Annotated in this window: 207 protein-coding genes, 7 tRNA genes, 3 rRNA genes and 6 pseudogenes (1 of these 223 only partly in view); 140 read left to right on the forward strand and 83 right to left on the reverse strand. The window is 62.4% G+C overall.

Features of this window, described 5'->3' with window-relative positions; genetic code table 11:
• Nucleotides 1-8: 8 nt before the first annotated feature.
• The 13 genes from fliR to fliF form a co-directional block, all read right to left on the reverse strand.
• Nucleotides 9-800 carry a flagellar biosynthetic protein FliR gene (gene fliR, locus ACR9ZC_RS07700; protein ID WP_481579863.1) on the reverse strand — a complete coding sequence of 264 codons (792 nt, stop codon included), beginning with the start codon at nt 798-800 and terminating at the stop codon, nt 9-11.
• 40 nt (nt 801-840) lie between these two features.
• The gene (fliQ, locus tag ACR9ZC_RS07705) at nt 841-1110 is read right to left on the reverse strand and encodes a flagellar biosynthesis protein FliQ (protein ID WP_331571319.1); all 270 of its coding nucleotides are present in this window, start codon (nt 1108-1110) and stop codon (nt 841-843) included.
• 26 nt (nt 1111-1136) lie between these two features.
• Nucleotides 1137-1916, reverse strand: coding sequence for a flagellar type III secretion system pore protein FliP (fliP, locus tag ACR9ZC_RS07710; protein ID WP_331571317.1), 780 nt, complete (start codon nt 1914-1916; stop codon nt 1137-1139).
• Entirely contained in the window at nt 1917-2435 is a 519-nt protein-coding gene (gene fliO, locus ACR9ZC_RS07715) for a flagellar biosynthetic protein FliO (protein WP_481582617.1), read from the reverse strand.
• A 71-nt stretch (nt 2436-2506) separates the two neighbouring features.
• On the reverse strand, nt 2507-2989 hold the full coding sequence (gene fliN / locus ACR9ZC_RS07720) for a flagellar motor switch protein FliN (RefSeq protein ID WP_331571315.1): 483 nt from the start codon (nt 2987-2989) through the stop codon (nt 2507-2509).
• Nucleotides 2982-3980 carry a flagellar motor switch protein FliM gene (gene fliM, locus ACR9ZC_RS07725; protein WP_481579864.1) on the reverse strand — a complete coding sequence of 333 codons (999 nt, stop codon included), beginning with the start codon at nt 3978-3980 and terminating at the stop codon, nt 2982-2984. Before fliM ends, fliN begins: the two co-directional genes overlap by 8 nt.
• Before the next feature lie 63 nt (nt 3981-4043).
• The gene (gene fliL / locus ACR9ZC_RS07730; protein ID WP_440559137.1) at nt 4044-4538 is read right to left on the reverse strand and encodes a flagellar basal body-associated protein FliL; all 495 of its coding nucleotides are present in this window, start codon (nt 4536-4538) and stop codon (nt 4044-4046) included.
• Between the two features lie 411 nt (nt 4539-4949).
• Entirely contained in the window at nt 4950-6518 is a 1569-nt protein-coding gene (locus tag ACR9ZC_RS07735; protein WP_481579865.1) for a flagellar hook-length control protein FliK, read from the reverse strand.
• Nucleotides 6519-6621: 103 nt separating this feature from the next.
• Nucleotides 6622-7074 (reverse strand): flagellar export protein FliJ, encoded by a 453-nt coding sequence (gene fliJ, locus ACR9ZC_RS07740; protein WP_331571307.1) that lies wholly within the window; start codon nt 7072-7074, stop codon nt 6622-6624.
• 26 nt (nt 7075-7100) lie between these two features.
• Nucleotides 7101-8672, reverse strand: coding sequence for a flagellar protein export ATPase FliI (fliI, locus tag ACR9ZC_RS07745; RefSeq protein WP_481579866.1), 1572 nt, complete (start codon nt 8670-8672; stop codon nt 7101-7103).
• Nucleotides 8666-9340, reverse strand: a complete 675-nt coding sequence (gene fliH, locus ACR9ZC_RS07750; protein WP_481579867.1) for a flagellar assembly protein FliH — start codon at nt 9338-9340, stop codon at nt 8666-8668. Before fliH ends, fliI begins: the two co-directional genes overlap by 7 nt.
• The gene (gene fliG, locus ACR9ZC_RS07755; protein ID WP_481579868.1) at nt 9327-10322 is read right to left on the reverse strand and encodes a flagellar motor switch protein FliG; all 996 of its coding nucleotides are present in this window, start codon (nt 10320-10322) and stop codon (nt 9327-9329) included. The genes fliH and fliG overlap by 14 nt, the downstream gene beginning before the upstream one ends.
• Nucleotides 10312-12135 (reverse strand): flagellar basal-body MS-ring/collar protein FliF, encoded by a 1824-nt coding sequence (gene fliF / locus ACR9ZC_RS07760; protein ID WP_481579869.1) that lies wholly within the window; start codon nt 12133-12135, stop codon nt 10312-10314. The genes fliG and fliF overlap by 11 nt, the downstream gene beginning before the upstream one ends.
• Before the next feature lie 257 nt (nt 12136-12392).
• Between fliF and fliE the strand changes: the two genes are divergently transcribed.
• From fliE to ACR9ZC_RS07785, 5 genes are all read left to right on the forward strand, one after another.
• Nucleotides 12393-12734, forward strand: a complete 342-nt coding sequence (gene fliE / locus ACR9ZC_RS07765) for a flagellar hook-basal body complex protein FliE (protein ID WP_331571298.1) — start codon at nt 12393-12395, stop codon at nt 12732-12734.
• Between the two features lie 201 nt (nt 12735-12935).
• Nucleotides 12936-13370, forward strand: a complete 435-nt coding sequence (gene fliS / locus ACR9ZC_RS07770) for a flagellar export chaperone FliS (RefSeq protein WP_481579870.1) — start codon at nt 12936-12938, stop codon at nt 13368-13370.
• Entirely contained in the window at nt 13367-13696 is a 330-nt protein-coding gene (locus tag ACR9ZC_RS07775) for a flagellar protein FliT (protein ID WP_173255989.1), read from the forward strand. Before fliS ends, ACR9ZC_RS07775 begins: the two co-directional genes overlap by 4 nt.
• A 72-nt stretch (nt 13697-13768) precedes the next feature.
• On the forward strand, nt 13769-15331 hold the full coding sequence (locus tag ACR9ZC_RS07780) for a flagellar hook-length control protein FliK (protein ID WP_481579871.1): 1563 nt from the start codon (nt 13769-13771) through the stop codon (nt 15329-15331).
• The gene (locus tag ACR9ZC_RS07785) at nt 15328-15702 is read left to right on the forward strand and encodes an EscU/YscU/HrcU family type III secretion system export apparatus switch protein (protein ID WP_481579872.1); all 375 of its coding nucleotides are present in this window, start codon (nt 15328-15330) and stop codon (nt 15700-15702) included. Before ACR9ZC_RS07780 ends, ACR9ZC_RS07785 begins: the two co-directional genes overlap by 4 nt.
• Nucleotides 15703-15728: 26 nt before the next feature.
• Here ACR9ZC_RS07785 and ACR9ZC_RS07790 read toward each other — a convergent pair whose 3' ends face one another.
• The 4 genes from ACR9ZC_RS07790 to ACR9ZC_RS07805 all read right to left on the reverse strand — a co-directional run bounded on the left by ACR9ZC_RS07790 (nt 15729) and on the right by ACR9ZC_RS07805 (nt 19443).
• The gene (locus ACR9ZC_RS07790) at nt 15729-16265 is read right to left on the reverse strand and encodes an SRPBCC family protein (protein ID WP_331571290.1); all 537 of its coding nucleotides are present in this window, start codon (nt 16263-16265) and stop codon (nt 15729-15731) included.
• A 153-nt stretch (nt 16266-16418) separates the two neighbouring features.
• Complete coding sequence (gene bcaP, locus ACR9ZC_RS07795; RefSeq protein ID WP_481579873.1) at nt 16419-17816, reverse strand: branched-chain amino acid transporter BcaP; 1398 nt, start codon at nt 17814-17816, stop codon at nt 16419-16421.
• Between the two features lie 179 nt (nt 17817-17995).
• Nucleotides 17996-18655, reverse strand: coding sequence for a response regulator transcription factor RqpR (rqpR, locus tag ACR9ZC_RS07800; RefSeq protein WP_331571288.1), 660 nt, complete (start codon nt 18653-18655; stop codon nt 17996-17998).
• Nucleotides 18652-19443 (reverse strand): sensor histidine kinase, encoded by a 792-nt coding sequence (locus ACR9ZC_RS07805; RefSeq protein WP_481582618.1) that lies wholly within the window; start codon nt 19441-19443, stop codon nt 18652-18654. The genes rqpR and ACR9ZC_RS07805 overlap by 4 nt, the downstream gene beginning before the upstream one ends.
• On the opposite strand from ACR9ZC_RS07805, the gene ACR9ZC_RS07810 reads away from it, so the two are divergent.
• Nucleotides 19360-19593: a hypothetical protein gene (locus tag ACR9ZC_RS07810; protein ID WP_481579874.1), complete on the forward strand. Its 234-nt coding sequence runs from the start codon at nt 19360-19362 to the stop codon at nt 19591-19593. The two genes, ACR9ZC_RS07805 and ACR9ZC_RS07810, sit on opposite strands and share 84 nt — an antisense overlap.
• Before the next feature lie 408 nt (nt 19594-20001).
• Here ACR9ZC_RS07810 and ACR9ZC_RS07815 read toward each other — a convergent pair whose 3' ends face one another.
• The 3 genes from ACR9ZC_RS07815 to ACR9ZC_RS07825 all read right to left on the reverse strand — a co-directional run bounded on the left by ACR9ZC_RS07815 (nt 20002) and on the right by ACR9ZC_RS07825 (nt 22349).
• On the reverse strand, nt 20002-20772 hold the full coding sequence (locus tag ACR9ZC_RS07815; RefSeq protein ID WP_481579875.1) for a ferredoxin--NADP reductase: 771 nt from the start codon (nt 20770-20772) through the stop codon (nt 20002-20004).
• A 120-nt stretch (nt 20773-20892) separates the two neighbouring features.
• Nucleotides 20893-21699 carry an endonuclease/exonuclease/phosphatase family protein gene (locus tag ACR9ZC_RS07820; RefSeq protein ID WP_331571282.1) on the reverse strand — a complete coding sequence of 269 codons (807 nt, stop codon included), beginning with the start codon at nt 21697-21699 and terminating at the stop codon, nt 20893-20895.
• A 29-nt stretch (nt 21700-21728) separates the two neighbouring features.
• Nucleotides 21729-22349, reverse strand: coding sequence for a hypothetical protein (locus tag ACR9ZC_RS07825; RefSeq protein WP_481579876.1), 621 nt, complete (start codon nt 22347-22349; stop codon nt 21729-21731).
• Nucleotides 22350-22603: 254 nt separating this feature from the next.
• Between ACR9ZC_RS07825 and ACR9ZC_RS07830 the strand changes: the two genes are divergently transcribed.
• From ACR9ZC_RS07830 to ACR9ZC_RS07840, 3 genes are all read left to right on the forward strand, one after another.
• Entirely contained in the window at nt 22604-23581 is a 978-nt protein-coding gene (locus ACR9ZC_RS07830) for an AAA family ATPase (RefSeq protein WP_481579877.1), read from the forward strand.
• A gap of 170 nt (nt 23582-23751) precedes the next feature.
• The gene (locus ACR9ZC_RS07835) at nt 23752-24858 is read left to right on the forward strand and encodes an NAD(P)/FAD-dependent oxidoreductase (RefSeq protein WP_481579878.1); all 1107 of its coding nucleotides are present in this window, start codon (nt 23752-23754) and stop codon (nt 24856-24858) included.
• Between the two features lie 171 nt (nt 24859-25029).
• Nucleotides 25030-25341 carry a high-potential iron-sulfur protein gene (locus ACR9ZC_RS07840; protein ID WP_481579879.1) on the forward strand — a complete coding sequence of 104 codons (312 nt, stop codon included), beginning with the start codon at nt 25030-25032 and terminating at the stop codon, nt 25339-25341.
• Between the two features lie 134 nt (nt 25342-25475).
• Here the strand turns inward: ACR9ZC_RS07840 and ACR9ZC_RS07845 are convergent, their stop codons facing one another.
• A complete protein-coding gene (locus ACR9ZC_RS07845; RefSeq protein WP_481582619.1) occupies nt 25476-26171 on the reverse strand; it encodes a dienelactone hydrolase family protein in 696 nt (231 codons plus the stop codon).
• A gap of 320 nt (nt 26172-26491) precedes the next feature.
• Here ACR9ZC_RS07845 and ACR9ZC_RS07850 point away from each other — a divergent pair, with 320 nt between their 5' ends.
• Nucleotides 26492-27580: an NAD(P)H-dependent flavin oxidoreductase gene (locus tag ACR9ZC_RS07850; RefSeq protein WP_481579880.1), complete on the forward strand. Its 1089-nt coding sequence runs from the start codon at nt 26492-26494 to the stop codon at nt 27578-27580.
• A 495-nt stretch (nt 27581-28075) separates the two neighbouring features.
• Nucleotides 28076-29224, forward strand: a complete 1149-nt coding sequence (locus ACR9ZC_RS07855; protein ID WP_331570038.1) for a branched-chain amino acid ABC transporter substrate-binding protein — start codon at nt 28076-28078, stop codon at nt 29222-29224.
• Nucleotides 29225-29460: 236 nt separating this feature from the next.
• Here the strand turns inward: ACR9ZC_RS07855 and ACR9ZC_RS07860 are convergent, their stop codons facing one another.
• Nucleotides 29461-30669 (reverse strand): MFS transporter, encoded by a 1209-nt coding sequence (locus ACR9ZC_RS07860; protein WP_481579881.1) that lies wholly within the window; start codon nt 30667-30669, stop codon nt 29461-29463.
• 217 nt (nt 30670-30886) lie between these two features.
• On the opposite strand from ACR9ZC_RS07860, the gene ACR9ZC_RS07865 reads away from it, so the two are divergent.
• The 3 genes from ACR9ZC_RS07865 to ACR9ZC_RS07875 all read left to right on the forward strand — a co-directional run bounded on the left by ACR9ZC_RS07865 (nt 30887) and on the right by ACR9ZC_RS07875 (nt 33726).
• Nucleotides 30887-31555 carry a HugZ family pyridoxamine 5'-phosphate oxidase gene (locus ACR9ZC_RS07865; protein ID WP_481579882.1) on the forward strand — a complete coding sequence of 223 codons (669 nt, stop codon included), beginning with the start codon at nt 30887-30889 and terminating at the stop codon, nt 31553-31555.
• A 385-nt stretch (nt 31556-31940) separates the two neighbouring features.
• The gene (locus tag ACR9ZC_RS07870) at nt 31941-32234 is read left to right on the forward strand and encodes an H-NS histone family protein (RefSeq protein WP_173256033.1); all 294 of its coding nucleotides are present in this window, start codon (nt 31941-31943) and stop codon (nt 32232-32234) included.
• A 307-nt stretch (nt 32235-32541) separates the two neighbouring features.
• On the forward strand, nt 32542-33726 hold the full coding sequence (locus ACR9ZC_RS07875; protein WP_481579883.1) for a cation diffusion facilitator family transporter: 1185 nt from the start codon (nt 32542-32544) through the stop codon (nt 33724-33726).
• A gap of 85 nt (nt 33727-33811) precedes the next feature.
• Here ACR9ZC_RS07875 and ACR9ZC_RS07880 read toward each other — a convergent pair whose 3' ends face one another.
• From ACR9ZC_RS07880 to ACR9ZC_RS07890, 3 genes are all read right to left on the reverse strand, one after another.
• Nucleotides 33812-34270, reverse strand: a complete 459-nt coding sequence (locus tag ACR9ZC_RS07880; RefSeq protein ID WP_173256003.1) for an Lrp/AsnC family transcriptional regulator — start codon at nt 34268-34270, stop codon at nt 33812-33814.
• 91 nt (nt 34271-34361) lie between these two features.
• Complete coding sequence (locus ACR9ZC_RS07885) at nt 34362-35006, reverse strand: 3'-5' exonuclease family protein (RefSeq protein ID WP_481579884.1); 645 nt, start codon at nt 35004-35006, stop codon at nt 34362-34364.
• A complete protein-coding gene (locus ACR9ZC_RS07890; protein WP_481582620.1) occupies nt 35003-35647 on the reverse strand; it encodes an MBL fold metallo-hydrolase in 645 nt (214 codons plus the stop codon). The genes ACR9ZC_RS07885 and ACR9ZC_RS07890 overlap by 4 nt, the downstream gene beginning before the upstream one ends.
• Before the next feature lie 686 nt (nt 35648-36333).
• Between ACR9ZC_RS07890 and ACR9ZC_RS07895 the strand changes: the two genes are divergently transcribed.
• Nucleotides 36334-36954 (forward strand): septal ring lytic transglycosylase RlpA family protein, encoded by a 621-nt coding sequence (locus tag ACR9ZC_RS07895; RefSeq protein ID WP_481579885.1) that lies wholly within the window; start codon nt 36334-36336, stop codon nt 36952-36954.
• Nucleotides 36955-37034: 80 nt separating this feature from the next.
• Here ACR9ZC_RS07895 and rsmI read toward each other — a convergent pair whose 3' ends face one another.
• Complete coding sequence (gene rsmI, locus ACR9ZC_RS07900; RefSeq protein ID WP_481579886.1) at nt 37035-37913, reverse strand: 16S rRNA (cytidine(1402)-2'-O)-methyltransferase; 879 nt, start codon at nt 37911-37913, stop codon at nt 37035-37037.
• Here rsmI and ACR9ZC_RS07905 point away from each other — a divergent pair.
• From ACR9ZC_RS07905 to ACR9ZC_RS07925, 5 genes are all read left to right on the forward strand, one after another.
• Nucleotides 37912-38376: a YraN family protein gene (locus ACR9ZC_RS07905; RefSeq protein ID WP_481579887.1), complete on the forward strand. Its 465-nt coding sequence runs from the start codon at nt 37912-37914 to the stop codon at nt 38374-38376. The genes rsmI and ACR9ZC_RS07905 overlap by 2 nt on opposite strands.
• 93 nt (nt 38377-38469) lie before the next feature.
• On the forward strand, nt 38470-39060 hold the full coding sequence (locus tag ACR9ZC_RS07910; RefSeq protein ID WP_481579888.1) for an SIS domain-containing protein: 591 nt from the start codon (nt 38470-38472) through the stop codon (nt 39058-39060).
• 25 nt (nt 39061-39085) lie between these two features.
• On the forward strand, nt 39086-39886 hold the full coding sequence (locus ACR9ZC_RS07915; RefSeq protein ID WP_481579889.1) for a BON domain-containing protein: 801 nt from the start codon (nt 39086-39088) through the stop codon (nt 39884-39886).
• Nucleotides 39883-40227: a c-type cytochrome gene (locus tag ACR9ZC_RS07920; RefSeq protein ID WP_481579890.1), complete on the forward strand. Its 345-nt coding sequence runs from the start codon at nt 39883-39885 to the stop codon at nt 40225-40227. The genes ACR9ZC_RS07915 and ACR9ZC_RS07920 overlap by 4 nt, the downstream gene beginning before the upstream one ends.
• A 79-nt stretch (nt 40228-40306) precedes the next feature.
• Nucleotides 40307-40382, forward strand: a tRNA-Ala gene (locus tag ACR9ZC_RS07925).
• Nucleotides 40383-40821: 439 nt separating this feature from the next.
• Here the strand turns inward: ACR9ZC_RS07925 and ACR9ZC_RS07930 are convergent.
• A pseudogene (locus tag ACR9ZC_RS07930) lies at nt 40822-41186 on the reverse strand (transposase); the annotation flags it as partial.
• A 116-nt stretch (nt 41187-41302) separates the two neighbouring features.
• Entirely contained in the window at nt 41303-42022 is a 720-nt protein-coding gene (locus tag ACR9ZC_RS07935; RefSeq protein ID WP_481579891.1) for an HNH endonuclease, read from the reverse strand.
• Nucleotides 42023-42473: 451 nt separating this feature from the next.
• On the opposite strand from ACR9ZC_RS07935, the gene mads1 reads away from it, so the two are divergent.
• The 14 genes from mads1 to ACR9ZC_RS08005 all read left to right on the forward strand — a co-directional run bounded on the left by mads1 (nt 42474) and on the right by ACR9ZC_RS08005 (nt 64729).
• Nucleotides 42474-42686 (forward strand): methylation-associated defense system helix-turn-helix domain-containing protein MAD1, encoded by a 213-nt coding sequence (mads1, locus tag ACR9ZC_RS07940; RefSeq protein ID WP_481579892.1) that lies wholly within the window; start codon nt 42474-42476, stop codon nt 42684-42686.
• 50 nt (nt 42687-42736) lie between these two features.
• The gene (locus tag ACR9ZC_RS07945) at nt 42737-43798 is read left to right on the forward strand and encodes a DNA cytosine methyltransferase (RefSeq protein ID WP_481579893.1); all 1062 of its coding nucleotides are present in this window, start codon (nt 42737-42739) and stop codon (nt 43796-43798) included.
• 17 nt (nt 43799-43815) lie between these two features.
• Nucleotides 43816-44274: a very short patch repair endonuclease gene (locus tag ACR9ZC_RS07950; protein ID WP_481579894.1), complete on the forward strand. Its 459-nt coding sequence runs from the start codon at nt 43816-43818 to the stop codon at nt 44272-44274.
• 12 nt (nt 44275-44286) lie between these two features.
• Entirely contained in the window at nt 44287-47421 is a 3135-nt protein-coding gene (drmD, locus tag ACR9ZC_RS07955) for a DISARM system SNF2-like helicase DrmD (protein WP_481579895.1), read from the forward strand.
• A complete protein-coding gene (locus tag ACR9ZC_RS07960) occupies nt 47418-51782 on the forward strand; it encodes an Eco57I restriction-modification methylase domain-containing protein (protein WP_481579896.1) in 4365 nt (1454 codons plus the stop codon). Before drmD ends, ACR9ZC_RS07960 begins: the two co-directional genes overlap by 4 nt.
• The gene (locus tag ACR9ZC_RS07965) at nt 51779-53746 is read left to right on the forward strand and encodes a BbrUII/HgiDII family restriction enzyme (RefSeq protein WP_481579897.1); all 1968 of its coding nucleotides are present in this window, start codon (nt 51779-51781) and stop codon (nt 53744-53746) included. The genes ACR9ZC_RS07960 and ACR9ZC_RS07965 overlap by 4 nt, the downstream gene beginning before the upstream one ends.
• A gap of 12 nt (nt 53747-53758) precedes the next feature.
• On the forward strand, nt 53759-57727 hold the full coding sequence (gene drmA / locus ACR9ZC_RS07970) for a DISARM system helicase DrmA (protein ID WP_481579898.1): 3969 nt from the start codon (nt 53759-53761) through the stop codon (nt 57725-57727).
• A gap of 2 nt (nt 57728-57729) precedes the next feature.
• Nucleotides 57730-59586, forward strand: coding sequence for a DrmB family protein (gene drmB, locus ACR9ZC_RS07975; protein ID WP_481579899.1), 1857 nt, complete (start codon nt 57730-57732; stop codon nt 59584-59586).
• Between the two features lies 1 nt (nt 59587).
• The gene (gene drmC / locus ACR9ZC_RS07980) at nt 59588-60385 is read left to right on the forward strand and encodes a DISARM system phospholipase D-like protein DrmC (protein WP_481579900.1); all 798 of its coding nucleotides are present in this window, start codon (nt 59588-59590) and stop codon (nt 60383-60385) included.
• 59 nt (nt 60386-60444) lie between these two features.
• Complete coding sequence (locus tag ACR9ZC_RS07985) at nt 60445-61005, forward strand: HNH endonuclease (RefSeq protein ID WP_481579901.1); 561 nt, start codon at nt 60445-60447, stop codon at nt 61003-61005.
• Nucleotides 61006-61298: 293 nt separating this feature from the next.
• Nucleotides 61299-61907 carry an ankyrin repeat domain-containing protein gene (locus ACR9ZC_RS07990; protein WP_481579902.1) on the forward strand — a complete coding sequence of 203 codons (609 nt, stop codon included), beginning with the start codon at nt 61299-61301 and terminating at the stop codon, nt 61905-61907.
• A 172-nt stretch (nt 61908-62079) separates the two neighbouring features.
• Nucleotides 62080-63591 (forward strand): IS21 family transposase, encoded by a 1512-nt coding sequence (istA, locus tag ACR9ZC_RS07995; protein ID WP_481582621.1) that lies wholly within the window; start codon nt 62080-62082, stop codon nt 63589-63591.
• On the forward strand, nt 63588-64418 hold the full coding sequence (gene istB / locus ACR9ZC_RS08000; protein ID WP_481579903.1) for an IS21-like element helper ATPase IstB: 831 nt from the start codon (nt 63588-63590) through the stop codon (nt 64416-64418). Before istA ends, istB begins: the two co-directional genes overlap by 4 nt.
• Nucleotides 64418-64729: a hypothetical protein gene (locus tag ACR9ZC_RS08005; RefSeq protein WP_481579904.1), complete on the forward strand. Its 312-nt coding sequence runs from the start codon at nt 64418-64420 to the stop codon at nt 64727-64729. The genes istB and ACR9ZC_RS08005 overlap by 1 nt, the downstream gene beginning before the upstream one ends.
• Nucleotides 64730-65528: 799 nt before the next feature.
• On the opposite strand, the gene ACR9ZC_RS08010 is transcribed toward ACR9ZC_RS08005, so the two are convergent.
• Together ACR9ZC_RS08010 and ACR9ZC_RS08015 are read right to left on the reverse strand one after the other, a co-directional pair.
• Nucleotides 65529-65888: a hypothetical protein gene (locus ACR9ZC_RS08010; protein ID WP_481579905.1), complete on the reverse strand. Its 360-nt coding sequence runs from the start codon at nt 65886-65888 to the stop codon at nt 65529-65531.
• Nucleotides 65873-66484 (reverse strand): glycoside hydrolase family 73 protein, encoded by a 612-nt coding sequence (locus tag ACR9ZC_RS08015; RefSeq protein WP_481579906.1) that lies wholly within the window; start codon nt 66482-66484, stop codon nt 65873-65875. Before ACR9ZC_RS08015 ends, ACR9ZC_RS08010 begins: the two co-directional genes overlap by 16 nt.
• 130 nt (nt 66485-66614) lie before the next feature.
• Here ACR9ZC_RS08015 and ACR9ZC_RS08020 point away from each other — a divergent pair, with 130 nt between their 5' ends.
• The 5 genes from ACR9ZC_RS08020 to ACR9ZC_RS08040 all read left to right on the forward strand — a co-directional run bounded on the left by ACR9ZC_RS08020 (nt 66615) and on the right by ACR9ZC_RS08040 (nt 70073).
• Nucleotides 66615-67628 carry a hypothetical protein gene (locus ACR9ZC_RS08020; protein WP_481579907.1) on the forward strand — a complete coding sequence of 338 codons (1014 nt, stop codon included), beginning with the start codon at nt 66615-66617 and terminating at the stop codon, nt 67626-67628.
• Between the two features lie 445 nt (nt 67629-68073).
• The gene (locus ACR9ZC_RS08025; protein WP_481579908.1) at nt 68074-68340 is read left to right on the forward strand and encodes a hypothetical protein; all 267 of its coding nucleotides are present in this window, start codon (nt 68074-68076) and stop codon (nt 68338-68340) included.
• 79 nt (nt 68341-68419) lie between these two features.
• The gene (locus ACR9ZC_RS08030; RefSeq protein ID WP_481579909.1) at nt 68420-68623 is read left to right on the forward strand and encodes a hypothetical protein; all 204 of its coding nucleotides are present in this window, start codon (nt 68420-68422) and stop codon (nt 68621-68623) included.
• 427 nt (nt 68624-69050) lie between these two features.
• Nucleotides 69051-69254: a hypothetical protein gene (locus ACR9ZC_RS08035; protein WP_481579910.1), complete on the forward strand. Its 204-nt coding sequence runs from the start codon at nt 69051-69053 to the stop codon at nt 69252-69254.
• Between the two features lie 252 nt (nt 69255-69506).
• Complete coding sequence (locus ACR9ZC_RS08040; RefSeq protein WP_481579911.1) at nt 69507-70073, forward strand: GNAT family N-acetyltransferase; 567 nt, start codon at nt 69507-69509, stop codon at nt 70071-70073.
• 117 nt (nt 70074-70190) lie between these two features.
• Here the strand turns inward: ACR9ZC_RS08040 and ACR9ZC_RS08045 are convergent, their stop codons facing one another.
• The gene (locus ACR9ZC_RS08045; RefSeq protein WP_481579912.1) at nt 70191-70718 is read right to left on the reverse strand and encodes a hypothetical protein; all 528 of its coding nucleotides are present in this window, start codon (nt 70716-70718) and stop codon (nt 70191-70193) included.
• 99 nt (nt 70719-70817) lie between these two features.
• Nucleotides 70818-71792, reverse strand: a complete 975-nt coding sequence (locus ACR9ZC_RS08050; RefSeq protein WP_481579913.1) for a D-2-hydroxyacid dehydrogenase family protein — start codon at nt 71790-71792, stop codon at nt 70818-70820.
• 134 nt (nt 71793-71926) lie between these two features.
• Between ACR9ZC_RS08050 and ACR9ZC_RS08055 the strand changes: the two genes are divergently transcribed.
• From ACR9ZC_RS08055 to ACR9ZC_RS08065, 3 genes are all read left to right on the forward strand, one after another.
• Entirely contained in the window at nt 71927-72160 is a 234-nt protein-coding gene (locus ACR9ZC_RS08055) for a SymE family type I addiction module toxin (protein WP_481579914.1), read from the forward strand.
• A 154-nt stretch (nt 72161-72314) separates the two neighbouring features.
• Nucleotides 72315-72740, forward strand: a complete 426-nt coding sequence (locus ACR9ZC_RS08060) for a hypothetical protein (protein ID WP_481579915.1) — start codon at nt 72315-72317, stop codon at nt 72738-72740.
• Nucleotides 72740-73540, forward strand: coding sequence for an Imm52 family immunity protein (locus ACR9ZC_RS08065; RefSeq protein ID WP_481579916.1), 801 nt, complete (start codon nt 72740-72742; stop codon nt 73538-73540). Before ACR9ZC_RS08060 ends, ACR9ZC_RS08065 begins: the two co-directional genes overlap by 1 nt.
• A gap of 107 nt (nt 73541-73647) precedes the next feature.
• Here the strand turns inward: ACR9ZC_RS08065 and ACR9ZC_RS08070 are convergent, their stop codons facing one another.
• From ACR9ZC_RS08070 to ACR9ZC_RS08095, 6 genes and pseudogenes are all read right to left on the reverse strand, one after another.
• Nucleotides 73648-74781: an IS110 family transposase gene (locus ACR9ZC_RS08070; protein ID WP_481579917.1), complete on the reverse strand. Its 1134-nt coding sequence runs from the start codon at nt 74779-74781 to the stop codon at nt 73648-73650.
• Nucleotides 74782-75021: 240 nt separating this feature from the next.
• Nucleotides 75022-75279 (reverse strand): annotated as a pseudogene (locus tag ACR9ZC_RS08075) (transposase); the annotation flags it as partial.
• A gap of 80 nt (nt 75280-75359) precedes the next feature.
• On the reverse strand, nt 75360-76067 hold the full coding sequence (locus tag ACR9ZC_RS08080; RefSeq protein ID WP_481579918.1) for a hypothetical protein: 708 nt from the start codon (nt 76065-76067) through the stop codon (nt 75360-75362).
• Between the two features lie 549 nt (nt 76068-76616).
• Nucleotides 76617-79919 (reverse strand): bifunctional diguanylate cyclase/phosphodiesterase, encoded by a 3303-nt coding sequence (locus tag ACR9ZC_RS08085; protein ID WP_481579919.1) that lies wholly within the window; start codon nt 79917-79919, stop codon nt 76617-76619.
• Nucleotides 79920-79933: 14 nt separating this feature from the next.
• Nucleotides 79934-80389, reverse strand: a complete 456-nt coding sequence (locus tag ACR9ZC_RS08090; protein ID WP_481579920.1) for a type 2 periplasmic-binding domain-containing protein — start codon at nt 80387-80389, stop codon at nt 79934-79936.
• 9 nt (nt 80390-80398) lie between these two features.
• The gene (locus tag ACR9ZC_RS08095) at nt 80399-81406 is read right to left on the reverse strand and encodes a hypothetical protein (RefSeq protein ID WP_331566740.1); all 1008 of its coding nucleotides are present in this window, start codon (nt 81404-81406) and stop codon (nt 80399-80401) included.
• 354 nt (nt 81407-81760) lie between these two features.
• On the opposite strand from ACR9ZC_RS08095, the gene yhdJ reads away from it, so the two are divergent.
• From yhdJ to ACR9ZC_RS08110, 3 genes are all read left to right on the forward strand, one after another.
• On the forward strand, nt 81761-82654 hold the full coding sequence (gene yhdJ, locus ACR9ZC_RS08100; RefSeq protein WP_481579921.1) for an adenine-specific DNA-methyltransferase: 894 nt from the start codon (nt 81761-81763) through the stop codon (nt 82652-82654).
• Between the two features lie 66 nt (nt 82655-82720).
• A complete protein-coding gene (locus ACR9ZC_RS08105) occupies nt 82721-82990 on the forward strand; it encodes a MoaD/ThiS family protein (RefSeq protein WP_481579922.1) in 270 nt (89 codons plus the stop codon).
• Between the two features lie 30 nt (nt 82991-83020).
• Nucleotides 83021-84223: a WD40/YVTN/BNR-like repeat-containing protein gene (locus ACR9ZC_RS08110; protein ID WP_481579923.1), complete on the forward strand. Its 1203-nt coding sequence runs from the start codon at nt 83021-83023 to the stop codon at nt 84221-84223.
• 25 nt (nt 84224-84248) lie between these two features.
• On the opposite strand, the gene ACR9ZC_RS08115 is transcribed toward ACR9ZC_RS08110, so the two are convergent.
• Nucleotides 84249-84752, reverse strand: coding sequence for an Lrp/AsnC family transcriptional regulator (locus tag ACR9ZC_RS08115; RefSeq protein ID WP_173259663.1), 504 nt, complete (start codon nt 84750-84752; stop codon nt 84249-84251).
• A 159-nt stretch (nt 84753-84911) separates the two neighbouring features.
• On the opposite strand from ACR9ZC_RS08115, the gene mdeB reads away from it, so the two are divergent.
• Nucleotides 84912-87632, forward strand: a complete 2721-nt coding sequence (mdeB, locus tag ACR9ZC_RS08120; protein ID WP_481579924.1) for an alpha-ketoglutarate dehydrogenase — start codon at nt 84912-84914, stop codon at nt 87630-87632.
• A gap of 72 nt (nt 87633-87704) precedes the next feature.
• Here mdeB and ACR9ZC_RS08125 read toward each other — a convergent pair whose 3' ends face one another.
• Entirely contained in the window at nt 87705-88205 is a 501-nt protein-coding gene (locus ACR9ZC_RS08125; protein WP_331566750.1) for an Lrp/AsnC family transcriptional regulator, read from the reverse strand.
• Nucleotides 88206-88394: 189 nt separating this feature from the next.
• Between ACR9ZC_RS08125 and ACR9ZC_RS08130 the strand changes: the two genes are divergently transcribed.
• Nucleotides 88395-89411 carry a 1-aminocyclopropane-1-carboxylate deaminase gene (locus tag ACR9ZC_RS08130; protein WP_481579925.1) on the forward strand — a complete coding sequence of 339 codons (1017 nt, stop codon included), beginning with the start codon at nt 88395-88397 and terminating at the stop codon, nt 89409-89411.
• 115 nt (nt 89412-89526) lie between these two features.
• Nucleotides 89527-90345 carry a class I SAM-dependent methyltransferase gene (locus ACR9ZC_RS08135; RefSeq protein WP_481579926.1) on the forward strand — a complete coding sequence of 273 codons (819 nt, stop codon included), beginning with the start codon at nt 89527-89529 and terminating at the stop codon, nt 90343-90345.
• A 19-nt stretch (nt 90346-90364) separates the two neighbouring features.
• Here ACR9ZC_RS08135 and ACR9ZC_RS08140 read toward each other — a convergent pair whose 3' ends face one another.
• From ACR9ZC_RS08140 to ACR9ZC_RS08160, 5 genes are all read right to left on the reverse strand, one after another.
• Nucleotides 90365-91222 (reverse strand): AraC family transcriptional regulator, encoded by an 858-nt coding sequence (locus ACR9ZC_RS08140; RefSeq protein ID WP_481579927.1) that lies wholly within the window; start codon nt 91220-91222, stop codon nt 90365-90367.
• A 28-nt stretch (nt 91223-91250) separates the two neighbouring features.
• Nucleotides 91251-91964 (reverse strand): alanyl-tRNA editing protein, encoded by a 714-nt coding sequence (locus ACR9ZC_RS08145; protein ID WP_481579928.1) that lies wholly within the window; start codon nt 91962-91964, stop codon nt 91251-91253.
• 171 nt (nt 91965-92135) lie between these two features.
• Complete coding sequence (locus ACR9ZC_RS08150) at nt 92136-92582, reverse strand: SRPBCC family protein (RefSeq protein ID WP_481579929.1); 447 nt, start codon at nt 92580-92582, stop codon at nt 92136-92138.
• A gap of 100 nt (nt 92583-92682) precedes the next feature.
• Nucleotides 92683-93975 carry an Nramp family divalent metal transporter gene (locus ACR9ZC_RS08155; RefSeq protein ID WP_481579930.1) on the reverse strand — a complete coding sequence of 431 codons (1293 nt, stop codon included), beginning with the start codon at nt 93973-93975 and terminating at the stop codon, nt 92683-92685.
• 180 nt (nt 93976-94155) lie between these two features.
• The gene (locus ACR9ZC_RS08160) at nt 94156-95049 is read right to left on the reverse strand and encodes a helix-turn-helix domain-containing protein (RefSeq protein ID WP_481582622.1); all 894 of its coding nucleotides are present in this window, start codon (nt 95047-95049) and stop codon (nt 94156-94158) included.
• 282 nt (nt 95050-95331) lie between these two features.
• On the opposite strand from ACR9ZC_RS08160, the gene ACR9ZC_RS08165 reads away from it, so the two are divergent.
• From ACR9ZC_RS08165 to ACR9ZC_RS08185, 5 genes are all read left to right on the forward strand, one after another.
• Nucleotides 95332-96243, forward strand: coding sequence for a DMT family transporter (locus ACR9ZC_RS08165; protein WP_440559422.1), 912 nt, complete (start codon nt 95332-95334; stop codon nt 96241-96243).
• A gap of 141 nt (nt 96244-96384) precedes the next feature.
• Nucleotides 96385-97578, forward strand: a complete 1194-nt coding sequence (locus tag ACR9ZC_RS08170) for a CaiB/BaiF CoA transferase family protein (protein WP_481579931.1) — start codon at nt 96385-96387, stop codon at nt 97576-97578.
• Nucleotides 97579-97597: 19 nt separating this feature from the next.
• On the forward strand, nt 97598-98419 hold the full coding sequence (gene scpB / locus ACR9ZC_RS08175) for a methylmalonyl-CoA decarboxylase (RefSeq protein ID WP_481579932.1): 822 nt from the start codon (nt 97598-97600) through the stop codon (nt 98417-98419).
• 184 nt (nt 98420-98603) lie between these two features.
• The gene (locus tag ACR9ZC_RS08180) at nt 98604-102050 is read left to right on the forward strand and encodes an ATP-binding protein (RefSeq protein WP_481579933.1); all 3447 of its coding nucleotides are present in this window, start codon (nt 98604-98606) and stop codon (nt 102048-102050) included.
• Between the two features lie 100 nt (nt 102051-102150).
• Nucleotides 102151-103176, forward strand: a complete 1026-nt coding sequence (locus tag ACR9ZC_RS08185) for a class I fructose-bisphosphate aldolase (protein ID WP_481579934.1) — start codon at nt 102151-102153, stop codon at nt 103174-103176.
• 42 nt (nt 103177-103218) lie between these two features.
• Here the strand turns inward: ACR9ZC_RS08185 and ACR9ZC_RS08190 are convergent, their stop codons facing one another.
• Both ACR9ZC_RS08190 and ACR9ZC_RS08195 read right to left on the reverse strand, forming a co-directional pair.
• Complete coding sequence (locus ACR9ZC_RS08190; RefSeq protein ID WP_481579935.1) at nt 103219-104865, reverse strand: NRAMP family divalent metal transporter; 1647 nt, start codon at nt 104863-104865, stop codon at nt 103219-103221.
• Nucleotides 104866-105327: 462 nt separating this feature from the next.
• Nucleotides 105328-106122 (reverse strand): Mut7-C RNAse domain-containing protein, encoded by a 795-nt coding sequence (locus ACR9ZC_RS08195; protein WP_481579936.1) that lies wholly within the window; start codon nt 106120-106122, stop codon nt 105328-105330.
• Between the two features lie 162 nt (nt 106123-106284).
• Between ACR9ZC_RS08195 and ACR9ZC_RS08200 the strand changes: the two genes are divergently transcribed.
• Entirely contained in the window at nt 106285-106923 is a 639-nt protein-coding gene (locus ACR9ZC_RS08200; protein ID WP_481579937.1) for a LysE family translocator, read from the forward strand.
• A gap of 24 nt (nt 106924-106947) precedes the next feature.
• On the opposite strand, the gene ACR9ZC_RS08205 is transcribed toward ACR9ZC_RS08200, so the two are convergent.
• Nucleotides 106948-108228 (reverse strand): MFS transporter, encoded by a 1281-nt coding sequence (locus ACR9ZC_RS08205; RefSeq protein WP_481579938.1) that lies wholly within the window; start codon nt 108226-108228, stop codon nt 106948-106950.
• 98 nt (nt 108229-108326) lie between these two features.
• Here ACR9ZC_RS08205 and ACR9ZC_RS08210 point away from each other — a divergent pair, with 98 nt between their 5' ends.
• The gene (locus ACR9ZC_RS08210; RefSeq protein ID WP_481579939.1) at nt 108327-109361 is read left to right on the forward strand and encodes a LysR family transcriptional regulator; all 1035 of its coding nucleotides are present in this window, start codon (nt 108327-108329) and stop codon (nt 109359-109361) included.
• Here the strand turns inward: ACR9ZC_RS08210 and ACR9ZC_RS08215 are convergent.
• Nucleotides 109355-109726: pseudogene (locus tag ACR9ZC_RS08215) on the reverse strand (DUF3443 family protein); the annotation flags it as partial. The gene ACR9ZC_RS08210 and the pseudogene ACR9ZC_RS08215 overlap by 7 nt on opposite strands.
• Nucleotides 109711-109881: pseudogene (locus ACR9ZC_RS08220) on the reverse strand (DUF2844 domain-containing protein); the annotation flags it as partial. The pseudogenes ACR9ZC_RS08215 and ACR9ZC_RS08220, both read right to left, overlap by 16 nt.
• Nucleotides 109882-110258: 377 nt before the next feature.
• Between ACR9ZC_RS08220 and ACR9ZC_RS08225 the strand changes: the two are divergent.
• Nucleotides 110259-110723: a response regulator gene (locus ACR9ZC_RS08225; RefSeq protein WP_481579940.1), complete on the forward strand. Its 465-nt coding sequence runs from the start codon at nt 110259-110261 to the stop codon at nt 110721-110723.
• Nucleotides 110724-111042: 319 nt separating this feature from the next.
• On the opposite strand, the gene ACR9ZC_RS08230 is transcribed toward ACR9ZC_RS08225, so the two are convergent.
• The 5 genes from ACR9ZC_RS08230 to ACR9ZC_RS08250 all read right to left on the reverse strand — a co-directional run bounded on the left by ACR9ZC_RS08230 (nt 111043) and on the right by ACR9ZC_RS08250 (nt 116883).
• Nucleotides 111043-111876, reverse strand: coding sequence for an OmpW/AlkL family protein (locus ACR9ZC_RS08230; protein WP_331571925.1), 834 nt, complete (start codon nt 111874-111876; stop codon nt 111043-111045).
• 96 nt (nt 111877-111972) lie between these two features.
• A complete protein-coding gene (locus tag ACR9ZC_RS08235) occupies nt 111973-113193 on the reverse strand; it encodes a DUF2957 domain-containing protein (protein WP_481579941.1) in 1221 nt (406 codons plus the stop codon).
• A 153-nt stretch (nt 113194-113346) separates the two neighbouring features.
• Nucleotides 113347-114708, reverse strand: a complete 1362-nt coding sequence (locus ACR9ZC_RS08240) for a DUF2957 domain-containing protein (RefSeq protein WP_481579942.1) — start codon at nt 114706-114708, stop codon at nt 113347-113349.
• Between the two features lie 474 nt (nt 114709-115182).
• Entirely contained in the window at nt 115183-116133 is a 951-nt protein-coding gene (argC, locus tag ACR9ZC_RS08245) for an N-acetyl-gamma-glutamyl-phosphate reductase (protein WP_481579943.1), read from the reverse strand.
• Between the two features lie 120 nt (nt 116134-116253).
• Nucleotides 116254-116883 (reverse strand): YbhB/YbcL family Raf kinase inhibitor-like protein, encoded by a 630-nt coding sequence (locus tag ACR9ZC_RS08250; protein WP_481579944.1) that lies wholly within the window; start codon nt 116881-116883, stop codon nt 116254-116256.
• Nucleotides 116884-117163: 280 nt separating this feature from the next.
• Between ACR9ZC_RS08250 and ACR9ZC_RS08255 the strand changes: the two genes are divergently transcribed.
• Nucleotides 117164-117802, forward strand: coding sequence for a response regulator (locus tag ACR9ZC_RS08255; protein ID WP_481582623.1), 639 nt, complete (start codon nt 117164-117166; stop codon nt 117800-117802).
• 78 nt (nt 117803-117880) lie between these two features.
• Here the strand turns inward: ACR9ZC_RS08255 and ACR9ZC_RS08260 are convergent, their stop codons facing one another.
• Nucleotides 117881-118567 carry an orotate phosphoribosyltransferase gene (locus ACR9ZC_RS08260; protein ID WP_173259619.1) on the reverse strand — a complete coding sequence of 229 codons (687 nt, stop codon included), beginning with the start codon at nt 118565-118567 and terminating at the stop codon, nt 117881-117883.
• A 302-nt stretch (nt 118568-118869) separates the two neighbouring features.
• Here ACR9ZC_RS08260 and ACR9ZC_RS08265 point away from each other — a divergent pair, with 302 nt between their 5' ends.
• Nucleotides 118870-121140 (forward strand): NADP-dependent malic enzyme, encoded by a 2271-nt coding sequence (locus ACR9ZC_RS08265; protein ID WP_481579945.1) that lies wholly within the window; start codon nt 118870-118872, stop codon nt 121138-121140.
• Between the two features lie 81 nt (nt 121141-121221).
• Here ACR9ZC_RS08265 and ACR9ZC_RS08270 read toward each other — a convergent pair whose 3' ends face one another.
• Nucleotides 121222-124800, reverse strand: coding sequence for an indolepyruvate ferredoxin oxidoreductase family protein (locus ACR9ZC_RS08270; protein WP_481579946.1), 3579 nt, complete (start codon nt 124798-124800; stop codon nt 121222-121224).
• Nucleotides 124801-125153: 353 nt separating this feature from the next.
• Here ACR9ZC_RS08270 and ACR9ZC_RS08275 point away from each other — a divergent pair, with 353 nt between their 5' ends.
• Complete coding sequence (locus tag ACR9ZC_RS08275; RefSeq protein ID WP_481579947.1) at nt 125154-125360, forward strand: hypothetical protein; 207 nt, start codon at nt 125154-125156, stop codon at nt 125358-125360.
• A gap of 108 nt (nt 125361-125468) precedes the next feature.
• On the opposite strand, the gene hppD is transcribed toward ACR9ZC_RS08275, so the two are convergent.
• Nucleotides 125469-126566 carry a 4-hydroxyphenylpyruvate dioxygenase gene (hppD, locus tag ACR9ZC_RS08280; protein ID WP_481579948.1) on the reverse strand — a complete coding sequence of 366 codons (1098 nt, stop codon included), beginning with the start codon at nt 126564-126566 and terminating at the stop codon, nt 125469-125471.
• Between the two features lie 164 nt (nt 126567-126730).
• On the opposite strand from hppD, the gene ACR9ZC_RS08285 reads away from it, so the two are divergent.
• The gene (locus ACR9ZC_RS08285; RefSeq protein ID WP_481582624.1) at nt 126731-127222 is read left to right on the forward strand and encodes an Lrp/AsnC family transcriptional regulator; all 492 of its coding nucleotides are present in this window, start codon (nt 126731-126733) and stop codon (nt 127220-127222) included.
• A gap of 17 nt (nt 127223-127239) precedes the next feature.
• Here the strand turns inward: ACR9ZC_RS08285 and ACR9ZC_RS08290 are convergent, their stop codons facing one another.
• From ACR9ZC_RS08290 to paaA, 7 genes are all read right to left on the reverse strand, one after another.
• The gene (locus tag ACR9ZC_RS08290) at nt 127240-127905 is read right to left on the reverse strand and encodes a GNAT family N-acetyltransferase (protein WP_331571943.1); all 666 of its coding nucleotides are present in this window, start codon (nt 127903-127905) and stop codon (nt 127240-127242) included.
• Between the two features lie 241 nt (nt 127906-128146).
• Complete coding sequence (locus ACR9ZC_RS08295; RefSeq protein ID WP_481579949.1) at nt 128147-128761, reverse strand: TetR/AcrR family transcriptional regulator; 615 nt, start codon at nt 128759-128761, stop codon at nt 128147-128149.
• Nucleotides 128762-128900: 139 nt separating this feature from the next.
• The gene (gene paaE, locus ACR9ZC_RS08300) at nt 128901-129989 is read right to left on the reverse strand and encodes a 1,2-phenylacetyl-CoA epoxidase subunit PaaE (RefSeq protein ID WP_481579950.1); all 1089 of its coding nucleotides are present in this window, start codon (nt 129987-129989) and stop codon (nt 128901-128903) included.
• 2 nt (nt 129990-129991) lie between these two features.
• Nucleotides 129992-130579, reverse strand: coding sequence for a 1,2-phenylacetyl-CoA epoxidase subunit PaaD (gene paaD / locus ACR9ZC_RS08305; protein ID WP_481579951.1), 588 nt, complete (start codon nt 130577-130579; stop codon nt 129992-129994).
• 42 nt (nt 130580-130621) lie between these two features.
• Nucleotides 130622-131425: a 1,2-phenylacetyl-CoA epoxidase subunit PaaC gene (gene paaC / locus ACR9ZC_RS08310; RefSeq protein WP_481579952.1), complete on the reverse strand. Its 804-nt coding sequence runs from the start codon at nt 131423-131425 to the stop codon at nt 130622-130624.
• 7 nt (nt 131426-131432) lie between these two features.
• On the reverse strand, nt 131433-131717 hold the full coding sequence (paaB, locus tag ACR9ZC_RS08315) for a 1,2-phenylacetyl-CoA epoxidase subunit PaaB (RefSeq protein ID WP_331571953.1): 285 nt from the start codon (nt 131715-131717) through the stop codon (nt 131433-131435).
• 60 nt (nt 131718-131777) lie between these two features.
• On the reverse strand, nt 131778-132776 hold the full coding sequence (gene paaA / locus ACR9ZC_RS08320) for a 1,2-phenylacetyl-CoA epoxidase subunit PaaA (RefSeq protein WP_481579953.1): 999 nt from the start codon (nt 132774-132776) through the stop codon (nt 131778-131780).
• A 246-nt stretch (nt 132777-133022) separates the two neighbouring features.
• Between paaA and ACR9ZC_RS08325 the strand changes: the two genes are divergently transcribed.
• The 21 genes and pseudogenes from ACR9ZC_RS08325 (at nt 133023) to rpoC (ending at nt 155685) form a co-directional block, all read left to right on the forward strand.
• Nucleotides 133023-133367: a cupredoxin domain-containing protein gene (locus ACR9ZC_RS08325; protein ID WP_481579954.1), complete on the forward strand. Its 345-nt coding sequence runs from the start codon at nt 133023-133025 to the stop codon at nt 133365-133367.
• A 21-nt stretch (nt 133368-133388) separates the two neighbouring features.
• Nucleotides 133389-134216 (forward strand): FTR1 family iron permease, encoded by an 828-nt coding sequence (locus ACR9ZC_RS08330; protein ID WP_481579955.1) that lies wholly within the window; start codon nt 133389-133391, stop codon nt 134214-134216.
• Between the two features lie 133 nt (nt 134217-134349).
• The gene (locus ACR9ZC_RS08335; protein WP_481579956.1) at nt 134350-135633 is read left to right on the forward strand and encodes an SGNH/GDSL hydrolase family protein; all 1284 of its coding nucleotides are present in this window, start codon (nt 134350-134352) and stop codon (nt 135631-135633) included.
• A 440-nt stretch (nt 135634-136073) separates the two neighbouring features.
• Nucleotides 136074-137606: ribosomal RNA gene (locus ACR9ZC_RS08340) — 16S ribosomal RNA — on the forward strand.
• Nucleotides 137607-137669: 63 nt separating this feature from the next.
• Nucleotides 137670-137746, forward strand: a tRNA-Ile gene (locus ACR9ZC_RS08345).
• Nucleotides 137747-137852: 106 nt separating this feature from the next.
• A tRNA-Ala gene (locus ACR9ZC_RS08350) sits at nt 137853-137928 on the forward strand.
• A 283-nt stretch (nt 137929-138211) separates the two neighbouring features.
• Nucleotides 138212-141186: ribosomal RNA gene (locus ACR9ZC_RS08355) — 23S ribosomal RNA — on the forward strand.
• Nucleotides 141187-141332: 146 nt separating this feature from the next.
• Nucleotides 141333-141446, forward strand: a 5S ribosomal RNA gene (rrf, locus tag ACR9ZC_RS08360).
• The 16S, 23S and 5S rRNA genes sit together here with 5 tRNA genes alongside, the layout of an rRNA operon.
• Nucleotides 141447-141659: 213 nt before the next feature.
• A tRNA-Tyr gene (locus tag ACR9ZC_RS08365) sits at nt 141660-141745 on the forward strand.
• A gap of 62 nt (nt 141746-141807) precedes the next feature.
• A tRNA-Gly gene (locus tag ACR9ZC_RS08370) sits at nt 141808-141881 on the forward strand.
• Between the two features lie 15 nt (nt 141882-141896).
• Nucleotides 141897-141971 (forward strand) — tRNA-Thr (locus ACR9ZC_RS08375).
• A 61-nt stretch (nt 141972-142032) separates the two neighbouring features.
• On the forward strand, nt 142033-143223 hold the full coding sequence (tuf, locus tag ACR9ZC_RS08380; protein ID WP_481579957.1) for an elongation factor Tu: 1191 nt from the start codon (nt 142033-142035) through the stop codon (nt 143221-143223).
• A gap of 62 nt (nt 143224-143285) precedes the next feature.
• Nucleotides 143286-143361: transfer RNA gene (locus tag ACR9ZC_RS08385), tRNA-Trp, on the forward strand.
• A gap of 34 nt (nt 143362-143395) precedes the next feature.
• Nucleotides 143396-143774: pseudogene (gene secE, locus ACR9ZC_RS08390) on the forward strand (preprotein translocase subunit SecE).
• Between the two features lies 1 nt (nt 143775).
• Complete coding sequence (gene nusG, locus ACR9ZC_RS08395; protein WP_173256819.1) at nt 143776-144336, forward strand: transcription termination/antitermination protein NusG; 561 nt, start codon at nt 143776-143778, stop codon at nt 144334-144336.
• 161 nt (nt 144337-144497) lie between these two features.
• The gene (gene rplK, locus ACR9ZC_RS08400; RefSeq protein WP_331566675.1) at nt 144498-144929 is read left to right on the forward strand and encodes a 50S ribosomal protein L11; all 432 of its coding nucleotides are present in this window, start codon (nt 144498-144500) and stop codon (nt 144927-144929) included.
• Nucleotides 144930-145628: a 50S ribosomal protein L1 gene (rplA, locus tag ACR9ZC_RS08405; RefSeq protein ID WP_331566673.1), complete on the forward strand. Its 699-nt coding sequence runs from the start codon at nt 144930-144932 to the stop codon at nt 145626-145628.
• Nucleotides 145629-145937: 309 nt separating this feature from the next.
• Nucleotides 145938-146435, forward strand: a complete 498-nt coding sequence (gene rplJ / locus ACR9ZC_RS08410; protein ID WP_481579958.1) for a 50S ribosomal protein L10 — start codon at nt 145938-145940, stop codon at nt 146433-146435.
• 96 nt (nt 146436-146531) lie between these two features.
• Nucleotides 146532-146909, forward strand: coding sequence for a 50S ribosomal protein L7/L12 (gene rplL / locus ACR9ZC_RS08415; RefSeq protein ID WP_173256823.1), 378 nt, complete (start codon nt 146532-146534; stop codon nt 146907-146909).
• Between the two features lie 403 nt (nt 146910-147312).
• Nucleotides 147313-151419 carry a DNA-directed RNA polymerase subunit beta gene (rpoB, locus tag ACR9ZC_RS08420; protein WP_331566671.1) on the forward strand — a complete coding sequence of 1369 codons (4107 nt, stop codon included), beginning with the start codon at nt 147313-147315 and terminating at the stop codon, nt 151417-151419.
• Between the two features lie 21 nt (nt 151420-151440).
• On the forward strand, nt 151441-155685 hold the full coding sequence (gene rpoC / locus ACR9ZC_RS08425) for a DNA-directed RNA polymerase subunit beta' (RefSeq protein ID WP_481579959.1): 4245 nt from the start codon (nt 151441-151443) through the stop codon (nt 155683-155685).
• A 331-nt stretch (nt 155686-156016) separates the two neighbouring features.
• Here the strand turns inward: rpoC and ACR9ZC_RS08430 are convergent, their stop codons facing one another.
• The 3 genes from ACR9ZC_RS08430 to ACR9ZC_RS08440 all read right to left on the reverse strand — a co-directional run bounded on the left by ACR9ZC_RS08430 (nt 156017) and on the right by ACR9ZC_RS08440 (nt 158459).
• Complete coding sequence (locus tag ACR9ZC_RS08430) at nt 156017-156913, reverse strand: BrxR family helix-turn-helix transcriptional regulator (protein ID WP_481579960.1); 897 nt, start codon at nt 156911-156913, stop codon at nt 156017-156019.
• A 7-nt stretch (nt 156914-156920) separates the two neighbouring features.
• Complete coding sequence (locus tag ACR9ZC_RS08435; protein WP_481579961.1) at nt 156921-157559, reverse strand: LysE family translocator; 639 nt, start codon at nt 157557-157559, stop codon at nt 156921-156923.
• Nucleotides 157560-157658: 99 nt separating this feature from the next.
• A complete protein-coding gene (locus tag ACR9ZC_RS08440; protein WP_481579962.1) occupies nt 157659-158459 on the reverse strand; it encodes a sugar transferase in 801 nt (266 codons plus the stop codon).
• 347 nt (nt 158460-158806) lie between these two features.
• Between ACR9ZC_RS08440 and recQ the strand changes: the two genes are divergently transcribed.
• Complete coding sequence (recQ, locus tag ACR9ZC_RS08445; protein WP_481579963.1) at nt 158807-160654, forward strand: DNA helicase RecQ; 1848 nt, start codon at nt 158807-158809, stop codon at nt 160652-160654.
• Nucleotides 160655-161122: 468 nt separating this feature from the next.
• Here recQ and ACR9ZC_RS08450 read toward each other — a convergent pair whose 3' ends face one another.
• The 7 genes from ACR9ZC_RS08450 to ACR9ZC_RS08480 form a co-directional block, all read right to left on the reverse strand.
• Nucleotides 161123-161398 (reverse strand): hypothetical protein, encoded by a 276-nt coding sequence (locus tag ACR9ZC_RS08450; RefSeq protein ID WP_481579964.1) that lies wholly within the window; start codon nt 161396-161398, stop codon nt 161123-161125.
• A gap of 99 nt (nt 161399-161497) precedes the next feature.
• Entirely contained in the window at nt 161498-162685 is a 1188-nt protein-coding gene (locus ACR9ZC_RS08455) for a sialidase family protein (RefSeq protein ID WP_481579965.1), read from the reverse strand.
• A 58-nt stretch (nt 162686-162743) separates the two neighbouring features.
• The gene (locus ACR9ZC_RS08460; RefSeq protein ID WP_481579966.1) at nt 162744-163940 is read right to left on the reverse strand and encodes a hypothetical protein; all 1197 of its coding nucleotides are present in this window, start codon (nt 163938-163940) and stop codon (nt 162744-162746) included.
• 52 nt (nt 163941-163992) lie between these two features.
• Nucleotides 163993-164274, reverse strand: coding sequence for a hypothetical protein (locus ACR9ZC_RS08465; RefSeq protein WP_481579967.1), 282 nt, complete (start codon nt 164272-164274; stop codon nt 163993-163995).
• Nucleotides 164275-164333: 59 nt separating this feature from the next.
• Nucleotides 164334-164627 (reverse strand): hypothetical protein, encoded by a 294-nt coding sequence (locus ACR9ZC_RS08470; RefSeq protein ID WP_481579968.1) that lies wholly within the window; start codon nt 164625-164627, stop codon nt 164334-164336.
• A gap of 90 nt (nt 164628-164717) precedes the next feature.
• Nucleotides 164718-165011 carry a hypothetical protein gene (locus ACR9ZC_RS08475; RefSeq protein ID WP_481579969.1) on the reverse strand — a complete coding sequence of 98 codons (294 nt, stop codon included), beginning with the start codon at nt 165009-165011 and terminating at the stop codon, nt 164718-164720.
• A 123-nt stretch (nt 165012-165134) separates the two neighbouring features.
• Nucleotides 165135-166487, reverse strand: coding sequence for a hypothetical protein (locus ACR9ZC_RS08480; RefSeq protein WP_481579970.1), 1353 nt, complete (start codon nt 166485-166487; stop codon nt 165135-165137).
• Nucleotides 166488-166841: 354 nt separating this feature from the next.
• Here ACR9ZC_RS08480 and rpsL point away from each other — a divergent pair, with 354 nt between their 5' ends.
• From rpsL to dsbD, 35 genes are all read left to right on the forward strand, one after another.
• Nucleotides 166842-167222 (forward strand): 30S ribosomal protein S12, encoded by a 381-nt coding sequence (gene rpsL, locus ACR9ZC_RS08485; RefSeq protein WP_006053290.1) that lies wholly within the window; start codon nt 166842-166844, stop codon nt 167220-167222.
• A gap of 163 nt (nt 167223-167385) precedes the next feature.
• The gene (rpsG, locus tag ACR9ZC_RS08490) at nt 167386-167856 is read left to right on the forward strand and encodes a 30S ribosomal protein S7 (RefSeq protein WP_006053291.1); all 471 of its coding nucleotides are present in this window, start codon (nt 167386-167388) and stop codon (nt 167854-167856) included.
• A 124-nt stretch (nt 167857-167980) separates the two neighbouring features.
• Nucleotides 167981-170083 carry an elongation factor G gene (fusA, locus tag ACR9ZC_RS08495; RefSeq protein ID WP_331566659.1) on the forward strand — a complete coding sequence of 701 codons (2103 nt, stop codon included), beginning with the start codon at nt 167981-167983 and terminating at the stop codon, nt 170081-170083.
• A 51-nt stretch (nt 170084-170134) separates the two neighbouring features.
• Complete coding sequence (gene tuf / locus ACR9ZC_RS08500; RefSeq protein ID WP_481579957.1) at nt 170135-171325, forward strand: elongation factor Tu; 1191 nt, start codon at nt 170135-170137, stop codon at nt 171323-171325.
• 166 nt (nt 171326-171491) lie between these two features.
• On the forward strand, nt 171492-171803 hold the full coding sequence (gene rpsJ, locus ACR9ZC_RS08505) for a 30S ribosomal protein S10 (protein WP_331568851.1): 312 nt from the start codon (nt 171492-171494) through the stop codon (nt 171801-171803).
• A 232-nt stretch (nt 171804-172035) separates the two neighbouring features.
• Nucleotides 172036-172695 (forward strand): 50S ribosomal protein L3, encoded by a 660-nt coding sequence (rplC, locus tag ACR9ZC_RS08510; protein ID WP_481579971.1) that lies wholly within the window; start codon nt 172036-172038, stop codon nt 172693-172695.
• Nucleotides 172695-173315, forward strand: coding sequence for a 50S ribosomal protein L4 (gene rplD, locus ACR9ZC_RS08515; RefSeq protein WP_331568776.1), 621 nt, complete (start codon nt 172695-172697; stop codon nt 173313-173315). Before rplC ends, rplD begins: the two co-directional genes overlap by 1 nt.
• Entirely contained in the window at nt 173312-173626 is a 315-nt protein-coding gene (rplW, locus tag ACR9ZC_RS08520; RefSeq protein WP_173256835.1) for a 50S ribosomal protein L23, read from the forward strand. The genes rplD and rplW overlap by 4 nt, the downstream gene beginning before the upstream one ends.
• A 2-nt stretch (nt 173627-173628) precedes the next feature.
• Complete coding sequence (rplB, locus tag ACR9ZC_RS08525; RefSeq protein WP_481579972.1) at nt 173629-174456, forward strand: 50S ribosomal protein L2; 828 nt, start codon at nt 173629-173631, stop codon at nt 174454-174456.
• 10 nt (nt 174457-174466) lie between these two features.
• Nucleotides 174467-174742: a 30S ribosomal protein S19 gene (gene rpsS, locus ACR9ZC_RS08530; protein ID WP_004199273.1), complete on the forward strand. Its 276-nt coding sequence runs from the start codon at nt 174467-174469 to the stop codon at nt 174740-174742.
• Between the two features lie 12 nt (nt 174743-174754).
• The gene (gene rplV, locus ACR9ZC_RS08535; protein WP_004199272.1) at nt 174755-175084 is read left to right on the forward strand and encodes a 50S ribosomal protein L22; all 330 of its coding nucleotides are present in this window, start codon (nt 174755-174757) and stop codon (nt 175082-175084) included.
• An 11-nt stretch (nt 175085-175095) separates the two neighbouring features.
• Nucleotides 175096-175896 carry a 30S ribosomal protein S3 gene (rpsC, locus tag ACR9ZC_RS08540; protein ID WP_481579973.1) on the forward strand — a complete coding sequence of 267 codons (801 nt, stop codon included), beginning with the start codon at nt 175096-175098 and terminating at the stop codon, nt 175894-175896.
• A gap of 2 nt (nt 175897-175898) precedes the next feature.
• The gene (gene rplP / locus ACR9ZC_RS08545; protein WP_173256838.1) at nt 175899-176315 is read left to right on the forward strand and encodes a 50S ribosomal protein L16; all 417 of its coding nucleotides are present in this window, start codon (nt 175899-175901) and stop codon (nt 176313-176315) included.
• Between the two features lie 10 nt (nt 176316-176325).
• Nucleotides 176326-176520: a 50S ribosomal protein L29 gene (rpmC, locus tag ACR9ZC_RS08550; RefSeq protein WP_075159014.1), complete on the forward strand. Its 195-nt coding sequence runs from the start codon at nt 176326-176328 to the stop codon at nt 176518-176520.
• A complete protein-coding gene (gene rpsQ, locus ACR9ZC_RS08555) occupies nt 176517-176789 on the forward strand; it encodes a 30S ribosomal protein S17 (RefSeq protein WP_173256839.1) in 273 nt (90 codons plus the stop codon). The genes rpmC and rpsQ overlap by 4 nt, the downstream gene beginning before the upstream one ends.
• A gap of 418 nt (nt 176790-177207) precedes the next feature.
• Entirely contained in the window at nt 177208-177576 is a 369-nt protein-coding gene (gene rplN, locus ACR9ZC_RS08560) for a 50S ribosomal protein L14 (protein WP_026229630.1), read from the forward strand.
• Nucleotides 177577-177585: 9 nt separating this feature from the next.
• Nucleotides 177586-177894, forward strand: coding sequence for a 50S ribosomal protein L24 (gene rplX, locus ACR9ZC_RS08565; RefSeq protein ID WP_331568780.1), 309 nt, complete (start codon nt 177586-177588; stop codon nt 177892-177894).
• A gap of 18 nt (nt 177895-177912) precedes the next feature.
• Complete coding sequence (gene rplE / locus ACR9ZC_RS08570) at nt 177913-178452, forward strand: 50S ribosomal protein L5 (protein ID WP_173256841.1); 540 nt, start codon at nt 177913-177915, stop codon at nt 178450-178452.
• 7 nt (nt 178453-178459) lie between these two features.
• Nucleotides 178460-178765, forward strand: coding sequence for a 30S ribosomal protein S14 (rpsN, locus tag ACR9ZC_RS08575; RefSeq protein WP_173256842.1), 306 nt, complete (start codon nt 178460-178462; stop codon nt 178763-178765).
• Nucleotides 178766-178779: 14 nt separating this feature from the next.
• Nucleotides 178780-179175, forward strand: coding sequence for a 30S ribosomal protein S8 (gene rpsH, locus ACR9ZC_RS08580; protein WP_173256843.1), 396 nt, complete (start codon nt 178780-178782; stop codon nt 179173-179175).
• A 21-nt stretch (nt 179176-179196) separates the two neighbouring features.
• Nucleotides 179197-179727 (forward strand): 50S ribosomal protein L6, encoded by a 531-nt coding sequence (rplF, locus tag ACR9ZC_RS08585; protein ID WP_331568782.1) that lies wholly within the window; start codon nt 179197-179199, stop codon nt 179725-179727.
• A gap of 12 nt (nt 179728-179739) precedes the next feature.
• Nucleotides 179740-180105 (forward strand): 50S ribosomal protein L18, encoded by a 366-nt coding sequence (gene rplR / locus ACR9ZC_RS08590; protein ID WP_008923336.1) that lies wholly within the window; start codon nt 179740-179742, stop codon nt 180103-180105.
• A gap of 14 nt (nt 180106-180119) precedes the next feature.
• Nucleotides 180120-180638, forward strand: coding sequence for a 30S ribosomal protein S5 (gene rpsE, locus ACR9ZC_RS08595; protein WP_331568784.1), 519 nt, complete (start codon nt 180120-180122; stop codon nt 180636-180638).
• Nucleotides 180639-180654: 16 nt separating this feature from the next.
• Entirely contained in the window at nt 180655-180837 is a 183-nt protein-coding gene (gene rpmD / locus ACR9ZC_RS08600) for a 50S ribosomal protein L30 (protein WP_217283238.1), read from the forward strand.
• Between the two features lie 29 nt (nt 180838-180866).
• Nucleotides 180867-181301 (forward strand): 50S ribosomal protein L15, encoded by a 435-nt coding sequence (gene rplO, locus ACR9ZC_RS08605; protein ID WP_481579974.1) that lies wholly within the window; start codon nt 180867-180869, stop codon nt 181299-181301.
• A 61-nt stretch (nt 181302-181362) separates the two neighbouring features.
• Complete coding sequence (gene secY / locus ACR9ZC_RS08610; protein ID WP_481579975.1) at nt 181363-182709, forward strand: preprotein translocase subunit SecY; 1347 nt, start codon at nt 181363-181365, stop codon at nt 182707-182709.
• Nucleotides 182710-182717: 8 nt separating this feature from the next.
• Entirely contained in the window at nt 182718-182936 is a 219-nt protein-coding gene (gene infA, locus ACR9ZC_RS08615) for a translation initiation factor IF-1 (RefSeq protein ID WP_004521905.1), read from the forward strand.
• A gap of 20 nt (nt 182937-182956) precedes the next feature.
• Nucleotides 182957-183073 carry a 50S ribosomal protein L36 gene (rpmJ, locus tag ACR9ZC_RS08620; RefSeq protein ID WP_004199844.1) on the forward strand — a complete coding sequence of 39 codons (117 nt, stop codon included), beginning with the start codon at nt 182957-182959 and terminating at the stop codon, nt 183071-183073.
• 41 nt (nt 183074-183114) lie between these two features.
• Nucleotides 183115-183480, forward strand: coding sequence for a 30S ribosomal protein S13 (rpsM, locus tag ACR9ZC_RS08625; protein WP_173256849.1), 366 nt, complete (start codon nt 183115-183117; stop codon nt 183478-183480).
• Between the two features lie 28 nt (nt 183481-183508).
• The gene (gene rpsK / locus ACR9ZC_RS08630; RefSeq protein WP_017777173.1) at nt 183509-183913 is read left to right on the forward strand and encodes a 30S ribosomal protein S11; all 405 of its coding nucleotides are present in this window, start codon (nt 183509-183511) and stop codon (nt 183911-183913) included.
• A gap of 149 nt (nt 183914-184062) precedes the next feature.
• Nucleotides 184063-184686 (forward strand): 30S ribosomal protein S4, encoded by a 624-nt coding sequence (gene rpsD, locus ACR9ZC_RS08635; protein ID WP_173256850.1) that lies wholly within the window; start codon nt 184063-184065, stop codon nt 184684-184686.
• 124 nt (nt 184687-184810) lie between these two features.
• On the forward strand, nt 184811-185788 hold the full coding sequence (locus ACR9ZC_RS08640) for a DNA-directed RNA polymerase subunit alpha (protein ID WP_173256851.1): 978 nt from the start codon (nt 184811-184813) through the stop codon (nt 185786-185788).
• Nucleotides 185789-185926: 138 nt separating this feature from the next.
• Nucleotides 185927-186322 carry a 50S ribosomal protein L17 gene (rplQ, locus tag ACR9ZC_RS08645; protein WP_440560559.1) on the forward strand — a complete coding sequence of 132 codons (396 nt, stop codon included), beginning with the start codon at nt 185927-185929 and terminating at the stop codon, nt 186320-186322.
• A 148-nt stretch (nt 186323-186470) separates the two neighbouring features.
• Nucleotides 186471-186827 carry a divalent-cation tolerance protein CutA gene (gene cutA, locus ACR9ZC_RS08650; protein WP_173256853.1) on the forward strand — a complete coding sequence of 119 codons (357 nt, stop codon included), beginning with the start codon at nt 186471-186473 and terminating at the stop codon, nt 186825-186827.
• Nucleotides 186820-188709, forward strand: coding sequence for a protein-disulfide reductase DsbD (gene dsbD / locus ACR9ZC_RS08655; protein ID WP_481579976.1), 1890 nt, complete (start codon nt 186820-186822; stop codon nt 188707-188709). The genes cutA and dsbD overlap by 8 nt, the downstream gene beginning before the upstream one ends.
• A gap of 15 nt (nt 188710-188724) precedes the next feature.
• On the opposite strand, the gene hemB is transcribed toward dsbD, so the two are convergent.
• Nucleotides 188725-189723, reverse strand: coding sequence for a porphobilinogen synthase (hemB, locus tag ACR9ZC_RS08660; protein WP_481579977.1), 999 nt, complete (start codon nt 189721-189723; stop codon nt 188725-188727).
• 269 nt (nt 189724-189992) lie between these two features.
• Nucleotides 189993-190631, reverse strand: a complete 639-nt coding sequence (yihA, locus tag ACR9ZC_RS08665; RefSeq protein ID WP_481579978.1) for a ribosome biogenesis GTP-binding protein YihA/YsxC — start codon at nt 190629-190631, stop codon at nt 189993-189995.
• Between the two features lie 350 nt (nt 190632-190981).
• On the opposite strand from yihA, the gene ACR9ZC_RS08670 reads away from it, so the two are divergent.
• From ACR9ZC_RS08670 to msrQ, 5 genes are all read left to right on the forward strand, one after another.
• Nucleotides 190982-191629 carry a c-type cytochrome gene (locus tag ACR9ZC_RS08670; protein WP_481579979.1) on the forward strand — a complete coding sequence of 216 codons (648 nt, stop codon included), beginning with the start codon at nt 190982-190984 and terminating at the stop codon, nt 191627-191629.
• A 132-nt stretch (nt 191630-191761) separates the two neighbouring features.
• On the forward strand, nt 191762-193951 hold the full coding sequence (locus ACR9ZC_RS08675) for a cytochrome c biogenesis protein ResB (RefSeq protein ID WP_481579980.1): 2190 nt from the start codon (nt 191762-191764) through the stop codon (nt 193949-193951).
• A 4-nt stretch (nt 193952-193955) separates the two neighbouring features.
• Entirely contained in the window at nt 193956-195140 is a 1185-nt protein-coding gene (gene ccsB, locus ACR9ZC_RS08680; RefSeq protein ID WP_440560552.1) for a c-type cytochrome biogenesis protein CcsB, read from the forward strand.
• A gap of 210 nt (nt 195141-195350) precedes the next feature.
• The gene (gene msrP, locus ACR9ZC_RS08685) at nt 195351-196364 is read left to right on the forward strand and encodes a protein-methionine-sulfoxide reductase catalytic subunit MsrP (protein ID WP_331568808.1); all 1014 of its coding nucleotides are present in this window, start codon (nt 195351-195353) and stop codon (nt 196362-196364) included.
• A gap of 43 nt (nt 196365-196407) precedes the next feature.
• The gene (gene msrQ, locus ACR9ZC_RS08690) at nt 196408-197109 is read left to right on the forward strand and encodes a protein-methionine-sulfoxide reductase heme-binding subunit MsrQ (protein WP_481579981.1); all 702 of its coding nucleotides are present in this window, start codon (nt 196408-196410) and stop codon (nt 197107-197109) included.
• Between the two features lie 60 nt (nt 197110-197169).
• On the opposite strand, the gene lysA is transcribed toward msrQ, so the two are convergent.
• Complete coding sequence (gene lysA / locus ACR9ZC_RS08695; RefSeq protein WP_481579982.1) at nt 197170-198432, reverse strand: diaminopimelate decarboxylase; 1263 nt, start codon at nt 198430-198432, stop codon at nt 197170-197172.
• On the opposite strand from lysA, the gene ACR9ZC_RS08700 reads away from it, so the two are divergent.
• Nucleotides 198431-198688, forward strand: a complete 258-nt coding sequence (locus tag ACR9ZC_RS08700) for a hypothetical protein (RefSeq protein ID WP_481582784.1) — start codon at nt 198431-198433, stop codon at nt 198686-198688. The two genes, lysA and ACR9ZC_RS08700, sit on opposite strands and share 2 nt — an antisense overlap.
• 20 nt (nt 198689-198708) lie before the next feature.
• Here ACR9ZC_RS08700 and ACR9ZC_RS08705 read toward each other — a convergent pair.
• A pseudogene (locus ACR9ZC_RS08705) lies at nt 198709-198780 on the reverse strand (hypothetical protein); the annotation flags it as partial.
• A 49-nt stretch (nt 198781-198829) separates the two neighbouring features.
• Here ACR9ZC_RS08705 and cyaY point away from each other — a divergent pair.
• The gene (gene cyaY / locus ACR9ZC_RS08710; protein ID WP_173256864.1) at nt 198830-199150 is read left to right on the forward strand and encodes an iron donor protein CyaY; all 321 of its coding nucleotides are present in this window, start codon (nt 198830-198832) and stop codon (nt 199148-199150) included.
• A gap of 90 nt (nt 199151-199240) precedes the next feature.
• Here the strand turns inward: cyaY and ACR9ZC_RS08715 are convergent, their stop codons facing one another.
• Nucleotides 199241-201679, reverse strand: coding sequence for a penicillin-binding protein 1A (locus ACR9ZC_RS08715; RefSeq protein ID WP_481579983.1), 2439 nt, complete (start codon nt 201677-201679; stop codon nt 199241-199243).
• Between the two features lie 215 nt (nt 201680-201894).
• Here ACR9ZC_RS08715 and ACR9ZC_RS08720 point away from each other — a divergent pair, with 215 nt between their 5' ends.
• The 12 genes from ACR9ZC_RS08720 (at nt 201895) to ugpQ (ending at nt 214336) form a co-directional block, all read left to right on the forward strand.
• Nucleotides 201895-202902, forward strand: coding sequence for a type IV pilus biogenesis protein PilM (locus ACR9ZC_RS08720; protein ID WP_481579984.1), 1008 nt, complete (start codon nt 201895-201897; stop codon nt 202900-202902).
• Complete coding sequence (locus tag ACR9ZC_RS08725; RefSeq protein WP_481579985.1) at nt 202899-203549, forward strand: hypothetical protein; 651 nt, start codon at nt 202899-202901, stop codon at nt 203547-203549. The genes ACR9ZC_RS08720 and ACR9ZC_RS08725 overlap by 4 nt, the downstream gene beginning before the upstream one ends.
• The gene (locus ACR9ZC_RS08730) at nt 203546-204460 is read left to right on the forward strand and encodes a hypothetical protein (RefSeq protein ID WP_481579986.1); all 915 of its coding nucleotides are present in this window, start codon (nt 203546-203548) and stop codon (nt 204458-204460) included. The genes ACR9ZC_RS08725 and ACR9ZC_RS08730 overlap by 4 nt, the downstream gene beginning before the upstream one ends.
• The gene (locus ACR9ZC_RS08735; protein WP_481579987.1) at nt 204457-206109 is read left to right on the forward strand and encodes a type IV pilus secretin PilQ; all 1653 of its coding nucleotides are present in this window, start codon (nt 204457-204459) and stop codon (nt 206107-206109) included. Before ACR9ZC_RS08730 ends, ACR9ZC_RS08735 begins: the two co-directional genes overlap by 4 nt.
• A gap of 149 nt (nt 206110-206258) precedes the next feature.
• Nucleotides 206259-206765 carry a shikimate kinase gene (locus ACR9ZC_RS08740; RefSeq protein WP_481582625.1) on the forward strand — a complete coding sequence of 169 codons (507 nt, stop codon included), beginning with the start codon at nt 206259-206261 and terminating at the stop codon, nt 206763-206765.
• Nucleotides 206762-207838 carry a 3-dehydroquinate synthase gene (gene aroB / locus ACR9ZC_RS08745; RefSeq protein ID WP_481579988.1) on the forward strand — a complete coding sequence of 359 codons (1077 nt, stop codon included), beginning with the start codon at nt 206762-206764 and terminating at the stop codon, nt 207836-207838. Before ACR9ZC_RS08740 ends, aroB begins: the two co-directional genes overlap by 4 nt.
• Nucleotides 207839-207886: 48 nt before the next feature.
• A complete protein-coding gene (locus tag ACR9ZC_RS08750) occupies nt 207887-209113 on the forward strand; it encodes a deoxyguanosinetriphosphate triphosphohydrolase (protein ID WP_481579989.1) in 1227 nt (408 codons plus the stop codon).
• 79 nt (nt 209114-209192) lie between these two features.
• Complete coding sequence (gene ugpB / locus ACR9ZC_RS08755; RefSeq protein WP_481579990.1) at nt 209193-210521, forward strand: sn-glycerol-3-phosphate ABC transporter substrate-binding protein UgpB; 1329 nt, start codon at nt 209193-209195, stop codon at nt 210519-210521.
• 156 nt (nt 210522-210677) lie between these two features.
• On the forward strand, nt 210678-211562 hold the full coding sequence (gene ugpA / locus ACR9ZC_RS08760; RefSeq protein WP_481579991.1) for a sn-glycerol-3-phosphate ABC transporter permease UgpA: 885 nt from the start codon (nt 210678-210680) through the stop codon (nt 211560-211562).
• Nucleotides 211559-212404 carry a sn-glycerol-3-phosphate ABC transporter permease UgpE gene (gene ugpE, locus ACR9ZC_RS08765; protein ID WP_481579992.1) on the forward strand — a complete coding sequence of 282 codons (846 nt, stop codon included), beginning with the start codon at nt 211559-211561 and terminating at the stop codon, nt 212402-212404. The genes ugpA and ugpE overlap by 4 nt, the downstream gene beginning before the upstream one ends.
• A gap of 51 nt (nt 212405-212455) precedes the next feature.
• Nucleotides 212456-213538: a sn-glycerol-3-phosphate import ATP-binding protein UgpC gene (locus tag ACR9ZC_RS08770; RefSeq protein WP_481579993.1), complete on the forward strand. Its 1083-nt coding sequence runs from the start codon at nt 212456-212458 to the stop codon at nt 213536-213538.
• 36 nt (nt 213539-213574) lie between these two features.
• Nucleotides 213575-214336 (forward strand): glycerophosphodiester phosphodiesterase, encoded by a 762-nt coding sequence (gene ugpQ, locus ACR9ZC_RS08775; RefSeq protein ID WP_481579994.1) that lies wholly within the window; start codon nt 213575-213577, stop codon nt 214334-214336.
• Between the two features lie 53 nt (nt 214337-214389).
• Here the strand turns inward: ugpQ and ACR9ZC_RS08780 are convergent, their stop codons facing one another.
• Together ACR9ZC_RS08780 and ACR9ZC_RS08785 are read right to left on the reverse strand one after the other, a co-directional pair.
• Complete coding sequence (locus ACR9ZC_RS08780) at nt 214390-214767, reverse strand: ElaB/YgaM/YqjD family protein (RefSeq protein ID WP_481579995.1); 378 nt, start codon at nt 214765-214767, stop codon at nt 214390-214392.
• A 264-nt stretch (nt 214768-215031) separates the two neighbouring features.
• Nucleotides 215032-215757: an OmpW/AlkL family protein gene (locus ACR9ZC_RS08785; RefSeq protein ID WP_481579996.1), complete on the reverse strand. Its 726-nt coding sequence runs from the start codon at nt 215755-215757 to the stop codon at nt 215032-215034.
• Nucleotides 215758-215939: 182 nt separating this feature from the next.
• On the opposite strand from ACR9ZC_RS08785, the gene ACR9ZC_RS08790 reads away from it, so the two are divergent.
• From ACR9ZC_RS08790 to thpR, 4 genes are all read left to right on the forward strand, one after another.
• Nucleotides 215940-216656 carry a transposase gene (locus tag ACR9ZC_RS08790; protein WP_331568843.1) on the forward strand — a complete coding sequence of 239 codons (717 nt, stop codon included), beginning with the start codon at nt 215940-215942 and terminating at the stop codon, nt 216654-216656.
• Between the two features lie 346 nt (nt 216657-217002).
• A complete protein-coding gene (locus ACR9ZC_RS08795) occupies nt 217003-221703 on the forward strand; it encodes a glutamate synthase-related protein (protein ID WP_440560097.1) in 4701 nt (1566 codons plus the stop codon).
• Nucleotides 221704-221787: 84 nt separating this feature from the next.
• Entirely contained in the window at nt 221788-223254 is a 1467-nt protein-coding gene (locus tag ACR9ZC_RS08800; protein ID WP_481579997.1) for a glutamate synthase subunit beta, read from the forward strand.
• Nucleotides 223255-223313: 59 nt separating this feature from the next.
• Nucleotides 223314-223883, forward strand: coding sequence for an RNA 2',3'-cyclic phosphodiesterase (gene thpR / locus ACR9ZC_RS08805; RefSeq protein ID WP_481579998.1), 570 nt, complete (start codon nt 223314-223316; stop codon nt 223881-223883).
• Nucleotides 223884-223903: 20 nt separating this feature from the next.
• Here thpR and ACR9ZC_RS08810 read toward each other — a convergent pair whose 3' ends face one another.
• On the reverse strand, nt 223904-224957 hold the 3' portion of the coding sequence (locus tag ACR9ZC_RS08810; RefSeq protein ID WP_440560093.1) for an ABC transporter ATP-binding protein/permease. The gene runs 713 nt beyond the window's last position; only the last 1054 of its 1767 coding nucleotides appear in the window; its start codon lies beyond the right edge, outside the window; its stop codon occupies nt 223904-223906.

The raw sequence follows: 224957 nt of genomic DNA on the forward strand, positions 1-224957 counted from the left end.
CGACGCGCTCAAGGATGGGGTGCGAGCGATCCCGCCACGCGCCCCATCGCATCGACGCCAAGATCGAACAGATGCGCGAAAAACGGAATCATATTGGGCAGCATGAGCTGCACGAGCAGCAGCCCGACCATCAACGTGACCGGAAAGCCGATCTGAAAAACGCCGATTTGCGGCGCGGCCCGGTTCAGGATGCCGAGCGATAACGTCGCCACGAGCAGTGCGACGACGACCGGCAGCGCAAGCAGCAGCCCCGCCGAGAAAATCGCGCCACCCCATTGGACGAGCGTGCGCCAGCCCGGCGCGCTGAGTAGCGCGGCGTCGATCGGCACCGACTGAAACGAACCGATCAACGCGTTGATCACTTGCAAGTGCCCATCGAAGGCGAGAAAGGCCAGCAGCGCGATCGTATGCAGATAGCGCGAAACGACTTCCGACGAAGCGTTCGAGCTCGGATCGAAAAACGTGGCGAAGCCGAGCCCCATCTGCAGCCCGATCAGCGATCCGGCCATCTCGATGGCCGTGAACGCGAGCTGCATCGTAAGGCCGAGCGCCGCGCCGACGATGAACTGATTGACCATGATCCAGACGCCCTGCGCCGAGAACACGGTCACGGCCGGCAGCGCGCCGAGGGTCGGCGCCACGATGAGCGTGATAAAGGCGGCCAAGCCGATCTTCACACGGGCGGGCACGCTCGACTGGCTGAACGCGGGCGCCGTGGCAACGAGCGCCGCAATGCGCACGAATGGCCAAAGAAACGCGGTAAGCCAGGCGTTCAGCTGAGCGTAGGTGACGGTGAGCATCGTCGTGCCGGGCCGGTGCTGGCTGAGCGCTAATGCACGCTCATCCGGCGAGCGAAGGAATGCTCGTCAGCATCTGGCGCATGTAGTCGAGCACGATCTGCAACATCCACGGTCCTGCGATCACGAGCGTGACGGTCACGGCGACGAGCTTCGGAATGAACGACAGCGTGGCCTCGTTGATCTGCGTGGCTGCCTGAAAAAAACTGACGAGCAGGCCCACGACGAGCGAGACGAGGAGCGGCGGCGCCGTCAGCAGCAACGCGACGTACATCGCGCGGTGAGCGAGGGTGAGAACGGATTCCGGCGTCATGGCGGCAACTTCGAAGGCAATCTGGGTCAGGAAAAGCTCTGCGCGAGCGAGCCGATCAGCAACTGCCATCCATCGACGAGCACGAACAGCATCAATTTGAACGGCAGCGAAATCGTGACGGGCGAGACCATCATCATCCCCATCGACATGAGCACGCTTGCCACGACCATATCGATGATGAGAAACGGAATGAAGATCGTGAAGCCGATCTGGAAGCCCGTTTTCAGCTCGCTCGTGACGAAGGCCGGCACGAGCAGCGAAAGCGGCACATCCTCGGGGCCTTGCATCGCGGGCGCATGCGAAATCTTGGCGAACAGGGCGAGATCCGATTCGCGCGTTTGACGCAGCATGAACGTCTTGAACGGCACCACGCCGCGCTGCACGGCCGTCTCCATCGGGATCGCGCCCTCGGAGAACGGCTTGTAGCCGTCCTGGTAAGCCTTATCGAGAACGGGCGACATGACGAACAGCGTCAGAAACAGCGCGAGACCGACGAGCACCTGATTCGGCGGCGTCGTCGTCGTGCCGATCGCCTGGCGCAGCAGCGAGAGCACGATGATGATGCGCGTGAAGCTCGTCATCATGAGCACCATCGCCGGCAGGAACGACAGCATCGTGAGCAGCAGCATCGTCTGCACGCTCAGCGAATAGGTCGTACCGCCGTTCGGGCCCGGGCTCGTCGTGAACGCCGGCAGACCGTTGGCCTGTGCGAAGGCGCCCGACGGCGCGAGCGCGAGAATCAGAACGAGAAGCGGCAACACGGGCGCGAAGGCTCGCGCAAACCGCTCGACACGGCACAACGACATTTACTTGCCTCCGCCCGAAGGCCGGGTAAAACGCTTTTTGGCTTCGCCCGCCAGCGCGGCGCGAAATCGCGAGCCGAACGTGCCCGCCTGCGTGGCGGCGTCGTCGGGTGAGTCGGCGGGCCCCGATGAACCGGGCCCGCGGCGCGTGAGATCGATGGAGCCGGCCGGCAGCGTATGCAGGAGCCGCACGTTACCGGGGGCGGCCCCGAGCACGAGCCACGTATCGCCGATCTCGACGACGGCGACGCGCTCCTTGCCACCCAGCGAGACCCCGCCGACGGTGCGTACGACACTGCCGCGCGCCGACGGCTGCAGGCCGAAGCGCCGCGCGAGCCACGCGCACGCAAACACGAGCCCGATGACGACGGCGAGGCCGACCAGCGTTTGCAGCACGGCGCCGACGCCGAGCGACGGCACGGCCGTTCCGGCACCGACGCCCGATGCGATGCTCGCGGCGTGGTTGACTGCGTTCAGATCGGCTGCGTCGGCGACGCTCGGCGCAATGGCCGCCCATGCCATGGCGAGCGCCAGACCGGCTGCGCGTACTGCTTGCGGTACCGGCAGGATGCCTTGCCGACGCATGAGCCCTCTCATCGGTTCAACTTACGAATCCGTTCGGACGGCGTAATGATGTCGGTGAGCCGGATGCCGAACTTGTCGTTGACGACGACCACTTCGCCCTGCGCGATCAGGCAGCCGTTCACGAGTACGTCCATCGGCTCGCCGGCGAGCCCGTCGAGTTCGACGACCGAGCCTTGCGCGAGCTGCAGCAGGTTGCGGATCGCGATCTTCGTGCGCCCGAGCTCGACCGTCATCTGCACGGGGATATCGAGGATCATGTCGATGTCGTTGCGCGTCGACGCGGGGGCGACTTTCGAGAGCGGCTGGAACACGCCCGCGGCGGCCGTGGGCGTCTCGTTCGAGTTTTGCTCGGCGAGCGCGCTGGCCCAGTCGTCGAGGCCCGTTTCGGCGTCGGCCGCCGTGGCGGCCGCTTTCTCGGCCTGCATGGCCGCCGCCATCTGGGCCTCGAGCTCCCGGGCGCCGTCGCCCGGCGTCGCGTTCAGATCACTCATATCCACCTTCCTTCATCGTATCGGCCGCGCTGATCATCCTTTGCACGCGCAGCGCGTATTGACCATTGAAAATTCCGTAGCCGCATTCCATGACCGGCACACCGTCTACTTTCGCGGTGACCTGCTCGGGAATGTTGATCGGCAGCACATCGCCGGCGCGCATATTGAGGATGTCCTCGAACGTGACCGGTATCGCGGCGAGGTCGGCCGTCAGTTCCACCTCGGCCGATTGAACCTGCTGCGACAGCACGCGCACCCAGCGGCGGTCGACTTCGAGCGCCTCGCCCTGGATCGGCGAGGACAGCACGTCGCGGATCGGCTCGATCATCGAGTAGGGCATGCAGATGTGCAGCGTGCCGCCCGTGGAGCCGAATTCGATCGAGAACTGCGTGACGATGACGATTTCGTTCGGCGTCGCGACGTTGGCGAACTGCGTGTGCATTTCCGAGCGCATGAACTCGAACTGCAGCGGCCGCACGCTTTTCCAGGCGGTCGAATAGTGATCGAACACGAGGTTCAGCAGCTTGCCGATGATGCGCTGCTCGGTCGCCGTGAAATCGCGTCCTTCGACCCGCGTATGAAAACGGCCGTCGCCGCCGAAGAGGTTATCGACCACGAAGAACACGAGGTTCGGATCGAACACGAAGAGCGACGTGCCCCTGAGCGGCTTGATATGAACGAGGTTCAGGTTCGTCGGAATCGGCAGATTGCGCGTGAACTCGCTGTACTTTTGCACCTTCACGGGCCCCACGGAAATCTCTGCCGTGCGGCGCATGAAATTGAAGATGCCGATGCGCATCAAGCGCGCGAACCGTTCGTTGATGATTTCGAGACCGGGCATCCGGCCGCGAACGATGCGCTCCTGCGTGGCGATGTTGTACGGGCGAACAGTGGCCTTGTCGCCATGCTCCGCGTCCGCATCGGACTCGCCAGTTACGCCCTTGAGGAGTGCATCGACTTCCTCCTGGGACATGAACTCTTCGTGGCCCATACCTTTATTCGTCCCTCGTTGCGATTGGTGGGATGCGGCGCAATGCCTTCGACCGGCGACCCATTACTGGACGACGAATTCCGTGAACAGCACTTCCTGTACCTTGGCCGGCGGCGCGCCGGCATCGGTCGGCTGCTCGATCAGCGTCCTGAGCTCGTTCGCGAGGGCATGCTTGCCTTCGAGCGTCGAGAGTTCCTCCGGATGCTTGTTCGACAGATCGAGCAGGATCCGGCTGCGCAGCTCGGGCATGTGCTCGGTCAGGCGCGCCTGCATCTTCTCGTCGGCGATCTTCAGCGTGAGGCCCACGCGCAGGTAATGCTGGCCGTCGTCCGAGAGCAGGTTCACCGTCATCGGATCGAGCGCGAAAAACACGGGCGGCGGAGGCGGCGGAGGCGCCACGGGCTTCGACGGACCATGCTTGGCGAGAAAGAAGTACGTACCGCCCGCGGCTGCCGCGGCGGCCCCGAGGGCGATCAGAACGATCAGCACGAGACGTGTCAGTTTCCCGGGCTTGGCGGAGGTGGCGGCTGGCTGCTGCGTTGCGGTCGTGGTTGCCATGGCAATGCGTTGCTTATGAGCGATAGGTAGGATTGTTGGTCAAAGCCGCTTTCGGCGATAAGCCGAAAAGAAGGGAGATTCGATGCCATCTCGTCTCTTTGACCCGGCCGGTCAAACCCAGCGCCGCGGGCCCGTCGCGGCGGAAAGTGAGCCGGGACAGGGCGTATTCATTGCTCAGATCAGAGCAAAAAACGGACCGCGATGACGCCAGGGCCGCGCGAGGTGGTCTCTGCGTTATCGGCACGCGGTGGGATTCCTTGATGCTGCCGGTCGAACTGCTCGGCCGGCGCGGGCGCAAGGGAAGACGAGGGCGGTGAGGCGAGTCGGGCGCTCGAGGCGTCAGTCGCGCTGCGGGGCTGGCAACCGGAGCTGCCGGTTGCCATCGGTCCAAACTGCTGCGCCAGGGTGCCGTCAGGCGAAGGTATCGACGATTCCGACTTGGCGGCGCACCGGGACGCTCGCCGTCGAGGCGACGGCATCGTCCGCACTGCCGCCCCCGAAGCTGCCGCCGCGGCCCCGGCCGTTGCCGCCGTTGCCCGAGCGGGCGTCTTGCTGGCCGTTCTGACGCGCGAAGCCATCGCTGACGCTTGCGCTGCCGAGCCCGAGGCCGCCCGCTTCGAGCGCGTCGCGCAGCTTCGGCAGCGCGGCTTCCACGGCTTCGCGAACCTGCGCGTGCTGCGAGACGAACAGCGCGTGGGCGTGATTGTCCGCGACTTGCAACACGACTTGCAGCGGACCCAGATCGCGCGGATTGAGCGTGAGTTCCGCGCTTTGCTGATGAGCGTTGGAGAGGAAGACGACTTTCTGGCTCAGCGCGTCTTCCCAATCGGGCGTGCCGACCTGCGGCGCGAGCGTGGCCGCCGCGGCCGATGCGCTCGTCGTGGCCGCGGCGGCGGTCGCACTCGTCGCCTGCGTGCCTTGTGCCTGCTGAGCCGCCTGAGCGGCGGCCAGCGCGGCGCGTGCCGCTTCGGCCGTGTCCTTCAGTGTGGAGAAGTCCGCGGCGGCGCCGGGATTCGAGGCGCCGCTTGCCGCGAGCGCCTGGGCAGCCGACGCGCTCGCGTCCTGTGCGTTGGCGCCGCCTTGCGCCGCCTTGGCGTTCAGCGCTGCCGCGTTGGCCGCGCCGGCATTGCCGTTCTTTCCGTCGCCGGTCAGTGCCGCCAGGCCCTTCGACGAGAGCGGCGGCGCACCGACGCCGTTCGCGAGATTACCCGTGCCGAGTCCGCCGGCGCCGGTATTGCCGCTGTTGCCGAGCACCGTGGCTCCGCCCGGGCCTGCTGCCGCAGCCGCCACGGCGCCTTGGCCGCCCATTTGCGCCGCGAGGGCAGCTTCCAATGCGGCCCGCACCGATTTGGGCTCGGCCGTGCCGGTTTTCTTGCCGCCCGTCGCCATCACGCCCGCCAGCTCGGAATTGCCGTCGGTGGTGGCAGCGCTTGCGGCATCGCTTTGCGCGCTTTGTGCGCCCGCCTGAGCTTGCGCCTGGGCCTGCGCTGCCGCCGCGGCGCTGGCCGCGGCCTGATCGGCGGCGCTCCCTCCATTGGCATTCGCGTTTTGCGAGGCGCTGGCCTGTCGGTCGCCGTTCGTGCCATCCGTGCGCTTTTCGTTGCCGCTCGCCTTCGTCCCGTCGCTCGTGCCCGCGGAGTTTCCAGCCGTATTCGCGCTGGTACTCGCCGCTGCGTCGGCCTGCGAACCGCTGTCAGCCGGCTTCGCCCCGCCCGCGTTTGCCGAGTTGGCTTGCGCGGCGGCTGAATTGGCCGCATCCGCGGCATTGCCCGAGCTGGCCGGCGAACTATTTTTCGCGTTGTTGGCGGGTTCGGCCTTGGCAGGTGCCGGCGCGCTTTGCTGCGCGTCGATGCTTTGCTGCAGCGTCTGCGAGAACGGTACGGCAGGCGTGGCGGAACTCGCCGACTGGCGGGCCGCGGCGGCCTTGCCTGTGGCGGCGCCCGGGCCCGAAACCGAGTCGAGGAAAGAGAAAAACGACATGTGATGCCCCTTGCTGCCGTGCGCCTGTCATCGTCTGGCGACGCATCGGATAAATCGATTCAATAATCGGACGGCCGGCGGTCCGATCCGGCCGGTCAGTCAATCAGTTCAAACTCTCCGCGCGCATGCGCAGGATCTTCGCGGCGTGTTCGTCGGATTCGCGCTGCTCGCGTTTGGCGGCCACGCGCGCTTCGGCGGCTTCGCCGCGCGCTTGCAGCACTTCGTAGGAGCCGAGCTTCTGCTTTTGCCGCACCCACTCGGGCTTGGCGGCCTCCACGCGCGAGGTGGCGGCTGCCAGGAGACGCCGCTGCTGGTCGATGGCGGCATCGAGGGTATCGATGAACGCCTGGAAGTTGCGCCAGTTTCCGGCCGGCATGCCGGCTTGCGCGGAGTTCGAGAAACTTGCGTGATATTCGTCGCGATAGCGGATCAAGTCGGCCAACTGCGTCTCGATGTCGGCACGCTCGCGCTGTACACGTCCGAGCTGCTTGGTGGCAGCGTCCAGATCGTCCTGAGCGAGATCGACGAGCGTCTTGATCGGAAAATGCTTCGCCATCCTGTGACTCCTTGTTTGTCACCCATTTACTCGAACAACGCACCCAGCATCGTGAGGCTTGAATCGAATGCTGCGCATTCGCGAAAACCCTGCTGCAGGAAAGCCTCGATGCGCGGATAGAGCGCAATCGCTCGGTCCAGCAATGCGTCGCGGCCGCTCGCGTAGGCCCCGACGTTGATCAGATCGCGATTGCGCTGGTAGCGCGACAGCATCTGTTTGAAAATACGCACGCGATCCAGATGTTTATCGTCGATCAGTGCCGTCATCGCTCGCGAAATCGACGCTTCGATGTCGATCGCCGGGTAATGTCCGGCTTCCGCCAGCGTGCGGGACAACACGATATGACCGTCGAGAATCGCGCGGGCCGCGTCGGCGATGGGGTCCTGCTGGTCGTCGCCCTCGGTCAGCACCGTGTAGAACGCGGTGATCGAGCCGCCGCCCGCGGGGCCGTTGCCCGTGCGCTCGACGAGGGCCGGCAGCTTGGCGAAGACCGAAGGCGGATAGCCTTTCGTCGCGGGCGGCTCGCCGATCGCGAGTGCGATCTCGCGTTGCGCCATTGCGTAACGCGTGAGCGAGTCCATCAGCAGCAGCACATGCTTGCCCTGGTCGCGGAAATATTCGGCGAGCGAGGTGGCGTAAGCAGCGCCCTGCATGCGCAGCAGCGGCGAGACGTCGGCCGGCGCGGCGACGACGACCGAACGCGCGAGCCCGTCTTCGCCGAGGATCTGCTCGATGAATTCCTTCACTTCGCGGCCCCGCTCGCCGATGAGGCCGATCACGATGACTTCGGCACTCGTGTAGCGCGCCATTTGGCCGAGCAGCACCGATTTACCGACACCCGAACCGGCGAACAGACCCATGCGCTGGCCGCGTCCGACGGTGAGCAGGCCGTTGATCGCACGCACGCCCACGTCGAGCACCCTGTGGATCGGTTCGCGCTGCAGCGGGTTGATCGACGGGGCCGAGAGCGGGGCGTCGGCGCCTGTGTCGAGTTCGCCGAGGCCGTCGAGCGGGCGCCCCGAAGCGTCCACGACGCGCCCGAGCATGCCCCAGCCCACCGGCAGGCGCTTGGCGCCGGCAAGCGGATCGGCCACCGGCGCGCTTTCGCGCGGAAAGACGCGTGCGCCCGGCAACAGGCCGGCGACTTCGGTCGTCGGCATGAGGAACAGGCGCTCCGCGGCGAAACCGACGACTTCGGCTTCGGCCATCGCGTACGGGCTGCCGGGCGGCAGCTCGATCATGCATTCGGCTCCGACGCCGAGCCGCAGGCCCACCGCCTCCAGCACGAGGCCGGCCGCGCGCGTGAGCCGCCCGCAGGCGGACAGCGGCCGGGCGAGCGCATTGCGCTGGCCCAGGCCGTTCAGCCGCGCGCGCCAGGCGGCGAGATGCGGATTGGCGGCCAGCGCGGGGTCGGGCGTCGCGAGCGGCATGCGCAACGTGGGCGCGGTAATCGCGCGGCGTCCACGCGAGAGCACGCCGGCATCGACGGGCGCCGTCTCGGGCGCGCCTTCGGGGCCGAACGAAGCGAGGGCGAGTTCGACTTCGAGCGGCGACATGCCGCTCGCGCGCAGTGCATCGACGGCGCGCTCGGTCACCATTGGGTCACCTTGCCGAGTGCCGCCGCCACGCGCTCCCAGCGCGATCCGATGGACGCGTCGATCTCGCCGCTCGCGGCATGCGCGCGGCAGCCGCCGCGCTCGATCGTGGCGTCGGTGCGCACGCTCCAGCCCAGCGCTTCGAGTTCTTCCTTCAAATAGGCTTCGACAACCGGCAGATCGGCCGGATTGACGACGAGTTGCGGTGCGCCCGTGAGCGCGGGCTCGGCGGCCAGCACCTCGCGCGCGCAGGCGACGAGCGCGACCGGATCGTGCGCGATATGCTGCCGCACGACCTGCTGGGCGACATCGAGCGCCAGGGCGACGAGCGTTTCGGAGAGCTCGCTTTGCACGCCGTCGACGGCGGCCTTGAACGATTCGGCGAGACTGGCCAGCCGCGCCGCTTCGGCCAGCGCTTCCTGACGGCCTTTTTCGAAACCTTGAGCGAGGCCTTGATCGAAACCTGCCTGATAGCCCAATGCCTGGCCGGCCACGTGGCCCGAGGCGAGGCCCTGCGCGTGCGCTTCGTCGCGCAGGCGCTGCAGCTCGCGCTCGTGAGCGCGATCGGCGACGGGATCGGGGGGCGGAGGCGGATCGAACGAAGCCATCTCCCAGCGCTGGTACGCCGAGATCTGACCGTCGCTCTGACGCCCGGAATCAGACATATGCATCTTCCGCCTTTCCGCCAATCACGATCTGGCCGCTTTCCGCCAGATTGCGCACGATCTGCAGGATACGCCGTTGCTGCGTTTCGACTTCGGAGACGCGCACGGGACCGCGCGAATCGAGGTCTTCCGCGAGCAGCTCGGCCGCACGCTGCGACATGTTCGAGAGGAACTTCTGACGCAGCGCGGGCTGCGCGCCCTTGAGCGAGATGATGAGCGCTTCGGACTCCACTTCCTTGAGCAGGAGCTGAATCGCCCGGTCTTCCAGATCGAGCAGGTTCTCGAAAACGAACATCTGGTCGACGATTTTCTGCGCGAGGTCCGCGTCGTACTGCTTGACGTTTTCGAGCACCGATTCCTCGTGCACGCTTGTCATGAAGTTCAGGATCTCGGCCGCGGTGCGGATGCCGCCCATCGGGCTGCGCTTCAGGTTGTCGCTGCCGGAAAGCAGGCCCGTCAGCACGTCGTCGAGTTCGCGCAGCGCCTGCGGCTGAATACCGTCGAGCGTCGCGATGCGCAGCAGCACGTTGTTGCGCAGGCGATCGGTGAAGCACGAGAGGATTTCCGAAGCCTGATCGCGGTCCAGGTGCACGAGGATCGTCGCGATGATCTGCGGGTGCTCGTTCTTGATGAGCTCGGCCACGGCCGGCGAGTCCATCCACTTGAGTCCCTCGATGCCGCTCGTATCGCTGCCTTGCAAGATCCTGTCGATGAGCACGCCGGCCTTGTCTTCGCCGAGCGCTTTGGTCAGCACCGAGCGGATGTAATCGCCCGAATCGAGCGACATCGCCGTGTGCTGCTCGGCCGCCTTGACGAAATCCTGCAGCACCGTTTCCACTTCCTCGCGCGTCACGTTCTTGAGCGACGCCATCGTCGCGCCGATCTTCTGCACCTCGCGCGGCCCGAGGAATTTGAATACCTGTGCGGCCTCTTCTTCGCCGAGCGACATCAGAAGCAGCGCGCTTTTGGTTACGCCTTCAGCGCTCATCGGACACCCAATTCTTGACGACGGTTGCTACGATCTTCGGATCCTTGCGCGCGATCGTCCGCGCATAGTCGAGGTTCCGCTCGAATTTCTGCTTCTCGTTCTCGAACGCGAGCAGGTTGATTTCCATTTCACTGTTTTGCTCGATGGCGTTCGTGACCGGCGATGCGCCGCCGTTCGCCGGGATGCCGTCGAGCAGCACCGGCTCGTCGGGTGTGCCGATACCGTTGCCGGCCAGCGCTGCTGCCTGGCTTCCCGGCGCGGGCAGCGGCGGGAATGCGCGCTTGAGCGCCGGCTTGACCATGACCAGATAGAGGACCAGCGCCGCGATGCCGATACCGATCCACTTCGCCGCCTGGACAGCGAGCTCGATCATGTTCGGCTGGCGCCACCACGGCACGTTGGCGAGCGGATCCTCTTCGGTCGAGAACGTGCTGTTCACGATGTTCACGGAGTCGCCGCGCTTCGCGTCGAAGCCCATCGCGTCCTTGACGAGTTGGTTGACCTTGGCGAGCTCGTCGGCCGTGAGGGCCTGCATCGTGGCGTGGCCCTTCGCGTCGACCACCCGCTTGTAGTTGATCACGACCGCCGCCGAGAGCCGCTTGATGCCGCCCATCGGTTGCTCCATATGGGAGACGCGCTTGTCGAGCTCGTAATTGGTGGTCGCGTTCTTCTGCTCGCTGATCGGCGTGGAGTTTGCCGAAGCCGACGCACCGCTGGCTGCAACGATCGGTGCCGAAGCCGGCTGCGGCGGCGTATTCGAGAGCGCGCCCGGCACGCCGCCCGCGGCGCTCTGGCCGACTTCCGTCGCCGAGCTCGTCTGCTGGCTGCGGATCGCGGCCTGCTGCGGGGTGCCGTTCGGGCCGTAGGACTCGGCCGTCTGCTCGCTTTGCGAGAAATCGATGTCAGCACTCACTTGCGAGTGCGCGTTGCCCGCACCGAACAGCGGCGCGAGAATGGCATCGATTCGCCGTTGCGTGTTGTGCTCGATCTGCTGAACGTACTTGAGTTGGGTCGCGTCGAGGCCGTTACCCGAGGCCGGTTGCGTGAGCAGATTGCCGTCCTGGTCCACGACGGTCACGTTCTTGAACGGCAATTGGGGCACGCTGGACGCGACCATATGCTGGATGGCCGATACCTGGCCTTCATCGAGCGTGCGGCCCGGGTAGAGGTTGACGAGCACGGAGGCGGACGGCGCTTCGCGCTCGCGCACGAATACGGTCGGCTTCGGAATCGCCAGATGCACGCGCGCGGCCCGCACGACGGAGATCGACTGGATCGTGCGCTCGAGTTCGCCTTCCAGGGCGCGCTGATAGTTGACCTGCTCGGCAAACTGGCTGATGCCGAATTTTTCGCGGTCCATCAGCTCCATGCCGACTGAACCGCTCTTGGGCAGGCCTTGCGAAGCGAGCCGCAGCCGCATTTCGGCGACTTGGTCGGACGGCACGAGAATCGCGCCACCGCTTTCCGAGAGCTTGTAGGGGACGTTGGCCTGCTGCAATGCAGCGACGATGGCGCCGCCGTCCTGATCGGAGAGGTTGCTATAGAGAATCCGGTAGTCGGGCGAACGGGTCCAGAGAATGAGGGCGGAGATGGCGGCGATGAGGACGGCCACCGCGAAGATCAATGGTGCGCGCGGGTTGCCGCGCATTTGCGAAAGCGACGAGAAGCGCTGAGCGAGGCCGCCGAGCTCGGCGCCGCCCGCACCGACGCCACCGGCGCCAGGCAAGGCGCCTGCCGCCGCCGCGCCGGGCTGCGCGCCCGCCAGGCTCATGCGAGCGTCGGGGTTGATCAAGGAATTGGCCTGCGAATCCATGCGTCGGGGTTCTCCGGGATGCGGGGGTGACCAACCGGCGCCGGCCCTGGAGCGGGCGCGGGTGGACACTTTCACGAGAAGGATTATCACCAGGCGGCCCGCGGCGCTATCAGTCGAATAGAGCCGGGTTTTCCCCCTAGTTTCGCGGGTTTGGCAAAAGGGCCGCTGCTATGCTCCATTCCTGATCGGTGAATGGGTCGGCAAGCGCTGGCCTGTCTCCGATCATCGTTTCAGCCCTTTTCCCTCCCGGAGAAACTATGACTGTGCCAGTCAATCCGCTCGAATCGGCTCTCGCGCAGATGCGGTCGATGGCGGCCGAGGCGGCCGGCGGTGCCCGCTCGGTCACGCTTGGCGAGAAGACGGAAGCGAGCGGCGCCGGCAGCTTTGCCGCGGCGCTTAAAAGCTCGCTCGACAAGATCAGCGGCGATCAGCAAAAGGCGGTCGGCGAATCGCAGGCGTTCGAGCTCGGCGCATCGAATGTGTCGCTCAACGACGTCATGGTCGATATGCAGAAGGCGAACATCGGCTTCCAATTCGGCCTGCAGGTGCGCAACAAGCTCGTGACCGCCTATAACGAGATCATGCAGATGTCGGTGTGACAGGCGCACGCGGGCCGCGCGTGCCTGGTAGAAAGGTTCGTAATTTCGTCTAAAGCTTTGGTCCGGTTGATCCGATAACCGCGATATGAGCACGGTGCGCTGGCTACGGGGTGCTGGCACGAGCGCTGTGCCGTACGTTTCGCAAGAAGCGTCGCTTTTCACGAATTTCCGCAACCATTGAACAAAATAGGAGAGGCGCCGATGTTTTCCCAAGGCCACGCTGGAGCGAACGCGTACGCGCGTGTCGGCGTCGAGACAGGGGTGATGGGCGCGAATCCGCATCAACTGATCCTGATGCTCTACCAGGGCGCCCGGCGAGCCATTGCGCAGGCACGCATGCATTTGCAGCAAGGCAACATCGGCCCACGCGGCGAAGCCATCGGCAAGGCGCTTGCGATTATCGGCAGCGGCCTTCAGGCATCGCTCAACATGGAAGTGGGCGGCGAGGTTGCGGCGCGCCTCGACGCTCTCTACAGCTATATGACCCGGCGTCTCCTGGAGGCCAATCTCGAGCAAAGCGATGCGATCCTGCTCGAGGTGGACGGCCTGCTGGCGACGCTGGAGGAAGCCTGGATCGGCATCGGCGGCGAAATTGCGCGCGTCGCGGCCCAAGGCTCCCCGGAAGTTCAACGATGAACGCGACAGCAGAATATCTTGCGCATTACGAAGCAATCGCCGCCGTCTCGGCCCGCATGTTGGCCGCAGCCCGCAAGGCGCTCTGGAACGACTTGATCGAATTGCAGGAAGAGTATCGCGTGCTCGTCGATATGCTGCGGGAGATGGATGCCGGCGCGCCGCTCAGCGAAAACGAGCGCGGGCGCAAATTCGATCTGATCCGCCAGATCCTGGCCGACGATGCCGCGATCCGCGATCTCGCCAATCCCAGCGTAGCGCGGCTGTCGGTGTTTTTCTCGGCGCGGCGCCCCGCGCACGTGCTCAAGGAATTGTTCGGCGCGCGCTAGGCGGCGCGGCGCTCATTTTATCCAAGGTCTTCGTACCGCCTCGTGCGGCGACGGGGCAGCTCAGGACCCTGCATGACAGGAATCGACTCGAGGCTGGCCACGGTGCTGGCGAGCCGCATCGACAGCCTCATCGACAGTGTCGCTGCGGGCTCGCGCACGGCCGCCGCCCAGACAGGCGCGTCCACGCAGGCGAGCGATATGAGCGCGGCCCCCACGCTGGGTGCGCCGCTCGTCGATACGCCGCTGCCGGCCTCGGCTCAAGCCACGTTGTCCGAAGTCGCGCTGACGCTCGACGCCATTTCGCGAATCGGCGGCGAGGCTACGCCGGCCGTGCTCGGCGAGACGCCGATCTGGCCGGCGCCGCCGGCCATCGATGCACAAGCGGGTCTGCCCGAAGGACTCTTCGCCGCGACGGCGGCAGCCACAGCGACAGCGGGCGAGCCAGCCGCCGCGGCCGATACGCGAAGCGGCTCGGCTGCTCAGACAGGCGCGAGCGGGCCGTTCGCCGCCGATGCCCCCGCATCGTCCGGTTCGGTCGCTCTGGTTGCATCGGCGGCGAACTTGCCCGTCGCCGCGCTCGCCAGTGCGTTGGCGAGCACCGTCGCCGAAACGGGTCTCTTCTACGAATCCCATCTCGCGCAGTGGCTGAGCGGCGGCTATCCCGCCGAGGCACTGCTCAAGGAGCCGCAAGCGCGGCTTGCCGCCGAGACTTCCCAGCTTTCGCTCGACTGGAGCGATGCCGACGACGCCGGCTTCGTCTCGGCCGGTCCGCAACTTTCCGGATGGGGCGGCGCGGCGCCGGACGGGGGCTTGTCCGGTATGCCCATGCCTGGGCACGCGGCTGCCGCGCAATTGCTGGCGTCGGCGCTCGCCTCGCAGGCGCGCTCGGACGCGGCTGCCTACGCAGGTGCGCGGCAAGTGCCTGGCATCTCGACACAGGTCGGTACGGATTCGGACAAGGCAGCGCAGGCGCAAACCGGCTCGGCCGCGCGCGCATTGCAAGCGGCCGGCAGCGCGCCGGGCTCGGTTGCGGCATCGATTCATCCCGCCACGATCCCGCTCGTGCGGCAGCAGCTCGATTTGCTCGCGACGGAGCAATTTCGCTGGAGCGGCGAGGTGTGGCCCGGTGCGAAGCTCGACTGGACGATCGAGCCCGACGACCCGCGCCGCGGGCGACCGGGCGAGGCCGATGCGGATAGCGAGCAGGCATGGCGCACGCGGCTCACGCTGACGTTGCCCACGCTCGGTACAGTGGACGCGGACCTCATGCTGCGCGGTTCCCAACTGATCGTCCGGGTTCAGGCAAGCGCAGCGGGCGCGGCCCGGCTCGCGACGGGCGGCGCGGCCTTCGGTCGCCGGCTCGAGGCGGCGGGTATCGAGCTCGCGGGCCTCACGGTGAGGGAGATCGGCGGACCGGCGGCGGGTGCCGCGAGCGGCGCCGGGCAAGCCGCCACTTCGGCGTACGCCCGTGCTGCGGCGACGGCGGCCGAGGCGCAGGTACACGACACGACTTCGGCCGTCGATCAATGGGAACGTGCGCCCGCGGAAACGGCGGCACCGTCAACGGCTGCGCGCGCGCCTCATTCGCCGCTCGATCGTCTGTTCGACGATCCGTTCGATTGGAGCGGGGCATGAGCCGCACGACGCGCAAGAGCGCGGCGGCGCTCGCTTATGACGCGAAGTCGGGAGATAGCGCGCCGCGCGTCATCGCAAAGGGCTACGGGCTCTTTGCCGACATGATCGTGCAGCGCGCCGAGGAAGCCGGGCTTTACGTTCATCGCTCGCCCGAGATGGTGTTGTTGCTGATGCAGGTCGATCTCGATTCACGCATCCCGCCGCAACTCTATCAAGCCGTGGCGGAGCTGCTCGCCTGGCTCTATCGGCTCGAAAGCGGCGCGGGCGATACGGGCGAAGCTTTGCCTGCTGACGCGCCCGATTCCACGCAACGGCAAACGGGGCCGGGCGAGGCGGGGCATCCGCCTTACCCGCTGCTTCCGGCCAATTGATTTCCGGGCATTCAACGCCGGGTGATTCAGGCCTTCCAGGCCTTCCATGATTTGGCGCCTTTACCGGTAGGCGCCGATTCCGCCACTGCCGCATGCTGGACCGAAGGGTCGCCGGGCTGGGGTGCATCGCTCTCGGCGCCGGCACCGTCGCTCGTCACATGGGCCGCAAAGCGCTTGACGAATTCGTCGGCCACTTTCATGACGGTGCCGCTCGTGCCGTTCGTCGAGCCGCGCGAGACGCACGACAACGTAGTGGACGCTTCGCCATCGGCTTCGAGTTCCAGGTGGGCGCTGCCTACTGCGCCAGCCTCGCTGCCGGCCTCGCTTTCGAAACGCAGCGTGCAGGCGCGCGGGGCCTCGCCACGGATCATTCGCATATGACCGGTGAACCGCGCTTTGACCCCATCCAGCGACGTATTGACGGCGAAGGCGAACGCTTCTTCGCCATCCGCAACGAGATGGTCGCATCCCGGGATCGATGCGCGCAGGACTTGTGCATCGTTCAGTGCATCCCAGGCGCGTTGTGGCGGTACGGGCAGCGTATAGCTGTGCGTCGATTCCATTGCATTGCCTCCCTCTCGTGAAAGTCCAAAGGGCGGCCGAGCCACCGGCCGGCCGCTTCCATTATGTACCTTGTGAAGCAGGGTGGTTCCGCGAATTGGCTGCGGCGCGACGCCGCCCCGCTCGGGGCGGGGCGCGACGCAAGAACGCGCGTATCAGCGCGGTACCGGGGCCAGATGCGAACGGCGGCGCGAATAGCCGAAATAGACGAACAGACCCAGAGCGAGCCAGATCAGGAAGGCGGCCCAGGTGATCCACTGCAGGTTCACCATCAGAAACACGCACGCTGCGACGGCCAGCAGCGGCAGCACCGGCACGCCGGGGCAGCGAAATGCGCGCGGCAGGTCCGGGTGGGTGCGCCGCAGGATCAGCACGGCGATCGACACCATCGAGAAAGCCGCGAGCGTGCCGATGTTGATGAGCTCGGCGAGCACATCGAGCGGCACGAGCGCGCCGATCAGTCCGAAGAACAGGCCCACGAGCCAGGTCGTCTTGAACGGTGTCGCGAAGCGCGGATGAACGCTCGAGAGCGACTTCGGCAACAGGCCGTCGCGCGACATCGCGAAGATGATGCGCGTTTGCCCGTAGCTCATGACGAGAATGACGGTGAGCATGCCGAGCACCGCACCGAGATCGATGAAGCCGGCCACCCATCGCTCGCCCGCCACTTGCAGCGCGTAGGAGACCGGATGAGAGATGCCCGCGAATTGCGCCGACGGGACGATCCCCGTCACGACGGCTGCCACGGCGACATAGAGCACGGCACATACGGCCAACGAGGCAATGATGCCGATCGGCAAGTCGCGCTTCGGATTCTTGACCTCTTCGGCCGCCGAGGAGACCGAATCGAAGCCGATGAAGGCGAAGAACATCACCGCCGCGGCCCCGAATACGCCGTGCCACCCATTTGCCATGAACGGATGCCAGTTGGCAGGCTGCACATGGAACGCGCCCACCGCGATGACGGCCAGCACGACGGCCACCTTGATCGCGACCATGGCGTTGTTCACGCGCGTCGATTCGCGCACGCCCACGGACAGCAGCGTCGTGATCACCATCATGACGAGAAACGCGGGCAGATTGAACAGCGTCACCTCGCCCGGCACCGTACCGGGGGCGGCGCTCAGGGCCAGCGGCAGCTTGAGTCCGAAGCCGGCGAGCAGCGACTGCAGGTAGCCCGACCAGCCGACGGATACCGCGGAGGTGGCGAGACCGTACTCGAGCATCAGGTCCCAGCCGATGATCCAGGCCGCGAGCTCGCCGAGCGTGGCGTAGGAGTACGTATAGATCGAGCCCGCCACCGGAATCGTCGAAGCGAATTCGGCGTACGCGAGACCCGCGAGCGCACAGGCGACGGCGGCGATCAAAAACGCGATCATCAGCGCGGGGCCGGCTTGCACGGCGCCCGTGCCGGTCAGCACGAAGATGCCGGTGCCGATGATGGCGCCGACGCCGAGAAACGTCAGGTCGAGCGCGCCGAGCGCCTTTTTGAGGCCGGTGCGCTCAGCGCCGGCAATCATCTGCTCGACGTTCTTTTTGCGGAAGAGGGACATGAAGGGCGAATCTCCGAAATGCACCGGCAAGGTGCGTGTGCCGGCCGCCGTGAAAACCCGCAATTCTAGCGGATCGGCCTTGGCTGGATTAGAGACGCGTCAGAAAACCAGAATAATCGCTAGGACCGAGCGAGCGCGAACGCACTGAAATGGTGCGCGCCGGAGCGACAGATCCCGATTCAGCTGTTCATGACCGGATTGAAGTCGACGAGGCGGTTGCTCATCACGTAGTAGGTCAGCTCGGCGTTGTTGCGCAGCTTCATTTTTTCGAGCAGCCGGGTACGGTAGACGCTGACCGTCTTGACCGAGAGCGAGAGCGTGTGGGCAATGTCGGTCAGCCGCTTGCCCGAAGCCAGCATGCAAAGCGTCTGATATTCGCGGTCGGACAGCTTTTCGTGCGGGAGCTGGTCCCCGTCGAACGATACGTATTCGGCGAGCGCTTCGGCGAGCGCCGGGCTCACGTACTTGCGCCCGGCGGCGACTTGCCGGATCGCCTCGATCATCTGCGCCGCCGTGACCGTCTTCGAGAGGTACCCCGACGCGCCGGCCTTCAGCGAGCGCACGGCGTACTGATCCTCGCGAAACATCGAGAACATCATGACGGGCGTGCGCGGCGCGCGCCGTTTCATTCTTTTGAGCACCTCGACACCGTTCATGTCCGGCAGCGAAATGTCGAGCAGCACGAGATCGAAGGGCTCTCCGGCATCCACGCCCATCAGCGCCTGCGCGCCGTTGTCGGCTTCGACGACTTCACGCGCCACACTGTGATTGAGCAGGAGCTGCCGGACGCCCTGGCGCACGATCGCATGGTCGTCGGCGAGCATGATGCGTAGTGTCATGTGGCCTGCCTCGTCGCCAAGCCGCCCGCATCGGCGCGGGCGTCGCGTGCTTCCAGGATCGCGTCCCAGCCAAAACGCGCGCGTACCGTCGTACCGGGACCTTCGCCGATGCCTTGCGGCAAGCCATCGGCGAAGGCCCTGGATGAACCGCTTGCGGGCGCACCGCGCGTGACGACGCGCAGCGAACCGTCGAATGCCTCGCAGCGTGCGCGCATCCCCGCCAGACCGAAGCCCACCGTCCGTACCCGATCGGAGCGTCGGCGGCGCCGGATGCCGCGCCCGTCGTCGCTGACGATCAGCGTGAGATAGCGCGCATCCGTTTCGATGCGCACGTCCGCGCACGAGGCCAGAGCGTGCTTCGCGACGTTGCTCAACGCTTCTTGCGCCACGCGAAAGACGGCGAGCGCCGCACCTTGCGGCAGTTGAGTGAGGCGAACATCGGCGGCGCACACGACGCTCGTGCGCAAGCCCGTGCGTTCGGTGAACGCATGCGTCCAGTGAGCGAGTGCGCCCACGATGCCGCCCTCGAAGTGCGGTGCGTGCAGATCGGAGACGATACGATGGCTGGCTTCGCAGGCGGCTTCGAGCGAGCGTTGCGCAATGGCGAACGCCTCGGTTGCGCAGACGTCGCGCTTGGCCGTCACGCTCGGCTGCACGCCCGCAAGCGCAAAGCGCGCGGCGGTCAGTTCGGGGCCGACGCCGTCATGCAGCTCGCGCGCGAGATGCTCGCGGGCCGCTTCACAGGCCAGTACGAGTTCGCCGGCAAGCTCGCGCAGGCGTTTTTTCAGGGCAGCGACATCTTCCCCCCGGCTGCGGGGCCGGCCGGATCGGGCGGGAGGGGCGCCTCGAAAGAGCAGGCCATCGAGGTGGCCATGCTCTCGTCGTCGCGCGGGAAATCGATCGGACGTTCACTCATCGCGGAAAACGGCTTCTTCTAAGCTAAGCGGCTGGAAAACGGCGAACTACTGCTCGTCACATGCGCCGCGGAAAATCCCGACGCCGCCCGTAACGGTACTTACAACTTGTAGCAAGACAATTCCTAATAGAAATCGTTTACATCCTATCGGCACCGGTCGGGTCGATCATATCTCAAAAATTAGGAAAAGATCAGACCTGACAAGACTTAGACGAGGTTCTTAATGTACCGATTGACATTTTTCGCGCGTTGAGATGTAAGACTAATTCCTACGAACAAACCTCGCCGAGCCGCGTGTCGGGATGTAACAAAAGTAACAACAGCGCCCCCCTGGGCGCCCCCCCTCGGTGGCGCGATGCGAGGCACGAAAGGCGAAAAAAAACCGGAGCCTCGGCTCCGGTTTGCACTCAGCGCGTAGCTTGCTCCGGCTTCAGCCGACGAACGCCTTTTCCACGACGTAGTGGCCGGGCTCGTTGTTGCTGCCCTCCTTGAACCCCAAACTGTCGAGCAGTTCGCGCGTGTCGCGCAGCATATGCGGGCTGCCGCAGAGCATGACGCGGTCGTTTTCGACCGAGAACGGCGGCATGTTCAGGTCGGCGAAGAGCTTTTGCGTATCGATGAGCTCGGTGATGCGGCCGCGGTTATGGAACGATTCGCGCGTGACCGTCGGGTAATAGATGAGCTTGTCGCGGACCAGATCACCGATGTGCTCGTGCGCGGGCAGGTGATCGGTGATGTATTCCTTGTACGCGAGCTCGTCCACGAAGCGGCAGGTATGCGTCAGCACGACCTTCTCGTAGCGTTCGTAGACGTCCGGATCCTTGATCAGCGACATGAACGGCGCGAGGCCCGTACCCGTCGAAAGCAGCCAGAGCGTCTTGCCGGGCAGCAGGTTGTCCGTCACGAGCGTGCCCGTGGGCTTCTTGCCGATCAGCACCTGGTCGCCGACCTTCAGATGTTGGAGGCGCGACGTCAGCGGGCCGTCCTGCACCTTGATGCTCAGGAACTCGAGGTTTTCCTCGTAGTTCGCGCTGGCCATGCTGTAGGCGCGGATCAACGGCTTGCCGTCGACTTCGAGCCCCACCATCGTGAACTGGCCGTTCTCGAAGCGAAACGCGGTGTCGCGCGTGCAGGTGAAGCTGAAAAGCGTGTCGGTCCAGTGGTGGACGGAAAGGACGGTTTGCGAGTTGAGATTGCTCATGGCTACTTGGACAAGAACGGCGTCGCCGGACGCAGAATCCGCTATTTTACCGCGCTTGGCGCGCCGGCGCTCAATGCGTTGTTGCGACGCATGGCGACTGGCGTGCCGTTGCCGTCCGGTTCACTCGGCGAGCCGCAGCCGCGCAACGTAGGGGAGGTGATCCGAGAGCCACGCCGTTTCCTGCGTCGGAGCGAGCCATTCGACCGGTGTCAGCCCGCGCACGAACATCTTGTCGAGCGCGAGCGCCGGCGAAAATGCCGGGAAGGTCCGCGCGGGCTCGCCGAGTTCCGTTGCGACTTCGGTCAGTCCGTGCTCGCGGAACAGCGGAATCGAATCGCTGCGCCAATCGTTGAAATCGCCGGCCAGCACGAGCGGACCGTCCGGCGCCTCGCGCGCGATCCAATGCGCAATCCAGTGCATCTGGCGCAACCGCGCCGAGCGCGTGAGCGCCAGATGCGCGCACAGCAGCGTCACCGAGCGGCCCGCGAACGCCGCGCGTGCGACGAGCAGGCCGCGTTTTTCGAAGCGATGCGCCGAAATGTCCCAGCGTCCGCCGAGATCGAGCGGATGCGGTGAAAGAATCGCATTGCCGTGGCGCCAGGACGGCTTGAACACGTTCGGTCCGAGCGCGATATCGAGCTCGAGCGCGTGAGCGAGTTCCGTGGCCTGGCATTCCCAGACGTCGGAAAGCGGTTCATGCACGGGCGCGCCGAAGCTCGTCGCGAGGACCGGCCCCGGCATGCGGCGCGCCATCGCTTCTTGCAGAAAATAGGCGTCCGCGTGCGTCGATTCGACCCAGCGCTGCATGGCCTTCCAAGCCGTGAACCCGAGCGGCGAGCGCCCTTTGTGCAGGTTCCAGCTGACCGCGACGAAGTCCTTGTTCGCACTCGCCGCCGCCTCGCGTAGCAGTTCTTCGGGATTTCGCATTGCACGCTGTTCCTGCTTCTCGATTGTCCTCAATGGGAGGCCACGCTCGCGCTCACGCGATACACGAGCGTCGGATGCGCCTCGACGATGGTCCAGCTTGCCGGTTGGCCGGGCACCACGACAAGGCCGGGATGATTGGCCGCCAGGCGCCGCGGCTGCGGCGGCAGCGTGCAGCCTTCGGGCGTGCGTTGCGCCGTCTCGTCCTCGATCGTCTCTTGAGCGTCGATTGCAAGCGTGATGCCGGACGGTTCGGCGGAGATAGGCGAAACCGTCAGTGTCCGCGCGAGATCGATGCGCGCATCGGGCTGGTTTTTGCAACCGACGGCATGCACGACCTCGTGATGATGCGTGGCCGTGACGGCCTGGCCGACGGCTGTCGTGCCTTCGAACGTGTCCACGTCGCGGCCGTCGCGCAACACCTCGAGTCGCCACTGTACGAGGGTGGGCTCGGCCGGCGCCGGTGCTTGTACGGCTGGCGCCGGTGCGGGCAGCGGTGCCGGCGCTACCGTGGGTGCGAGCGGTACTGTTTGCGTCGGAGGTGGAGGGGCAGTTTGCGCCGCCGCCGCGAGCGCGGTACAGCATACGGCGCACGACACGATGAACCGCAAAGCCCGCCTCGACCCAGCCGCCATACCGATTTTGCATCCCATTCGAAAGCTCTCCTTCGCGCCCCTTTTGTCGCCGTGGGCGCAAGCGCTCATCTTACGCCTAAGGCATCGGACGGCATTTCAGCGCTATTAGCAGCAACGGGCGCCCGCTGCTTGCTTTGCGCACGGAACTTGCGTCGCTACACTGAACTCGTTGTGAAACTAGCAAGCGAAATGCGCGCCGCCTTCAGGGCGCCGATGTTCCGGGGGACGACCCAAGACCGACGGCGGGCAGATTCGCAACAGTGAGGTGAGCGATGACGACAGCCATGGTCAAGCACGAACTTGCGGTCGCCTCGTTCAGCAAAGTCTACGACCTGGATCAGGTCGAGACGGCGCTGAACGAATTGGGAGAGAGCGCGAACGAGGCATTGCGCACGACATACGAAAAGATGTTGAAGGTCGGCAATATGCGCTTTTGTGTGAAGCCGAACCGGATGCCATCGATCGATGCGCTGCTCGACATCTTGCCGAATTTCGCCGAACCGCTCGAAGACGTGCGGCGGCAAATCGCGCTTTGCATCGAGACCGAGGACCGGCTCGAACTCATGCCGATCCTGCTGCTCGGCGATCCAGGCATCGGCAAGACGCATTTCGCCAAGGCGCTCGCGCGTCTTTTCGGCACCGCTTACCAATACGTGGCGATGAGCTCGCTCACGGCGGGCTGGATTCTGTCGGGGGCTTCTTCGCAATGGAAGAACGCCAAGCCCGGCAAGGTCTTCGAGACACTCGTGAACGGCAGTTATGCGAATCCCGTCATCGTCGTCGACGAACTCGACAAGGCCAACGGCGACTCGCAATACGATCCGCTCGGCGCGCTGTATGCGCTGCTCGAACACGAAACGGCGCAGTCGTTCATCGACGAATTCGCCGAAGTTCCGATCAACGCGGCGCAGGTGATCTGGATCGCCACGGCCAACGACGATCGCAGTATTCCCGAGCCGATCCTGAGCCGCATGAGCGTCTACGAGATCACGCCGCCCGACTCGGCGGGCGCGCGGCGCATCGCGCAGGCCATCTACGACGAGATCCGCTGCACGCATGCCTGGGGACAGCGTTTTCCAGCCGAGCTCGGCGACGATGCGCTCGATGCGTTGGAGCGGAGCTCGCCGCGCGATATGCGCCGCGCGATTCTGCAAGGGTTCGGCGCGGCGCGCGTCGATGGGCGCGATGCGATCCGCGCCGACGACATCCGGCTCGATCGCAGCACGCGCCGCCGTCCGATCGGCTTTTGAGGCCGGCGATGCGCCGCATGCGCTCGCGCGCATGGCGCGCGTCGTACAATCGCCGGGACGAGGCGCATCGGCGGCGATGTGCGGTCACACGAAAGCGCCTGCCTATCGGGGCACATACGCGAGCGGGTAGTTGACGCGAACGGGCACCGGGGCAGGCTGCGGCGGAAGACATGGACCAGATCGAATGTGTAGTGATCGGCGCCGGCGTCGTGGGTTTGGCGGTGGCGCGTGCGCTTGCCGAGCGCGGGCGCGAGGTGCTCGTGCTCGAGGCGACGCAAGCCATCGGTACCGGCACGAGCTCGCGTAACAGCGAGGTCATCCATGCGGGGCTCTACTATCCGCGCGGCTCCCTGAAAGCAACGCTGTGCGTGCGCGGGCGCGAAATGCTGTACGAATACTGCGCGGAGCGCGGCGTGCCGCATCGGCGCTGCGGCAAATTGCTCGTGGCGACCGCGCGCAATCAGTTGCCCCAGCTCACGGCGCTTGCCGCACGCGGCAAGGAAAACGGGGTGCTCGATCTCATGCGGCTCACGGGCGAAGAGGCACAAGCGCTCGAGCCGGCGCTCGAATGCGTCGAAGCGGTGTTTTCGCCGCAAACGGGTATCGTCGATAGCCATCAACTGCTGCTTGCGCTGCAGGGCGACGCGGAGCGCAACGGGGCCGTCTGCGCGTTTCATGCGCCGGTGGAATCCATCGACGCAAGCGGTGGGCGCTTCGTCGTGCAAGTCGGCGGTTCGTCGCCGAGCGTGCTGTCTGCCGCAACGCTCGTCAATAGCGCGGGGCTCCACGCCAATGCGCTCGCGCGAAAGATTCGCGGCCTCGATGCGCGCCACGTACCGCCGCTTTACTTTGCGCGCGGCTGTTACTTCAGCATCTCGGGGCGCGCGCCGTTCTCGCGGCTCATTTATCCGATGCCCAACGAAGCGGGGCTCGGTGTGCATTTGACGCTCGATCTGGGCGGACAAGCGCGCTTCGGTCCCGACGTGGAGTGGGTTCAATCGATCAACTACGACGTCGATCCGCGCCGCGCCGAGAGCTTTTATTCGGCGATTCGCGAGTACTGGCCCGCGCTGCCCGATGACGCGCTGCAGCCCGCTTACGCCGGTATCCGGCCGAAGCTGTCCGGTCCGGGCGAACCGGCTGCGGATTTCGTCATTCAGGGGCCCTCGGCGCATGGCGTGCGCGGACTCGTCAATCTGTTCGGCATCGAGTCGCCGGGCCTCACCGCTTGTCTGGCCATCGCCGCGCGCGTGTGCGACATCGTCGCGCGTACGTGAGCCCATGCGCATGCGCGCGGCGAGCCGAGCCGCTTGCGCCGCTCGGCACAAACCCTGATCTCCAGTATGGCCCGCGATGCGCGGGAGATGGCTCGCTTCGTTGTATGCTGCCACTGCTGTCACAAGAGCAGCCGCCCAAAGTGGTTCATTACAACTATGGAGAGTCCCCTGATGAAATCATCTCGTCGTACGTTTTTGATCACGAGTCTCAGCGCCGCTTCGGCGCTCGCGCTGTCGCGTCAGGCATTGGCGGATGCGCCGAAAGTCACCGAGAGCGACCCCACCGCTCAGGCGCTTGGCTACAAGGAAGATGCAACGAAGGTGGACAAGGCCAAGTACGCGAAATACAAGGCCGGCGAACAGTGCAACAACTGCTCGTTCTACCAGGGCAAGGCGACGGATGCCTACGGGCCCTGTCCGATGTTCGGAGGCAAGCAGGTCAACGCCAAGGGGTGGTGCAGCGCTTATAACAAGAAGGCCTGACAAGCAGGCGTCAGCAGCCGGGCGGGCGGCCTGCGGCCGGGCGGCGCGCCGCCGGGCGGCGATCCGCTCGATCCGGCTTATCGCCGTTGCCGGCGCAGCCTTTCTCGCGGGCCGCGCCGGCAACGTGCGATCGATCAGATACGCGTAGCCAGGAACGTCATCGTGCGTCCCAGCGCGAGTGCGGAGGCACGCTGATCGTACGAGGCGCGGTCGGTGCAATTGAACCCGTGGCCCGCGCCCGGATAGACGTGAAGCTCCGCATTCGCCTTGCCGGCGAAGCGCGCTTCGATCGTTCTGACGGCATCGATCGGAATCGAAGTGTCCCGATCGCCGAAATGAAAGAGAATCGGCACGTCGATGCTGTCGGCTTGATCGAGCAGATTCTGGATTCCGCCGCCGTAGTAAGCGACGGCCGCGTCGGTCATGCTTTGGGCTGCCATGCGATATGCAAGCTGGCCACCGATGCAGTAGCCCACCGCAGCGACCGGGCCGGCCAGTTCAGGGCGCGCTTTCAAGGCGCGTACGCCCGCGCCGAGATCGGCCACCGTGCGATCGATATCGAGCGACTTCAGCAGCGACAGCGCCTTGTCCCGATCGGGCCCGTCATAGCCTAGTTCGACGCGTCGCTGGGTGCGCCAGAACATGTCGGGTACGAGCGCGACATAACCCGCTAGTGCATATTGCTCGGCGACCGAGCGGATATGTCCGTTCACGCCGAAAATCTCTTGCACGATGAGCACGCCGGGCCCGCGGCCCGCTCTCGGCAAAGCCAGGTAGCCGTCGAAGCGCTGGCCGTCGTCGCTCTCGATTTCGATCCATTGAGAAGTCACTGTCATCGTCGTTTCCTCATTCGTCATTCATCGTTCATCGTTTCGTTGCTCGTCCGGCTGCACCCAACCGGAGACGCTGCGCCGCCAGAGTTTGTCACTATTCGCCGCGGCTTGCCGAAAGCCGCGCCGCGCAGTCACCGGTCGCCGCGGTGTTCACCGCAGTGTTCACCGCAGTGCTCACCATAGGCCGCCGATCGTTCTTGCCTTTGGATCGAATCGATCTCGATTATTCATTTTTCGGGAAGGCCGTGCGCGCGTAGAGTAAGCGCGTAGCGTCCGCCAGAGGTCATGACGGCCATGAAACGAAAGGGGAATCGACCATGAGTACGCCGCGTTATCCGTCCGCGCTTGCCGAGCGTCTCGATTTGCGCTTGCCTGTGGTCCAGGCGCCGATGGCGGGTGCCTCGAATCCCGCGTTCGTCGCGGCGGCCTGCAATGCGGGGGCGCTCGGCAGTCTCGGCGCATCGGGCATGTCGCCCGACAAACTCGCGGCGGCCGTCGCCGAGATTCGCGCGGCGACTTCGCGGCCCTTCGCCGTGAACCTGTTCGTGCTGCAGCCCGCCTCGCCCGACGAAGCCACGGTGCGGCGCGCGCTCGAAGGCATCGATCCGTTGCGTGCCGAGCTCGGACTGCCACCCGGGCATGCGCTCGATCGTTATGCGCCCGATTTTCGCGCGCAATTAGAGACATTGATCGAATTGCGCGTGCCCGTCGCGAGCTTCACGTTCGATGTGCTGAGCGCGGCCGACGTCGCGCGGTTGAGAGCCGCGGGCAGCTATGTGATCGGCACCGCGACGCACGTCGCGGAAGGCGTTGCCTGGCGCGATGTGGGGGCCGACGCGGTGGCCGCGCAAGGCGGCGAAGCCGGCGGCCATCGCGGCACGTTCATCGGTGCCTTCGAGGATGCGCTCGTCGGCACGATGGCGCTCGTGCCGCAGCTCGTCGATGCGCTCGGCGACGTACCCGTATTGGCGGCCGGCGGCATCATGGACGGACGCGGCATCGAGGCCGCGCTTGCGCTCGGCGCCCAGGCCGCGCAGATCGGAACCGCCTTTCTGACCTGCGCCGAATGTCCGATTCCGCAGGCATGGAAGGCACGGATCCTCGAAAGCGAAGACACCTCGAGCACGGTGACGCGCGCCATCTCGGGCCGCCATGCGCGCGGTATACGGAACGGTTTGATGAGCCGGCTCGGCGCGGTGGCGGAACGCATCGCTCCGTATCCCGTGCAGAACGCGCTGACGCAAGAGCTGCGTCAGGCAGCCGGCCGCGCCGGGCAAAGCGATTATTTGTCCCTGTGGTCTGGCCAGGGTGCGGCGCTTGCGCGCAGACGCCGCGCCGGGCTTACGGTGGGCGAGCTCGTCGATGCGCTCGAAGCCGAATGGCTTGCCGCCAGCCGCCGGCATTGAGCGGCGTAACGGTGCAACGGCGTAACGGTGCAACGGCCGCGTAAAAGCGGCTTACCGATGGCAAACCGATAGTGAAAGGATGCGTTGAGCATCGCATCGGCGGATGTCATCGGATTGCCGCATTCGGGTTATCCGCATCGCACATACGGCATATTGGCTTTGAAAGAAAACGATTGCCATCGAGAGTCTATACGCGTAAAACCCGCACTGGCGCTGCGTTAGCGGCGGGTGTATACCGATAGCGCACGCATAGTCCGGCGACCGACTATTAGTAGTCGTCCCGATTCTCAAAAAAATCCCCAACTTTAATTTGTTGCCCTACACTTGCGCGCAGCACGAGGCGTGGCTTGTCACGAACTGGCCGGCTCGCGTGCCAGACCAAGTGCATGACGATGCATTCCGGTGTTCTCGCTCCTCGGATCGATCGACACGATATAAGACGAAGGCGGGGTACGGGCGGGGATGCCGTTTTTGGGACCGAAACTGGAGACTTACATGAAAAGCAAGATGCAAAAGGTGTTGCCGATCAGCGCGGCGGCGATGTTGTTCGCCGCGATGGCAACGGGCGCAGTGGCGGACGAGGTCGTCAAGATCGGTCACGTCGCTCCGCTGACGGGCCAGATCGCCCACCTCGGCAAGGACAATGAGAATGGCGCGCGCCTTGCCGTCGAAGAGATCAACGCCAAGGGCCTCACGATCGGCGGCCAGAAGATCACGCTCCAGCTCGATGCGCAAGACGATGCGGCCGACCCGCGTCAGGCCACCCAAGTGGCACAAAAGCTCGTCGACGACAAGGTTGTCGCGGTCGTGGGCCACTTGAACTCGGGTACCTCGATCCCGGCGTCGAAGATCTACAGCGACGCAGGCATCGTGCAGATTTCGCCGTCGGCGACGAACCCGCAGTACACGCTGCAGGGCTTCAAGACGACGTACCGTGTGGTGGCGACGGACGCTCAGCAAGGTCCGGCGTTGGCCAACTACGCGCATGACCAGCTCAAGCTGAAGAAGGTTGCCGTCGTCGACGACGCCACCGCATATGGCCAGGGTCTCGCGAACGAGTTCGAGAAGAAGGCGAAGGCGCTCGGCATGACCGTCGTTTCGCACGATGCGACGAACGACAAGGCAACGGACTTCCGCGCCATTCTGACGAAGATCAAGGGTGAGAACCCCGACGCGATCATGTACGGCGGCATGGATGCCACCGGTGGCCCGTTCGCCAAGCAGGCGAAGCAGCTCGGTCTGCGCGCGAAGATTCTGGCGGGCGACGGTGTCTGTACCGACCAGCTCGCGCAACTCGCCGGCGACGCGACGAGCAACGTCGTGTGCTCGGAAGCAGGCCGTTCGCTCGAGAAGATGGGCAAGGCCGGCGAAGAGTTCCAGGCCAAGTTCCAGAAGCGCTTCGGTGTGCCGATCCAGATTTACGCGCCGTTCACGTATGACGCCGTGTACATCATCGTCGATGCGATGAAGCGTGCGAACTCGACCGATCCGGCGAAGATCCTCGCCGCGATGCCGTCCACCGACTACAAGGGTGTGATCGGCGAAACGACGTTCGATTCGCATGGCGACCTCAAGCATGGCGTGATCTCGCTGTACCACTACAAGGATGGCAAGAAGACGCTGCTGAACGAAGTGGCGATGTAATCGACGCCATTGCCGTGCGCTGACGGGCCGCTCCAGGGGGCCCGGGCAGTAGCTACAAGAAAGCGCGTGCCGCTCTCGCGGCCACGCGCTTTTTTTTACGGCCACAGTTAGCGCTTCAGCGCTTACTGAGGCCCAATGCAGAGCAACGGCCACAGTTAGCGCTTCAGCGCTTACTGAGGCCCAATGCAGAGCAACGACCGCAGTTGGCGCTGTAGCGCCTTACCGCGATCTCGCGCTTAGATTCCCAGCCGTTTCAACACCTTCGGTCCGATCAACGCCACGAGCGCGGCACAGACGGCGACGACCGCGAGACCGATAGACAGGTTCGTCGCCTGCGCCACGCCGCCGATCAGCACGGGACCGACGAGCAATCCCACGTAGGCGATGCCCGCGACATGGGCGAGTCCTTCGGCCGAATGAATGCCTTTGACGCGCATCGCCGCGGCAAAGAGCACCGGCATCATGTTCGCCAGGCCGAGCCCCATCAATGCGAATCCCGCGAGCGCGGTCACGGTGAACGGCAGCACGAGCGCGCCGATCATGCCGGCACAGGCGACCGACGCGCTCACGAGGACGAGTTGCACCGCGCCGAATCGGGCTCTGACGGCGTCGCCCGCGAACCGGCCCGCCGCCATCGCCCCTGAAAACGCCGCATAGCCCGCGCTGGCCGAGGCCGGCGTCGCACCGACGACATCGCGCATATAGACGGTGGCCCAGTCGTACATCGCCCCTTCGGCGACGAGCGCGATCAAGGCGACGATGCCGAGCGCCCAAAGTGCGGGCGTGCGCCAGCGGTTGCCGCGCGAATGCTTCGTTTGCGGGTGATCCTGAAGGGCGACGTGCGGCAACGTCCACGGCGACGCCGCGAGGAGCATAGCCGTGCCGGCGAGCGCTGCGAGCGCGAGGTGCAGCGCCGGCGCCATGCCGGCGGCGAGCAGTGCGCCGCCGCCCGCGGCGCCGGCCATCCCGCCGATGCTGAACATGCCGTGCAGCGACGACATGATGGGCCGGCCCAGAGCGGTCTCGACGGCGCTCGCTTCGGCGTTGATGGCCACATCGAGCGTGGCCATGCCGGCGCCGAACAGCGCCAGCACCGGCAGCAGCAGCCAGTAGGACGGCACGACGAGGATCAGCGCGGTACATGCCGACATGAGCAGGCCGCCCGCCAGGCAGGCGCGCCGCGTGCCGACGCGCGCTATCCACGCTCCGTTGACGACCATCGTGGCGATCGAGCCGCCCGTCAGCGAAAAGAGCGCGACCGAGAGCCAGGCTGCGTCGAGGTGGAATTTGTCGCGCACGGTCGGGACGTGAATGCCCCACGACGCGTAGACCATGCCCGCGAAGAAGAACAGCACCATCGTTGCATAGCGTGCACGCTCGCGCGCGGCGACGGGCAACTCGCGGTGCGCGGCGGGAGGCAAGGGGGATTCGGACGTGTCGGACACGGTCGGGTAGGCAGAATGTGGGAAAGCGCGGCCATCGCCCACGCACTGCAATAAATGTCGGGCGAAATGCGCTGCGAGCCGCTAGGATGAAAGCCGAACGGAAGATTCTAGCCGAGCGCGTCGTGGCTTGCCCGGGGCCGGGCCTTCGGCTGGGTCCGCGGACTCGACCTGTAGCCGACAAAGACGCTCGAGCACCAATTACCAGGGGAACACCTCGATGAACATTCCAGCTCATGCGCCGTTACATTTGCTGCACCGAATGCCGGTGGGCACGCTGGCCACGCATTCCCGCGAACCCGACGGTTTTCCTTTTCCGACCATGTTGCCGTTCGCGACCGATGCGCGGCATCGCCCCACGATTCTCGTGAGCCGGCTCGCCGAGCACACGCGCAACCTGCAACTCGATACGCGCGCCGGCTTTCTCGTCGTCGAGGCGCCCAACGAAGCCGTGTTCGACGGTGCGCGCGTCACGCTGATCGGGCGGTTCGCGCCGGTCACGGCCGACGAGGCTAACGCCGTCGCGCGCCGGTATTTGCGCTATCACCCGGCTGCGGAGCGCTATCTGGGACTGGGTGATTTCTCATTTCTCGCGATGGACGTCGAACGGCTCCGATTCATAGGCGGATTTGGCGCAATGGGCTGGTTGAACGGCGACGAGCTCGACCCGCTCGATCCCCTTTCGGACGAAGACGAAATGTTCCTGACGCGGAAATTCGAGGCTGATGTAAAACGCACATCGAACTTCGAATTGGCCGGTATCGATCGCTATGGCGCCGATTTGAAAGTTGCCGGCGAGCGCCGGCGCGTAATCTTCGATGCGCCCAAAACGACGCTCGAAGAACTCGAACAGACGCTTGTCGAGCGCCTCCGCGAAAGCATCGATTAGTCGCGGGGGCGCGCAGCCGAAGCGCCTCGCGCCGTTGCGGAGCTTGCATGGCGGGCTCGCGGTTCGCCGCAAACTGTCATCCGATGAAACGTTTTTAATGAGATAGCGGGCAGAGGTTTCATCTGCGGAGAGATATCGATGGCGTGCAGCGGCGCTGACTGAAAATGATCAAGTGAAACCCCTATTGGGTAAATCCCTCATCAATGTGCGGGGGCGCAATGTATGAAAGAAAAAGGAAAGCGCAGATTTCAAAAATTGGGTTTTTTGGGCTTTTCCCGGGGATGATTTTTGTGCTAATCTCGCCACGAAATATCCGAGGCACAACGTATTGAGATGGCTAACCGGCGTGAGATCGGTGTCATTTACTGAAACCACAAGGGAAAGTATGTCTTCTTACAAGGAACTTCTCGCACAACGCGAAAAGCTGGAGAAGCAGATCGAAGAAGCCAAGGCGCGTGAATACGCCGAAGTGTTGAACGAGATCAAGCAGAAAATGGCCGACTACGGCATTACGCTCGCCGAGCTCGGCGGCCGTAAGCAAGGCAAGGTTGGACGTCCGCGCGCAGGCGTTGCGCCCAAGTATCGCGATCCTGAGACCGGGAGTACCTGGTCGGGCCGTGGCAAGCCGCCGCGCTGGATCGCGGGCCAGAATCGTGAAGAATTCCTTATTCAGAAGTAAGGTAATCCTGAATCGAAGCCAATTGGGGCGGCTTTCAAAAGCCGCCTCGGGCGAACAGAAAGCCGCGCACCCAAGAGGATGCGCGGCTTTTTATTCGTCTAACGATTGTTCGCGGTAAGCCGACTTCGGAAGCGGCATGAATAAACATGCGGCGGCGACCACTGCACGGGTTCCCTCGCGAAACACGAATGGTTTGCGTTCTCATAACCAACTGATTTAAAAGCGAATTTCGGTTCGAGTACAGCATTTCCGCAAGCGGCTTGATAGAATCGGGGTGATTGCCGACTGTCATTTCAACCGTTAGCCGATGCACGCTCACATCGACGTCGAACCCGGCGTAAAACATGCCGTCGCACGCAAGACCACCTATGCGAGCGTCGCGCTGAATCTTCTCCTGATGACGCTGCAAATCGCGGTCGGGCTGGTGGCGCATTCCCAAGCGCTCGTGGCCGACGGCGTGCATTCGCTCGCGGATCTTATTTCGGACTTCATCGTGCTCGTGGCCAACCGGGCGAGCGCCGAGAAACCCGATGCCGATCACAACTACGGACACGGGCGCTATGAAACGGTTGCCTCACTGTTCCTCGGTGGGCTGCTGGTGGCGGTGGGAGTGGGCATGCTCTGGCGCGCCGGCACGCGGTTGGCCGATCTCGAGAACATACCGCCCGTGCATATCAGCGCGCTGGCCGTGGCCGTGCTCGTGCTGTTTTCGAAGGAGGCGCTCTTCCGATACATGCTGCGCGAGGCCGAGCGCGTGCGTTCGGCGATGTTGATCGCGAACGCATGGCATGCGCGCTCCGATGCGGCGTCGTCGCTCGTCGTCGCGCTCGGTATCGGCGGGAGTCTCGCGGGCGTGCGGTTGCTCGACCCGATCGCCGCGGCGATCGTCGGCTTTCTCGTCGCGCGCATGGGGTGGGTGTTCGGCTGGAACGCGCTGCAGGATTTGTCCGATCGAGCGCTCGACGAAACCTCCACGGCCGATATCCGCAAGCTGCTGATGACCACGCCGGGCGTGCGCGACGTGCATGAATTGCGCACGCGCAAGATGGGCGACTTCGCCCTCGTCGACGCGCATATCCTCGTCGATCCGCTGATCTCGGTTTCCGAAGGCCATTACATCGCCGAGTCGGCGCGGGCGCGGGCGCTGACGGACAAGCGCATCATCGACGCGCTGATTCACGTCGACCCGGAAAACGATGCCGTGAGCCGCTCCACGACGCGCCTGCCGACACGTGCGGCCGTGGTGGCGCTGGTCGATGCGGAGCTGGCCAAACATGGGCTGCGTGCGGCAGGGCTGAACGTGCACTATCTGAGCACGGGGCTCGATGTCGATATCACGCTGGCTGCCGATGCACTCGCGGACCGCGAGCACGACGAGGATCTCGCGAAACGGCTCGACCTCAGCGAGCTGCAGGCGCGGCTTGGGGCGCGCCGCATCACGGTCCAGCGACGCGTCGAGAGCGCGTCGACATCGCCTGCCCGACACGCATGAGGGATAGGGGCGGCGGGCGGCGGTGGGCTTGCGCAGTGCGAGCCCAGTACCAGAGCGCCGCTCGGGATCGCGGCGCTTGGACCGCTTAGAGCGGCAGTTGCGTATCGAACTTGATCTCGCGTAGCACGACGCTCGTACGCACTTGAGCGACTGCCGGAATTTTGAAGATCCGGTCGTGCAGGAAGGCGTCGTAGGCCTTGATATCGGCCGCCACGATTTTCAGGATGTAGTCCGATTCTCCGGTGGTGCTATAGCACTCGGTGACTTCGGGACAGGTGGCGATTTCGCGTTCGAACTGTTCGACGCCGCCTTCCGTGTGGCGCGTGAGATGGATGTGGGCGAGGGCGCAGACGTGCAGGCCGAGCTTCTCGCGGTCCAGCAGCGCCGTGTAGCGCTGGATGATGCCGGACTGCTCCATGTCCTTGATGCGTCGCCAACAAGGCGTACTGGAGAGCCCGACCTGGTCCGAGATCTCCTGCACGGAGCGGCGTGCATCGAGCTGCAGCAGGCGCAGTATTTTTTGAGAGAAGGTATCGAGCGTCATCCGCGCCTCCGAGTTCGGCCGCCACATTCTGGGATGGTAGTGGCGCACGAAACAAAAGGCAATCGAATGAACGGAAACTGAGGGAGATTACCTAATTTGGCGGGCTCTCGGTATCGTTTTGTGCTGCGGCGGTGACCGCGGCCTCGTCGGCTTTCGATGCCGCGAGCGGCGCGGCCTTCTGCCACGCGCGCAGGTCGGTCAGCATGTTGCAAAAGAGCGCGCCTTGCTCGATGGCGTCGTCGAGCGCCACGTGTGTATGGGGATGATCGTCGAACCAGTGCTTCGGCATGCGCGGCTTGATGCACTTGCGATAGGGCAAGCCCGTCATCGCGAAGGCCAGCGTCTTGATGTCGAGCGCCGACCATGAAAACGGACAGCGGCCGGCAAAGCGCATCATGTACCAGAACATGAACGTGAAATCGAAGCCGGCCGGCATGCCGACGAAGACCGGTTTGCCCGGCAACGCTTCGACCCATTCGACATAGGCCGGCAGCGCTTCCTCGGGGCGGCGCAGATCGCGGCGGCAGGCTTCCCACGCCTCGCGCTGTGTCTTCCACCAGGCCGCTTGGACCGGATGAGCAGCGGCGCCGGGCAGCGTTTCGAGGTTTGCCGAGAACGTGGCGACCAACTGCTTGTCGGGCGTATAGGCGGCCGAGGCGAAGCTGAGCATCGAATGCGGGCCGGGGATCGGTCCATCCGCTTCGATATCGGTACTGACATAGATTTCTGACGTCACGCGCTGACTCCGTCGGCGACATAAGGGTTCGAGCGCCGCTCCTCGCCGAACGTCGAGGTGGGCCCGTGGCCGGGGACGAACGTGATGTCGTCGCCGAGCGGCCAGAGTTTCGTGCGAATCGACCGGATCAGGTCGGCATGATTGCCGCGCGGAAAATCCGTGCGGCCGATCGAGCCCGCGAACAGCACGTCGCCCACGAACGCGATGCGATGCTTCGTGCTGACGAAGACGATATGCCCTGGCGTATGGCCCGGGCAGTGATAGACGTCGAGCGTTTCCTCGCCGAAGCTGACCGTGTCCCCATCCGTGAGCCAACGATCCGGCTCGAACGGCTCGGCCGGCGGAAAGCCGAAGCGCGCGCTTTGCGCCGCGAGCTGATCGAGCCAGAAGCGCTCGTCCACCTGCGGGCCTTCGATCGGCACGCCATGGTTCGTCGCAAGCGTCTTGGCCGCGCCGCAATGGTCGAGGTGGCCGTGCGTGAGGAACACCTTTTCGAGCGTCACGCCTTCTTTCGTGAGCGCGCGCTCGATCAGGTCGATGTCGCCGCCCGGGTCCACGGCGGCGGCGCGTCGCGTCGCCTCGCAGATGAGGATCGAGCAGTTCTGCTGAAACGGCGTGACGGGGATGACGAAGACCTTCATAGGGGCGACAAGCGCGGCGCGCAGCATCGCTGCAGGCAGCCGGAGGAAACCGAAAGCGCTCATTGTACCGGCCGGACCCGCTTCACGCCGGTTGGCCGAACGGCCAGGTCGCAAACCTCGAATGCAATGCGCATTGTTACGATCATAGGAAGAATCAATCAGGGCAGGTATTCGGGATGCTCGATTCCCCGCGGTTTTTGGTACAATACCTTTCACATGGCGCGGTCCGTCCGCGCTGCCTTTTATTGATCGGTCCCATTTCCATGTTCCGCGGGCCGATCGCTCTCAATGCGAAGCCGTCAATGTAGCGGCTTCGATCTGTATCGGCATTGTTCGATGCACACGTCTTGACCGGCCAGGCGCTACGCGTCTGCCGCAGCCAACAGGTTGCATAGCCGGTCAGGCCAACGCCGCCGTTCCTCGCGTCAGTCGACGCGCCAGAACGTGCAAGTCATGTTCGACGACGACGGCGTGTGGGGTCTGGTCAAGCTGTTGGGGACAGTTGCGCCAGACGTGAATACCAACCGGGCAACTTGCGGCCGAGTGTGGCCGCACCCGAGCGCCAGTCCGCGCACCGTTTGCATTCGTGCTTTCGGTGGTGCGCGTGTTGGCGTCCGGATGCCCGAGCCGCTTCGCGAAGGGATGTTTCGACGCGTTGCGGCTCGACACTGTGGCATGCACGTCATATGAACATCAATCGATTCCGCCGATGGCTGGGTACCGTTTCCGTCGTCGCCGTAGGGTTGCTCGCGGGTTGTGCCGCGCAGCCAACGCAAACCAGCAATGCAAGTGCCAACGGTGCACGGCTCGCGACACGCGCGGGCGCACCGATGGGTTACGGCGAGGCCTCGGCCCAGCCTCAACCTCAAGCGCCCGATGTGGCGCCGAAGCTCGCCGATGCCAAGCCGCTCGACGAGGACATTCCGGACGTCTCGAACTTCAAGCAGAGCGGGCGCGCCTCGTGGTACGGCAAGCGATTCAATGGCCGCAAGACCGCGAGCGGCGAGCGTTACAACATGCATGCGTTGACGGCCGCGCACAAGACGCTGCCGCTTGCGTCGTATGTCCGCGTGACGAACACGTCGAATCAGAAGTCCGTCGTCGTGAAGATCAACGATCGCGGGCCCTACGTGCGTGGGCGCGTGATCGATCTCTCGTATGCGGCCGCGCGTGAACTCGGCCTGCAAACGGCCGGGACCGCCCGCGTGCAGATTCAGGGGCTCACGCAGGAAGAAGCACAGGCGAGCCGTGCCGAGGTGGTGGCTTCGGCCAGTCCGCAACGGGATATGGTGCCGGCGCATCCTTGATTTGATGCGCGCTTGAGCGTTGGTTTGATCGAAGGGCTGCCGAGTGCAGCCCTTCGCCGTTCTTGTCTCTTGTCGGTTTCTCAGTCTTTCTTGAGTTCCAGCGCGCGTGCGTAGAGCGCATGACGCGAGGCCCCCGTGATCGCTGCCGCGACACGGGCCGCGCCGCTCACCGGAATTTCTTCCAGCAGCAGGGCCAGCAGCGCATCGTGCGCGGTGGCGTCGTCGCTGCCTTGCTCCGGCGTCGCTCCTTCCACGACCAACACGAACTCTCCACGTTGGCGATTTGCGTCTTGCGCGAGCCACGTTGGCCCTTCGGCCAAGGTGCAGACGTGAAGCGACTCATGTAGCTTCGTCAATTCGCGTGCGATCAGGATGCGGCGCGCGCCGCCGAATGCGTCGGCGAGCGCCTGGACCGTTTCGCCGATGCGATGTGGGGCTTCGTAGAACACCATCGCGCGCGTTTGGTTGACGAGCGGCTGCAGGAACGCTGCGCGTTGCTTCGCCTTGGACGGCATGAAGCCGAGGAATGTGAACGTTGCGGCCCAATCGCCGGCGACTGAGAGGGCCGTTGTAATGGCGCTTGCGCCTGGCAGCGGCACGACACCGAAGCCTGCCTCTCGCACCGCTTCGACGAGTTTTGCGCCCGGGTCCGAGATGCCCGGTGTGCCGGCGTCCGAGACGTAGGCGATGCGCTCGCCCGCGCGCAGGTGTTCGACGATGCGTTCGGCCGATGCGCGCTCATTGTGTTCGTGGACCGCGACGAGCGGCTTGCTTATGCCGTAGAGGCCCAGCAACTGTGCTGTATTGCGCGTGTCTTCGGCCGCGATGCGATCGACGAGGCCGAGCAGATGCAGCGCGCGCAACGTGATATCGGCGGCGTTGCCGATTGGCGTCGCAACGACGTAAAGCGTCGCCGCCGGGTACTGCTGGCGTTGCGCGAGTTCGAGGAGGTCGGACATGAAACGAAGGGCGCTGCCGTGCGAAGCGAGGCCGCCATTGTGCCACGGGGTGGGCGATGAACGCCGTGCGGTAACGGGGCCGCCCGACAACTTTTGCGGGCGAGCTCAGTCGAAGAGGCTTGGCAGCGTATTCGAAGGGTTTGCGCTCGAGTACTTGCAGCGTCAGCGGCTGCGTTTCGTCGCGCGCAATGTCACGTGTCGAGGCGGAGAGATCGACCTTGTGATGCGCGAGCCCGACGGCGTGCTGGTTTTCGTCGAAGTGCGCGCTCGGGCGGGCAGCCGTTATGGCGGTGCCGTGGCGAGTGTGGGGCGGGAGAAGCAGCGGCGGATCGTGCGTGCCGCGCAATATTTTCTGTCGAAGCGGGGCGATACGACGAGTGTGTGCCGCTTCGATATCGTCGCGTACGATGGCCGGCGCATCGCCTGGCTGCGCGATGCTTTTCGGGCCGACGGTTTTAGCTAAGGGTGATGTCGAGCGAGTGCGTTAAACTTGCGCGCTGATGCGATGCAATGCGGCAACCGGTGCGCGAAGGCGTGCCGAACAAGTAGAGAACCGATGTCAGTCGAACGGATTCAACAGCATTTCCGCGATAGCGCGGCCCTGCAACTCGAAGCGATGAATGCGCTGGCGATGCCGATTGCGGCCGCAGTCGATACGATGTTTGGCGCGCTCGCGAACGGCAACAAGATTCTGGCGTGCGGCAGTGGCGTTTCGGCCGTGGAGGCGCAGCGTTTTGCTGCGCAGTTGACTGCGCGTTTCGAGCGCGAGCGACCTGGGTTGCCTGCGATTGCGCTGACGGCCGATGCGGCTGTATTGACGGCGCTTGCCGACGAGGACGGCGGTTTCGAGGCCGTGTTTGCGCGGCAGGTTCGTGCATTGGGACATGCCGGCGACATCTTGTTGGCGGTGACCGCGACGGGCGATTCGGCTAACGTGCTGGCTGCCATTGGGGAGGCGCATGAGCGTGAGATGTTCGTGATTGCGCTGACTGGAGCGGGGGGCGGCAAGATTGCCGAGGCGCTGGCCGAGACCGATATTCATTTGTGCGCGCCGACCGAGCGCGTGGCGCGCATCCGCGAAGTGCACTTGACCACCATTCATTGCCTGTGTGACGGCATCGATGCCATGTTGCTTGGCGAAGACTGACCAACGTAGAAGGGAGAGTTCGTTGATGAACGCGAATCGCGTCACGAAGATGCTGGTGCGGGCGATGCTCGCTGCGGGGATGGCGGCGTCGCTGGCCGTGACGTTGCAGGGGTGCGTGCTGGCCGTGGCGGGTGCTGCGGGCGGCGGGGCGTTGATGGCGACGGACAGGCGCACGCTGGGCGCGCAGACCGAGGATCGCGAGATTCAGGTCAAGGCCTATTCGCAGATATCGAGCGATCTTCCCGATGGCTCGCATGTCGATGTGACCGTGTTCAATCGGCGGGTGCTGTTGACGGGCGAGGTGCCGGACGATCGGTCCAAGCAGCTTGCCGAAGCCATCGTGAAGGCGATCAACAATGTCGATGCCGTGATCAATGAGCTTGCGGTCGCGCCGAAGAGTGACTTCACGGATCGCGCTAATGATTCCTATCTGGTTGCGCGCGTGAAGACGGCGTTGATTCAGGAGAAGGGGATTTCGGCGAATGACTTCAAGGTCGTCAGCGAGCGCGGGAATATCTATCTGATGGGGCTCGTGACGCAGGCTGAGGGGAACCTCGGTGCCGATGTGACTAGCCGGGTGCCTGGGGTCATGAAGGTTGTGAAGGTGTTTCAGTATATTCAGCCCGGGGAGCAGCCGGCAGTGGCGGCTGCGGCGCCGGCGGCTAGTGCGCCGAGTTCGGCCCAGTCGGCGGCTGCGGAGCCGACGGTCGGGGCGGTGCCGAGTTCGGCTATTACCGCGCAGCCGTTGCAGCAGCAAGCGCCCGCGCCTGTGGCGGATTCGACGCAGGTCCGGCCGGGGAGTGCTAAGAAGGGTGCTGGGCAGTGAGGGTGGGGTTCGTCGCGGGTGTTTTGGCTGCTGCTTTGGGGGGCTTTGTGCAGGGGGCGGTGGCTGCCGATGTGCCGACGGGGCTTGTTGTTGCGCGTAGTAATGCTTGTCTCGGGTGTCATATGGTGGACCGCAAGCTCGTTGGGCCCTCGTTTCGGCAAATCGCCGAGAAATATAAAGGCGATCCGCAGGCTGTGGCCAAGCTTTCCCAGAAGGTCAGGGATGGTGGGTCCGGGGTTTGGGGTGTTATCCCCATGCCTTCGCATCCCAGGATGAGGGATGAGGAAATTCAGACGGTTGTGAAGTGGGTGCTGGCTGGGGCGCCTGAGGGGGCTAAGTAGTGGTTGGCCCGAGGCTGCGGGTGCGTCCGCCGGCGGCACTTGCCTCCCCAGTTCCTTGTGCTAGAATCTTCGCTTCGTTGGGGCGGTAGCTCAGCTGGGAGAGCGTCGCGTTCGCAATGCGAAGGTCGGGAGTTCGATCCTCCTCCGCTCCACCAACGACATCTGAAAAACCGGCCAATTGGCCGGTTTTTCGTTTTGGGGCTGGCGTGTCTCAATTCGAGAAGGTTGCGCGGGCGAGAGAAAATTGCCGCGAATGACTTCGACTTGGGCGGATCGCGTTATGTCGATGAGGCAGGAGCAGAGCCGGATCTGGACTTGACCGCATCTCCGGATGCAACGCACTGGTCGAGCTGGCGAGCCCTGAGAGCAAAGGGAAACGGCCGCATAAGCGGCCGTCCCTCTTTTGCGTCTTGGAGCCTAACGTCCGTCCGAAGAGAGAGCTGCCAAGCCATGGAGTCCAAGCGCTTACGGGCGAATGATAACGCGTCTGGCTCAGCTGATCAAACGGAGACGATGGCGAACTGGTTCATGTCGGACTTCCAGTCGTGAGCGGTACGCCCCCAGTCGGCAGCAATGTTGCGCAGTGCGTCCCCGCAAGAAACCCTGAATCTCGCGCACGGTCATGCCCGGGCGTACATGGCGATGATCTTGTCGTCCACGCCTGTGAAGCGTCGTTCGTGCCCGGGACTCAACAGTGCGGTGGTTCCTCGCTCAGAACGGTCTTGGCGCTCGAGCCGCTGCGCTGATTACTGACAGCGCCCGGCTTGGCAGCACCGGGCGCGTAGCCGAGATGATGACTCATCTCGCCGCCCAGCGCTCGTTCGACCAAAGCCTTCTTCAAGGCCAACGTCGCGGCATTTATCGCTTCGGCCGCCATTGACCCGTTGCCGAATTGTACAAGCAACTCAGCGGGAATGGCCGGCGGTTTCTGTCGGCCTAGTTTTTAGTGCGCGGGGCAAAAGCTCTCCTTGCGAGCAGGTTATGCGTCAAACACGAGCTACCCCTGCTGATGTATCCCGAAAGAACAGGTGATTTTGCTTGCCGGCGCCGGCAGGAACTTCGAATGGTATGTTCATCAGACGCCATAACATAGTGCTTTTCCTTCGGTAACAGTGAGCCACCGCTTTTCGATAGCTATCACCCGATGAAGCAAACGATGACAATTGGCACACAGCAACGCCACCTCAGAGAGGCGCGTGATTCGTGTGCCTGTGTGCGAAAGTGGAATAATGTGATGCGCTTCGAAGTATGCATCGTTAATTTCTTCGTTGGTCGTTAATGAGCGTGCGCCGCACATTTCGCAGAACAACTTCCTGCGGGCGCGCCTCGCCAACAATAGGCGTTCTCGCAACTTTGGCTCCCGCTCGCGGCGCGAATGTAACTCCGAAACGATGCGCCCCTCCACGAACTCGCTGTCGAGCCATGCTGATTCGGCGGATTCCGATGCGGTAACGCTAGCGCGGATTAGATTAGCCAGTGATTTCACAACCGCTGGCGATGCCCCTAACTCAGCCCATATCGTGCGATCTTTTTCCGAAACATTCCCTAACCCTTTACCGGTCGCAACCTGTCGTAAATTCTGGAGCTTGAATGCGACGCCAGCAGGGTTACGGAAGGACTCTTTCTTCGATGCCGCTGCATGATAAGGAAAGCGACGTAACAGTTCAGACAGCGCTTTTACGCGCTCGTCTGAGTCAACCGGAATCTTCCCACTGAGATCGAAGTAGAGATCAAGTGCGAGGATAGTCTCGTCGCGCGTCCAGTTTGGGTTGCCGTGTCCGTGTGTGCGGGCCATGGCTTGGTCTCCCAGGTTGATAATTGTCAGTGATCTCACCGCCGCATCGGACGTACTTTTGCGGCCGATTGCCTCTCCTCGTATAACGACGTGTGAGACAAAACCTTAAATCGGCGCTTTCGTTTGGGAAGGAATGGATGGGGGCGGTGCCGGCCGCGTTAGACGTTCTTAGTAGGCGAAGCAAGTGTCCGCCCGCGGCGGCCCAGACGGCGCGACCGTTGCCGGCCGTGCTCAGGTGAGTGATATAGGGCTTGACGCGTTGTGGGATTGGTGACTTCAGAAGATGGTCTTGCGAAGCGCATCGTTTCGCGATAGACCTCACCATGGAACGCGTGGCCACCGCCCGCTTCAAGCCAAACCAAACCCATTCAGGCTAGATCCGCTTAAAGCTGATTTGCTGCGGTCGCTATCCATGAGATCATTGCGCGATTGGCCGGTTCTCGGCTTCTTGATGGAAATCGACGTCATGTCAGATCGCTGGTTGTCGGTCGAGGAAATCGCGGAGTACCTCGGCGTGAGCAAGGACACCGTCTACGCATGGATCAACAAACGGAACATGCCCGCTCATCGGATCGGCCGGCTTTGGAAGTTCAAGACCGCCGAGATTGATGAATGGGTGCGGTCCGGTGGCGCGGCAGAACACGATAGTCGGGCCAAGGAATAAAGCGTTGTCTGCGGTTGGTTCCAACAACGTCATAGGTTGCTTGAGACGCAATGGGGAGGTTTGAAGTGGCGAGTATTTCTTGTGTCGACTTGTTCTGCGGGGCGGGCGGGCTGACGCATGGCTTCGTTTTGGAGGAGTTGCCCGTGGTCGCAGGTATCGATCTGGACCCGGCATGCCGCTTTCCGTACGAGGCTAACAACCAGGCCCAGTTCGTAGAACGGGACATCAGCGCGGTTACTGCTGAAGAGCTAGGAGCATTGTTCGGCGATGCTGAGGTGACGATCCTTGCCGGCTGTGCGCCATGCCAACCCTTCTCGAGTTACGCGCAGCGTTATGAACTTGATGGCGAAGATGGCAAGTGGGGTTTGCTGTACGAGTTTGCTCGCCTTGCGCAGGGCACTGAGCCAGATGTCATCACCATGGAAAACGTTCCTACTGTTGCCAAGCATGCCGTTTTCCATGACTTCGTCGATACCTTGACCCGACTGGGGTACAAGGTGTGGTTCGATGTGGTCGACAGCTCCCGTTATGGAGTGCCGCAAATGAGGCGGCGCATGGTGCTGCTCGCATCGAAGCATGGCGATATCGAACTGATTGAACCGACGCACAAGACGCCAAAGACTGTTCGCCAAGCCATTGGTCGACTGCGTCCTTTGTGCGCGGGGGAGGCGGCTCCTAGGGATAAGTTGCATATCGCGTCGACGCTATCAGAGAAGAATCTGCGACGAATCAAAGCATCGAAGCCAGGCGGCACTTGGCGAGATTGGCCAGAAGACCTGATCGCTGACTGTCATCGTGCCGAGAGCGGGCGCACCTATCCGGGCGTCTATGGTCGGATGGAGTGGGACAAGCCGGCTCCTACCATGACGACTCAGTGCTATGGCTTCGGAAACGGACGATTTGGGCACCCCGAGCAGAATCGCGCAATTTCGTTGAGGGAAGCGGCAATTCTGCAGAGCTTCCCACGCCACTACGCATTCGTCCCGAAAGATGGAGAGGTCAGTTTCACTGTGTTGGGGCGGCTGATTGGCAATGCAGTGCCAGTGAACCTCGGCCGTGCGATTGCACGGAGTATCAACAAGCACCTCGCATCGATCTCGCTTAACGACTGATAGCTGAGACTAAGCGCATGTCTTTCCGTGATCCGCCGACGACTGAAACCAGTCGTCGCATGGCGAAGGTTCGGCAAAAAGCGACTGACGCTGAGGTCGCGTTGCGGCGGGAGTTATATCGGGTAGGTATGCGGTACCGGATCGACTACGAGGTTCTCAAGAAGCCCCGTCGCGTTGCCGATATCGCGTTCCCGGGGCGGAGAATCGCGATTTTTGTTGATGGCTGTTTTTGGCACGGCTGCCCCGAACATGCCACGTGGCCGAAACGGAATGCAGAGTTCTGGCGGCAGAAGATCGAGACGAATCGGTCGCGGGACGCAGACACGAACGAACGGCTGCGATCCCTTGGTTGGACGGTGCTCCGATTTTGGTCGCACGAGTCACCGGCTGGTGCGGCTAGGGTAGTTGCAGACATGGTCGCCATGATCGACGCCAAGCGTCAGACCGCGTCGCACGGTGGCAAAGGTAAGAATTGAAAAGGTGGTCACATGAGTATCCAGGGGGAGCGGCAATCACAGGCATATCGGGCTCGGCCGGAGCCAGGGCAACTGGTCGAAGTGCGTCGCCGTCAATGGGTCGTAGCCGATGTCGATGCGGCTCGCTTGGATTCGGAACATTCTTCGCCTCAACATTGCGTGACCCTCTCGTCGATCGACGAGGATGGGCTCGGCGAGGAACTGGAAGTTGTTTGGGAAATCGAGCCGGGTGCGCAAGTCATTGAGCGCGCGGGCCTGCCCTCGATCACCGGACAGGACGATTCGAGCACGCTCGACGCCTTTCTCGATGCCGTGCGGTGGGGAGCGGCCACCAACGCCGACCGGGGGTTTCTCCAGGCTCCGTTTCGCAGCGGCGTCAGTATCGAGGACTTCCAACTCGATCCGCTGGTACGTGCCATCGACATGGCGCGCGTCAATCTGCTCATTGCCGACGATGTTGGTCTCGGCAAGACGATCGAAGCTGGTCTGGTCATTCAGGAGCTTCTCCTGCGGCACCGTGCCCGCACCGTATTGATCATCTGCCCCGCGTCTTTGCAGGAGAAGTGGCGCGTCGAGATGTTGGAGAAATTCGGTCTCGATTTCCGGGTAGTGGATACCGACTACATCAAGCAACTGCGACGCGAGCGTGGCATCCATGCCAATCCATGGACTTCGCATCCTCGCCTCATCACGTCGATGGATTGGGCCAAGAGCGGCGAAGGCTTGCGCGCCATGCGCGACGTGATCCCGACGCATGCCGGCTATCCGCGCAAGTTTGATCTGCTGGTCGTGGACGAGGCCCATAACGTCGCTCCGGCCGCAGGGGTTCATTATGCGTTGGAGAGCCAGCGCACGCGTTTCATCCGTGCCATTGGGCCGCATTTCCAGCATCGGCTGTTCCTGACTGCCACACCGCACAACGGATATACAGAGTCGTTCACCTCGTTGCTGGAGCTACTCGACGATCAACGTTTTGCCCGCAACATCCTCCCCGACGAAAAGCAATTGAGCCAGGTGATGATCCGCCGCTTGAAGAGCGATCTAGTCGATGCGGAAGGCAACCCCTTGTATGCCCGGCGCACGTTGCAGGCGCTCACGGTTCCATACTCGACCGAAGAGCGCGAGATTCACCGCAAGCTCAACGACTACTGTGCCAGCCGGGAAAAGGGTGCCGAGAAGGTTGGTGATGGCTTAGGCACGGCTTTCGTCAACCGGCTCCTAAAGAAGCGCCTGCTATCGTCGCCTGCAGCATTCGCGTCCACGCTCGAAAAGCACGTCGCATCGCTGTCCGAAGCACGGCCAGCGAAGCTCGATACCATGGCAGAGCGCATCCTGCACAAGGCTATCCTCAAAGCAGACGAGGATTACGCAGATGATCAGGAAGTTGAGAATGCCCAGGTCGAAGCCATCGAGGAGGCCACGCGCCGCTCATCGCCGCTGACAGCAGAACAGCGGGCGATGTTGGACGACTTGAGGGTATGGGCACAGCGAGCCAGGAATCAGGCAGACTCTAAAGCCCAAGCCATCCTCGACTGGCTCACCGCGAACCTCAAGCCGGATGGCCAGTGGAGCGATCGCCGCGTGATCCTGTTCACCGAGTATCGCACCACGCATCAGTGGATGCACCAAATCCTCGCCAGTCACGGCTTCGGCGGCGAGCGTCTCGCCCTGCTTCACGGTGGCCTCTCCCAAGAGGAGCGCGAACCCATCAAGGCTGCGTTCCAAGCCTCGCCGCAGGATTCGCCCGTGCGCATCCTGCTTGCCACCGACGCGGCGTCTGAGGGCATCGACTTGCAGAACCATTGCAACCGGCTCATCCACTTGGAGATTCCCTACAATCCCAACGTGATGGAGCAGCGCAATGGGCGTATCGACCGGCACGGGCAGCGCGAGAAGGAAGTGCTGATCTGGCATCCAGTCGATGGCGGCGATGCGAGCGGTGCATCGGTCGGCGGCCACGGCGAGGACATCTTGCGCGCTTTGCGGAAACTGGATTCGATGCGCGCTGATATGGGCAGCGTCAATCCGGTGATCGCGCCGCAGATGTCCGGCCTCATCGAAGGTTCTCTGAAGGATCTGGACACCCGTCTCGCCGAAGCTCGGATCGCTCGCGCCAAGAACTTTGTTCGCGCCGAGCGAGAGTTGAAGGAGCGCGTCGCCAAGTTGCACGATCGCCTGCTCACCACCAAGCAGGATTTCCACCTCACGCCTGATCACGTCCTGATGGCAGTGAAGACCGGCCTCGCGTTGGCAGGTCGTCCGCCGTTGGAACCCGTCGAACTGGTGGGCGCGCCCTCGGGCAGCATATTCCGAATGCCCGCGTTGTCCGGCTCCTGGGCACGTTCCCTGGAAGGGCTGCGACATCCGCACACTCAGAAGATTCGGCCCATCACCTTCGATCATGCCGTCGCCAGTGGCCGCGATGATGTCGTGCTCGTCCATCTGAACCATCGCTTGGTCCAGATGTGTTTGCGCTTGCTACGTGCCGAGATCTGGGCGCAGGACGACGTGAAGAAACTACATCGTGTCACCGTCCGTACGGTGCCTGACGCGCTCATCGACGGCCCGGCCGTGGTCATCGTCTCGCGGTTGGTCGTCACCGGCGGCAACCACCATCGGCTGCACGAGGAACTGACGGTGTCGGGCGGCTATCTGCGCGACCAATCCTTCCGCCGCGAAGAAGGTGTCACCCGTGTCCAGCAGTGGCTGGACGAAGCGAAGCCGATCACGGCGGTCTCATCCATGTTCGACGTGCTCCGCGTCCGCTTCGACCGTCAGCAGGAAGCCATCCTGAAAGCGGTGGATGCTCGCTCCAAGGAACGTCTCCGCTTCCTGAGCAACACGCTCCAGACCCGCAAGCAGCAGGAAATCGACGACATCGGCACCGTGCTCGACGAACTGGAAAGGGCGATCCAGTCCGAGTTGAAGAAAGAGCAACAGCCCGAACAGCTTTCACTCTTTACCGAGGACGAGCGTATGCAACTCCGGCGTGACATCGCCGCACTGGAAGCGCGCCACGCGCGCATCCCCGACGAACGCCAGATGGAGACGCACGCCATCGAATCCCGCTACGCGAAGCTCGACGACCGCACCTTCCCGGTTGCGGTGATCTTCGTCGTACCCGAGTTCGCCGGAGGTGCTGCATGAGCATGCACCATGAATGGCTCTCGCTCATCGAAATCTCCGGCCCGTTTCTCGCCGTTCCCGTTCTGAAGGAAGCTTTCCCGCAAGGGTTGGAAGAACTTGATGCGTCCAAGCGCAAGCGGCTTCGCCAAGCCTACGACGAATGGCGCGAGGCGCTGGAAACCGACGATCTCCGCTTCCTCGAGCTGCACGCCGCATGGATCGACGAAGTCTTGTCGCGCGGGCTGGAACTTGACGAGGACGGTCGCGGTGACGTGCTCAAACGCAAGGACTGGTGTGCCGCGCACCTGACCATTGCTCTGCTCGAACACGGCATGAGCCTGTCGCCGGACTTCGCCGTCGTCGGCAATGGCGGTCAGCCGCTGCTGCTTGCCCACGCCTACGGACCGGACGTCGACCTCGATGCCACTCAGAAACTGGACGGTTGGGCCAGTACACCGGCGGAACGCATGGTGACGCTGTGCCGCGCCACGGGCTGCCGCCTCGGCCTCGTCACCAACGGCGAACGCTGGATGCTGGTCGATGCGCCGGTGGGCGCAGTCACCACCTTCGCCAGTTGGTATGCGCGCATCTGGCGTCAGGACCCCGTCACCCTCCGAGCCTTCGTTCACCTCTTGGGCATCCGGCGCTTCTTCGTGGACGAGTCCGAACGACTGCCTGCGCTCTTCGATCGTTCGCTGAAGTTTCAGGACGAAGTGACCGACGCCTTGGGCGAACAGGTGCGGCGCGCCGTCGAGGTGCTGATTCAGGCGCTCGACAAGGCCGACCAGGACCGCGACCGTGAACTGTTGCGCGGCGTGAAGGAAGCCGAACTTTACGAAGCCGCGCTGACGGTGATGATGCGGCTTGTCTTCCTGCTCTCCGCCGAAGAGCGCGGCTTGCTGCTCTTGGGCGACGAACGCTACGAGGCTAACTACGCGCTCTCGACGCTGCGCATGCAGTTGCGCGCCGAATCGGACGAAATTCTTGAGCGCCGCTGGGACGCGTGGTCACGCCTGCTCGCCGTCTTCCGCGCCGTGTACGGCGGCATCGAGCACGAGAACCTGCGCCTGCCCGCGCTGGGTGGCTCCCTGTTCGACCCGGATCGTTTCCCCTTCCTTGAAGGCCGCTCCCGTGGCTCAGACTGGCGCACCAACATCGCCAAGCCGCTGCCGATCGACAACCGCACCGTCTTGCTGCTGCTCGAAGCCATCCAGCAATTCCAGGGCCGCACGCTGTCGTATCGGGCTCTGGACGTCGAGCAGATCGGCTACGTCTATGAGGGTCTGCTGGAACGCACCGTCAAGCGCACCGCCGGGGTCACACTGGAAATCGATGCCACCAAGAGCGCCCAGTCGCCTTGGGTGACGCTAGCCGAACTTGAATCGGCGCGGCTGGACGGTGCCGAGCGACTGGCCGACCTGCTTCAACAGCGTTCCGGCAGTTCCGCCAGCCGCGTGCGCAACGATCTGAACCGCGCCGTGGATGATGCGCTCGCCGATCGCCTATTGACGGCCTGCCACGGTGACACGGCGCTACGCGACCGCATCAAGCCCTTCGGCCATCTGGTGCGCACGGACTCTTGGGGCTATCCACTGGTCTATCCCGCCAGGGCCTTCATCGTCACCACCGGGTCCGACCGGCGTGAGACCGGCACCCATTACACGCCGAAGTCTCTCACCGAAGCCATCGTCGCCGAAACGCTCACGCCCGTCGCCTATGTTGGTCCGGTGCAGGGCACGCCGCGCGCGGATTGGGAGCTGAAATCGCCCGCCGAACTGCTCGAACTGAAGATCTGTGACCCGGCGATGGGCTCGGGCGCATTCCTCGTGCAAGCATGCCGGTGGCTGGCCGACCGGCTGGTGGAGGCGTGGGCGCAGGCCGAGGTTCGGGGCCAGACAGTTGGCGTCGATGGACGCATGGCGGAAGCCGACGCCAACGTCGAGCCGCTGCCGCGCGACACCGAGGCGCGCACCATCGTCGCCCGCCGCCTCATCGCCGAACGCTGCCTCTACGGCGTCGATCTGAACCCGCTGGCGGTCGAACTGGCCAAGCTCTCCATCTGGCTGGTGACGCTGGCCAAGGGGCGGCCCTTCGGCTTTCTCGACCACAGCCTGCGCTGCGGCGACAGCCTGCTTGGCATCCATCGGCTCGATCAGCTCACCCAGCTTTCGGTGAGCCCGACGGGCCAGGGCCAGCTACGCCTATTCGGGCAGAACATTGAGCAGGCCGTGTGCGAGGCCATCGAACTCCGGCAACGATTGCGCGAAATGCCCATCCGCGACATCCGTGATGTCGAGGCGATGGCGCACTTGGACGCCGATGCGCGCCGCAGGCTCGAAGTGCCGGAGAGCATCGCCGATTCATTCATCGGAGAGGTGTTTGCGTCAGGCGGCAATGGCGCGGGACTGGAAAACACGCTGGCGTCTCTGGCCACCCAGGCCGGACAAGCCATCGACGGCGATCGGGACGTGCTCGCCTTGATGCGCCGCAGATCGGTCGCCGCTGTCTCGACCGATCTGGCCCCCGACAAGCCGGCGCGTCGACCATTCCATTGGCCGCTGGAGTTTCCCGAGGTTTTCGCGCGCGAACGCGGTGGCTTCGATGGCATCGTCGGCAATCCACCCTTTCTGGGAGGAAAGCGCATCACCGGCGTCGCGGGCACTGCTTTCCGCGACTGGCTGGTCGCGCACATCGCCGAGGGGCGGCGCGGTTCTGCCGATCTGGTCGCCTATTTCTTCCTGCGGGCGTGGAGTCTGCTGCGCGAAGGCGGCGACTTCGGGCTGCTCGCGGTCAACACCATCGCCGAAGGCGATACGCGGCAGGTCGGGCTGGAAGCGATGGTCGGTGCGGGTGCGGTCATCCATGCGGCCTACCCGAATGAACCCTGGCCCGGAAAAGCGGCGGTCGTCACCAGCCGCGTGCATGTCCACAAGGGTGAGTGGCGCGGCGACCGATCCATCCTGGGACGCTCTGTGGCCGTCATCTCCGCGTACCTCTCCGACCGCGAGGAATGGAGTCCGATGCGGTTGCGGGCGAGCGAGAACATCACGTTTCAAGCCTCTGTGGTCGTGGGCGGCGGCTTCGTCCTTGAGGAGGCCGAAGCAAAACTCCTGCTGAACGCGGACGCGAAGAACGCCGACGTGATCTTTCCGTATGTGAACGGAGATGATCTCAATTCGGACCCGCAGCAACGCCCAAGTCGTTGGGTGGTCAACTTCTGGGACTGGCCGGAGGAGCGAGCGCGCAAGTACAAGAAGCCTTGGGGTTGGATCGAGGAACGCGTGAAGCCCGAACGCCAGAGGCGCGACGAGAACGGCAACTTTGTGCTGAGACGGCCGCTTCCCGAACGGTGGTGGCAGTACGGCGACAAACGGCCCGCCCTGTACCACGCCATTGGGCGCGGACATGCGTTCGAGCAACACCCCGAAGGCTGGCGATCTGACGCGAAACCTTTACCTGAGGTGCTCGCGACCTCGTTCGTCGGAAAGTACTTCGGTCCTTCGGTTGTGCCCAACAACGCCGTCTTCAGCCACGCATGTGCCGTATTCGCGGTGTCACGCCCGCACGCCTTCGCCGCTCTGCTTAATTCGTCGATCGGACATGCGTGGATCTGGCAGCAGTCATCGCGACATGAAACGCGACTGCGTTTCGCGCCGTCGGATGCCATAGAGACGATGCCCTTTCCGAAAGACCTTGATGTCCTGGGCCCGCTTGGTGAGACGTACCTGAAGGTGCGCCGCAAGGTCATGAGCGACGAGGGAATTGGCTTCACAAAGCTCTACAACCGCTTCCATACCAACACCGAGCACGATCCCCGCATCGAAGGGCTGCGCACCTTGCAGCGCGAAATGGATGCAGCCGTCGCGCGCGCCTACGGCTGGGACGACCTCGACCTCGAACACGGCTTCCACGAAGTGCCGTACCTGCCGGAGAACGACCGCGCCCGCTTCACCATATCGGAGATTGCGCGTGTCGAAGTGCTGCGGCGGCTGTCGGAACTGAACCGCCAGCGATACGAAGAGGAAGTCGCCAGAGGCTTGCATCCTGATGACGCGACGCGCGCTTCGACTCGTGCTCCGCGTGCCAGTCGCACGACCAGCACCCCAACGACTCAACCTTCGCTCAACTTCGGGACAGGGGTTGTGGCCACTGCCGACGGCACAACGCCAGTCACGGCGATCCTCGGTTTCCTGAGCGCGCACGACGGCTGGCACGCCAAGGCCGACGTCCTCGCGGCAACCGGTATTACCGATGGCCAGTGGAACGCCGCGATCAACAACCTGATATCGGGTGGCAATGTCGAACGCCAAGGCGAGCGGCGCGGCGCACGCTATCGCATCCATCCCGACCACCGGGACGACCATCACGAGGGGACGTCATGACTCGAACCCAAGCCGCGCCGACGTTCGAGATGACCGTCGATCTCAACGTCCTCGAACATCTCGGCATCAACCTCTACAGCAACATCGCCGCCGTCCTGACCGAAGCGGTGGCCAACGCATGGGACGCAGATGCGTCGAGCGTGCAGATTCGTGTCGATCCGAACAATGAATGGATCGAGATCGAGGACGACGGAATCGGCATGTCCGTCGAAGACCTGAACGACAAGTATCTGCGCGTCGGCTACCGACGCCGCGACGAGGATGCGGAGCACGGATGCAAGACGGTAAAAGGCCGTTCCGTCATGGGGCGCAAGGGGTTGGGCAAATTGTCGCTGTTCTCCATCGCCAACGTCATCGAGGTGCAGTCCGCCAGGAACGGCGGCAAGCATGGCTTTCGCATGAGCGTTCCGGGTATCCATCAAGCCGTGCGGGAAAAGCAACCGTACCACCCCGAACCGTTGGCGGGCGATACGCTCACGGTGACACAGGGCACGAAGCTCGTACTACACGAGATCAAGCGGCAGCGACTCGGCAAGGGTGTCGCTGCACTGCGCAAACGTCTGGCTCGGCGTTTTTCGATCATCGGTCAGGCCAACGGTTTCGAGATCAAGATCGACGGCACGTCCGTTTCGGCGAACGATCGCGGTGATCTGCCCAAAGCCCAGTTCCTCTGGACGTTCGAGGGCTACGAGCCGGAGGCCAGCACCATCGCTCACGTCGTGGAGCGCGAATCGTTGCCCGCGCGTTTCGAGGCTTGGGATTCGGCGTGGCGTGTAAGCGGTTGGCTCGGCACCGCGCGTAAGCCCAAAGACCTCGACGACGACGAAGCAGGCAATCTGAACGGCATCGTGGTCTTCGCCCGGGGTCGCTTGTTCCATGAAAACGTCCTTGATCGCCTGAACGACGGGCGGCTTTACACGAAATACCTGACCGGACAGATCGAGGCAGATTTCCTCGACGCCGACGATCAACCGGACATCGCCACCAGCGACCGCCAACGTGTGCAAGAGGATGACGAGCGGTACATCCAGTTAATCGTTTTCCTCGGGTCACAGCTCAACAAGCTCGAAAAACGCTGGAACGAATGGCGCAGGAAGCATGAGGTCGAGAAGGCCAAGGAAACATCTCCGGCCCTAGCCGAATGGCTGGAGACCCTGCCTGAGGGCTACAGGAAGAGCGCGGAGACGCTGATCGCCAAATTGAGTGCGTTACCGGTCGACGATGAAGATGACCGCAAGCTCATGTACCGGCACGGCATCCTGGCTTTCGAGCGCATGAAGTTGCGCGGCTCGACGGAGGAATTCGTGACAAGCGTGGAGAGCGCGGACCGGCTGCTGGCCGTGCTCGCCGACCGGGATTCATTGGAAGCCTCGCTCTACCGCGACATCGTGAAATCGCGTCTGGACGCGATCCGCGACTTTCAAACCATCATCGACGAAAACGCGAAGGAACGGGTGCTCCAGAAGTACCTGTTCGACCATCTCTGGCTGCTCGATCCAGCCTGGGAACGCGCCACGGGCAGCCAGATCATGGAATCCCGCCTCACGACGGAGGGTGTGCTTGTCGAAAACCTGACCGAAAAGGAACGTCTGGGTCGTGTGGATATCGCCTACCGCACTCAAGCGGGCAAGCATGTCATCGTCGAACTCAAGAAAGTCGGTCGCAAGATGGGTCTGCTCGAACTGGTCGAGCAAGGCCAGACCTACGTGGACAAGCTGAGAAAAATTCTGCGCGAGCAGAACGTGACGACGCCAGACATCGAGGTGGTCTTCGTTCTCGGCAAGGCGGTCGATGAAGAAGCAACCAACCCGGGTCGGCTCAAGTCGTCGATGGAGTCGATCGCGCCGGGTAGCCGCATCGTCCACTACGACACGCTCATCCGGGGGGCGCAGGAAGCCTATTCAGGCTACATTGATCAAACCAAGGCGCTCGACAAGCTGGAAAACATCGTGAACAGGATTTGAGGCACGCGAGATATGACGAAGACACCCAACGCATGGATTGCCATCGACCACGGTCTCTGCACAGATCGCAGGCTCGCGCCATACACTTTGGCCTTGAACGGCGATCGCTCCTTGTATCAGGTCATCGCCGAGGACGATTGGGTGCTCGTGCTGAATCTCGCTGGGGAGATCGTCCGTGCCGGGCGCGTGCTGAGGGTTCGCTCCGACCTCGAAACCACCACTCTGTTCTTCGATCGGGTGTCCGTCGTCGATGCTTCGGTGCCGGTCGCCAGCGTCTCGCTGGCTCCGCCGATGTCGGGTAGCGTCAATCGCATCCAGTGGGAGGAATTTGTCACGGCCTTATCCACGGCGCTGCACCAGTCCGTGGACGGGGTGCCGCCGGTCGAGGATCGGGCCTACTTGCGTGAATTGCTGCAACTGGCTGTGGAGGACGACTTGCTCGGCCCGGCGCGCGGCCCGCACGAGCGCATCGTGGACATGAGCGTGCGTGATCGCTATCTGGTCGGCAAGCTGGGACCGCGTAAGGATGCTCAGGGTGGCATCGAAGGGCTGGAAGGCCCGCTTGCAGAGGACGAGGTGGAGGAACCCACGGACCCCATCGTCCCCGGTCAGCACGAACCCGGTGCCGAGTTTGGCACGGCGACCGGGCGCGTGGAGCCCGAGTCAGATGCATCGGACGAGATCGACGCAGCCAGCAATCAGTCGCTGGTGCCTAGTAGCTTCGGCATGACCTTCTGCGTCGATGGCGACGCAGAAGGCATCGAAGTCGAGGCGCGCTGGGGTAGCTACGAGCGTGTGCCCAACGACGAGCACGAGCTGACGCGAGCCAATGGGCAGAAAGCCAAGGTCTGGCAACGTATCCCCTGCGGCGGAAAGCTTGTGCTGCCGCTCACCGAAGGCGTGATTTCCCATCAGGCACCGGACGCAAGTCGCCCATCGGTGCGGGTACAGGGTTCCGTCCGTGCCAAGAATGCTAACGGAGACCGCCTGGTGACGCTGTTCCTGATCAACGCGCAGCAGGAACCCGACACTAACCGCGACACGGCATGGCTGTTCCAGCCGGAACTGATCGTGCGTGCGGAAGCTGAGGCCCCCACGCGTGCCATCTTCCGTCGCCGCCCCGTGCTGGACGCCGACGGCAGGGACACAGAACGCGAATCGCTGGAGATGATCTACCGAAACCGCGTGGAGTTCGCGGTCGGGCATGGCGTTGCCGTTCACGCCGAGACAGCGGACGATGTGACTCTGGCTACCGAGGTGCGCACTGCTGTCCTGCCGCAGTACGAAGTGCAGGTCACGGAGACGCCGGGCCTCGACCCTGATGACCGTCCCGCGATGAAGGAAATGGTGGCGAGCGGTCTGCTCGACATGCAGCGGCTTGCCACGTTAGGCGTCACCGAGTTGGTCGATGCCTTGAACTTGCTGACGAAGGATTATGCTGGATGGATCACCGAGCAGCGTAAGCGCGTCGGCGAGGACGTGGTCGGGTATGACGAGCAGGCCGGCCAGGCACTGGATCGGTGTCAGGAGATCCAGATCCGATTGCAGCAGGGCATCGACACACTGAAGCGCGACGAGAAAGCCTTGGCGGCCTTCCGCTTCGCCAACCGGGCGATGGCCATTCAGCGCGTGCGCAGTCAGTACGCGCTCGAGGTGAGGCGTGGGCGTGACGTGTCGGTCGATCAGTTTGACCAGCCGAAGAACCGGAGCTGGCGTCCGTTCCAGTTGGCTTTCCTGCTGCTATCGATTCCCTCGCTGGCTGACCCTACGCATCTGGATCGCATGCAGCCGATGGAAGCCCATGCCGATCTGCTGTGGTTCCCCACCGGCGGTGGCAAAACCGAAGCCTATCTGGGCGTGGCGGCGTTCACGATGGCGATCCGCCGTCTGCAAGGCAAGCTGGGAGGCTACGACGGCTCGCGCGGTCTGGCCGTGATCATGCGCTACACGCTGCGCTTGTTGACCTTGCAGCAGTTCCAGCGTGCCACCGCGCTGATCTGTGCGATGGAGGTCCTGCGGCGCGAGGCTCTGACCAACCGAGATCCCGCATTGGGCCATGAGCCGTTCACCATCGGCTTGTGGGTCGGCAACAAGGTGACGCCGGGCACCACCGAGGATAGCCATCGCGCCATCGAAGATATCCGCAACCCTGGAAAATACCACGCTGGGGCAGCATCGCCCGTGCAACTGACCAGTTGCCCGTGGTGTGGCTCCGACATCGCGCCGGGGCGCGACGTTGAGGTCGACAAGAACCACGGGCGTACGCTTGTCTATTGCGGCGACAAGAAGGGCCGCTGCGTGTTCTCGCGCGGCAAGTCCAGCAAGTCGCCACACCCCGGTATTCCGGTGCTGACGGTGGACGAGGAGATCTACCACCGCCCGCCGACGATGATGATTGCTACCGTGGACAAGTTCGCCATGATGGCGTGGCGCGGTCAGGTGCGCACGCTGTTCGGTCGCGTGAGCCAGGAATGTGAGCGCCACGGCTTGCTGTGGCCTGACTGCGAATGCAATACGGGTCACCGTGCTGCAAAGGAATTGCCTGCGGCATCGGTGAAGCCCGTCAGTCCGATTCGACCACCGGATCTGATCATCCAGGACGAGTTCCATCTCATCAGCGGTCCGTTGGGCACGATGGTCGGTTTGTACGAGTCTGCTGTCGATGAATTGTGCGGCTGGACGCTTGATGGTAAGACGGTCAAGCCGAAGATCATCGCATCCACGGCGACGGTGCGCAAAGCCAAGGAACAGGTGAACAACGTGTTCATGCGGCGCGTGTCGGTGTTCCCGCCGCACGGCTTGGACGTGGAGGACAACTACTTTTCGGTGCAGCGCCCGATCGAACTGCGACCCGGACGGCGCTACCTCGGCGTGTGTTCGCCCGGTAGCTCGCGGCCGGCTATGCTGATTCGCGTCTACACCGCCTTCCTCACCGCAGCCCAGGCCTTATTCGATCGTTTCGGCGAGTCGGCCGACCCGTACATGACGATGGTCGGCTACTTCAATTCGCTGCGCGAGCTGGGCGGAATGCGGCGCTTGGCCGAGGACGACGTGCAAACACGTTCCTACCGCGTGCAAATGAGCATGGTCGAACGGCCCGCGCTCGCACAGCGTAGCGTCAATAACATCCGCGAACTGACATCCCGCGTCTCCAGTCAGGACATCCCGAAGTACCTCGACGATTTGGAGGTCAAGTTCAAGGTCACGTTCGACGCTGCTACCGGGAAATTCGTGACGAAATGGAACGAGGGTGACACCCGAGCGATCGACGTAGTGCTGGCGACCAACATGCTGTCGGTCGGCGTGGACGTGAATCGCTTAGGCCTTATGGCAGTCAATGGCCAGCCCAAGGGCACGGCGGAATACATCCAAGCCACCAGCCGTGTGGGCCGTTCTTTCCCCGGTTTGGTCTGCACGGTGCTCACGTGGGCGCGTCCGCGCGACCTCTCGCATTACGAGACCTTCGAGCATTACCACGCGACCTTCTACAAGCACGTGGAAGCGCAGTCTGTGACGCCTTTCTCGCCGCGTGCGATGGATCGCGGCCTGACCGGCGCGCTCCTTTCCCTGATGCGTTTGGAAAACGACACCTTCAGCCCGAACGTGGGCGCGGGCGAGCTGGACAAGTCGGACAAGCCCGAGATCACTGAAGCCATCGACGTGCTGGTGAGGCGAGCTTGGAACGTCAGCGAGACGACTACCATCAAGAATCTGGCTGAACGCGAACTGAAGGAGCGCGCGGACGAATGGGCCAAGGAAGTGAGCGTTCCCGGTCGCACGTTGGCCTATGAAAAGCGCGGGGCACAGGCCGCGACGATGGTCGGGCTGGTTAAGTCGCCGGGCATCCATGCGTGGGACAACTGGACGGTTCCGATGTCGATGCGAGAAGTGGAACCGGGCGTGCGTCTGATCATGAACACGGGACATATCTCGGACGACCACGGGTGGAAGCCGCGTCCGGTGCCCAAGGAAGAGGACTGACCATGACTACCAATAGAACACCTGTCGGGGAAATCCGCCCCAGCCAACTGCTCTGGACATACGGGCCGGGCGCGCTGATTGATTTGCCGAGCCTTTCGGTGGTGACGCTGGGCATCGACCAATGGGAGAAAGACAGGTGCCAACCCATTCCCGAGCGGCGCCTGCTCGCCGCTATCCGCAAGGTTCTTGGACCGCAGGTGGAGAGCCTGCGCATGCCGCCGTTTCAGCAGAGCGAACTTGTCGATCCATGGTCGGCAGAGGCAAACATCGGCGTCCCGGTTCGACCGTTCCCGCGCTGGATGCGCTGCGTGAAGTGTGGCCTGCTGTCACCTTTCGATGCTGGCCTGTTCGAAATCAAGGAAAACCGCTTCCGACCGGAGCGAACCCGCTTCGTCCACAAGGGATGCCGTGGCTCCAAGGGCGATCAGCCTGCGAAGGATGCCGATGCCGTTCCAGCCCGTTTTCTCTTGGCCTGTCGTGACGGCCATCTCGACGACTTCCCCTGGCACTATTTCGTCCACGGCGGTAATAGCTCATGCAAGGGAACGCTGCGGTTCTTCGAGAGCGGAGCCTCGCTGCAAACCGAGAACCTGTGGGTGAAGTGTGATGCCTGCGGCGCATCGCGCAGCATGGCGAACGCCTTCGGCAAGGCCGGGAAGGAAAACTTGCCGAGCTGCCGAGGTAGACATCCCCATCTCGATCATTTCGACGAGGAGTGCGATGAGGAAGCGCGGGCAGTCCTGCTGGGTTCGACGAACAGTTGGTTCCCGATTACCCTGTCGGCGCTTGCCATCCCGCAGGCCGAAGACCCGCTCGGCCAGTTGATTCAGGACGGTTGGGCGGTTTTTCAGGGGGTCACGTCTGAGGCCATGGTGCCGATCGTGGTGCAGACGCTGAAGATTACAGGTGGTCTTCCGGGTATCGAAAAACATTTGGCATCAGACATCTGGTCGGCCATCGAAGCTCATCGCGACGGTGGCGGACAGGAGGTCGTCGGCGAGGCCGACATCAAGGGGCCTGAATGGCTAGTGCTGACGGCAGCCAATCCGCCGGCAGAATACCCGCACTTCATGAGCAAGAAGACGGCTACGCCATCCGGCTTCGAGAAGCTCATCCGCAGAGTGCTGTTGCTGGAAAGGCTCCGCGAGGTCAACGCCTTGTTGGGTTTTACTCGCGTCGAGGCGCCCGAGGAAGCGAGTGATCCGAACGAGCGCCCGCAGATGGCGGGCCTTGCGCGTCGCAAACCGGATTGGGTTCCCGCTAATCAGGTTCACGGCGAGGGCATCTTCATCCAGTTCGACGAAGATGCCCTCCGGAAGTGGGAGGCGCTCAATGGTGTCAAACAAGTCGATCGGATGCTTGAGGGCGGTCATCGCGGGTGGCGCAATTCGCGCCACCTCGACCCTAACGATGGCTACCCCGGCATCCGGTACGCCATGCTCCACACGCTTTCGCACTTGCTCATCCGGGAACTGGCGTTGGAATGTGGCTACAACGCGGCGAGTATCCGCGAGCGAGTCTATGCCGACGTGTCGGGTGCGAATCCCCAAGCAGGTATCCTCATCTACACGGCGGCAGCCGACTCTGATGGGACGCTGGGTGGTCTCGTCGATCTCGGCAAACCGGAAAACCTCGGTGGACTGCTTCGGCAGGCACTGAACCGATCGAAGGTCTGCTCGTCCGATCCGCTCTGCTCAGAGCATGATCCCGGCAAAGACCGTTCGCTGCACGCAGCAGCTTGTCATGCATGCAGCCTGGTCGCTGAGACCTCCTGCGAGCGGGGCAATCGTTATCTCGACAGGTCATTGCTCGTGCAGACTCTTGAACGAGCGGATGCAGCGTTCTTCGCGGAGCTGTGAGATGGAAGGGCTGCTGGAGGCAATCACAGCCGTTGTTTGTCTTGTTTCGCCGGGGAAGGTGCATGCCCTCGCGGCCGCGATCCGAAAGGTCAGTGGCGGAAAGTCGGTCCTGCCACTGTCCGATGTCGTGGGTACACCGGTGGCAAGGGGGGCCGTTGATCGGCTCGCCGATGCTTGGCGAGCCACATCTGTCAGTTCGGAGGAGCTGGCAGTGATGCTCATCGCCGCCAGCCATACCTTCGAGACCGTATCGAACCATCAGACCACCGAACTCGTGTGGACGGGGCCGACGACGCCGTTCGTCTCCGCTCGTCGTACTGAGCAGGCACTACTGCAAGTTATTCGTGCTGCTAAGCAATCCCTTTTCGTCACCAGCTTTGTTGCCTACGACGTCTTGGGAATTGTGAAGGCACTGAACGAAGCGAGCGCGCGTGGAGTCAACATCTCGATGCTCCTGGAGTCGTCTAAGGACCACGGGGGAGCCGTCAAGTTCGATGTGATCAAAAAAATGAGGGTGGAGATTCCTTCTGCACGTCTCTACGCTTGGAGTGAAAGGGACGCCCCGTTCGCCGATGGATGTGTTCATGCCAAGGTTGCCGTCGCCGATGGCGACGTTTGTTTCATTACCAGCGCCAATCTCACGGGACACGCGATGGAAGTAAATATGGAGGCTGGTGTTTTGGTTTCAGGAGGCGTTGTCCCCAAGCTGCTTCACGATCATCTGGAAGCTCTAGTCAATACAAAAATCGTCTCGTTGATCGGTGGGCCCGGCAGCAGCATTTATGACGAGGGCGTATGAAGAGCGGTATCGTCGGTTGCGCCGACTAGATTGTCATTGTCGGGAAGCGGGGAGGATCAATGAAGGCAAAAAGCATCACTTCTCACCTGAAGCCGTACTCGATCTTCAAGAAGAGTCGGACGACCATCGCGCATGCTTTCGCATCAGCGCTTGCGTCGGCCGATATCTACGATGAGGACAAGGTCGCGATTGCTCTTCAAGCACTGGGGCAAAACCCGGACAATCTGCACTGCGTCTATTGCTGCCAACCGGCGCAAACGTGGGATCACCTGTTCAATCTCGTGAAGGGGGGAGAATCGAACGGGTACGGTCATCAAATTGGTAACTTGGCACCCTGCTGCCGAGACTGCAATTCCTCAAAGGGCGGGAAGTCTTTTGAGACATACGTCGACAGTCTTGAGCGACTCACCCACGAGCAGCGCGGCGAGTTGAAGGCCCGACTTCGCGCGCATTCTGCGCTGAATAGAACGGATTGGCCACTGCCGTCAATGAACGAGCGCGTACTCCTCAAGAAGTACCGAGGTATACAGGAGCAGGCGCAGGCCCTGTTGCAAGAGGCCGACGCATGCGCTACAGAAATTCGGGCAGAGAGAGATGGACGCTTGCGAATTGGCGATTGATACGTCGGGTCGAAGTGTTGCTCGTCTTCGCAAGATCAATGATCATAGTTTCTGTTCGGAGTTTTTCGACAACCGGTAGGGCGCACGGTCAATGACGCCTGTGGGGCAGTAACGTCGACTACAGGGGGATCTAGTGCTGAGCGCCATTTTGAGAATCCGTCGTGAAGGTGGTTTAAGGTAGGACGAGGAATACATCAATGGACTTGAACGGCGGCTCGGACGAAGATGTATCAAGTGATCCAGGTGGCCGTTATGGTCCGTAACGCTGATAGGGCATGCTGACATATCCATGATTGAATTTCACTTTTCGGGCCCCCCCGTCTTCGCCGCCCACGACTTTTCAGAAGTTATCGGCAGCAGTTAGGAAAGGCGACATCTACGAAGTTCAACGCCTATGTGATATTGAGGGCGTTGAGCCCAGGCATGTCTTCGATGAAGGAGAGACGCTACTGTTTCCAGCTGCCACAAGTCAGCGGCTAGAAGTATGCGCGTGGCTGATAGAACAAGGCGTGTCGGTTGGGTTTCGGAACTCCATAGGGCGCACTGCACTGTTGACGGCGATCCATGGGCGGGACGGCGGATGGAAGCACAAGCTCATTGCATTGTTGGAACCTTCCGTCAATATCGCGGACAACGATGGCCTTACACCGCTGATGCGTGCGGCAAGAGGTGCTGGCCTTTTCGGCTCAAACCGCGGGAATCTGGAGATACTAAAGCGGTTGATTGAGGGCGGTGCCGATGTTTTCGCGCAGGACAACCGGGGCCTGACCGCGCTTGGTCATGCCAATATCGACGCACGCTCAAGTTCGAGCGGCGTGAACGACGACGTTGTAGCGTTTCTTGAGCAAGCCATGGTGCAAGCTGCAGCAGAGATCGAGTTTGCCGCGCGTCAATCAAGATGAGAACAGCGCGTCAATCAGGATGAGAATGCAGGCGCTGCGGCGGCGGTGACGGGCGTAGCCCGGAACCGGCGCCGCAGCGCCGCGCCGGGAGTGCTCGCCTTTAGCGCAGAGCCCTGTCGGTGGTCGCGGTGGATCGGGTATGAACGAGTCTTCCTTGCAAGGGAGGCTCGCCGTGCCCGGACGACACGTCAACGACCACCAGATGAGGCTCTACATGAAGTACAGACGCACGGAAGGACCGTCCACGGCGGCCGCACGCGCGGGATTTAGCGTGGCCACAGCCTATCGCATCGAACAGGATTTGCGGTTGCCGTCGCAGAAGAAGGCGCCGCGCGAGCGCCGACGTCCGGACCCGTTGGCCGAGATCTTTGACGCGGAGATTGTGCCGCTGCTGTGCTCTGCTCCGGGTATTCGGCCGGTGGCAGTGCTCGAGGAGATGCTTCGGCGACATCCGAGTTTGTCGCGCACGGTGCGACGAACATTGGAGCGACGCATCCGCGATTGGCGCGCGATGCATGGCGAGGAGCACGACGTCATCTTCCGCCAGGTTCATGAGCCCGGCCGACTCGGGCTGTCCGACTTTACCGACATGCAAAGCCTGGGCGTGAGCGTGGCGGGTGTCGCGCTGGATCACCGCCTGTACCACTTCCGTTTAGCCTGTTCGGGCTTCGAGCACGCTCACGTCATTCTCGGCGGCGAGAGCTATGTCGCGCTTGCCGAAGGGCTACAGAACGCGTTATGGGCGCTCGGTGGCGCGCCCCGCGAACACCGCAGTGACAGTCTGTCTGCGGCATTCCGCAATCTTGATCGCGAAGCACGCGACGATCTGACCACGCGTTACGAAGCGCTGTGCGCTCACTACGGCATGCAACCGACTCGCAACAACCGCGGCGTCGCCCATGAGAACGGCTCCATCGAGAGCCCGCACGGTCACCTCAAGAATGCCATCCGTGACGCGCTGCTGCTGCGCGGCAGTACCGAGTTCATCGATCTGGCCGACTATCGCCGCTTCGTCGATGAGATCGTCAGCCGCCAGAACGCGCGCAATGGCAAGCGCATCGAAGCCGAGCGGGCCTTCCTGCAACCGCTGCCGGGTCAGCGCACCAGCGACTACGAGGAAACGCGCGTATATGTGACCTCCACCGGCGGCTTCACTTTGCGCAAGGTGTTCTACACCGTCCCGTCGCGGTTGATCGGCCATCGGCTGCGCGTACGCCTATACGACGACCGACTTGAGTTGTTTCTGGGCGGCACAGCCTTGATGACGCTACGGCGCGGGCGTCCGGGCGTGAACGGCAAGCACGGACACGTCATTGACTATCGACACGTCATTCACGCGTTACGCCGCAAGCCAATGGCACTGATGAACCTGATCTACCGCGACCAACTGTTTCCGCGCGAGGCCTACCGATTGACGTTCGATCGCCTGTGCGAGCAACTGCCGCCGCGCACGGCATGCAAGACCATGGTGGAGCTGCTGAGCATGGCCCATGAGCGCGCCTGCGAGGCGCAATTGGCGCAGGATTTGGAGCAGTACCTCGCCCAGGGGCAATTGCCTGATCTACAAGCGCTGCGCTCGCGCTTCGCACCGGACCCGGCGAGTGTGCCGCACGTGCACGTGCAGCTCGCTTCGTTGCGCGATTACGAGGCCCTGCTCAGCTTCGATATGGAGGCCGCAGCATGAGCCACGACTTCGATGCTACCCGCGTGTCGCTGCTGCTCAGCGAATTGCGCCTGCCTGCCATCAAGCTCATGTGGCCGAGCTTCGCCGAACGCTCCGATAAGGAAGGCTGGCCTGCGGCGCGCCTACTGATGGCGCTGGCCGAACACGAGATCGCCGAGCGCGATCGACGCCGTATCGAACGTCACCTCGCGGACGCCAAACTGCTGCCGGGCAAGACGCTGGAGAACTTCGACTTCGACGCGGTGCCGATGGTGTCCAAGGCGCAAGTGTCGGCGCTATGCGCCGGCGACGGCTGGCTGCGAAACGGCGCCAATTTGATTCTGATGGGGCCGCCCGGAGGAGGCAAGTCGCACCTGTCGTCGGCGATCGGCTTGAGCCTCGTGGAGAAGGGTTGGAAGGTGCTGTTCGCTCGCACCTCCGATCTCGTCCAACGGTTACAGGTGGCGCGCCGCGAGTTGGCCCTGGAGTCGGCCATCAACCGGCTCGATCGCTTCGATCTGCTCATCCTGGACGATCTGGCATACGTCACCAAGGACCAAGCCGAAACGTCGGTGTTGTTCGAGCTGATCAGCGCCAGGTACGAGCGCCGTTCCCTTCTCATTACCGCCAATCAGCCCTTTGGCGAATGGAACAAGGTCTTCCCCGACCCGGCCATGACGCTGGCCGCCGTCGATCGGCTGGTCCATCACTCGACCATCTTCGAGCTGAACGTCGAAAGCTATCGCCGGCGTACCGCCTTGCAGCGCAAGCAGCAGGGACCAGGACGTCCCGCTAACTTCGCCACGCCGAACAATGTCGGCGTGCCGTCGCGCCAGGAGGATCAGTGATGAATATGGGCTCGCAACTGACGAGCGTAACGCGTGACGGCGCGCCCGATAACGCGGGCGAGAGGCCCGCTGGGCGCACTGCCGCACAACGGCAACGCGCGTATCGATTGCGGCGCAAACGCGCCGTCATCGATGCGATCGGGGACGAAGTCACCGCGTCACGCGTGACGCTGTTGACCTTGCTCGGGCAGGACTTAGCGGCGCTCGATACTGGGACCGTGGCGACGCCGCTGATCGAGGCCAAACGCCAGTCCGTCAAGCGCATCTTGACGGCCATCGTCACGCGTTACTCGATCGACCTCGCAGATTGACGCGCGGCGCTTGCCAGCGTCAATCAACGTCGGCATCATCAGCGTCACCGCGACATTCTCATCTTGTTTGTCGCGCGTCTCTCATCCAGATCGTCGCGCCATACGAGTTCCACCGGTTATATCAGCACCACTTCTCGTCGAAGGGCGTCCTTATGTTGCAGCATCAATCGATCGAGTCGGCTTGATGCTGCGGCCAAAATCTCTGTTCGTCAAGACTGGTTCGCGTCACTGGCCCGGGGCGCAGCCAAGCCAACCCTGCAGGAGGTATTGCAGCACAGGTGGAGGCCCAGTTAGCAGGGGGCTTCAGGGCTAGCATCCGTTCTTGGCACAGTCGGGAAGGGCAAAAGGTGTTGCTCAACGCATTGACGTTGAGCGGCATCTATAGGTTGTACGCTAGGAATTCATGAGCGAACAGGCTCATTGAGCCGCTAAAATTCGGACGTGGCTTGCTGGGCAGAGATTGACGTCTGAAACGATACGCTGAAGCCCAATGCCGTATGTGGCGCCAGTTCTGGATTCTTGGGGGCAACTCTGGGGGCAACTTCAAAGTTGATGTCAATAAAGCCCTTATTTAGACGGCGTTGTGTGGCTTAGTTGGATAGCCCTCCGCCCAATGAAATTAACGCCATGCGGCGATTTGTCTGTAATCCTTCATGCTTTCAGAGGTAGTGCGTGACCGAGCACCTGCACGACGCCGAGCCGCTCGCAGCTGCAGCCTCGGCAAACGCTTGTGCCATGGCTTCTGCACCCTGGTCTTGAGGCCAAATTGGCCCAGTGATAGCGGGCGTGGACACGTTCGCTAGCGCTTATGACGCGGCCTAAGCGGTCGATAATGCTCACTGTCGTAGGCGGTCGTGACGGCATAGCCGTCGCGTTTACGGATTTTCAAAAAGAACAGCGCCGGCGATACTTCCGGCACGCCACCGCATGCCTCCGTGTGATTCTCCCGTACGCGAACCAGAAAATAGCTTCCTTTGTCGGCCGTATCGAAGAGCAAACACTCAGTCTTGTCCTTCGATAAACGATACTCGCGCGTGATGTCAGCGGCCTTCGTTGCCGCCTCGCTATCCGTGGCGACTGCGGGCCCGCTGGCCCAGGTGTGGCAGCTCACGAGTAGAGCTGCGGCGGCAATCGCTCCGCGTATCATCGGCAGACCCATTTTTCGTCGTACTGGTCGAGCTTGTGCGCGCGGATGATGGCGTTGAGCTTGTGCGCATAGATCGGGTCTGTCGCATAGCCGTTGCGCGCGAGAGCGACCGCGAACTGCGAGCTGCTGGTGTTCAGGAAGCACGTGCGAAAGCGCGGGTTATTGCGCAACATACTGGCGTAGTCGTCGGCTGCGTCCTCGTAGCTACCATACGCGCGAAAGGCGTCATTAATCTTGATAGCTTTGCCGTTGACTACTTCGTGCGTCGTGAAGCTCGTGCTCGCTCCGGACGGCGCTCGGCCTTTCACCCCGAAATAGGCGTTCCCGACAACTGAACGGCCCCAATTGCTCTCAAGCGCTGACTGCGCGAGCACCACGCCCGCCGGCACTTGATATTTGCGCTGAATGGCCTGCGCCGCTTGCAGGTGTGCATCGATAAAGGCTCGCACATAGGGCGGTTCTTCGTGATGCTTCGGGACGTGCTTTTTCCCGTGGTGCTGCGCTGTATGCTCGTGATGCGTAGGCGACATGGCTACTTCCTCAAGGGCTCGCGCTAATCGATTGAGAAAAGGAGAGTGCCATATCGCCCACGAGTCTGGCAAGGGCATGCTTATATGCGAAAAAGCGGCCGGTCACGTCAACTACTAACCTTGACAGGGCGAAAGCTTGGGGCGTGATCTCCCACAATGCTACTGGCGGCCAGCTTAGCCAAAAGCGATTTGTGGAGGACGATTTCGAATGAATCTCCTTGCCTCGATGTTGCGCAACGGAACGACGCGCGGAGCCCTGATCCTACTCGCCATGATCCTATCGATGCGTTGGTTTCCGATAACCGCGCCGAAAGTACTCGGTGCGGGAATACTGCTTTTATTCGCAGTTAATCTCTTCCGCGAGTGGAAGGCCCACTTCCGGCCGACCCGCACACTTTATGCCATCTACGGCATCCGCAGTCAGCGTTTTCCGAAGCGTATGAAAAGAGTGCCTCCCGATGTACCGTTTCTATACGGCATCGCGTTAATGCTCGCAACGGGCTGGATGGCGCTGATGGCATTTCAAGCAAGCGGAACGCCGATGACTTCGTTCGGAGTGGTAGTGGGCGGGATGATCGCCATTGCATCGCTCCGGCACGTCTCTACCGCGGTCAGGACACTTGTCAAGCTCACCTGGAGCCGGACGATTGGAAAGATCGTGTATGCGGGTGCCCTATCCATCGCCTACTGCGTCGGTCGTGGCGACGCGATTGCTACGGCGCGCGAACTGACTCACGCAGATGCAAAGTACTTCCCGACTTTCGTCGGTGTCATGTCTGGACCGTACACGATCCTCCGGATGCTGCAATTCGCGAGCCTATTGATGGTTGTGTGTGCCGTGGTCGTGCTATTCGCAGCGTGGCCGCGCATGATCGGCCGCATGTTGGCTGGCGTTGTGCCTCTCAGAGATCTATTACGTCGTCGTGATGCCGGAAAGGCGGAACCGATATTGCCCGATGCGATTTCGTTCTTCACGCCAATCGGCTTATTGTTCCTCGCCGTTGGCTTGGCAATGCTTCCTGAGCCAGCAATATCGATGCTTCGGCGATACGAGGTGCCGGCGCATGTTCTCGCGCGTACGGAATATGTTGACGATGGAGCGTGCAAGAATATTCCTGCGGGTGTCCGCACCCAGCACCTCAGCGACGGTCTCGTTTCCGTCTTGAAGTACAACGGGCAGACTCCTGAGTTTTCCCAAGCAACTTGCGAACATGCTCGTTGAGTCCGTTGCGCTAGGGTAAGCGAGCCTTCCGGGAGCTGGGGCGAGCGCCGAAAGGAAAGGTCGTTGCGCGACAAGGAATGCGCCCGAAGGCGCATCGCGCAGCCGGTGCTGAAAAGGGGAGGCGGTCGGGCCGGGACGTTGGTCCGGAACCAATGGCTGGGCTTGGGCGTAGCCAATTTTGCATTATCGTGGGCAGCAGCCGATGGGGTCCGCACGGGTATCAGAGGTTTCTCGACACGCTACGCGAGCACCCAAGAAGCGAAGAAGCGCGCGATTTGAGGTTGTGGGCCGGGCGAGACTTCAACGCAGAGTTGTTCGATCGCCGGGCCGCGAACGCGGCGCTTCTTCGGATGGCGTCCAACGGCTGGGGGCGAAAATGACTCGCCCTTAAGATCAAGACGGCGTTGGTGAGCCGTGTTTGCGTCACCTGCCATCAAAGCGACGAATGACGGACGAATTCGAGGAATCAATGCAAAGGCACGCGAAAGACATGAAATCGTGGCTCATTGATCGCGGGCTGCTCCTACTGACGTCGGTCGTCTTGGCTGGCGTCGCATGGGCGACGATTCACTATCTCGGCGAATCGTACTTTCCCGTCTCGACGACGGTTCTGATTGTCGTGCTGCTTGTTGAGAATTGGCGTCTGCACAAGCTACTGCGCGAACACGGCATTTCCACGCGTTGGCACAAGCGAGCAAAAGATAGATCGTGAGTCGATCTATCGCTTCCCCGCGATGCCGACACAATTGTCCAACGCCTTGCATGCGGCGCGACTCTCATCGGCGTACTCTATGCGCGAACGCAAGCGCAACGTCGCCTGTCTCTCGTTGAGAGCGAATTTGGCCGAGCCTGCCGGAGACGGAACAGAATTCGAAGGGGTTTGCGATCCGGCGATCGTCCTGCGCAGCGGCAAGGCGAATCTGCTGGCGTTTCCCGGCATCTCGCGGCGAAGACACGGCGGTTCCACGCTGGCGCGGGCTCGAGCGGCCGAATGACGCGGCGGCGTCGGCCGGCACTGTGACACCAACCGCGTTGGTTTCCGACGCCGCAACGGACCCGAGCGCCCTCGCTGCCACGACCCATGGGCCGGCCGCAGGGGTTGACGCCAACAACAGCATTGGCGACGTCGCAGCGCCAACAGTCGGCGGCACCGACGTCGATCGAATCCGTCCGATCCTAAACCACCGACGCAAGCCGTACCGTTTCCGCCGGTACCGCTGAATTGACAGTAGTCGTCAGCGTCTCGTCGACTTGCTGAAACGCACGCGGGTTTCTAGCTCCCGGCTAAGATGTCGGTGAGAGACGGGATTCCCGTCCCAGCGGTTGCGAAAATGGACACACGGGAACGACTTAACTTCCGAATCGATAGCTTCACACCCGATACGCTGCCCATGGCGAGGCTGGCGGAGTACCTCGTGCAGGATGCTGTACCTCCCCCGTCCCATCACTGCAACGGAGTTGCCGGAGGCGGCCGAACTCGTCCCTGTTATGCGTGAGGACGAACAACGCGGCACTCTTATCATCAGCGTTGGCGAGCGAGTCTTCTCGGTCGACGAGCCGGAACATATCAAGATCGCCAATTCAATCGAGGTGCGATTAGCCGATCAAGACATCCTGCCTCGGTAGATTGCCGAGATGATCGTCCGGAACAGCGCAAGCCGACGAGATGAGGGCTACAGAAATATGATGCGTAACCGGGTAGTGCCGCAGCTGGGCTAGCACCGGCCGCGGGTCGATCTGTACTCGATAATCCCAATGGGGGCATCAACGAACCCTGAGCCGCGTCGTATGGCCCGTGAAGTCGCGTGAGCGAATCCGGCCCGCGTGACGTTGATCGAAGTGTAAGATTCTCGACATAAACGATTCCTGGAATACCCCATGCCGATCGAGTCAGAGCGGTTGATCTTGCGCCCGTGGACAGACGCGGACAGACAGCCTTTCGCGGACATGTCAGCGGACGAAGGCGTCATGGAGCATCTGCTCCCCCTTACGTCGTACGACGCGTATCACACATGGATTGACCGTCAAATCGAAAACCAGAAGAAGTACGGCATGTGCTTCTGGGCCGTCGAATCTAAGCAAAACGGCGCGTTTGTCGGCGCGGTCGGCTTACTCCCCGTTACCTATGAAGCCCATTTCACGCCAGCAGTTGAAGTGGGCTGGCGAATCGCTCGGCCCTTCTGGGGCCTTGGCTATGCGCCGGAAGCCGCCGCAGCCGCAATCCGGTTCGGTTTCGAGTCGCTTCAGTTGCCCGAGATCGTGGCCAACGCAGGCACGGCCAATGAGAAGTCCATGCGGGTTATGGCGAAGCTGGGGATGCAACGCGACGCCAGTGACGATTTCGAGCATCCGCTCGTTCCCAACGGCAGTCCGCTACGCCATCAAGTGCTGTATCGGCTTGCGCAGAGCCGATGGCTCGAGCTGACTTCGGCAACCGGCGTTTGACCTTTGGTGCTGTATGCCCACGGTTGAGCGAGATTGTTGCGGCTCCCGAGAAGGAGCTCAGTATCGTGGCAAGAGAGGGGGGCGGCTGATTTCGAGATCGCCGTGTTCCTGACACGATTACGTGAGGACGCCCACGATTTTTCGTATGGCATCGATACTCGGCACCTCCTTTGTTAAATCGTCCGGGCGGCACCATGGATACGGAAGATGCTCGGCCCATTGAAGAAGAGGTCCGGCGTCCTGCTTGGGCAAGACGACCATCTCCTGGATCGTGATCTGAAGCCGCGAGATTTTTCTCGATTCGTCCGCACATTGCCAATGGTATCGGCCATAGCCGATTCGCGCGACCCCGGTTTCCTTTTCCGTCATGCAAACGAGCCATCCGCATTCGAAGGACGTTGCGTCCTTCGGTGGCGGCTCGCTCAGGCAGAACGTAAAAATGTTCTCGTAGCGCAGGGCGAATTGAGTCACTAGCACCGACGATATTTCAGCTTTTCCGCGAGCCGTGGCCGGAAAAGCGATCTGATCCGTCTCGACGACCATGGCCAACTGCGCGTCGTCTTCGAAGGCTTGCGCCATCAAATATGGACGATTGTTGTCTTTGGCGCGAATATAAGCTTCGATGGATCGCGCGAGCTGCATCATGTGTCTCGACTCCTCAATTGTCCGTAGCAACGTTCGCCGTTCCCGTAATGGTGGGGCGTATGTCTACTTTTGCACCGTGCGGTGGCCCGCGATTTTCAATCAGGCGCTGCGGTTGTTGATAAAGGCTGGATTCAGCACCGAGCCATAGTCGCCGGCAGCGAACTGCAACACGTTGGAGAAGGCGCTTCGGAAATAGGCCTCGTAGCTCTGCTCTGCCACATAGCCGAGATGCGGCGTGCAGAGCACATTGGGGATGTCGAAAAGGGGATGCTGCCGATCGTAGATCGGCTCGGATTCATAGACATCCACCGCGGCGTACCCTGGCCGGCCTTGCCGCAGTGCCATCTCCAGCGCGCCGGGCGCCAACAGTTCGGCGCGACTGGTGTTGACGAAAACCGCAGTGCTTTTCATGGCTGCCAAGTCGTCCACGCCAATCGATCCGCGCGTCTCGTCAGCCAAGCGCAGATGCACTGTGACGACGTCGGCACTGCTGAAAAACGCATCGCGGCTAGCGCTCGCAATGCAGCCGGCTGCGCTGGCCTCGGCACGGGCGCGTTCGCTGCCCCACACGTGTACATGCATGCCGAATGCGTGGGCATACTGCGCTACTTTCTTCCCCAACTTGCCGAACCCCAGAATGCCCAGCGTTTTACCGTAGACCTCGCTGCCGATGTTGACCTGCCACTGCCCTTGACGGAATGCGTCGACGGCCTCGCTAAAGCGGCGGCAGGCGCTCATGATCATCAGCCACGCAAACTCCGCCGGCGCATGCGGCGAGCCGGTGCCTTGCATTACAGCGACGCCGGCCGCATCGCACGCAGCCATGTCAATATGGCGGCCGACCGGCCCGGTCTGGCTGATGAGGAGCAGCGCCGGCATCTTCGCCAGCAAGGCCGCATCGACGCGAGTGCGCTCGCGGATCGGCACGAGGCATTGGGTGCGAGCGAGGACCGCGTCTACATCGCTGGCTCGGCTCATATCGCCGAGGATCGTGAGATCGTGATCGGCGAGTAATTCGACGCACTTGAGCTGCGCAACGGCCCTTTGATAGTCGTCCGGGATCAGGATCTTCATGTTGGTGATTTGAGAATGATTGATTGAAAGGTGCGCAGACGAAAAGCAGTCAATCGATAAACGAAGCGCGGGCCGCGAGTGTTACGAGCACTCACGACCCGCTAACCACAACCAACTCACCTGAGGAGTTGCTCATGGCTGACGCCAATCATAAGTCACAACCTGTCGTCTCGGAACGGTTCGTCACTGTTCAGGCATCGCGACGTTTCCTATCGTCGTGGCATAAACCCCCGCATCTGCGCACGGAGCGCCCGCTTTATCCGTGGATGAAGCTTGCTGGCCGATGGATCGAGCATGCTGGCTTCCATCCCGGACAGCGCGTCAAGATCGACGTCGAGGTCGGCAGGCTTGTTATCACCGTCGCTTGAATGCAGGAAGGAGGCCGCGTCGCGGTCCCACTCACGTGATTGACCTGTTGCACGAGCGTACTTCCCTCTGTCCGATCTTTCTCCAACAAACATCGCTGCCGACTTCGAACCATAACAATGGCGGAGCAACGGCCCTATGCGCCGTTGAGGTTCCTTGGAGAAAACAAACCGTTCGCCCATGCCGCTCGTCGGCATCGGCGAACGGGAGGCAAACGCTTTCATCACTCGATCTATGCCTGAAAACGCAGACCGACAGCAGAGAGAAGTTTCCACCAGTGACCAGCACGAGTTCGTAGCGGCCATCCGAGACGACGCCATCAGTGCGAATCCAAAGCTTGGCGACGATCCCACCTTGCTGGACCGGCTCGCTGAAGCGTACCGCGATGCCAAACGCATGGGGCTAACACAGGACGTACTACTCGCTGAATTTTTACATCTCGAGGCGCAGATACCGGGCTTTTATCGCAAACCCGTGATTTCGAAATGGCTCGAAAAGCCGGGCGCCTCAATCGAGGACCGCTTCACCGACTTACTGGACGTGTTGCTCAAGGAAGCAGAGCGAGTGCAGGAGGGCCGCTAATGGCGAAGAGCCGATATCTCACCAATATTTCAGTGGCCAATTCGAGCTCGAAAAACTTCCGATCGAATCCCGACTCCATCCGTAACATGTACATAACGCAAATTTTTCAACTACCGCAGGACACGCTTCCTTCGCCGGAGGAGCATCTGCACTACCTCTGGGAGATTGCAAAACTACACGATCCGATGGGGTTACCCATTGAAAATTGGTACTCTTCCGCCGCCGGTACGCCGAAGAAATCCCTCAAGTATCCGGCCTTTGACGCAAGCGGCCCAACGCCAGCAGTCGTGGAAATGCTTCGCGCTCAAGACAGGAAAGATGCAGTAACGAACTATCGAATAACGGGTGTATGGACCGGTAAAGAAAAGGGCCGCGGCGGCGCGTTCACAACGTCGTTGTCGTCGGACGTTGGCAACCCAACCTGCGTAGTCAGAATCCAATTCAATGAGGTGGAGGCACTCGACGACGCCAGGAACATGCGGCGATTTATGTTCGGCTTGCTCGACATCTGGCCGACCAGCACCCAGATCAGAGTTGGGCCGCTCATATATGAGCACCAGTACAAGGTATTTCCCAATCGGCCGGGAGCCGGGTGGATGCTCTATCTTGACCGGGCGATCACGCCAAAAGAACTACCGGAAGCGGCTGAACTCGTGCCGGTCATCGAAGGCGATAAGCAGAGGGGGACCATCATCGTCAGCGTTAGGCACGAAGTCTTTTCTGCCGACAATCCGGAGCACGTCAAGATCGCGAACGCGATCGAAGTGCGATTGGCGGATCAAGACCTCTTGCCCCGATAGCGCGGGGGGGCTTGTGCCGCGGGCTACGACGGACGGATAGGTGCCGACGGAGCGCAGTCCCCGAGGCGATTCCGAGCGCACGGGCGACGTTGATCGGATTGCTTAGCCTAGTGCGGTTGCAGGGGCGTGAGTCCGGCTGCTTTTTCAGCCTCGTCGGGCGGACGGGTAGGCCCGTTTGACAAAACATTCGTCGTAGCGCACGATTCCCCCTGTCCGAGGACCACGCTAAATACCTGACTAGCAGCAGACGGTCGGCTATCCGTGGACTCGGGCATTTTCATTTCTAGGCCGCGTCGCGGCCTTTTGCGTTTTCGGCCGTCGACTATGTGTCCAAGACCACAACTTCGTCGATGCTCAACGCTTCGTGAGTCGAGTGTATCGGCGTCGCCTCGAGAGCCGCAATGGCCGCTTGCGCAGGTTTCCACAGCAACAGCCCGTTCTTCTCCCACCGCTCGATGATTTCTGCAGGTGTCGGAGCGCGACCTCAATTCGCTCATCACATTGCGCGACCTGGGTTTGGTCAAAATCGTAAAGTGCAAGCGCCTGGGTGAGTTCGAACACGTGCTCGGCTTGGTAGTGCCGATCAGCGAGTCGCGGATGGTTTCGACCGAGGCTTTGCAGCGCACGTCGCGATACCTGGCGAGGTTGTCGGCATTGCGTTCGCCGGCGACGATGGCGCGGATGATCTTCCTGCCGGTGGCACCGGTCACGTCCTCCACCACTTGATGCAGTTGAACGTTCATCAGCGTCAGCGCCTTCTGCATGTGCTGAATGTGGGACGCTGCGTATTCCAGCAGGCGCTCGCGCTGCCGAAGATAGGAGCGCAGCGTCGCCACGTCGTGGCTCGGGCGAAAGCTCGCTCTCAACAGACCGTAGGAGTGCAGCTTCTGCAGCCATTGTGCATCGTTCACATCCGTCTTACGCCCCGGCACGTTCTTCGCGTCGCGGGCGTTGACGAGGACGACCTCGAAACCGCGCGCCTCCAGGATATCGAACACCGGAATCCAGTAGACGCCTGTCGACCCCATCGCCACAGTGCTAATTCCGACCTGCTTGAGCCAGTCGGCAAGCTCGTGAAGCTCTTTCGTAAAACTGCGGAACGAACGTACGGGTTCGGCGTCGCGTTCGGGGCGGACCGCGACCACACGAAACTGCGCGCCAATGTCGATCGCTGCGGCGTGCGGATGAACTACGGAAATTTGCGCCGTGCTGCTGGCGCATCGGGACTTCGTTGTCGCCATATTCGCCCTCCGCCATCAGAATGGTCAGGTCGAAGGGCGGGACAGCGGGTTTGATCACCTTCCTGAACGGGATCGCCTTTCGGCGTCACCAATGCTGGGGCCGCATCGGTCCCTGGACCACGTTTTTTAACGGGATGAATCACCAAAAAGCGAACGGCCGCTCCCTTCAACGACGCTTAGTGTAGTGCTCCGCCCAGAGTTTCTGCCTTTGGGGCGGGGGGCGCGCCCCTTGGGGATGTTTTTTAATATATCGCGCTCCATCTTTAGGCGTGCGACTTCGGCGCGCAGCCTCGACAGTTCCATCTGCTCCGGGCTTACCGGCTTTGTGCCGGCCCCGCCAAGCTTGCCTTCCTGCTCAGCTTTCAGCCAGTTGGAAATCGACTGCGCCGGCACGCCCAGCGTCGCAGCCACCGCCGCAACGCTCTGGCCGGCTTTGACCAGCCGAACCGCTTCCAGCTTGAATTCGAGCGTGTAGCGCGCCCGCGTCGTCTTGCTCATCTTCTTGACTCTCCTTGCTTGAGTTTAAACGCTCAGCAAGGGATTCGTTTTGCGAGGGCAAGCTCATAGATCGAATCGGCTCATCTTGATTTCCCTATGTAGAATGAATCAATAAGTTTGCGCAGACCAAGATCAACTTCAACTGCATCGGCAAGCTCGCTGTTTTTCATGAAGAAATATGACAACGCCGCTCCCGTTTTTGTGTGAGCGACATGGTGGCAAACGCCGTCGCTCTCTTCGGTTTCATTTACATGGCAACGAAAAACGATCGGCTTCCCATCGACAATCTTTCTGTAATACTCGGATCTCGCCGCATCCGGTCCGACTTCAAACACTTCGAATCCATAGGGGCCGCGTGTCGGGCGCTGCTTGCGGAACGATGTGCGCACGTTATCGAATGCCTCCTCACTGGATGGAAACTTATCGAGAACGGCGACCTCATATATTCGGCAGCGAGCTCTGCTGAGCTTGAGGATGCATGCTCTCGTGTCGGGCCCAAAAGGTCTGAAGCCGGGGTGTACGACTCGCATCGAGACCAATTCTTGCGGTCCACCATTCCAATTGTCCGCTTTGAACAAATAGTTTCGCGGAATGCGATAGCGCGCACCCGCTAACTCAATTTCAATCGGCGTGGTATCCATGGAGCGGGAATCTTCCAGGATTGCGGCACGCGTGGTACACGTGAACATCAATGCAGCGCCAAGAGAAGAGGTAAGTAGCATCAACTTTGCTGGTCCACTCTTGCGCAATAGACGCCGGAAAAAGGAAAGCAAAGGCATGTTGGACATAGCCCTCCCTGATTGATCGAGCAAACTCGAAGCGCAAGCATCGCGCGGGAGCCTTAAAACGCTCGGCAAAACAGGGAAAAACCAGACCAAGAGAAGTTGCGGAGAAGCTATCGCCACAGCGAAATGTATTCGGCGGCCTACTGAAGACCGAGAGTTGCCGTTGCCGGACACCTGGCTTTTGCAGCTACTGCCGATGGCCTCATTACCTCGCGCGGCATATTCAGCGCGCCATCCCTGGTCATCGATAACGATCACCGTATCGCGGGCTGCGTCCGGAGCAGTTGTTCACGACCCGGCTGCACGCCATGTGGCTCGGTGCGCCGTCCCGAAGGGCGGATTACAAACCAGGGTCGGCTTACGATGAATTAAGTGCGGCCCCTCGTCCCTGGGAAGCAGATCAGATCAACGTCTTCTTATTGTTGCTCGGTGCACTCATCGACCTATGAGTCGCGCAGCACTACTGTCAGCCCAGAATGGAGTCCGCGTCGTCAGTCGCCCGCAATCGGGTGTGGAAAGAGTCCTGCCGCGCCTACCATATGGTCGGAGCGACTACGTAGCCGCCTCCCAATCATCCGCCGCTACAGGCGAAGCATCGGACCGATACCCCGACCGAGCCCGAACCCAATCCGCCTGATCCAACCCCAGTGCAAGCCACGTCGTAATCTCCCCAGGCGACACAGGCGTACTGAAATGAAACCCTTGAAACTCGTGACAACCCGTCTCGCGCAGGAAGCTCACCTGTTCCGGCGTCTCTACCCCTTCCGCAATGACGTGCATCTTCAACCGCTGCCCCAACGCGATAATCGCCGCAGCAATAGCCCTATCATTCGCATCGTTAGGCAGCTCACGCACGAACGACTGATCGATCTTCAACCGTGCCACCGGCAGATGCTTGAGCGCACTAAGGCTCGAATACCCGGTACCGAAGTCATCGATCGCGAGCTTCACGCCCATCCGTTCCAACTTCTCCATCGTCTCGATCGAGTGATCGAGGTTCTGCATCAACAGGCTCTCGGTCAACTCGAGCTCGAGATACTCTGGCGCCAACCCCGTATCGGCAAGTGCGCTGGACACAGCCTCCACCCATCCGGCCTGCATGAACTGCCGCGCCGAGACATTCACCGACATCGTAATCGGCGGCAGCCCCTGGTCCTGCCAGCGTCTGTTTTGCAGACACGCTTCGCGCAGCACCCAATCCCCGATGGGGATGATCAGCCCGGATTCCTCCGCAAACGGAATGAACTGCGCGGGAAGAATCGTTCCATCGGTCGGATGATCCCAACGCAGTAAAGCCTCCACACCGAACATCCGGCCGCTTTTCGCATCGATTTGCGGCTGATAGGTCAACCGGAACTCCCCACGAGCCAGCGCTTCGCCCAATTGAGCCTGATGAACCAGCCGCTCGCGAATGTTGTGATTCATCTCGGGCGCATAAAGCTGATAATTATTCCGGCCGAGCTCCTTCGCGCGATACATCGCCGCATCGGCATTCTGCAAGAGCGTTGTGGCGGCGTCCCCATCAGCCGGGTACATCGCTACCCCCATGCTGCATGTCACGTGATAGGACTGTCCCGCGAGCTCGACGGGCTCCAGAATCGCCTCGCGCAGCCGTTTGACGGTGGTTTCGATGGCACGCACGTCGTTGCGATCGCAGTCGATGACGAGGACGAACTCGTCCCCACCGAGCCGCACCACGGTATCCGTCGAGCGCACGCTGTTCGCCATCCGCACCGCGGTTTCCCTGAGTAGATCGTCGCCCGCGCTATGCCCGAGGCTGTCGTTGATGAGCTTGAAGTTATCGAGGTCGACGAAGACCACCGCCACGCTGCGCTCATATCGCTGCGCTTGCAGCATCATCTGTTCGAGCCGGTCCGACATCAGCGTGCGATTCGGCAGTCCGGTTAGCGCATCGTGCGTCGCCATATGGCGGATGCGTTTCTCCGAAGCGGTGCGCTCGATCGCAATGCCGGCCAGACGGACGGCGAGCTCGGCCGCTTGCGATTTGCCGTCGATCGGCTCTGCGTCGCCGCTGACGAACAACGCGAGGGAGCCGACCGCGCGCCCATCGTGGCCCAGGATCGGCAGCGCGCGGCAATGGGTAAAGGCCACGGCGGAGCCTGCGAGCGCAAGCGCGATGCGCGGTTCGCTGAGGCTCCGGCTCACTGGCTCGCAAGAGTAGACGGGCAGGGTGGCGGGGCTGGCATCGGGGCCGATGGGCTCGCCATCGACGAGCGCGGCGAAAGCGGGCGGCAGGGTCGGTGCAGCGCCGAGCCGCACATGTGTGCCGTCGTCGTCGCGCAGCATAATGGCGCCCGCGCAGCGCGAGATCTGCGATTGAAGCACCCGCACGATCGAATCGAGGACGTCCTCCAGCGGTGCGCTCGTCGCGATCATCTCGAGCACGCGAATCTGCTCGGCCCGTCGCACCTCCGCATGTTTGCGCGATGTGACATCGCGCACGATGGCAACGAGGCCGTCGTCCACGCGCACCACTCTGCGATGCAACCAAAGACGCGCGCCGTTCTCGCGTGTTTGCATCCATTCGTGCTCTTCGAAGGTATCGCTACGATAAACGGCTGCGAATTCGTCGCGAATGCGTCGCGCGTCGGCGCCTGTGAACAGCGTCTCGGGCGATATGCCGAGCGCATGTTCGCGACTTTTCCCGATGAGTTCGAGCCCGCGACGATTGACCTCGCGCAGCACGAAACTGAGTTCCATCGTAGAACCAAGGGCGCGCGATCCATCATGCGAAGCGCGCGAAACGAGGTCCCAGACGAAGAACGCATCGAGGCTCGCTTCGGATGCGACGAGGTAAGTCTGCTCCAACCGCCGCGCGCGGCTGCGGCTTTTGGCGAGCTGCCGGCTCTTCAAGCTCAAACCAGCGGTCAGCATCAATACGAGCACACTGACAACAGTCAGCGCACGCAACTGATTGCTGCGATCGCGTTGGAATCGCTCGAATTGTTCGGACTGCGAAAGACCGACTACCACGATAAGCGGGAACCCACGCAGCACACGTACTTCGGTGAAGCGCTTCGTTCCGCCATCCCAGGGCCGAACACCGAGCGATGCGGTCGATCGCGTACTGAGCGCCGACTGCGCAATGGTTTGCCCCCAGTCCACCGCGTCCCCATGCTGCATGACGCGCATGGCGCCATCTTTGCCTAGCAATGCGAGCACGCCATCGCCGCCGATTCGAGCGAAGTCGTAACCGCTCGTGAAATACGATGGATCGACGGCGAGCATGACGATGCCGGCGAAACGCCCGGACGCATCTTCCAGTGGCCGGCTGAAGATGATCTCCGCCGCCCCGGAACGGGGATTGCGCTCCGTGCGACCGACATAAAGCTGATCCGCGTTGCCGCTCTTGCATTGCAGAAAATACGGCTGCGCTGCCACGTTCGCGTTCGTGCCGCGCTGGGTGCTGGCGACGATATTGCCGCGCGCATCGGTCATCGCCATGCGGAAGACGATGGGTGACGGCAGCATGGCGCGATCTTGCAGTTGCGAAAGCGCTGCATGGCCGGACATCGTGTACGCATAAGCGACGGTCTTCAAAGTCTGATCGATCGCTTCGAGGCTGCGAACGACCTGCGCCTCATATGCATCGGCCAACCCGCGCGCGAGCTGCGTCGCCGTTTGCGTCGTGGCCTCGCGCTCGTGCTCGAGCAAATGCAGCGCGCCGACCCAAGCCGAGCCGACCAGCAAGAGCGCGAAGAGCGGAAACAGAAAATAATCTTCGGCTATCCGCCGGCGCAGGGACGCCACGATGCGGGCAACGCGCGAGCCGGCGCGCGCGGAATGCGGCGCACCGTCGCGGCGGATTTGAACGGAGGCGTTTTTCATGCTCATGTCTTCGCCTGATGTCAGCGCAACACGAGCACGGCTTTCACGCTGGGATCGAGTTCCTGCTCGTCGATATAACCCAGTGCGTTCGGATGATCGGCTATGAACCGCTTGATCGTGGCCACATCGTTGAACACGCGCGGGGGCTGCGCGCTGCCCGTGAAGATCAGCTTCGACCAGTAGGCGCGCAATTGCGCCGGCGATTTTCCGGTGACGATCTCATAGAATTCGCTGCGGTTGGCACCGGTGTCCGCTTGATCGAGCGGAATGGCTTCGGTGCCATCGGGCAGTTGCGCCGTCCGTGCCAGATAGATATCGGCGACTTGGGATTTCGTCAGCGTCGTAACCGGGCTTTTGTGCGAAACGATGACGATGAGGTGAGCTTCGCATATCGGCGTCAGGCACAACGAACCGCACAAGCCGAAGAAGGCCTTGAGCAGCAGGGCTCGCAACGGTCGGATTCTCGAGGCGTGCATGGCTGGGCCTCAGAATACGAAATCGACCGCCGCGGTCACGACGTTCGCGCTCGGCCCCAGATGGAATCCCGGCCCGAAATTCGTGAACCACCCGGTGGAATTCGCCGGTGCCGAAACGTGGTCGTACTGCACTTTCAAGTCGAAATTCTTGGCGAAATCCCAGCGCACGCCCGCCGACAGATCCCGCTCTCCGAAATTCATGTTCGGGACGGCTGTCGTATGGTCGAGCGAATGCGCTTGCGCATAGGTGACATAGGGCGTCACTCGAGCAATGCGCACGCCGGCCGTCGCATAGCCGCCGATGTATCCGGGCGAAAGGCCGGTGGCGGTTTGACGGGCGATCTCGGCTTGCACGAACCATTGGGACATATCGAGGCTCACCCCTGTCATGTAGACCGTGGTCGACGATAGTGGCCCAAAGGGCAACTGCAAATGCGCGTGCATATAGGCAACGCGCCAGGTAAGGGGGCCGCGCTCGATCGTATCGAAGAGCCCCAGCACGCCTGTCCCTCGGGCGCGGAACGGGCCCGGCGTGTGAAAAGTCGTGGTGCCGGCGATGACGCGAATCGTATCCGTCACGCTGCCGAAGTGCATGCGGTACGATGCGTCGATTCCGTCGCTGCTCGTCACGGGTTCGAGGTTATACAGCGCGCGCGGCACTCTGACCCACGGCAGGGCGTATCCGACTTCGCTGTAGTCCGCAGCCAGAAAATTCGGCATCTCGACGCGGCCCACGCGGACATTGAAATCCGGAGTGAACGCGTAATTGATGTTGGCCCAGACCAGCGTGGGCCGAAACCTCGACGCATAGTCTTCGCGTGCGACGACTTGCACCAATGCGGAGATTTTTTTCGTCAGATGGGCTTGCAGCTGCAGGCCGAGTTTCGAATCGTCTTCGAAATCGACATTGCGGCTGGCGCCGGCGCCGGAGGCCTGAAACTGGTTGGACGCGAAGTCCGCGGTGGACAGGCTCGAATGGGTGGCTGCGAAAGTGCCGAAACCGCTCAGGGCAAACATTGAAGGGTCGTCCTGCGCGCGTGCATCGGACGCGCTGCAGGCGATTGCCGCGGCGCATATCAGAGACGTCGATGCGAATCGAGCCCGTTTCAATGTCATGGAGTTTGCCTCCCGCCGGAGATTTCAGAGGCTAGATGTCGCCGGCTTGCTTGACCTTCTCACCCTCGCTACATGCTGCCTACGGCAGTTAGCTTGTTTACGGAACAAAGCGCGTAAACTTGAGTCCGCTGTTTCCCCAGGGTGCCCGGGGCGAACGCCGGGGAGTCCGATGCATCGTGGGGTGAGCGGCCCAGTCTCCTTGTTAAGATGCGCGTCAACTTGTCAAACCAGCCTTCCAACGAGGTTGATAGCCATATGGGATCGATCGAGACATTCGAGGGTGACGATGCAACCGTCTTTCATGGCGACTGCCTCGACGCTTTGGGCAGCATTGCCGACGAGTCGATCGATCTGATCTTTGCGGACCCGCCGTACAACATCGGCAAGCAATTCGGCGAGTTCAAAGACGCCTGGTCTTCCGACAAGGCCTATGCCGAGTGGTGCTACGAGTGGCTCGATGCCTGCATCCGCAAGCTGAAGCCCACCGGCAGCCTCTATGTCATGACGAGCACACAGGCGATGCCCTATCTCGACCTGTGGCTGCGCGAACGCATTACGATCCTGTCGCGAATCGTCTGGCATTACGACAGCTCGGGCGTGCAAGCGAAGAAGCACTTCGGCTCGCTGTACGAACCGATCCTCTTTTGCGTCAAGGACGCCAAAAACTACACCTTCAACGTGGCCGATATCGAAGTCGAAGCGCGCACAGGCGCCGTGCGCAAGCTGATCGACTATCGAAAGGATGTCCCCACGCCATACAAGACGACGAAAGTTCCGGGCAATACCTGGTACATGCCGCGCGTGCGGTACCGCATGCCGGAGTACGAAGCGCATCCGAGCCAGAAGCCCGAAGCGCTTCTCGAGCGTATCGTCAAAGCCAGCACGAACCCCGGAGATACCGTGCTCGATCCGTTCGGCGGCACGTTCACGACGTGCGTCGTCGCCCAACGGCTCGGACGTCGCTCCATTGGCATTGAACTCCAGGCCGATTACGTAAAAATCGGCCTCCGCCGGCTCGGTATCGCTACGCATTTCAATGGGGAGGCGCTGCGGCCCGTGGAGAAGACCCGCGTTCGCAACAACCGTAATGGCGTAAAGGGCGGCGCAACCGCTGAGGACCCAACGGAGTCGTTCGACGCCAATATTTGATTGAGCGCATCCCGGGCCTGCTCGGTACTACACTTAAGCACCCCACCTAAGAAGCGCGCCACCCCCATGGCACACCTGTTCTTCGCCGCCTCGATTCAGCGCCATATTCCGCTGCCCGAGCGCGACGTTGCGGCCGGCACGGTCGACGAAGCGTTGGCTGCCGTCTTCGCCGACGAGCCGCGGCTGCGCGGGTATATTCTCGACGACCAGGGCGGACTGCGCCGGCATCTGGCCGTGTACGTCGACGGCAGGCCGGTGCGCGACCGCCGGCACCTCTCGGATGCGGTCGGCGCCGAGAGCCGCATCTACGTCGTGCAAGCGCTCTCGGGCGGCTGAGGCAGGCGGATAAAAACGGAGACAGACATCGTGAATCGAGATCGCTTGATCGTCGGGACCCGCAAAGGGCTGTTCGTTTTCGAAACGGACGGCGCCCGCCCCGGCCGATGGAAGCAAGCCGAGCATCATTTCGTGGGCGAACCGGTAAGCTCGGCGCTGGCCGATCCGCGCGACGGCACGCTTTACGCCGCGCTCAATCTCGGCCATTTCGGTGTGAAGCTGCATCGTTTGGCCGCCGGCGAGTGCGAATGGCAGCCCTGCAACACGCCGGTTTATCCGGCGCAGCCGGAAGGCGCCGAGGCATCCGCATCGGCGCCAGCCGCGCAAATGGCTGGTCGGGACGATGCGCTCGCCGAGGCGGGAAGTGCTGCCGCGTCCGCGGTCGGCGAAGCCGTACCGCCTGTCCAGGAGCCGCTTTGGTCGCTCGAACAAATCTGGACACTGGAGCCGGGTAGCCCCGACGAGCCGGGCACGCTCTGGGCCGGCACGATCCCGGGCGGGCTGTTTCGCTCGGACGATGGCGGCGAAAGCTGGACATTGAACCATGCGCTCTGGGACCGCCCGGAGCGTCGCGAGTGGATGGGGGGCGGTTATGACCACGCGGGCATCCATTCGGTGCTGATCGACCCGCGCGACAGCCGCCATGTGACGGTGGGCGTTTCATCGGGAGGCGTCTGGCAAACGGCCGACGGCGGTGCGACGTGGCGTGTCACGGCACAGGGCATGGAGGCCGACTATATGCCGCCGGAGCGGCGCGGCGAACCGAATGTTCAAGACCCGCACCGCGTCGTTCAGTGCAACGCCGCACCGAATGTCCTCTGGACGCAGCATCACTGCGGAATTTTTCGCTCGACCGATGGCGGCGAGCGCTGGACGCGCATCGAAGCGCAACCGTCGAGCTTCGGTTTCGCCGTGGCCGTACACCCGCAAGACCCCGATACGGCTTGGTTTGTCCCGGCAGTGAAGGATGCTTGCCGTATTCCTGTCGATGGCGCCTTCGTCGTCACGCGCACACGCGATGGAGGCCGCACGTTCGAGCGCTTCTCCGAAGGCCTGCCACCGGCGCCCGCTTACGATCTGGTCTATCGGCACGGGCTGGCGATCGACACCCGGGGCACGAGGCTGGCGATGGGTTCGACGACGGGCGGTCTATGGACTTCCGACGACGCGGGCGAGACCTGGCACGAAGTCTCCGTGCACCTGCCGCCCGTCTATCACGTGAGCTTTGGCTAGAGATGCGCGCCACCTGCTGCAGGGCTTACGGCTCGACCAGCGTCAGCCCCGCCGCCGGCAACGGCAGCGCCGTTTTATAGCGCACCTGCTTGAGCGCAAAGCTCGACCGGATGTTCGACACACCGGGAATGGTCGTCAACCGCTCGATGATGAAGCGCTCCAACGCGCGCATATCGGGCATCACCACTCGCAATAGATAGTCGGCGTCCCCCGACATCAGATAGCACTCCATGACCTCGGGCTGCTCGGAGATTGCCTGCTCGAACCGCCGCAGCGCATGTTCGACCTGCTTTTCGAGGCTGACCTGAATGAACACATTGATGCTCAGGCCAAGCGGCTCGGGATCGAGCAGCGTCACCTGTTGCTTGAACAGCCCGAGCTTTTCGAGCGCACGGACGCGATTGAAGCACGGCGTTGGCGACAGGTTGACCGAGCGCGCCAACTCGGCATTCGTGATCCGCGCGTTCTGTTGCAGTTGGTTGAGGATGCCGATGTCGATGCGGTCGAGGCGCCTCGTATTCGTGGTCATAGTCGAAACATTCCGGAATCGATCGATAAAACAGAATATTTACACTATCCGAAGAGGAATTCACAGTTAGAACAAACGCAAATTCTGCACGATGCCGGGTACGATGATTCCCCATCGATGCGCGCCTCCCCTAGCCGGCGCGCCGGAGGCAGACCTGCTATGACGGACTTATCGAGCGGTATCGAGGAAACGAAACGAGCCAGCGCTGTGCCGCTGGACGACGATCCCCAGGAAACGGCCGAATGGCTCGAAGCACTCGACGCCATCGTCGCTCACGTGGGCAAGGACCGCGCGCAATTCCTGCTCGACCGTCTGACCGACCACGCATATACGCAGGGCCTCGCACGGGCACCGTCACGCGTCACGCCCTACGTGAATACGATCCCGGTTGCCGAACAGCCTCCTTACCCGGGCGATCTCGAGATCGAAGCCCGGCTCTCGGCCGCGCTGCGCTGGAACGCACTGGCGATGGTCGTGCGCGCGAATCGCGCCTATGGCGAACTGGGCGGACATATCGCCAGCTATGCGTCGGCGTCGGATCTGTTCGAAGTCGGTTTCAATCACTTCTTTCGCGCGGCGCAGCCCGAAGGCGGGGAGGGCTCGGGCGGAGACCTCGTCTACTTTCAGCCGCATTCGTCACCGGGTGTCTATGCACGCGCCTATCTCGAGGGCTTCCTGAGCGAGGACCACCTGCGGCATTACCGCCGGGAAATCGCGGGCCCTGGGCTTTGTTCGTATCCGCATCCGTGGCTGATGCCCGAGTTCTGGCAGTTTCCGACGGGCTCGATGGGCATCGGCCCGATCAACTCGATCTATCAGGCGCGCTTCATGCGCTACCTGCACAACCGCGGGCTCGCGCGCACGGAAGGCCGAACGGTGTGGGGCTTCTTCGGCGATGGCGAGATGGACGAGCCCGAGTCGATCGGTGCGCTTTCACTGGCCGCGCGCGAAGGGCTCGACAACCTCGTGTTCGTCATCAACTGCAACCTTCAACGGCTCGACGGCCCAGTGCGCGGCAACGGCCGCATCATCGACGAGCTCGAGGCGCTCTTTGCCGGCGCGGGCTGGAACGTCATCAAAGTGCTGTGGGGCTCGGATTGGGACCCGCTCTTCGCGCGCGACCATGCCGGCGCGCTGGCCCGAGCGTTCGCCGAGACCGTCGACGGGCAGTTCCAGACGTTCTCCGCCAACGACGGCGCGTACAACCGCGCGCGTTTTTTCAGTCGTAACCCGGCGCTTACCGCGCTCGCTGCCGAGCTCTCCGATGCCGAGATCGACCGCCTGCGGCGCGGCGGTCACGACGCGCGCAAGCTGCACGCGGCCTATGCGCGCGCCCTTGCGCACCGGGGCCAGCCGACCGTGATTCTCGCCAAGACGATGAAAGGCTTCGGAATGGGCACGGCGGGGCAGGGCCGCATGACGACGCATCAACAAAAAAAGCTCGACGTCGACGATCTGAAGACGTTTCGCGATCGCTTTGAACTGCCGCTGTCGGACGAGGACGTCGAGCGGCTGACCTTTTACAAGCCAGCGGAAGACAGCCCGGAAATGCAATACCTGCATGCGCGCCGGGCTGCCCTTGGAGGCTTTCTGCCCAGAAGGCGGAAAGTGGCATCGAAGGGGCTGACCGTCCCTTCGATGCCGACCTGGGGAGCATTCGCGCTCGAGGCGGCCGGCCGCGAGATGTCGACGACGATGGCGCTCGTGCGCATGCTGACCGCGTTGCTCAAGGAGGGCGAAATCGGTTCGCGCGTGGTGCCGATCGTCGCTGATGAAGCGCGTACGTTCGGCATGGCCAACATGTTCCGGCAGGTTGGGATCTACTCGCCGCTCGGGCAGCGTTACGAGCCGGAGGATCTCGGCTCGATGCTGTACTACCGCGAAGACACGCGCGGGCAGATTCTCGAGGAAGGGATTTCCGAAGCGGGCGCCATCTCGTCGTGGATCGCCGCCGCGACGGCCTACAGCGTGCATGACCTGCCGATGCTGCCGTTTTACATCTACTACTCGATGTTCGGTTTTCAGCGCATCGGCGACCTGATATGGGCAGCGGCCGATCAGCGCGCCCGAGGCTTTCTCATCGGCGCGACATCGGGCCGTACGACGCTGGGTGGCGAAGGCTTGCAGCATCAGGACGGCACGAGTCACCTCGCGGCATCGACGATTCCGAACTGCCGTGCCTACGATCCGGCCTTCGCTTATGAAGTGGCAACGATCGTCGATGCGGGGATGCGCGAGATGGTCGAGCAACAGCGCGACGTGTTCTATTACGTGACGGTGACGAACGAGAACTACGCGCAACCGTCGTTGCCGGAGGGCGATCCGCAGGCACTGCGCGACGGCATCCTCCGAGGCCTCTATCCGCTCTCGCCCGTGTTGCAGCAAACGGCACGCGTGCAACTGCTCGGCTCGGGGGCAATCCTCTCCGAAGTCATCGCGGCGCAACGCATGTTGAAAGAAGAGTGGGAAATCGATGCGGGCGTCTGGAGCGTGACGAGCTTCGTCGAGTTGCAGCGCGATGGAATCGCGGCCGAGCGGCGCGCAAGGCTTGGCGATGCTCCCGCCGTGCCATACGTGAGCTCGGCGCTCGAGGGATCGCGCGGGCCGGTGATTGCCGCGACCGATTATGTTCGCGCGGTACCCGAATCGATCCGCGCGTACGTGCCGCGCCGATATGTCACGCTGGGCACCGATGGCTTTGGCCGCAGCGATACACGGCAAGAGCTTCGGGCGTTTTTCGAAGTCGACCGAGCCAGCATCGTGGTGGCCGCATTGAAGGCCTTGGCGGACGAGGGCGAGCTCGATCCCAGCGTGGTCCATACCGCGCGCGAGCGTTATGGGAAAGTGTCTGCGGCGAACCTCGCACCGTGGCAACGCTGAGTGCCTGAGCGACCCCCGGCCGCCGCGTAGCCGCTAACACGGCTCGTTGAAATCGATGGTCCGACGCGTGCGTCACAGCGGCAACGCATGCGTCGACAGAATCTCCTTCAGCACCATGAAGCTGCGTACCTGCCGCACGCCGGGGAGATAGAGCAATTGCTCGGCGTGCAACCGGTTGAAGCTCTCGTTGTCGCGCGTGCGTACGAGCATGAAGTAATCGAATTCGCCCGTCACGACGTGGCATTCCACGCACCCCGATACCTTCTGCGCCGCTTTCTCGAACGCGGTGAACGCTTCGGGCGTCGAGCGATCCAGCACGAAGCCGATGACGACGAGCATCCCCATGCCCAGCGCTTTCGGATCGAGCAGTGCCACGATCCCGCGTATCAGGCCCATTTCCTTCAAACGTTCGACGCGCCGCAGGCACGCGGGTGCGCTCAGTTTGACTTTCGCCGCGAGGCTCACGTTCGAGATGGACGCGTCTTGCTGAAGCTGCTTGAGGATGGCGCGATCGATCCGATCCAATGCGGGCTGAGCGTCCAACGCGGGACTGGATTCCGGGCTTAATTTCATTTCGTCAGATTGCGTTTTTGCGAAGTTAAAGTTCGCACAGAGGGGGCAGAGGCCTCCTAACGTAGGTCATCGCCATTTATTTCGCAAGCTCATTTCGCGGCCATCCCCCTATCATTTTCCCTATGCGATGCGCCGCCAGGCGGTCACCTTCCGACGAATACCTTGTCGCACCCTTTCCGGAGACATTCGATGAATCTCAAACGCTTCCCTCGTTACCCGCTGACATTCGGGCCGACGCCGATTCAACCGCTCGAGCGCTTGAGCGAACATCTGGGCGGCAAGGTGCAGCTGTATGCCAAGCGGGAAGACTGCAACAGCGGCCTGGCGTTCGGCGGCAACAAGACGCGCAAGCTCGAGTACCTGATCCCCGACGCGCTCGAACAAGGTTGCGACACGCTCGTATCGATCGGCGGTATTCAGTCGAACCAGACACGTCAGGTGGCTGCGGTTGCCGCGCATCTGGGTATGAAGTGCGTCCTCGTGCAGGAAAACTGGGTGAACTATTCCGACGCCGTTTATGACCGCGTAGGCAACATCCAGATGTCGCGCATCATGGGCGCGGACGTGCGGCTCGCCCCGGACGGCTTCGACATCGGTATCCGTCCGAGTTGGGAGGAGGCGCTCGAGAGCGTGAGCAAGGCCGGCGGCAAGCCGTATCCGATTCCGGCCGGTTGCTCCGAACATCCGTTCGGCGGGCTCGGGTTCGTCGGCTTTGCCGAGGAAGTGCGGCAGCAGGAAGCGGAGCTGGGCTTCAAGTTCGACTACATCGTCGTCTGCTCGGTGACGGGTAGCACCCAAGCGGGGATGGTCGTGGGTTTTGCTGCGGACGGCCGTGCGGATCGCGTCATCGGTATCGACGCCTCGGCCACCCCCGAAAAGACCCATGCGCAAATCACGCGCATCGCGCGCCATACGGCCGAACTCGTCGATCTCGGACGCGACATCACGGAGAAGGACGTGATTCTCGACACGCGTTATGGCGGCCCGGAATACGGTTTGCCGAACGAGGGCACGCTCGAGGCGATCCGTCTGTGCGCGCGGTTCGAAGGCGTGCTGACGGACCCGGTCTATGAAGGCAAGTCGATGCACGGCATGATCGATAAAGTGCGTCGCGGCGAATTCGAGCCTGGCTCGAAGGTGCTTTATGCGCATCTGGGCGGCGTGCCGGCGCTGAGCGCATACAGCTTTATCTTCCGCGACGGCTGAAGCGAAGCGCGAGGCAATTGGGTAATCGCGCTTCACTATCTATATAGATTCAGGCGCTTTATCGAACAGCATTGCGAGCGTACGGTACACCTCACCATCCAACGAGGAGCTCGCAATGACTGACGTACTCAATGATGTGCGCGACCACTATCGCGCGACGGGTCTGAGGGCGCGGCTGACGGCCACGCTCATGGCACTCGGGCCCGACGATGAGCTGCTCGCGCCCCAGCGGCTCGCTTCGCTCGATCAATTCCATACGCGGGGTCTTGCCGCGACCGCCGAACTTGGCGAGTTGACCGATATTCGCGCCGACATGCGGGTTCTCGATATCGGTTCGGGCATCGGCGGCCCCGCACGCTTTCTGGCTGCAACGCATGGCTGCAGAGTGGTCGGTATCGACCTCAGCGAGCCGTTCGTCGATGCCGCACGCTACTTGACCGAGCGCACGGGACAAACCGCGCGGGTATCGTTCGAAACGGGTAGCGCGCTCGATCTGCCGTTCGATCGAGGCCAATTCGATGTCGCGCTGCTGCAGCATGTGGCGATGAACATCGCGGATCGGCCGCGGCTCTACGACAATATCCGGCGCGTGCTGAAACTGGGCGGCAAGTTTGCAACCTACGATGTCGTGCTGAAAAACGGCGATCCGCATTACCCGGTTCCATGGGCGAGAACGTCGGCCACCAGCTTTCTGATGACGGCGGATGCCACGCGCGAAGCCATCGAATCTGCGGGCTTTCGCACGCTCATGTCGCGGGACGATAGCGATGCCGCCAAGGCCTGGATCACGCAATTGCGCGCGTCGGGCGCACCGCCTTCGCCCAATCTCGGCGTGGTGATGGGGCCGGACTTTCTGGAGTTCACCACCAATCTGGGAAAGAACCTGATGCAGGATCGGCTTGGTGTGATGACCGCCGTATTCGAAGCCGTTTGAAAACGTATCTGAATCACGCTCAAAGCGCCGGTCTCAGTGCCGCATAGGCGCCCGGCGTGATCCCGTAAGCCTTCTTGAATACGCGATTGAGGTGGCTCTGATCGTAAAACCCCGCGCTCACGGCCGCGTCGGCCGCGCTGCGGCCGGCCGCGAGCCATTGCTTTGCCGCGATCAGCCGCAGTTGATTGACATAAGCGTGAGGCGGCAATCCATACTCTTTGCAAAACGCGCGCATCAGGTGATAGCGGCTCAGGCCGACGAGCCGGGCCAACTCGTCGATCGGAATATCGCGCTGGAATTGCGCGGCGAGGTAGTCCTTCACCTTCGCCATTCTGTGACCCTCGCGTCCGCCGTGGCTTTCGCTCGGCTTGGGTTGACCGTATCGTCCGAACAGCATGCCCATCGCGGCCCACCAATGCGCCTGCCGTTCCATCAATGGCGTGCCGGCGTTCTCGTCGAGACTGGTGTGCGCTTTCAGGAGCAGCGAGCAGAGCTGCTCGTCGCGATAGAGGCCGGGCGGAATATGCAGTAAGCGGTCGTCGCGCGACTCCTCGTTGAAAACCGCGCTGAGTGCGGCGAGCCCTTGCATGTCGAGATAAATCGCGCGGTAGTGCCAGGCCTTTTCGTCCCAGACTTCGCCGCAATGATATTCACCGGGCGCGAAGACCCAGACCGTCCCTGGGCCGGACACGTCGCTGCCGGCGCGCGTGATGCACTGGCCGCCGCCGAATTCGGTCATGACGATGACGAGTTCGTCGTGCACGTGCCGGTCGAATTCATGCGCGCCATAACGCGCCGTCGCCAACGCTGCGCCTTCGAGTGCGCCGTCCCGCCGGTACGTCAGCTCTTCGCGCGCTGCGCGATTTCCAGTTGCCATCGTCGTTGCTCCGCCGAAGGACCCGCGCTTACGTGAGCTCGATCCGCACGCGCCTGTTTCGCCGCCCTTTGTTCTCGATCTTGGTGAGGCGAATCGGGCGCGATTGTGCGGTATTGGACAGATGCGTGCCGCCGCACGCTTGCCGATCGAGCTCGCCGATTTCGACGATGCGAATCATGCCGTCGTCCGTAGGCGGCGGGGCGACAGACAGGCTACGGATGAGGCCCGGTGTGGCCTGCGCTTCGCGTGTCGGCACGTATCGCGTTCGAACATCGAGCCCCTGGCGAATGATTTCGTTGATCGGGTGCTCGAGCGCTCGAAGCAGATCGTTATCGGCCTCGGGCAGATCGAAGTCCATCCGCGCCACGCCATCGGCATTGATCTGCGCGCCCGTGACGAGCGCACCGGCAAACTCCTGGTAGACGAGTGCATTGAGGATATGCGTCGCGGTGTGCAATTGCGCGAGGGTCGAACGCCGCTGCGCATCGATCGATACATGAACGTTACCCGCGAGCTCGAGCGGCGCATCGAGAATGTGCCAATAGCGGCCGCGTTCGAGCGACACGCTCGTTACGCGCACCGTGCCGTGCTGATGGACGAGCGTTGCGGCATCCGAGACCTGCCCGCCACCGCCCGGATGCAGCGCGGATTGCGCGAGCACGACAGCACCCGGGCGCGCGTCGACGATGACGGTATCGAACTCGAGCAGACCGGGCTGCTCGTAGCAAAGATAATGGGGCATGACGGTGACCTGTCTGTCGATATCGAAGATTGACGATCGAGTCAGTATAGTCGGCGGCACCGTGGTCCCGTCTTGTTCAAAAGTGCTGTCCCGGCCGCTGGCGTGGAGGGTCGAGCGGGGCGCCGAACGGGTGCCGGATAGCTGGCGGACAAGGCCCCGAATCTTCGAGCGCTACTGTCGGATTTCCGGCTCGACGAGCAACGTCAACAGCGAGAGCGACTCCTGCCAACCGAGATAGCAGCCTTCGTTGGGAACGACCGAAGGGATGCCTTCCTGAACGACGGTCAATTCGGTCCCGCAGCTCACCTGCCGCAGCGACACTGTCGTCTGCATCGTGCCGGGCAAATTGGGGTCGTCGAATTTGGCGGTATAGCGAATGAGCTCGTTCGGCACGAGTTCCAGATATTCCCCGCCGAATGAATGGCCGCCGCCCGTCGTGAAGTTCGTGAACGACATCCGATAGCTGCCACCCACCTTGGCATCCATCTCATGGACGCTACAAGTGAATCCGTGCGGGGGCAGCCACTTGCTCATGGCGGCTGCGTCGAGGAACGCGCGGTAGACGCGCTCGGGCGTGGCGCGCAGAACACGGTGAAGGCGAACGGTATGGGTCGACATGGCAATCTCCGGTAGAAAGGGGACGGCGTCCCCGATCCTACACGACGAACGACGGCGGCCGGAATCGACACCGCTCGACTTTCAATCGCTTTAAACCGCTTTAAATTGCTTTCAAGCCGGTTTGGAGCACGAGCCCCACGTTCAGTGCGACGATGGCGGCCGTTGCGACGATTGCCCCCGCGCTCACGAGCCGGCTGTTGACGAAACGTCCCATGATGTCGCGGCGGCTCGTGAAAACGACGAGCGCGATCATCGGCACGGGCAGCGCGAAGCTCAGCGCCATCTGACTATAGACGAGCGCGTCGGTCGCATTGACGCCGAGCGCCACGACGACGAAAGCCGGCGCCATCGTCGCGAGCCGCCGCACGCCGACGGGTATCCGAAACCCGACGAAGCCTTGCATGACCATCTGCCCGGCCATCGTGCCGACCACGGAGCTCGATACGCCCGAGGCGATCAACGCAATCAGAAAGACGGCCGCGGCGCCCGCGCCGAACAGCGGCGCGAGGCTGCGATAGGCGGCCCCGATCTCGACGATATCGGTGTGCCCGTTGTGAAATGCGGCCGCGGCCATGACGATCATCGCCATGTTGACGAGGCCTGCGATCGAGAGCGCGATCACCACCTCGCGATTCGAGAACCGCACAAGCCTGCTGCGTTGCGCATCGTTATGTGCCGGCGCGCGTTGTTGCGTGAGCCCCGAATGCAGATAAATGGCATGCGGCATGATCGTGGCGCCCAGCATTGCGACAGCCACGCCTACTGCGCCGTTGCCGCTCAACGTCGGGACGAGCGCGCCGCGGGCGGCGTCGGTCCATGCCACATCGACGATGGACAGTTCGACGATATAAGCGAGCGCCACGGCGGCGACGAGCCCGCCGATGATGAGCTCGAGCGGGCGGAAGCCTCGTTTTTCAGCGCCGAGAATCGCATAGGTGACGATGCCCGTGATGACCATTCCGGCCATGAGCGGCAAGTGAAACAGCAGCGAAATACCGATGGCGCCGCCGAGAAATTCGGCGAGATCGGTTGCCATCGCAGCGATTTCGCTGACAGCCCACATCGCATAGACCACCGGTTTGGAAAAGTGCTCGCGGCTCATTTCGGCGAGGTTGCGGCCGGTGACGATGCCGAGCTTCGCCGAGAGCGCCTGGAACAGCATCGCGACGAGGTTGGCGATCACAACGACCCACAGCAGCGCGTAGCCGTAGCGCGAGCCCGCTTCGATATTCGCCGCGAAGTTGCCCGGATCGATGTAGGCGATCGAAGCGACGACGGCCGGGCCGGCAAAGAGCAGCGCCGAGCGCGGGCTCGACATGCGGCCCGCGAGGGCGGCGCTCATCGCTCGAGTCGTGCGCTGGGTCATGCCGAGCTGCATTTGCGCGGTTGTCATCGTTCACCTCATGCTTTTGCTGCCGACGTATGCAGGCTCCTGCCTGCCCATACGAAGCATGGTGACGGGTACCGCCAGAAAAGAACAATTGAACGTTCCGATTGCATCGATTGGGCATGGCCGAAACCGCGCAGGGGCCTGTAAGACCTGAGCGCTATCGATGCGATAGGCCTATGGCGATCAATCGATGTCGAGGTTCACCATCGCACGATCGGCGTTCAACGCGCGCCGGTAGGCGAGCGGCGCGGCGCCCACTGCCGCACGAAAGCGATGGCCGAAATGGCTCGCATCGGCATAGCCGCAGTCGGCGGCGATCCGATCGACGGGGAGCGTCGTCGTGCGCAAGAGCGTGCGCGCGCGATTGAGGCGCTGCAAAGCGATCCAGGAGGAAGGCGGCATCCCGAACGAGGCCCGGAACATGCGTGAGAAATGAAATTCGGAGAGGCACGCCAATTCAGCGAGTTCGCCGAGCGTAGGCGTGCGAGAAAGATTCGCGTCGATGTAATCGACGAGGCGCCGCCGCATGGCCGGCGCGAGCCCACCCTTGATCGTGGCGTCGTCGCGGCGTACCGCCTGTGCGCGCAGCAGGAGGCTCAGGATCTCGTGCGCCGTTTCGTTCGCGCGCAGCCGGTCGTCCGGGCCGTCCCACGGTGCGGCCGCAAGTCCGCGGCAGAGCGCGGCGATGCGGGCATCTTCGAAATAGGTCCGGTCCGCGAGCGTCAGCTCGCGCGGCTCGCGATCGAGTTCCTGAACGGCACGGCGCGTGAAATGCTCCGGCAGGAAGTAGAGATGCACGAAATGCATCTGGCCGCGGACCCACCAGCGCGATTCGTGGTCGCCCGGCAGCGCGCACAGTCGTTGCGGCGCGCCGTACTGCCCCGGCAACTTTTGGCGCTCGGTGCGGTAGCCGCCGTCGAGGTAGCACGACAGCGTGTGATGGCCGGGCTTGTCGTACGTCGTTTCCTCCTCGACCGTGACGCGCCGCCAGACGGCGGCCGCAAGCCGGTCGCCGAGCCACGCGAAGCGCTCCAGCGTCGCATCGGCTTCGGCGAGCGTGCGGCCGACCGAATGCATGCCGAACGGCGTTTCGTCGGCGGCTGGCGCAGTCAGGAACGGGCTGGCGTCCACGATGAAGATCGAAAAGTGCGCAAAAAAGGGGTATCGAGCGGAACAACGAGTATAGACGGGCCGCGCCGCACGCGTCGCCCGCCGTCTCGAAAAAACCGCAAGCCTGGACAACGCGCGTCGAAACCGACGCGCGATAGTGGGTGCCGTATGCGCGTGTCGCGCTCCCCGCTGAGCCGGGGCTGGAGCCGGCCTTTGGCTGTTCGCTATTTCCTCGATCGATGGTAGACCATGAATCTGTCGCTTTATTTCATTACGGTATTGATTTGGGGCACGACCTGGATTGCCATCAAGTGGCAGGTCGGCGTCGTGGCGCCGCCGGTGTCGATCGCCTTTCGTTTCTGGCTCGCCGCGTTGGTCATGTTCGTGCTGATGCGGCTTTTGCGCCGGTCCGTGAAGGCGCCGCGCGAGGCCTGGCCGTTGCTCGCCGGTCAGGGTGTGGCGCTTTTCTGTGTCAACTTTCTGTGCTTTTACTACGCTGAGCAGATCGTGCCGAGCGGCCTCGTCGCGGTCGTGTTTTCGACGGCGCCGCTCTTGAATGCGATCAACGGCCGAATTTTCATGGGGCGGCCGTTGCAGCCAAGCGCCATCGTCGGCGCCGTGTTGGGACTCGTGGGCATCCTCTGTCTCTTTGCGCCGCAGATGGCGGGTCACACCGGCGATCGGGCGATGTGGCTGGGACTTGCGATTACGCTCGCCGGCACGATGTCGTTCTCGGCCGGCAATCTGTTTTCGAGCCGCATGCAGGCGATGGGCCTCCACCCGACGGTCACCAACAGCTGGGCGATGCTGATCGGCGCGGCGCTGTTGACGCTCGGCAGTCTTGCCGCCGGGTTCTCCTTCCAGCCCGAGATGACCGCGCGGTATTTCGGCTCGCTCGCTTATCTCGCGGTGCCCGGATCGGTGATCGGGTTCACGACCTACCTGACGTTGGTCGGCCGCATCGGCCCCGACCGGGCCGCCTACTGCACGGTGCTGTTCCCGTTCGTCGCGCTGGCCGTATCGACGGTGTTCGAGGGGTACCGATGGTCGGCTCCCGCCGTCGTCGGCCTGCTGCTCGTGGTGGTGGGCAATCTCGTTGCGTTCAACATCGCGCGGCATCTGCCGTTTAGGCGAGGACGGGGCCGTTCCGTACGCGTATGAGCGGGCGGCCCAGGGCCTAGCAGTTTCGCTAGCCTGGCCCACAGGCCGCCAGCAGTAGACTGGATCAGCAGATGTCGCGCCGAGCCGATGGATCGTTTCAAAGGGGTAACGACATCGATTTCCCTTTCGAGGAAACTGATCATGCAATCGGAAACGACGCCCATCGAACAAAAAGGCCTGTTGTCCGGTATTACCGTTGTCGATATGACGCGCGTGCTGTCCGGTCCCTACGCCACGATGATTCTTCGGCAACTCGGCGCCCGCGTGATCAAGATCGAACGCCCGGGCGCCGGAGACGACTCTCGCGCTTTCGGTCCTTTTCTGAACGGGAAATCGACGTATTTCACGGCTTTGAACTGCGGCAAAGAGAGTATCGCGCTCGACATCAAGCGCTCGGGCGATCGCGATATCCTGCACGCTCTGCTTGGGCAGGCCGATGTGTTGGTCGAGAATTTCCGTCCGGGCGTGATGCGTCGCTTTGGCCTGGACCATGAGACGCTGCACGAACGCTACCCCTGGTTGATCTACGGCAGCGTGTCCGGCTTCGGCCAGACCGGCCCGTATCAGGACAGGCCGGCCTACGACATCGTCGTTCAAGCGATGAGCGGTTTGATGAGCGTGACCGGGCAACCGGGCGGTGCGCCGACGCGTGTTGGGGTATCCGTCGGCGACATTACCGCGGGTCTCTATCTGGCGATCGGCATCAACGCGGCGCTTTATGAACGAGAGCGCACGGGCGTTGGCCGCTATCTCGATGTGGCGATGCTGGACTGCCAGGTTGCGATTCTCGAAGACGCGCTCACCGGTTATGCCGCCACGGGCGAGGTACCGCGGGCGCAGGGCGCGCGTCATCCGTCCGTTGCGCCGTTCAGCGCATTTCACGCGGCCGATACGTATTTCGTGATCGGCGCCGCGAACGACGGTCTGTTCGACAAGCTGTGCAATGCATTGGGACGGCCGGACCTGCGCGATGACAGCCGGTACCGCACGAATGCGCTGCGGCGCGAAAACATCGATGCACTGACCGAGCAATTGGAACTCACGTTGGCCGGCCGCAGCGCGCGCGAGTGGATCGCGTTGTTGCAAGAGGCGGGCGTGCCCTGCGGTCCCATCAATTCGGTCGCCGACATCGTCGACGACGAGCAACTGAACGAAAGGAACATGGTCGTCGAAGTCAAGGACGCCCAGGCGGGCGTATTCCACGTAGCGGGCAACCCCATCAAGGTCTCGGGCATCGGGGACTCACGCGCGTATCGGGCCGCGCCGGAGCTCGATGCCGACCGGGCGCGGATCGTTGCGGAATTCGTCGACGATGCCGTCGCGCCGATGAAATGAGCCCAAAGGTGAGTTGAACATGACCGAACAGATCGAAACCCTTAGCGGACCCGCCGATGCGTCGGTTCAAATCAAACGGGAAGGGTATGTCGCCACGGTCACGCTGAGTAACCCAACCAAGCGTAATGCCTTGAGCCACTGGGTGCTGGAGGCGATCACGGCCGCGTGTCAGCTGTGCGAGCGCGAGCGGATGCGCGTCATGATTTTGAAAACGACGCTCCAGCACGGAACATGGTCGGCAGGTCACGACATCGGGGAATTGCCGCTCGACGGTACCGATCCGTTGGCGCACGGCAGCGCGCTGGAAGCGGCCATTGCGGCACTGCGGCACGCACCGTTCCCGGTGATCGCGCAGGTCCAGGGTTCTGTTTGGGGAGGTGCGGTCGAAACGGTGGTCAGCTGCGACATCGTCGTCGCCGATGAAAGCGCAAGTTTCGCGATGACGCCGGCCAATATCGGCTTGCCCTACAACACTGCTGGACTCTTGCACTTCACCGATCGGCTCGGTATCAGCGCGATCAAGACGATGTTCTTTACGGCGCAGCCCGTGGAGGCCCAGGACGCATTGCGGTTGGGCCTCATCGACCAATTGGTGCCTTCCGAGCGGATCGAAGCGCAGACGCGCGAGTTGGCGATGCATATCGCCGGGAAGGCGCCGCTTGCGATCGCTGCGGTCAAAGAGCAATTGCGCGTCTTGTCCGATATGCGTGCGCTGCCCGCGAGCGCGCTCGGGCGCATCAGCGAGATTCGCCGCCGCGCGTATCAAAGCGCCGATTTTCGGGAAGGTATCGAGGCGTTCAGGGAGAAGCGGCCCGCGGTCTTCGGTGGTGGAGAGGGGTGAGCTCAGACCGTCGGAACGGTGCAATTAACGCGAGCGTTGAGAATCGATCAAGCGCTCAGATCAGAAAGCGCCTTTGTCCGATATTTCTCGCAATCGGCATTCTCTCCTGGACTTTTCGCTAGCGTGGTCGTCCCTTTAGCCAGCGAATGCGGTACACGCAGACGTGTCCGCACCGATGCCGCCCATGAAAACGCTCCGGTTGCGGCGCAGCCTGACGGCCCTGCGCAAACGAGTCAGTCGTTCGTTGCGCTGCCAAGCCGGGCTGCCAGGCCGCTACGACCGCGCGCTCCTGTTCGGCGGCGGCCTAGTGCTGACCGTCTCGATTCTCGCCGCAGCCGCCACCGGCATCGCGCATCGCTTCGAGCGCTGCCTCGACGACTGGCGCGCGGCGTTTCTCGCTCAGCGCGATTTCGTCAACGCGTCGGTCGAGCGCAATCAGGCGCGCCTGCGGCACATGGTCGAGACCTACGAAGCGTTGGCTCACGTGCATGCGCGCGATCCGGTGCCCGCCGAGCGCTATCGCGAATTGCTCGATGCCGGCGGCGGGCTCGTCGACACCGAAGAAGACATCGGCGCGGCGCCGTTTTCGATTCTCTCGACGCTGACGGCACCGGCCGATCGAAACCGGCTCGCGGCGCTGTTGCGGCTCGTGCGCGAGGTTTCGCCCAGTTCGCTGCTGCGGCTGCAAGGTGCGGCCGACGACATCGGCGGTTTTCTCTACACGGAGGACCGGCGCTTTCTCGCCGTATGGCCATCGCTCGAGGAGCGCGCGCGCAAGCAGGCTGGCCACGCGGGCGTGACGCCGCTCATCGATCAATACGTGGCACGCGTCGACGCGGAACTCCGCAAGCACGAGGACACCACTCTGCGGCACGAGCGCGTGTTCTGGGTCGCGCTTTATGAGTCCGACATGTACGGCAAGCTCGTCAAGCATTATGCGGCGCCCATCTATCGTGGCGACGAGCGCATCGCCGTGCTCGTCGTGACCGTTCCGGCCACGCAGATTCCGCGCCTCTTTCAGCCGGCCGTGCACGATCCCGATTTCTTCATGGTGTCGCGCGATCGCCGCCATCTGTTGGGCATCGACGAGTCGAACCCGCGCCGCGGTCATTGGGCCGATGCGTTGGCGGCGAAACCTTCGGTACTCGATTCGGCCGACGAGCGTGTGCGGCTCGTGCGTCGCGGCGCGGACTTCTTCATGATTCAGCGCATCCCGGGACCAGGCTGGGTCGCGGTGTCGGCGTTCGACTGGCATACCATCGTCGCGAACATGAGGGAGCCCGTGGTCTGGACGATCTCGCTGGCCGCGTTGCTACTCGCGGTGCAGTGGGGGTTCGTGCTGACGATCGACAGGCTCGTGCTCGCACCGCTGCGCGCCCGTGCCCGCAGTGTCTTCGAAAGCGAAGCATTCGGTCGAACGGTGTTGGCGACCGCACCGGTGGGCTTGACCGTCTTCGAACCGGCGACGCGGCGCATCATCATGCAAAACGACATTGCTCGCGGGCTGCTTGCCGCTTTGCCCGACGAGACCCGGTTTTTTCAAAGCCTGCTCGGCAAGCGTGCGCCGGGACGGGGCGCGAGGCGCAGGGGCGCTCGCTCCGGCCACGCCGCGGTGCCGGGCGGAACGGCGCGCACGGTCGAAGTGTCCGTGGCGGGCACCGACGGCCGCTCGCGCGAGCTCTCCGTTGCGCTGTCGCGGGCGCGCTATCGCGAGCGGGAAGTGCTGCTCTGCAGCTTGACGGACATCAGCCGGCAAAAGGAGACAGTGCGGCTCTTGCGCCGCGCGCGCAACGCGGCGGACCAGGCGAGCCGGGCCAAATCGATGCTCATCGCCACCATCAGCCACGAGATTCGTACGCCGCTTTATGGCGCACTGGGCAATCTCGAGCTGCTTTCGATGGAGGAACTCGCACCCGCGCAGGCGGCGCGCCTCACATCCGTGCGCCATGCGTTCGAGGGACTGCTCGCACTGGTCGACGACGTGCTGGATTTGTCGAAGGCCGAAGCGCACGAGCTCCAACTGCACGTGGAGCCGTTCGATCTCGTTCAGGTGCTGGAGCGGTGCGCGCAGACGCTTGCGCCGTCCGCGACGAACAAGGGCCTGCGCTTTTCATGTCTGCTCGATCCCGCCATCGATGGACATTGGCACGGCGATGCGCAGCGGGTCATGCAGGTCGTGACGAACCTGCTCGGCAACGCCTGCAAATTCACCGACCGCGGGGCCGTCACGCTTTGCGCAACGATGGGCTGCGCGGCGGCCGATGCACAGGAAGTGCTGATTTCGGTCGCCGATTCGGGGATGGGTATCGCAGCTCACCAACGCGAGCGCATCTTCGAGCCGTTCATTCAGGCCGATGGGTCGATCGCCCGGCGCTTCGGTGGGACGGGGCTCGGACTGTCGCTGTGCAGGCGGCTCGTCGACTTGATGGGCGGGCGAATCGCGCTGGAAAGCGAAGAGGGGTGCGGCGCGACATTCAGCGTTTATTTGCCGTTCAAGCGTGCCGCACCCGCGCCTTTACACGAGCCTTCACATCCCGTCGATCGATTTGGATTCGACGAGATCGTCGTCGCCTGCAACGATGCGGCCTGGCAAGACGCGCTCGTTGCCCGCCTGCGCGCGCTTTGCGGCCCAGCCGTGGCCGTGGTGCCCGGCACTCGCGCGTGCGAGCCGACGCCGGGACGCGGGTGCTCGATCATCGTTTTCGGCTCGCATGAAAACGTCGTCCCCAGGGCATGGCGCAGCCGTTGTTCCGCCTATCTCGATGCGATCGTGGTGTCCGAGCGAGGCCCGCTCCATCCCCAGCGGGCCGACGACTCGCTCCACGTGACGGCGCTCTCCGCGGCGATGCTGGCGTTGGCCCTCGAACAGTGCGGGCGCCGCGAGCCTCTGCCCGCCTCGGTGGGAGTCTGCCGGCCGGCGAGGCTCCCTCGTGAGGCGCATCGCGCGACGCGCATTCTGGTTGCGGAAGACGACCCGGTCAGCCGGACGTTGCTGGCTCATCAACTCGAGGCACTCGGCTACCGGCATGTCGAGCTGACCTGCGACGGTCGCCAGGCGCTCGCCGAATGCCTGCGCCAGCCCTACGATCTCGTCCTCGCCGATCTATGCATGCCGCTCATGGATGGGCGCAGCCTGCTGGCAGCGCTGCGCGGCAAGGGACTGACGATGCCGGTGATCGCCCACACGGCGGCGCCGCGCGATCCCGACGAGGCGAAGCGCTCGGGTTTCGCCCGGTTGTTGCCCAAGCCGCTGGCGCTCGAAACGCTGCGGCTCGCGCTCGATGCGGTGCTCGACCATCGGCCCGCGTCAGACGAGCTGCGCAGCATGCCGTCCGAGGCGCTGCTCGCCGTATTTGCGACGACCTGGACCGAGGACGAGCAGCGGCTCGTGCAAGCGGCGCGTGCGGCCGACGCGCGCCGTGTGCTGCAGATGCTGCATCGCGTCAAGGGTGCGCTTCTGACGCTCGGCGAGCGCGAGGAGGCAGGGTGCTGCGACGAGCTGCGCGATCTGATCGAGGCCGACGGTATTGCGGCGGCCACTGAGGCCCTCGGTCGATTCAGAGAAAGGGTTGGTGCAATCGCGGCACAGGCAACGGAGGGGGCGCACGTCCAGCGTTCGTCCGATGCCTGAGCTATGCGGTGGGCACCGCATTTGCTGCTGCATGCGGACTGGTGCAATACGCGGCGGCCGAGCAAACTCGGGGGTCTCGGCTTTCGCGGAGGAATCGGAGATGAACACACAAAGCAGCGAATTGCAGCGCACCGTCGAGGCGCTCACGCAGTCCGGAAAAGGTCTTCTCGCCGCTGACGAAAGCGGACCGACGATAGCGAAGCGCTTCAAGAGCATCAATGTCGAATCCACTGAAGAGAACCGTCGTGCCTGGAGGACCCTCTTGCTGGCTACACCGGGGCTCGGCGAATACGTGAGCGGTGTCATCCTTTACGAGGAAACGCTCGGCCAATGCGCCGACGATGGCGAACCGCTGCCGCAGCTGGCGGCGCGCCAGGGCGTCGTGCCCGGCATCAAGGTCGACAAGGGAAAAATCCCGCTGGCCCATGCGAGCGGCGACGAAATCACCCAGGGCCTCGACGGGCTCGGCGAACGGCTCGAACGATACAAGGCGCAGGGCGCGCGTTTCGCGAAATGGCGAGCCGTCTATAACGTTTCGGATTGCCTGCCGAGCCGGCTTGCAATCGCCGCGAATGCCGATGCGCTGGCACGGTACGCCGCGATTTGCCAGGAAGCAGGGGTGGTGCCCATCGTCGAACCGGAAGTGCTGATGGACGGAGCGCATTCGATCGAGCGCTGCGCCCAGGTGTCCGAGGCGGTTTTCCACGAGGTGTTTCATGCGCTGCACCGACACGCGGTGGTGCTCGAGCACATGCTGCTCAAGCCGAGTATGGTCGTGGCCGGCAAGGAGCACCCGAGCCCGGCGAGCGTGGCCGAGGCGGCCTCGCAAACCGTGACCGTGCTCGGCCGCACGGTGCCGCCGGCCGTCGCGGGCATTTTCTTCCTCTCGGGCGGGCAATCGCCCGAGGAGGCGACCGCCCATCTCGACGCCATCAACCGCACAGGCCGCCGCCCTTGGCCGCTCAGCTTTTCGTATGGCCGCGCATTGCAGGAGCCGCCGCTGAAAATCTGGCGCGGGCAGGCCGCGAACGTGTCCGAGGCTCAACGAGCGCTGTCCAAACGTGCACGCTTGAATTCGGCGGCATCGCTCGGTCGCTATGACGCCAAAGACGAATCGACGTCCTGACGCGAAAGAACCTGCCCCGTGCGGCAGGTTCTTTCTCACTCGTCAGTGCAACGCCATTTGCACGACTTTGACGATGACGAGACCGACCGCAATCGCGAGATAGCCGCGCAGGGCGCCCATCCAGACACGCGTCGAGAAGCTGAGCCGCGGCGCGGGAAGCGTGTCGAGCGGCGGCATCCGCCATTGCTCGCGCGCGACCACGGCATCGCCGTCGTCGTTGGCCTGCTGCTGGCCGATATTCTCGCGGCGCTGCATGAACCGAATGATGGCGTAGCCGAGAGCCGAGGCCGACGCGCCCGCAATCAACATGGCAACGATCGTCTCGCCGGAGAGATCCGGATAGACCGTGGCCGCTGTCAATATGATCGACAGCACGACGAGTGCCGCGACCACGCTGCCGGTGAAAAAGTTGAGCCGCCCCGAGTTGACCCAGGGGCCCAGTACCGCACGGTCGTTGCAAAGCAGCAGCAGGAACACGGTGGCGCTCGGCAGCAGGACACCGGCCAGCGTTTGAACGGCCTCGGTCAACAGGCCGAGCGGGCTGCCGGGCATCAGCACGAGTGCGGCGGCCAGCACGACGATGCCGAAATAGACGAGATAAAAGCCCTTGGCGTCGGCCACGCTCCGGTGCAGCGAATGGCGAATGCCGAATACATCGCCGATCGCGTAGGCGGTCGAAAGCGAGACGGCGGCCGCGCCGATGATCGAGGCATCGAGCAGGGCGACCGCGAAAATCGTCGCCGGCATGCGGCCCACGTATTGGTGCAGCCCGTCGATGACGCCGCGCGCATCGGTGAATTGGCCGGCTTCGGGGCGGCCCGAGAAGAGCGCCGCGGTGAACGCCATCATCGCCACCGCGCCGATCACGACGAGCGCGATTCCGATCCAGAGATCGACCTTTTCATACTTCATGAAGCGGGGCGTAATGCGCTTGTCGATCACGTAGCTCTGCTGAAAGAACAGCTGCCACGGTGCCACCGTGGTGCCGACGATGCCGATCACGAGCAGCATCACATCGGCGAGCCGCGCGTGAGCGGGCCAGCGCGGCACGGCGAAATCGCGTGCGATCACGTGGATCGGCGGATGGATGGATACCAGCACCGGCACGAGCAGCAGGCTCCCCACGCAAAGGACGATGGCGAACCGCTCGAAGCGCCGAAAATCGCCGGTGCCGACCGCGACCATCGTCAACAGCGCGGCAATGCCGACGCCGACGAACTTCGAGATGCCGAGAAAATCGAGCGCGAACGTGATGCCGATGAACTCGGTGACGATCGTGAGCGCATTGAGCAGGAACAGGTCGATGACGCTGAAGGCGCCCCAGAACTTGCCGAACCGCTCGAAGATGAGCCGTGCGTGGCCTACGCCGGTCACGGCGCCGAGGCGCAGCACCATCTCCTGATTGACGTAGAGCACCGGGACGAGCAGGGCGAGCGTCCATAACAGCGCCGTGCCGTAGTTTTGTCCGGCCTGGGTGTAGATGCCGAAGGCGCCCGCATCGTTGTCGCCGACCATCACGATGAGGCCGGGGCCGAGGATGGCGAGCAGCGTCCGAATGCGCGCGGCCCAGTTGCGGCGCGGCGCCGTATCGTGGTGCGCGATCGTGCCAAAAGCGCCCCGGATATCGCCGACATGGGCGTCATCGAGGGCGGCGCTGCGCGTAGTAGTGACTTGTGCGGGTGTGGACATGATTGTTTTCTCCGCGGTCATGCCGGGTCCTGCTTGAAAAAGCAAAAAAGGCATAGCGCTTGGACGCCTGCGGACACGCCCGGTCCGGCCCGTCGGTGGCATGCGTTCGCGCGAAAGCGAGCGCGCGCAACCCGACGGCGCGAAAAGGCCATTCGAATCGATGCGCGGAGAAAAACTGCTACGGAATACTGCGATGCGCACCGTCCGCCTGGGAGGCGAGACGGCGGCTAATGGAAGGAATCAGCGCGTGGCGTCGTGCCGCTCAGGCAGAAAAACCGTTCGAAGGTCGACTACTGCAACTGTCCAAGGCATATGCCCCACTTGTGAAATTAGTTGCATTTTAGTGGCTCATTTTGAGATGAGTCAACACGAACCGTGCCGGGAATGGGTGTTTTCGCGCACCGGTACCGCTGCAAGAGATGGTTTCGCTGGAGGCCGTTGCGGTGGGGCAACAGCTGTTCGTTAGTTGTGCTGACTATCGACCATCGGACCGTCGGCGGCGCCGCCACTTCCTTCGGTCATGACCGAATCGACGAGTGTACGCATGCGCTTCCAATGCGAACCTTCCCAGAAGACGCGCCGGCATACATCGCAGGTCGCGAACCGTGTCTGCCGCTCGAACACGCCGTCCGGTACCCGCTCGCGAACCGCTTCCTTGTCGATGGGCCGCAGCGGGGCGTTGCACGTCAGGCAAAGCCGAAAAGCGCGCGTGCTCCGGGCAAGGTCCAGGCGGCGGTAAAGTTCGCGCAACTGCGCCTCGGGTTTGAGCGCGCGGACGTAGCAGCCATGCGTGATGGTGCGACGCTTCAGAAGCTCGCGGTCGCGCGACAGGACGATGCGTGCCTCGGCCAGTGCGAGCGTCTCGATCTCGTCGTCGGCGAAATGGTTGTCGTAAAGCGTGTCGAACCCCGCGAGGCGCAGCAACTGGGCGAGCCCGCCCAGATGAGCGTCGGCGACGAAACGGATGGTCCGCAGCGGCTCGGGTCGCAGACGCAGCAGCGGCGTGATATCGAACGCCTCGAATTTCGGATAGACCGCTACCCGGTCGCCATCTTGAAGCACATGGTCGAATGCAACCGATTCTCCGTTGACGAGAATCAGTTCGACCTCCGTGTGGGGGACGCCCAGTGCTTCGATCATGTGCTTGGCCGTGGCGGCGCGCGCGCAGGCGCAGCTGAATTCGCGCCGGCGCTGGGAAGGCGCGAGAAAATCGTTCAGTTCCTCGTAAAACCGGAACGTGGCGGTAACAGGCGACATCGCAGCAGTATCGCACCTCCCCGGCCGCGACGTGAGGGGCGCCAACCGTCACGGTGGGATTCGGTGCGACCGTGCCGGGCGTGCGCGCTTCATGCGGCAGATAATCGCGTTTCGGTGCATCGGCTTGTTCATCCGCCATCCCCTTCAAGGAGCTCTGCCGTCATGAGTCTTCATACCTGGTGGCTTTTCGTGGCCACGGTGTTCGTGGTGTCGGCCATTCCCGGGCCGAACATGTTGCTCGTCATGACCTCGAGCGCCCAGCATGGCCTGCGCCGCGCCAGCGCCACGATGGCCGGGTGCCTGTCGGCGCTCGTGCTCATGCTCGCCGTCTCGGCGGCGGGCCTCGGTGTTTTCCTGCAAGCGTGGCCGGCGATGTTCGATGCGTTGCGCCTGCTCGGTGCGGGCTATCTCGTCTATCTCGGCGTGAAGGCATGGCGCAGCGCGCCGCAGGCGCCGGCCGCTGACGCGCGCGAGTCGCTTCGGACGGCGCCACCGGTGCGCTCGCTTCCCGCGCTCTATCGCAACGGCTTTCTCGTGGCGAGCAGCAACCCGAAGGCGATCCTCTTTGCCGCGGCGCTGCTGCCGCAATTCATCGACGCGAGCAAGCCCACGCTGCCGCAGTTCGGCGTGCTCGTCGCGACGTTCGCCGTCATCGAGGTCAGCTGGTACCTCGTCTATGCGGCCTTCGGTTTGCGCATTGGCGCGACGCTGCGCAGCGAGCGCGTCACCAAGGTGTTCAACCGGCTGACGGGCGGTGTTTTCGTCGGCTTCGGCGCCATGATGGCACTCGTCAGGCACTGACATCGGCGCGGTTCGATGCCGCATTCATTCGGTCTCGCCCCGCTGGGGCAAGAGACCGAGTGCGAACGCAGCGGCGGCAAACGCAAGGCCCACGATGCAGACTCCGCTCCAGCCCGCCCACGCCCACGCCATACCCGCGAGCGACGCGCCAAGCGCGCCTCCGACGAAGAAGATGCCGACGAACAGCCCGTTGAGTCTGCCGCGCGCGGCCGGGTTCATGAGATTGATCGCGCGGCGGCCCAGCGTCTGATCCGTCACGACGCCGGCATCGAGCGTCGCCGCGCCCGCCACCAAGAGCCCCAACGCCAAGGCACGGTGCGCATCGGCCGCGAACCCGAACCATCCCGCACCTGCAATGCCGCTCGCGATCCACGCCGCGAGCATGCTCGAGTGACCGATGCGCAGCGCCAGACGCCCGGCGCGCCGGTCCCCAGCGTAACCGGCAAGCGGTGTCGCCACCACGCCGGCAGCGCCAGCGAGGGCGAACACCCCGATCTCGTAAAGGTTCAGTCCGAACGGCGCATGCGTGAGCCTGAGACCGATACCGGTCCAGAACGCGCTGAACGCCCCCATCCCCAGCGCGGCCGAAAGCGAGCGCCGCCGCAAGACCCGTTCGGTCAAAAGCAGCGTCAGTAGCGAGCGCAGCAGCGCGCCGTAGTGCGCAACGGCGGCGGGGGTGCGCTTCGGCAACAGCGATGCGAGGACCAGCGCCAACACCGCGTCAGCGGCGGCGGCGACGCCGTAGAACGCGCGCCAACCGATCATCGCCGCACCCACGCTGGCCAGCGGCCGCGAGAGCAGTATGCCGAGCATGAGTCCGCTCATGACGTTGCCGACGGCTCGGCCGCGATGCGTTTCGTGCGCCATGGAAGCCGCCATCGGCACCAGCATTTGAATGACGCATGAGGTTGCGCCCGCCAGAAAGATCGCGGCGAGAAAGACAGTCCCCGAATGCGCGAACATCGCCACGGCGAGCAGCGCCGCACAGACCGCGAGCGTGCGCACGATCAGGCGGCGGTTCTCGAGAAGATCGGTCAGCGGGACGAGTAGAACGAGCCCGAGCGCGTATCCGAGTTGCGGCAGCATCGAGATCGCACCGGTGAGACCGGGCGGCAGCCCAAGCGACTGAGCGATCGGCGCGATCAACGGTTGAGCCGCGAAGAGGTTCATGACGATGACGCCGACCGCGAAAGCGAACAGCAGAGTCAGCGGTGCGCTCAGCGCCTGCGGCGGTTCGCTTGCGGCGGGCGTGGGCCGCAGCGCGCAAGCGTCGTAAAGATCGGTGAGATCGGTGGGCCCATCCATGCTGGCGAATCCTTGAAATGACGATCGAGTCGCCATCGTAGGATGCCCGGTGTTATGCGACAATTGAAATATGTCGATATTGATTATGCGGAGTTGTTTTGAATACACGCGATCTGCAAGCTTTCGTGGCCGTGGTCGATAACGGATCGATGGTCCGTGCCGCCGCCCAACTGCATCTGACGCAGCCCGGGCTCACGCGCCGGATTCAGAACCTCGAGACCACGCTGGGCGTGCCGCTGCTCGACCGGCTCAGCAAACCCCTCAAGCCGACTGGCGCTGGCCGCGAAGTCTATGCGCTGGCGCGTGCGGTGCTGCGCTCGGTCGACGATCTGCTCGCGGTCGCCGCACCTGACAGCGAGCCGGCCGGCGAACTGCGGATCGGTGTACCGCCCTTTCTCTCGGAGCTTGCGCTCGAGGCGCCGATCGATCGGCTGCGCAGCGCATTTGCGAAGCTCACGCTGCGGGTGACGGCGGCGTGGTCGCCGGCGCTCGTCGAGCGCGTGCAGCGCGCGGAGGTCGATGCGGCGGTCGTCATGATGCCGGGCGCATTTGCGATGCCCGACACGTTGAATGCGACGCTGCTGGCCGTGCAGCCCACGCTCATCGTCGCGCCACGCTCGTTCGAGGTGGCCCGTTCGCGGCCGGGCCGCGGCAGCCGACCGCGCGCCACGCTCGAGGAGTTGTCGCATCATCCATGGGTGCTGAATCAGGACGGCTGCGGCATGCGCTCGACGCTGAGCCGGGCGCTGCGCGCGTCGGGTCTGCCGTTCGAGGTCGCGGTCGAAGCATTCGGCTCGGATTTGCAACTCTCGCTCGTTGCGCGCGGCGTGGGGCTCGGCGTCGTGACGCCGGGGGTGCTGGCCGCCAGTCCGTATTGCGAGCAATTGCAGCCGCTCGATGTCGAGGACTTCGAAGGCACCCTGAACGTCTGGCTGTTGCACGGCAGTTTGCCGGGACGGCTCATGCGGCCGGTTTCGCTGCTGCGCGATGCATTGATCGACGTGATGGCAGCGGCACCGCAGCTCCGGGGCGCGAAGCCGCTCCCGGCGTCGCTTGCAGAGCCCGAAACGAAATCCGCACCGCGCCCGCGTTCCGGCTCGCGTGGGCGCGCCGAATCGTCGCAGCCTCAGTAAGCGAAGTACGGCCCGACGCCGCCGGGTGTGCTGTGCTGTTCGATGGCCGCATAGACATTGCGGCCGTAAAAGAACGGCAACCCCCAGTCGAACACGGCGGAGCCCACGAAAGCGGGACCCGCGAGCAAAGGCAGCGCGGCCGCGCCCGCACGGTTCTGGGCGATGTTGCTCGCATTGCCGACACTGAACGTGACCGCACTCGTCACGCCGTTCGCGCCGCGATTGATCGCTAAGAGCTGCGTGGTGGAGGCAGGGCAGTAACAGTCGCTGTTGGGGCTCGCGCACGGGGATATCTGGTTAGTCGCGAAAAAGAGGCCCGTCGAGCCACTGTCGATGAAGCTGCTCGCGTACGTCGTGCCGCGCTCGCGCTGACGTAGCGATCGAACGCATCGCCGGGCGTCGCCCTCAGGTCGGGCAACGTGGGTCCCACCCATGCGACGCCGAACACCGGGCCCGACGACGCGACATATTCAGGCACGACCGTGCCGGAAGGTAGCGTAATGGTGTGAACAATATAGAGACCTTGCACGCGGCTTGCGTGTCCAATGCATGCATGGCGGTAGCACACCGGAGACGACCCACCGGCGAGACGGGCGAGCGCGACTACGTTCGACGCTTCGACGTGCTTCGTCGGTGAGCCGCACGAAACAAGGGTGCGATGCCGGTCGGCATCGTCGGTTGCGTATGAAACGACGCCAACGTGGCGCGTCTAACGAATGGCGGAAAAAAACTTTGTCCGCGCGCCGAAAAAAGCTCTATTTTTAACTGGGCGCTGAAGATGAATACGGATCTCGGAGTGGGGCGCGTCGTACGTCCACCTCCCGCGGCGATTGCGCCGACGAATCAGAAGACGTCGCTATCGGGTCCCCCTACCGGGGAGCCAAGGATGACGAGACAATGAAATCGGACTCTCGATCGACCGGGTCAGCCCCGGGCCAACTGCCGGGCACGCGCGAGCTGCCGCAGCGTGAGCTTGTCGACGTGCCGCCCGAGGCCGAGCGCAAGCGCGTCCTGATCGTGGATCGCGATGCCGGTGCGCTCTCGGGCCTCGCTTACCTGATCGAGAGCATGGGATACGAAGCGCAGCCGGCGCGTGACGCGGCCGAGGCGCTTTCGATCGCCCGCGAACAGTTGCCCGACGCAGCGTTCGTCGATATCGGCACGCCGCAGCGCGAAGATCTGGCAATCGCGCGCAGCTTGCGCCAAATCGCCGGTAAGCGGCCGCTTTTGCTGATCGCGTTGACCGGATGGGGGCAGCCTCAATACCGCGAGATGGCAATGGCGGCCGGATACGACGTGCACTGGGTGAAACCCGTCGGCGCGGATCAGTTGAACTTTCTGCTTTCGATGACACTTGTATGAATGTTGTATATGCGCAACGAAACCCATTTCGATTACGGCATCGTGTTGCGACGCACCAAGCGGTTTGCTAGAGTTGGAACTGTCTCCTCCATGTCTCCTCTGATATGGATTCAGCCCGCCAACTTGGCGGGCTTTTTTTTGCCTGTGGCGGGCAAACGCGTGTCTCGCTGCCTGCCCCGGCCCTTGGCACCCTGCCGCGGCATCGGCCGTGAAACGCTGAATCGAGCCATCCCCCTCAGGCGGTAGTGCAGAAATCGCTGATTGACATTAGGCATGAACATCGGGCCTGAGAATGGCTCGGGCTAGCGCCCGCCCTCGATCAAAACTTGTAGGACAGCGCCACGTACGTGATGAGCGGATTCGCCTTCAAGTCGCCCTGCGTCACGCCGAGCACCGAACCGTCCGCAGCCTTGACGATGACGGACGATTTAGTCTTCAGCGGGATGTAAGTCAGCGATGCCGTCACCCCCCAGTGCTTCGAAAAGCTGTACGCGCCGCCCACATTGAAGACGGGTGCCCACGAAGACGAAGCCTTGGCTTCGACTTTCGTCACGCCGGGCTTGTTCGCGCCGGCAGCCAATACGGCGCCCAGATTGTTCTGCGTCGACGTCACGAAGTTCGGATTGAGCTGGATATCGGAGAACCAGTTGTATGAGACGCCGACGCCGACGAACGGTCTGAAGCGTGCCGTCGCGGAGGCGAAGTAATACTGAAGCAGGACGGCCGGGCTCCACTGGCGCACGCTTTTGACGATCGGCTCGTTGGAGGGATCGTCGAGATTGACCGTGCCCAGCGCAGCGGACGGGCCGGGCGGCACCACCTTGCCGTGGCCGTACATCTTGAACGTCGGCGGCACGCCTGCCACCGTCGTCAGCGCGATGTGATCGGTGAAGAAATGGCTGATGACGAGACCGGCCGTATCGGCGTTGTTCGTGGACAAGCCGCTGCCCGACGACGTGAACGAACTCGGCAGACGCAGCGGAGTATCGATCGGCTGGGGCGACACAGAGGTCGTGAGCGGCGTGCTGGAGTCCTGCGGCATGATGTGGAACCAGCCGAGCGAGACGACGTTCTCGCCGGCGTGCTGGCCGTAAGCGGCGCCCGAAACGCAGAGCGCGGAAGCGGCCCAGGCCGCGGCATGGATCTTTTTCATCGTTGACTCTCCCTGTGCAGCGTTTGTTATGTGCCGCGCCGGCCGCTCGTCGGCGGCTTCGGGCGCGGCGGGTGCCCGATTCGTTACTGCGGTGCGCTACTGCGTCGGCAACTGCACGAATGCGTTGATCGTGAAGTAGGGCGACGATGCATCGGATTGGTCGAGATAACCGAACACGCCGCCCGTGAAGATCAGCTTGCCGCTCGCCGAGGACGCGCCCACTTTGGTCGACGTCACGACGCCGGGGACGCTTTGTGCAAAGTCGAGGTTCAACGCCGTGGCGAGCGATGCCTGCGACGGGTGATATGGATCGAGCATCGTGGCCTGTGTGCCGATCAGTGCCGTCGCGCGGTAGTCGAACTGGCTGTCGACGCCGATGTACTGCCCGTCCTCCGCATTCACGGCAATCTTCGATTGCGGCGCGAGGATCGAAATGCCCGATTCGTCGTCCGCGACGAGCAGATTCGGATTGGCGTAGCCGGTGCGAATGAGGATCGGTACGAGCTGGCCGCGCAGCTTGCCCACGATCATGAAGCCTTTGCCTTGCGGGGAACTGGCGAGCGTGGGCTTGGCCTGCCCCTGGAAGTTGTCGGTTTCGAATGCCCCGCTGCCGTCGGACGACAGTACCCAGTTCGCACCGGGCTGCTGGCACTTGCCGGCATTGACGCCGGTGTTGTCGCATTCGGTCCAGGTACCGTTCGCGTTGAGCGTGATCTTCGTGTCGACCGCCACCTGCAGGAAGTTCTGCGAAGGCACCTCATGAAAGCCGAGCTGGTTATAGGTCCCGGCCACATTCGCGAGATTGGTCTCGAGCGAGGAAAAGCCGATGAACGGGTAGTAGGGGAACGTCGTATCGGCAATCGCGCCGACGCCGGCCATCCCGTTGTATTGCAGCTCCTTGCCCGGGATCGTGCCGCCGAGTACGCCTTCGCCCACGAAGATGCGCGCGGGCCGGTTGGGATCGAGGCTCGCGCCGTTCAGATAGAACGCGCACTGGTTCTGCTTGGCCGTCGGCAGCAACGTTTCCTGTGTCAACGTGCCCGACTGTTGAGTACCCGCACGCGTCGGCGTGGCGGTGCCGGTGGTTTGTGGAACGGGCGACTCGACATAGTTGACCTGCCAGGTCATCTTGGTCGTATCGATGCGCATTTGCACGAGTTCGCCATCGCCGCCGCCGCCCGTGAAGACGGTGTTGTAGTCGAGCGATGCGGGGCAAAGCCGGTCGACGACCGGGGCGGGCGAACCGCCGCCTCCGCCGCCCCCGCATCCGGCCAGGACGAGCGCTGCCGCCAGCGCCAAAAGGGCTTTCCAGCTCATAACCGTTCCTCCTTGTACTTCGTTTATCGTTATCGGGCGGCCGGCTCCCTGTCGGCGCGCCTCTTCGTTCGTCGTGCTGACTGATACGGGTTGCTTGCCTCCTCGTAGACGTTGGCCGATTCGAATGACGGTTCGAAGCGCCGCGCGTTGCACTCAGTGCGCGCCCGCGAACGCGCCGATGCCGAAATAGGGCGTCGAGCTCGTCGTCTGCCCTACGATCGACGACGACGCAGCGATGCCGCCGTTTTCCGTGCCCTGCAGCAGAATCGCGAACAGGCCACCCACCGTGGAGCTCGGCGAGAAGCCCGTGGCGATCGCGAAGCCCGCGTTGCCGGCGCTGTCCTGCACACTGAGGAGCCCCTGATTCGAGGACGGATAGTCGAGCGTGAACGTGCTTTCGGCCGTGCTCGTGGGGGGATCGACGAACTTGCCCGACGTGCCCTGGATCAACGTGGCCGTGTATTTGAAGTTCGAATCGGCGCCGACGAAGCCGCCGTCGAGCGTGCCGGATGCGATGTTGCCGGCCGCAGCCAGCATCGCGATGCCGGACTCGTCGTCGACGGTCAACGTGCCGGGGTTCGCGTAACCCGTTCGCACGACGATGGGAACGAGCGCGCCGTTGAACCTGGCGAGCACCATGTTGGCGTGCGCGCCGCTGCCGAGCGTCGCGCCGCCGACGATGCGCGGCGGGTTGCCGCTCGTGAAGTAGCTGCCCGCGCTGGCGGCCGCCCAGGTGCCACCCGTCGTCGTGCAACTGCCCGCGCTCGACGTGCAATTACCGCTCGCGTCGAACGTCTCCGTGGTATTCGTGCCCACGGCGCGGTAGTTGTCCGAAGGCTGCAGGTGATAGACGAGCCCGTTGTAGGTGCCTTTGAGGTCGGCCAGGTTCGTATCGACATCGGCAAAACCGATGAACGGATAGAAGTCGAACTTGCGGTCGGGCACCGAGAAGAGGCCCAAGATGCCCGGGTACTGCACCTCCGCGCCCGGGATGCCGCCGCCTGCCACGCCGTAGCCCACGAAGATCGTCGGTGGATTACTCGCATTGAAACTGCCGGTCGTCGCATAAGCGGAACCGTCGCTCGCGGTCCCGTTGCCCGGTTGCAGGACGAACGCGCAGCGGTTTTGCTCCGCGCTCGGCAAATCCGTGCGATGGGTGACGGCACCCGTGATCGTCGCGCCGGCGCGTGTCGGCGTGACTTGCCCTGCCGTCAGCGGAATCGGGGATTCGAGCCACTTGAGCGTATAGCTCATCGAAGTCGGATCGATCTTCAGGCTGACGATCTCACCGCTGCCGGCGCCGCCAAGATAGGTGTTCTGAGCGATGCTCGCTTCGGTTGGGCAAAGCGGCTGGATCGCGGCCGATGTCGGTGCGCCCTGAATGCCGCAACTGGCACCGGAGCACTGGGATGCGCCCGAGGCGGATGCGGAGCTGCTCGAGCCGCCCGAGCAAGCTGAAACGAGGGGAATGCTGACGAGTACCGACAGCAAGCCCCTTGAAATGGCAGTTTGCATGCCTTTGTCTCCCTGATCTCGTTATGCGGCGTAATGTCGCCGTGCATTTTTTTTCTGTCAATTGATAAAGGCGTCTAAAAAAGCTAATTCAAACGGCCGCGCCGGCCGTCAACTAATACGGGGCGGCCTCGTTCGGACGAATTGGAACGAAACAGCGTTTCAAGCGCTGAATCGATCGCGCAACATTGGCACGGCACATGAAGTGGCGCATGAAGTGACGCAAGCCGGAGCGAGGCGGCGCGCGGATGCCGCAAGGCTCGGAACAATGACGATGAAAATACGGAGATTCCCGAGGCGCGCCGGCTTTGGTTTAATTCGGCTTGGTGGAGATTTGCAAACTTTGGTTACGAAAGTTACGCCTTGCCGGCTAGTCTGACGTTGACCTTTCCAATTACGGCGGCGCGCAAAAGATAAAGCCGGCCATTGGAGGCCGGCTTTACCGGAAGCAATCTGAAAAGCAATTGCGCTAGCAAATCAGCGGGCGAGACCCGAATCTTCGGCTGCACCGATACACAGGTTCATACATTGGATCGCCGCGCCTGAAGCGCCTTTGCCGAGATTGTCGAGCCGCGCCACGGTCACGAAGCGTTCCTCGTTGCCGAACACGAAGAGGTCGACGCGGTTCGTCTCGTTGGAGGCTTGTACGTCGAAAAAGCCGGCATCGAGGTTGTCCTCGGCGTCGAACGGCGCGACGCGCACGAACGCTTCGCCCGCGTAGTACTCGGCATAGAGTGCTTGCACGTCGCGCGGCGTGACGCGTTTGCCGAGTTCGGCAGCCGAGAACGACGTCGTGACGGCGAGGCCCTTATAGAAATTGCCGACGATCGGCGTGAAAACAGGCGTCGCCTGGAGCCCGCCGTGCACGGTCATTTCGGGCAGGTGCTTGTGACCGAGCGCGAGGGCATACGGACGCGGGCTCGCGAGCTTCGCAGCGGGCGGGCTGGCCTCGTACTCGGCGATCATCTTCTTGCCGCCGCCGCTGTACCCGGTGATCGAATACGCATGCGCCGTGAACGCGGGTGTGACGACGCCTGCCTCGACGAGCGGCCGCATGGCGAGCACGAACGCCGAAGCATGGCAACCCGGCACGGCAACGCGCTTGGCGCGACGAATCCGCTCGCGCTGCGTACGCGTGAGTTCGGGCAGGCCGTACGCCCAATCGGCATGCGTGCGAAACGCCGTACTGGCGTCGATGACCACCGTCTTGTCGTTATCGACGAGGCCGACCGATTCGCGCGAGGCGACATCGGGCAAGCAGAGGAACGTGACATCGGATGCGTTGATGAGCCGGCGACGTTCGTCGATGTCCTTGCGCTTGGCCTCGTCGATCCGCAGGATTTCGATATCGGCACGTCGCGACAGGTACTCGTAAATCTTCAGGCCAGTCGTGCCTTCCTGCCCATCGACAAAAACTTTGGTGCTCATTTCGATCTCGCTGGTTTCACCGGATTGACATAGACGGCGCTGCCGCGCGCCCAAACCGTGATTTTACGGCCTTGGCGTGAAAGCCGGGCAATTTCGAGGCGGTCGGCGCGAATGCTGGGCTCAGCGGCCGTACGTTACCGTGATGCGGGCCTTTGCGAGCGTCGCCGTACCGATCTCGTGCTCGAACATCAGTGCGGGCCGGCCGGCGGCGAGCCGCAAATCGACCGTGTTCAGCGCATAGACGGTGACGACATAGCGGTGCGGTTTGCCAGGAGGCGGGCAGGGGCCGCCGTAGCCGGAAGCATCTTCATAGTCGTTGCGCGCCTCGATCGCACCCATTTGCTTGAGCCGGTCCGAGCCGCTCGCCTGCGTCGGCAGCGCGTGAACGCTCGCGGGGATACCGGTAACGGCCCAGTGCCACCAGCCCAGCCCCGGTGCGTCGATGTCGACCATCGTGACCGCGAAGCTCCGGGTGCCCGGCGGCTCGCCGCTCCACTGCAACTGCGGCGAGCGGTTCAACCCGTGGCAGCCGTTCTTGTCGTAGACGAACGCGTTGCCGAGCGGCTCGCCGGGCGGCAAATCCTTGCTCGTCACCGTGAAAGTGCTGTCGGCCCATGCGGCGGGGATGCCGCACCCTGCGAGACCGAGCGCCGCCCAGGCGAGCGCCGCGACCCCTCCCCGCGCGCGGAGCAGAAACCGAAATCGAAATCGAAACCACACCGATGCAATGACCGAGCATCGCTTGAGCATGAGCCGTTTCTCCCCGGGAGTCGCAAGACCGCGCGTCCGTAGCGGTGATTAATGGCCCGAACCGGTCTTCCGGGCCGGAATCGAGTCTAACATTTGGGCTCCCTGCCGTAGCGGGCTGTCGCGCGGGCAACACGCCGCGCGGCGGCTTTCGCGCGGAGTCTGCCCGGCACCGGCGATCCCCTCCACGACATCCGGATTCATGAACGAGAACGAGCTTATCGAACCGTCCCCGTCGGCGCATACGAGCGCGCCCGCACCCGGGGCGCGCATCCGCGTCGTCATGGCCGACGATCATCCGGTCATTTTGCTCGGTGCGCGGCATGCGCTCGCGCGCTTCCCCGATATCGACGTCGTGGCCGAGGTGCGCCAGTCCACCGATCTCGTCAAGACGTTGGCGCAAGTCCCGTGCGACGCGCTCGTCACCGATCTGGCGATGCCGGGCGGCTGCCATGGCGACGGGCTGCCGCTCATCGGCTATTTGCGGCGGCATTTTCCGGCGCTGCCGGTCGTCGTCCTGACGATGCTCGAGAACGCCGCGCTGATTCGGCGGCTCGGCGAACTCGGCGTCGTCGCCATCGTGAGCAAGGCCGACGACTTGTCTCACATCGGCTTGGCGGTTCGCCATGTGGCGCGCGGCCTTCCTTACGCGGGCCCGACCGTGCGCGCGGCGCTCGAGGCGATGAACGCCGGGGGCGGGCGTGGCGAGCAGGCCCCCCTCTCGCCGCGCGAACTCGAGGTCGTGCGTCTGTTCGCGGGCGGCATGACTATGAAAGAGATCGCTGAGCGGCTCAACCGCAGCATCAAGACAGTCAGCACGCAGAAGACAGCGGCACTGCGCAAGCTCGGCCTCGCGCGGGATTCGGAGCTCTTCCAGTACGCGCAGTCGGCCGGGCTGAGCCATCTATCGTCGGCGCAATGACAAACGCCCGTCGCGAAGACGGGCGTTTGTCAACCGGGTTCGCCGCGCTCAGTGCACCGAACGGCGGTTTGCTTCGGCTTACTGCGGTGCGGCCGTTGCGCCACCGTGCGCGGCGGACCATTCGGCCGGCGCGTGCAGGAACTTCTCGACTTCATCGAGCGTTTTCGCTTCGAAGTAGCCCGACGCCTTCGCCACACGCAACACGTCCCACCACGTGGCGAGCGCGTGCAGGTCCACGTCGATGTCTTTGAGCACCGACACGCTTTCCTTGAAGATGTTGTAGTGAAAGAGGACGAAGCAGTGGTTCACGCGTGCGCCGGCCGTGCGGAGCGCGTTGATGAAGTTGATCTTGCTGCGGCTGTCCGTCGTGAGATCTTCGACGAGCAGCACGCGCGATCCTTCCTCGAGCAGCCCTTCGATCTGCGCATTGCGCCCGAACCCCTTGGGCTTTTTGCGCACGTACTGCATCGGCAGCATCATGCGGTCGGCGATCCACGCCGCGAACGGGATGCCGGCGGTTTCGCCGCCCGCGACAGCGTCGATCTGCTCGTAGCCGACGTCGCGCAGAATCGTCGCTTCCGCCATCTCCATCAAGCCGCGGCGCACGCGCGGATACGAGATCAGCTTGCGGCAGTCGATATATACCGGGCTGGCCCAGCCGGACGTGAAGATGAACGGTTTTTCGGCATTGAAGTGCACCGCCTGCACTTCGAGCAGCATCTTGGCGGTCGTATCGGAGATCGTTTGGCGATCGAAGCCTGTCATGGGCGAGTCCTTGGGGAGAGGGGCCGCGGCGGGCGCAATGGCCCGGGAAGCAGCCCGAAAGAGCCGGCGGCGCGCTCGTGCGCGCACAGGGGGCGTATTTTACCCGAGTTGGGGAGCGTGCCGGCCGGCCCGCCGGGGAGGTGTACACTAGCACCCCCGCAAACGCTGCCGGCGCGCGGGCGGCGTGCAACCATGGCGCCGCGGGCGTTCACCGTGCCGGCCGACGGCGTCCGGGCCCTCGTCTTCCGGCGGGAGCCCTTCGGCGCGCGCGGGCCATATTCATTACGTCTTGCAGGTCAATCATGGACGAACAACTGAAGCAAAGCGCCCTCTCGTATCATCAGAATCCCCGGCCCGGCAAGATTTCGGTGACGCCGACCAAGCCGCTGTCGAACCAGCTCGATCTCTCGCTCGCCTACTCCCCCGGTGTCGCTGCCGCGTGCGAAGCGATTCACGCGGATCCGCTCGACGCGCAAAAGTACACCTCGCGCGGCAATCTCGTCGGTGTCGTGACCAACGGCACGGCCGTGCTCGGACTCGGCAATATCGGCCCGCTCGCGGCCAAGCCGGTGATGGAAGGCAAGGGGTGCCTCTTCAAGAAATTCGCGGGCATCGATGTCTTCGACATCGAACTCGCCGAGTCGGACCCGGACAAGCTCGTCGAGGCCATTGCGATGCTCGAGCCGACGCTCGGCGGCATCAACCTCGAAGACATCAAGGCGCCAGAGTGCTTCTATATCGAGAAGAAGCTGCGCGAGCGCATGAAGATTCCGGTCTTTCATGACGACCAGCACGGCACCGCCATCATTGCGTCCGCGGCCATCCTGAACGGTCTGAAGGTCGTCGGCAAGGAGCTGTCGCGCGTGAAGCTCGTCTGCTCGGGCGCGGGCGCCGCGGCCATTGCCTGTCTCGACCTGCTCGTCAACCTGGGGCTCACGCGGGAAAACATCCTCGTCGTCGATTCGAAGGGTGTCATCTATCAGGGCCGCGGCAACCTCGATCCCTCGAAGGAGCGCTACGCGGCCAAGACCGAGGCACGCACGCTCGACGACGCGATCGAATCGGCCGACGTCTTCCTCGGCTGCTCGAGCGCCGGCGTGCTCAAGCCCGACATGGTCAAGAAGATGGGCGCGAAGCCGCTGATCCTCGCGCTGGCGAACCCGGAGCCCGAAATTCGTCCCGAGGACGCGAAGGCCGCGCGCCCCGACGTCATCATCGCCACGGGCCGCTCGGACTATCCGAACCAGGTCAACAACGTTCTCTGCTTTCCGTTCATCTTCCGCGGCGCGCTCGATGTCGGCGCGACGACGATTACCGAGGAGATGAAGCTCGCCTGTGTACGCGCCATCGCGGAGCTGGCCGAGGAGACGGACCAGGGCGATGAAGTCGCCAAGGCCTACGAGGGCCATTCGCTCGAATTCGGGCCCGAGTATTTGATTCCGAAGCCGTTCGATCCGCGCCTGATCATCAAGATCGCGCCGGCGGTTGCGCAGGCTGCGATGGATTCGGGGGTCGCCACGCGCCCGATCCAGGACATGGATGCGTACCGGGAGCAGCTCGGCGCCACGGTCTACCGAACCGGGATGGTCATGCGTCCCGTGTTTGCGGCGGCCAAGCAAAAGGCCGCACGCATCGTGTTCGCGGAAGGCGAGGACGAGCGCGTGCTGCGCGCCGCGCAGTTCGTGCTGACGGAAGGCGTTGCAAAGCCGATCATCATCGGGCGCCCCGCCGTCATTGAAATGCGCCTGAAGAAGATGGGCTCGAAGCTCAAGGGCGGAGTCGATTTCGACATCGTCAATCCGGAAGACGATCCGCGCTATCAGCAGTGCTCGCAGGCCTACCATGAGATCGGCGCGCGCGAAGGCGTGACGCCGGACGTCGCGAAGGCCGCGATGCGCAAGTTCAACACGCTGATCGGTGCGATTCTCGTGCACCTCGGTTACGCCGACGGCATGATCTGCGGCCTCATCGACACCTATCACAGCCATCTGAAGTTCATCGATCAGGTGTTGGGCCGCGCGGCGCAAGCCGAGCACTATGCCGCGATGAACCTGCTGATGCTGCCGGGCCGCAATCTGTTCATTTGCGATACCTACGTCAACGAGGTACCGAGCGCCGAGCAACTGGCCGACATGGCCGTCCTTGCGGCCCGCGAGATCGAGCGTTTCGGCATCGCGCCGAAGATCGCATTGCTGTCGAACTCGAACTTCGGCAGCACGCCCTCGGCATCGTCGCAGCGCATGGCGGCGGCGCGCAAGTTGATCGCGGCGCGCGCGCCGGAGCTCGAGGTGGACGGCGAAATGCACGGCGACGCGGCGCTGTCCGAAGCAATCCGCAAACAATCGTTCCCGGGTACGACGCTGACCGGCGAGGCGAACCTGCTCATCATGCCGAACGTCGAGGCGGCCAACATCACCTATAACCTGCTGAAGATGGTGGGCGGAGAAGGCGTGACGGTCGGCCCGTTCCTGCTCGGTGCTGCCAAGCCTGTCCATATCCTGACGCCCGCGGCGACGGTGCGCCGGATCATCAACATGACGGCGGTCGCGGCAGCCAACGCGCGCGTGCAGTAACGCCGGCGCTCGAGAGAGCGCGCATGAAAAAGGCGGCTACCCGCAAGGGAAGCCGCCTTTTTTAATCGCTGCGGTGCTTGGCTACGCAGCGTGCCGCGCCACATCCCCCTTACGCCAGCGCGCCGCGAGATCGTTCCACTTCGCGCGTACCGCCCGCAGGTTGTTCTCCTTCACGTGACCGTAGCCACGAATCCCGTCAGGCAGATTCGCAAGCTCGATCGCGAGTGCGCGGTTGTCGGCGTTGAGTCCGGCGATCAACTCGCGCACGAGCCCCTCGTACTCGCCGATCAGCGCGCGCTCCGTGCGGCGCTCTTCGGTCTTGCCGAACGGATCGAGCGTCGAGCCGCGCAGGAACTTCAGCTTGGCCACCACCTTGAACGCCGACAACATCCACGGGCCGTATTGCTTCTTGATCAGACGGCCATTGGCATCCTTCTTCGCGAGAAGCGGCGGGGCCAAGTGGAAATTCAGCTTCCAATCGCCTTCGAACTGGGCCTGCAATTTGGCGATAAACGCGGGGTCCGTCTGCAGCCGCGCGACCTCGTACTCGTCCTTGTACGCCATCAGCTTGTGAAGGTTGCGCGCTACGGCTTCGGTCAGCGGCTCGTTGGCGGTATCGCCTTCGATGTTGCGCTCCCCCGCGCGCACCGCATCGACGAGCGAGCGGTAACGTTCGGCATACGCAGCGTTTTGATAAGCGGTGAGGTGCTCGATGCGCTTGGCGATGAGGGCATCGAGGGCCTTTTTCGTATGCAGCGAGATCACGGTGGCGCCCGCCGTCTCGCGCGCGGCTGTCGGGTTGGCGCCTTGCTGCACGCTGGCCGGGTCGTGGGCCGCACGGCGGCCCCACTCGAACGCCGCGATGTTTTTCTCCACCTGCACGCCGTTGAGCTCGATCGCGCGCACGAGCGAGCGGTGCGAGAGTGGCAGCCAGCCGCGCTGCCACGCATAGCCCAGCACGAACGGGTTCGTGTAGATCGCGTCGCCAAGCAGCGCGACGGCGAAACGGTTCGCATCGACGAAATCGACGGCGTCGCCCGCCGCCGCACGCACGTCGTTCTCGGTGCTCGATCCCGGGAAGGTCCAGTCCGGGTTCTTGATGAAGTCGGCCGTCGGCGTTTTCGAGCTGTTCACGACGACGCGCGTTTGCCCATACTGCATCCGCGACGTGCATTCGTCGCTGGCCGTCACGATCGCATCGCAGCCGATGACGAGTTCGGCTTCGCCCATCGCGATCCGCGTGGCATGAATATCCGCGGGCGCATTGGCGATCTGCACATGACTCATGACCGCGCCGCCTTTTTGCGCGAGCCCGGTCACATCGAGTACCGTGACGCCCTTTTGTTCGAGATGCGCGGCCATACCGATGAGCGCGCCGATCGTCACCACGCCGGTCCCGCCTACACCCGTGACCAGTACGCCATAGGGACGCCCGATTTCGGGCAGTACGGGTTCGGGCACCTCGGGCAGTTCACCCGCATCGGCGCCGAGCGGCTTGGGCTTGCGTAGCTGCCCGCCTTCCACGGTCACGAAGCTCGGGCAGAAGCCCTTCAGACACGAGAAGTCCTTGTTGCAGCTCGACTGATTGATTTGCCGCTTGGTGCCGAACTCCGTTTCGAGCGGTTCGACCGACAGGCAGTTCGATTGGACCGAGCAATCGCCGCACCCTTCGCAGACCGCCTCGTTGATGACGACGCGCCGCGCCGGATCGGGAAACTGCCCTTTCTTGCGGCGGCGCCGCTTTTCGGTCGCACAGGTCTGGTCGTAGATGAGGATCGTCGTGCCGGGGATCTCCCGTAGCTCGCGTTGCACAGCGTCGAGCGTATCGCGATGATGGATCGTCACCCCGGGCGCCAGCAGCGTCGTGCCGTCGTATTTTTGCGGCTCGTCGGTGACGATGACGATCTTGGCCGCGCCTTCGGCAGCGAGCTGGTGCGTGATCTGCGGCACCGTCAGCACCCCGTCGACGGGTTGCCCGCCCGTCATTGCGACGGCGTCGTTGTAGAGAATCTTGTAGGTGATGTTGACTTTGGCCGCGATGGCGGCGCGAATGGCGAGCAGTCCTGAATGAAAGTAGGTGCCATCGCCCAGATTCGCGAACACGTGGTTGTCGTTCGTGAACGGCGCTTGCCCGGTCCAGGCCACACCTTCGCCGCCCATCTGGCTGAACGTGCTCGTGTTGCGGTCCATCCAGACCGTCATGTAGTGGCAGCCGATGCCGGCCATCGCGCGCGAACCTTCCGGCACGTTCGTCGACGTGTTGTGCGGACAGCCCGAGCAGAACCAGGGCTTGCGCTCGATCGCCACGCGCGGCTTGGCGAGCGCTTTTTCCTTGGCGTCGATGACGGCCAGGCGCGCGCCGATACGCGCGCGCACTTCGGCTGGCAGATCGAATTTCTCCAACCGCGTGGCAATCGCCTTCGCAATCAATGCGGGCGAGAGTTCGTAATGCGCCGGCAGCAGCCAGTTGCCCATCGGCACCGACCATTCGCCGCCCGCGCCGTCTTTCTCGTCGAACTTGCCGAACACGCGCGGACGCTGGCCGTCGGGCCAGTTGTAAAGCTCTTCCTTGATCGCATACTCGAGAATCTGCCGCTTCTCCTCGACGACGAGGATCTCCTGCAATCCTCGCGCGAACGCATGTGCGCCTTGCGCTTCGAGCGGCCAGACGCAGCCCACCTTGTAGAGCCGAATGCCGATGCGCGAGCAGGTTTCGTCATCGAGTCCGAGATCGACGAGAGCCTGGCGCGTGTCGAGATAAGCCTTCCCGCCGGTGATGATGCCGAAGCGCGCTTGCGGCGAATCGATTTCGATGCGATCGAGCTTGTTCGCGCGCACATAGGCCAGCGCCGCGTACCACTTGTAATCGAGCAGCCGGGCTTCCTGCACGAGAGGCGGATCGGGCCAGCGAATGTTCAGGCCGCCTTCGGGCAGCACGAAGTCGCCCGGCAAGACGATTTGCGTGCGCTGCGGATCGATATCGACCGAGGCCGACGACTCGACGACATCGGTCACGCATTTCATCGCGACCCACAAGCCGGAGTAACGGCTCATCGCCCAGCCGTGCAAGCCGAAATCGAGGTACTCCTGGACGTTCGACGGAAACAGCACCGGCAACCCGCATGCCTTGAAGATATGTTCGGATTGGTGCGCGAGCGTCGAGGATTTGCAGGCGTGATCGTCTCCTGCCAGCACGAGCACGCCGCCGTGTTGCGCAGAACCCGCCGAATTGCCATGCTTGAGCACATCGGCCGAGCGATCCACGCCGGGGCCTTTGCCGTACCACATGGAGAAGACGCCGTCGTATTTGGCGCTCGGGTACAGATTGACCTGCTGCGTACCCCATACGGCTGTGGCGGCCAGATCTTCGTTGACGCCGGGCTGAAAGACGACGCGGTGGCTCGCGAGATGCTTCTTGGCTTTCCAGAGCGCGAGGTCGAGTCCGCCGAGCGGGGAGCCTCGGTAGCCGGATATGAATCCCGCTGTATTGAGCCCGGCCATCTGATCGCGCGCTTGCTGCAGCATCGGCAGCCTGACGAGCGCCTGGATGCCGCTCATATAAGCGCGGCCGTGTTCTAGGGTGTATTTGTCGTCGAGCGTGACGGAAGACAACGCGGCTTCGAGCGAGGCTCGCTGGCCTGCGTCTAGCGGGGCATTCATTATGTGGACTCCTCCAACCTGTTTGGGATCGCCAAAACTTCGTGGGCGTCGGCATCTTGTGGACGCGTCGGCCGGGGCCGCCATATTGACGGTTTTTTGCAGATGGTAGCACTGGGAGAAACCCGCCGCAGGACGTCAAAAATCGCCGATACGCAGCTGTAACCCTCGGAGCACGCGTCAAAGACATCTCATAACGGAGACCCCGTATCCGTCTGTAACCGACGTAACGCACTGTATGGAAGATGGAACCGCGGCGGCGCCCCTGGTCTAATTGCGTTCTCGCTGGAATACGCGAGTGCCGTAAACGACTCGCGCCTGGCTGCATCGGGCGCGAAAGAGAAAAAGGAGTACAGATGAACAAACGAAACGTTCAGAGCTTTCTGATGGTTTCCGCCGCATTTTTCGCCATGAACCTTCCGGTTCGCCCCACGAGCGCCGAAACGCCGGGGAGCCTGGCAGCCGCCGTGTCGCACAGCGTACGCATGGCCGGTGCGGGTGCGGAGCAACATGCCTCGGGGGAAGCGTCCCCTGACGAGGAAGCATTCGCCGCGCGTCGCTGAGATCGCCTCGGCTCGACGCGCTTCAATAGACGAGCACGGAAGGGCGGAACGCTTGCACTACTGCGGGCGTTCCGCCTTTTTCGTTGTTGGGCGCCCAGTGACCCCGGATCAGCCCTTGTCGTCCACGACGCCCCGCCGGATCTGATCGAGTTCGATCGATTCGAACAACGCCTTGAAATTGCCCTCGCCGAACCCTTGATTGCCCTTGCGCTGAATGATCTCGAAGAAGATCGGGCCGATCTGGTTTTCGGTGAAGATCTGCAGCAGCAGATCGCCCTTCGCGCCGTCGATCAGTATCTTGCGGCGGCGCAGTTCGTCGAGCGGCTCGCCATGTCCGGGCACGCGCTTCTCGACGAGCTCATAGTAGGTATCGACCGTATCGAGCAATTGGATGCCCCGTTCGCGCAGGCCGTCGACCGTACGATAGATATCGTTCGTGCCTAGCGCGATGTGCTGAATGCCTTCGCCGTGATAGGCGTCGAGGTACTCCTGGATCTGCCCGGCCGTTTCCGAACCTTCCTCGTTGATCGGAATGCGGATCTTGCCGCACGGCGATGTCATCGCTTTCGATTTGACGCCTGTCACCTTGCCTTCGATGTCGAAGTAGCGGACCTCGCGGAAGTTGAAGAGCCGCTCGTAAAATGCGGCCCATTCGCGCATGCGGCCGCGATGCACGTTATGCGTGAGATGGTCGATATAGGTGAGGCCGTGGCCGACCGGGTTCGGATTCGCGCCGGAGATCGGCTCGAAGTCGACGTCATAGATATCGATATCGCCGACGCTGCCGGCGGCCGCACCGTGCTTGCCGCGCCAGCGGTCGACGAAATAGATCAACGAATCGCCGACGCCCTTGATGGCGGGGATGTTCAACTCCATCGGCCCCGTCTTGTTATCGAAACCCCAGGCGCCCAGTTCGAGCGCATGCCGGTACGCCTTGGCCGCATCCTTGACCCGAAAAGCGATGGCGCAGATCGACGGCCCATGCAGTCGCGCGAAACGCTGAGCGAACGAGTCGGGCTCCGCGTTGACGATGAAGTTGATGCCGCCTTGCCGGTAAAGCGTCACGTCTTTGTGACGGTGCCGCGCGATGGCCGTGAAGCCGAGCCGCTCGAACAGTTTGCCGAGCGCTTTGGGATCGGGGGCCGTGTATTCGATGAATTCGAAACCGTCGGTGCCGACGGGGTTCTCCCATGTTTGGAACTGCATGCGTGTCTCCTATGGGCGGTCCGCGCCCACCTGGACACGCGCCGCAACGCCTACGGATAAACGCAAGTGTATAGCTCGAGGTGCGACAAAATGTTGCGAGTTGCGCTCCGGCTGACTACGATTGCGCAACTTACTGCCAACGATGGCGTTTCAGGACGATGAAAATGGCCCAAATCGAACTCGATGCGGTCGACCGGCGCATTCTCGCCATTCTTCAGGAAAATGGGCGGGCATCGAATCAGGACATCGCGGAACGCGTGAATCTCTCGCCGAGCCCGTGCTTGCGCCGGATCCGGCGCCTCGAGGAGGCCGGCGTGATTCGCGGCTATGTCGCGCTGCTCGATGCACAAAAGCTCGGCCTCGGATTGCTCGCCTACGTGAATGTGCGTCTGGAAAAACGCGGGGGCGCGACAGGACGGGCGGGAACGACGCACGCGGAACTCTTTCGCGCCGCGGTCCAGGCTTGGCCCGAAGTCGTCGCCTGCCATGCGATGACGGGCGAGATGGACTACCTGTTACGCGTGCAGGTGCAGGACATGGTGCATTTTTCGCGCTTCGTGCAGGAGCAGTTGCTGCACCACCCGTCCGTCGTCGATGTCAAAACGAGCTTCGCGCTGGAAAGCTTCAAGGAAACGACGGCATTGCCGATCGTCTGAAGCGCTCGGTGACGCCGTTACGCGAGCGCGTCCGTAGGGAGCAGAGCTTCGATGATTTCGGTCGTGCGCTGCGTCTGGCGTTTGATCGCGTAGTCGAACGCGGCAGCCTGTTCGTGGAGCATTTCGGAGAGGATGCTGGTCTGATCCGCCGGCGGCAGCGTCAGATAGGCGTCCGCGCTGCCGTAAGCGTATTCGATGCGCATGCCCGCTTTCTTCGCGATATGCATCATCGTCGTGTTGCGCGACAGACAGTACATATACAGCGTGGTGACGTGCGTGTTGCGGCAACGCATGGTCGCGCGCTCGAAAAGCCGTGTGCCGATACCTTTGCCGCGCGAGCGCTCGAGCACGGAAACGCCGAATTCGGCCGTACGTTTTTCGCCCTCGGCGGGAAGGTAGGCCAAGTGGCCCACGCCGACCACGTCGAGTGCGCTGTCGAACACGCCAAAGACGGTGTCCCGCTCGAAATCGATCGTGCGGACATAGTTTTCAACGACCTGATCGGATGCGGCCTGACCAAAGCGCAGGAGGCGATCGTCGGACTGCAGCGCCAGAAAGTGAGCGAGCAGGCGCTCGCGGTCGCCGGCCGTCAGTTCCCGGACGAGAACGAGTTCATGACCGTTGTCTTGCGAGCGCCAATCGTTGCGGTCCTGCGAGGCAGCGCGGAGGCGGGGCGTATTCATAGGCTTCTCCCTGTATCTGGCAGGCGCATTGCTGCGCCGCAGTGCGAATTCTACTTGAAACGCATGTTTGACACTGGGGAAAACCCGTATTTTTGCCGAGGGACGGCTCTAACGGGCAAAGATGGATGCGTGCAACAGATTGATTTTAAAGGGTAAGCTAAGTTTGTTGCTTTTCGGGTACAACGCCGAGAGAAGGCCGCTCTTGGGCTATTGAAATGCTGCGATGCAGCGTCGAGCGAAGTCAGGCGGCATCGCCAGGTGCCGCGAGACCGTGTTCCAGCATGTCCACGACTTGCGCGGCGAAGTCCTCATAGCGCAAACGGCCGCCGGGTTTGAGCCAGGTGAAGGTCCAATTGATCATGCCGAAGACCATCATCGTGACGGACGTCTGGTTTTCCTTCGTGACCCGTTCGGGGTAGGCACGCGACAACTGGCGCGCGAAGGCGGCGACGACGTCGCGCTGCCGATCGAGGATCACTTCGCGCTGGGTGTCGACAAGATATTTCACGTCGTTGAGCAATGCGATATGACGACTGTGCGAGGTTTCGTACTCGGCGAGAAATGCCCGGATCAGTTCGGCGAAGGTCTGGCGCTCGGACAGACCGCGACGCTGACTCGAGCCTTCGACCTCCGCGATGATGAGCATGAGCCGCAGCGTGTACCGGTCGAGGAGGTCGAACAGGATCGCCTCCTTGCTCTCGTAATAGTGATAGAGGCGGGCTTTCGACGTGCCGCTGGCGGCTGCAAGATCGGCCATCGACGTGCTGGGGTAACTCGTTTGCGCGAATTTGGCGGCTGCCAGTTCGAGGATCTGGTCGCGCTGGGCTTCGTGATCGAGTGCTCGGGTACGGGCCATGAACTCGTGACGATGAAGGTAGCAAGCTTGCGGCGGTGAAACGCGAAACGCCGCGCGACGCGGCTTGTCGAGCTGCGTCGGTGCGCGGCGGGTCGCCCGCTCGGGCCGCTAGTGTAAGCCAAACGCCGCAACGCCCGGCTCAGCGTTCGTCGTAGCTCACTACAACCCGCTCGCTGACAGGATGACACTGGCAAGTGAGTACGAAACCGTCGCGGATTTCCTGCTCTTCGAGCGTGTAGTTCTTATCCATCTTCACTTCGCCCTCGATCACCTTCGCCCGGCAGGTGCAGCACACGCCGCCTTTGCAGGCGTAAGGCAGCGCGAGCCCCGCGTGCAGGCCGACGTCGAGCAGGCTCGGCCCTTCGTAAGGCAGGCGCAGCTTGCGACGTTTGCCGTCGAGCACGATTTCGAGGTCGGCGGCGCGCGTTTGCTCCGTGATCTCGACCGCGGGCGCTCCAGCCTGCGGCAGCGGCGTACCGAACCGTTCGACATGGATGCGGGCTGGCTCGACACCGGCGGCCGCGAGCGCCCGCTCGGCCGCATCCATCATCGGAGCGGGCCCGCAAATGAACGCTTCGTCGATGGCGGACGCGGGTATCAGCTCGTCGAGAAATGCCTTGCACTTTGCTTCGTCGAGCACGCCATTGAATAGTTCGACCTCCTGAATGTCGTCCGACAGCACGTGATAAAGCGCGAAACGGCTCATGTACCGGTTCTTGAGATCCTCGAGCAACTCGGCGAACATGATCGAGTCGACATCGCGGTTGCCATAGATGAGCGTGAACCTGCTGCGCGGTTCCATCTCGAGCGTCGTCTTGACGATCGCGAGCACGGGCGTGATGCCCGAGCCGCCCGCGAACGCGACGTATTGCTTACCGTGCTCCGCGTTCAAATGCGTGAAGAAACGTCCATCAGGCGTCATTACATCGATCGTATGGCCCGGTTGCAGCGTCTCGAATGCGAAATTCGAGAACCGCCCGCCCCGCACGCGTTTGACGCCGATGCGCAGTTCGCCGTCGCGCTCGTAGTCGGTGACGCCGACGCAGATCGAATAGGAACGCCGCATCTCGACGCCATCGACATGAGCTTTGAGCGTAACGAACTGGCCTTGCGTGAACCGGTAGGCATCGCGCAGTTCGGGGGGCACCTCGAAGGAAACGGAGACCGCATCGGCGGTTTCGGGCCGCACCTCGCAGATGCGCAGCGAATGAAATTGCGGAGTCGCCATATTCAGTAAGGTTTGAAGTAGTCGAATGGTTCGCGGCAATCGAGGCAACGATAGAGCGCCTTGCATGCTGTCGAGCTGAATTGCGCGAGCCGTTGCGTTTGGGCGGAGCCGCAGCGCGGGCACGGCGGGGCTTCGTTCGCGCGCGGCGCGAAGCGGATGACGCGCTCGGCGCCGGATCCCTGCGCCGGATCTACCGCCGCGGACCCGGTGGGCGGCGCGATGCCGTATTCGCGCAGTTTTTCGCGCGCTGCCTCCGTGATCCAGTCGGTCGTCCATGCCGGCGCCAGAACCGTTTCGATGCGATAGGGCGCAAGGCCTTCGGCATCGAGCGCGCGGCCAATGTCCTCGGCGATCTGCGACATGGCCGGGCACCCTGAATAGGTCGGCGTGATGACGACTTCGAGCGTGCCGTCGGCCGCTCGTCTCACCTCTCGCAAAATGCCGAGATCGCGGATCGATACGACCGGAATCTCGGGATCCGGCACCGCTTCGAGCGCAAGGTATGCCCGCGCGAGCACATCGCCCGGCGGGTTCGCACGAGAGCCGGACCCGTAGCCGGCGTGATCGGAAGTGTTGGATGCGTGGCGCATATCGGTTCGACCCAGTGCACGTACGTTGAGCGAGCGGCTCGCTTACCAGCTCGCGCCGGGATGGTGGCGCGCGAGAGACTGCATTTCGGCAAGCAGAAAGCCCATGTGCTCCGAGTGCTCGCCATGCTTGCCGGTACTGACATGTCCCTCGACGGGGGGCATGACGAGGGTCGCTTCGTCGAGCGTGCGCGTGACTTCAGCGCGCCATGCGTCTTCGAACGTCGTTGTGCGCACGCCGACTCCCGCGGCGGCCACCTGGTCTTCCAAAGCGTCGGCATCGAAGAATTCGCGCGTGTAAGGCATCAGATAATCGAGCGCCGCTTGCGCGCGCCGGTGCGATTCGTCGGTGCCGTCCCCGAAGCGCACGAGCCAGCCCTGAGCGTGATGCAGGTGATAGCGCGTTTCCTTGACCGACTTCGACGCGATGGCGGCCAGTTGGGCGTCGAGCGAAGCCTCGAGCGCGCGCCAGATGTACGCCATCAGCGCCGAATAAAGGAAATTGCGCACTATCGTGACGGCATAGTCGCGCGGCGCCTGCGCCGTTGCGCCGAGCGGGCCCGCATGCGGCAGTTCGAGCAGCGTGTAATTGGCGAAAGCGCGTTCGTCGCGAAAATAGGCGTAATCGTCCTCGGTCTTCACTGCGCCCGTGAGCGTCAATTCGAGCGCGGCCGCATGCGAATAGAGCAGCCTCGCTTGCCCGATCAGATCGAGGCTCATATTGGCGAGCGCGATGTCCTCTTCGAGTACGGGGCCATGGCCGCACCATTCGGCGTTTCGCTGTCCGAGGACGAGTGCGTTGTCTGCGAGGCGCAGGATATAGGCGAGATGTTCGGGCGTGATGGTCATGGCGCGATTACATGTGATTGACTTCGTCCGGCAGCGTATAGAACGTCGGATGTCGATAGATCTTGTCGCCGGCGGGATCGAACATCTCGCCTTTTTCATTCGGATCGGAGGCCGTGATCGCCGCGGCCGGCACGACCCAGATGCTCACGCCTTCCTGGCGGCGCGTATAGACGTCGCGCGCCATGCGCAATGCCATCGACGCATCCGCCGCATGCAGGCTGCCGCAGTGCTTGTGATCGAGCCCTTGCTTGCTGCGCACGAACACTTCCCAGATCGGCCATTCTTTGTTCATCGAAACACTCCTCGAATGCGTGATTTGCGGTTACGAGCCGACGCCTCGCGTGGCAAGGCGTCAGGCGGCGCGTTGCTGCGCGCGCCGGCGCTGTTTTTCCTCATGGGCGAGGGCCGCTTCGCGCACCCAGGCACCGGCCTCGTGCGCTTTGACGCGCGTAGCGAGCCGTTCCTTGTTGCACGGGCCGTCGCCATTGAGGACGCGTTTGAATTCTTCCCAGTCGATCGCGCCGAAATCGTAATGACCGCGCGCTTCGTTCCATCGAAGGTCGGCGTCGGGCAACGTCACCCCGAGTACCTTCGCTTGTTCGACGATCGCATCGACGAACTTCTGGCGCAGATCGTCGTTCGAGATGCGCTTGATGCCCCACTGCGCCGATTGATTGCTGTGCACCGACTCCTTGTCGCTCGGGCCGAACATCATGAGCACGGGCCACCACCAGCGATCGACCGCTTGCTGCACCATGGCACGCTGGGCATCCGTGCCTTTCATCATCGCCAGCAGCGCATCGAAGCCCTGACGCTGATGAAACGACTCTTCCTTGCAGATGCGGATCATCGCGCGTGCGTAGGGCCCATACGTGCAGCGGCATAGCGGAATCTGATTCATGATCGCGGCGCCGTCGACGAGCCAGCCGATCACTCCGACGTCCGCCCAGGTCGGCGTCGGGTAGTTGAAGATGCTCGAATATTTGGCTCGACCGGCATGCAGCGCGTCGATCAGCGCATCGCGCGACACGCCGAGCGTCTCGGCCGCGCTATACAGGTAGAGTCCGTGGCCGCCTTCGTCCTGGACCTTGGCGAGCAAAATCGCTTTGCGCTTCAGGCTCGGAGCTCGGCTGATCCAGTTGCCTTCGGGCAGCATGCCGACGATCTCGGAATGCGCGTGCTGCGAAATTTGCCGCACGAGCGTCTTGCGGTAGGCGTCGGGCATCCAGTCCTGCGGTTCGATCTTGCCGTCCGCGGCGATGACGGCATCGAAGCGGGCTTCGCCCGGCGTTCCCGAACCGGGTTCGGGGGGCGCGACGTTGCCCGGAATATCGAGGGATTGGGTGTACATGAGGTTGAGCGCTCCTGCTCGATCGGTCTCGGTCATGGCGATTATAAACCAACCGACCGGTCGGTCAATAAAATAACGCGAGCCGAGCATCGAGAAGCAGGCGCGTGGCTGCGCGCCGGTACCCCGGTCCGGGTGCGCACGCGCGGTAAGCCATGCAACTCGCATGGATATCTCGTTGATGATGAGAATCGCTCGTATTATCCTTCTCATTATTAAACGTCGAAACCCGAAACTCTTTAGTCCTCCATGAAAACCACACGCGCCTTCGCCGTCCCCGTTCTCTTCTTCGCCGCCGCGGCCCTGTACACATCGAGTGCGGTTGCCGCGGACGATTCGTACAGCCTGACGTTGAAGGACCACAAATTCGCTCCGGATGGGCTGACCATTCCGGCCGGCAAGAAGGTAAAGGTCACGGTGAAGAACCTCGATGCGACGCCGGCCGAATTCGAAAGCGACGATTTCAAAGCCGAGAAGGTGATTCCCGCGGGCAAGCAGGTCGACATCCTGGTGGGGCCGCTGAAAGCCGGAACCTACGAGTTTCACGACGAGTACCACGAAGCCGAATCCAAGACCCGGCTGACCGTCAAGTAACAACCTCACTGCGCGCCGATCATGCTCTCCACCGCTCTCATCGTTTTTCGCGAGGTTCTCGAAGCCGCGCTGGTCGTCTCGATCGTCCTCGCGGCCACCAAAGGGGTGCCTCGTCGCGGCAGGTGGGTCGGCGGCGGCCTGGTTGGCGGCGTCGTGGGCGCGGGCCTCATTGCGGCCTTTGCCGACGTCATTTCGTCGTGGGCATCGGGCATGGGGCAGGAGGTGTTCAACGCGGGCGTCATGTTCGTCGCGGTCGTCATGCTCGCATGGCACAGCATCTGGATGGGCAAACACAGCCGTGAAATGACGCGGCAGCTTTCGGCGATCGGTAAAGCCGTCGCCGCCGGCAGCACGCCGCTGACCGGGCTTGCCATCGTCGTGGGCGTTGCGGTGCTGCGAGAGGGCTCGGAAGCAGTCCTCTTCCTGTATGGGATCGCCGCGGGAGAGCCTGGGCAGACGTCCCAGATGATCGTGGGCGGGCTGCTCGGCATTATCGGCGGCGTCGGCCTCGGTGCTGCAATGTACGCGGGATTGCTGCAGATTCCGCTGAAGCGCCTGTTCGGTGTCACCAACGGACTCATCGTTTTGCTTGCCGCCGGCATGGCGAGCCAGGGAGTGGGTTTCCTTCTCGCTGCCGGTCTCGTGCCATCGTGGGGCGATACGGTCTGGGACACTTCCTGGCTGCTCCGGGAAACCAGTATCGTCGGCAAGATGCTTCATACGCTCATCGGCTATACGGCGCGCCCGGCAGGGATCCAGGTCGTGGCCTACGTGGCAACGCTCGTCATCATCGTCTTGCTCGCTCGCAAGGTCGGCAGCCCACAGCGCGCCGCGCGTCAGCCGGCGTAGGCGGCAGTCTCGTCCCATCCGCTATGGGGCGATGCCGCCCGTGAAATCCAATGCGTTGAACCCATGGACCGCCGCCGGATAGCGGCGTCGTCGGAATGGTGCACAATCTGCACTTTTTCGACGGACTGATTTCATGCGTTACCGCTTTTCGAAGGTACTCAGCGGCCTGGGCTGTTCGATGCTGCTGTGCTTGGCGGCAGTGCGTGCGCCCGCCGCGGAGTCTGGCCGAGGCCAGTCGCAATGGGTGGAGGCCTGGGCGACGGCGCTACAGTCGATCCCCGAGTTGCGCAACCCGCCGCCGCTTTATCGCGCCCCGGAGGTCGGCAACCGGACCGTTCGCGAGATCGTCTATCCGACCCTGTCGGGCGAGCGCGTCCGGCTGCGCCTGAGCAACGCTTACGGACGTGCGCCCTTGGTATTGACGGACGTGCGACTTGCGCGTTCGGCGGCAGGCGCGGCGACGAAGCCTCCCGCGTCGGCACCGGTCACCTTCGGCGGACACGCATCGATCGAACTGCTGCCGGGCCAGGAGATCGAGAGCGACGCCATTTCCTTCAAACTCGATGCCGGGCTCGCCTATGCGGTCAGTGCCCATGCCGCGCCTGGACAGGTGTTGGGCGCCTGGCATCGCGTCGCGAATCAGGTGAACTATGTTTCCGCGCCGGGCGATCATGCCGGCGATCCCGGCGCCAGTGCTTATCCGACGCGTTTTACGGAGCACGCGTGGGTGACGGGCATCAGCGTGGAGACGGCCGGGGCCTCGGCCGTTGCGGCGATCGGCGATTCCATCACGGACGGCATGCGTTCGAGCCTCGACCAGAACCGGCGCTGGCCTGACGCGTTAGCGCGCCGCCTTGCGCAGGCGGGCGAACGTTCGACAGCGGTGCTCAATCTCGGCATCAGCGGCAACCGTCTTCTGAGCGATTCGCCGTGCTACGGCGAGGCGCTCGAACGTCGCTTCGGGCGCGACGTGCTGGCGCGCCCCGGTGTCAAGGCGACGATCGTAATGATCGGGATCAACGACATCAATTTTGCGTCGATGCCTCCGCGTAAGGGGCTCGATTGCGACGGGCCGCATACGCGGGTCGCGGCGCGCGATTTGATCGAGGGTTATCGCCGGTTGGTTGCCGCATCGCACGCGCGCGGTATCCGGATCTTCGGTGCGACGCTCACCCCCGCATCGCTGCCGGCAGAGCGCGAAAGCGTGCGCCAGGCGGTCAATGGCTGGATCCGCACCGGTGGGGGTTTCGATGGCGTGGTCGATTTCGATGTGGCATTGCGTGACGGCGCCCGCCCCGATCGGCTGCGCGCCGAGTACGACAGCGGCGACCACGTCCATCCGAGCGATGCCGGGTACGCGGCGATGGCGCGTGCGGTCCCACTCGAGGCGGTCGTAGCGGCCGCGCGCGGGCGCTGAAAAAGTTTGGTTCACGGGCTTGTCATGCGAGTCTGCTTGGCCTACTATTCGCATCCTCTTTGAGAGGCGCAGGATTGCAGCGTGCCGCGGTCGACGGGTTTTAAGCGAAGCGAGAAAAAACCAGTTGACGATGTACGAGAAGGGCTGCATAATCTCGCTTCTCTGCTGCTTAAGCAGCAACGCAAGACGGTGAGCCGGGTGGTGATGACGGCAAGCGGTTGAGCGACGCGATCTTTAACAATTCACAGTCGATAAGTGTGGGCACTTGATGCGGCGAGCGGCACGTGACTCTTCGGAGTGACGTGCCTAAGCGAAAGTATCAAGTCTCACACAGTATTGAGGAAGGTTTCGAGCTATCCAGCAATGGATGGAATCGAAAACACGTCAGTACGTTGAGTGAGCGACCGACTCGTAAAGAGTCGAAAACAGTAACAGGTATTGAACTGAAGAGTTTGATCCTGGCTCAGATTGAACGCTGGCGGCATGCCTTACACATGCAAGTCGAACGGCAGCACGGGGGCAACCCTGGTGGCGAGTGGCGAACGGGTGAGTAATACATCGGAACGTGTCCTGGAGTGGGGGATAGCCCGGCGAAAGCCGGATTAATACCGCATACGCTCTATGGAGGAAAGCGGGGGACTCGCAAGGGCCTCGCGCTCAAGGGGCGGCCGATGGCGGATTAGCTAGTTGGTGGGGTAAAGGCCTACCAAGGCGACGATCCGTAGCTGGTCTGAGAGGACGACCAGCCACACTGGGACTGAGACACGGCCCAGACTCCTACGGGAGGCAGCAGTGGGGAATTTTGGACAATGGGGGCAACCCTGATCCAGCAATGCCGCGTGTGTGAAGAAGGCCTTCGGGTTGTAAAGCACTTTTGTCCGGAAAGAAAACTCTCGTCCTAATACGATGGGGGGATGACGGTACCGGAAGAATAAGCACCGGCTAACTACGTGCCAGCAGCCGCGGTAATACGTAGGGTGCGAGCGTTAATCGGAATTACTGGGCGTAAAGCGTGCGCAGGCGGTTTGCTAAGACCGATGTGAAATCCCCGGGCTTAACCTGGGAACTGCATTGGTGACTGGCAGGCTAGAGTATGGCAGAGGGGGGTAGAATTCCACGTGTAGCAGTGAAATGCGTAGAGATGTGGAGGAATACCGATGGCGAAGGCAGCCCCCTGGGCCAATACTGACGCTCATGCACGAAAGCGTGGGGAGCAAACAGGATTAGATACCCTGGTAGTCCACGCCCTAAACGATGTCAACTAGTTGTTGGGGATTCATTTCCTTAGTAACGTAGCTAACGCGTGAAGTTGACCGCCTGGGGAGTACGGTCGCAAGATTAAAACTCAAAGGAATTGACGGGGACCCGCACAAGCGGTGGATGATGTGGATTAATTCGATGCAACGCGAAAAACCTTACCTACCCTTGACATGGACGGAAGGCCGCTGAGAGGTGGTCGTGCTCGAAAGAGAACCGTCGCACAGGTGCTGCATGGCTGTCGTCAGCTCGTGTCGTGAGATGTTGGGTTAAGTCCCGCAACGAGCGCAACCCTTGTCCTTAGTTGCTACGCAAGAGCACTCTAAGGAGACTGCCGGTGACAAACCGGAGGAAGGTGGGGATGACGTCAAGTCCTCATGGCCCTTATGGGTAGGGCTTCACACGTCATACAATGGTCGGAACAGAGGGTTGCCAACCCGCGAGGGGGAGCTAATCCCAGAAAACCGATCGTAGTCCGGATTGCACTCTGCAACTCGAGTGCATGAAGCTGGAATCGCTAGTAATCGCGGATCAGCATGCCGCGGTGAATACGTTCCCGGGTCTTGTACACACCGCCCGTCACACCATGGGAGTGGGTTTTACCAGAAGTGGCTAGTCTAACCGCAAGGAGGACGGTCACCACGGTAGGATTCATGACTGGGGTGAAGTCGTAACAAGGTAGCCGTATCGGAAGGTGCGGCTGGATCACCTCCTTTCTCGAGCGAACGCTCAAAGCTTAAGTGCTCACGCTTATCGACTGTGAAGATTGACAGACTCAGGGGTCTGTAGCTCAGTCGGTTAGAGCACCGTCTTGATAAGGCGGGGGTCGTTGGTTCGAATCCAACCAGACCCACCATTGCGATGATCGTTAGTGCTTTAGCACTTACGAGCATCTCACTCCCGAAGGGAGTTAAGCGGTGGAGTAAGCGACGGGGTGACCTGAGTCTCACATTGGTTATGCTGGGGGCATAGCTCAGCTGGGAGAGCACCTGCTTTGCAAGCAGGGGGTCGTCGGTTCGATCCCGTCTGCCTCCACCAATCATCAATGACAAACATTCAGCAAGTGGTTGAGTCTTTGTCATTGGCGATTGAGCCAGTCAGTGCGATGTAGTTATCGACTGTCGATCTTTAACAATCTGGAAGAAGTAGTAATGGATATTGGAAGCGTCTGTGAGATGGACGTGGAAGATATCAGGGTAGTGATTGTATCAGTATGAAAAGTGATCGAAAGTTCACTTGGAATACGGCAAACGCGAGAACTCAAACCTGTAGCGGTGGCGAATCCGCTCCCATGTGGAGTAAAGAGACGCTCTCGTTATAGGGTCAAGCGAACAAGTGCATGTGGTGGATGCCTTGGCGATCACAGGCGATGAAGGACGCGGTAGCCTGCGAAAAGCCCCGGGGAGCTGGCAAACGAGCTTTGATCCGGGGATGTCCGAATGGGGAAACCCACTCCGTATGGAGTATCCGTAGCTGAATACATAGGCTACGAGAGGCGAACGCGGTGAACTGAAACATCTAAGTAACCGCAGGAACAGAAATCAACCGAGATTCCCAGAGTAGTGGCGAGCGAAATGGGAAGAGCCTGTACGAGTTAGCTGTGCTGTTAGCTGAACGCTCTGGAAAGTGCGGCCATAGCGGGTGATAGCCCCGTAAGCGAAAACAGTGTGGTGGGACTAGGCGTACGACAAGTAGGGCGGGACACGTGAAATCCTGTCTGAAGATGGGGGGACCATCCTCCAAGGCTAAATACTCGTGATCGACCGATAGTGAACCAGTACCGTGAGGGAAAGGCGAAAAGAACCCCGGGAGGGGAGTGAAATAGATCCTGAAACCGCATGCATACAAACAGTCGGAGCCTGGAAACGGGTGACGGCGTACCTTTTGTATAATGGGTCAGCGACTTACGTTCAGTAGCAAGCTTAACCGATTAGGGCAGGCGTAGCGAAAGCGAGTCCGAATAGGGCGTTCAGTTGCTGGGCGTAGACCCGAAACCAGATGATCTATCCATGGCCAGGTTGAAGGTGCGGTAACACGTACTGGAGGACCGAACCCACTAACGTTGAAAAGTTAGGGGATGAGCTGTGGATAGGGGTGAAAGGCTAAACAAATCTGGAAATAGCTGGTTCTCTCCGAAAACTATTTAGGTAGTGCCTCGTGTATCACCTTCGGGGGTAGAGCACTGTCATGGTTGAAGGGTCCATTGCGGATTACTTCGCCATAGCAAACTCCGAATACCGAAGAGTGCAATCACGGGAGACAGACATCGGGTGCTAACGTCCGGTGTCAAGAGGGAAACAACCCAGACCGCCAGCTAAGGTCCCTAAATATGGCTAAGTGGGAAACGAAGTGGGAAGGCTAAAACAGTCAGGAGGTTGGCTTAGAAGCAGCCACCCTTTAAAGAAAGCGTAATAGCTCACTGATCGAGTCGTCCTGCGCGGAAGATGTAACGGGGCTAAGCCATATACCGAAGCTGCGGATGCGTGTACTCCTTCAAGTGCACCAAGCTTGTCGCCACGTCAGTGGCGACAAAGCGCTCAACAATGATCGTTGGGTGTAATGCAAGGTGGATTTGAAGGAGTACACGCATGGTAGGAGAGCGTTCTGTAAGCCTGCGAAGGTGTCTCGGAAGGGATGCTGGAGGTATCAGAAGTGCGAATGCTGACATGAGTAGCGATAAAGGGGGTGAAAGGCCCCCTCGCCGTAAGCCCAAGGTTTCCTACGCAACGTTCATCGGCGTAGGGTGAGTCGGCCCCTAAGGCGAGGCAGAAATGCGTAGCTGATGGGAAGCAGGTCAATATTCCTGCACCATTGTGAGATGCGATGGGGGGACGGATCGCGGAAGGTTGTCCGGGTGTTGGACGTCCCGGTCGCTGCATTGGAGAAGGCGCTTAGGCAAATCCGGGCGCGTAATTCAAGGGTGTGGCGCGAGCGGCTTTAAGCTGCGAAGCAATCGGAAGGGGTCCCAAGAAAAGCCTCTAAGCTTCAGTCTCATGATGACCGTACCGCAAACCGACACAGGTGGGCGAGATGAGTATTCTAAGGCGCTTGAGAGAACTCGGGAGAAGGAACTCGGCAAATTGGTACCGTAACTTCGGGATAAGGTACGCCCTGGTAGCTTGACTGGCTTGCGCCAGAAGGGTGAAGGGGTTGCAATAAACTGGTGGCTGCGACTGTTTAATAAAAACACAGCACTCTGCAAACACGAAAGTGGACGTATAGGGTGTGACGCCTGCCCGGTGCCGGAAGATTAAATGATGGGGTGCAAGCTCTTGATTGAAGTCCCGGTAAACGGCGGCCGTAACTATAACGGTCCTAAGGTAGCGAAATTCCTTGTCGGGTAAGTTCCGACCTGCACGAATGGCGTAACGATGGCCACACTGTCTCCTCCCGAGACTCAGCGAAGTTGAAGTGTTTGTGATGATGCAATCTCCCCGCGGCTAGACGGAAAGACCCCATGAACCTTTACTGTAGCTTTGCATTGGACTTTGAACCGATCTGTGTAGGATAGGTGGGAGGCTATGAAAGCAGGACGCTAGTCTTGCTGGAGCCGTCCTTGAAATACCACCCTGGTTTGTTTGAGGTTCTAACCTTGGGCCCTGAATCGGGCTCGGGGACAGTGCATGGTAGGCAGTTTGACTGGGGCGGTCTCCTCCCAAAGCGTAACGGAGGAGTACGAAGGTACGCTAGGTACGGTCGGAAATCGTGCTGATAGTGCAATGGCATAAGCGTGCTTAACTGCGAGACCGACAAGTCGAGCAGGTGCGAAAGCAGGTCATAGTGATCCGGTGGTTCTGTATGGAAGGGCCATCGCTCAACGGATAAAAGGTACTCTGGGGATAACAGGCTGATACCGCCCAAGAGTTCATATCGACGGCGGTGTTTGGCACCTCGATGTCGGCTCATCTCATCCTGGGGCTGTAGCCGGTCCCAAGGGTATGGCTGTTCGCCATTTAAAGAGGTACGTGAGCTGGGTTTAAAACGTCGTGAGACAGTTTGGTCCCTATCTGCCGTGGGCGTTGGATATTTGAAGGGGGCTGCTCCTAGTACGAGAGGACCGGAGTGGACGAACCTCTGGTGTACCGGTTGTCACGCCAGTGGCATCGCCGGGTAGCTATGTTCGGAAGAGATAACCGCTGAAAGCATCTAAGCGGGAAACTCGCCTTAAGATGAGATATCCCCGGGGACTTGATCCCCTTGAAGGGTCGTTCGAGACCAGGACGTTGATAGGTCGGGTGTGTACACGCAGTAATGCGTTCAGCTAACCGATACTAATTGCCCGTACGGCTTGATCCTATAACCGGAGCGTTTTATATGCCCAGGTTGTGATCCGCGCTTTGCCCTAGTGAACTCCTCACTAGCGATACGTCACTCCCCCCCATTACACCCCCACTTCTTCCCAGATTGGCTGTGCAGCCCAAGCCGCACAGCAACAAGTCATGCCTGATGACCATAGCGAGTCGGCCCCACCCCTTCCCATCCCGAACAGGACCGTGAAACGACTCCACGCCGATGATAGTGCGGATTGCCCGTGTGAAAGTAGGTAATCGTCAGGCTCCCTCTGCCAGGCAGAGTGCGCACCTCAGTGCCTACTCTGACCTACGCAACGTGCATAAAACCCCCGGCTCGCGACAAGCAGACCGGGGGTTTTTGCTTTGGGCGCCCGACCGCGGTCGGCACCCATTATTAAATGAGAGCGTTGATTGGCTTGGTACCGGCGCAGGCCTTGACTTTGCGCGCCATTGCCATCATAATCACCCGTTCTCTGCGGAGGGGTGCCCGAGTGGCTAAAGGGGGCAGACTGTAAATCTGTTGGCTTACGCCTACGTTGGTTCGAATCCAACCTCCTCCACCAGAATGCAAGCTGCGAGCAGCAGTGAAGAGCAGGAATCGTGAAGGCACGATCGTGAAGCCTTAGCGGGTGTAGCTCAATGGTAGAGCAGAAGCCTTCCAAGCTTACGACGAGGGTTCGATTCCCTTCACCCGCTCCAATGCCAAGAAGTAGCGCCCATGTGGCTCAGTGGTAGAGCACTCCCTTGGTAAGGGAGAGGTCGGCAGTTCGATCCTGCCCATGGGCACCAGCGATGTCAGTGTTTGTTTGCGTGCGGCGCAACATACGGAAAATCCTCTTAGGAGTCGAAAATGGCCAAGGGTAAGTTTGAGCGGACCAAGCCGCACGTGAACGTCGGCACGATCGGTCACGTGGATCACGGCAAGACCACGCTAACGGCGGCAATCACGACGGTGCTGACGGCGAAGTTCGGCGGCGAGGCAAAGGCGTACGACCAGATCGACGCGGCGCCGGAAGAAAAGGCGCGCGGCATCACGATCAACACGGCGCACGTGGAGTACGAGACGGCGAACCGTCACTATGCGCACGTCGATTGCCCGGGCCACGCGGACTACGTGAAGAACATGATCACGGGCGCGGCACAGATGGACGGCGCGATCCTGGTGTGCTCGGCCGCTGACGGCCCGATGCCGCAAACGCGTGAGCACATCCTGCTGGCGCGTCAGGTCGGCGTGCCGTACATCATTGTGTTCCTGAACAAGTGCGACATGGTGGACGACGCTGAGCTGCTCGAGCTGGTGGAAATGGAAGTGCGCGAGCTGCTGTCGAAGTACGACTTCCCGGGCGACGACACGCCGATCATCAAGGGTTCGGCCAAGCTGGCGCTGGAAGGCGACAAGGGCGAACTCGGTGAAGTGGCGATCATGAACCTGGCCGATGCGCTGGACACGTACATTCCGACGCCGGAGCGTGCGGTGGACGGTGCGTTCCTGATGCCGGTGGAAGACGTGTTCTCGATCTCGGGTCGCGGCACGGTCGTGACGGGCCGCGTCGAGCGGGGCGTGATCAAGGTTGGCGAGGAAATCGAAATCGTCGGTATCAAGCCGACGGTGAAGACGACGTGCACGGGCGTGGAGATGTTCCGCAAGCTGCTGGACCAAGGTCAAGCGGGCGATAACGTGGGGATCTTGCTGCGCGGCACGAAGCGTGAAGACGTGGAGCGCGGCCAGGTGTTGGCCAAGCCGGGTTCGATCACGCCGCACACGCACTTCACCGCCGAGGTGTACGTGCTGAGCAAGGACGAAGGCGGTCGTCACACGCCGTTCTTCAACAACTACCGTCCGCAGTTCTACTTCCGTACGACGGACGTGACGGGCTCGATCGAGTTGCCGAAGGACAAGGAAATGGTGATGCCGGGCGATAACGTGGCGATCACGGTCAAGCTGATCGCGCCGATCGCCATGGAAGAAGGCCTGCGCTTCGCCATCCGCGAAGGCGGCCGTACCGTCGGCGCAGGTGTTGTTGCGAAGATCATCGAGTAAGCCAGCAAGTCTCGGTGGTCTGTGGTTTCGGGGTTGGTGTCATAGCCAACCCCAACTGGTTTAGGGGTATAGCTCAACTGGCAGAGCGTCGGTCTCCAAAACCGAAGGTTGGGGGTTCGATTCCCTCTGCCCCTGCCAAAATTTCAGCGCGTCATGCGCGCGTTAAGGTGTTATGGCGAATCCTTCCGTCGAAGTTGTGGATACATCCAGCGACAAACTGATCCTTATCGCGGGCGTACTGCTGGTCGTGGCCGGGTTCGTAGGATTCTTCTGGCTCAGCGGCCAGGAATGGTATGTGCGCGGCGCAGCCCTGTTGGTTGGCGTGGTCGCGGGTGTTGTGGTCGGTCTCCTCCTCCCCCGGTAAGGGTTTTATCGCGTTCGCCAAGGATTCCTACAAGGAAGTCCGCAAGGTGGTCTGGCCGACTCGCAAAGAAGCGTCGCAGACCACGCTTGTCGTGTTCGGCTTCGTGCTCGTCATGGCGGTGCTCCTTTGGATCAGCGATAAGTCCATCGAGTGGGTCATTTTCTCGGTGATTCTGGGTTGGAAATGATATGAGTGGCGATACTCCGGCATCTCCGAGCGGTAAACGTTGGTACGTCGTGCATGCCTACTCCGGTATGGAGAAGAGCGTGCAGCGCGCGCTTCAGGAGCGCATCGAGCGAGCCGGCATGCAAGACAAGTTTGGCCAGATTCTCGTGCCTACGGAAGAAGTGGTCGAGGTGAAGGGTGGTCATAAGTCGGTCACCGAGCGGCGCTTCTTTCCCGGCTACGTGCTCGTCGAGATGGAAATGACCGACGAAACGTGGCACCTCGTGAAAAACACGGCAAAGGTCACGGGCTTCGTGGGCGGCGCGCGCAATCGGCCGAGCCCGATTTCGCCGCGCGAAGTCGAAAAGATCATGTCGCAGATGCAAGAGGGCGTCGAAAAACCGCGCCCCAAGACATTGTTCGAGGTCGGCGAAATGGTTCGCGTCAAGGAAGGCCCGTTCACGGACTTCAATGGCACGGTCGAGGAAGTGAATTACGAGAAGTCGCGCGTTCGCGTGTCGGTCACGATCTTCGGGCGCGCCACGCCTGTCGAGCTCGAATTCGGGCAGGTCGAGAAGTTGTAATCGAATATCGACGGATCGCTCGTTCGCGAGCGCTCCGTCTTTCCGCGCTTACGGTCCGCGTCATGACCGTTGAGGAGCGTCAGTAGCCTTGGATCGATCGGGCGAACGCGCGTTACTACTCACCGAACGCAGCATCTTCGCGTTCCAACGAGGTTGTCGAAATGGCAAAGAAAATCATCGGCTTTATCAAACTGCAGATCCCTGCAGGTAAAGCCAATCCGTCGCCGCCGGTCGGTCCGGCGCTGGGCCAGCGTGGCCTGAACATCATGGAGTTCTGCAAGGCGTTCAACGCGCAGACTCAATCGATGGAGCCGGGTCTGCCGGTTCCCGTCGTGATCACCGCGTTTGCCGACAAGAGCTTCACGTTCATCCTGAAGACGCCGCCGGCAACGGTTCTGATCAAGAAGGCAGCGAAGATCGACAAGGGATCGAGCAAGCCGCATACGGACAAGGTCGGCAAGATCACGCGCGCGCAAGCCGAAGAGATCGCCAAGGCCAAAATGCCCGATCTGACGGCAGCCGATTTGGACGCCGCGGTCCGCACGATCGCTGGCAGCGCCCGCTCGATGGGCATCACCGTGGAGGGCGTGTAAATGGCTAAGGTATCGAAGCGTTTGCAAGCATTCGCGGCTAAGGTCGATTCGCAGAAACTGTACCCGATCGACGATGCGCTCGCCCTCGTCAAGGCATGCGCGACCGCCAAGTTCGACGAGTCGATCGACGTCGCGGTTCAACTCGGCATCGATGCGAAGAAGTCGGATCAAGTGGTCCGCGGTTCGGTGGTTCTGCCCGCCGGTACCGGCAAGTCGGTCCGCGTCGCCGTGTTCGCGCAAGGCGACAAGGCCGAGCAGGCCCGCGCCGCAGGCGCCGAAATCGTCGGCATGGAAGATCTCGCCGAACAGATCAAGGCCGGCAATCTGAATTTCGACGTGGTCATCGCGTCGCCCGATACGATGCGTGTCGTCGGTACGCTCGGTCAGATCCTCGGTCCGCGCGGTCTCATGCCGAACCCGAAGGTCGGCACGGTTACGCCGGATGTCGCCACGGCTGTCAAGAACGCGAAGGCTGGCCAGGTCCAGTTCCGCGTCGACAAGGCGGGGATCATCCACGCAACGATCGGACGTGCATCGTTCGAGCCGACCGCGCTGCGCACGAACCTTTCGGCACTTGTCGAGGCGTTGCAAAAGGCGAAGCCGGCGACGAGCAAGGGCGTGTACCTGCGCAAGATCGCATTGTCGAGCACGATGGGTGTGGGCGTGCGCGTCGATCAGGCGACGCTCGCCGCGCAGTAAGGAATCGAACCGTGTCGGCGGTGTCATTCGCCGACGCGGATTTAAAGGGCTTTGGGCGGTCGCGGCAAGGCAGTTCGCTTGACGCGGCCGGTTGTCAAAGACCGTTGGCGGGAACGCAGCTTCATGGGCGCTCCCTTAATGCAGGCCAACGCAGATGGCGAACCCGAAACAGTTTTGCAGTGATGAGGTCGGTTGTTTGTGCAGCGATGCGCAGGCGGTCCGCCCGAAATACTCCTAACACCTCGGACGCCGTTGTTGAACGCGGCATGTGAGGCTTCCTGCCAACCATGCCGAATCTGGAGGTTAACCGTGCCACTCAATAAAGAAGATAAGCAGGCCGTCGTGGCTGAGGTTTCCGCGCAAGTCGCGAAAGCCCAGACCATGGTGCTTGCGGAGTATCGTGGAATCGCGGTTGGCGATCTGACGAAGCTGCGCGCGAAAGCGCGCGAGCAACAGGTGTACCTGCGCGTGTTGAAGAACACGCTGGCGCGTCGCGCCGTCGAAGGTACCCCGTTTGCTCCGTTGGCTGAGCAGATGACCGGTCCTCTGATCTACGGCATCTCGGAAGATGCCATTGCTGCTGCCAAGGTCGTCAATGACTTCGGCAAAGGCAATGACAAGTTGATCATCAAGGCCGGTGCCTACGAAGGCAAGGTGATGGACAAGGCTGGCGTGCAAGCGCTCGCCAACATCCCGAGCCGCGAGGAGTTGCTCTCCAAGCTGTTGTTCGTCATGCAAGCGCCTGTTTCGGGCTTTGCGCGCGCACTTGCTGCGCTCGCGGAGAAGAAGCAGGGCGAGGCCGCCTGAGTTCGCTCGGCAGGTCACGCGTGATGCACTTCGGCCGAGCGTAACGTCCGTCAAGGATCGCTGGCTGTATCCGAATTCAATTTAGGAGTATTTCAAATGGCAATCGCAAAAGAAGACATTCTGGAAGCCGTTGGCTCGATGTCGGTTCTGGAACTGAACGAGCTCGTCAAGGCGTTCGAAGAGAAGTTTGGCGTGTCGGCTGCTGCTGTCGCAGTGGCAGGCCCGGCAGCGGGTGGCGGTGCAGCCGCAGCGGCTGAAGAGCAAACCGAATTCACGGTGAACCTGCTCGAAGCCGGTGCGAACAAGGTGTCGGTCATCAAGGCCGTTCGCGAACTGACGGGCCTGGGCCTGAAGGAAGCGAAGGACCTCGTCGACGGCGCACCGAAGCCCGTCAAGGAAGCGGTGCCCAAGGCCGCTGCCGAAGAGGCGAAGAAGAAGCTGGAAGACGCTGGCGCGAAGGCCGAGATCAAGTAACGATCGACTTCGCTCAGCGAAGGCTGGCGGTTTTTCACCGCCGGCCTTTTTGTGCTTTGTGGGGACTGCGTTTCGCTGCGCCTTTCGCTGCGTCGTTTCGCAGCTCGGGCGACGCGGATGCAACCCCATGAGGCCGGACGAAGAGGCCAAAGAAAATTGCCCCTCGGTGTTGCCGAGCGACATTTTTCTTTGTCTTCTGAAGCGACTGCAGAAGGCAAGTTTGGTCGGGCTGCGGGCAACACAGGCATCCGCAGCCGTCAGCCAGCGGTTGGTAGCGGCCAACCACCAAGCTTCTAGGCTCGTTCAAGCCTCAGGACGGCCATCGGGTCTCAGTCGGTGAACACTCGGGTTCCCAGATCCAGGCATCTCGCCTCGACAATGCCCGCCGTGATTCGGAGATCGTATGCAATATTCCTTCACCGAGAAGAAGCGCATTCGCAAGAGCTTTGCGAAGCGCCCCATCGTTCACCAAGTACCTTTCCTGCTGGCCACCCAGCTTGAATCATTCAGCACGTTTCTGCAAGCGGACGTGCTCACCGCGCAACGCAAGCCCGAGGGCCTGCAGGCGGCGTTTTCGTCTGTTTTTCCGATTGTTTCGCACAACGGCTTCGCGCGCCTCGAGTTCGTGAGCTACGCGTTGTCGCCGCCGGCATTCAACATCAAGGAATGCCAGCAGCGCGGCCTCACCTATTGCTCGGCGCTGCGCGCCAAGGTACGCCTGGTGTTGCTCGATAAAGAGTCGCCGAGCAAGCCGGTCGTGAAGGAGGTGAAGGAGCAGGAAGTCTACATGGGCGAAATTCCGCTCATGACACCGACCGGCTCGTTCGTCATCAACGGCACCGAGCGTGTGATCGTCTCGCAGCTGCACCGCTCGCCGGGCGTGTTCTTCGAACACGACAAGGGCAAGACGCACAGCTCTGGCAAGCTGCTCTTTTCGGCACGGATCATTCCCTACCGCGGCTCGTGGCTCGACTTCGAATTCGACCCGAAGGACATTCTGTACTTCCGCGTCGACCGTCGCCGCAAGATGCCGGTCACGATCCTGCTCAAGGCAATCGGCCTCACGCCCGAGCAGATCCTCGCCAACTTCTTCGTCTTCGACAACTTCACCCTGATGGGCGAAGGCGCGCAGATGGAGTTCGTGCCCGAGCGTCTGCGCGGCGAAGTCGCGCGCTTCGACATCACGGACCGCGACGGCAACGTGATCGTCCAGAAGGACAAGCGGATCAACGCGAAGCATATTCGCGACCTCGACAACGCGAAGACGAAGTTCATCTCCGTGCCGGAGGACTATCTGCTTGGCCGTGTGCTCGCCAAGAACGTCGTCGACGGCGAAACGGGCGAAGTGATCGCCAACGCTAACGAAGAAATCACCGAAACCACGCTCGAGAAGCTGCGCGAAGCGAAGGTCAAGGACATCCAGACGCTCTATACGAACGATCTGGACCAAGGCCCGTATATCTCCTCGACGCTGCGCATCGACGAAACGGCCGACAAGACGGCCGCGCGCATTGCCATCTACCGCATGATGCGTCCGGGCGAGCCGCCGACCGAAGAAGCGGTCGAAGCGCTGTTCAATCGCCTCTTCTACAGCGAAGACGCCTACGACCTGTCGAAGGTCGGCCGCATGAAGTTCAATCGCCGCGTCGGCCGTGACGAGATCACGGGCCCGATGACGCTGCAAGACGACGACATCCTGGCCACGATCAAGATCCTCGTCGAATTGCGCAACGGCAAGGGCGAAGTCGACGATATCGATCACCTCGGCAATCGCCGCGTGCGCTGCGTCGGCGAACTGGCGGAGAACCAGTTCCGCGCCGGTCTCGTGCGCGTCGAGCGTGCGGTGAAGGAGCGTCTCGGCCAGGCGGAAAGCGAAAACCTGATGCCGCACGACCTGATCAACTCGAAGCCGATTTCGTCGGCGATTCGCGAGTTCTTCGGCTCGTCGCAGCTTTCGCAGTTCATGGACCAGACGAACCCGCTGTCGGAGATCACGCACAAGCGTCGCGTCTCGGCATTGGGCCCGGGCGGTCTGACGCGCGAGCGTGCCGGCTTCGAGGTGCGCGACGTGCACCCGACCCACTATGGCCGTGTGTGCCCGATCGAAACGCCGGAAGGTCCGAACATCGGTCTCATCAACTCGCTCGCGCTCTATGCGCACCTGAACGAGTACGGCTTTTTGGAAACGCCGTACCGCAAGGTCGTCGACGGCAAGGTGACGGATCAGATCGATTATCTGTCCGCTATCGAAGAAGGCCGCTACGTGATCGCTCAGGCGAACGCGGCAGTGGCCGAGGACGGTACGCTCACCGACGAACTCGTGTCGTCGCGTGAGGCCGGCGAAACGCTGATGGTGACGCCGGACCGCATCCAGTACATGGACGTGGCGCCGTCGCAGATCGTTTCGGTTGCTGCCTCGCTGATTCCGTTCCTCGAGCACGACGATGCGAACCGCGCGTTGATGGGCTCGAACATGCAGCGGCAGGCGGTGCCGTGTCTGCGTCCGGAAAAGCCGGTGGTCGGCACGGGTATCGAGCGCACGGTGGCGGTCGACTCGGGTACGACGGTTCAGGCGCTGCGCGGCGGCGTGGTCGATTATGTCGACGCGGGCCGTATCGTCATTCGCGTGAACGACGACGAAGCGGTCGCGGGCGATGTGGGTGTGGATATCTACAACCTCATCAAGTACACGCGCTCGAACCAGAACACGAACATCAACCAGCGTCCGATCGTGAAGGTGGGCGACCGGGTCTTGCGCGGTGACGTGCTGGCCGATGGCGCATCGACGGATCTGGGCGAGCTCGCGCTCGGCCAGAACATGCTCGTCGCGTTCATGCCGTGGAACGGCTACAACTTCGAGGATTCGATCCTGATCTCGGAGAAGGTTGTTGCGGACGATCGCTACACCTCGATTCACATCGAGGAGCTGAACGTCGTCGCTCGCGACACGAAGCTCGGACCGGAAGAAATCACGCGCGATATCTCGAACCTCGCGGAAGTGCAGCTTTCGCGTCTGGACGAGTCGGGCATCGTCTACATCGGCGCTGAAGTCGAGGCGGGCGACGTGCTGGTCGGCAAGGTCACGCCGAAGGGCGAGACGCAGTTGACGCCGGAAGAAAAGCTGCTTCGCGCGATCTTCGGTGAAAAGGCATCCGACGTGAAGGATACGTCGCTGCGCGTGCCCTCGGGCATGAGCGGCACCGTCATCGACGTGCAAGTGTTCACGCGCGAAGGCATTCAGCGCGACAAGCGCGCGCAGCAGATCATCGACGATGAACTCAAGCGCTACCGTCTCGACTTGAACGATCAGCTGCGCATCGTGGAAGGCGACGCCTTCCAGCGTCTTGCGCGCATGCTCGTCGGCAAGGTCGCGAACGGCGGTCCGAAGAAGCTGGCGAAGGGCACGAAGATCGACCAGGCGTACCTGGAGGATCTCGACCACTATCACTGGTTCGATATCCGCCTCGCGGACGAAGACGCGGCAGCGCAACTCGAAGCCATCAAGGATTCGATCGAGCAAAAGCGTCACCAGTTCGATCTCGCCTTCGAAGAGAAGCGCAAGAAGCTGACGCAGGGCGACGAGCTGCCCCCGGGCGTGCTCAAGATGGTCAAGGTGTATCTGGCCGTCAAGCGCCGCCTGCAGCCTGGCGACAAGATGGCAGGCCGCCACGGGAACAAGGGCGTCGTGTCGAAGATCGTGCCGATCGAAGACATGCCCTATATGGCGGACGGCCGTCCGGCCGACGTCGTGCTCAATCCGCTCGGCGTGCCGTCGCGGATGAACGTGGGTCAGGTGCTCGAAGTGCATCTCGGCTGGGCCGCGAAGGGTTTGGGCTGGCGTATCGGCGAGATGTTGCAGCGTCAGGCGAAGATCGAAGAACTGCGTGTGTTCCTGACCAAGCTCTACAACGAGTCGGGTCGTGCCGAGGAGCTCGAAGGCTTCGGCGACGACGAGATTCTCGAGCTCGCGAAGAATCTGCGCGAAGGCGTGCCGTTTGCCACGCCGGTGTTCGACGGTGCGACCGAAGAGGAAATGTCGAAGATGCTCGATCTCGCGTTCCCCGACGACGTTGCTCAAGAGCTCGGCATGACTGCGTCCAAGAACCAGGTCCGCCTGTTCGACGGTCGCACGGGTGAAGCATTCGAACGGCCCGTGACGGTCGGCTACATGCACTACCTGAAGCTGCATCACCTTGTCGACGACAAGATGCACGCGCGTTCGACGGGCCCGTACTCGCTCGTCACGCAGCAGCCGCTCGGTGGTAAGGCGCAATTCGGTGGTCAGCGCTTCGGTGAAATGGAAGTGTGGGCGCTCGAAGCGTATGGCGCTTCGTACGTGCTGCAGGAAATGTTGACGGTGAAGTCCGATGACGTGACGGGCCGGACGAAGGTGTACGAGAACCTCGTCAAGGGCGACCACGTGATCGACGCGGGCATGCCGGAATCCTTCAACGTGCTGGTGAAGGAAATCCGCTCGCTCGGCATCGACATCGACCTCGACCGCAACTAATCGGACTACGGAGAGAAGGCAATGAAAGCTCTGCTCGATCTATTCAAGCAAGTCCAACAAGAAGAAGTTTTCGACGCGATCAAGATCGGTCTGGCTTCGCCCGACAAGATCCGTTCGTGGTCGTTCGGTGAAGTCAAGAAGCCCGAGACGATCAACTATCGTACGTTCAAGCCCGAGCGTGACGGCTTGTTCTGCGCGAAGATCTTTGGCCCGATCAAGGACTACGAATGCTTGTGCGGCAAGTACAAGCGCTTGAAGCATCGTGGCGTGATCTGCGAGAAGTGCGGCGTCGAAGTGACGCTCGCCAAGGTGCGCCGCGAGCGTATGGGCCACATCGAGTTGGCCTCGCCCGTCGCGCACATCTGGTTCTTGAAGTCGCTGCCGTCGCGTCTGGGCATGGTGCTCGACATGACGCTGCGCGACATCGAGCGCGTGCTGTACTTCGAAGCATACGTGGTGATCGACCCGGGCATGACGCCGCTCAAGGCGCGGCAGATCATGACCGAAGAGGATTACTACAACAAGGTCGAAGAGTACGGTGACGAGTTCCGCGCCGAGATGGGTGCGGAGGGCGTGCGCGAACTGCTGCGCGCGATCAATATCGACGAACAGGTCGAAACGCTGCGCACGGAGCTCAAGAACACGGGCTCCGAAGCGAAGATCAAGAAGTTCGCCAAGCGCCTGAAAGTGCTCGAGGCCTTCCAGCGTTCGGGCATCAAGCCTGAATGGATGGTGCTCGAAGTGCTGCCGGTGCTGCCGCCCGAGTTGCGTCCGCTCGTGCCGCTCGATGGTGGTCGTTTCGCGACGTCGGATTTGAACGACCTCTATCGTCGCGTCATCAACCGGAACAACCGCCTGAAGCGTCTGCTCGAGCTCAAGGCGCCGGAGATCATCGTCCGCAACGAAAAGCGGATGCTGCAGGAAGCCGTCGATTCGCTGCTCGACAACGGCCGCCGCGGCAAGGCGATGACGGGCGCGAACAAGCGTCCGTTGAAGTCGCTCGCCGACATGATCAAGGGCAAGGGCGGCCGCTTCCGTCAGAACCTGCTCGGTAAGCGCGTCGACTACTCGGGCCGTTCGGTCATCGTGGTGGGCCCGACGCTGAAGCTGCACCAGTGCGGTCTGCCGAAGCTGATGGCGCTCGAACTCTTCAAGCCTTTCATCTTCAACAAGCTCGAAGTGATGGGCGTGGCGACGACGATCAAGGCTGCGAAGAAGGAAGTCGAGAATCAGACGCCAGTGGTGTGGGACATCCTCGAAGAGGTGATCCGCGAACATCCGGTGATGCTGAACCGCGCACCGACGCTGCACCGTCTCGGTATCCAGGCGTTCGAGCCCGTGCTGATCGAAGGCAAGGCGATCCAGCTGCACCCGCTCGTTTGCGCGGCGTTCAACGCCGACTTCGACGGTGACCAGATGGCCGTGCACGTGCCGCTGTCGCTCGAAGCGCAGATGGAAGCGCGCACGCTCATGCTCGCGTCGAACAACATCCTGTTCCCGGCCAACGGCGATCCGTCGATCGTGCCGTCGCAGGATATCGTGCTCGGCCTTTACTACGCGACGCGCGAAGCGGTCAACGGCAAGGGCGAAGGCATGTCGTTCACGGGCGTGTCGGAAGTGCTGCGCGCCTATGAAAACAAGGAAGTCGAGCTGGCTTCGCGTGTGAACGTGCGGATCACCGAAATGGTGGCGAACGAAGACACGTCGGAAGGTGCGCCGCAGTTCGTGCCGAAGATCTCGCTTTATGCGACGACGGTCGGTCGCTCGATCCTGTCGGAAATTCTGCCGCCGGGGCTGCCGTTCTCGGTGCTGAACAAGCCGCTCAAGAAGAAGGAAATCTCGCGCCTGATCAACACCGCGTTCCGCAAGTGCGGTCTGCGCGCGACGGTGGTCTTCGCGGACCAGTTGATGCAGTCGGGCTTCCGTCTGGCTACGCGCGCGGGCATTTCGATCTGCGTCGACGACATGCTCGTGCCGCCGCAAAAGGAAGTGATCGTCGGCGACGCCGCGAAGAAGGTGAAGGAGTACGACCGCCAGTACATGTCGGGTCTCGTCACCGCGCAAGAGCGCTACAACAACGTGGTCGACATCTGGTCGGCAACGTCGGAAGCGGTCGGCAAGGCGATGATGGAACAGCTCTCGACGGAGCCGGTCACCGATCGCGACGGCAATGAAGTCCGCCAGGAGTCGTTCAACTCGATCTACATGATGGCCGACTCGGGTGCGCGCGGCTCCGCGGTGCAGATCCGTCAGCTCGCCGGGATGCGCGGCCTGATGGCGAAGCCGGACGGCTCGATCATCGAGACGCCGATTACGGCGAACTTCCGCGAAGGCCTGAACGTGCTGCAGTACTTCATCTCGACGCACGGCGCACGTAAGGGTCTGGCCGATACGGCACTGAAGACGGCGAACTCGGGCTACCTGACGCGCCGTCTCGTCGACGTGACGCAAGATTTGGTCGTGACGGAAGAAGATTGCGGCACGAGCAACGGCGTGGCGATGAAGGCGCTCGTGGAAGGCGGTGAAGTCGTCGAAGCGCTGCGCGACCGGATTCTCGGCCGCGTCGCAACCGCCGACGTCGTCAACCCCGAGACGCAGGAAACGCTGTACGAGACCGGCACGCTGCTCGATGAAGTGGCGGTCGAGGAAATCGAGCGTCTTGGCATCGACGAAGTGCGGGTGCGCACGCCGCTCACCTGCGAGACGCGCTATGGTCTGTGCGCAGCATGCTATGGCCGCGATTTGGGCCGTGGCTCGCTCGTGAACGTCGGCGAAGCGGTCGGTGTGATCGCGGCGCAGTCGATCGGCGAGCCGGGTACGCAGCTCACGATGCGGACGTTCCACATCGGCGGTGCGGCGTCGCGTGCGGCGGTGGCTTCGTCGGTCGAAGCGAAGAGCAACGGTACGGTGCGCTTCACGTCGACGATGCGCTACGTGACCAACGCGAAGGGCGAGCAGATCGTCATTTCGCGTTCGGGCGAGGCGATGATCACGGACGATCATGGCCGCGAGCGCGAGCGTCACAAGGTGCCGTACGGCGCGACGCTGTTGCAGCTCGACGGCGCGCAGATCAAGGCGGGTACGCAGCTCGCGACGTGGGATCCGCTCACGCGTCCGATCATCACCGAGTACGGTGGTACGGTGAAGTTCGAGAACGTCGAGGAAGGCGTGACGGTCGCGAAGCAGATCGACGATGTGACGGGCCTGTCGACGCTCGTCGTGATCGACGTGAAGCGCCGCGGTTCGCAAGCCTCGAAGACGGTCCGTCCGCAGGTGAAGCTGCTCGATGCGAGCGGCGACGAAGTGAAAATCCCCGGCACGGAGCATGCGGTGCAGATCGGCTTCCAGGTCGGCGCGCTGATCACGGTGAAGGACGGACAGCAGGTGCAGGTCGGTGAAGTGCTTGCGCGTATTCCGACCGAATCGCAGAAGACGCGTGACATTACCGGCGGTCTGCCGCGTGTGGCCGAGCTTTTCGAAGCGCGTTCGCCGAAGGACGCCGGCATTCTCGCGGAAGTCACCGGTACGGTTTCGTTCGGTAAGGATACGAAGGGCAAGCAGCGTCTCGTCATCACGGACCTCGAAGGTGAGCAGCACGAGTTCCTGATCGCGAAGGAAAAGCAGGTGCTCGTCCATGATGGTCAGGTCGTCAACAAGGGCGAAATGATCGTGGACGGTCCGGCCGATCCGCACGACATCTTGCGTTTGCAGGGTGTCGAGGCGCTGTCGCGCTACATCGTCGATGAAGTGCAGGACGTGTACCGTTTGCAGGGCGTGAAGATCAACGACAAGCACATCGAAGTGATCGTGCGTCAGATGCTGCGCCGTGTGCAGATCGTCGATAACGGCGATACGCGCTTCATTCCGGGCGAACAAGTCGAGCGGTCGGACATGCTCGACGAGAACGACCGGATGACGGCGGAAGACAAGCGCCCGGCGACGTACGAGAACGTGCTGCTCGGTATCACGAAGGCGTCGCTGTCGACCGATTCGTTCATCTCGGCCGCATCGTTCCAGGAAACGACGCGCGTGCTGACCGAAGCGGCGATCATGGGCAAGCGCGACGATCTGCGCGGGCTGAAGGAAAACGTGATCGTCGGCCGCTTGATTCCGGCCGGTACCGGTCTTGCGTTCCACAAGGCGCGCAAGAACAAGGAGGCTTCGGACCGCGAGCGTTTCGATCAGATCGCCGCGGAAGAAGCGTTCGACTTCGGTCCGCCCGAGACGCCCGCGGACGAGCAGCAGCAACAGCATCCGGCGGAGTGATGCATGGGCGGCGCGATGCGCCGCCTCTTCCGCAGCGTTGCGCAAGTGCCTCTCGAGGCTGGTGCGCGACGGTGCAGGATCGAAACCCACGGCACGACATGCCGTGGGTTTTTTTTACGGCCCCAGTTAGCGCTTCAGCGCTTACTGGGGCCCAATGCAGAGCAACGGCCCCAGTTAGCGCTTCAGCGCTTACTGGGGCCCAATGCAGAGCAACGGCCCCAGTTAGCGCTTCAGCGCTTACTGAGGCCCAATGCAGAGCAACGCGACGGTCGCGGTGCTCTTGGTGCGGCTTTCTTAACTGCCAAGTGCCCGCTAAGCGTTGCGCCCGACACTACGCCGGCAGCAGCGATTCGACCTCGTCGCGATTGACGAGAACGAGCGGTACGTCCCCGGGTCTGGCAGCCGAGCCATTGCGCAGGCCCAGCTGCCTGAGGGTATGGAAAAGCAATGCCTGCCTGCACGACAGATGGAGCTCGCCGTCGACCATGCCGTAATCGAGTTCGACGACGCGAGCACGGTGCTGTCCAAGTTCGGGGTTGGGTGCCAGCACGAGTGTCACGACGGTCTGCCACTCGTCGTCGTCCGCCCCGCCCAAACCTGCCGGCTCTTCGCCTTCCACCTTCAACATGCGGGTGATCGCGAAATCGCGAAAGCGGCGCTCGAGATGGCAGAACGCGCGCACATGCCACCGCAAGCCGTCGAACGTCAGTGCATGCGGCGTCATTGCCCGGCTCTGCGGATCGGAAAAGGCCGTCGACTGGTAGCGCAGCCGCAAGCCCGTTCGGTTCCGCATGGCGCGCAGCAACGCAGTCAGCACCTCGACGTCGAGCGTTTGCGCAGGCATCGGCGCGATTCCGACCGGCGGCCACCAGCCCACGAACGTGGCGTCTCGGGGCAGTACACCCGTCGCGGCCGCCAGCAGTTCATTCAGATAGCGCGATGGGTGGCTGACCGGAAAGACGGGCGAAAAGGCGGGCGTGGCGACATAGACTCGCAAGCTGCGGTCGTACTGCATGTTCCCGGGCCGCACCTCTTGATAGCGAGCGATGTCGAGCGATGCCTGCGGCACCGAGATACCGAAGAAGTCCGTCAGATCGCTGCGGTTGAGCCTGCCGTCCCACTGCAGCCGAAAGTCGATGAACTCGAGTCTTCTGTCCTGCCCCCATCGCGAGCCGGTTTTGGGCTCCCCCGAGGCGGCCGCGGGGATCGGATCGATGCTGCTGTTCATAGGCCCGTCAAATGCCGGCTTTCGGCGCCGTGAGGATCAGGCGCAGGCCCAGTGCAGCGATTGCGCCGGCCGCGATCCGATCGACCCACTTCTTGGCGCGCAAATACATTTCGCGCGGGCCGCGGCTCGAAAAGCCGAGCGCCACGACCGTGTACCAGCCGCATTCGACGGCAAACACGAGCGGCGGCAGTAAGAAGTAACACCATACGGGCGGATGCTGCGGCAGCAGCGCGGCAAAAATGCTGCCGTACCAGATTGCCGTCTTCGGATTGCTCAATTGCGTGGTCAGGCCCATCCAGAAAGAGCGGCGCGGGTTGGCCGGTCTCGCGTCGAATTCCTTGTCCATCGCGATGGCGTGCCCTGCTCCGCGCCATATCTTCGACGCTACAAAAACCAAATATGCGCCGCCTGCGATCTTGAGGCCGATGTATAGCCATTCGACGGCCTGCAGCACCGTGTACAGCCCTGCCAATGCAATGCTGCCGAAAAAGATGCCGCCGACGCCCATTCCGAGTGCGGTGGCCAATCCATCGCTGCGCGACAAACCGATTGCATTGCGGGCAACGATGACGAAGCTCGGCCCGGGAATCATCGCGCCCAGGAATAATGCGGCGAGAATGGCTAGCACAGCGGTTGACGCGCTCATGGGCACCTCCGTCGGAAGGAAAACAAGCATCGCGGGCAAGAAGGGATTATTGCACGCGGTTGGCGGGGCATCGGCGGACTCGACGCGCGAGCGCGGCGTTCATGCGGCTAACGTCAGGCTATGAGCGCCGTGGGTTTCGCGGTAGCCCGCGAGCTGAGACGGATCCTTGATCTTGCCAAGGCCGATGCGGACCGTATCGGCGATGATCCGCCGCGACAAGGCCGGCCCCGCATTGATTGCCTGCCAGACGTCGAGCACCGCACGCGCGCGCAGGTATTCGTCCGATTCCTCATCGAGAAAGGGGCTCAAATTGCCGAACGCGCTCAGGAAACCGGGGGGCTCGGCACCATACACGGCATGCCAGATGTGATTGTCCTCCGGGCGCAGCCTTTCGCTCATTATCTCGAGGTCTTCCGGCACTAAGGGCCGATGTGCCACGAGCTGCATCTGGCCCTTCACGACATTGGTCGGAAGCGTGAGCATTTCGTCGATGATGTACGTGCGCAGAAAGTCGCCGACTTTCGTCGCGCGCGGGTCGTGGGCACCCGAACTGCTGTCGGATTGATCACCGCCCAGCAGCGTGCGGAGCTTATGCATTAGAAATATCTCGTGGTTCATGCCCACACGCGGGGAATTGAATCGGACGGTCCCCACCTTGCCTTCGAGCGCCAGCGCGATACCTGCGCCGGCCAGCAACGTAAGCGTCGCAGGGGCAAGCAAGGCATCGACAGCCAGGTCGGTTGCGCGCCGCAGGCGGCTGCCGGCTGCCCATTTAGCGATGAGCTGCGTTGCATCGATGGACGCAAGCGCGTCAGGCCCGGACGCGGTGAAGATTGGCTGGCGGCGGGGAGCCTGCTTCGCGCGAAACGCGGCGCGCGCCGCTGTTCGCTCAGTGTTCAAGCGTGCGAGGTCGTCAAGGGGTCCGTCTGCGCGCGAACCGTCCGGCGGTTTGTCGCGCGAAACGTGGTTCGAAGGCGATCGGTCGTCGGGCAAACGCTGCGGTTCTTCCCTGCGTGAGCCGCGGCCGGTGGGCGAAATCGACATCGTCGAATGGTCAGCTCGGTATCGAGGAATGGGCGATGCAAGCCTAGGCCCTTCTCGGGTGTGCGCGGGCGTCGCTCCGAAGTTGGCGCAGGGTATCCGAAACAGGCTGTCCGATCGGCCAACGCGGCAATCTTGCCGATGCGGCGGGGCGGTCCATTGGTAGAATTCGGGGACGTCAGCTCCTTCGCCTGCTCCCATCGCTCATGTCGCGTGCTCTTGAAATCCTCAATGAGGTATTCGGTTATCCCGCCTTTCGAGGACAGCAGCACGACATCGTCGAGCACGTCGCCGCGGGCGGCGATTGCCTCGTGCTGATGCCCACCGGCGGCGGCAAGTCGCTGTGTTACCAGATACCCGCGCTCGTACGCCGCGAGGCCGGACTCGGGGCCGGCATTGTCGTTTCCCCATTGATCGCGCTGATGCAGGACCAGGTCGCGGCGCTGACGGAAGTGGGCGTGCGCGCGGCGTTTCTGAATTCCACGCTCTCAGGCGCCGAGGCTGCGGCGACCGAGCGCGCGCTGCGCGAGGGCCAGATCGATCTGTTGTACGTCGCGCCGGAGCGGCTGATGACGCCGCGTTTTCTCGAGTTGCTCGAGCGCGCCCGCATCGGTCTTTTCGCGATCGACGAGGCGCACTGTGTGTCGCAATGGGGGCACGATTTCCGGCCCGAGTACATTCAGCTGTCGGTGCTGCATGAGCGTTTTCCGCGCGTACCGCGAATCGCGTTGACGGCGACGGCCGATGCGATCACCCGCGACGAGATCGTCCATCGCCTGGCGCTCGACGATGCGCGCATTTTCGTGTCGAGCTTCGATCGGCCGAATATCCGCTATCGGATCGTCGAAAAGGACAATGCGCGTGCGCAGCTCATCGACTTCATTCGCGCGGAGCACCTGAACAGCGACGGCACGAGCGACGCCGGCGTCGTTTATTGCCTGTCGCGCCGCAAAGTCGAGGAAACGGCTGAATGGCTGAAGGCGCAGGGGCTGCGCGCGCTGCCGTATCACGCGGGCATGGAGTTCGAAACGCGGCAGCGTCATCAGGAGATGTTCCAGCGCGAAGAGGGCATCGTCATGTGCGCGACGATCGCATTCGGCATGGGTATCGACAAACCGGACGTGCGCTTCGTCGCGCATCTGGATCTGCCCAAAAGCGTGGAGGGCTACTATCAGGAGACGGGCCGTGCGGGGCGCGACGGTCTGCCTGCGAATGCGTGGATGGCGTATGGGCTCGGCGATGTCGTGCAGCAGCGCAAGATGATCGACGAGTCGGATGCCGACGAAGCCCACAAGCGTGTGCAGACGGGCAAACTCGATGCGTTGCTTGGATTATGCGAAACAGCGACATGCCGGCGTGTGCGTTTACTGGCTTACTTTGGCGAGGCGAGCGAGCCGTGCGGCAATTGCGATACCTGTCTGGAACCGCCGGCGTCGTGGGACGCGACGCGTGAGGCGCAAATGGCACTGTCATGTGTGTTCCGGGCGCAGCGCGCGAGCGGATTCAACTTCGGCGCCGGTCATCTGATCGACATTCTGCGTGGCAATCGAACCGAGAAAATTCTGCAGCGCGGCCATGAGGCGCTCAGCACCTTTGGGATTGGTGGCGAGTTGTCCGATGCCGAATGGCGGGCTGTCTTTCGACAACTGGTGGCATTCGGTTACCTCGCGGTCGATCACGACGGATTTGGCGCGCTCGTTTTGACGGAGGCTAGCAAGCCCGTTCTGAAGGGCGAGACGACGGTGACATTGCGGCGGTACGTCAAGCCGGTACGCAGCCGGCAATCGGCGGGGCGCTCGGCCCAGCGAGTGGATCCGGCCGCCGGTCTCGGGCCACGTGAGCGCGCACGGTGGGAGCGGCTGCGCACATGGCGCACCGATACGGCCAAGCGCGATGGCGTGCCGGCCTATGTCATCTTTCATGACGCTACGCTGGCGGAAATCGCGCGGGCGGCGCCTGATTCGATCCACGATTTGCGTCATATCCCTGGAATCGGCGCGCGCAAGCTCGAGCGCTTTGGGGACGAGTTGCTCGAGGTTGTTGGGGCGGATTGAGCGTTTTCGCCCCAGCGAGTCATCTCCATTCGTGTCGATCGCGCATTGTCGGGGAGGAGAAAAGGCACAGCCGCCCACTTCTACGTTTGCGTGCTCGCGTACAGGGAGACGCCCATGCTTTGGTTGACGCCCGGTGGGTAAGTCGAGCTGGCCTTGATTCCCCACAGACGATATACGAGTGCTGTCGAAAGCATGAAGGTGAGTGCTGTAGATGACGCGTTACCGATCCCGCCGCGGACCTGAGCTTTCCCCCCTTTTTACCAGCCACAACGAATGACGGACCCGAAGCGCTGGACGGCTCGAGAACGTTGATAGTCTGCGAATAATCGAAGGCAATTACAGGACCCAAGACGGTCCTGAAGATGTCGTCCTTTCCGTCCACCGTCTTCTCCTTTATCGATCGCTTGTCATACGTAATCGCTTTATATCGCAGTGTGCGCCGCACATATGGGCGATGGCCATCCCGACCTAGAGGGCGCCATATATCGTCGCTCCGAACCATGTCGGCTGGTCTGGATCGGGATCGGTCTTCATGATCTCGACCTTTTGTGCATTGAGCATCGCCGTAGTAAGCACCGTCAGCATTGCGAAGGAGCAATGTGCGTCGACGCCAATCGTGTTTTGGTAGGTATCTATACCATCTTCGTCCAGGACTTCGACGGCGATGGTGCCGCTGTTGCTACCGTCTGGATTTCCGAACTCGATTACATCGACAAACCCGACGACGGGACCGGGATTGGCCATTTGCGTGCTCCTTTATGCGTACCGAAACTGAAACCAACCGCAACGTTTCGAATGGGTGACCGTGCCAATCCTTCATCCGTTATCGCCGTCACTGATCGCTTACACCGGCGCGAGCAACGCCACGCCACCATACTTGCTGTCGCTCGGGGAAAACAAGGCCCGCACCTTGTACCGGTTCGCCATCGCCGTCGAAAAAATGATGGCGTAGCTACCGGATCGTTGGTTCGTCGCATCGAAATGCATCGTGCCGGTGCGCGGGAAACCGAAGACATCAGTAATCTCGAACGTAATGGCGTTCTTGTCGCTCACGTTGCCTACGTCGAATTTGGTCACAAAGCCGGTTACATTGTTCGTGCCGGAGAGTCCCTGCCAGTAAACGCTGCCGTCGCTTCTGCTTTCAGCGCATACGAGCGTGCCCTGCGCATCGGGAACGCCGGGGAATACAGCCAGGGCCGGCGACGCGTTCTCCACGGTATTGCTGACATAGGTGCTCGGCCCCCAACTGTTTCCATCGAACGCCGAGTACCAGAGTTGACCGCGCGTGCCGGTGGCGGAAGCCCCCTGATACACCAGGTACAGCGTACCGTTGAACACCGCCAGTGCGGGAGACTCGGATAGTTGGCACGGAACCGAGTTCGCCGACGACCAAGCCGAGCCGTCGTAGCTCATGTATTTCAGTAGTTCCGTACCGTTGGGCCGGTATACAAGATACAGATGCTTTTTGAATACTGCGAGCGCAGGAGACCCCGATATCTTGTCAGTCGAAATCTGAACATTCGACGACCATGTCGTTCCGTCGGAGGTTGTCGTGCACCACAACGTGCCATCATTGCTCGCACCCTGGTTCACGACGTACATTGTGTTCTGGTAGGTCACGGCGGCGGGCCAGCCCGAAACGAGGGCACCGGGGACTTGAGATTCCGTCGACCAGCTAATCCCGTCGGTGCTGGTTGCATACTTGATTTCGTTGGATGTGGATTGGTAGAGCAGATATAACTTCTTTTTGAAGGCCACCAGCACCGGTGAGCTCGATGTTTCGAAGCCGCTGTCCGTATTGCTCGACCATTCACTGCCGTCGAAGGCTGCACACCAGATGGCATTCTGCGCGCCGGCATCCGATGCCGCGGACTTCGCATACGCCAAGTACAGTGTTCCGTTCCGGTATGCGAGCGCGGGTGAACCGCTGATGTTCAAGCCGGAAATCTGTACCGTGGCCGAGAAAGCCGGCGCCGGCGCTACCGCGCTACCCGAAATGCTGCCCATGTCGTGTTCCTCAATGGTCTTCATTGTCACGCTCATCTGGCTTCAGCGAAATAAACGTCAGCCACATTAGTCAGCGTTTGACTTATGTCAACGTCGGTTGAACAAGTGTCACGCCGCTGTACTCGTTGAAATCGACGTGGGAGTCAAGAGCGACGACTTCGTAACCATTAGCGAGTGCCATGGTAAAAATGGCTGTATAGCCTGTAGACGCCGTTTCGCTCAAATCCACCATCGAACCTTTATGTGCGGTCCCGTTTTTTGACGTGATCTCGAAGCTAACCGCGGAAGGGTCGTCCTCGCTGCCGAACGTATAACTGGTAACGTATCCCGTGATATTTTTCGCCGCGCCGGCCTCGACTGAAAACCACCAGATAACTCCGTCCGAGTCGCGCGCGGTGCAGAAGAGGTGAGCGTTGCCATTTACAGAGTATGTCGCCAGAGCTGGCGAGTCCGTTACGCTGAGGCTTGTCAAACTCCCCAGTAGTGTCCATCCGGTGCCGTCGAAGGTCGCGAAGGACAGATGGTTGGACCCGTCCACGTACACTACCCATAACTTCCCGTCGAACGTCGCCACCGCAGGCGCTCGCGTTGTCGTCGCATACAGTTTCGTCGCCGCGTCCTGGACGACGCCTTCGGGCGTTTTCCATGTTGTCCCATCAACGGTGTGTGTGTAATTGATGTAGTTGGTGGAATCGTTGGCTGTGTGGATCAGATACAATTTCTTGCTGTACACGGCAAGCGCGGGCGATTGTGAGGTCGCTATTCCAGGGACGTGTTGCAGATTGGTATTGGGCCACGCCGTTTGGCCATCGGAGCTGTTGATCCCTATCGCGTTGCCGTTAGTTGCGTCGCGCCACGCTACATATAACTTTCTTGCGCTTGTCTTACCGTATGCCACCGCCCCGAGTGCCGTGGCCGCTGGCATGCCCGTCGCCTGAAACATCCAGGAGTCGGCTGACCATGTCGTGCCATCGTACTTCATGCAATAAAGGTCATCAGAGGTATCGGCCCGATGCACGAGGTAAAGCGTTCCGTTGAGATCGACCAGTACCGGAGGTCCCGATTGGTTATTGCTCTTGATTGCTTCCGAGGCCACTGTCCATGCTGCCTTGGCAAACGATGCCGTTGCGTAGTGCGAATTCTCCAGGCACGCGAGCCACAGCGCGTGTTTGTATTTTGCCAGCGTGGGCGAATTCGTTGTTTGGATACCGCTAATCTGTTGCAGCGTTGTGTCGGCTTCACTATGCGTGAGTGTTGCCGCATCGTTTGTCGTGCTCATATTTCTCTCCTATCGCGGCACGGTTGATCGCGTCGGCTTACGTCTGCTTGTGTCAGACCGGAGACAGCAACGTCACGCCGTCATAGGTCGTACCGTTCGCCGAAGCAACGGTCACTTGATAACCGCTCGCCATAGCGCGTATGAAAACAATGGCAAAACCGGTCGATGACAAATCTTCAATGCCTGTTGTCATCGTGCCGGAATGTACTGTCGCGCTACTATCGGTTACCTTGAATTGGATGGTGCCGGCGTTAGCGGTGTCACCGAACCGGAATTCGGTGACGGTACCGGTAATGCTCGTTGCTGTTGTCACAGAGCCACTAGGGGTACTCACGTTTGCCTCCGGTCGGGTATCGCATTCTCGATTCGCATCCTGCATCGACAGGCGAGCCACTACGCGGGCGAAACCAAGCGGATGCTGGTGCAGACAACCTCGTCATCCTGCGTGCTGGAATAAACCGCTTCCACTTGATAGCCATTCACCATGGCTGTCGTAAAAAGAAGCGCAAATCCAGACGACGACTGATCGTCAAAGCGGTATTGCATACGACCTTTATGCGTTTTCTTCTTGCTATCCGTAACCTGGAACCTGACGAGGCCCGGCGACGCGGCATCGCCGAACTGAAACATGGTGACGCCACCAATAATTTGTTTCGTTGCCGCTGCTTGTCCGGTAAGCACTTTCATATGCGATTCCTCTGGATGCCTTACGCCAATATCGGAGCAGCTCTCAATGCGGCAGCTCTCGTCGAGAGGCGTGGCACGGTATGGAAATGATCAGATCGGCGTTGGGTCGAGTCCATGCTCCATCATATCGGGCGACAGCAACACCACACGATCATACGTGCCGTCATTATTGGCACTGGTGACCTCGACCTCATAGCCGTTCATCATCGCAGTCGTAAATATGATGGCGTAACTGGCTGACGATAGGCTCGCGGTTTTCCCCTCCATGACACCGATGTATTCCCTATTCTTGATATCTGTTATGGTGAAGCCGACGGCGCCAGAGTTGTCGTCTGCGCTGCCAAAGTAGAATTGCGTTACGAGCCCGCTATAGCTTGTGCTCACATTTCTCTCCCGCCAGATAGCTCATACCGGGTTGGCATCCGAGTCCAGTGACCCGATGGTTTGCGGTTCAGTCGAGTGGAAGTCTCTTCACGCGACGTCAGACAGCATCTCGCCGGAATTGCGTTAGCTGATTTTGACATAATTTATTGTCGTCAGCTTGCTCGCCTCGACATTCCCGAATTGGATGATCGGTTTTCCGACGCGAATTTTTAGGCCTTCCTGAATTTTGTACCATCCTCGCTGTATTCTCATGCCAGGGTACACGAAGTCAAAGTCGTAGGCGTTGGGATCGAAGACTGCCGGCGGCTTGTCAGGGTCCGGTGGTGAAGTTTTGCGAACTTTCAATTTATCGCGTAATTCTTTGAGCTTTTCCTCGGCCTCAGGAGTTATCTCTCCTGCATCGATAATAGCGTCGATCTGGTTCAGCACTGGAACGACTCCTTCTTGAAGGCTGCCTTGATCGTCGACACCTCCCATTAGTTTTGCCGTATAGCGCTTGACGAGCAATTCGCCCGAGAAGATGGCCATTTGCGTGGCGTTGCTCAGTTGCCAAGCCGTCTCCGCCACGGAATCAAGGCTTGCGAAGGCAATAAGTCCGGCATTTTTGCTTGAGTCCTCCAGCGCTTTCCGATATTTCCCCTGAGCGTCTTTGAGGTCTTTGCTGAGCGCCGCGATCCGGGCTGCCAAATCCTTCTGCCATTGCGCCCCATCAGTGAGGTAATCTACAATGCCTGCGAGGGACACGGCAGTGCCAAAAGCCAGAGTGAAAGCCAGCTGGATCCATCCCATGAACAGACTTACACTTATTGCCACCAACACGATGACGAGAAAAATCGCCGGGCCGAATTTGGTGAAGAAGGTCGGTGACTGCATTTCCGTGGCGATTTTGACATTAATATCGGAAATTGTGCTGGGCAATTGATCGAGATTATTGGCCGATGTTTGTAGGTCGGGGGGAAGGCCTTCCTTGAGGTCGCGAAGCATTTTGGCTAACGGTTTTTGGGCGGGGCCACCGCCTACTCTACTAAGCGTGGCCATGTTGATTTTGGACAGGTCGGCTTGCAGAATATTGCAAGCTTCTACTATGCGCTGCGCGCTTTGTTGCCAATTTCCGATGCGCCGCCGTGTTTCTTCGACGAGTTTCATGTTCACGAGTTCAGTGGGGTTGTCAATAATGAAGTCAATGAACTCGAGTGCTTGGGTCGCGTCGTCGGTATATTTTCTCCAGCGCGGGTTAATTGTCGCGTCGAACTTGTTGAGTGAGCCAATAAATTGCATGAAGGTCCTGCTCCTCCATGGTTTCATGAAGTTGATGTGTCGAGCAAAAGCGGCATAGTAATCTTTGTAGGGGTTGAAATCATTCCCAGTGGGAGTGCGCAGGGGTTCAATGTCATTCACAATGATCGACCACCCCCAGGCTAGTTGAGCCCACATCGAGAGTTCAGCGTAATATCGTCCGGTATGTGGGAGTGACATGGCTTATTCACCTCGAATTAAGTTTTGAGGCAGCAGTTGGTCCGCGATTCATGGCACAGCGTACGACCGAAGCGGGGCGGCCCGCCCTGATAAAACTAATAGCCCGCGATAAACGACAAGGAGGGCCGTGGTTGCGTAGCCGCAGGACTCGGGCGGGCGTTCCGCGCCCCCTGCGCCCCCGGTCTGATCATCAACCGCAAGCTATTGACGCACTTGACCTTTTCGCAATATCATGCCGGGTTCCTGTTCGTGGAATGCCCGTGCGGGCTGCTCCATCCAGGATGCGTCAGGCGTATCGCTGTCCGCTTTGCCCGGCCGGCGGTGCGTCGCTTTTTTCAATTTCGGGAATACACAATGCCAACCATCAATCAACTGGTTCGCAAAGGCCGCACGTCGGAAACGACGAAGAGCAAGAGCCCGGCCTTGCAGGACTGCCCCCAGCGTCGCGGTGTGTGCACACGCGTGTACACCACGACGCCTAAAAAGCCTAACTCGGCGCTCCGTAAGGTCGCCAAGGTTCGTCTGACGAACGGCTTCGAAGTCATTTCGTATATCGGCGGTGAAGGCCACAACCTGCAGGAACACTCGGTTGTGCTGATCCGCGGCGGTCGCGTGAAGGACTTGCCGGGTGTGCGCTATCACATGGTTCGCGGCTCGCTCGATACGCAAGGCGTCAAGGACCGTAAGCAGGCTCGCTCGAAGTACGGTGCGAAGCGCGCGAAGGCCGGCAAGTAACCGGTTTTCGGATTCAACAAGGGCGGTGGTGCCGAAATCGTCGGCGCTGTCGAGTAAGTGGTCACCCGGCCAAGCTGGTTAGTCGAAGGATGGATCGGGTTTGTTGGTGACCGCGGAGCGTCAGTGAAAGCAGCGCTCCAACTGAAAAGTAAAGGAAAGAAACATGCCGCGTCGTCGCGAAGTCCCCAAGCGGGAAGTGTTGCCGGATCCGAAGTTCGGTAACGTTGATGTTGCAAAGTTCATGAACGTCCTGATGCTCTCGGGCAAGAAGTCGGTTGCCGAGCGCATCGTTTATGGCGCTTTCGAACAAATCCAGACCAAGGGTGGCAAGGACCCGCTGGAAGTGTTCACGGTTGCGCTCAACAACGTGAAGCCGGTGGTCGAAGTGAAGAGCCGCCGCGTTGGTGGGGCCAACTATCAGGTTCCGGTCGAAGTGCGCCCGTCGCGTCGTATGGCATTGGCGATGCGTTGGTTGCGCGAGGCCGCGAAAAAGCGCAGCGAGAAGTCGATGGCATTGCGCCTCGCCGGTGAACTGAGTGAAGCTGCGGAAGGCCGTGGCGGCGCAATGAAAAAGCGCGACGAAGTGCACCGGATGGCCGAGGCCAACAAGGCGTTCTCGCATTTCCGTTTCTAAGCCGCTCATCGCTGGCTCAATCGGAAAAAATTCCGGGCGGGTGCGCTTTTTAGCGCCTCGCCCGTTTGTGTTAGGGCGCAACGCCTTTCATCAGATGCGTTGTGCGATCCAATAGAGGATAAAAGTGGCTCGCAAGACTCCTATCGAGCGCTACCGCAACATCGGTATTAGCGCTCACATCGACGCCGGCAAAACGACGACGACCGAGCGCATTCTGTTTTACACCGGCGTGAACCACAAGATCGGCGAGGTTCACGACGGCGCTGCAACCATGGACTGGATGGAGCAGGAGCAAGAGCGCGGCATCACCATCACGTCGGCCGCGACGACTGCCTTCTGGAAGGGCATGGGCGGCAACTATCCGGAACACCGCATCAACATCATCGACACCCCGGGTCACGTCGACTTCACGATTGAAGTGGAGCGTTCGATGCGCGTGCTCGATGGCGCCTGCATGGTGTATTGCGCCGTGGGTGGCGTGCAGCCGCAATCGGAAACGGTGTGGCGTCAGGCGAACAAGTACAAGGTGCCGCGCCTCGCGTTCGTGAACAAGATGGACCGCACCGGCGCGAACTTCTTCAAGGTCTACGACCAGTTGAAGACGCGCCTGAAGGCGAATCCGGTGCCCGTCGTCGTGCCGATCGGCTCGGAAGAGAACTTCAAGGGTGTCGTCGACCTCCTGAAGATGAAGGCCATCATTTGGGACGAAGCGTCGCAAGGTACGAAGTTCGACTACGTGGACGTTCCCGCTGAACTCGTCGACACCTGCAACGAGTGGCGCGAGAAGATGATCGAGTCGGCTGCCGAAGCCAACGAAGAACTGATGGAGAAGTATCTCGGCGGCGAAGAGCTGACGGAAGCGGAAATCGTCAAGGCGCTGCGCGACCGCACGATCGCCTGCGAAATCCAGCCGATGCTCTGCGGCACCGCGTTCAAGAACAAGGGCGTGCAGCGCATGCTCGACGCCGTGATCGATTTTCTGCCGTCGCCGGTCGATATTCCGCCGGTCAAGGGCGAACTCGAAAGCGGTGAATCGGCCGAGCGCAGGGCGGCGGACGACGAGAAGTTCTCGGCGCTCGCATTCAAGATTATGACCGACCCGTTCGTCGGCCAGTTGATCTTCTTCCGCGTCTACTCGGGTGTCGTGAACTCGGGCGATACGGTGCTGAATTCGACGAAGGACAAGAAGGAGCGTCTGGGCCGGATTCTGCAGATGCACGCGAATCAGCGCGAAGAAATCAAGGAAGTGCGCGCGGGCGACATCGCCGCGGCCGTCGGCTTGAGGGAAGCGACGACGGGAGACACGCTGTGCGATCCGCAGCACCCGATCGTGCTCGAACGCATGATCTTCCCGGAGCCGGTGATCTCGCAGGCCGTCGAGCCGAAGACGAAGGCCGACCAGGAAAAGATGGGCCTGGCGCTGAACCGTCTGGCGCAAGAAGATCCGTCGTTCCGCGTGCAAACGGACGAAGAGTCGGGCCAGACGATTATTTCGGGCATGGGCGAGCTGCACCTCGAAATTCTCGTCGACCGGATGAAGCGCGAATTCAACGTGGAAGCGACGGTCGGCAAGCCCCAAGTGGCGTATCGCGAAACGATCCGCGCGACGGCGGCCGATGTCGAAGGCAAGTTCGTCAAGCAGTCGGGCGGTCGCGGCCAGTACGGTCACGCGGTCATCACGCTCGAGCCGAACGAGCAGGGCAAGGGCTATGAATTCCTCGACGAGATCAAGGGCGGTGTCATTCCTCGCGAATACATTCCCGCGGTCGACAAGGGTATTCAGGAAACGCTCAAGAGCGGTGTGCTCGCGGGCTTCCCGGTCGTCGACGTCAAGGTGCATCTGACGTTCGGTTCGTACCACGATGTGGACTCGAACGAAAACGCGTTCCGTATGGCCGGCTCGATGGCCTTCAAGGAAGCGATGCGCAAGGCAAGCCCGGTCATCCTCGAACCGATGATGGCCGTGGAAGTCGAAACGCCGGAAGACTACATGGGTAACGTGATGGGCGACCTGTCGGGCCGTCGCGGCATCGTTCAGGGCATGGAAGACATGGTCGGCGGCGGCAAGATCGTTCGCGCCGAAGTGCCGTTGTCGGAAATGTTCGGCTACTCGACGTCGCTGCGCTCGCTGACGCAAGGCCGCGCAACGTACACGATGGAGTTCAAGCATTACGCTGAGGCGCCGCGTAACGTGGCGGACGCCATCATCAGCGCAAAGTCGAAGTAAGCCGCGTACGGCGAATCCTTCTCATCGACCACTTTTTGAAAGAAGAGAATCATGGCTAAAGGTAAATTTGAGCGGACCAAGCCGCACGTGAACGTCGGCACGATCGGTCACGTGGATCACGGCAAGACCACGCTAACGGCGGCAATCACGACGGTGCTGACGGCGAAGTTCGGCGGCGAGGCAAAGGCGTACGACCAGATCGACGCGGCGCCGGAAGAAAAGGCGCGCGGCATCACGATCAACACGGCGCACGTGGAGTACGAGACGGCGAACCGTCACTATGCGCACGTCGATTGCCCGGGCCACGCGGACTACGTGAAGAACATGATCACGGGCGCGGCGCAGATGGACGGCGCGATCCTGGTGTGCTCGGCCGCTGACGGCCCGATGCCGCAAACGCGTGAGCACATCCTGCTGGCGCGTCAGGTCGGTGTGCCGTACATCATCGTGTTCCTGAACAAGTGCGACATGGTGGACGACGCGGAGCTGCTCGAGCTGGTGGAAATGGAAGTGCGCGAGCTGCTGTCGAAGTACGACTTCCCGGGCGACGACACGCCGATCATCAAGGGTTCGGCCAAGCTGGCGCTGGAAGGCGACAAGGGCGAGCTCGGTGAGGTGGCGATCATGAACCTGGCCGATGCGCTGGACACGTACATTCCGACGCCGGAGCGTGCGGTGGACGGTGCGTTCCTGATGCCGGTGGAAGACGTGTTCTCGATCTCGGGTCGCGGCACGGTGGTGACGGGCCGCGTCGAGCGGGGCGTGATCAAGGTTGGCGAGGAAATCGAAATCGTCGGTATCAAGCCGACGGTGAAGACGACGTGCACGGGCGTGGAGATGTTCCGCAAGCTGCTGGACCAGGGTCAAGCGGGCGACAACGTGGGGATCTTGCTGCGCGGCACGAAGCGTGAAGACGTGGAGCGCGGCCAGGTGTTGGCCAAGCCGGGTTCGATCACGCCGCACACGCACTTCACGGCCGAGGTGTACGTGCTGAGCAAGGACGAAGGCGGTCGTCACACGCCGTTCTTCAACAACTACCGTCCGCAGTTCTACTTCCGTACGACGGACGTGACGGGCTCGATCGAGTTGCCGAAGGACAAGGAAATGGTGATGCCGGGCGATAACGTGGCGATCACGGTCAAGCTGATCGCGCCGATCGCCATGGAAGAAGGCCTGCGCTTCGCCATCCGCGAAGGCGGCCGTACCGTCGGTGCAGGTGTCGTTGCGAAGATCATCGAGTAAAATCGTCGGCTTCGCGCCAACGCGATAGGCATTGGCGCGCAGTTGTACGAAGTAGTCGTGTCCGGGGTCGGGCACCAGCTTCCTGGCGGGAGCCCGACCCCTCGTTCTTTACCAATCCGGCGGTGCAAAGCCGCCTCGCTCTTTCCAAGGAATCGTCATGCAGCAGATCCAAAAGCAGAAAATCCGTATTCGCCTCAAGGCGTTCGACTATCGTTTGATCGATCAATCGGCTGCCGAGATCGTCGAGACGGCGAAGCGGACCGGCGCGATCGTCCGTGGCCCCGTGCCGCTGCCCACCCGCATCCAGCGCTTCGACATCCTGCGCTCGCCGCACGTCAACAAGACGTCGCGCGATCAGTTGGAAATCCGCACGCATCAGCGTCTGATGGACATCGTCGATCCGACGGACAAGACCGTCGACGCGCTGATGAAGCTCGATTTGCCGGCCGGCGTGGACGTCGAAATCAAGCTGCAATAAGGTTTGCGCCGCCATCCTTGTTCGAGGATGGCGGTAAGTCTTTGATTGCTTGCGAAAAACGAAGGGCCTCGCTATAATGCAAGGCTTTTCACGCATTTGCGTAAAAAAGCTGGAACCGTTCAGGTCCCCTGTCGATCCCTGGCAGCCTTTGCTGGCGCGGGATTGCGGGTTGAAAGGCTCTGGCATTTTGTAAATTAGCCCCGGCCAATCGCAGTCGGGAATGGAGAAAACGATGAGCCTTGGACTCGTAGGTCGCAAGGTTGGCATGACCCGTATCTTCACGGCCGAAGGGGATTCGATTCCCGTGACCGTGCTGGACGTGTCCGACAACCGCGTGACGCAGATCAAGACCGTTGAAACGGATGGTTATATCGCCGTTCAAGTGGCTTTCGGTGCGCGCCGTGCATCGCGCGTGACGAAGCCGCTGGCAGGTCACCTCGCCAAAGCCGGCGTCGAAGCCGGTGAAATCCTCAAGGAATTCAAAATCGATGCCGCCAAGGCTGCCGAGCTCAGCGCTGGCGCCGTGATCGGTGTCGATATCTTCGAAGTGGGCCAGAAGATCGACGTGCAAGGCGTGTCGATCGGTAAGGGCTACGCCGGTACCATCAAGCGCTACAACTTCGCCTCGGGCCGTGCCTCGCACGGTAACTCGCGTTCGCACAACGTGCCGGGTTCGATCGGTATGGCGCAGGATCCGGGCCGTGTGTTCCCTGGCAAGCGCATGACCGGTCACATGGGTGACGATACGGTCACGGTGCAAAATCTCGAAATCGCTCGCATCGATGCGGATCGCAAGCTGCTGCTCGTCAAGGGCGCCGTTCCCGGCGCGAAGGGTGGCAAGGTTTTCGTGACGCCGGCTGTGAAGGCGCGCGCCGTGAAAGGAGCGAAATAATGGAACTGAAGCTCCTGAATGCGAATGGACAGGAAGGCGCGACGGTCAACGCATCGGACGTCGTGTTCGGCCGTGACTACAACGAAGCCCTGATTCATCAGATCGTCGTCGCTTATCAAGCGAACGCGCGCAGCGGCAACCGCGCGCAGAAAGATCGCGAGCAGGTCAAGCACACGACGAAGAAGCCGTGGCGCCAAAAGGGTACGGGCCGCGCCCGTGCCGGTATGTCGTCGAGCCCGCTGTGGCGTGGCGGTGGTCGGATCTTCCCGAACTCGCCGGAAGAGAACTTCTCGCACAAGGTCAACAAGAAGATGCATCGCGCAGGTCTCTGCTCGATCTTCTCGCAGCTTGCCCGCGAAGGCCGTCTGTCGGTCGTCGAAGACCTCGCTCTCGAAGCGCCGAAGACGAAGCTGTTGGCCGAGAAGTTCAAGGCCATGGGGCTCGAATCCGTGCTCGTGATTACGGACACGGTCGACGAGAACCTGTACCTCGCGTCGCGCAACCTCACCCATGTGGCGGTTGTCGAGCCGCGTTACGCGGACCCGCTCTCGCTGATCTACTTCAAGAAAGTACTGATCACGAAGGCTGCGGTCGCCCAGATCGAGGAGTTGCTGTCATGAGCGAGAATCGCAAGAACGATCATCGTTTGATGCAGGTCCTGCTCGCGCCGGTGATCTCCGAAAAGGCGACGCTGGTGGCCGACAAGAACGAGCAAGTGGTGTTCGAAATCGCGCCGGACGCGACCAAGCAGGAAGTCAAGGCTGCTGTCGAGTTGCTGTTCAAGGTGGAAGTCGATTCGGTCAACGTCCTCAATGTGAAGGGCAAGGCGAAGCGCTTCGGCCGGTTCATGGGTCGCCGCAAGGACGTCAGGAAGGCTTATGTCTGCCTGAAGCCGGGCCAGGAAATCAACTTCGAAGCGGAGGCCAAGTAATCATGGCACTCGTGAAAGTTAAGCCGACCTCGCCCGGACGCCGCGCGATGGTCAAGGTGGTCAACAAGGATCTTCACAAGGGCAAGCCGTTCGCGGCGCTCGTCGACAAGAAGACCTCGACCGCCGGCCGTAACGACAACGGTCACATCACGACGCGTCACAAGGGTGGCGGTCACAAGCAACACTATCGCGTGATCGATTTCCGTCGCACGAAGGACGGGATTCCCGCGAAGGTCGAGCGTATCGAATACGACCCGAACCGTAGCGCGAACATCGCGCTCGTGCTGTACGCCGACGGCGAACGTCGCTACATCATCGCGTCGAAGGGCATGACGGTCGGTCAACAGCTGATGTCCGGCTCCGAAGCGCCGATTCGTGCAGGCAACACGCTGCCGATCCGCAACATCCCGGTCGGTACGACGATCCACTGCATCGAGATGATGCCGGGCAAGGGTGCGCAAATGGCGCGTTCGGCCGGTACCTCGGCGATGCTGCTGGCGCGTGAAGGCACCTACGCGCAGGTCCGTCTGCGTTCGGGTGAAATCCGCCGCGTGCACATCGAGTGTCGCGCGACGATCGGCGAAGTCGGCAACGAAGAGCACAGCCTGCGCCAAATCGGCAAGGCCGGTGCGAACCGCTGGCGCGGTATCCGCCCGACGGTGCGTGGCGTTGCGATGAACCCGGTCGATCACCCGCACGGTGGTGGTGAGGGTCGTACAGCGGCAGGCCGTCATCCGGTGAGCCCGTGGGGCCAGCAGACGAAGGGCTATCGCACCCGCAGCAACAAGCGCACGACGACGATGATCGTCCAGCGCCGTCACAAGCGTTAAGGAGCAGACAATGGCACGTTCTGTAAAAAAAGGTCCGTTCTGCGACGCCCATTTGCTGAAGAAAGTTGAGGCGGCTGCAGCTTCGCGCGACAAGAAGCCGATCAAGACCTGGTCGCGTCGCTCGACGATCCTTCCGGACTTCATCGGCTTGACGATCGCTGTCCACAACGGTCGTCAGCACGTTCCGGTGTACATCTCGGAAAACATGGTCGGCCACAAACTTGGCGAGTTCGCATTGACCCGTACGTTCAAGGGTCACGCGGCCGACAAGAAGGCCAAGAAATAAGGGGCAATCAAGATGGAAGTGAAAGCAATTCATCGCGGTGCCCGCATCTCGGCGCAGAAGACGCGCCTTGTGGCCGACCAGATCCGCGGTTTGCCGGTCGACAAGGCGCTGAACGTTCTGACGTTCTCGCCGAAGAAGGCGGCAGGCATCGTGAAAAAGGTCGTGCTGTCGGCGATCGCGAATGCGGAGCACAACGAAGGCGCCGATATCGACGAGCTCAAGATCAAGAGCATCTACGTCGACAAGGCTGCTTCGCTGAAGCGCTTCACCGCGCGCGCGAAGGGCCGCGGTAACCGCATCGAGAAGCAATCCTGTCACATCACTGTGACGGTCGGGAATTAAGGGGTCATACGATGGGACAGAAAATTCATCCGACTGGCTTCCGTCTGGCCGTCAGCCGCAATTGGGCGTCGCGTTGGTACGCGAACGACAACAATTTCGCGGCGATGCTCCAGGAAGACATCGGTGTTCGTGAGTATTTGAAGAAGAAGCTGAAGAACGCTTCGGTGGGCCGTGTGGTCATCGAGCGTCCGGCGAAGAACGCGCGCATCACGATTTACAGCTCGCGTCCTGGCGTCGTCATCGGCAAGAAGGGCGAGGATATCGAGTTGTTGAAGTCGGAGCTGCAACGCCGCATGGGCGTGCCGGTCCACGTCAACATCGAGGAAATCCGCAAGCCGGAAACCGATGCTCAGTTGATCGCGGATTCGATCACGCAGCAGCTCGAGCGCCGGATCATGTTCCGCCGCGCGATGAAGCGCGCGATGCAAAACGCCATGCGTCTCGGTGCCCAGGGCATCAAGATCATGAGCGCCGGCCGCCTGAACGGTATCGAAATCGCGCGTACCGAGTGGTATCGCGAGGGTCGCGTACCGCTCCATACGCTGCGTGCCGACATCGATTACGCAACGTCGGAAGCGAAGACGACGTACGGCATCATCGGCGTCAAGGTGTGGGTCTATAAGGGCGACACGCTCGGCCGCAACGATGCTCCGGTCGTCGAAGAGCCCGTCGAGGAAAAGCGTCCGCGCCGCAATGCGCGTCCGGGCGAGCGCCGTCCCCGCCGTGACGGCGAAGGTGGCGCGCCCTCGGGTGCCCGCCGCGGCGCACCGCGTCGTGGTGGCGCCGGTGGCGACGGCAAGACTGGAGAATAACGATGCTGCAACCGAAACGCAGGAAGTATCGCAAAGAGCAAAAGGGCCGTAACACCGGTGTCGCGACGCGCGGCAACGCCGTGTCGTTCGGTGAATTCGGCCTGAAGGCTATCGGTCGCGGCCGTTTGACCGCACGTCAAATCGAAGCGGCGCGTCGTGCCATGACGCGTCACATCAAGCGTGGCGGCCGCATTTGGATTCGCATTTTCCCGGACAAGCCGATCTCGCAAAAGCCGGCTGAAGTACGGATGGGTAACGGTAAAGGTAACCCTGAGTACTACGTCGCCGAGATCCAGCCGGGCAAGATGCTGTACGAAATGGATGGCGTAACCGAAGAGCTGGCGCGTGAAGCGTTCCGTCTGGCCGCAGCCAAGCTGCCGCTGAAGACGACGTTCATCGTTCGCCAACTGGGCGCCTAAGGAGCAAGTGATGAAGGCTTCAGAACTTCACCAGAAAGACAAGGCCGCGCTCAACAAGGAGCTGTCGGACCTGTTGAAAGCGCAATTCGGCCTGCGCATGCAGCTCGCGACGCAGCAGCTCACGAATACGAGCCAGCTGAAGAAGGTTCGTCGCGATATCGCACGCGTGCGGACCGTCCTGACTGAGAAGGCGAACCAGAAATGAACGATAGCGTGAAAACCTCGCTCAAGCGGACGCTGATCGGCAAGGTCGTCAGCAACAAGATGGACAAGACGGTCACCGTGCTGGTCGAGCACCGCGTGAAGCACCCGATCTACGGCAAGTACGTCGTGCGCTCGAAGAAGTACCACGCACACGACGATGCGAACACGTACAACGAGGGCGACCTCGTTGAAATCCAGGAAACGCGTCCGATCTCGAAGACGAAAGCCTGGGCTGTGTCGCGTCTTGTCGAAGCTGCCCGCGTGATCTAAAGCAGCGAAGCAGTACCGCGCTTCGGCGCGGGCGGTCGGACCGGGTCGCGCAAGACATCGGGCCCGAACGCCAGGCCGGCGGGGAGGTGGTTGTGAAGGCCTCGCCGTGGCTGCTGCGGAAGTCGTTGAAAGTGCAGCAAATTTAGCTTGCAAGGCCGGGATTGTTTGATATAATCTCGGTCTTCCCTCTTTTTGGGATCCGTTGCGGGCGAGGCGGGATCCAACCGGAAGGGAGGCGACGGGCGCCAGCCTGTTGCGAAGGATTCACTCGATTGCGATGGCGGTTTCCGATGCCGTCGCTGCTGTTCCAACCCAAACAGCCAAGCGGCCTAGTAGTAACAGCGGCGCGGCTGACGGGACCAAGACTGACCGGCTGAACCATGGTGGTGCAGGCGGATTAAGTTGGGAAAGGTAAACCATGATCCAGACCGAATCTCGGCTTGAAGTGGCCGACAACACGGGTGCGCGTGAAGTCATGTGCATCAAGGTGCTCGGCGGCTCGAAGCGTCGTTACGCCAACATCGGCGACATCATCAAGGTGAGCGTCAAAGAGGCAACGCCGCGCGGGCGCGTGAAGAAAGGCGAAATCTACAATGCCGTGGTCGTGCGTACGGCCAAGGGCGTGCGTCGCCAGGACGGCTCGCTGATCAAGTTCGACGGTAACGCCGCCGTGCTTTTGAATAACAAGCTCGAGCCCATCGGCACCCGTATCTTCGGGCCGGTCACGCGTGAGTTGCGTAGCGAACGGTTCATGAAGATCGTTTCGCTCGCGCCGGAAGTGCTGTAAGGAGTCGCGATGAACAAGATTCGCAAGGGTGACGAAGTCGTCGTCATTACCGGCAAGGACAAAGGCAAGCGCGGTGTCGTACTCGCCGTTGGCGGCGACAACGTGACGGTGGAAGGCATCAACCTCGTCAAGAAACACGTGAAGCCGAACCCGATGAAGGGCACGACGGGCGGTGTGGAAGCCAAGACGATGCCGCTGCATATTTCGAATGTCGCGCTCGTCGACGCGAACGGCAAGGCCTCGCGCGTTGGCATCAAGGTCGAGGACGGCAAGAAAGTCCGCTTCCTGAAGACGACCGGTACCGTGCTCGGTGCCTGACGCTGCGGAGTGAAAAAAATGGCTCGTTTGCAAGAGTTTTACAAAGAGAAGGTTGTACCCGGCCTCATCGAGAAGTTCGGTTACAAGTCCGTCATGGAAGTGCCGCGCATCACCAAGATCACGCTGAACATGGGTCTGGGCGAAGCCGTCGCTGACAAGAAGATCATCGAGAACGCTGTCGGCGATCTGACGAAGATTGCTGGGCAAAAGCCTGTCGTGACGAAAGCGCGCAAGGCTATCGCTGGCTTCAAGATCCGTCAGGGCTATCCGATCGGCGCGATGGTCACGCTGCGCGGCCGCGCGATGTACGAATTCCTCGATCGTTTCGTCACGGTGGCGCTGCCGCGCGTGCGCGACTTCCGCGGTATCTCGGGTCGCGCGTTCGACGGTCGCGGCAACTACAACATCGGTGTGAAAGAGCAGATCATTTTCCCCGAGATCGACTACGACAAGATCGACGCGCTGCGTGGGCTGAACATCAGCATCACGACGACTGCGAAGACTGACGACGAAGCCAAGGCACTGCTCGCCAGCTTCAAGTTCCCGTTCAGAAATTGAGGTTACCGTGGCTAAACTGGCACTGATCGAACGTGAAAAGAAGCGCGCCCGCCTTGCGGCGAAGTTCGCACCGAAGCGCACCGCGCTGAAGGCGATCATCGACGACCAAAGCAAGTCGGAAGAAGAGCGCTATGCGGCTCGCCTCGAGCTGCAGCAACTGCCCCGCAATGCCAACCCGACGCGCAAACGCAATCGCTGCGCGATCACGGGTCGGCCGCGCGGCACGTTCCGCAAATTTGGACTGGCGCGTAACAAGATTCGTGAAATCGCGTTCCGCGGCGAGATCCCCGGCCTCACCAAGGCGAGCTGGTAATAGGAGAAACATAAATGAGCATGAGTGATCCTATCGCCGATATGCTGACTCGCATCCGCAATGCGCAGATGGTCGAGAAAGTCTCGGTGACGATGCCCTCGTCGAAAGTGAAGGTGGCGATTGCGCAGGTCCTGAAGGACGAAGGCTATATCGAAGACTTCGCTGTGAAGTCGGATGGTGTGAAGTCGAATCTGCATATCGGGCTGAAGTACTACGCGGGCCGTCCGGTGATCGAGCGCCTCGAGCGCGTCTCGAAGCCTGGTCTGCGCGTGTACCGCGGTCGCAACGACATTCCGCAGGTCATGAATGGCCTCGGTGTGGCGATCGTCTCGACGCCCAAGGGTGTGATGACGGACCGCAAGGCGCGCGCGAATGGCGTCGGCGGCGAAGTCATCTGCTACGTCGCTTAACGCCGAAAGAGGAGAAGAAACATGTCTCGAGTAGGTAAAAGCCCGGTCGCGCTCAGCGGCGCCGAAGTGAAGGTCGCCGATGGCTTCATCACGGTGAAGGGCCCGCTCGGCACGATTTCGCAAGCGTTGAACAAGCTCGTGAACATCGTCGTCGACGGCGCGTTCCTGAAGTTCGAGCCGGTCGGCGAAAGCCGTGAAGCCAATGCGATGTCAGGCACGATGCGTGCCATCGTCGCGAACATGGTGCACGGTGTCACCAAAGGTTTCGAGCGTAAGCTGACGCTCGTGGGCGTGGGCTATCGTGCGCAAGCGCAAGGCGACAAGCTGAACCTGTCGCTGGGCTTCTCGCACCCGGTGGTGCACCAGATGCCTCAAGGCGTGAAGGCGGAAACGCCCTCGCAAACGGAAATCGTGATCAAGGGGATCGACAAGCAGCAAGTCGGCCAAGTCGCTGCCGAAGTGCGCGGCTATCGCCCGCCTGAGCCCTACAAGGGCAAGGGTGTGCGCTACGCCGACGAGGTGGTGATCCTCAAAGAAACGAAGAAGAAGTAAGGGTGCGCAATCATGGATAAGACTCAATCTCGCCTGCGCCGCGCTCGTCAGACGCGTATCAAGATCGCCGAACTGCAGGTCGCACGCCTCGCCGTGCACCGCACGAACACGCATATCTACGCGCAAGTGTTCTCGCCCTGCGGCACCAAGGTGCTCGCCAGTGCGTCGACGCTCGAGGCCGAAGTGCGTGCTCAGCTGGCCGACCAGTCGGGCAAGGGTGGCAACGTTGCCGCTGCCACGCTGATCGGCAAGCGCATCGCGGAGAAAGCCAAGGCTGCCGGCATCGAATCCGTCGCCTTCGACCGCTCGGGTTTCCGCTACCACGGCCGCGTGAAGGCGCTGGCTGATGCGGCGCGCGAAGCCGGGCTCAAGTTCTAAGGGAAGAATTCGTCATGGCAAAGATGCAAGCGAAAGTTCAGGCTGACGAACGCGACGACGGCCTTCGCGAAAAGATGATTTCGGTCAATCGCGTGACCAAGGTCGTGAAGGGTGGCCGGATTCTCGGTTTCGCCGCCCTGACCGTGGTTGGCGACGGCGATGGCCGTGTCGGCATGGGCAAGGGCAAGGCGAAGGAAGTGCCCGTTGCCGTGCAAAAGGCAATGGAGCAGGCTCGCCGCAACATGTTCAAGGTGCCGCTCAAGAACGGCACGCTGCAGCACGAAGTGCACGGCAAGCATGGCGCATCGAAGGTCCTCCTCGCTCCGGCGAAGGACGGTACCGGCGTGATCGCCGGCGGCCCGATGCGCGCCGTGTTCGACGTGATGGGTGTTCAGAACGTCGTGGCCAAGAGCCACGGTTCGACGAACCCTTACAACCTCGTTCGTGCGACGCTCGACGGTCTGCGCAAGCAGTCGACGCCGGGTGACATTGCGGCCAAGCGCGGCAAGTCGGTCGAAGATATTTTGGGCTAATGCCTGGGTGGTCACCATGTCTGAAAAAACTGTCAAGGTTCAGCTCGTCAAGAGCCTGATTGGGACCCGCGAAACGCACCGTGCCACGGTGCGCGGCCTGGGCCTGCGCCGACTCAACTCGGTTAGCGTTCTGCAAGATACGCCCGCCGTGCGCGGCATGATCAACAAGGTTTCGTACCTTGTTAAGGTCGTCGACTGAGCGCGGACCAGGGACTCGAGGAGTTGAATATGGAATTGAATAACCTGAAGCCGGCCGAAGGCGCGAAGCACGCCAAGCGCCGCGTCGGCCGCGGTATCGGCTCGGGCCTCGGCAAGACTGCGGGTCGCGGCCACAAGGGTCAGAAATCGCGTTCGGGCGGCTTTCACAAAGTCGGCTTCGAAGGCGGTCAGATGCCGCTGCAGCGTCGTTTGCCGAAGCGCGGCTTCACCTCGCTGACGAAGGAATTCGTCGGTGAAGTGCGCCTCTCCGACCTGGAAAAGCTGCCCGTCGACGAAATCGATCTGCTCGCGCTCAAGCAAGCCGGTCTCGTCAACGAGCTGACGAAAAGCGCCAAGATCATCGCCACGGGCGAAATCAAGCGCAAGATCGTCGTGAAGGGTCTGGGTGCAACGAAGGGCGCTCGCGCGGCAATCGTTGCAGCCGGCGGCTCGTTTGCCGAGTAATTGGCTTTCGCTCGCGTGAGAAGCCGATTGCCGGTCATGGTATTTGCATCGGAGAAGGTACTTGGCTAACAGCCCGAGTCTTGCAAAAACCGGGAAAAGCGCAGCGAAGTTCGGCGACCTGCGCCGGCGAGCAGTCTTTCTGCTGCTGGCGCTCGTCGTTTATCGAATCGGCGCGCATATTCCGGTGCCGGGCATCGACCCGGATCAGTTGGCGAAGCTGTTCCAAAGCCAATCTGGCGGCATCCTGGGCATGTTCAACATGTTCTCGGGTGGCGCGCTGTCGCGGTTCACGGTGTTCGCGTTGGGGATCATGCCGTACATCTCCTCGTCGATCATCATGCAGCTGCTCGCGATCGTTTCGCCGCAGCTCGAAGCGCTGAAGAAGGAAGGGCAGGCGGGGCAGCGGAAGATCACGCAGTACACGCGGGTCTTCACCGTATTGCTGGCGACGTTCCAGGCGTTCGGCATCGCCGTTGCGCTCGAAAACCAACCGGGCCTCGTGATCGATCCTGGCATGGTCTTTCGGCTGACGACGGTCGTGACGCTCGTGACGGGCACGATGTTCCTGATGTGGCTCGGTGAGCAGATTACAGAGCGCGGGCTCGGCAACGGCATCTCCATCATCATCTTCGGTGGGATCGCGGCCGGATTTCCGAATGCGATCGGCGGGCTCTTCGAGCTGGTGCGCACGGGTTCGATGAGCATCATTTCCGCGATCATCGTCGTGGCACTGATTGCGGGCGTGACCTATGTCGTCGTGTTCATCGAGCGCGGTCAGCGCAAGATTCTCGTGAACTACGCGAAGCGCCAGGTCGGCAACAAGATTTACGGTGGGCAGTCGTCGCACCTGCCGCTGAAGTTGAACATGTCGGGCGTGATTCCGCCGATCTTCGCATCGTCGATCATCCTGTTCCCGGCCACGATCCTGAACTGGTTCAGCTCGGGTTCGCGCGGCGGCTGGTTCAACCAGACGTTGCACAACGTAGCGGAGGCGCTGAAGCCTGGGCAGCCCGTCTACGTGTTGTTGTATGCGTTGGCGATCGTGTTTTTCTGCTTTTTCTACACCGCGCTGGTGTTCAACAGCAGGGAAACGGCCGACAACCTGAAGAAAAGCGGTGCTTTCGTTCCAGGGATTCGTCCTGGCGATCAGACCGCACGCTATATCGACCGCATCCTCACGCGGCTGACGCTGGCTGGTGCGATTTATATCGTGTTCGTCTGTCTGCTGCCTGAGTTTCTGGTGCTGCGCTGGAACGTGCCGTTTTATTTTGGCGGAACGTCGCTGCTGATCATTGTCGTCGTCACGATGGACTTCATGGCGCAGGTGCAGTCGTACGTTATGTCGCAACAGTATGAATCGCTGCTCAAGAAAGCCAATTTCAAGGGCAGCAACATCCCGATGCGTTGAAAGGACTTATGGCCAAAGACGATGTAATCCAGATGCAGGGCGAGGTGATCGAGAACCTGCCCAATGCGACCTTCCGCGTGAAGCTGGAAAACGGCCATGTCGTATTGGGACATATCTCGGGCAAGATGCGGATGCACTACATCCGTATCCTGCCGGGCGACAAGGTGACGGTTGAGTTGACGCCTTACGATCTGTCGCGTGCGCGGATCGTGTTCCGGGCGAAGTGATTTGAAAAAAGGGTAATATCATGAAAGTGATGGCATCGGTTAAGCGCATTTGCCGCAATTGCAAGATCATCAAGCGCAAAGGCGTTGTGCGCGTGATTTGCAGCTCTGATCCGCGCCACAAACAGCGTCAAGGCTAACGCCGACGCTTTTGCTTGCGCTTTTTGTTTGAGGAAAAACAATGGCTCGTATTGCAGGGGTGAACATCCCGAACCACCAGCACGCCGAAATCGGCCTCACGGCGATCTTCGGTGTCGGCCGCACGCGCTCGCGCCGGATTTGCGAGGCGGCGGGTGTCGACTACTCGAAGAAGGTCAAGGACCTGACGGACGCGGATCTCGAAAAGCTGCGTGACGAAGTCGGCAAGTTTGTCGTCGAGGGCGATCTGCGCCGCGAAGTGACGATGAACATCAAGCGCCTGATGGATCTCGGCTGCTACCGCGGCGTGCGTCATCGCAAGGGGCTGCCCCTGCGTGGCCAGCGTACGCGCACGAATGCCCGTACGCGCAAGGGTCCGCGCCGTGCAGCGCAATCGCTGAAGAAGTAAGCGGGACTGACAGTTACAGGAAAATGTAATGGCTAAGGCTTCGAACAACACCGCGGCGCAACGCGTTCGCAAGAAGGTCAAGAAGAACGTCGCCGAGGGCGTGGTTCACGTTCACGCGTCGTTCAACAACACCATCATCACGATCACCGATCGTCAGGGCAACGCGCTTGCCTGGGCGACCTCGGGCGGTCAAGGCTTCAAGGGCTCGCGCAAGTCCACGCCGTTCGCGGCGCAGGTTGCGGCGGAGTCGGCTGGCCGCGTGGCGATGGAATACGGCGTGAAGAACCTCGAAGTGCGGATCAAGGGTCCCGGCCCGGGTCGCGAGTCGGCAGTGCGTGCACTGCATGGTCTTGGCATCAAGATCACCGCGATCTCGGACGTGACGCCGGTTCCGCACAACGGCTGCCGTCCGCCGAAGCGCCGCCGTATCTAAGGCGAGCGAAAGTACGACGCCTGTTGGCGCTTCATCGCGCCAGCAGGCTGTTTGCATCTCGATATCCTAAGCCCACCGTTCGGACCGACGAGTCCGGACTAGCGCGGAAAGTTTCATGTCCGCGTGATCAAACCCAGAAGGAACGCAAAGTGGCACGCTATACCGGCCCCAAAGCCAAGCTGTCTCGCCGTGAAGGCACCGATCTCTTCCTGAAGAGCGCGCGTCGCTCGCTCGCCGACAAGTGCAAGCTGGACAGCAAGCCCGGCCAGCACGGTCGCACCTCCGGCGCACGTACGTCGGACTATGGCACCCAGCTGCGCGAAAAGCAAAAAGTGAAGCGCATGTACGGTGTGCTCGAGCGCCAATTCCGCCGCTACTTCGCGGAAGCGGATCGCCGCAAGGGCAACACGGGCGAAAACCTGTTGCAATTGCTCGAGTCGCGCCTCGATAACGTCGTCTATCGCATGGGCTTCGGCTCCACGCGCGCGGAAGCGCGCCAGCTCGTGAGCCACAAGGCCATCACGATCAATGGCCAGGTCGCGAACATCCCTTCGCTGCAAGTGAAGGCCGGTGACATCGTCGCGGTGCGCGAGCAGGCCAAGAAGCAGGCTCGCATTCTCGAAGCCGTTTCGCTCGCCGAGCAAAGCGGTCTGCCGAGCTGGGTCGCGGTCGATACCAAGAAGTACGAAGGTACGTTCAAGCAGATGCCCGAGCGCGCCGACATTGGTGGCGATATCAACGAAAGCCTGATCGTCGAATTGTATTCGCGCTAATCGGATTTACGGCCGGGGTACCCCGATTGCGTCAGGCAAGGGGGCGCCTCGGCTGTTCATTTTCAGGTTGTTACCGGTCAGCCTTATCGGTGTAACGAGCCGAGGGTATTGAAAAGGAAAACCTATGCAAACCAGTTTGTTGAAGCCCAAGATCATCGCCGTGGAATCGCTTGGCGAGAACCACGCGAAAGTGGTCATGGAACCGTTTGAACGCGGTTACGGCCACACGTTGGGCAACGCGCTTCGGCGCGTACTGCTGTCGTCGATGATCGGCTACGCGCCGACCGAAGTGACGATCGCAGGCGTCGTGCATGAGTATTCGACGCTCGATGGTGTGCAAGAGGACGTCGTCAATCTGCTGCTGAACTTGAAGGGTGTCGTATTCAAGCTGCACAACCGGGATGAAGTGACGGTCACGCTGCGCAAGGAAGGCGAAGGCCTCGTGACGGCGCGCGATATCGAATTGCCGCACGACTGCGAAGTGATCAATCCCGACCATGTGGTTGCCCACCTCTCGAAGGGCGGCAAGCTCGACGTGCAGATCAAGGTCGAAAAGGGCCGCGGCTATGTGCCCGGCAACGTGCGCCGGTATGGCGAGGAAACGGCGAAGATCATCGGCCGCATCGTGCTCGACGCATCGTTCTCTCCGGTTCGCCGTGTGAGCTATGCGGTCGAGAGCGCGCGTGTCGAGCAACGTACGGACCTCGACAAGCTCGTGATGAACATCGAAACCAACGGCGTGATTTCGCCCGAGGAAGCGATTCGTCAATCGGCTCGCATTCTGGTCGACCAGCTTGCCGTCTTCGCTGCGCTGGAAGGAACGGAAGCTGCGGCCGAAGCGCCGTCGCGTGCGCCGCAGATCGATCCGATCCTGCTGCGTCCGGTGGACGATCTCGAACTGACGGTGCGTTCCGCGAACTGCCTGAAGGCCGAGAACATCTACTACATCGGCGATCTGATTCAGCGTACCGAAAACGAGCTGCTCAAGACCCCGAACCTTGGTCGCAAGTCGCTCAACGAGATCAAGGAAGTGCTCGCGTCGCGCGGTCTCACGCTCGGCATGAAGCTCGAAAACTGGCCGCCGGCCGGTCTCGACAAGTAAGCTGACTGGCAACAACGCGGATTTTCCTTTAAAATCCGCGTCTTGCTTTTTCATACCGGCCCGTGTCCCAGGCTTTTCCTTCAGGAAAGCCGCGACGATAGAAGAGCTGGATCAAAACTTTGAATCAAGGAAACTGAGATGCGTCACCGTCATGGTCTGCGGAAACTGAACCGCACGAGCAGCCACCGTTTGGCAATGCTCCGTAACATGTCCAACTCGCTGATCGAGCACGAAGTCATCAAGACGACGCTGCCGAAAGCGAAAGAACTGCGCAAGGTCGTCGAGCCGCTCATCACGCTCGGCAAGAAGCCTTCGCTCGCCAACCGCCGCCTCGCGTTCAACCGCCTGCGCGACCGCGATTCGGTCACGAAGCTGTTCGACGTGCTCGGTCCGCGCTTCGCGAACCGCCCCGGCGGCTATCTGCGCATCCTGAAGTTCGGGTTCCGCGTCGGCGACAATGCGCCGATGGCGCTCGTCGAACTGCTCGACCGCCCGGAACCGGTGGAAGGCGAAGAAGTGCAAGACGCGGAATAAGGCGTCCATCAACGCCGCGAAGCTCTTGCGGCAGCGATAAAAGGGGTCAAGCGCAGCTTGGCCCTTTTTTATCGTGCGCCCGGTGCGACGGACGAGTGTGGGCGCCGATCGGCGGGTGAACGGCGGCCGATGGTACGATAATGCGAGCATGTATGCCGTTGTTGGAGAGACCGTGTCTGTCGAAATCGTTCTGATGCTGACCACGCTGCCGGACGCCGCATCGGCGCAGGCGCTGGCGGATGCCGTCCTCGATGCGCGGTTGGCTGCGTGCGTTGCCGAATCGGCTCCGCTGCGTTCCCGTTATCGCTGGAAGGGGCAGAAGGAATCGGCTCAGGAAATCCAGTTGCTCTTCAAGACCAGCGTCGCGCGTGCGCTCGAGCTCGAGCAATTCATTGCGGAGCACCATCCCTATGAGACGCCCGAGATCGTATCGTGGCCGGCAAGTGCCTCGACGGCTTACGGGCAATGGGTGGTGGCCGAAACTCATCGTCCAATCCATGTTTAGATCGCCCGGCGCGCATGCAGGATCGCTCGCGCGCTTCTTCTTCCTGATCCCGCTCGTGCTCGCCGCTTGCTTGATGGCGAGCTTCGGCACGTCGGCGCGCGCCGACGATTTTCTCGATCCCTCGGCTGCGTTTCGTTTCAGCGCATCGGAGGTACCGGGCGCGGTCGACGTTCGTTTCCAGATTGCCGATGGCTACTACCTGTACCGGGAGCGCTTCGCGTTTGCGGTGAAGACTGGAACCGCGACGCTCGGCGAACCGCAACTGCCCGCTGGCCATGTCAAATTCGACGAGACCTTCCAAAAGAACGTCGAAACCTATCGGCAAAGCGTCGTCGTTCATGTACCGGTGAAAGCGGCGAGCGGGCCCTTCGAATTGGCTGTGACCTCGCAAGGTTGTGCGGACGCGGGGATCTGCTATCCGCCCGATACGCATGTCTATCGGGTGAGCGGCGCGGCCTTGCAGTCGGGCGCACCGGGCGCGGGCACAACGGTCGCGCCCGAGGGCACCGCTGGAAACGGCGGGTCGTCTTCCTGGTATGACCGGCTCACGAGCGCGGATTACGCGGGCTCGCTGCTGCAAGGCGGCGGCTTCGCGGCAACGGTCGGCCTCTACTTTCTCGCGGGTCTCGTGCTGAGTCTGCTGCCTTGCTCGTATCCCATGATCCCGATTCTCTCGGCGATCATCATCGGGGAAGGGCACCGCGTCACCCATGCGCGCGGATTCGCGCTGTCGCTGTCATATGTGATCGGCATGGCGCTCGTTTATACGGCCCTCGGTATTGCCGCGGCGCTCGTCGGGCAGAGCCTTGGAGGATGGTTGCAGAATCCGTGGGTCCTCGGCGCCTTTGCGCTGCTGCTGACATTGTTCGCGTTGTCGTTGATCGCGGGCCTCGATATCGCGTTGCCGCAGCGCTGGCAGGACCGGATGTCCGAGGCATCGAACCGGCGACCGGGCGGCAAGCTCGCAGCCGTCGCCGCAATGGGCGCCTTGTCGTCCCTGGTCGTCGGTGCGTGCATGACGGCGCCGCTGTTTGCCGTGCTCGCATTCATCGCACACACGGGCAACGCGTTGCTCGGCGGGGTGGCACTTTTTTCGATGGGGATCGGGCTCGGTGTGCCGCTTTTGATCGTCGGGCTGGGTGCCGGCGCACTCCTGCCGCGCGCGGGCGGATGGATGGAGGGCATCAAGGTCTTCTTCGGCGTCGTGTTGCTGGCGGCCGCGCTGTGGATCGTCTGGCCCGTTTTGCCGGCGACGGCGCAGATGCTGCTTGGCGCGCTCTGGCTGCTGTTTGCCGCGGCGACGCTCGGTCTTTTTTCGCCGCATGCGGGCGCAGTCTCGACCTGGCGGCGTCTTGGACGCGGCATCGGAGCCGCATTTGCCATCTGGGCGGCCGCGCTCATCGTCGGGCTTGCCGCAGGGTCCACCGATCCATTGCGCCCGCTCGCGGTGCTCGCCGCGCGTGTCGGTGCATCTGCCGCGGCGACCGAGCAGCGGTTGGACCGCTCGTTTCAACCCGTGCGAAGCTCGGCCGAGCTCGATCGATCGATCAAGGCGGCGGGACGCCCGGCGATGCTCGATTTCTATGCGGATTGGTGCGTCAGCTGCAAGGAGATGGAGCGCTTCACCTTCGCCGATCCGCGGGTCCGCGCGCGCCTTGCTCAGTTGCAACTGCTGCGCGCCGACGTGACAGCCAACAACGCCGACGATCAGGCGCTTCTGAAGCGCTTTTCGCTATTCGGGCCGCCGGGGATCATTTTCTTCGACGCGGGTGGCAAGGAAGTTTTGCGTGTCGTCGGCTATGAATCGGCCGACAAATTTCTGCGCAGCCTGGATCGGGCGTTGGCGTCGAGCGGATCGTCAGTCGCGCTGACGATCCGGTAGCACAACTCATATCGGTTAGCGCCGATCCCGCAGCAACCGAGCGGCGTCCAGTGCGAAGTAAGTCAGCACACCGTCGGCGCCTGCGCGCTTGAATGCGAGCAGCGACTCCATCATCACCTTGTCGTGATCGAGCCAGCCGTTTTGTGCAGCGGCTTTCAGCATCGCGTATTCACCGCTCACTTGATAGACATAGGTGGGGAAGCGAAACTCGTCTTTCACCCGCCGCACGATGTCCAGATAGGGCATGCCGGGTTTCACCATCACCATATCGGCGCCTTCCTCGATATCGAGGCGGACTTCGCGCAACGCTTCGTCCGAGTTCGCCGGGTCCATCTGGTACGTCATCTTGTTGCTCTTGCCGAGGTTGGTCGCAGAGCCGACGGCGTCGCGGAACGGCCCGTAGAAGGCCGATGCGTACTTCGCCGCGTAGGCCATGATCCGAGTGTGGATGCGACGCTCGCTTTCGAGCATCTCGCGCAGTGCGCCGATGCGGCCGTCCATCATGTCTGACGGTGCGAGGATGTCCACGCCGGCCTCCGCTTGGGTGCGGGCCTGTTCGACGAGGATTTCAACCGTCTCGTCATTGAGCACATAACCCGCTTCATCGAGCACACCGTCTTGGCCGTGGCTCGTATAGGGATCGAGCGCGACATCGGTGAGGACGCCGAGTTCGGGGAAGCGGGCCTTGATCTCCCGCACCGCGCGAGGAACCAATCCTTCGGGATTCGCCGCTTCGCGGCCGTCCGGCGTTTTCAGCGAGGGCTCGATGGCCGGAAAAAGCGACAGCACGGGCACGCCCAGTTCGACGCACCGGTGCGCCACATCGAGCAGCAGATCGACCGATAGGCGTTCGACGCCCGGCATCGATGGCACCGCCTGCCTCACGTTCGAACCCTCGACGATGAATACCGGGTAAATGAGATCGTTGGTCGTCAATACGGTCTCGCGCATGAGGCGGCGCGAGAAGTCGTCGCGTCGCATCCGGCGCGGACGATGATGCGGATAAAAGCTCATGGTGTTTGTCGAGAACCGCTTCGAAGTTCGTCTAAATTCCGGCAAAACCGGCGCCAATCGTTTTTCGGACACTTTGCAGGGAGCGGGAACCTGCCCGGACGCTACTCTTTGCACGATGGTATATGATAGCGATCGAGTAACGCGCCTGGCGCGGAGCTCCCCGCTTCTCCTCCCTGAGCGGGTGCCTGTCGTTTTTCGATTAGGCTGTTTAACCCGCCGAGGTCCGGCGGGTTTTTTTCTGGTTTTGAGATAGTGCCCGCAATGCGGGTTTACGAACCTCGTTCGGATGCCGCCAGCCAACCCTCGATGACGACATGAGCGTCTTCGAGCCCTGTCCGTTTGAGCGCCGAAAAGAGTTGCGCGGTGAGCTCGCCGCGATAGCCAGCGTCGCGATATTCGGCGAGCCCTTTTTGCGTGGCCCGCAGTGCATTGGTGCCCTCTTGGCGCGTCAATTTGTCGCACTTCGTGAGCAGCGTGTGAATCGGCTTGCCCGTCGGCGCGAACCACTCGATCATGCGGCGATCGAGCTCGGTCAGCGGACGCCGCGAATCCATCATGAGGATCATGCCGCGCAACTGGGCGCGGCTTTGCAAGTAGCTGGCGAGCAGCGCCTCCCAATGGGCCTTCGCGGCTCCGGGCACTTCGGCGTAGCCGTAGCCGGGCAGATCCACGAGATAGCCCACGGGTTCGTCGGCCGGCCCGACGCCGAAATAATTGATATGCTGCGTCCGGCCGGGCGTCTTGCTCGCGAAGGCAAGGCGCTTCTGGTTGCAAAGGACGTTGATGGCGGTCGACTTGCCGGCGTTGGAGCGGCCGGCGAACGCGATCTCCGGCGTGACTGTGCTGGGCAGGTCGCGCAGATGGTTGACGGTCGTGAAAAAGCGGGCTTGATGCAGCAAGAAGGCCATGGCGGAAGAGGTGGGCGGTCGAGCGAGACCGAAAAGTGGGGGCAAGCGCCCAGGGTGCAGCCGACTGGCGTCTTGGCGCATAGCGAGGTATTGTACAATACGACGGTTTGGCCGAAGACCGGACGAGGCCGCCAGCACGCGCTTCGCACGGCCTTTCGAGCCCGTATGGGCATGACGCCGCAGGCGTTTTTTTGCGGCGGAAATGATGGGCGCCGTCGTTTTCCGAAACCTCTCGAGGAACTGACCGGGCCGCTGGGCAACCGCTTGCAGCCCCAAGGGGAGATTGCTTGCTTGCGCCGCGAATGGGCTTCGGGACACTCAATTCTCAAAAGACGAAACCGGGTGTGCGAATGAATCGACTGTGCAAGTCTTTGGTGGTCCTTGAAGTCGTGGCGGCAGGTTTGATGGGTGTGGCGACAGGAGCAAGCGCGGCGGAAGCGCTCAAGCCCGATGCCAACAAGGGGCAAGCGATCGCAACGAGCGTGTGCGTCGCGTGCCATGGAGCGGACGGTAACAGTGCCAGCGCGGCATTTCCGAAGCTGGCCGGGCAGCATGAGCAGTACCTCCTGAAGGAGTTGAAGGACTTCAAGGTCAAGCCGGGCGAAAAAGCCGCGGTGCGGCAAAACCCGGTGATGGCGGGCATCGTCGCATCGCTGTCGGACCAGGATATGGCGAACGTCGCCGCGTATTTCGCCTCGCAAACGCCGAAGGGCGGCGCGGCGCGCGACGCCGCGACGGTCGCGTTGGGGCAGAAGATTTACCGTGGCGGCATTGCGGACAAGGGCGTGCCCGCTTGCGCGAGTTGCCATGGACCCACCGGGCAGGGCATTCCCGTGCAGTTCCCGCGCGTGTCGGGACAATGGGCCGATTACACGCATGCGCAGCTCACGGCGTTCGAGCAGGGAACGCGCAAGAACGATGTCATGCAGCCGATCGCCTCGCGGCTGACCGACACCGAAATGAAAGCGGTGGCGGACTACATGGCCGGCCTGCATTGACAGGTACGCGCCGCATTACATTTGACGCTCCGCTGTGCGACACGCGCGGCGAGACGCGGCAAGAACAAAAAAAGGGTGGGGGCGTCGTGTCGTCGGCGGCCCTACCCTTTTTTGCTGGCAGTTGGAGTTGGAATGAGCGTCACCACGTCGGGTTATGAATTGAAATCGGAACGGCGCACGCTGCGAAGCGCCGTGGAGCTCGTGAGCTCGATGCGTTTCGCGATCGCACTGCTTGTCGTGCTCGCGATCGCGAGCATCGTCGGCACGGTGCTGACGCAGGATGATCCTTACCCGAACTACGTCAATCAGTTCGGCCCGTTCTGGGCCGATATCTTCCGCGGGCTGAGCCTCTACACGGTCTATAGCGCGTGGTGGTTCATGCTCATTCTGGGCTTTCTGATCGTCTCCATTTCGCTTTGCGTGGTGCGCAACGCACCGAAGATGATTGCCGATGCGAAGAGCTGGAAAGACAGAGTGCGCGAGGGTAGCCTGCGCGCGTTTCATCACAAGGCGGAATACGCGTGCGGCGGTACACGTGCCGAAGCGGCCGGGCGTCTGGGCGCGTTGCTCGACAGGATCGGCTACAAGTACGTCGTACGCGAGAGCGGCGAAGCCACGCTGATTGCGGCGAAGCGAGGCGGGCTCGCGAAGATCGGCTACATCTTTGCGCACATCGCGATCGTGGTGATCTGTATCGGAGGATTGCTCGACAGCAACTTGCCGATCAAATTCCAGATGTGGCTCTTCGGCAAGACGCCGGTCACGAGCAACAGCACCATCAGCGAGATCGGGCCGGAGCATCGACTCTCGACCGGCAATCCCACGTTTCGCGGCTATGCGTGGGTGCCCGAGGGGCAACATGTATCGACCGCGATTCTGAACCAACCCAACGGTTCGCTGATTCAGGACCTGCCGTTCTCGATCCAGCTCGACAAGTTCATCGTCGATTACTACTCGACCGGCATGCCGAAGCTGTTCGCGAGCGACATCGTCATCACCGACCATAAGACCGGTGCACGCGTACCCGCGCGTATCGAAGTCAACAAGCCGTTCGAGTACGACGGTGTCTCGATCTACCAGTCGAGCTTCCAGGACGGCGGCTCGCAGATGACGATGACGGCGTGGCCGATGGTCGGCGCAACCGTCGCGACGGTCCCCGTGCACGGTGCGATCGGGGGCTCGGCCCCGCTTCCTGCGTCGATGCCCGACGCGGCCGGCCAGACGATCGAATTCTCCGACTTTCGGGCGATCAACGTCGAAAACGTCACCAACGGCTCCGGCAAGACGGACGTGCGCGGAGTCGCCGCTCAGCATCCGGTCGAGCGGTTTCTCGAGAACCGGCTGGGCTCGGGTGCAAAGAGCTCGAAGCCGGTGGACTTGCGCAACGTCGGCCCATCGGTGCAGTACAAGGTCCGGGGCAGCGATGGCCAGGCGCGTGAATTCAACAACTACATGCTGCCGGTGGACGTCGACGGCGAGCGGATGTTTCTTGCCGGGGTGCGCCTCGCTCCCGACGATCCGTTCCGCTATTTGCGCATTCCGGCCGATCAGGCGGGCACGGTCAAGGAATGGATGATGCTGCGCGCCGCGCTCGACAATCCTGCGTTGCGGACCGAGGCAGCCGAACGGTTCGCGCGTCGCGCGGTGGTGGATCAGAACCCGGAACTGCGCCAGCACTTGCAGGAAAGCGCGCAGCGCGTCATGTCACTGTTTGCCGGCGCCGGCGAGGGCGGGGGCAAGACGCCGACAGGTCAAGCCAACGCGGGCTTCCAGGCGATCGCGACCTTCATCGATCAGTCCGTGCCGAAAGGCGAACAGGAAAAGGCTGCATCGCTGTTGCTGCGCATGCTCGAGGGATCGATGTGGGAGCTTTGGCAATTGGCGCGCGAAGGTGCGGGCGAACCCGACGCGAGCCCCGATGCCGCCACGAGCCGCTTCGTGCAAAGCTCCATCAACGCCCTGTCGGACAGCTTCCTGTACGGCTCCCCGGTCTATTTGCAGCTCGATTCGTTCAAGCAGGTGCAGGCGTCGGTGTTCCAGTTGACGCGCGCGCCCGGCAAGAAAGTGGTATATCTTGGCAGCCTGTTGCTCGTGGCGGGCATCTTCTCGATGTTCTTTGTCCGCGAGCGACGGCTCTGGCTTTGGCTCAAGGAAACGTCCACGGGCGTGTCCGTGGTCATGGCGATGTCGACCGCGCGCAAGACGCTCGACTTCGACAAGGAATTCGCGCAAACGCGCGATACGGTGGGCGCCACGCTCGGCGTGGCCGCTCACGATATTGCAAGCGCACCGCCTCGCGGTGCCGACGATCTTACTCGGTAACATCATGGATCTGACCAACGCTTCCCGCTCCCGGCCCGCAACGGCTCGCCCTGCCGGCAACGTCTTGGACGAGCGTTCGTTTTTGCGACGGCTCACCGCCACCGACTGGTTGTTCGCTGCGGTGCTCGTCGCCGGCGCGGGATTTGGGGTCTCGCGCTACCACGCGTTCATGAACTACTACGACAAGCTCGTCCTTGTCGGCGCGGTGCCGGCGCTCGTCGTATTGGGGTGGCGCTGGAAGCCCGCTCGGCTCTTGATGGCGGGCATCGCATTGTTCGCGCTGTCGTCGATCGCGCTCTATCACGGCGATCTCACACGTGCCGAGGGCGCGTTCCTTCTCAAATATTTTCTGTCGAGCCAGTCCGCCATTCTCTGGATGAGCGCGCTTTTCGTGCTCGCCACGCTGTTCTATTGGATCGGCCTGCTTTCGCGCTCGCCGTCCGGTGCGGCGATCGGCTCGAAGCTCACCTGGTTCGCGGTGCTGATGGGCTTTACCGGAATGATGGTGCGCTGGTACGAGTCCTATCTGATCGGCGCGGACGTCGGGCACATTCCTATTTCGAACCTCTATGAAGTGTTCGTGCTGTTCTGCCTGATCACCGCGCTCTTTTATCTGTATTACGAACAGCATTACGGCACGCGTGCGCTCGGCTCGTTCGTGCTGCTCGTCATCAGCGCCGCGGTCGGATTTCTGATGTGGTATTCGATCGCGCGCGACGCCCAGCAGATCCAGCCGCTCGTGCCCGCGCTGCAAAGCTGGTGGATGAAGATCCATGTGCCGGCGAATTTCATCGGTTATGGCAGCTTCGCGCTGTCCGCCATGGTCGGCGTGGCTTATCTCGCCAAGGAGCGCGGCGTGCTGGCCGATCGGCTCCCTGCGCTCGAGGTGCTCGACGACGTGATGTACAAGTCGATCGCGGTCGGCTTCGCGTTTTTCACAATCGCGACGATTCTCGGCGCACTCTGGGCCGCCGAGGCATGGGGCGGATACTGGAGCTGGGATCCGAAGGAGACCTGGGCACTCATCGTCTGGCTCAATTACGCCGCCTGGCTCCATATGCGTCTAATGAAAGGGCTGCGCGGTTCGGTTGCCGCTTGGTGGGCGTTGACGGGCCTCATCGTGACGACGTTCGCATTTCTTGGCGTCAATATGTTCCTGTCGGGGCTGCACAGTTACGGCAAACTGTAGGTGTTTAAGCGCGTGTGCCGCTGGGTTCGAAAAAACCGCCGAGTGGCTCACCGGCGGTTTTTTTACGTCCGGCGCGATGCTCCAGCGGGCGCTTCGCGCTCATGCGGCGCAAATCGTCCGTTTATTTCGATGCATCCGGATGCGCCCGCGAACGGTATATAGAAGCGACGGGCCGATCGGACGGACCGACGCTTTCATGGAGCAGTCATCGTGTGGATCAAACGACAGCAACGCATTCTCGTCGCCGGTCAGGATATTTCACCGAGCGAGATCACGCCGCGCGCCGTGTTCGAAAACCGGCGCCGGATCCTGCGGGCCGCGACCGGCATGGCGGCGGCAGGTGTGGCAGGGGCGGGCGGTCTGCTCGGCATGAGTGCCGAGGCGCTTGCCGCCTATACGTCGCCTGACGCCCACGCCCGAAAGCTCGCGGCCGTCACGAACGCAAAATTCGTCGTCCCGGACAAAGCGACGTCCTTCAAGGACATTACGACCTATAACAATTTCTATGAGTTCGGCACCGACAAAGGCGATCCCTCGCGTAATGCCGGTACGCTGCGACCCCATCCGTGGCGTGTCAGCGTCGAGGGCGAAGTCAAGAACGCCAAGGTGTACGACATCGACGAGCTGCTCAAGCTCGCGCCGCTCGAAGAGCGCGTGTACCGCCTCAGGTGTGTGGAAGGGTGGTCGATGGTGATTCCGTGGATCGGCTATCCGCTCGCCGAACTCGTGAAACGGGCGCAGCCTACGGGCAATGCGAAGTACGTGCAATTCATCACGCTTTCGGATGCCTCGCAGATGCCGGGCCTGGCCGATCCGATTCTCGAGTGGCCCTATTCGGAGGGGCTGCGCATGGACGAGGCGATGAACCCGCTCACGCTCCTGACGGTGGGCGTTTACGGGCAAGTGCTGCCGAACCAGAACGGCGCGCCGATACGCGTTGTCGTGCCCTGGAAATATGGATTCAAGAGCGCGAAATCGATCGTCAAGATTCGTTTCGTCGAGAAGCAGCCGCCGACGAGTTGGAACACCTACGCGCCGAAAGAATACGGCTTCTACTCCAACGTGAATCCGACCGTTGATCACCCGCGCTGGAGCCAGGCTACGGAGCGGCGCATCGGCGAGGACGGTTTCTTCACGCCGAAGCGCAAGACGCTGATGTTCAACGGCTACGGCAGTCTCGTCGCGTCGATGTACCAGGGCATGGACCTGCGCAAATATTTCTGATGCTCATCGGGTTGTTGATCCAGCGAACGTAAATGCCACCATCATGACGACCGAGACTCCGACCTTGAACCGCCGCGCCGACGCAACGGCTATGCGCGAACCGCGCCGCGCCGCGGTATCGCCGCGCAAGGGCGAGCCTTGGATCGCGCCCGCGAAAGTGGCAGTGTTCATCGCTGCCTGGTATCCGCTCTTGCGGCTCGTGTTCTTGGGATTCACCGACGGGCTCGGAGCCGATCCGATTCGGTTCATCACCTGGTCGACCGGGTTATGGACACTCGTCTTTCTTTGCATCACGCTCGCCGTGACACCGCTGCGCAAGTTATCGGGCATCAATGCGCTGCAGCGATTTCGCCGCATGCTGGGGCTCTATGCGTTCTTTTACGCGACCCTGCACTTCATCACCTATATCTGGTTCGACAAGTGGTTCGATCTTGCCGAGGTGGCGAAGGATATCGGCAAGCGGCCGTTCATCACCGTCGGGTTCGCCGCGTTCGTGCTGTTGATCGTATTGGCAGCGACCTCGCCACGCGCCGCCGTGCGCAAGCTGGGGCGGCGCTGGCAGACACTGCATCGCGCCGTGTACGTCATCGGCGCGCTCGCGATCCTGCACTTTTGGTGGATGAAGGCCGGCAAGCACGATCTGGCGCTGCCGAAGCTCTACGGTGCGATCATGCTCGCGCTGCTGGGCTGGCGGTTGTTCGCCTGGATGCGAGCGCAGTGGGTGGCGCGACACAGTGCGCGTTGAGCGGGCCGCGCGAGTTTCGCGCCCATGCAGTGCGCGTGCCCGTCTTTGCGCGTTCAGCCTTTAACGCGGAAGCACCGTCTCGGAGCTGAAAAGCGCCTGGACGGTCTCGCGTGCGCGAACCAGATACGCATGGCCGGCATCCACCATCACTTCCGCCGCGCGTGGCCGCGTGTTGTAGTTCGAACTCATCACGAAACCATATGCCCCGGCCGAGCGAATCGCGAGCAAATCGCCCGGCGCAACAGCCAGTGCACGGTCGCGCCCGAGCCAGTCGCCGCTTTCGCACACGGGGCCGACGACATCGTAGACGCATGGCGCATCGCTGCGCCGAACGACGGGCTCGATCGCGTGAAACGCCTGATACATCGCGGGGCGCGCCAGATCGTTCATCGCGGCATCGACGATCGCGAAGTTCTTTTCGGCGCCTGATTTCAGAAATTCGACCCGCGTGAGCAATACGCCCGCGTTGCCGGTCACCGAGCGGCCGGGCTCGAAGAACACCTCTCGATGCCCGTGTCCGCGCGCATCGATACGATCGAGCAGCGTGCGCACGAAAACGGTCGTATCGGGAGGGGTTTCATCGTCGTACCGGATGCCGAGGCCGCCCCCGACGTCGATATGACGAATCGCAATGCCATCGGCTTCGATCGCCTCGACGAGCTCCAGCAGCTTGTCGAGCGCGTCCAGGTAGGGCGCGATTTCGGTGATCTGCGAACCGATGTGGCAATCGATGCCGATCACTTCGAGGTTCGGCATGGCCGCGGCGCGTCGGTAGGTGGCGACGGCATCGTCGAACGCCACACCGAACTTGTTCGCCTTGAGCCCCGTCGAGATGTACGGATGCGTCTTCGGATCGACATCGGGATTCACGCGCAGCGACACCGGTGCCTTCATGCCGAGTTCGCCCGCCACCGCATCCAGACGATCGAGTTCCGGGATCGATTCGACGTTGAAGCACTTCACGCCGGCCGCGAGCGCTTCGCGGATTTCTCCGACACTTTTGCCGACACCCGAAAAAACGACGTTTGCGGCATCGCCGCCGGCGGCGAGGACGCGGGCCAACTCGCCGCCCGAGACTATGTCGAAGCCTGCGCCGAGCCGCGCGAAGACATTCAGTACGGCAAGATTGCTATTGGCCTTGACCGCCACATGAATCGCGGCACGACGGCCGACGCAGGCGCGGGCATAGGCTTCGTAAGCCGAGGTGAGCGCGGCGCGCGAATAGACGTAAAGCGGCGTGCCGAACTGCTCGGCGAGCGAGACGGTGCCGACGCCTTCGGCGTGCAACACGCCATCGACGTAATGAAAGGCGGAATCTGACATGCGACGAGTGGGATCGGTGTATTACTGGTTGGCGCCTGGGGCAGCATCCGAGGCGGCGCTTGCGGGCGACGGAGCGCGCACGCCGGAAGCCGCGCCGCCGAGTTGGTCGGCCGGTGCGAGCATCAACGGTTTCGATGCCGAATCGTCCGGCGCTTTCTGCGCGTCGGGCTCGGGCAACGCGGCGGGCGTGCGTTCGGAGGACGGCTCGGTATGCTCGACGGGTTTGGGCGGCAGCGGGGGGACGCTCGGCAAATAAAGCGGCCCGCGCTGCCCGCATCCCGCTATCGACACGCTTGTCGCAACGGCCAAAGCCGCTACAATCGCGCTCATCCTGAAGACGACTCGCATGACTGTCTTTGAATTGGCCTGTGAATAGGTTTAAGCGCCGGAGTTTAGCATGAGCGACAGTGACTACCTGAGCCGCGCGGAGGCCGTGCTGGCCGCCGTCGAAGCGGCACTCGACGATATCGATGCCGACATCGAGGCTGAGCGTAACGGCAACGTCCTCACGCTCGAATTCGAGAACGGATCGAAGATCATCGTCAACCTGCAGCCGCCGATGCAGGAAGTCTGGATCGCGGCCAAGGCCGGCGGTTTTCACTTCAGGTATATCGACGGCGAGTGGCGCGATACGCGCAACGGCACGGAGTTCTATGCCGCACTTTCCGACTATGCGACGCAGCAGGCCGGTGAGCCGGTCAGATTCGCCGCCCGCTGAGCGCGACGAATCGGGCTCCCGCCGCTCGCGCGAACGGATAGGCGGCTAAGGGCGGTGAGTCGTGGCGGCCTTGTCTTGTCGTCGCCCGTATCAGTGGCCGTCCAGCAGATTCATGACACGCTGCCCTTCGTCGGCGGCACCCGCGGCGGGCGCCGCGCCCGGCGGAGCATCCGATGCCGCGGCGGTTTCAGATCCGGCTTCTCCCTCCTGCGCGGCTTGCGGCACACCGACTGACGCGACGAAAGCCTGACCCGGTTCGAATCCGTCGATGTAGAGCTCGCCGCCGAGCGTCACCACATCCGAGGGCATCGGCATCTCGTACGGCGGCACACCCTTGAGTGCTTCGCGCATGTAGTCCATCCAGATCGGCAGTGCGACGCCGCCGCCGGTCTCGCGGTCGCCCAAGCTGCGCGGATTGTCATAGCCGACCCAGGCGATGGCCGCGAGCGTGTGCTGGTAGCCGGCGAACCAGGCGTCGCGCGATTCGTTGGTGGTACCTGTCTTGCCCGCCAGATCCTTGCGTCCGAGCTGGTTCGACTTGGCCCCTGTGCCGCGCTGCGCCACGCTTTGCAGCAAGCTGTTCATGACGTAGGCGTTGGCTTCGTTGACGGCGCGCGGCGCGTTTTGCTCGGCGACGATCGGTTGCGCGCGGGCGAGCACGATGCCTTGAGGATCTGTGACTTCGGCAATCAGATAGGGATTGACGCGATAGCCGCCGTTGGCGAAGACCGAGTACGCGCCGGCCATCTGCAGCGGCGTCACGAGTCCCGCCCCGAGCGCCATCGGCAGGTAGGCGGGGTGCCGCTCGGCATCGAACCCGAAACGGGTGATGTAGTCTTGTGCGTAATGCGTGCCGATATGCGCGAGGATACGGATCGACACGAGATTGCGCGACTTTTGCAGCGCCGTGCGCATCGTCATCGGGCCGTCGAATCCGCCGCCATAGTTCTTGGGCTCCCAAGGCGTGCCGCCCGTTTGCGCCGCGCTGAAAAAGAGCGGCGCGTCGTTGATCATCGTTGCGGGCCCGAGCCCCTTGTCGAGCGACGCCGAGTAGATGAACGGCTTGAAGCTCGAGCCGGGCTGGCGCCATGCCTGTGTGACGTGATTGAACTTGTTCTTGTTGAAGTCGAAGCCGCCGACGAGCGAGCGTATCGCGCCATCCGCGGGCGCGATCGAAATGAACGCGCCTTCCACTTGCGGCAGCTGGACGATCGCCCACTGTCCGTCGTCGCGTTTCATGACCCGCACGATCGCGCCGGGGCGAATGCGGGCGGCCTGCGAGCTCTTCGTGCCGAGCGCGGGCGCGGCAAAGCGCAATCCTTCGCCCGTGATGGTGACGGTGCTCGTATTGGCGAGCATGGCGTGGACTTCGCGAGGCGTGGCCGAGACGACCACCGCTGCCGCCACATCGCCGTTGTCGGGGTGGCTCGCGAGTGCATCGGTGATGGCCTGCTCGCGTGCGCTGCCCGCAGCCGGTAGGTCGATGAAGCCCTCCGGGCCGCGATAGCCGCGCCGGGCGTCGTAGCTCATCAAGCCGCGGCGCAATGCGCGGTATGCGTTGGCCTGATCGGCCGAATCGATCGTCGTCACGACATTGAGCCCGCGCGTATACGCTTCGTCGCGATATTGCGCATACATGGCCTGCCGGACCATCTCCGCGACGTACTCGGCATGCACGCTGAATTGCTGCACGGTCGTTTTCGCGACGACGAGCGGCTCGTCGACGGCTGCATCGTATTGAGCTTGCGTGATGTCGCCGAGCTCGAGCATGCGTTGCAAGATGTATTGCTGACGGACTTTGGCGCGGGCCGGATTGACGACCGGGTTGTACGCCGACGGCGCTTTCGGCAGCCCGGCCAGCATGGCGGCCTCAGCGAGTGTGACCTGACGCAGGTCCTTGCCGAAGTAGATCCGCGCGGCCGAGGCGAAACCGTATGCGCGCTGGCCGAGGTAGATCTGATTCATATAGACCTCGAGGATCTGATCTTTTGTCAGTTCCTGCTCGATCTTGTAAGCCAGCATCATCTCGTAGATCTTGCGCGTGAACGTCTTCTCGCTCGACAGGAAGAAGTTGCGCGCCACTTGCATGGTGATCGTGCTCGCGCCTTGCGTCGCATGCCCGTTGCTGAGCGCGGCGAGGCTCGCGCGTGCGATGCCCGCAAGATCGACACCGCCATGATCGTAAAAGCGGGCGTCTTCGATGGCGAGTATCGCCTGCTTCATGTAGCGGGGAACCTCGGCTATATGGACGACGTCGCGCCGCTCCTCGCCGAATTCGCCGATCAGTACGTGGTCCGCCGTATAGATCCGCAGCGGGATTTTCGGACGGTAATCGGTGAGCGCCGCGATCGACGGCAAGCGCTGACGCGCGACGAGCCAGCCATAGCCCAGCACGAGGCCGACGCACAGCACGCCGGCGGCAGCCAGGCCAGCGAGTACGGCGAGCGTCTTCATCGCAATACGGGCCCAACGCCGGGTGGGCGGGCGCGGCGGTTCAGCCGCAGGCGGCGGAGGATCGAGGGGCTGCATAAAAGAGCTGTCCAGAGGAACCCATCATTATAGCCACCGGTCGGGACGGGCTTTCGATTGGCTTAACGGCATAGCCGGCAGGCACGGGCGGGGGCGATAGGCCTTGGCCTGGCCGTTCGGTCGAATGTTCAGACGATACGTGGGCCGGCACCATTTCTCCATCTCAACCGAGGCGAGCGCTGCACGCGCGTGCCGCATCGCTGCCGCAAGGAGAAATGATGCTGATCGAAACGCGATGGATGCCCGCGATGCGCCGGTTCGCCGCCGGCATCGATCTGAGCGAACGCGAATTGAGGCTCGTCGTGGTCAGCCGGTGTATTCGGCCTTTGGCCGCGTCGCGCGTCGAATGGCTTGGTGCGGAGCCGCTTCCGAGCTCGGCAATGGCGAGCGGACATATCGCCGATGTTCGCGCCATCGCCGCGGCGCTTGCGGCACTTCTGGGCCGGTGGCCCGCCGCATGCACGGTCCGTGCGCTGCCGGCGGCCATGGCCGTGCCGGGCAGCCTCACATGGATTGCCTCGATGCCGTTGCCGCAGTTGCGCGCGGGGCTCCCCGGCGCGCGAGGTACTGGAGTTGCCGATCCGCTCGAAAGCGCGGCGCGCGCACACGCGGAGCGCATTGCGGGCATCGAGCGCGAGGCGTTGGCTGTCGATTGGCGCGTGGAGCGCAGTGCCGCTTCCGATTGCGTACAGGTGGAAGCCGGCGCCGGGAGCGCCTCGCATCTGACGATCGCTGCGACGGCCCGCGCTCACCTCGAAGCGCGCATCGAGGCGGCCGCGGGTGCGGGTATCGCACTGGTTGCGGTCGATAGCGAGCCGGCCGCGGCTTTGCGCGCGCTCGTTCGAACCGCGGCGCCCGCGCTGAGGGGCATGGAGTCCTTCGCCGCGCTCTGGGCCGGCGACGACGGCGTCTACGGCTGGCGCATTCGCGGCAGCACCATCGAGGCGCATGCGTGTTGTCCGGCGTTGCAACGCCGGGGCTTGCCTGACATGTTGCACGAACTCGCAGGGCCGCACGCGCTCGCGTGTGCCGTGGCGGGCGGCGACCTCGATGCGCTTGCGCGCGACAGTCTTGCGCTTGCCGATATCGGCGATCTGCTAGGGTGTCTCGCGTTGCCATTCGCATGCGCTCCGTTTCTGGCGCCGGGCTCGTCGCTTTCACGCGCGCACGAGCCCGGGTTCGCCGTTGCTTATGGGCTCGCGTTGGGCGGGGTCGAGCAATGATCGCCCGGGTCCTCGTCGATCGCTCCGGACGTGCGGTCGGACTGCATGTGGGGGGCTTCAATCTGCTGCCGCATCGGCAGCGCGACGCGCGCAGGCTACGCGGGCGCGTTTTGCGCGAATGCGCGGCAGCCGGTCTCGCGGGCGTGGCAGCCGCGCTGATCTGGAGTGCGACAGATTCGTTTGCGCAGGAGCGCGCCGAGCGTTCGCGTCATCGGCTCGAAGCCGATCTCGCCGAATTGGCGGCGCCGCTCGCGGAATATCGGCGGCTCGAGCGCGTACAGGCGAGCATGCGTGCGCGCAGCGAGCGCTCACGCATGCTCGCGCGCCCGCGCGATGCGCTGTGGGGCGTCGCCGATGTACTGCGTCGCGAGCCTGTAGCCGGTATCGTGCTCGAGCGACTGCATTTGAGCAGCCGCGGCATCGAGATCGCGGCGAGTGCGGTGGACACCGCAATGCCCGCGCTTCTACTCGAGCGGCTTGGGCGTGTCCCGGGCATCCGCGCGGCCGAGCTCGCGGACCTGCGCCTCGGCTCAGGCAGCGGCGCGGGTCACGGGACGGTCGCGTTCCTCGCGCGGCTGGCGGTGAACGGCGCGGATGTCCAGGCGCAGGCTTCCGAGCCGCACGCCTTCGAACGGGGGCGACGATGAGTCTGTTCGAACGCATGCGGACTTCGCCGTCGGGGCTGCTGCGCACATTCGGCCGCCCGGTCGGGATGCCGCGCCCTTCGGAACTGGGCGAGTGGTGCCGCACGCTCGTTTCGATGCCCGAACGGTGGGGCGGATCGCATCGGCTACTGATGGCCGTCGCTGTTGCAAGCGTTGCGTTTGCGCTGGCCGTGCAGGGCTGCCGAGCGTTGCGCCACGATCGGAGCGACACGACCGACAGTGCTGCGCTCGCCGCATTGGCGCATCGCCTCGACGATGCGCGCTCGAAAGCCTCGGCATTGCCTGAGTTGCGGCAGGCCGTGCAGGGCTTGCCCGCGCCGGTAGGCCCCTCGGACGGAATGCGGCCGACGGCCTGGCAGTCCATTGCCGCGCTGGCTGAGCGCAGCGGTATGGCGCTGCAATCGGTGGAACCGGGCGAGCGCGCGGCAGGCGGCGAGCAAGCAGGGCATGTCGTCAGGTTGGCGGCAAAATCCAGCTTCGCTTCCTTCGTCGCGTTCCTGAGCGCGCTTTCGACGTTGCCGGTACTGGTGGTGCCGGCTGAGCTCAAACTGGAACACGGCGCACACGGGCTTCTCCTCCAGGCTGAGCTCGAGGTCCACGACTCGCTGCCCAGCGTACCGGCGTCGCATGCAGGCGAGCTCGGGGGCCCGTCCGGCGATCCGTTCCGGGCGTCGCCGGCAGCCGTGCCCAGCCCGGCATCCGAGCTGCGACTGACTGGCCTCATGATCGACGGCGCCCGTGCGCTCGCACTCATCGAGGCGGATGGCCAAGGCGCCGTCTATCTGCCCGGTCAAATGCTCGGCAATGAACGACTGATGCGGATCGGATCGGCCAGCATCACGCTGGCTCACCAAACGGGTACGCGCGTGTTGGCGATCGGAGCGGGGTCATGACGTCGCGCTGCGCACGTCTTGCAATGGTCGCCGTTATCTTGCTGACGAGTGCTCCGGCCTTTGCGCGCTTACCGGTACTGCCGCCGCTTCCGCCCGGAATGCCAACCCAAGGCGCATGGCCTGCCGAAGGCGGGCTCGATGCCGATCGCGGCACGCTGTCGGACATCGACGCCCGCGGTACGGCGGCCGAGCACGATGAGGACATCGGCACAGGGGAGCTTGCGGACCATGGCGACGCGCGCGACGCGGACAGCGGCGATGCGCCCGAGGCTAACGGTACTTCATCACGTAACGCCGACGAGACCGCGGGCAGACGCGCACCGGAGCGCGCCTCCGACGATGGGGCGAATCGACTCGAGGGGCCGCCGGTGCCGCTCGGTCCGCCCCAGCGAATGAGCGATGGTATGCAGCGCCGTGGCGGGCGCGAAGACGGGGATGGCCAACCCATCACGCTGCATTTTCGCGACGCGCGGCTCGCCGACGTATTCGACGCGTTCGCCCGGTTCACCGGCCTGAACATCGTGGCGAGCGGCCGTGTACACGGCAACGTATCGCTTTTTCTCGACGCCGTGCCGTGGCGCAGCGCCTTCGATACGCTACTGGACGCCAATGGGCTGGCCATGATCCGGCGCGACAACGTGATATGGGTGGCCCCGGTTGCCGAGCTGGCCGCTCGCGAGCGATTGCGCTTCGAGGCCCATGCCCGCGCGGCGGATCTGGAGCCGCTGGCGAGCCGCACGTTCGCGCTGCGTTATCCTCGGGCCGAGGACGTGCAGCGGCTTCTGACAGCTTCGGGCAGCCAGCGGGTGCTCTCGAAGCGCGGCGCGGCGATGGCCGATGCCCGAACCAATCTGCTTTTCGTCACTGATCTGGAGGCTCGGCTGGCACAGGTCGCTGAGCTCGTCGCGGCGATCGACAAGCCGAGCCGGCAAGTGCTGATCGAAGCGCGTATCGTGGAGGGCGTGCGGGGTTTCTCGCGCGATCTCGGCGCGCGCCTTTCCGTGCGCGGCCCAGGCAGGGCAGCGAGCGACGATGTCATTGGGTTCTCGGGCGATCGCAACGGGCTCGTGCATGACTTGTCCGCGCAAGCGCTGGCGGGCTTCGATGCCGCCACGGCGGGGCTTACGCTTTTCGCGGCGCGCGCCACGGGTCTCGTAACGGCCGAGTTGAGTGCGCTCGAGGCCGAGGGGCGGGGCGAAATCGTGTCGAGCCCGCGTATCGTCACGGCGGATCGCATGAAGGCGGTCGTCGAACAAGGCAAGGAGCTGCCCTACCAGGCGAAGGTGCGCAACGGCGTGTCAGGCATCCAGTTTCGCCGTGCGACGCTCAAACTCGAGGTCGAGCCGCAGATTACGCCGAATGGCCGCGTGATCCTGGACCTCGATATTGCGAAGGACAGTGTCGGGGAGGCGACGGCCGCGGGGCTCGCGATCGACACGAAACATGTGCGAACGCGTGTCGAAGTCGAGGATGGCGGCACCGTATCGATCGGCGGAATCTACGAGAATCGCGATCGCGACGATGTGACGCGCGTGCCGCTGTTGGGCAAAATACCGGTTTTGGGCGCGTTTTTTCGCCATCGGACGCAGCGCGAGCATGCCAGCGAACTGGTCGTTTTCATTACGCCGCGCATCGTTTCGATCGATTGAGGCGCCGGGGCGGCCGGCTGCGCCCCCGTGGGCGACTCGACAAGCCGGCGCCTTTGCCAGTAAGCTGCGCCACGAACCACATCCGAATTGATCAGAGGGTACTGTTGCAAGAGCAGGGCGCAAACACCAGCATTTTCTTCGTCGGGCTCATGGGGGCGGGTAAGACCACTGTGGGCCGTGCGGTCGCGCGCCGGCTCGATCGGCCGTTTTTCGACTCCGATCACGAAATCGAAGCGCGTACCGGGGCGCGAATCCCGGTGATTTTCGAGCTCGAGGGCGAGGCCGGCTTTCGAGACCGCGAGGCTCACGTCATAGCGGAGCTGACCGGGCGCGAGGCGATCGTCCTCGCGACGGGCGGCGGGGCGGTCCTGCGTCCGGAAAATCGCGCACTTTTGCACAGCCGCGGTATCGTCGTCTATCTTCGGGCCCATCCGCACGATCTCTGGCTGCGGACTCGCAAGGACAAAAACCGGCCGCTGTTGCAGACGGAGGATCCTAAAGCGAAGCTCGAAGCGCTTTATGCGGTGCGAGACCCGCTTTACCGGGAGTGCGCGCATTTCGTGGTGGAGACAGGGCGCCCGTCGGTCAACGGATTGGTCAATATGGTCCTCATGCAACTCGAAATGGCCGGTATCACCCGGCAGGCAAACACATGATTACCGTTAACGTCGATCTGGGCGAACGTAGCTACCCCATTCACATCGGGGCCGATCTGATCGGCCGCACTGAACTGTTCGCGCCGCATATTGCCGGCGCATCGGTCATGATCGTCACGAACACGACGGTGGAGCCGCTCTTCGGCGCGCAGCTGCGCGCCGCGCTCGCCCCGCTCGGCAAAGAAGTGTCGACGGTCGTGCTGCCGGACGGCGAATCCTACAAGCATTGGGAAACGCTCAATCGCATCTTCGATGGGCTGCTCGAAGCCCGTGCGGACCGCAAGACGACGCTGATCGCGCTCGGCGGCGGCGTCGTCGGTGATATGACCGGTTTCGCGGCCGCCTGTTATATGCGAGGAGTGCCGTTCATCCAGGTGCCAACAACCCTGCTTTCGCAAGTCGATTCTTCCGTCGGGGGCAAGACCGGCATCAATCATCCGCTGGGCAAGAACATGATCGGCGCGTTCTATCAGCCGCTTGCCGTCATTGCCGATATCGGCACGCTGCGCACGCTGCCGGAGCGTGAACTCGCGGCCGGCATGGCGGAAGTCATCAAGACGGCGGCGATTGCCGATGCCGGTTTTTTCGACTGGATCGAGGCCAATATCGACGCGCTCAACCGCTGCGACGAAGACGCGCTCGCCCGTGCGGTCAAACGTTGCTGCGAGATCAAGGCGTCCGTCGTCGCGGCCGACGAGCGAGAGGGCGGGTTGCGCGCGATCCTGAACTTCGGCCATACGTTCGGTCATGCCATCGAAGCGGGTCTCGGCTATGGGCAGTGGTTACATGGCGAGGCCGTTGGCTGCGGGATGGTGATGGCGGCGGACTTGTCGGTACGCATTGGCCGGCTCGATGAAGCCGCACGCCGGCGCCTCGTCGCCGTCGTGGCGGCAGCACGGCTGCCGGTGCGTGGGCCGCAACTGGGTGACGATCGCTATATCGAATCGATGAAAGTCGACAAGAAGACTGAGGCGGGACAAATCAAATTCGTATTGCTGGCACGCATCGGCGGGCCTTTCATGACTGGCGTGCCGGAAAACGTATTGCGCGAGACGCTCGCGGCCAACGTCTGAAGCGAGCGCGGACGTCCGGCGCAGCGCGCCGATTCGAAAGGGGGACATGTGGAGCAGAACCCGACGCATGACCGATCGCCTGGCGCTGCGCCGGGCGAGCGCGGCTCACAAGCGGTTTCATCCGTTTGGGGCGCACCCACGGTCGAAATGCTCGAAGCGCATCTGGCGCCTTATGCCGCCCATTCGGCGCGCTCGCGGGGCCGCCGCTACGCGGAATCGGCGCCGCTCGCGCGCACCGAGTTCCAGCGCGACCGGGACCGCATCGTTCACTCGACGGCGTTTCGCCGTCTCGAATACAAGACCCAGGTCTTCGTCAATCACGAAGGCGATCTGTTCCGCACACGGCTGACGCACAGTCTCGAAGTGGCACAGATCGCGCGCTCCGTGGCGCGCAACCTGCGCGTCAACGAGGATCTCGTCGAAGCGATTTCGCTCGCTCACGATCTCGGTCACACGCCGTTCGGCCATGCCGGGCAGGATGCGCTCAACGATTGCATGCGTGCGCACGGCGGCTTCGAGCACAATCTGCAAAGCCTGGCGGTCGTCGACGAGCTCGAGGAGCATTACGGCGGCTTCAACGGCCTGAACCTCTGCTTCGAGACCCGGGAAGGCATTCTCAAGCATTGCTCGCGCGAAAACGCATTGAACCTCGGTGAGCTCGGAGAGCGTTTTCTGACGGGCAAGCGGCCGTCGCTCGAGGCTCAGATCGCCAATATTGCCGACGAGATCGCGTACAACAATCACGATGTCGACGACGGGCTGCGTTCCGGCCTGCTCACGATCGGCCAACTCGCGGAAGTCGAGCTTTGGCATCGGCATTACGAAGAGGCCAGGCACGCGCATCCCGAACTCGAAGGGCGCCGCCTCGTGCACGAAACGGTGCGCCGCATTATCAACACGCTGATCGTCGACTTGATCGAGACGACGCGCGCCAACCTTGCCGGGCACTGCCCCGATTCGCTCGACGCCGTGCGCGCGGCCCCATCGCTCGTGGCGCACAGCAGCGCCATTGCGGCTCAAGCGGTCGAGCTTAAGCGCTTTCTGTTCAAGAACCTGTACCGGCACTATCGCGTCATGCGCATGGCGAACAAGGCGCGTCGTGTCATCACCGGCCTTTTCGATGCGTTCACCGAAGATCCGCGCCTCTTGCCGCCCGATTACGTTGCCGAAGATCCAGCCCTTCAGCCGCGGCTGATCGCGCATTACATCGCCGGCATGACGGATCGCTATGCGCTCAAGGAGTACCAACGTCTGTTTGTCATAAACGATAACTAAACTGCTCGCCCGGTTGGAGCTGAAATCGATTTCATCTCCGACCGGCGCGATGTTGCGTCCACTACGGAGAGGAGAAGACATGAAGGGATATAAAACGCTGGTCCGTTCTGCGGCAATCGGGGTTGCGCTCTTCGCGGGCGTGAGTCAGGGCGTTTTCGCGGCAACGGAGATTCAGTTCTGGCACGCGATGGAGGCCGCGCTGGGCGAACGGGTGAATCAGATCGCCGCGGATTTCAATGCTTCCCAGAGCGACTACAAGATCGTGCCGGCATACAAGGGTTCGTACGATCAGACGCTGGCGGCCGGCATCGCGGCTTATCGCAGCGGCAATGCTCCGGCGATCCTCCAGGTCTATGAAGTCGGCACGGCCACGATGATGCAGGCGAAAAAGGCGATCGTCCCGGTGACCGAGGTCTTCAAGCAGGCTGGCGTACCGCTCGATCAATCGGCGTTCGTGCCGACGATCGCGAGCTACTACAGCGATGCGAAGACAGGCGAGCTCGTTTCGATGCCCTTCAACAGCTCGACGCCGGTGCTGTACTACAACCAGGATGCGTTCAAGAAGGCCGGGCTCGATGCGAGCCAACCACCGAAGACGTGGGACGAAGTGGCCGCGGACGCGGCCAAGCTCAAGGCTTCGGGCATGTCCTGCGGCTTCACGACGGGATGGCAGGGATGGGTCCAGCTCGAAAACTACAGCGCGTGGCATGGACTGCCGTTCGCGACCCGCAATAACGGTTTCGACGGTACTGACGCCAAGCTCGAATTCAACGGCCCGCAGCAGATCGCGCACATCGCATTTCTGCAGAAGATGGCCAAGGACGGCACCTTCACGTATGCGGGCCGCAAGGACGAAGCGATGTCGAAGTTCTACAGCGGCGATTGCGGGATTTTGACGAGCTCCTCGGGCTCGTTGGCGTCGATTCGCAAGTACGCGAAGTTTCAATTCGGCACGGGCATGATGCCGTACGACGCGGGAGTCAAGGGTGCGCCGCAAAACGCGATCATCGGCGGGGCAAGCCTCTGGGTGCTGTCCGGCAAGGACGCGAACACGTATAAGGGCGTTGCCAAATTCCTCGCTTATCTGAGCTCGCCCGCGGTCGCCGCAAAATGGCATCAGGACACCGGCTACCTGCCGGTGACCAAGGCGGCTTACGAGGAAACGCAGCAGCAAGGCTTTTACGCGAAGAACCCCGGTGCGGACACGGCGATCAAGCAAATGCTGAACAAGCCGCCGCTGCCGTACACGAAGGGTTTGCGTCTCGGCAACATGCCGCAAATCCGCACGATCGTCGACGAGGAACTCGAGCAGGTCTGGGCGCAAAAGAAGACTCCGAAAGAGGCGCTCGATTCGGCCGTTTCGCGCGGCGACGAGTTGTTGCGCCGCTTCGAAAAGTCCGGTACCTGACGCACGGGTTCGCGCATCGCCGCGCTGCCGGGAGCCGCGATACTCGCGGTCGGTGGCAGCGCGGGCACTGCGGACCGAACGTCTTTCCCAGCTGGATGCGCTTGGCCGCCGGGCCCGCATGGGCGGCGGCGCCGCGCCTTAATCGAGCGACGCGCCATGTACGAACGTTCCCGCTTTCCCACGAGCCCACTGCCCTATCTGCTGATCGCGCCGCAGTTGGCCATCACCGCAATCTTCTTTCTCTGGCCGGCCGGCGAGGCGCTGTGGCAGTCCACGCAAATGCAGGATGCGTTCGGCACATCGAGCGAGTTCGTCGGTCTCGGCAACTTCCAGCACCTGTTTGCCGATCCGCTTTATCTCGGTTCATTCAAGACGACGATCGTCTTCAGCACCCTCGTCACGGTGATCGGTCTCCTCGTCTCGCTCTTGCTCGCGGCGTGCGCCGACCGCGTCACCCGCGGTGCACGGACCTACCGCACGCTGCTGATCTGGCCGTATGCCGTCGCGCCGGCCATCGCGGCCGTGCTATGGGCGTTCCTGTTCAACCCCAGCATCGGCCTCGTTACCTTCGCGCTGGCGAAGGCCGGCATCGTCTGGAATCACGCGATCAACGGTGGGCAGGCGATGTTTCTCGTCGTTCTGGCATCGGTCTGGAAGCAGGTCAGCTATAACTTCCTGTTCTTTTACGCGGGCCTGCAGGCGATACCGCGTTCACTGATCGAAGCGGCTGCGATCGACGGCGCGGGTCCGGTACGCCGATTCTTCGGCATCGCCTTGCCGCTTTTATCGCCGACCTCGTTTTTTCTTTTCGTCGTCAATCTCGTCTACGCATTCTTCGACACGTTCCCCGTAATCGACGCCGCGACGGGCGGGGGCCCCGCGCAGTCGACGAAAACGCTGATCTACAAGATTTTCATCGAAGGCTTCCAGGGGCTCGATATGGGCAGCTCCGGCGCGCAGTCGGTGGTGCTGATGGTGATCGTCGTAGGGCTGACCGTCGTTCAATTCCGTTTCATCGAACGCAAGGTTCAATACTCATGATCGAAAATCGCAGAGGCTTCGATCTTTTTTGCCATGCCGTCCTGATCCTGGGCGTGGCGCTGATCGCGTTCCCGGTCTATGTCGCGTTTTGCGCGGCGTCGATGAACGAGCAGCAAGTTTTTTCCGTGCCGCTTTCGCTCTTGCCGAGCACGCACTTCATCGAGAACATCGTCCATGTCTGGAGCCATGGGGCCGGCGATGCCGCGAGCCCGTTCGGCCGCATGCTGTTCAACTCGCTCATCATGGCACTGGCTATCTCGCTCGGGAAAATCGCTGTGTCGATCATCTCGGCGTACGCGATCGTCTTTTTCCGTTTCCCGTTTCGCAATACGGCGTTCTGGCTCATCTTCGTGACGCTCATGCTGCCGGTCGAGGTGCGGATTTTTCCGACCGTGCACGTGGCTTCGTCGCTTCACCTCATCAATAGCTACGCGGGGTTGACGCTGCCGTTGATCGCCTCCGCCACCGCGACGTTTCTGTTTCGGCAGTTCTTCATGACACTGCCGGATGAACTGATGGACGCGGCGCGCATCGATGGCGCTGGCCCGTTGCGCTTTTTTCGCGACGTGGTGTTGCCGCTGTCGAAAACGAACATCGCGGCGCTTTTCGTCATCACGTTCATCTACGGCTGGAATCAGTATCTTTGGCCGATTCTCGTCTCGAGCGAGCCATCGATGACGACGGCTGTGGTCGGCATCAAAACCATGATAGGACAGGGCGACACGGCGACCGAATGGCATCTCGTCATGGCGGCGACGCTGCTTGCGATGTTGCCGCCGCTCGTGGTCGTGATCGCGATGCAGCGGTGGTTCGTGCGGGGGCTCGTCGATGCGGAGAAATAGTGCGATGCCGATGACGGCGGGGATAACGGAGTGTCACATCAGCGAGGGACCATGGCTGCGTTGAGTTTGAGAGGCGTTCGCAAGACCTACGACGGAAAGCAGTTCGTGCTGCACGGCATCGACGTGGACGTGTCCGACGGTGAATTCGTCGTGCTCGTGGGGCCGTCCGGCTGCGGGAAGTCGACGCTGTTGCGCATGGTCGCGGGGCTCGAGCGCGTGTCCGAAGGGCAGATCGCCATTGGCGAGCGCGTCGTCAACGACCTCGAGCCGAAGGACCGCGATATCGCGATGGTGTTCCAGAACTACGCGCTTTATCCGCATATGAGCGTACGCGAGAACATGGCGTACGGCCTGACGATCCGCGGGCTCGCGCGGGCTGACATCGATACTCGTGTCGCCGCGGCGGCGAAGATACTCGAGTTGGACCCTCTTCTGGGGCGCAAGCCGCGCGAGCTTTCGGGCGGGCAGCGGCAACGTGTCGCCATGGGGCGCGCGATCGTGCGCGAGCCGTCGGTGTTTCTTTTCGACGAGCCGCTCTCGAATCTCGATGCGAAGCTCAGGGTACAGATGCGGCTGGAGATCCAGCGGCTGCATGCCCGCCTCGCCACGACGAGCCTTTACGTCACGCATGATCAGGTCGAGGCCATGACGCTCGCTCAGCGTGTCATCGTCATGAACCGCGGATATGCCGAACAGATCGGCGCGCCGACGGAAGTCTACGAGCGTCCGGCGACCATTTTCGTGGCCGGCTTTATCGGCTCGCCGGCGATGAATCTGCTGTCGGGCCGGCTCTCGGACGACGGGCGGGCCTTCGAGGTGGCCGGCGGCCCCGTGCTCGCGCTTCCGGCGCATCCGTCCATCGGCAGCGCCATTGCGTGCGGGCGCGAGTGGGTGCTCGGCATCCGGCCGGAGCATATGGCGCCGCGTGCCACTCAAACGTGCGCGAGTCTTGCGGTGGACTCCTGCGAGCTGCTCGGCGCGGACAACCTCGCGCGTGGCCGCTGGGGCAGCCACGATGTCACGGTGCGGCTGCCCCATGCAGACCGTCCCCTACCGGGCGAAATCTTGCCGGTGGGGCTTCCGTCCGAACACCTGCATTTTTTCGATCCCGAAACCGGCAAACGCGCCGGTTGACGGCATGATGTTGGCCTCGGAAGACGCAATACGAAGATGACGACTGAACTGAACGGTTGGCCTTATCCGCGCGTCGTCGCGCATCGCGGTGGCGGGACCCTCGCACCCGAGAACACACTCGCCGGTGTCGACGCGGGTGCTGCGCTTGGGCACAGGATGATCGAGTTCGACGCGAAGCTCTCGGCAGACGACGTGGTCTTTCTGCTGCACGACGACACGGTGGATCGAACCTCCAATGGCCATGGTGCCGCCGCGCGCATGAGCTACGCTCGGATCGCCGCGCTCGATGCGGGCAGCTGGCGCGATGCGCGCTTCGCGGGCGAATCGATGCCGACGCTGGCGCAGGTGGCGGAGCGCTGCGCGCGCCACGGGCTGATGGCAAACATAGAGATCAAACCCTGCCCGGGACGCGAGATCGAAACGGGGCGGCGCGTCGCGGCCGAGGCGGCGAGGCTGTGGGCCGAGTCCTCGCCTCCGCCGCTCGTGTCGTCGTTTTCGATTCAAGCACTGGCGGCCGCCCGCGATGCCGTAGCCGTGCTGCCGCGCGGGTTGCTCGTGGGTGCCGTGCCGGCCGAGTGGCGCGCGCTCGCCGCGGCGCTCGGTTGCGTATCGCTACACGCGGATCACCGCAAGCTCGATGCGGCGCTCGTCGCCGAAATCAAGTCCGCGGGGCTCTTCATCCTGGCCTACACGGTGAACGATCCGGCTCGCGCGCGCGTGCTAGGCGAGTGGGGAGTCGATACGATCTGCACCGACCGGATCGATTTGATCGGGGCGGATTTCTTCGACCGCAACTGAACGAAGCGGTCCGGCGCGCGAGTCCCCGGCGGATGTCTCGCGCGTGTCCTGCCTCAGCGCGAGCGTGCCATCAACCAGCCCGTGATCAGAGCAAGGCCGCCGACCACGGCGACCGTCTCCCACGGGTTCTCGCGTACGTAATCGTTGGCACCGGAAATGGCGGTCGCAGCGCGGGCGCGAATGTTATTTCGCGCGCCATCGAGCCGCGAGCGGGCCGCATCCAGACGTTTTTTCATTTGTTCGCGCAGTTGCGCGACGTCGGCCTGCGTACCGTCGGCGAGTGTCTCTTCGAGTTCGGAGAGCAGTTCTCGCATTTCCGAGCCGATATCTTCGGCCGCGTTTCGACTATGCCGGGCGATACGGCGTGCATGACGGCCGGCGCTCGTCCATGATGTATCGAGCGCGTCTCGCGTATTCGGTAGTGCGTTCATGGTCGCTCCGTGAGCATGATTGACGGGGTGGACGTACCCGCGTTCCTGTTTCGAATGGCGGGAAAGCCCTTGTTCCGCAACTTCGATGCCAAGCCGCCTCGGACCGGGCAACGTCCTTGTACGCCGGTCGCGCGGCTGTCAGGCCAAGCGGCAAAGGTGCGACGAAAATCGGGTAGAAACGTCAGCGCAGTGCAATACCGGCGGTGGAAATTACAACGCCACCGGTCCGGTGGCGTTGCGAGCGAAGGGTCGAATTGGACTATGCTAAAAGGCGTAGCCGATCTTCGCGAAGGTGACGATCGGGTTGAGCTTGATCTTTGCTTGCGTATGGGCAGTCAAACCAAATGGCCCGACGTTGGTCGTAGTGAGGTCGGCGGTGACGCTGACCGGAATGTACGACACGGACACCCCTGCAAACCAATGCTTGTTGAACGAGTAATTGAAACCGGCGTTGAAAACGGGCGCCCAGGAACGATCCGTCGAGACGGAGGTCGGACCTCCGTGCAAGACGGCGGATTGGAACGTGCTGTTGGTGATTTGCGCGTCGGTGAACCAGACGCGCGTCACGCCGACGCCGAGGTACGGGCGGAACTTGTCATCGGGCTTCCTGAAGTTCCATTTGACGAGCAGGGCGGGACTCCACTGGCGCGCGCTGCCAAGCTTGCCGAACTGGGAGAACGAGCCAGCCCCTTCGATGTTGAACTTGGGAGGGACGCCGATTTCGAGCTCGGCTGCGAGGTGATCCGTGATGAAGTAGCCTACGCTCAGGCCAAGCGTGTCGGATTGGTCGATCGAGGCGCCGGTCCCTGCCACCGGTGTGTTCACGGGGGCGCCGCCGATGCTGACGACCTGCAGTGGATCGCTCGAAGATTGAGGTGAGAAATGGAACCAACCCGTTGCAGCGTAGAACGTCCCGGCCGATTGTGCGTGTGCAGCCGTTGCGCATACGAGTGCCGCAACCGCCCCCGTGATGGCCTGTTGTAATTTCATATGTCTTCCTCCATAAAAGGCCCGCCTATTATGAGTAGAAGGTTTCACACAAACCAAGCGCGCGCGCTAGAGCATTCTCCCTAAGCGTTGCGTGCTCGCGGCACCAGTCGCATTCGGCCGTTGCGAACGCTTGCGCGGCGCTTCGCCTTCGGGTACTCACCAACGAACTCACGGAATCCAGCATGGCACGGCTTGCACGTCTTTACGTCCCTGAACAGCCGCAGCACGTCATACTGCGCGGCCTCGATCAGCAGCCCGCCTTCGTCGACGAACAGGACTACGAGTTGTTCGTCGATTGCCTGAAAGCCGCGTCGCGCGATCATCGCCTCGCGGTTCACGCTTATGTGCTGATGCCAGGCGCGGTTCAACTGCTCGTCACGCCGAGCGACGAATCGAGCTTGCCCAAGGCGATGCAGGCCGTCGGCAGGCGCTACGTCGCACACTTCAATCGCCGCTACTCGCGGCGCGGCACATTGTGGGAAGGGCGCTATCGGGCGACGGTCATCGAGGGTGAGCGGTACTTTCTGCTCGCCAGCCGGGTGATCGAACTTTGCCCCGTGCGCGAGCATCTCGTCACGGCGGCCGAAGATTACCGATGGTCCAGCTATCGGCATCACATCGGACTCACCGTCGATAGCCTCGTCACCGATCACCCGCTTTACTGGTCGCTCGGCAACACGCCGTTCGAGCGACAGCGCGCGTACAAGGATCTGTGCGAACAGCCGCTCGACGAGCGCGAGGCGAACGAGCTTCAACAGGCCACGTTGAAAGGGTGGGTGCTCGGCGGAGACACCTATCGGGAGTGGGCCGCGCGCGCCGCGAACCGCCGCGTTTCACCGTTGCCGCGCGGCCGGCCCCGGAAGGTCCGCGAAGTCACTCCGCATAAGGCGCAGCAGTAGCGCTGGTTGCCGCCCCATCCTTGGCGCCAGGGGCGATCGGCCGCCCGCAGTTGAGCGGGGGCGGGCTGGGGCGAAGCCGTAAGCAAGCGAGAACGGCAGGAGATGCCGTTTTCTTTTGCACCGATTTGATATGGAACTAATAAAAAGGCACTATCCGAGTGCGCCGCACAAATTAGTTCCATATCAAGCGATTTTTGTTGCTATTCCTTTGATTCGTCGCGTATATTCCGATTTCCGGCGGTTCAGGGCAGCATGCCCGTCGGCGGCGCCCAGTGCGCGTGCCGCCAGAACCGAGAGAAGCCCTTATGCGAACGGCCAAGCCCGGCCCCCAATAGACGGTGTCCCCATGAACGACCAGCAACCGATTCTTTCGGTCCCCGCCGCGCAGGGTCTGTACGATCCGCGCAACGAACACGATGCCTGCGGCGTCGGTTTTGTCGCCCATATCAAGGGTCGGAAGAGCCACGAGATCATTCAGCAAGGGCTCAAGATTCTCGAGAACCTCGATCATCGGGGCGCGGTCGGTGCCGACGCGCTGATGGGCGACGGCGCCGGCATTCTGATCCAGGTGCCGGACGCCTTTTATCGCGAGGAAATGGCTCGCCAGGGCGTGACGCTGCCGCCGGCGGGCGAGTATGGCGTCGGCATGATCTTTTTGCCCAAGGAGCACGCCTCGCGGCTCGCTTGCGAGCAAGAGCTCGAGCGCACCGTCAAGGCGGAAGGGCAGGTGGTGCTCGGCTGGCGCGACGTGCCGGTCGATCACGCAATGCCGATCTCGCCGACAGTCAAGGCGACGGAGCCCGTCATCCGCCAGATCTTCATCGGGCGTGGCCGCGACATCATGGTGACCGATGCGCTTGAACGTAAGCTCTACATCATTCGGAAAACGGCGAGCCACCGTATCCAGGCGCTCAAGCTCAAGCACGGCAAGGAATACTTCGTGCCGTCGATGTCGGCGCGCACGGTCGTCTACAAGGGCTTGCTGCTCGCGGGCCAGGTCGGCGTCTACTACCGCGACCTTCAGGACGAGCGGGTCGTCTCGGCGCTTGCGCTCGTGCACCAGCGTTTCTCCACGAACACGTTCCCGGCGTGGGAGCTTGCCCACCCGTACCGGATGATCGCGCACAACGGCGAGATCAACACGGTCAAGGGCAACGTCAACTGGCTCAATGCGCGCACCGGCGCGATTGCGAGCGCCGTGCTCGGCGACGACCTGCCGAAGCTCTGGCCGCTGATCTATCCGGGCCAGTCCGACACGGCGTCTTTCGACAACTGTCTCGAACTGCTCGTGATGGCGGGCTATCCGCTCGTGCATGCCATGATGATGATGATTCCGGAAGCGTGGGAACAGCACACGCTGATGGACGAGAACCGGCGCGCATTCTACGAGTACCACGCGGCGATGATGGAGCCGTGGGACGGCCCGGCGGCGATTGCGTTTACCGATGGGCGGCAGATCGGCGCGACGCTCGACCGTAACGGATTGCGTCCGGCGCGCTACATCATCACCGAGGACGACCTCGTCATCATGGCGTCGGAGTCGGGCGTGTTGCCGATTCCCGAATCGAAGATCGTCAAGAAGTGGCGCCTACAGCCGGGCAAGATGTTCCTCATCGACATGGAACATGGCCGCATCATCGGCGACAAGGAACTCAAGGACAACCTCGCCAACGCCAAGCCCTACAAGAGCTGGATCGACGCGGTGCGCATCAAGCTCGACGAGATCGAGCCGAAGCCCGAGGACGTGGCGACGGAACGCCGCGAGGCCGCGGCCCTGCTCGATCGTCAGCAGGCGTTCGGCTATACGCAGGAAGACGTCAAGTTCCTGATGGCGCCCATGGCGCAGCAGGGCGAGGAGGCGATCGGCTCGATGGGCAACGACTCGCCGCTCGCCGTGATGTCGAACAAGAACAAGACGCTCTATCACTATTTCAAGCAGCTCTTCGCGCAGGTCACGAACCCGCCGATCGATCCGATCCGCGAGAACATGGTCATGTCGCTGGTATCGTTCGTCGGACCGAAGCCGAACCTGCTCGACACGAACAACATCAACCCGCCGATGCGCCTTGAAGTGTCGCAGCCCGTGCTCGACTTCAAGGACATCGCGAAAATCCGCGCGATCGATCAGTACACGGGCGGCAAGTTCAGCTCGTACGAGCTCAACATCTGCTATCCGGTGGCCTGGGGCAAGGAAGGCATCGAGGCGCGGCTCGCCTCGCTTTGCGCCGAGGCGGTCGACGCTGTCAAGTCGGGCTACAACATGCTGATCGTGTCCGATCGGCGCGTGGACCGCGACAATGTCGCCATTCCGGCGCTGCTCGCGACGGCGGCCATTCACACGCATCTGGTGACGCAGGGGCTGCGTACGAGCACGGGTCTCGTCGTCGAGACCGGTTCGGCCCGTGAGGTGCATCACTTCGCGCTGCTCGCCGGCTACGGTGCCGAAGCGGTCCATCCGTACCTTGCGATGGAAACGCTCGCGCAGATGGCGCAAGGCATGAAGGGCGATCTCTCGCCCGAGAAGGCCGTCTACAACTTCACGAAAGCGATCGGCAAGGGCCTGCAAAAGGTCATGTCGAAGATGGGCATCTCGACCTACATGTCGTACACGGGTGCGCAGATTTTCGAGGCAGTCGGCCTGGCGAGCGATATCGTCGAGAAATACTTCAAGGGCACGGCTTCGAAGGTGGGCGGCATCGGGCTTTTCGACGTGGCGGAGGAAGCCATTCGCCTGCATCGCGACGCATTCGGCGACAACCCGGTGCTCGCGGGCATGCTCGACGCGGGCGGAGAGTATGCCTATCGCGTGCGCGGCGAAGATCACATGTGGACCCCCGATGCGATCGCGAAGCTCCAGCATTCGACACGCAGCAACTCGTATCAGACCTACAAGGAGTACGCACATCTGATCAACGATCAGACGCGCCGTCACATGACGTTCCGCGGGCTGTTCGAGTTCAAGGTCGACCCGTCGAAGGCCATTCCGATCGACGAAGTCGAATCGGCCAAGGACATCGTCAAGCGCTTCGCCACGGGTGCCATGTCGCTCGGCTCGATCAGCACCGAGGCGCATGCAACGCTTGCAGTCGCGATGAACCGCATCGGCGGCAAGTCGAACACGGGCGAGGGCGGCGAAGACGAGAACCGCTATCGCAACGAGCTGCGCGGCATCCCGATCAAGAACGGCGATACGCTCGCCTCGGTGATCGGACCGGAAGTCGTGCGCGACATTCCGCTCAAGGATGGCGACTCGTTGCGCTCGAAGATCAAGCAGGTCGCGTCGGGCCGGTTCGGCGTGACGGCGGAGTATCTCGCATCGGCCGACCAGATCCAGATCAAGATGGCGCAGGGCGCCAAGCCCGGCGAAGGCGGCCAGCTCCCCGGCCACAAGGTCTCCGAGTACATCGGCAAACTGCGTTACTCGGTGCCCGGCGTGGGTCTCATTTCGCCGCCGCCGCACCATGACATCTATTCGATCGAGGATCTGGCTCAGCTCATTCACGACCTGAAGAACGCGAACCCGTCAGCGAGCATCTCGGTCAAGCTCGTATCGGAAGTGGGTGTCGGTACGGTCGCCGCGGGTGTGGCCAAGGCGAAAGCCGATCACGTCGTGATCGCCGGCCATGACGGCGGCACGGGCGCATCGCCGCTTTCGTCGGTCAAGCACGCCGGCACGCCGTGGGAACTCGGGCTGGCCGAGACCCAGCAGACGCTCGTGCTGAACCGGCTGCGCGGGCGCATTCGCGTGCAGGCCGACGGCCAGATGAAGACGGGCCGCGACGTCGTGATCGGCGCGCTGCTCGGCGCCGACGAATTCGGCTTCGCGACGGCGCCGCTCGTCGTCGAGGGCTGCATCATGATGCGCAAGTGCCATCTGAATACCTGCCCGGTCGGCGTCGCGACGCAGGATCCGGTGCTGCGCGCGAAGTTCCAGGGCCAGCCCGAGCATGTCGTCAACTACTTCTTCTTCGTGGCTGAAGAGGTGCGCGAAATCATGGCGCAGCTCGGCATTCGCACGTTCGACGACCTGATCGGCCGTGCCGACCTGCTCGACATGAAAAAGGGCATCGAGCACTGGAAGGCGAAAGGGCTCGATTTCTCGAACGTGTTCTATCAGCCTCGCGTGGCGGCGGAGATCGCGCGCCGCCATGTCGACGAGCAGGATCATGGCCTTGCGAAGGCGCTCGATCACACGCTGATCGAGAAGGCCCGTGCCGCGATCGACAAGGGCGAGCACGTCTCGTTCATTCAGCCGGTGCGCAACGTCAATCGCAGCGTCGGTGCGATGCTCTCGGGCACGATCGCGAAGAAGCACGGTCACGACGGACTGCCCGACGATACGATCCATATCCAGCTCAAAGGCACGGCCGGTCAGAGCTTCGGTGCATTCCTCGCGCGCGGCGTCACGCTGGATCTCGTCGGCGACGGCAACGACTATGTCGGCAAGGGCCTCTCCGGCGGTCGCATCATCATTCGCCCGACGAACGATTTCCGCGGCAAGTCCGAGGAAAACATCATCTGCGGCAACACCGTGATGTACGGTGCGATCGAGGGCGAGGCCTATCTGCGCGGCGTCGCGGGCGAGCGTTTTTGCGTGCGTAACTCGGGGGCGAGCGCCGTCGTCGAGGGCACCGGCGATCACGGCTGCGAATACATGACGGGCGGAACCGTGGTCGTGTTGGGCGAAACCGGCCGCAACTTCGCGGCAGGCATGTCGGGCGGCGTGGCGTTCGTCTACGATCCCGACGGCACGTTCCCTGCCAAGTGCAACAAGTCGATGGTCGCGCTGGAGCCGGTGCTGCAGCAGGCCGAGCAGGAGCGCACCGTCGATCGCGCGCTCTGGCATACGGGCGTCACCGACGAAGCGTTGCTCAAGGGGCTCGTCGAGCGCCACTTCCAGTTCACCGGCTCGCCGCGCGCGAAGTCGCTGCTCGAGGAATGGGATACCTCGCGCCGCCATTTCGTGAAGGTCTTCCCGACCGAGTACAAGCGCGCACTGGGCGAACTGGGTGCGAAGAAGGCCGCCAAGGAAGCGCTTGCGGCATGAGGCTCGGAGGCTTGGGCCTCGCGTGTTGCGAGGCCCGCCGAACGATGAATTGAGTACGACGACCAAGATTAGAGAAGAGACCCCATGGGCAAGGCAACCGGTTTTCTCGAGTATCAGCGCCTCCACGAAGCGTATGAAGCGCCGCTCGCGCGTTTGAAGCATTACAAGGAGTTCGTGCTCGCGCTCAGCGACGAGGACGCAAAGATTCAGGGCGCACGGTGTATGGACTGCGGCATTCCGTTTTGCAACAACGGCTGCCCCGTGAACAACATCATTCCCGACTTCAACGATCTCGTTTATCGCCAGGACTGGCGGCAGGCGATCGAAGTCCTGCATTCGACCGACAACTTCCCCGAGTTCACGGGACGTATCTGCCCGGCACCGTGCGAAGCGGCCTGCACGCTCGGCATCAATGCGGATCCTGTCGGCATCAAATCGATCGAGCACGCGATCATCGACAAGGCCTGGGCCGAGGGTTGGGTCGAGCCGCAGCCGCCGAAGAAAAAGACCGGCAAGAAGGTTGCCGTGGTCGGCTCCGGGCCGGCCGGCCTGGCGGCGGCGCAGCAGCTCGCTCGCGTGGGGCACGACGTGACGGTATTCGAAAAGAACGATCGCATCGGCGGGTTGCTGCGCTATGGCATTCCCGATTTCAAGCTCGAAAAGTGGCTGATCGATCGCCGCATGCGCCAGATGGAAGCCGAGGGCGTGACGTTCCGCGCCAATGTCTTCATCGGCAAGGACCCGTTGCCGTCTCACATCGGCAATACGGCCAAGGAGACGATTACGCCCGATGAGCTGAAAGAGCGCTTCGACGCCATCGTCGTGGCCGGTGGCTCCGAAACGCCGCGCGATTTGCCGGTACCGGGGCGCGAACTCGCCGGCGTTCATTTCGCGATGGAGTTTCTGCCGCAGCAGAACAAGGTCAACGCCGGCGACAAGGTGGCGGACCAGATCAGCGCGAAAGGCAAACACGTCATCGTGATCGGCGGCGGCGATACGGGTTCCGACTGCGTCGGCACCTCGAATCGTCACGGCGCGAAGAGCGTGACCCAGTTCGAGCTGCTGCCGCAGCCGCCAGAAACCGAAAACAAGCCGCTCGTCTGGCCGTACTGGCCGGTCAAGCTGCGGTCTTCGTCGTCGCACGAAGAGGGTTGCGAGCGCGACTGGTCCGTCGCGACCAAGCGGCTCGAAGGCAAGAACGGCAAGGTCGAGAAGCTTATCGCGGCGCGTGTCGAATGGAAGGACGGCAAGATGCAGGAAGTGCCGGGTTCGGAGTTCGAACTGAAGGCCGATCTCGTGCTGCTGGCCATGGGCTTCACGCAGCCCGTCGCCCCCGTGCTCGAAGCGCTCGGCGTCGAGAAGGATGCGCGCGGCAATGTGCGCGCGGCGACGGAAGGCGAGCGCGCCTACTACACGTCGGCGGACAAAGTGTTTGCCGCAGGCGATATGCGTCGCGGGCAGTCGCTCGTCGTCTGGGCGATTCGCGAGGGCCGGCAATGCGCACGCTCTGTCGACGCCTACCTGATGGGCAGCTCCGAGCTGCCCCGCTGACGGGCGGCGCGCATTCGCCGCGCGTGGAAGCGATGCCGGTTGCACCGCAGGATGCGGATGTGGATTGGCATCGCACTTTCATTGCGCTCGTGCCCGATGCGCCCACGCGCAGTGAGTGGGAAGCATTCGGCATCGGCGAAGATATGATCGGGCGCCGCGTTGCGGCGGATCAGCTTCATTTGACGCTGGCCTTTCTCGGGTCCATCCCGCGCGAGCGCGGGCTTGCGCTTGCGACGGGGCTGGCCTCGACCGTGACCGCGCTTCCCGCGCTGAAGATCGAGCGTTTCGCATATTGGCCGAATCCTGCCCATCCCCGCCTTGCGGTGCTGACGTTCGAGTGTCCACAGCCGCTCGTCGAGTTGGCTGCGAACGTACGCGGGCTCGTTCGCAGCCTCGGTCTGCCCATCGACGATCATCGCCCGTTTCGTCCGCACGTCACGCTCGCGCGCTTGCCGCGCCATAGCCGGCCGGTATCGCCCGAAGCCCTGCTCGTGGGGGAGCAGTCCGCTCTCGCATTGCCGGCGTCGCGTTTCGCCACCCTGATGCTTTACTCGAGCACGCTCGAGCGCAGCGGCGCGCGGTATCGGCCGCTCGCCGCTGTCGACGTACCCGCGGCGCCTTCAGATTGAGGCAGGCCGGCGCGGACGCGTCATGCCACCGCCCGCTCGCCCGCGCGTTCGATGAAAAGCGTATGGTCGTGAAAACCTGTGATGGACTCGCGATGCGCAACGCTCACGATCGCCGTTTGCGGCAGGCGTTCGTGGAACAGCCGGTACACATTCGATTCATTCTCGGGATCGAGCCCGCTCGTCGCTTCGTCGAGGAAAAGAAAGTCGGGCTTGTGCAGCAGCACGCGCGCGGCTGCGAGCCGCTGCTGCTCGCCGGGAGACAGCACGCGCGTCCAATGCGCCGATTCGCCGAGACGCCCGATGTAATCTTCGAGCCGGCAACTGACGAGCACCTCGCGACAGGCATTCTCGGTGAAGGTGTCCGCGGCGGCGGGGTAGGCGAGTGCGGCTTTCAATGTACCGATGGGCAGATAGCTTTGCTGCGGCAGGAACATCGTGCGCGCGCCGACGGGTACGTCGATACTGCCCTCGCCGAAGGGCCAAAGGCCGGCGAAGGCGCGCAACAGTGTGCTCTTGCCCGAACCCGATGCACCGCGCACGAGCCAGCGGGCGCCCGGCTCGATGACGATGTCGCCGATCGTCGCGAGCGGCGTCCCGTTCGGCAGCGCAAGTTCGAGATCGTGCGTGCTCAGCGCGCTTGCATCGACGTAGTGCAGATTGATGCCGCCATGTGCGGTGGCGGGCGAGACCGATTCGCGCAGATGCGTGCTTTGCACGACGCGGCTGAATTCGCGCAACCGGTTGACGGTGGCACGCCATTCGACGAGCGACGAGTAATTGTTGATGAACCATGAGAGCGAGCCGCTGACGGTGCCGAAAGCGTCCGCGATCTGCGTCAGCACCCCGAACGTGAACGCACCGGCGAAATAGCGCGGCGATGCGACGATGTACGGAAAAATGATGGCCGCCTGCCCATAAAAATTCGTGACGAAATTGAGGCGCCGCGTGTATGTCATGATGCGCCACCAGTTGTCGCGGATCCTCGCGAAGATGTTTTGCGCGTTGCCCTCTTCGGTTCGAACACCGTCGTATAGCGCGATCTGCTCCGAGTTCTCGCGCACGCGAATGAGTCCG

It is taken from the genome of Trinickia sp. HAY1-2D, assembly GCF_056754935.1.

What these genes read in the sequence shown, in the direction of transcription:
- fliR (WP_481579863.1), bottom strand. Translation starts at nt 800, where the DNA reads ATGCTCACCGTCACCTACGCTCAGCTGAACGCCTGGCTTACCGCGTTT.
- fliQ (WP_331571319.1), bottom strand. Translation starts at nt 1,110, where the DNA reads ATGACGCCGGAATCCGTTCTCACCCTCGCTCACCGCGCGATGTACGTC.
- fliP (WP_331571317.1), bottom strand. Translation starts at nt 1,916, where the DNA reads ATGTCGTTGTGCCGTGTCGAGCGGTTTGCGCGAGCCTTCGCGCCCGTG.
- fliO (WP_481582617.1), bottom strand. Translation starts at nt 2,435, where the DNA reads ATGGCATGGGCGGCCATTGCGCCGAGCGTCGCCGACGCAGCCGATCTG.
- fliN (WP_331571315.1), bottom strand. Translation starts at nt 2,989, where the DNA reads ATGAGTGATCTGAACGCGACGCCGGGCGACGGCGCCCGGGAGCTCGAG.
- fliM (WP_481579864.1), bottom strand. Translation starts at nt 3,980, where the DNA reads ATGGGCCACGAAGAGTTCATGTCCCAGGAGGAAGTCGATGCACTCCTC.
- fliL (WP_440559137.1), bottom strand. Translation starts at nt 4,538, where the DNA reads ATGGCAACCACGACCGCAACGCAGCAGCCAGCCGCCACCTCCGCCAAG.
- ACR9ZC_RS07735 (WP_481579865.1), bottom strand. Translation starts at nt 6,518, where the DNA reads ATGTCGTTTTTCTCTTTCCTCGACTCGGTTTCGGGCCCGGGCGCCGCC.
- fliJ (WP_331571307.1), bottom strand. Translation starts at nt 7,074, where the DNA reads ATGGCGAAGCATTTTCCGATCAAGACGCTCGTCGATCTCGCTCAGGAC.
- fliI (WP_481579866.1), bottom strand. Translation starts at nt 8,672, where the DNA reads ATGGTGACCGAGCGCGCCGTCGATGCACTGCGCGCGAGCGGCATGTCG.
- fliH (WP_481579867.1), bottom strand. Translation starts at nt 9,340, where the DNA reads ATGCATATGTCTGATTCCGGGCGTCAGAGCGACGGTCAGATCTCGGCG.
- fliG (WP_481579868.1), bottom strand. Translation starts at nt 10,322, where the DNA reads ATGAGCGCTGAAGGCGTAACCAAAAGCGCGCTGCTTCTGATGTCGCTC.
- fliF (WP_481579869.1), bottom strand. Translation starts at nt 12,135, where the DNA reads ATGGATTCGCAGGCCAATTCCTTGATCAACCCCGACGCTCGCATGAGC.
- fliE (WP_331571298.1), top strand. Translation starts at nt 12,393, where the DNA reads ATGACTGTGCCAGTCAATCCGCTCGAATCGGCTCTCGCGCAGATGCGG.
- fliS (WP_481579870.1), top strand. Translation starts at nt 12,936, where the DNA reads ATGTTTTCCCAAGGCCACGCTGGAGCGAACGCGTACGCGCGTGTCGGC.
- ACR9ZC_RS07775 (WP_173255989.1), top strand. Translation starts at nt 13,367, where the DNA reads ATGAACGCGACAGCAGAATATCTTGCGCATTACGAAGCAATCGCCGCC.
- ACR9ZC_RS07780 (WP_481579871.1), top strand. Translation starts at nt 13,769, where the DNA reads ATGACAGGAATCGACTCGAGGCTGGCCACGGTGCTGGCGAGCCGCATC.
- ACR9ZC_RS07785 (WP_481579872.1), top strand. Translation starts at nt 15,328, where the DNA reads ATGAGCCGCACGACGCGCAAGAGCGCGGCGGCGCTCGCTTATGACGCG.
- ACR9ZC_RS07790 (WP_331571290.1), bottom strand. Translation starts at nt 16,265, where the DNA reads ATGGAATCGACGCACAGCTATACGCTGCCCGTACCGCCACAACGCGCC.
- bcaP (WP_481579873.1), bottom strand. Translation starts at nt 17,816, where the DNA reads ATGTCCCTCTTCCGCAAAAAGAACGTCGAGCAGATGATTGCCGGCGCT.
- rqpR (WP_331571288.1), bottom strand. Translation starts at nt 18,655, where the DNA reads ATGACACTACGCATCATGCTCGCCGACGACCATGCGATCGTGCGCCAG.
- ACR9ZC_RS07810 (WP_481579874.1), top strand. Translation starts at nt 19,360, where the DNA reads ATGCAGCTCGCGCGCGAGATGCTCGCGGGCCGCTTCACAGGCCAGTAC.
- ACR9ZC_RS07815 (WP_481579875.1), bottom strand. Translation starts at nt 20,772, where the DNA reads ATGAGCAATCTCAACTCGCAAACCGTCCTTTCCGTCCACCACTGGACC.
- ACR9ZC_RS07820 (WP_331571282.1), bottom strand. Translation starts at nt 21,699, where the DNA reads ATGCGAAATCCCGAAGAACTGCTACGCGAGGCGGCGGCGAGTGCGAAC.
- ACR9ZC_RS07825 (WP_481579876.1), bottom strand. Translation starts at nt 22,349, where the DNA reads ATGGGATGCAAAATCGGTATGGCGGCTGGGTCGAGGCGGGCTTTGCGG.
- ACR9ZC_RS07830 (WP_481579877.1), top strand. Translation starts at nt 22,604, where the DNA reads ATGACGACAGCCATGGTCAAGCACGAACTTGCGGTCGCCTCGTTCAGC.
- ACR9ZC_RS07835 (WP_481579878.1), top strand. Translation starts at nt 23,752, where the DNA reads ATGGACCAGATCGAATGTGTAGTGATCGGCGCCGGCGTCGTGGGTTTG.
- ACR9ZC_RS07840 (WP_481579879.1), top strand. Translation starts at nt 25,030, where the DNA reads ATGAAATCATCTCGTCGTACGTTTTTGATCACGAGTCTCAGCGCCGCT.
- ACR9ZC_RS07850 (WP_481579880.1), top strand. Translation starts at nt 26,492, where the DNA reads ATGAGTACGCCGCGTTATCCGTCCGCGCTTGCCGAGCGTCTCGATTTG.
- ACR9ZC_RS07855 (WP_331570038.1), top strand. Translation starts at nt 28,076, where the DNA reads ATGAAAAGCAAGATGCAAAAGGTGTTGCCGATCAGCGCGGCGGCGATG.
- ACR9ZC_RS07865 (WP_481579882.1), top strand. Translation starts at nt 30,887, where the DNA reads ATGAACATTCCAGCTCATGCGCCGTTACATTTGCTGCACCGAATGCCG.
- ACR9ZC_RS07870 (WP_173256033.1), top strand. Translation starts at nt 31,941, where the DNA reads ATGTCTTCTTACAAGGAACTTCTCGCACAACGCGAAAAGCTGGAGAAG.
- ACR9ZC_RS07875 (WP_481579883.1), top strand. Translation starts at nt 32,542, where the DNA reads ATGCACGCTCACATCGACGTCGAACCCGGCGTAAAACATGCCGTCGCA.
- ACR9ZC_RS07880 (WP_173256003.1), bottom strand. Translation starts at nt 34,270, where the DNA reads ATGACGCTCGATACCTTCTCTCAAAAAATACTGCGCCTGCTGCAGCTC.
- ACR9ZC_RS07890 (WP_481582620.1), bottom strand. Translation starts at nt 35,647, where the DNA reads ATGAAGGTCTTCGTCATCCCCGTCACGCCGTTTCAGCAGAACTGCTCG.
- ACR9ZC_RS07895 (WP_481579885.1), top strand. Translation starts at nt 36,334, where the DNA reads ATGAACATCAATCGATTCCGCCGATGGCTGGGTACCGTTTCCGTCGTC.
- ACR9ZC_RS07905 (WP_481579887.1), top strand. Translation starts at nt 37,912, where the DNA reads ATGAAACGAAGGGCGCTGCCGTGCGAAGCGAGGCCGCCATTGTGCCAC.
- rsmI (WP_481579886.1), bottom strand. Translation starts at nt 37,913, where the DNA reads ATGTCCGACCTCCTCGAACTCGCGCAACGCCAGCAGTACCCGGCGGCG.
- ACR9ZC_RS07910 (WP_481579888.1), top strand. Translation starts at nt 38,470, where the DNA reads ATGTCAGTCGAACGGATTCAACAGCATTTCCGCGATAGCGCGGCCCTG.
- ACR9ZC_RS07915 (WP_481579889.1), top strand. Translation starts at nt 39,086, where the DNA reads ATGAACGCGAATCGCGTCACGAAGATGCTGGTGCGGGCGATGCTCGCT.
- ACR9ZC_RS07935 (WP_481579891.1), bottom strand. Translation starts at nt 42,022, where the DNA reads ATGGCCCGCACACACGGACACGGCAACCCAAACTGGACGCGCGACGAG.
- mads1 (WP_481579892.1), top strand. Translation starts at nt 42,474, where the DNA reads ATGGAAATCGACGTCATGTCAGATCGCTGGTTGTCGGTCGAGGAAATC.
- ACR9ZC_RS07945 (WP_481579893.1), top strand. Translation starts at nt 42,737, where the DNA reads ATGGGGAGGTTTGAAGTGGCGAGTATTTCTTGTGTCGACTTGTTCTGC.
- ACR9ZC_RS07950 (WP_481579894.1), top strand. Translation starts at nt 43,816, where the DNA reads ATGTCTTTCCGTGATCCGCCGACGACTGAAACCAGTCGTCGCATGGCG.
- drmD (WP_481579895.1), top strand. Translation starts at nt 44,287, where the DNA reads ATGAGTATCCAGGGGGAGCGGCAATCACAGGCATATCGGGCTCGGCCG.
- ACR9ZC_RS07960 (WP_481579896.1), top strand. Translation starts at nt 47,418, where the DNA reads ATGAGCATGCACCATGAATGGCTCTCGCTCATCGAAATCTCCGGCCCG.
- ACR9ZC_RS07965 (WP_481579897.1), top strand. Translation starts at nt 51,779, where the DNA reads ATGACTCGAACCCAAGCCGCGCCGACGTTCGAGATGACCGTCGATCTC.
- drmA (WP_481579898.1), top strand. Translation starts at nt 53,759, where the DNA reads ATGACGAAGACACCCAACGCATGGATTGCCATCGACCACGGTCTCTGC.
- drmB (WP_481579899.1), top strand. Translation starts at nt 57,730, where the DNA reads ATGACTACCAATAGAACACCTGTCGGGGAAATCCGCCCCAGCCAACTG.
- drmC (WP_481579900.1), top strand. Translation starts at nt 59,588, where the DNA reads ATGGAAGGGCTGCTGGAGGCAATCACAGCCGTTGTTTGTCTTGTTTCG.
- ACR9ZC_RS07985 (WP_481579901.1), top strand. Translation starts at nt 60,445, where the DNA reads ATGAAGGCAAAAAGCATCACTTCTCACCTGAAGCCGTACTCGATCTTC.
- istB (WP_481579903.1), top strand. Translation starts at nt 63,588, where the DNA reads ATGAGCCACGACTTCGATGCTACCCGCGTGTCGCTGCTGCTCAGCGAA.
- ACR9ZC_RS08005 (WP_481579904.1), top strand. Translation starts at nt 64,418, where the DNA reads ATGAATATGGGCTCGCAACTGACGAGCGTAACGCGTGACGGCGCGCCC.
- ACR9ZC_RS08010 (WP_481579905.1), bottom strand. Translation starts at nt 65,888, where the DNA reads ATGGGTCTGCCGATGATACGCGGAGCGATTGCCGCCGCAGCTCTACTC.
- ACR9ZC_RS08015 (WP_481579906.1), bottom strand. Translation starts at nt 66,484, where the DNA reads ATGCCCTTGCCAGACTCGTGGGCGATATGGCACTCTCCTTTTCTCAAT.
- ACR9ZC_RS08020 (WP_481579907.1), top strand. Translation starts at nt 66,615, where the DNA reads ATGAATCTCCTTGCCTCGATGTTGCGCAACGGAACGACGCGCGGAGCC.
- ACR9ZC_RS08025 (WP_481579908.1), top strand. Translation starts at nt 68,074, where the DNA reads ATGACGGACGAATTCGAGGAATCAATGCAAAGGCACGCGAAAGACATG.
- ACR9ZC_RS08030 (WP_481579909.1), top strand. Translation starts at nt 68,420, where the DNA reads ATGCGCGAACGCAAGCGCAACGTCGCCTGTCTCTCGTTGAGAGCGAAT.
- ACR9ZC_RS08035 (WP_481579910.1), top strand. Translation starts at nt 69,051, where the DNA reads ATGCTGTACCTCCCCCGTCCCATCACTGCAACGGAGTTGCCGGAGGCG.
- ACR9ZC_RS08040 (WP_481579911.1), top strand. Translation starts at nt 69,507, where the DNA reads ATGCCGATCGAGTCAGAGCGGTTGATCTTGCGCCCGTGGACAGACGCG.
- ACR9ZC_RS08045 (WP_481579912.1), bottom strand. Translation starts at nt 70,718, where the DNA reads ATGATGCAGCTCGCGCGATCCATCGAAGCTTATATTCGCGCCAAAGAC.
- ACR9ZC_RS08050 (WP_481579913.1), bottom strand. Translation starts at nt 71,792, where the DNA reads ATGAAGATCCTGATCCCGGACGACTATCAAAGGGCCGTTGCGCAGCTC.
- ACR9ZC_RS08055 (WP_481579914.1), top strand. Translation starts at nt 71,927, where the DNA reads ATGGCTGACGCCAATCATAAGTCACAACCTGTCGTCTCGGAACGGTTC.
- ACR9ZC_RS08065 (WP_481579916.1), top strand. Translation starts at nt 72,740, where the DNA reads ATGGCGAAGAGCCGATATCTCACCAATATTTCAGTGGCCAATTCGAGC.
- ACR9ZC_RS08070 (WP_481579917.1), bottom strand. Translation starts at nt 74,781, where the DNA reads ATGGCGACAACGAAGTCCCGATGCGCCAGCAGCACGGCGCAAATTTCC.
- ACR9ZC_RS08080 (WP_481579918.1), bottom strand. Translation starts at nt 76,067, where the DNA reads ATGTCCAACATGCCTTTGCTTTCCTTTTTCCGGCGTCTATTGCGCAAG.
- ACR9ZC_RS08085 (WP_481579919.1), bottom strand. Translation starts at nt 79,919, where the DNA reads ATGAGCATGAAAAACGCCTCCGTTCAAATCCGCCGCGACGGTGCGCCG.
- ACR9ZC_RS08090 (WP_481579920.1), bottom strand. Translation starts at nt 80,389, where the DNA reads ATGCACGCCTCGAGAATCCGACCGTTGCGAGCCCTGCTGCTCAAGGCC.
- ACR9ZC_RS08095 (WP_331566740.1), bottom strand. Translation starts at nt 81,406, where the DNA reads ATGTTTGCCCTGAGCGGTTTCGGCACTTTCGCAGCCACCCATTCGAGC.
- yhdJ (WP_481579921.1), top strand. Translation starts at nt 81,761, where the DNA reads ATGGGATCGATCGAGACATTCGAGGGTGACGATGCAACCGTCTTTCAT.
- ACR9ZC_RS08105 (WP_481579922.1), top strand. Translation starts at nt 82,721, where the DNA reads ATGGCACACCTGTTCTTCGCCGCCTCGATTCAGCGCCATATTCCGCTG.
- ACR9ZC_RS08115 (WP_173259663.1), bottom strand. Translation starts at nt 84,752, where the DNA reads ATGACCACGAATACGAGGCGCCTCGACCGCATCGACATCGGCATCCTC.
- mdeB (WP_481579924.1), top strand. Translation starts at nt 84,912, where the DNA reads ATGACGGACTTATCGAGCGGTATCGAGGAAACGAAACGAGCCAGCGCT.
- ACR9ZC_RS08125 (WP_331566750.1), bottom strand. Translation starts at nt 88,205, where the DNA reads ATGAAATTAAGCCCGGAATCCAGTCCCGCGTTGGACGCTCAGCCCGCA.
- ACR9ZC_RS08130 (WP_481579925.1), top strand. Translation starts at nt 88,395, where the DNA reads ATGAATCTCAAACGCTTCCCTCGTTACCCGCTGACATTCGGGCCGACG.
- ACR9ZC_RS08135 (WP_481579926.1), top strand. Translation starts at nt 89,527, where the DNA reads ATGACTGACGTACTCAATGATGTGCGCGACCACTATCGCGCGACGGGT.
- ACR9ZC_RS08140 (WP_481579927.1), bottom strand. Translation starts at nt 91,222, where the DNA reads ATGGCAACTGGAAATCGCGCAGCGCGCGAAGAGCTGACGTACCGGCGG.
- ACR9ZC_RS08145 (WP_481579928.1), bottom strand. Translation starts at nt 91,964, where the DNA reads ATGCCCCATTATCTTTGCTACGAGCAGCCCGGTCTGCTCGAGTTCGAT.
- ACR9ZC_RS08150 (WP_481579929.1), bottom strand. Translation starts at nt 92,582, where the DNA reads ATGTCGACCCATACCGTTCGCCTTCACCGTGTTCTGCGCGCCACGCCC.
- ACR9ZC_RS08155 (WP_481579930.1), bottom strand. Translation starts at nt 93,975, where the DNA reads ATGACAACCGCGCAAATGCAGCTCGGCATGACCCAGCGCACGACTCGA.
- ACR9ZC_RS08160 (WP_481582622.1), bottom strand. Translation starts at nt 95,049, where the DNA reads ATGCATTCGGTCGGCCGCACGCTCGCCGAAGCCGATGCGACGCTGGAG.
- ACR9ZC_RS08165 (WP_440559422.1), top strand. Translation starts at nt 95,332, where the DNA reads ATGAATCTGTCGCTTTATTTCATTACGGTATTGATTTGGGGCACGACC.
- ACR9ZC_RS08170 (WP_481579931.1), top strand. Translation starts at nt 96,385, where the DNA reads ATGCAATCGGAAACGACGCCCATCGAACAAAAAGGCCTGTTGTCCGGT.
- scpB (WP_481579932.1), top strand. Translation starts at nt 97,598, where the DNA reads ATGACCGAACAGATCGAAACCCTTAGCGGACCCGCCGATGCGTCGGTT.
- ACR9ZC_RS08180 (WP_481579933.1), top strand. Translation starts at nt 98,604, where the DNA reads ATGAAAACGCTCCGGTTGCGGCGCAGCCTGACGGCCCTGCGCAAACGA.
- ACR9ZC_RS08185 (WP_481579934.1), top strand. Translation starts at nt 102,151, where the DNA reads ATGAACACACAAAGCAGCGAATTGCAGCGCACCGTCGAGGCGCTCACG.
- ACR9ZC_RS08190 (WP_481579935.1), bottom strand. Translation starts at nt 104,865, where the DNA reads ATGTCCACACCCGCACAAGTCACTACTACGCGCAGCGCCGCCCTCGAT.
- ACR9ZC_RS08195 (WP_481579936.1), bottom strand. Translation starts at nt 106,122, where the DNA reads ATGTCGCCTGTTACCGCCACGTTCCGGTTTTACGAGGAACTGAACGAT.
- ACR9ZC_RS08200 (WP_481579937.1), top strand. Translation starts at nt 106,285, where the DNA reads ATGAGTCTTCATACCTGGTGGCTTTTCGTGGCCACGGTGTTCGTGGTG.
- ACR9ZC_RS08205 (WP_481579938.1), bottom strand. Translation starts at nt 108,228, where the DNA reads ATGGATGGGCCCACCGATCTCACCGATCTTTACGACGCTTGCGCGCTG.
- ACR9ZC_RS08225 (WP_481579940.1), top strand. Translation starts at nt 110,259, where the DNA reads ATGAAATCGGACTCTCGATCGACCGGGTCAGCCCCGGGCCAACTGCCG.
- ACR9ZC_RS08230 (WP_331571925.1), bottom strand. Translation starts at nt 111,876, where the DNA reads ATGAAAAAGATCCATGCCGCGGCCTGGGCCGCTTCCGCGCTCTGCGTT.
- ACR9ZC_RS08235 (WP_481579941.1), bottom strand. Translation starts at nt 113,193, where the DNA reads ATGAGCTGGAAAGCCCTTTTGGCGCTGGCGGCAGCGCTCGTCCTGGCC.
- ACR9ZC_RS08240 (WP_481579942.1), bottom strand. Translation starts at nt 114,708, where the DNA reads ATGCAAACTGCCATTTCAAGGGGCTTGCTGTCGGTACTCGTCAGCATT.
- argC (WP_481579943.1), bottom strand. Translation starts at nt 116,133, where the DNA reads ATGAGCACCAAAGTTTTTGTCGATGGGCAGGAAGGCACGACTGGCCTG.
- ACR9ZC_RS08250 (WP_481579944.1), bottom strand. Translation starts at nt 116,883, where the DNA reads ATGCTCAAGCGATGCTCGGTCATTGCATCGGTGTGGTTTCGATTTCGA.
- ACR9ZC_RS08255 (WP_481582623.1), top strand. Translation starts at nt 117,164, where the DNA reads ATGGCCGACGATCATCCGGTCATTTTGCTCGGTGCGCGGCATGCGCTC.
- ACR9ZC_RS08260 (WP_173259619.1), bottom strand. Translation starts at nt 118,567, where the DNA reads ATGACAGGCTTCGATCGCCAAACGATCTCCGATACGACCGCCAAGATG.
- ACR9ZC_RS08265 (WP_481579945.1), top strand. Translation starts at nt 118,870, where the DNA reads ATGGACGAACAACTGAAGCAAAGCGCCCTCTCGTATCATCAGAATCCC.
- ACR9ZC_RS08270 (WP_481579946.1), bottom strand. Translation starts at nt 124,800, where the DNA reads ATGAATGCCCCGCTAGACGCAGGCCAGCGAGCCTCGCTCGAAGCCGCG.
- ACR9ZC_RS08275 (WP_481579947.1), top strand. Translation starts at nt 125,154, where the DNA reads ATGAACAAACGAAACGTTCAGAGCTTTCTGATGGTTTCCGCCGCATTT.
- hppD (WP_481579948.1), bottom strand. Translation starts at nt 126,566, where the DNA reads ATGCAGTTCCAAACATGGGAGAACCCCGTCGGCACCGACGGTTTCGAA.
- ACR9ZC_RS08285 (WP_481582624.1), top strand. Translation starts at nt 126,731, where the DNA reads ATGGCCCAAATCGAACTCGATGCGGTCGACCGGCGCATTCTCGCCATT.
- ACR9ZC_RS08290 (WP_331571943.1), bottom strand. Translation starts at nt 127,905, where the DNA reads ATGAATACGCCCCGCCTCCGCGCTGCCTCGCAGGACCGCAACGATTGG.
- ACR9ZC_RS08295 (WP_481579949.1), bottom strand. Translation starts at nt 128,761, where the DNA reads ATGGCCCGTACCCGAGCACTCGATCACGAAGCCCAGCGCGACCAGATC.
- paaE (WP_481579950.1), bottom strand. Translation starts at nt 129,989, where the DNA reads ATGGCGACTCCGCAATTTCATTCGCTGCGCATCTGCGAGGTGCGGCCC.
- paaD (WP_481579951.1), bottom strand. Translation starts at nt 130,579, where the DNA reads ATGCGCCACGCATCCAACACTTCCGATCACGCCGGCTACGGGTCCGGC.
- paaC (WP_481579952.1), bottom strand. Translation starts at nt 131,425, where the DNA reads ATGACCATCACGCCCGAACATCTCGCCTATATCCTGCGCCTCGCAGAC.
- paaB (WP_331571953.1), bottom strand. Translation starts at nt 131,717, where the DNA reads ATGAACAAAGAATGGCCGATCTGGGAAGTGTTCGTGCGCAGCAAGCAA.
- paaA (WP_481579953.1), bottom strand. Translation starts at nt 132,776, where the DNA reads ATGTACACCCAATCCCTCGATATTCCGGGCAACGTCGCGCCCCCCGAA.
- ACR9ZC_RS08325 (WP_481579954.1), top strand. Translation starts at nt 133,023, where the DNA reads ATGAAAACCACACGCGCCTTCGCCGTCCCCGTTCTCTTCTTCGCCGCC.
- ACR9ZC_RS08330 (WP_481579955.1), top strand. Translation starts at nt 133,389, where the DNA reads ATGCTCTCCACCGCTCTCATCGTTTTTCGCGAGGTTCTCGAAGCCGCG.
- ACR9ZC_RS08335 (WP_481579956.1), top strand. Translation starts at nt 134,350, where the DNA reads ATGCGTTACCGCTTTTCGAAGGTACTCAGCGGCCTGGGCTGTTCGATG.
- tuf (WP_481579957.1), top strand. Translation starts at nt 142,033, where the DNA reads ATGGCCAAGGGTAAGTTTGAGCGGACCAAGCCGCACGTGAACGTCGGC.
- nusG (WP_173256819.1), top strand. Translation starts at nt 143,776, where the DNA reads ATGAGTGGCGATACTCCGGCATCTCCGAGCGGTAAACGTTGGTACGTC.
- rplK (WP_331566675.1), top strand. Translation starts at nt 144,498, where the DNA reads ATGGCAAAGAAAATCATCGGCTTTATCAAACTGCAGATCCCTGCAGGT.
- rplA (WP_331566673.1), top strand. Translation starts at nt 144,930, where the DNA reads ATGGCTAAGGTATCGAAGCGTTTGCAAGCATTCGCGGCTAAGGTCGAT.
- rplL (WP_173256823.1), top strand. Translation starts at nt 146,532, where the DNA reads ATGGCAATCGCAAAAGAAGACATTCTGGAAGCCGTTGGCTCGATGTCG.
- rpoB (WP_331566671.1), top strand. Translation starts at nt 147,313, where the DNA reads ATGCAATATTCCTTCACCGAGAAGAAGCGCATTCGCAAGAGCTTTGCG.
- rpoC (WP_481579959.1), top strand. Translation starts at nt 151,441, where the DNA reads ATGAAAGCTCTGCTCGATCTATTCAAGCAAGTCCAACAAGAAGAAGTT.
- ACR9ZC_RS08430 (WP_481579960.1), bottom strand. Translation starts at nt 156,913, where the DNA reads ATGAACAGCAGCATCGATCCGATCCCCGCGGCCGCCTCGGGGGAGCCC.
- ACR9ZC_RS08435 (WP_481579961.1), bottom strand. Translation starts at nt 157,559, where the DNA reads ATGAGCGCGTCAACCGCTGTGCTAGCCATTCTCGCCGCATTATTCCTG.
- recQ (WP_481579963.1), top strand. Translation starts at nt 158,807, where the DNA reads ATGTCGCGTGCTCTTGAAATCCTCAATGAGGTATTCGGTTATCCCGCC.
- ACR9ZC_RS08450 (WP_481579964.1), bottom strand. Translation starts at nt 161,398, where the DNA reads ATGGCCAATCCCGGTCCCGTCGTCGGGTTTGTCGATGTAATCGAGTTC.
- ACR9ZC_RS08455 (WP_481579965.1), bottom strand. Translation starts at nt 162,685, where the DNA reads ATGAAGACCATTGAGGAACACGACATGGGCAGCATTTCGGGTAGCGCG.
- ACR9ZC_RS08460 (WP_481579966.1), bottom strand. Translation starts at nt 163,940, where the DNA reads ATGAGCACGACAAACGATGCGGCAACACTCACGCATAGTGAAGCCGAC.
- ACR9ZC_RS08470 (WP_481579968.1), bottom strand. Translation starts at nt 164,627, where the DNA reads ATGAAAGTGCTTACCGGACAAGCAGCGGCAACGAAACAAATTATTGGT.
- ACR9ZC_RS08480 (WP_481579970.1), bottom strand. Translation starts at nt 166,487, where the DNA reads ATGTCACTCCCACATACCGGACGATATTACGCTGAACTCTCGATGTGG.
- rpsL (WP_006053290.1), top strand. Translation starts at nt 166,842, where the DNA reads ATGCCAACCATCAATCAACTGGTTCGCAAAGGCCGCACGTCGGAAACG.
- rpsG (WP_006053291.1), top strand. Translation starts at nt 167,386, where the DNA reads ATGCCGCGTCGTCGCGAAGTCCCCAAGCGGGAAGTGTTGCCGGATCCG.
- tuf (WP_481579957.1), top strand. Translation starts at nt 170,135, where the DNA reads ATGGCTAAAGGTAAATTTGAGCGGACCAAGCCGCACGTGAACGTCGGC.
- rplC (WP_481579971.1), top strand. Translation starts at nt 172,036, where the DNA reads ATGAGCCTTGGACTCGTAGGTCGCAAGGTTGGCATGACCCGTATCTTC.
- rplD (WP_331568776.1), top strand. Translation starts at nt 172,695, where the DNA reads ATGGAACTGAAGCTCCTGAATGCGAATGGACAGGAAGGCGCGACGGTC.
- rplW (WP_173256835.1), top strand. Translation starts at nt 173,312, where the DNA reads ATGAGCGAGAATCGCAAGAACGATCATCGTTTGATGCAGGTCCTGCTC.
- rplB (WP_481579972.1), top strand. Translation starts at nt 173,629, where the DNA reads ATGGCACTCGTGAAAGTTAAGCCGACCTCGCCCGGACGCCGCGCGATG.
- rpsS (WP_004199273.1), top strand. Translation starts at nt 174,467, where the DNA reads ATGGCACGTTCTGTAAAAAAAGGTCCGTTCTGCGACGCCCATTTGCTG.
- rplV (WP_004199272.1), top strand. Translation starts at nt 174,755, where the DNA reads ATGGAAGTGAAAGCAATTCATCGCGGTGCCCGCATCTCGGCGCAGAAG.
- rpsC (WP_481579973.1), top strand. Translation starts at nt 175,096, where the DNA reads ATGGGACAGAAAATTCATCCGACTGGCTTCCGTCTGGCCGTCAGCCGC.
- rplP (WP_173256838.1), top strand. Translation starts at nt 175,899, where the DNA reads ATGCTGCAACCGAAACGCAGGAAGTATCGCAAAGAGCAAAAGGGCCGT.
- rpmC (WP_075159014.1), top strand. Translation starts at nt 176,326, where the DNA reads ATGAAGGCTTCAGAACTTCACCAGAAAGACAAGGCCGCGCTCAACAAG.
- rpsQ (WP_173256839.1), top strand. Translation starts at nt 176,517, where the DNA reads ATGAACGATAGCGTGAAAACCTCGCTCAAGCGGACGCTGATCGGCAAG.
- rplN (WP_026229630.1), top strand. Translation starts at nt 177,208, where the DNA reads ATGATCCAGACCGAATCTCGGCTTGAAGTGGCCGACAACACGGGTGCG.
- rplX (WP_331568780.1), top strand. Translation starts at nt 177,586, where the DNA reads ATGAACAAGATTCGCAAGGGTGACGAAGTCGTCGTCATTACCGGCAAG.
- rplE (WP_173256841.1), top strand. Translation starts at nt 177,913, where the DNA reads ATGGCTCGTTTGCAAGAGTTTTACAAAGAGAAGGTTGTACCCGGCCTC.
- rpsH (WP_173256843.1), top strand. Translation starts at nt 178,780, where the DNA reads ATGAGCATGAGTGATCCTATCGCCGATATGCTGACTCGCATCCGCAAT.
- rplF (WP_331568782.1), top strand. Translation starts at nt 179,197, where the DNA reads ATGTCTCGAGTAGGTAAAAGCCCGGTCGCGCTCAGCGGCGCCGAAGTG.
- rplR (WP_008923336.1), top strand. Translation starts at nt 179,740, where the DNA reads ATGGATAAGACTCAATCTCGCCTGCGCCGCGCTCGTCAGACGCGTATC.
- rpsE (WP_331568784.1), top strand. Translation starts at nt 180,120, where the DNA reads ATGGCAAAGATGCAAGCGAAAGTTCAGGCTGACGAACGCGACGACGGC.
- rpmD (WP_217283238.1), top strand. Translation starts at nt 180,655, where the DNA reads ATGTCTGAAAAAACTGTCAAGGTTCAGCTCGTCAAGAGCCTGATTGGG.
- rplO (WP_481579974.1), top strand. Translation starts at nt 180,867, where the DNA reads ATGGAATTGAATAACCTGAAGCCGGCCGAAGGCGCGAAGCACGCCAAG.
- infA (WP_004521905.1), top strand. Translation starts at nt 182,718, where the DNA reads ATGGCCAAAGACGATGTAATCCAGATGCAGGGCGAGGTGATCGAGAAC.
- rpmJ (WP_004199844.1), top strand. Translation starts at nt 182,957, where the DNA reads ATGAAAGTGATGGCATCGGTTAAGCGCATTTGCCGCAATTGCAAGATC.
- rpsM (WP_173256849.1), top strand. Translation starts at nt 183,115, where the DNA reads ATGGCTCGTATTGCAGGGGTGAACATCCCGAACCACCAGCACGCCGAA.
- rpsK (WP_017777173.1), top strand. Translation starts at nt 183,509, where the DNA reads ATGGCTAAGGCTTCGAACAACACCGCGGCGCAACGCGTTCGCAAGAAG.
- ACR9ZC_RS08640 (WP_173256851.1), top strand. Translation starts at nt 184,811, where the DNA reads ATGCAAACCAGTTTGTTGAAGCCCAAGATCATCGCCGTGGAATCGCTT.
- rplQ (WP_440560559.1), top strand. Translation starts at nt 185,927, where the DNA reads ATGCGTCACCGTCATGGTCTGCGGAAACTGAACCGCACGAGCAGCCAC.
- cutA (WP_173256853.1), top strand. Translation starts at nt 186,471, where the DNA reads ATGTATGCCGTTGTTGGAGAGACCGTGTCTGTCGAAATCGTTCTGATG.
- dsbD (WP_481579976.1), top strand. Translation starts at nt 186,820, where the DNA reads ATGTTTAGATCGCCCGGCGCGCATGCAGGATCGCTCGCGCGCTTCTTC.
- hemB (WP_481579977.1), bottom strand. Translation starts at nt 189,723, where the DNA reads ATGAGCTTTTATCCGCATCATCGTCCGCGCCGGATGCGACGCGACGAC.
- yihA (WP_481579978.1), bottom strand. Translation starts at nt 190,631, where the DNA reads ATGGCCTTCTTGCTGCATCAAGCCCGCTTTTTCACGACCGTCAACCAT.
- ACR9ZC_RS08670 (WP_481579979.1), top strand. Translation starts at nt 190,982, where the DNA reads ATGAATCGACTGTGCAAGTCTTTGGTGGTCCTTGAAGTCGTGGCGGCA.
- ACR9ZC_RS08675 (WP_481579980.1), top strand. Translation starts at nt 191,762, where the DNA reads ATGAGCGTCACCACGTCGGGTTATGAATTGAAATCGGAACGGCGCACG.
- ccsB (WP_440560552.1), top strand. Translation starts at nt 193,956, where the DNA reads ATGGATCTGACCAACGCTTCCCGCTCCCGGCCCGCAACGGCTCGCCCT.
- msrQ (WP_481579981.1), top strand. Translation starts at nt 196,408, where the DNA reads ATGACGACCGAGACTCCGACCTTGAACCGCCGCGCCGACGCAACGGCT.
- ACR9ZC_RS08700 (WP_481582784.1), top strand. Translation starts at nt 198,431, where the DNA reads ATGCGACGAGTGGGATCGGTGTATTACTGGTTGGCGCCTGGGGCAGCA.
- lysA (WP_481579982.1), bottom strand. Translation starts at nt 198,432, where the DNA reads ATGTCAGATTCCGCCTTTCATTACGTCGATGGCGTGTTGCACGCCGAA.
- cyaY (WP_173256864.1), top strand. Translation starts at nt 198,830, where the DNA reads ATGAGCGACAGTGACTACCTGAGCCGCGCGGAGGCCGTGCTGGCCGCC.
- ACR9ZC_RS08715 (WP_481579983.1), bottom strand. Translation starts at nt 201,679, where the DNA reads ATGCAGCCCCTCGATCCTCCGCCGCCTGCGGCTGAACCGCCGCGCCCG.
- ACR9ZC_RS08720 (WP_481579984.1), top strand. Translation starts at nt 201,895, where the DNA reads ATGATGCTGATCGAAACGCGATGGATGCCCGCGATGCGCCGGTTCGCC.
- ACR9ZC_RS08725 (WP_481579985.1), top strand. Translation starts at nt 202,899, where the DNA reads ATGATCGCCCGGGTCCTCGTCGATCGCTCCGGACGTGCGGTCGGACTG.
- ACR9ZC_RS08730 (WP_481579986.1), top strand. Translation starts at nt 203,546, where the DNA reads ATGAGTCTGTTCGAACGCATGCGGACTTCGCCGTCGGGGCTGCTGCGC.
- ACR9ZC_RS08735 (WP_481579987.1), top strand. Translation starts at nt 204,457, where the DNA reads ATGACGTCGCGCTGCGCACGTCTTGCAATGGTCGCCGTTATCTTGCTG.
- ACR9ZC_RS08740 (WP_481582625.1), top strand. Translation starts at nt 206,259, where the DNA reads ATGGGGGCGGGTAAGACCACTGTGGGCCGTGCGGTCGCGCGCCGGCTC.
- aroB (WP_481579988.1), top strand. Translation starts at nt 206,762, where the DNA reads ATGATTACCGTTAACGTCGATCTGGGCGAACGTAGCTACCCCATTCAC.
- ugpB (WP_481579990.1), top strand. Translation starts at nt 209,193, where the DNA reads ATGAAGGGATATAAAACGCTGGTCCGTTCTGCGGCAATCGGGGTTGCG.
- ugpA (WP_481579991.1), top strand. Translation starts at nt 210,678, where the DNA reads ATGTACGAACGTTCCCGCTTTCCCACGAGCCCACTGCCCTATCTGCTG.
- ugpE (WP_481579992.1), top strand. Translation starts at nt 211,559, where the DNA reads ATGATCGAAAATCGCAGAGGCTTCGATCTTTTTTGCCATGCCGTCCTG.
- ACR9ZC_RS08770 (WP_481579993.1), top strand. Translation starts at nt 212,456, where the DNA reads ATGGCTGCGTTGAGTTTGAGAGGCGTTCGCAAGACCTACGACGGAAAG.
- ugpQ (WP_481579994.1), top strand. Translation starts at nt 213,575, where the DNA reads ATGACGACTGAACTGAACGGTTGGCCTTATCCGCGCGTCGTCGCGCAT.
- ACR9ZC_RS08780 (WP_481579995.1), bottom strand. Translation starts at nt 214,767, where the DNA reads ATGAACGCACTACCGAATACGCGAGACGCGCTCGATACATCATGGACG.
- ACR9ZC_RS08785 (WP_481579996.1), bottom strand. Translation starts at nt 215,757, where the DNA reads ATGAAATTACAACAGGCCATCACGGGGGCGGTTGCGGCACTCGTATGC.
- ACR9ZC_RS08790 (WP_331568843.1), top strand. Translation starts at nt 215,940, where the DNA reads ATGGCACGGCTTGCACGTCTTTACGTCCCTGAACAGCCGCAGCACGTC.
- ACR9ZC_RS08795 (WP_440560097.1), top strand. Translation starts at nt 217,003, where the DNA reads ATGAACGACCAGCAACCGATTCTTTCGGTCCCCGCCGCGCAGGGTCTG.
- ACR9ZC_RS08800 (WP_481579997.1), top strand. Translation starts at nt 221,788, where the DNA reads ATGGGCAAGGCAACCGGTTTTCTCGAGTATCAGCGCCTCCACGAAGCG.